General features: G+C 55.1%; 190 protein-coding genes, 1 tRNA gene, 1 pseudogene and 1 riboswitch (2 of these 193 only partly in view). Of the genes and pseudogenes, 99 read left to right on the top strand and 93 right to left on the bottom strand.

Features of this window, described 5'->3' with window-relative positions; all coding sequences use genetic code 11:
* Nucleotides 1-1,792 carry the 3' portion of a DNA-directed RNA polymerase subunit beta' gene (rpoC, locus tag HDF14_RS17420; RefSeq protein WP_183979096.1) on the top strand. 2,399 nt of this gene lie to the left of the window's left edge, so the window shows 1,792 of its 4,191 coding nt (coding positions 2,400-4,191); the start codon falls outside the window, past its left edge; the stop codon is at nt 1,790-1,792.
* A gap of 121 nt (nt 1,793-1,913) precedes the next feature.
* On the opposite strand, the gene HDF14_RS17415 is transcribed toward rpoC, so the two are convergent.
* From HDF14_RS17415 to HDF14_RS17400, 4 genes are all read right to left on the bottom strand, one after another.
* Nucleotides 1,914-3,005, bottom strand: a complete 1,092-nt coding sequence (locus tag HDF14_RS17415) for a toll/interleukin-1 receptor domain-containing protein (RefSeq protein WP_183979095.1) — start codon at nt 3,003-3,005, stop codon at nt 1,914-1,916.
* 256 nt (nt 3,006-3,261) lie between these two features.
* On the bottom strand, nt 3,262-3,849 hold the full coding sequence (locus HDF14_RS17410; RefSeq protein ID WP_183979093.1) for an outer membrane beta-barrel protein: 588 nt from the start codon (nt 3,847-3,849) through the stop codon (nt 3,262-3,264).
* A gap of 405 nt (nt 3,850-4,254) precedes the next feature.
* Nucleotides 4,255-4,782, bottom strand: a complete 528-nt coding sequence (locus HDF14_RS17405) for a DUF417 family protein (RefSeq protein ID WP_260698351.1) — start codon at nt 4,780-4,782, stop codon at nt 4,255-4,257.
* 219 nt (nt 4,783-5,001) lie between these two features.
* Nucleotides 5,002-5,580, bottom strand: a complete 579-nt coding sequence (locus HDF14_RS17400) for a PEP-CTERM sorting domain-containing protein (RefSeq protein ID WP_183979089.1) — start codon at nt 5,578-5,580, stop codon at nt 5,002-5,004.
* A gap of 240 nt (nt 5,581-5,820) precedes the next feature.
* On the opposite strand from HDF14_RS17400, the gene HDF14_RS17395 reads away from it, so the two are divergent.
* Nucleotides 5,821-6,348 (top strand): SRPBCC family protein, encoded by a 528-nt coding sequence (locus tag HDF14_RS17395; RefSeq protein ID WP_183979087.1) that lies wholly within the window; start codon nt 5,821-5,823, stop codon nt 6,346-6,348.
* A gap of 28 nt (nt 6,349-6,376) precedes the next feature.
* Here the strand turns inward: HDF14_RS17395 and HDF14_RS17390 are convergent, their stop codons facing one another.
* The 6 genes from HDF14_RS17390 to HDF14_RS17365 form a co-directional block, all read right to left on the bottom strand.
* On the bottom strand, nt 6,377-7,768 hold the full coding sequence (locus HDF14_RS17390) for a HAMP domain-containing sensor histidine kinase (RefSeq protein ID WP_183979085.1): 1,392 nt from the start codon (nt 7,766-7,768) through the stop codon (nt 6,377-6,379).
* Nucleotides 7,765-8,520, bottom strand: a complete 756-nt coding sequence (locus tag HDF14_RS17385; RefSeq protein ID WP_183979175.1) for a response regulator transcription factor — start codon at nt 8,518-8,520, stop codon at nt 7,765-7,767. Before HDF14_RS17385 ends, HDF14_RS17390 begins: the two co-directional genes overlap by 4 nt.
* 63 nt (nt 8,521-8,583) lie before the next feature.
* Nucleotides 8,584-8,946, bottom strand: coding sequence for a hypothetical protein (locus HDF14_RS17380; RefSeq protein WP_183979083.1), 363 nt, complete (start codon nt 8,944-8,946; stop codon nt 8,584-8,586).
* Between the two features lie 414 nt (nt 8,947-9,360).
* A complete protein-coding gene (locus tag HDF14_RS17375) occupies nt 9,361-10,797 on the bottom strand; it encodes a DUF418 domain-containing protein (RefSeq protein ID WP_183979081.1) in 1,437 nt (478 codons plus the stop codon).
* Between the two features lie 338 nt (nt 10,798-11,135).
* Nucleotides 11,136-11,297 carry a hypothetical protein gene (locus HDF14_RS17370; RefSeq protein ID WP_183979079.1) on the bottom strand — a complete coding sequence of 54 codons (162 nt, stop codon included), beginning with the start codon at nt 11,295-11,297 and terminating at the stop codon, nt 11,136-11,138.
* A 167-nt stretch (nt 11,298-11,464) separates the two neighbouring features.
* The gene (locus HDF14_RS17365; protein ID WP_183979077.1) at nt 11,465-11,917 is read right to left on the bottom strand and encodes a TonB family protein; all 453 of its coding nucleotides are present in this window, start codon (nt 11,915-11,917) and stop codon (nt 11,465-11,467) included.
* 588 nt (nt 11,918-12,505) lie between these two features.
* On the opposite strand from HDF14_RS17365, the gene HDF14_RS17360 reads away from it, so the two are divergent.
* The 3 genes from HDF14_RS17360 to HDF14_RS17350 all read left to right on the top strand — a co-directional run bounded on the left by HDF14_RS17360 (nt 12,506) and on the right by HDF14_RS17350 (nt 14,156).
* Nucleotides 12,506-13,222 (top strand): ROK family protein, encoded by a 717-nt coding sequence (locus HDF14_RS17360; RefSeq protein WP_183979075.1) that lies wholly within the window; start codon nt 12,506-12,508, stop codon nt 13,220-13,222.
* A 143-nt stretch (nt 13,223-13,365) separates the two neighbouring features.
* On the top strand, nt 13,366-13,755 hold the full coding sequence (locus HDF14_RS17355) for a DUF6979 family protein (protein ID WP_183979073.1): 390 nt from the start codon (nt 13,366-13,368) through the stop codon (nt 13,753-13,755).
* Nucleotides 13,756-13,895: 140 nt separating this feature from the next.
* Nucleotides 13,896-14,156: a GlsB/YeaQ/YmgE family stress response membrane protein gene (locus HDF14_RS17350; protein ID WP_183979071.1), complete on the top strand. Its 261-nt coding sequence runs from the start codon at nt 13,896-13,898 to the stop codon at nt 14,154-14,156.
* A 38-nt stretch (nt 14,157-14,194) separates the two neighbouring features.
* Here HDF14_RS17350 and HDF14_RS17345 read toward each other — a convergent pair whose 3' ends face one another.
* The 3 genes from HDF14_RS17345 to HDF14_RS17335 form a co-directional block, all read right to left on the bottom strand.
* Complete coding sequence (locus HDF14_RS17345) at nt 14,195-16,561, bottom strand: EAL domain-containing protein (protein ID WP_183979069.1); 2,367 nt, start codon at nt 16,559-16,561, stop codon at nt 14,195-14,197.
* Between the two features lie 244 nt (nt 16,562-16,805).
* On the bottom strand, nt 16,806-17,672 hold the full coding sequence (locus HDF14_RS17340; protein ID WP_183979067.1) for an alpha/beta hydrolase: 867 nt from the start codon (nt 17,670-17,672) through the stop codon (nt 16,806-16,808).
* Nucleotides 17,673-17,819: 147 nt separating this feature from the next.
* Nucleotides 17,820-19,370, bottom strand: coding sequence for a sensor domain-containing diguanylate cyclase (locus tag HDF14_RS17335; protein WP_183979065.1), 1,551 nt, complete (start codon nt 19,368-19,370; stop codon nt 17,820-17,822).
* A 411-nt stretch (nt 19,371-19,781) separates the two neighbouring features.
* Here HDF14_RS17335 and HDF14_RS17330 point away from each other — a divergent pair, with 411 nt between their 5' ends.
* The 4 genes from HDF14_RS17330 (at nt 19,782) to pyk (ending at nt 24,027) form a co-directional block, all read left to right on the top strand.
* A complete protein-coding gene (locus tag HDF14_RS17330; protein WP_183979055.1) occupies nt 19,782-20,882 on the top strand; it encodes a VWA domain-containing protein in 1,101 nt (366 codons plus the stop codon).
* A 129-nt stretch (nt 20,883-21,011) separates the two neighbouring features.
* A complete protein-coding gene (locus HDF14_RS17325) occupies nt 21,012-21,500 on the top strand; it encodes a thioredoxin family protein (RefSeq protein ID WP_183979053.1) in 489 nt (162 codons plus the stop codon).
* Nucleotides 21,501-21,572: 72 nt separating this feature from the next.
* The gene (locus HDF14_RS17320) at nt 21,573-22,421 is read left to right on the top strand and encodes a YihY/virulence factor BrkB family protein (protein ID WP_260698349.1); all 849 of its coding nucleotides are present in this window, start codon (nt 21,573-21,575) and stop codon (nt 22,419-22,421) included.
* Between the two features lie 124 nt (nt 22,422-22,545).
* Nucleotides 22,546-24,027: a pyruvate kinase gene (gene pyk / locus HDF14_RS17315; protein WP_183979173.1), complete on the top strand. Its 1,482-nt coding sequence runs from the start codon at nt 22,546-22,548 to the stop codon at nt 24,025-24,027.
* Between the two features lie 96 nt (nt 24,028-24,123).
* On the opposite strand, the gene HDF14_RS17310 is transcribed toward pyk, so the two are convergent.
* A complete protein-coding gene (locus HDF14_RS17310; RefSeq protein WP_183979048.1) occupies nt 24,124-24,648 on the bottom strand; it encodes a PEP-CTERM sorting domain-containing protein in 525 nt (174 codons plus the stop codon).
* Between the two features lie 288 nt (nt 24,649-24,936).
* Here HDF14_RS17310 and mutL point away from each other — a divergent pair, with 288 nt between their 5' ends.
* The 5 genes from mutL (at nt 24,937) to HDF14_RS17285 (ending at nt 31,942) form a co-directional block, all read left to right on the top strand.
* Nucleotides 24,937-26,994 (top strand): DNA mismatch repair endonuclease MutL, encoded by a 2,058-nt coding sequence (gene mutL, locus HDF14_RS17305; protein WP_183979046.1) that lies wholly within the window; start codon nt 24,937-24,939, stop codon nt 26,992-26,994.
* 111 nt (nt 26,995-27,105) lie between these two features.
* Nucleotides 27,106-28,203: a phosphate ABC transporter substrate-binding protein PstS gene (gene pstS, locus HDF14_RS17300; RefSeq protein WP_260698348.1), complete on the top strand. Its 1,098-nt coding sequence runs from the start codon at nt 27,106-27,108 to the stop codon at nt 28,201-28,203.
* A gap of 265 nt (nt 28,204-28,468) precedes the next feature.
* Entirely contained in the window at nt 28,469-30,676 is a 2,208-nt protein-coding gene (locus HDF14_RS17295) for a hypothetical protein (RefSeq protein WP_183979045.1), read from the top strand.
* A 5-nt stretch (nt 30,677-30,681) separates the two neighbouring features.
* Nucleotides 30,682-31,488, top strand: coding sequence for a (d)CMP kinase (cmk, locus tag HDF14_RS17290; RefSeq protein ID WP_183979043.1), 807 nt, complete (start codon nt 30,682-30,684; stop codon nt 31,486-31,488).
* A 253-nt stretch (nt 31,489-31,741) separates the two neighbouring features.
* On the top strand, nt 31,742-31,942 hold the full coding sequence (locus HDF14_RS17285; RefSeq protein ID WP_013581125.1) for a cold-shock protein: 201 nt from the start codon (nt 31,742-31,744) through the stop codon (nt 31,940-31,942).
* A 108-nt stretch (nt 31,943-32,050) separates the two neighbouring features.
* On the opposite strand, the gene HDF14_RS17280 is transcribed toward HDF14_RS17285, so the two are convergent.
* A complete protein-coding gene (locus tag HDF14_RS17280) occupies nt 32,051-32,989 on the bottom strand; it encodes a hypothetical protein (RefSeq protein WP_183979041.1) in 939 nt (312 codons plus the stop codon).
* 149 nt (nt 32,990-33,138) lie between these two features.
* Between HDF14_RS17280 and HDF14_RS17275 the strand changes: the two genes are divergently transcribed.
* Both HDF14_RS17275 and HDF14_RS17270 read left to right on the top strand, forming a co-directional pair.
* Entirely contained in the window at nt 33,139-33,879 is a 741-nt protein-coding gene (locus HDF14_RS17275) for a class I SAM-dependent methyltransferase (RefSeq protein WP_183979039.1), read from the top strand.
* A 337-nt stretch (nt 33,880-34,216) separates the two neighbouring features.
* Nucleotides 34,217-36,703, top strand: a complete 2,487-nt coding sequence (locus tag HDF14_RS17270; RefSeq protein ID WP_183979036.1) for a 2-oxoglutarate dehydrogenase E1 component — start codon at nt 34,217-34,219, stop codon at nt 36,701-36,703.
* Nucleotides 36,704-36,756: 53 nt separating this feature from the next.
* Here HDF14_RS17270 and HDF14_RS17265 read toward each other — a convergent pair whose 3' ends face one another.
* From HDF14_RS17265 to HDF14_RS17255, 3 genes are all read right to left on the bottom strand, one after another.
* Nucleotides 36,757-38,445, bottom strand: coding sequence for an MFS transporter (locus HDF14_RS17265; protein WP_183979034.1), 1,689 nt, complete (start codon nt 38,443-38,445; stop codon nt 36,757-36,759).
* A 218-nt stretch (nt 38,446-38,663) separates the two neighbouring features.
* Nucleotides 38,664-39,470, bottom strand: a complete 807-nt coding sequence (locus HDF14_RS17260; protein ID WP_183979032.1) for a HugZ family protein — start codon at nt 39,468-39,470, stop codon at nt 38,664-38,666.
* Nucleotides 39,471-39,898: 428 nt separating this feature from the next.
* A complete protein-coding gene (locus tag HDF14_RS17255; RefSeq protein ID WP_183979030.1) occupies nt 39,899-40,450 on the bottom strand; it encodes a DinB family protein in 552 nt (183 codons plus the stop codon).
* Nucleotides 40,451-40,688: 238 nt separating this feature from the next.
* On the opposite strand from HDF14_RS17255, the gene HDF14_RS17250 reads away from it, so the two are divergent.
* A complete protein-coding gene (locus tag HDF14_RS17250; protein ID WP_183979028.1) occupies nt 40,689-41,459 on the top strand; it encodes a DUF4239 domain-containing protein in 771 nt (256 codons plus the stop codon).
* A 114-nt stretch (nt 41,460-41,573) separates the two neighbouring features.
* Here the strand turns inward: HDF14_RS17250 and HDF14_RS17245 are convergent, their stop codons facing one another.
* Nucleotides 41,574-41,741 (bottom strand): hypothetical protein, encoded by a 168-nt coding sequence (locus tag HDF14_RS17245; protein WP_183979026.1) that lies wholly within the window; start codon nt 41,739-41,741, stop codon nt 41,574-41,576.
* Between the two features lie 195 nt (nt 41,742-41,936).
* Between HDF14_RS17245 and HDF14_RS17240 the strand changes: the two genes are divergently transcribed.
* Nucleotides 41,937-42,911: an NAD(P)-dependent oxidoreductase gene (locus HDF14_RS17240; RefSeq protein WP_260698347.1), complete on the top strand. Its 975-nt coding sequence runs from the start codon at nt 41,937-41,939 to the stop codon at nt 42,909-42,911.
* 43 nt (nt 42,912-42,954) lie between these two features.
* On the opposite strand, the gene HDF14_RS17235 is transcribed toward HDF14_RS17240, so the two are convergent.
* Nucleotides 42,955-44,814 (bottom strand): phosphoenolpyruvate carboxykinase (GTP), encoded by a 1,860-nt coding sequence (locus HDF14_RS17235; RefSeq protein WP_183979022.1) that lies wholly within the window; start codon nt 44,812-44,814, stop codon nt 42,955-42,957.
* A 179-nt stretch (nt 44,815-44,993) separates the two neighbouring features.
* Between HDF14_RS17235 and HDF14_RS17230 the strand changes: the two genes are divergently transcribed.
* Nucleotides 44,994-45,857, top strand: coding sequence for a tetratricopeptide repeat protein (locus HDF14_RS17230; protein ID WP_221304749.1), 864 nt, complete (start codon nt 44,994-44,996; stop codon nt 45,855-45,857).
* Nucleotides 45,858-45,944: 87 nt separating this feature from the next.
* Here HDF14_RS17230 and HDF14_RS17225 read toward each other — a convergent pair whose 3' ends face one another.
* Nucleotides 45,945-47,135 carry a potassium channel family protein gene (locus HDF14_RS17225; RefSeq protein WP_183979020.1) on the bottom strand — a complete coding sequence of 397 codons (1,191 nt, stop codon included), beginning with the start codon at nt 47,133-47,135 and terminating at the stop codon, nt 45,945-45,947.
* A 267-nt stretch (nt 47,136-47,402) separates the two neighbouring features.
* Here HDF14_RS17225 and HDF14_RS17220 point away from each other — a divergent pair, with 267 nt between their 5' ends.
* The 7 genes from HDF14_RS17220 (at nt 47,403) to zwf (ending at nt 55,536) form a co-directional block, all read left to right on the top strand.
* Nucleotides 47,403-47,774 carry a response regulator gene (locus HDF14_RS17220; RefSeq protein WP_183979018.1) on the top strand — a complete coding sequence of 124 codons (372 nt, stop codon included), beginning with the start codon at nt 47,403-47,405 and terminating at the stop codon, nt 47,772-47,774.
* Nucleotides 47,775-47,788: 14 nt separating this feature from the next.
* Nucleotides 47,789-48,013, top strand: a complete 225-nt coding sequence (locus HDF14_RS17215; protein WP_183979016.1) for a DUF2905 domain-containing protein — start codon at nt 47,789-47,791, stop codon at nt 48,011-48,013.
* A 41-nt stretch (nt 48,014-48,054) separates the two neighbouring features.
* Entirely contained in the window at nt 48,055-49,692 is a 1,638-nt protein-coding gene (gene xseA / locus HDF14_RS17210; protein ID WP_183979014.1) for an exodeoxyribonuclease VII large subunit, read from the top strand.
* Complete coding sequence (glmM, locus tag HDF14_RS17205) at nt 49,692-51,038, top strand: phosphoglucosamine mutase (RefSeq protein ID WP_183979012.1); 1,347 nt, start codon at nt 49,692-49,694, stop codon at nt 51,036-51,038. The genes xseA and glmM overlap by 1 nt, the downstream gene beginning before the upstream one ends.
* Nucleotides 51,039-51,363: 325 nt before the next feature.
* A complete protein-coding gene (gene pgi, locus HDF14_RS17200; protein ID WP_183979010.1) occupies nt 51,364-52,998 on the top strand; it encodes a glucose-6-phosphate isomerase in 1,635 nt (544 codons plus the stop codon).
* 82 nt (nt 52,999-53,080) lie between these two features.
* Nucleotides 53,081-54,103, top strand: a complete 1,023-nt coding sequence (gnd, locus tag HDF14_RS17195; protein WP_183979008.1) for a phosphogluconate dehydrogenase (NAD(+)-dependent, decarboxylating) — start codon at nt 53,081-53,083, stop codon at nt 54,101-54,103.
* Nucleotides 54,104-54,129: 26 nt separating this feature from the next.
* Nucleotides 54,130-55,536 carry a glucose-6-phosphate dehydrogenase gene (gene zwf / locus HDF14_RS17190; protein WP_183979006.1) on the top strand — a complete coding sequence of 469 codons (1,407 nt, stop codon included), beginning with the start codon at nt 54,130-54,132 and terminating at the stop codon, nt 55,534-55,536.
* A 31-nt stretch (nt 55,537-55,567) separates the two neighbouring features.
* On the opposite strand, the gene HDF14_RS17185 is transcribed toward zwf, so the two are convergent.
* Nucleotides 55,568-56,323 (bottom strand): DeoR/GlpR family DNA-binding transcription regulator, encoded by a 756-nt coding sequence (locus tag HDF14_RS17185; RefSeq protein ID WP_183979004.1) that lies wholly within the window; start codon nt 56,321-56,323, stop codon nt 55,568-55,570.
* Between the two features lie 57 nt (nt 56,324-56,380).
* Here HDF14_RS17185 and HDF14_RS17180 point away from each other — a divergent pair, with 57 nt between their 5' ends.
* The 3 genes from HDF14_RS17180 (at nt 56,381) to HDF14_RS17170 (ending at nt 59,057) form a co-directional block, all read left to right on the top strand.
* Nucleotides 56,381-57,013, top strand: a complete 633-nt coding sequence (locus tag HDF14_RS17180) for an NUDIX domain-containing protein (RefSeq protein WP_221304748.1) — start codon at nt 56,381-56,383, stop codon at nt 57,011-57,013.
* Between the two features lie 77 nt (nt 57,014-57,090).
* Nucleotides 57,091-58,620: an aldehyde dehydrogenase gene (adh, locus tag HDF14_RS17175; protein WP_221304747.1), complete on the top strand. Its 1,530-nt coding sequence runs from the start codon at nt 57,091-57,093 to the stop codon at nt 58,618-58,620.
* A gap of 26 nt (nt 58,621-58,646) precedes the next feature.
* The gene (locus HDF14_RS17170) at nt 58,647-59,057 is read left to right on the top strand and encodes a DUF779 domain-containing protein (RefSeq protein WP_260698346.1); all 411 of its coding nucleotides are present in this window, start codon (nt 58,647-58,649) and stop codon (nt 59,055-59,057) included.
* Nucleotides 59,058-59,080: 23 nt separating this feature from the next.
* On the opposite strand, the gene HDF14_RS17165 is transcribed toward HDF14_RS17170, so the two are convergent.
* From HDF14_RS17165 to HDF14_RS17155, 3 genes are all read right to left on the bottom strand, one after another.
* Nucleotides 59,081-59,326 (bottom strand): anti-sigma factor family protein, encoded by a 246-nt coding sequence (locus tag HDF14_RS17165; RefSeq protein WP_183979002.1) that lies wholly within the window; start codon nt 59,324-59,326, stop codon nt 59,081-59,083.
* Nucleotides 59,323-59,949 (bottom strand): RNA polymerase sigma factor, encoded by a 627-nt coding sequence (locus HDF14_RS17160; protein ID WP_183979000.1) that lies wholly within the window; start codon nt 59,947-59,949, stop codon nt 59,323-59,325. Before HDF14_RS17160 ends, HDF14_RS17165 begins: the two co-directional genes overlap by 4 nt.
* 210 nt (nt 59,950-60,159) lie before the next feature.
* Nucleotides 60,160-60,798 (bottom strand): PEP-CTERM sorting domain-containing protein, encoded by a 639-nt coding sequence (locus HDF14_RS17155; RefSeq protein WP_183978998.1) that lies wholly within the window; start codon nt 60,796-60,798, stop codon nt 60,160-60,162.
* A gap of 323 nt (nt 60,799-61,121) precedes the next feature.
* Here HDF14_RS17155 and HDF14_RS17150 point away from each other — a divergent pair, with 323 nt between their 5' ends.
* Both HDF14_RS17150 and HDF14_RS17145 read left to right on the top strand, forming a co-directional pair.
* Nucleotides 61,122-63,518 carry a transglycosylase SLT domain-containing protein gene (locus HDF14_RS17150; protein WP_260698345.1) on the top strand — a complete coding sequence of 799 codons (2,397 nt, stop codon included), beginning with the start codon at nt 61,122-61,124 and terminating at the stop codon, nt 63,516-63,518.
* A 198-nt stretch (nt 63,519-63,716) separates the two neighbouring features.
* On the top strand, nt 63,717-63,980 hold the full coding sequence (locus HDF14_RS17145; protein WP_183978996.1) for a hypothetical protein: 264 nt from the start codon (nt 63,717-63,719) through the stop codon (nt 63,978-63,980).
* Between the two features lie 40 nt (nt 63,981-64,020).
* Here the strand turns inward: HDF14_RS17145 and HDF14_RS17140 are convergent, their stop codons facing one another.
* Both HDF14_RS17140 and HDF14_RS17135 read right to left on the bottom strand, forming a co-directional pair.
* Nucleotides 64,021-65,277 carry an ABC transporter permease gene (locus HDF14_RS17140; RefSeq protein ID WP_183978994.1) on the bottom strand — a complete coding sequence of 419 codons (1,257 nt, stop codon included), beginning with the start codon at nt 65,275-65,277 and terminating at the stop codon, nt 64,021-64,023.
* Nucleotides 65,278-65,279: 2 nt separating this feature from the next.
* Nucleotides 65,280-66,536 carry an ABC transporter permease gene (locus HDF14_RS17135; protein ID WP_183978992.1) on the bottom strand — a complete coding sequence of 419 codons (1,257 nt, stop codon included), beginning with the start codon at nt 66,534-66,536 and terminating at the stop codon, nt 65,280-65,282.
* Nucleotides 66,537-66,669: 133 nt separating this feature from the next.
* Between HDF14_RS17135 and HDF14_RS17130 the strand changes: the two genes are divergently transcribed.
* Nucleotides 66,670-66,756: transfer RNA gene (locus HDF14_RS17130), tRNA-Leu, on the top strand.
* A 22-nt stretch (nt 66,757-66,778) separates the two neighbouring features.
* On the opposite strand, the gene HDF14_RS17125 is transcribed toward HDF14_RS17130, so the two are convergent.
* Nucleotides 66,779-68,050, bottom strand: a complete 1,272-nt coding sequence (locus tag HDF14_RS17125; RefSeq protein ID WP_183978990.1) for a tyrosine-type recombinase/integrase — start codon at nt 68,048-68,050, stop codon at nt 66,779-66,781.
* 166 nt (nt 68,051-68,216) lie between these two features.
* On the opposite strand from HDF14_RS17125, the gene HDF14_RS17120 reads away from it, so the two are divergent.
* The 9 genes from HDF14_RS17120 (at nt 68,217) to HDF14_RS17080 (ending at nt 74,342) form a co-directional block, all read left to right on the top strand.
* Nucleotides 68,217-68,411 carry a helix-turn-helix domain-containing protein gene (locus tag HDF14_RS17120; RefSeq protein ID WP_183978988.1) on the top strand — a complete coding sequence of 65 codons (195 nt, stop codon included), beginning with the start codon at nt 68,217-68,219 and terminating at the stop codon, nt 68,409-68,411.
* 84 nt (nt 68,412-68,495) lie between these two features.
* Nucleotides 68,496-69,368, top strand: coding sequence for a hypothetical protein (locus HDF14_RS17115; protein ID WP_183978986.1), 873 nt, complete (start codon nt 68,496-68,498; stop codon nt 69,366-69,368).
* Between the two features lie 31 nt (nt 69,369-69,399).
* Nucleotides 69,400-71,145, top strand: a complete 1,746-nt coding sequence (locus HDF14_RS17110; protein ID WP_183978985.1) for a DUF5131 family protein — start codon at nt 69,400-69,402, stop codon at nt 71,143-71,145.
* 26 nt (nt 71,146-71,171) lie between these two features.
* The gene (locus HDF14_RS17105) at nt 71,172-71,387 is read left to right on the top strand and encodes a hypothetical protein (RefSeq protein WP_183978983.1); all 216 of its coding nucleotides are present in this window, start codon (nt 71,172-71,174) and stop codon (nt 71,385-71,387) included.
* Nucleotides 71,388-71,417: 30 nt separating this feature from the next.
* The gene (locus tag HDF14_RS17100) at nt 71,418-71,633 is read left to right on the top strand and encodes a hypothetical protein (RefSeq protein WP_183978981.1); all 216 of its coding nucleotides are present in this window, start codon (nt 71,418-71,420) and stop codon (nt 71,631-71,633) included.
* Between the two features lie 203 nt (nt 71,634-71,836).
* Complete coding sequence (locus tag HDF14_RS17095; protein ID WP_183978979.1) at nt 71,837-72,094, top strand: hypothetical protein; 258 nt, start codon at nt 71,837-71,839, stop codon at nt 72,092-72,094.
* Nucleotides 72,091-72,264 (top strand): hypothetical protein, encoded by a 174-nt coding sequence (locus tag HDF14_RS17090; RefSeq protein WP_183978977.1) that lies wholly within the window; start codon nt 72,091-72,093, stop codon nt 72,262-72,264. Before HDF14_RS17095 ends, HDF14_RS17090 begins: the two co-directional genes overlap by 4 nt.
* A 148-nt stretch (nt 72,265-72,412) precedes the next feature.
* Complete coding sequence (locus HDF14_RS17085) at nt 72,413-73,582, top strand: phage major capsid protein (protein WP_183978975.1); 1,170 nt, start codon at nt 72,413-72,415, stop codon at nt 73,580-73,582.
* A gap of 10 nt (nt 73,583-73,592) precedes the next feature.
* Entirely contained in the window at nt 73,593-74,342 is a 750-nt protein-coding gene (locus HDF14_RS17080; protein WP_183978973.1) for an HK97 family phage prohead protease, read from the top strand.
* A gap of 117 nt (nt 74,343-74,459) precedes the next feature.
* On the opposite strand, the gene HDF14_RS26740 is transcribed toward HDF14_RS17080, so the two are convergent.
* Complete coding sequence (locus tag HDF14_RS26740; RefSeq protein ID WP_260698344.1) at nt 74,460-74,708, bottom strand: hypothetical protein; 249 nt, start codon at nt 74,706-74,708, stop codon at nt 74,460-74,462.
* Here HDF14_RS26740 and HDF14_RS27625 point away from each other — a divergent pair.
* Together HDF14_RS27625 and HDF14_RS17070 are read left to right on the top strand one after the other, a co-directional pair.
* Nucleotides 74,658-74,780: an HNH endonuclease gene (locus HDF14_RS27625; RefSeq protein WP_406707237.1), complete on the top strand. Its 123-nt coding sequence runs from the start codon at nt 74,658-74,660 to the stop codon at nt 74,778-74,780. The genes HDF14_RS26740 and HDF14_RS27625 overlap by 51 nt on opposite strands.
* A 158-nt stretch (nt 74,781-74,938) precedes the next feature.
* Nucleotides 74,939-75,169: a hypothetical protein gene (locus tag HDF14_RS17070; RefSeq protein ID WP_183978962.1), complete on the top strand. Its 231-nt coding sequence runs from the start codon at nt 74,939-74,941 to the stop codon at nt 75,167-75,169.
* 69 nt (nt 75,170-75,238) lie between these two features.
* Here the strand turns inward: HDF14_RS17070 and HDF14_RS17065 are convergent, their stop codons facing one another.
* Together HDF14_RS17065 and HDF14_RS17060 are read right to left on the bottom strand one after the other, a co-directional pair.
* Nucleotides 75,239-76,231, bottom strand: coding sequence for a hypothetical protein (locus HDF14_RS17065; protein WP_183978960.1), 993 nt, complete (start codon nt 76,229-76,231; stop codon nt 75,239-75,241).
* A gap of 852 nt (nt 76,232-77,083) precedes the next feature.
* Nucleotides 77,084-78,505 (bottom strand): sigma-54 interaction domain-containing protein, encoded by a 1,422-nt coding sequence (locus HDF14_RS17060; protein WP_183978959.1) that lies wholly within the window; start codon nt 78,503-78,505, stop codon nt 77,084-77,086.
* A gap of 637 nt (nt 78,506-79,142) precedes the next feature.
* On the opposite strand from HDF14_RS17060, the gene lhgO (HDF14_RS17055) reads away from it, so the two are divergent.
* The 3 genes from lhgO (HDF14_RS17055) (at nt 79,143) to HDF14_RS17045 (ending at nt 86,854) form a co-directional block, all read left to right on the top strand.
* Nucleotides 79,143-80,474: an L-2-hydroxyglutarate oxidase gene (gene lhgO, locus HDF14_RS17055; RefSeq protein WP_260698343.1), complete on the top strand. Its 1,332-nt coding sequence runs from the start codon at nt 79,143-79,145 to the stop codon at nt 80,472-80,474.
* 257 nt (nt 80,475-80,731) lie between these two features.
* Nucleotides 80,732-80,956: a hypothetical protein gene (locus HDF14_RS17050; RefSeq protein ID WP_183978955.1), complete on the top strand. Its 225-nt coding sequence runs from the start codon at nt 80,732-80,734 to the stop codon at nt 80,954-80,956.
* 1,140 nt (nt 80,957-82,096) lie between these two features.
* Nucleotides 82,097-86,854: a DUF4082 domain-containing protein gene (locus HDF14_RS17045; protein ID WP_183978953.1), complete on the top strand. Its 4,758-nt coding sequence runs from the start codon at nt 82,097-82,099 to the stop codon at nt 86,852-86,854.
* Between the two features lie 112 nt (nt 86,855-86,966).
* On the opposite strand, the gene HDF14_RS17040 is transcribed toward HDF14_RS17045, so the two are convergent.
* The 7 genes from HDF14_RS17040 to HDF14_RS17010 form a co-directional block, all read right to left on the bottom strand.
* A complete protein-coding gene (locus HDF14_RS17040) occupies nt 86,967-88,121 on the bottom strand; it encodes a DegT/DnrJ/EryC1/StrS family aminotransferase (RefSeq protein WP_183978951.1) in 1,155 nt (384 codons plus the stop codon).
* Nucleotides 88,118-89,107 (bottom strand): NAD-dependent epimerase/dehydratase family protein, encoded by a 990-nt coding sequence (locus HDF14_RS17035; protein ID WP_221304746.1) that lies wholly within the window; start codon nt 89,105-89,107, stop codon nt 88,118-88,120. Before HDF14_RS17035 ends, HDF14_RS17040 begins: the two co-directional genes overlap by 4 nt.
* Nucleotides 89,108-89,199: 92 nt before the next feature.
* Nucleotides 89,200-89,568, bottom strand: a complete 369-nt coding sequence (locus tag HDF14_RS27620) for an acyltransferase (RefSeq protein WP_260698360.1) — start codon at nt 89,566-89,568, stop codon at nt 89,200-89,202.
* A 313-nt stretch (nt 89,569-89,881) separates the two neighbouring features.
* Nucleotides 89,882-90,988: a DegT/DnrJ/EryC1/StrS family aminotransferase gene (locus HDF14_RS17025; RefSeq protein WP_183978947.1), complete on the bottom strand. Its 1,107-nt coding sequence runs from the start codon at nt 90,986-90,988 to the stop codon at nt 89,882-89,884.
* Nucleotides 90,985-91,551, bottom strand: coding sequence for an acyltransferase (locus HDF14_RS17020; RefSeq protein WP_183978945.1), 567 nt, complete (start codon nt 91,549-91,551; stop codon nt 90,985-90,987). The genes HDF14_RS17025 and HDF14_RS17020 overlap by 4 nt, the downstream gene beginning before the upstream one ends.
* Nucleotides 91,551-92,594, bottom strand: coding sequence for a Gfo/Idh/MocA family protein (locus tag HDF14_RS27235; protein ID WP_313899611.1), 1,044 nt, complete (start codon nt 92,592-92,594; stop codon nt 91,551-91,553). The genes HDF14_RS17020 and HDF14_RS27235 overlap by 1 nt, the downstream gene beginning before the upstream one ends.
* Nucleotides 92,595-92,810: 216 nt before the next feature.
* Nucleotides 92,811-93,830: a sigma-54 interaction domain-containing protein gene (locus tag HDF14_RS17010; protein ID WP_260698357.1), complete on the bottom strand. Its 1,020-nt coding sequence runs from the start codon at nt 93,828-93,830 to the stop codon at nt 92,811-92,813.
* 483 nt (nt 93,831-94,313) lie between these two features.
* On the opposite strand from HDF14_RS17010, the gene HDF14_RS17005 reads away from it, so the two are divergent.
* The 6 genes from HDF14_RS17005 (at nt 94,314) to HDF14_RS16980 (ending at nt 102,231) form a co-directional block, all read left to right on the top strand.
* Entirely contained in the window at nt 94,314-95,030 is a 717-nt protein-coding gene (locus HDF14_RS17005) for a polysaccharide biosynthesis/export family protein (protein WP_183978941.1), read from the top strand.
* Complete coding sequence (locus tag HDF14_RS17000) at nt 95,027-96,343, top strand: hypothetical protein (protein ID WP_183978939.1); 1,317 nt, start codon at nt 95,027-95,029, stop codon at nt 96,341-96,343. Before HDF14_RS17005 ends, HDF14_RS17000 begins: the two co-directional genes overlap by 4 nt.
* Before the next feature lie 29 nt (nt 96,344-96,372).
* Nucleotides 96,373-97,911: a GumC family protein gene (locus tag HDF14_RS16995; protein WP_183978937.1), complete on the top strand. Its 1,539-nt coding sequence runs from the start codon at nt 96,373-96,375 to the stop codon at nt 97,909-97,911.
* Nucleotides 97,863-98,672 (top strand): CpsD/CapB family tyrosine-protein kinase, encoded by an 810-nt coding sequence (locus HDF14_RS16990; protein WP_183978935.1) that lies wholly within the window; start codon nt 97,863-97,865, stop codon nt 98,670-98,672. The genes HDF14_RS16995 and HDF14_RS16990 overlap by 49 nt, the downstream gene beginning before the upstream one ends.
* Nucleotides 98,673-98,802: 130 nt before the next feature.
* Nucleotides 98,803-99,996, top strand: a complete 1,194-nt coding sequence (locus HDF14_RS16985) for a multicopper oxidase domain-containing protein (RefSeq protein WP_313899610.1) — start codon at nt 98,803-98,805, stop codon at nt 99,994-99,996.
* A gap of 1,089 nt (nt 99,997-101,085) precedes the next feature.
* The gene (locus tag HDF14_RS16980; protein WP_221304745.1) at nt 101,086-102,231 is read left to right on the top strand and encodes a sugar transferase; all 1,146 of its coding nucleotides are present in this window, start codon (nt 101,086-101,088) and stop codon (nt 102,229-102,231) included.
* Nucleotides 102,232-103,516: 1,285 nt separating this feature from the next.
* Here HDF14_RS16980 and HDF14_RS16975 read toward each other — a convergent pair.
* Nucleotides 103,517-104,809, bottom strand: coding sequence for a choice-of-anchor D domain-containing protein (locus HDF14_RS16975; RefSeq protein ID WP_183978933.1), 1,293 nt, complete (start codon nt 104,807-104,809; stop codon nt 103,517-103,519).
* 702 nt (nt 104,810-105,511) lie between these two features.
* On the opposite strand from HDF14_RS16975, the gene HDF14_RS16970 reads away from it, so the two are divergent.
* The 3 genes from HDF14_RS16970 (at nt 105,512) to HDF14_RS16965 (ending at nt 113,487) form a co-directional block, all read left to right on the top strand.
* Nucleotides 105,512-110,491: a beta strand repeat-containing protein gene (locus tag HDF14_RS16970; RefSeq protein ID WP_260698342.1), complete on the top strand. Its 4,980-nt coding sequence runs from the start codon at nt 105,512-105,514 to the stop codon at nt 110,489-110,491.
* A 1,376-nt stretch (nt 110,492-111,867) separates the two neighbouring features.
* On the top strand, nt 111,868-111,990 hold the full coding sequence (locus tag HDF14_RS26720; protein ID WP_260698341.1) for a hypothetical protein: 123 nt from the start codon (nt 111,868-111,870) through the stop codon (nt 111,988-111,990).
* Between the two features lie 171 nt (nt 111,991-112,161).
* Nucleotides 112,162-113,487: a right-handed parallel beta-helix repeat-containing protein gene (locus HDF14_RS16965; RefSeq protein WP_183978929.1), complete on the top strand. Its 1,326-nt coding sequence runs from the start codon at nt 112,162-112,164 to the stop codon at nt 113,485-113,487.
* A gap of 158 nt (nt 113,488-113,645) precedes the next feature.
* On the opposite strand, the gene HDF14_RS27230 is transcribed toward HDF14_RS16965, so the two are convergent.
* The 16 genes from HDF14_RS27230 to HDF14_RS16885 form a co-directional block, all read right to left on the bottom strand.
* Nucleotides 113,646-114,932 carry a glycosyltransferase family 4 protein gene (locus HDF14_RS27230; protein ID WP_221304744.1) on the bottom strand — a complete coding sequence of 429 codons (1,287 nt, stop codon included), beginning with the start codon at nt 114,930-114,932 and terminating at the stop codon, nt 113,646-113,648.
* Nucleotides 114,904-115,746, bottom strand: coding sequence for an FkbM family methyltransferase (locus HDF14_RS16955; RefSeq protein WP_183978927.1), 843 nt, complete (start codon nt 115,744-115,746; stop codon nt 114,904-114,906). Before HDF14_RS16955 ends, HDF14_RS27230 begins: the two co-directional genes overlap by 29 nt.
* Nucleotides 115,743-117,260, bottom strand: coding sequence for a hypothetical protein (locus HDF14_RS16950; protein ID WP_183978925.1), 1,518 nt, complete (start codon nt 117,258-117,260; stop codon nt 115,743-115,745). The genes HDF14_RS16955 and HDF14_RS16950 overlap by 4 nt, the downstream gene beginning before the upstream one ends.
* A 303-nt stretch (nt 117,261-117,563) precedes the next feature.
* The gene (gene asnB, locus HDF14_RS16945) at nt 117,564-119,444 is read right to left on the bottom strand and encodes an asparagine synthase (glutamine-hydrolyzing) (RefSeq protein ID WP_183978923.1); all 1,881 of its coding nucleotides are present in this window, start codon (nt 119,442-119,444) and stop codon (nt 117,564-117,566) included.
* A gap of 219 nt (nt 119,445-119,663) precedes the next feature.
* Nucleotides 119,664-120,527: a glycosyltransferase family 2 protein gene (locus HDF14_RS16940; protein ID WP_221304743.1), complete on the bottom strand. Its 864-nt coding sequence runs from the start codon at nt 120,525-120,527 to the stop codon at nt 119,664-119,666.
* A 10-nt stretch (nt 120,528-120,537) separates the two neighbouring features.
* Nucleotides 120,538-121,404, bottom strand: coding sequence for a dTDP-4-dehydrorhamnose reductase (gene rfbD, locus HDF14_RS16935; protein WP_183978919.1), 867 nt, complete (start codon nt 121,402-121,404; stop codon nt 120,538-120,540).
* Complete coding sequence (locus HDF14_RS16930; protein WP_183978917.1) at nt 121,401-122,393, bottom strand: NAD-dependent epimerase/dehydratase family protein; 993 nt, start codon at nt 122,391-122,393, stop codon at nt 121,401-121,403. The genes rfbD and HDF14_RS16930 overlap by 4 nt, the downstream gene beginning before the upstream one ends.
* Nucleotides 122,394-122,475: 82 nt before the next feature.
* Nucleotides 122,476-123,015 (bottom strand): dTDP-4-dehydrorhamnose 3,5-epimerase, encoded by a 540-nt coding sequence (gene rfbC, locus HDF14_RS16925; RefSeq protein WP_260698340.1) that lies wholly within the window; start codon nt 123,013-123,015, stop codon nt 122,476-122,478.
* A 56-nt stretch (nt 123,016-123,071) separates the two neighbouring features.
* Nucleotides 123,072-124,067, bottom strand: coding sequence for a glycosyltransferase family 2 protein (locus HDF14_RS16920; protein WP_183978913.1), 996 nt, complete (start codon nt 124,065-124,067; stop codon nt 123,072-123,074).
* Between the two features lie 99 nt (nt 124,068-124,166).
* Nucleotides 124,167-126,017: a hypothetical protein gene (locus HDF14_RS16915; protein ID WP_183978911.1), complete on the bottom strand. Its 1,851-nt coding sequence runs from the start codon at nt 126,015-126,017 to the stop codon at nt 124,167-124,169.
* A 217-nt stretch (nt 126,018-126,234) separates the two neighbouring features.
* Entirely contained in the window at nt 126,235-127,374 is a 1,140-nt protein-coding gene (locus tag HDF14_RS16910) for a glycosyltransferase family 4 protein (protein ID WP_221304742.1), read from the bottom strand.
* 188 nt (nt 127,375-127,562) lie between these two features.
* Entirely contained in the window at nt 127,563-128,849 is a 1,287-nt protein-coding gene (locus tag HDF14_RS16905; RefSeq protein ID WP_221304741.1) for a glycosyltransferase family 1 protein, read from the bottom strand.
* 62 nt (nt 128,850-128,911) lie between these two features.
* Nucleotides 128,912-130,003: a glycosyltransferase gene (locus tag HDF14_RS16900; RefSeq protein WP_183978907.1), complete on the bottom strand. Its 1,092-nt coding sequence runs from the start codon at nt 130,001-130,003 to the stop codon at nt 128,912-128,914.
* A gap of 12 nt (nt 130,004-130,015) precedes the next feature.
* Nucleotides 130,016-131,029, bottom strand: a complete 1,014-nt coding sequence (locus HDF14_RS16895) for a glycosyltransferase family 2 protein (RefSeq protein WP_221304740.1) — start codon at nt 131,027-131,029, stop codon at nt 130,016-130,018.
* A 14-nt stretch (nt 131,030-131,043) separates the two neighbouring features.
* The gene (locus HDF14_RS16890; protein ID WP_183978905.1) at nt 131,044-132,615 is read right to left on the bottom strand and encodes an O-antigen translocase; all 1,572 of its coding nucleotides are present in this window, start codon (nt 132,613-132,615) and stop codon (nt 131,044-131,046) included.
* A 261-nt stretch (nt 132,616-132,876) separates the two neighbouring features.
* Nucleotides 132,877-133,491, bottom strand: coding sequence for a UpxY family transcription antiterminator (locus tag HDF14_RS16885; RefSeq protein WP_183978903.1), 615 nt, complete (start codon nt 133,489-133,491; stop codon nt 132,877-132,879).
* A 2,028-nt stretch (nt 133,492-135,519) separates the two neighbouring features.
* Here HDF14_RS16885 and lhgO (HDF14_RS16875) point away from each other — a divergent pair.
* Nucleotides 135,520-136,479 carry an L-2-hydroxyglutarate oxidase gene (gene lhgO, locus HDF14_RS16875; protein ID WP_221304738.1) on the top strand — a complete coding sequence of 320 codons (960 nt, stop codon included), beginning with the start codon at nt 135,520-135,522 and terminating at the stop codon, nt 136,477-136,479.
* Complete coding sequence (locus HDF14_RS26100) at nt 136,455-136,745, top strand: hypothetical protein (protein WP_221304737.1); 291 nt, start codon at nt 136,455-136,457, stop codon at nt 136,743-136,745. Before lhgO (HDF14_RS16875) ends, HDF14_RS26100 begins: the two co-directional genes overlap by 25 nt.
* Before the next feature lie 827 nt (nt 136,746-137,572).
* On the opposite strand, the gene HDF14_RS16870 is transcribed toward HDF14_RS26100, so the two are convergent.
* Nucleotides 137,573-138,712: a nucleotidyltransferase domain-containing protein gene (locus HDF14_RS16870; protein WP_183978901.1), complete on the bottom strand. Its 1,140-nt coding sequence runs from the start codon at nt 138,710-138,712 to the stop codon at nt 137,573-137,575.
* 355 nt (nt 138,713-139,067) lie between these two features.
* Between HDF14_RS16870 and HDF14_RS16865 the strand changes: the two genes are divergently transcribed.
* From HDF14_RS16865 to HDF14_RS16855, 3 genes are all read left to right on the top strand, one after another.
* Nucleotides 139,068-139,520 carry a PqqD family protein gene (locus tag HDF14_RS16865; protein WP_183978899.1) on the top strand — a complete coding sequence of 151 codons (453 nt, stop codon included), beginning with the start codon at nt 139,068-139,070 and terminating at the stop codon, nt 139,518-139,520.
* A gap of 171 nt (nt 139,521-139,691) precedes the next feature.
* On the top strand, nt 139,692-140,492 hold the full coding sequence (locus HDF14_RS16860) for a hypothetical protein (RefSeq protein ID WP_183978897.1): 801 nt from the start codon (nt 139,692-139,694) through the stop codon (nt 140,490-140,492).
* Nucleotides 140,493-140,559: 67 nt separating this feature from the next.
* Nucleotides 140,560-141,681 (top strand): serine/threonine protein kinase, encoded by a 1,122-nt coding sequence (locus HDF14_RS16855; protein WP_183978895.1) that lies wholly within the window; start codon nt 140,560-140,562, stop codon nt 141,679-141,681.
* Nucleotides 141,682-141,687: 6 nt separating this feature from the next.
* Here the strand turns inward: HDF14_RS16855 and HDF14_RS16850 are convergent, their stop codons facing one another.
* Entirely contained in the window at nt 141,688-142,563 is an 876-nt protein-coding gene (locus HDF14_RS16850) for a Tll0287-like domain-containing protein (protein WP_183978893.1), read from the bottom strand.
* Between the two features lie 444 nt (nt 142,564-143,007).
* Here HDF14_RS16850 and HDF14_RS26710 point away from each other — a divergent pair.
* From HDF14_RS26710 to HDF14_RS16840, 3 genes and pseudogenes are all read left to right on the top strand, one after another.
* Nucleotides 143,008-143,262, top strand: a pseudogene (locus HDF14_RS26710) (FHA domain-containing protein); the annotation flags it as partial.
* A 369-nt stretch (nt 143,263-143,631) separates the two neighbouring features.
* Nucleotides 143,632-144,645 (top strand): PP2C family protein-serine/threonine phosphatase, encoded by a 1,014-nt coding sequence (locus tag HDF14_RS26705; protein ID WP_260698355.1) that lies wholly within the window; start codon nt 143,632-143,634, stop codon nt 144,643-144,645.
* Nucleotides 144,646-145,247: 602 nt separating this feature from the next.
* Entirely contained in the window at nt 145,248-148,832 is a 3,585-nt protein-coding gene (locus HDF14_RS16840) for a TonB-dependent receptor (protein WP_183978889.1), read from the top strand.
* A gap of 29 nt (nt 148,833-148,861) precedes the next feature.
* Here the strand turns inward: HDF14_RS16840 and HDF14_RS16835 are convergent, their stop codons facing one another.
* From HDF14_RS16835 to HDF14_RS16825, 3 genes are all read right to left on the bottom strand, one after another.
* Nucleotides 148,862-150,367 carry a hypothetical protein gene (locus tag HDF14_RS16835; RefSeq protein ID WP_313899609.1) on the bottom strand — a complete coding sequence of 502 codons (1,506 nt, stop codon included), beginning with the start codon at nt 150,365-150,367 and terminating at the stop codon, nt 148,862-148,864.
* Nucleotides 150,364-151,575, bottom strand: coding sequence for a hypothetical protein (locus HDF14_RS16830; RefSeq protein ID WP_260698339.1), 1,212 nt, complete (start codon nt 151,573-151,575; stop codon nt 150,364-150,366). Before HDF14_RS16830 ends, HDF14_RS16835 begins: the two co-directional genes overlap by 4 nt.
* A gap of 369 nt (nt 151,576-151,944) precedes the next feature.
* The gene (locus HDF14_RS16825) at nt 151,945-152,592 is read right to left on the bottom strand and encodes a TetR/AcrR family transcriptional regulator (RefSeq protein WP_183978886.1); all 648 of its coding nucleotides are present in this window, start codon (nt 152,590-152,592) and stop codon (nt 151,945-151,947) included.
* Nucleotides 152,593-152,875: 283 nt separating this feature from the next.
* Between HDF14_RS16825 and HDF14_RS16820 the strand changes: the two genes are divergently transcribed.
* Both HDF14_RS16820 and HDF14_RS16815 read left to right on the top strand, forming a co-directional pair.
* Nucleotides 152,876-154,459 (top strand): flavin monoamine oxidase family protein, encoded by a 1,584-nt coding sequence (locus HDF14_RS16820; RefSeq protein WP_183978884.1) that lies wholly within the window; start codon nt 152,876-152,878, stop codon nt 154,457-154,459.
* 22 nt (nt 154,460-154,481) lie between these two features.
* Complete coding sequence (locus tag HDF14_RS16815) at nt 154,482-154,973, top strand: RidA family protein (protein WP_183978882.1); 492 nt, start codon at nt 154,482-154,484, stop codon at nt 154,971-154,973.
* 142 nt (nt 154,974-155,115) lie between these two features.
* Here HDF14_RS16815 and HDF14_RS16810 read toward each other — a convergent pair whose 3' ends face one another.
* Nucleotides 155,116-155,391 (bottom strand): hypothetical protein, encoded by a 276-nt coding sequence (locus tag HDF14_RS16810; protein ID WP_183978880.1) that lies wholly within the window; start codon nt 155,389-155,391, stop codon nt 155,116-155,118.
* Between the two features lie 245 nt (nt 155,392-155,636).
* On the opposite strand from HDF14_RS16810, the gene HDF14_RS26700 reads away from it, so the two are divergent.
* Both HDF14_RS26700 and HDF14_RS16805 read left to right on the top strand, forming a co-directional pair.
* A complete protein-coding gene (locus HDF14_RS26700; protein WP_260698338.1) occupies nt 155,637-155,771 on the top strand; it encodes a hypothetical protein in 135 nt (44 codons plus the stop codon).
* Nucleotides 155,772-155,897: 126 nt separating this feature from the next.
* Nucleotides 155,898-156,278 carry a HesB/IscA family protein gene (locus HDF14_RS16805; protein WP_183978878.1) on the top strand — a complete coding sequence of 127 codons (381 nt, stop codon included), beginning with the start codon at nt 155,898-155,900 and terminating at the stop codon, nt 156,276-156,278.
* 102 nt (nt 156,279-156,380) lie between these two features.
* Here HDF14_RS16805 and HDF14_RS16800 read toward each other — a convergent pair whose 3' ends face one another.
* Together HDF14_RS16800 and HDF14_RS16795 are read right to left on the bottom strand one after the other, a co-directional pair.
* A complete protein-coding gene (locus tag HDF14_RS16800) occupies nt 156,381-157,115 on the bottom strand; it encodes an ion channel (protein WP_183978876.1) in 735 nt (244 codons plus the stop codon).
* A gap of 167 nt (nt 157,116-157,282) precedes the next feature.
* Complete coding sequence (locus HDF14_RS16795; RefSeq protein ID WP_183978874.1) at nt 157,283-158,932, bottom strand: DHA2 family efflux MFS transporter permease subunit; 1,650 nt, start codon at nt 158,930-158,932, stop codon at nt 157,283-157,285.
* Nucleotides 158,933-159,081: 149 nt separating this feature from the next.
* On the opposite strand from HDF14_RS16795, the gene HDF14_RS16790 reads away from it, so the two are divergent.
* Entirely contained in the window at nt 159,082-159,669 is a 588-nt protein-coding gene (locus HDF14_RS16790; protein WP_183978872.1) for a TetR/AcrR family transcriptional regulator, read from the top strand.
* A 93-nt stretch (nt 159,670-159,762) separates the two neighbouring features.
* Here the strand turns inward: HDF14_RS16790 and HDF14_RS16785 are convergent, their stop codons facing one another.
* Complete coding sequence (locus HDF14_RS16785) at nt 159,763-163,116, bottom strand: FG-GAP-like repeat-containing protein (RefSeq protein ID WP_183978870.1); 3,354 nt, start codon at nt 163,114-163,116, stop codon at nt 159,763-159,765.
* 278 nt (nt 163,117-163,394) lie between these two features.
* Here HDF14_RS16785 and HDF14_RS16780 point away from each other — a divergent pair, with 278 nt between their 5' ends.
* The 3 genes from HDF14_RS16780 (at nt 163,395) to HDF14_RS16770 (ending at nt 166,094) form a co-directional block, all read left to right on the top strand.
* A complete protein-coding gene (locus HDF14_RS16780; protein WP_183978868.1) occupies nt 163,395-164,594 on the top strand; it encodes a type II secretion system F family protein in 1,200 nt (399 codons plus the stop codon).
* 87 nt (nt 164,595-164,681) lie between these two features.
* Entirely contained in the window at nt 164,682-165,353 is a 672-nt protein-coding gene (locus HDF14_RS16775; RefSeq protein ID WP_183978866.1) for a DUF2306 domain-containing protein, read from the top strand.
* Between the two features lie 75 nt (nt 165,354-165,428).
* Nucleotides 165,429-166,094: a DUF2959 family protein gene (locus tag HDF14_RS16770; protein WP_183978865.1), complete on the top strand. Its 666-nt coding sequence runs from the start codon at nt 165,429-165,431 to the stop codon at nt 166,092-166,094.
* A gap of 176 nt (nt 166,095-166,270) precedes the next feature.
* Here the strand turns inward: HDF14_RS16770 and HDF14_RS16765 are convergent, their stop codons facing one another.
* Nucleotides 166,271-166,834 (bottom strand): HdeD family acid-resistance protein, encoded by a 564-nt coding sequence (locus tag HDF14_RS16765; RefSeq protein ID WP_183978863.1) that lies wholly within the window; start codon nt 166,832-166,834, stop codon nt 166,271-166,273.
* A 229-nt stretch (nt 166,835-167,063) separates the two neighbouring features.
* Here HDF14_RS16765 and HDF14_RS16760 point away from each other — a divergent pair, with 229 nt between their 5' ends.
* From HDF14_RS16760 to HDF14_RS16735, 6 genes are all read left to right on the top strand, one after another.
* On the top strand, nt 167,064-168,698 hold the full coding sequence (locus HDF14_RS16760; protein WP_183978861.1) for a GspE/PulE family protein: 1,635 nt from the start codon (nt 167,064-167,066) through the stop codon (nt 168,696-168,698).
* A gap of 87 nt (nt 168,699-168,785) precedes the next feature.
* Nucleotides 168,786-169,916: a hypothetical protein gene (locus HDF14_RS16755; RefSeq protein WP_183978859.1), complete on the top strand. Its 1,131-nt coding sequence runs from the start codon at nt 168,786-168,788 to the stop codon at nt 169,914-169,916.
* On the top strand, nt 169,916-170,677 hold the full coding sequence (locus HDF14_RS16750) for a PilN domain-containing protein (protein WP_183978857.1): 762 nt from the start codon (nt 169,916-169,918) through the stop codon (nt 170,675-170,677). The genes HDF14_RS16755 and HDF14_RS16750 overlap by 1 nt, the downstream gene beginning before the upstream one ends.
* Nucleotides 170,674-171,375: a hypothetical protein gene (locus tag HDF14_RS16745; RefSeq protein WP_183978856.1), complete on the top strand. Its 702-nt coding sequence runs from the start codon at nt 170,674-170,676 to the stop codon at nt 171,373-171,375. The genes HDF14_RS16750 and HDF14_RS16745 overlap by 4 nt, the downstream gene beginning before the upstream one ends.
* Nucleotides 171,372-172,004, top strand: a complete 633-nt coding sequence (locus tag HDF14_RS16740; RefSeq protein WP_183978854.1) for a hypothetical protein — start codon at nt 171,372-171,374, stop codon at nt 172,002-172,004. Before HDF14_RS16745 ends, HDF14_RS16740 begins: the two co-directional genes overlap by 4 nt.
* 26 nt (nt 172,005-172,030) lie before the next feature.
* Nucleotides 172,031-173,197, top strand: coding sequence for a type II secretion system protein (locus HDF14_RS16735; RefSeq protein ID WP_183978852.1), 1,167 nt, complete (start codon nt 172,031-172,033; stop codon nt 173,195-173,197).
* Nucleotides 173,198-173,257: 60 nt separating this feature from the next.
* Here HDF14_RS16735 and HDF14_RS16730 read toward each other — a convergent pair whose 3' ends face one another.
* Together HDF14_RS16730 and HDF14_RS16725 are read right to left on the bottom strand one after the other, a co-directional pair.
* On the bottom strand, nt 173,258-174,391 hold the full coding sequence (locus HDF14_RS16730) for a hypothetical protein (protein WP_183978851.1): 1,134 nt from the start codon (nt 174,389-174,391) through the stop codon (nt 173,258-173,260).
* Between the two features lie 170 nt (nt 174,392-174,561).
* Nucleotides 174,562-174,933, bottom strand: coding sequence for a VOC family protein (locus HDF14_RS16725; RefSeq protein WP_183978849.1), 372 nt, complete (start codon nt 174,931-174,933; stop codon nt 174,562-174,564).
* Nucleotides 174,934-175,067: 134 nt separating this feature from the next.
* Here HDF14_RS16725 and HDF14_RS16720 point away from each other — a divergent pair, with 134 nt between their 5' ends.
* Nucleotides 175,068-176,525 (top strand): PKD domain-containing protein, encoded by a 1,458-nt coding sequence (locus HDF14_RS16720; RefSeq protein ID WP_183978847.1) that lies wholly within the window; start codon nt 175,068-175,070, stop codon nt 176,523-176,525.
* A gap of 635 nt (nt 176,526-177,160) precedes the next feature.
* Here the strand turns inward: HDF14_RS16720 and HDF14_RS16715 are convergent.
* Complete coding sequence (locus HDF14_RS16715; RefSeq protein WP_183978845.1) at nt 177,161-179,800, bottom strand: penicillin acylase family protein; 2,640 nt, start codon at nt 179,798-179,800, stop codon at nt 177,161-177,163.
* A 152-nt stretch (nt 179,801-179,952) separates the two neighbouring features.
* Between HDF14_RS16715 and HDF14_RS16710 the strand changes: the two genes are divergently transcribed.
* Nucleotides 179,953-181,575 (top strand): Na+/H+ antiporter, encoded by a 1,623-nt coding sequence (locus tag HDF14_RS16710; protein ID WP_183978843.1) that lies wholly within the window; start codon nt 179,953-179,955, stop codon nt 181,573-181,575.
* 24 nt (nt 181,576-181,599) lie between these two features.
* On the opposite strand, the gene HDF14_RS16705 is transcribed toward HDF14_RS16710, so the two are convergent.
* On the bottom strand, nt 181,600-182,634 hold the full coding sequence (locus HDF14_RS16705; RefSeq protein ID WP_183978841.1) for a CPBP family intramembrane glutamic endopeptidase: 1,035 nt from the start codon (nt 182,632-182,634) through the stop codon (nt 181,600-181,602).
* A 134-nt stretch (nt 182,635-182,768) separates the two neighbouring features.
* Here HDF14_RS16705 and HDF14_RS16700 point away from each other — a divergent pair, with 134 nt between their 5' ends.
* Nucleotides 182,769-183,773 carry a DHH family phosphoesterase gene (locus tag HDF14_RS16700; RefSeq protein ID WP_183978839.1) on the top strand — a complete coding sequence of 335 codons (1,005 nt, stop codon included), beginning with the start codon at nt 182,769-182,771 and terminating at the stop codon, nt 183,771-183,773.
* A gap of 204 nt (nt 183,774-183,977) precedes the next feature.
* Here the strand turns inward: HDF14_RS16700 and rseP are convergent, their stop codons facing one another.
* The 5 genes from rseP to HDF14_RS16675 form a co-directional block, all read right to left on the bottom strand.
* Complete coding sequence (rseP, locus tag HDF14_RS16695; RefSeq protein ID WP_183978838.1) at nt 183,978-185,372, bottom strand: RIP metalloprotease RseP; 1,395 nt, start codon at nt 185,370-185,372, stop codon at nt 183,978-183,980.
* Nucleotides 185,373-185,408: 36 nt separating this feature from the next.
* Entirely contained in the window at nt 185,409-186,599 is a 1,191-nt protein-coding gene (locus HDF14_RS16690) for a 1-deoxy-D-xylulose-5-phosphate reductoisomerase (RefSeq protein WP_183978836.1), read from the bottom strand.
* 163 nt (nt 186,600-186,762) lie between these two features.
* Nucleotides 186,763-187,296 carry a hypothetical protein gene (locus HDF14_RS16685; protein ID WP_183978834.1) on the bottom strand — a complete coding sequence of 178 codons (534 nt, stop codon included), beginning with the start codon at nt 187,294-187,296 and terminating at the stop codon, nt 186,763-186,765.
* Nucleotides 187,297-187,305: 9 nt separating this feature from the next.
* The gene (locus HDF14_RS16680; RefSeq protein WP_183978832.1) at nt 187,306-188,109 is read right to left on the bottom strand and encodes a DUF2092 domain-containing protein; all 804 of its coding nucleotides are present in this window, start codon (nt 188,107-188,109) and stop codon (nt 187,306-187,308) included.
* A 348-nt stretch (nt 188,110-188,457) separates the two neighbouring features.
* Nucleotides 188,458-189,321, bottom strand: a complete 864-nt coding sequence (locus tag HDF14_RS16675; RefSeq protein ID WP_183978830.1) for a phosphatidate cytidylyltransferase — start codon at nt 189,319-189,321, stop codon at nt 188,458-188,460.
* A gap of 102 nt (nt 189,322-189,423) precedes the next feature.
* On the opposite strand from HDF14_RS16675, the gene HDF14_RS26095 reads away from it, so the two are divergent.
* From HDF14_RS26095 to HDF14_RS16665, 3 genes are read left to right on the top strand one after another with little or no spacing between them, the layout of a single operon-like run.
* On the top strand, nt 189,424-189,594 hold the full coding sequence (locus HDF14_RS26095) for a hypothetical protein (protein WP_221304735.1): 171 nt from the start codon (nt 189,424-189,426) through the stop codon (nt 189,592-189,594).
* On the top strand, nt 189,558-190,007 hold the full coding sequence (locus HDF14_RS16670) for a PadR family transcriptional regulator (RefSeq protein WP_221304734.1): 450 nt from the start codon (nt 189,558-189,560) through the stop codon (nt 190,005-190,007). Before HDF14_RS26095 ends, HDF14_RS16670 begins: the two co-directional genes overlap by 37 nt.
* Before the next feature lies 1 nt (nt 190,008).
* Nucleotides 190,009-190,332, top strand: coding sequence for a DUF3861 domain-containing protein (locus HDF14_RS16665; RefSeq protein ID WP_183978826.1), 324 nt, complete (start codon nt 190,009-190,011; stop codon nt 190,330-190,332).
* Between the two features lie 20 nt (nt 190,333-190,352).
* Here HDF14_RS16665 and HDF14_RS16660 read toward each other — a convergent pair whose 3' ends face one another.
* Together HDF14_RS16660 and HDF14_RS16655 are read right to left on the bottom strand one after the other, a co-directional pair.
* Nucleotides 190,353-191,339: an isoprenyl transferase gene (locus HDF14_RS16660; RefSeq protein ID WP_183978824.1), complete on the bottom strand. Its 987-nt coding sequence runs from the start codon at nt 191,337-191,339 to the stop codon at nt 190,353-190,355.
* Between the two features lie 346 nt (nt 191,340-191,685).
* The gene (locus HDF14_RS16655) at nt 191,686-192,219 is read right to left on the bottom strand and encodes a helix-turn-helix domain-containing protein (RefSeq protein WP_183978822.1); all 534 of its coding nucleotides are present in this window, start codon (nt 192,217-192,219) and stop codon (nt 191,686-191,688) included.
* A 226-nt stretch (nt 192,220-192,445) separates the two neighbouring features.
* On the opposite strand from HDF14_RS16655, the gene HDF14_RS16650 reads away from it, so the two are divergent.
* Nucleotides 192,446-193,075 carry an HD domain-containing protein gene (locus HDF14_RS16650; protein ID WP_183978820.1) on the top strand — a complete coding sequence of 210 codons (630 nt, stop codon included), beginning with the start codon at nt 192,446-192,448 and terminating at the stop codon, nt 193,073-193,075.
* Here the strand turns inward: HDF14_RS16650 and pncA are convergent.
* Nucleotides 193,061-193,696: a bifunctional nicotinamidase/pyrazinamidase gene (gene pncA / locus HDF14_RS16645; protein WP_183978818.1), complete on the bottom strand. Its 636-nt coding sequence runs from the start codon at nt 193,694-193,696 to the stop codon at nt 193,061-193,063. The two genes, HDF14_RS16650 and pncA, sit on opposite strands and share 15 nt — an antisense overlap.
* Before the next feature lie 22 nt (nt 193,697-193,718).
* Nucleotides 193,719-194,192 (bottom strand): hypothetical protein, encoded by a 474-nt coding sequence (locus HDF14_RS16640; protein WP_183978816.1) that lies wholly within the window; start codon nt 194,190-194,192, stop codon nt 193,719-193,721.
* Nucleotides 194,193-194,304: 112 nt separating this feature from the next.
* On the opposite strand from HDF14_RS16640, the gene HDF14_RS16635 reads away from it, so the two are divergent.
* The 5 genes from HDF14_RS16635 (at nt 194,305) to HDF14_RS16615 (ending at nt 199,364) form a co-directional block, all read left to right on the top strand.
* The gene (locus HDF14_RS16635) at nt 194,305-196,029 is read left to right on the top strand and encodes an acyl-CoA carboxylase subunit beta (protein ID WP_183978814.1); all 1,725 of its coding nucleotides are present in this window, start codon (nt 194,305-194,307) and stop codon (nt 196,027-196,029) included.
* 371 nt (nt 196,030-196,400) lie between these two features.
* Nucleotides 196,401-197,270, top strand: a complete 870-nt coding sequence (locus tag HDF14_RS16630; protein ID WP_221304733.1) for a hydroxymethylglutaryl-CoA lyase — start codon at nt 196,401-196,403, stop codon at nt 197,268-197,270.
* Nucleotides 197,271-197,346: 76 nt separating this feature from the next.
* Complete coding sequence (locus tag HDF14_RS16625; protein WP_260698336.1) at nt 197,347-198,084, top strand: enoyl-CoA hydratase/isomerase family protein; 738 nt, start codon at nt 197,347-197,349, stop codon at nt 198,082-198,084.
* Nucleotides 198,085-198,138: 54 nt separating this feature from the next.
* Nucleotides 198,139-198,612, top strand: a complete 474-nt coding sequence (locus HDF14_RS16620) for an acyl-CoA thioesterase (protein WP_183978811.1) — start codon at nt 198,139-198,141, stop codon at nt 198,610-198,612.
* 14 nt (nt 198,613-198,626) lie between these two features.
* Nucleotides 198,627-199,364, top strand: coding sequence for an SDR family oxidoreductase (locus HDF14_RS16615; protein ID WP_183978809.1), 738 nt, complete (start codon nt 198,627-198,629; stop codon nt 199,362-199,364).
* Nucleotides 199,365-199,371: 7 nt separating this feature from the next.
* On the opposite strand, the gene HDF14_RS16610 is transcribed toward HDF14_RS16615, so the two are convergent.
* Nucleotides 199,372-199,791 (bottom strand): cobalamin B12-binding domain-containing protein, encoded by a 420-nt coding sequence (locus HDF14_RS16610; protein ID WP_183978807.1) that lies wholly within the window; start codon nt 199,789-199,791, stop codon nt 199,372-199,374.
* Nucleotides 199,792-200,372: 581 nt separating this feature from the next.
* Here HDF14_RS16610 and HDF14_RS16605 point away from each other — a divergent pair.
* A complete protein-coding gene (locus HDF14_RS16605) occupies nt 200,373-201,578 on the top strand; it encodes an acyltransferase family protein (protein WP_183978805.1) in 1,206 nt (401 codons plus the stop codon).
* A 137-nt stretch (nt 201,579-201,715) separates the two neighbouring features.
* On the opposite strand, the gene HDF14_RS16600 is transcribed toward HDF14_RS16605, so the two are convergent.
* The 6 genes from HDF14_RS16600 to HDF14_RS16575 form a co-directional block, all read right to left on the bottom strand.
* The gene (locus tag HDF14_RS16600) at nt 201,716-203,272 is read right to left on the bottom strand and encodes an aspartyl protease family protein (RefSeq protein ID WP_183978803.1); all 1,557 of its coding nucleotides are present in this window, start codon (nt 203,270-203,272) and stop codon (nt 201,716-201,718) included.
* 112 nt (nt 203,273-203,384) lie between these two features.
* Complete coding sequence (locus tag HDF14_RS16595; RefSeq protein ID WP_183978801.1) at nt 203,385-204,170, bottom strand: glycosyltransferase family 2 protein; 786 nt, start codon at nt 204,168-204,170, stop codon at nt 203,385-203,387.
* 141 nt (nt 204,171-204,311) lie between these two features.
* Nucleotides 204,312-204,650 carry an iron donor protein CyaY gene (gene cyaY / locus HDF14_RS16590; protein WP_183978799.1) on the bottom strand — a complete coding sequence of 113 codons (339 nt, stop codon included), beginning with the start codon at nt 204,648-204,650 and terminating at the stop codon, nt 204,312-204,314.
* A gap of 9 nt (nt 204,651-204,659) precedes the next feature.
* A complete protein-coding gene (gene crcB / locus HDF14_RS16585; protein ID WP_183978798.1) occupies nt 204,660-205,082 on the bottom strand; it encodes a fluoride efflux transporter CrcB in 423 nt (140 codons plus the stop codon).
* A 34-nt stretch (nt 205,083-205,116) separates the two neighbouring features.
* Nucleotides 205,117-205,182: riboswitch (Fluoride riboswitch) on the bottom strand.
* A gap of 94 nt (nt 205,183-205,276) precedes the next feature.
* Nucleotides 205,277-207,142 carry a TIGR03118 family protein gene (locus tag HDF14_RS16580; protein ID WP_183978796.1) on the bottom strand — a complete coding sequence of 622 codons (1,866 nt, stop codon included), beginning with the start codon at nt 207,140-207,142 and terminating at the stop codon, nt 205,277-205,279.
* Between the two features lie 251 nt (nt 207,143-207,393).
* Complete coding sequence (locus tag HDF14_RS16575) at nt 207,394-210,906, bottom strand: TonB-dependent receptor (protein WP_183978794.1); 3,513 nt, start codon at nt 210,904-210,906, stop codon at nt 207,394-207,396.
* 176 nt (nt 210,907-211,082) lie between these two features.
* Here HDF14_RS16575 and HDF14_RS16570 point away from each other — a divergent pair, with 176 nt between their 5' ends.
* Together HDF14_RS16570 and HDF14_RS16565 are read left to right on the top strand one after the other, a co-directional pair.
* A complete protein-coding gene (locus tag HDF14_RS16570) occupies nt 211,083-212,537 on the top strand; it encodes a sensor histidine kinase (protein ID WP_183978792.1) in 1,455 nt (484 codons plus the stop codon).
* A 1-nt stretch (nt 212,538) separates the two neighbouring features.
* Nucleotides 212,539-213,237: a response regulator transcription factor gene (locus HDF14_RS16565; RefSeq protein WP_183978790.1), complete on the top strand. Its 699-nt coding sequence runs from the start codon at nt 212,539-212,541 to the stop codon at nt 213,235-213,237.
* A gap of 589 nt (nt 213,238-213,826) precedes the next feature.
* On the opposite strand, the gene HDF14_RS16560 is transcribed toward HDF14_RS16565, so the two are convergent.
* Nucleotides 213,827-214,291 (bottom strand): single-stranded DNA-binding protein, encoded by a 465-nt coding sequence (locus tag HDF14_RS16560; protein ID WP_183978788.1) that lies wholly within the window; start codon nt 214,289-214,291, stop codon nt 213,827-213,829.
* A gap of 385 nt (nt 214,292-214,676) precedes the next feature.
* Here HDF14_RS16560 and HDF14_RS16555 point away from each other — a divergent pair, with 385 nt between their 5' ends.
* Together HDF14_RS16555 and HDF14_RS16550 are read left to right on the top strand one after the other, a co-directional pair.
* Complete coding sequence (locus tag HDF14_RS16555; protein WP_221304732.1) at nt 214,677-215,837, top strand: hypothetical protein; 1,161 nt, start codon at nt 214,677-214,679, stop codon at nt 215,835-215,837.
* A 7-nt stretch (nt 215,838-215,844) separates the two neighbouring features.
* Complete coding sequence (locus HDF14_RS16550; protein WP_183978786.1) at nt 215,845-218,973, top strand: sensor histidine kinase; 3,129 nt, start codon at nt 215,845-215,847, stop codon at nt 218,971-218,973.
* 18 nt (nt 218,974-218,991) lie between these two features.
* On the opposite strand, the gene HDF14_RS16545 is transcribed toward HDF14_RS16550, so the two are convergent.
* Nucleotides 218,992-220,305, bottom strand: coding sequence for an NCS2 family permease (locus HDF14_RS16545; RefSeq protein WP_183978784.1), 1,314 nt, complete (start codon nt 220,303-220,305; stop codon nt 218,992-218,994).
* A 70-nt stretch (nt 220,306-220,375) separates the two neighbouring features.
* Here HDF14_RS16545 and HDF14_RS16540 point away from each other — a divergent pair, with 70 nt between their 5' ends.
* Nucleotides 220,376-220,888, top strand: coding sequence for a cupin domain-containing protein (locus HDF14_RS16540; RefSeq protein ID WP_183978782.1), 513 nt, complete (start codon nt 220,376-220,378; stop codon nt 220,886-220,888).
* An 80-nt stretch (nt 220,889-220,968) separates the two neighbouring features.
* Nucleotides 220,969-222,024, top strand: coding sequence for a HoxN/HupN/NixA family nickel/cobalt transporter (locus HDF14_RS16535; protein ID WP_183978780.1), 1,056 nt, complete (start codon nt 220,969-220,971; stop codon nt 222,022-222,024).
* A gap of 124 nt (nt 222,025-222,148) precedes the next feature.
* Here the strand turns inward: HDF14_RS16535 and HDF14_RS26090 are convergent, their stop codons facing one another.
* The 6 genes from HDF14_RS26090 to HDF14_RS16515 all read right to left on the bottom strand — a co-directional run bounded on the left by HDF14_RS26090 (nt 222,149) and on the right by HDF14_RS16515 (nt 227,409).
* The gene (locus HDF14_RS26090; protein WP_221304731.1) at nt 222,149-222,949 is read right to left on the bottom strand and encodes a hypothetical protein; all 801 of its coding nucleotides are present in this window, start codon (nt 222,947-222,949) and stop codon (nt 222,149-222,151) included.
* 104 nt (nt 222,950-223,053) lie between these two features.
* Nucleotides 223,054-223,680 carry a glycoside hydrolase family 55 protein gene (locus tag HDF14_RS26085; protein ID WP_221304730.1) on the bottom strand — a complete coding sequence of 209 codons (627 nt, stop codon included), beginning with the start codon at nt 223,678-223,680 and terminating at the stop codon, nt 223,054-223,056.
* Nucleotides 223,681-223,781: 101 nt separating this feature from the next.
* Complete coding sequence (locus HDF14_RS26080; protein ID WP_221304729.1) at nt 223,782-224,000, bottom strand: hypothetical protein; 219 nt, start codon at nt 223,998-224,000, stop codon at nt 223,782-223,784.
* Between the two features lie 194 nt (nt 224,001-224,194).
* Nucleotides 224,195-224,923: a 3-keto-disaccharide hydrolase gene (locus HDF14_RS16525; protein ID WP_221304728.1), complete on the bottom strand. Its 729-nt coding sequence runs from the start codon at nt 224,921-224,923 to the stop codon at nt 224,195-224,197.
* A gap of 44 nt (nt 224,924-224,967) precedes the next feature.
* A complete protein-coding gene (locus tag HDF14_RS16520) occupies nt 224,968-226,293 on the bottom strand; it encodes a Gfo/Idh/MocA family protein (protein ID WP_260698335.1) in 1,326 nt (441 codons plus the stop codon).
* Between the two features lie 144 nt (nt 226,294-226,437).
* Nucleotides 226,438-227,409 (bottom strand): NAD(P)-dependent oxidoreductase, encoded by a 972-nt coding sequence (locus tag HDF14_RS16515; RefSeq protein ID WP_406707236.1) that lies wholly within the window; start codon nt 227,407-227,409, stop codon nt 226,438-226,440.
* A 130-nt stretch (nt 227,410-227,539) separates the two neighbouring features.
* Between HDF14_RS16515 and HDF14_RS16510 the strand changes: the two genes are divergently transcribed.
* The 3 genes from HDF14_RS16510 to HDF14_RS16500 all read left to right on the top strand — a co-directional run.
* Nucleotides 227,540-228,931, top strand: coding sequence for a glycerate kinase type-2 family protein (locus HDF14_RS16510; RefSeq protein ID WP_183978775.1), 1,392 nt, complete (start codon nt 227,540-227,542; stop codon nt 228,929-228,931).
* 156 nt (nt 228,932-229,087) lie between these two features.
* A complete protein-coding gene (locus HDF14_RS16505) occupies nt 229,088-229,636 on the top strand; it encodes a dihydrofolate reductase family protein (protein ID WP_183978773.1) in 549 nt (182 codons plus the stop codon).
* A 209-nt stretch (nt 229,637-229,845) separates the two neighbouring features.
* Nucleotides 229,846-230,686, top strand: the start of a protein-coding gene (locus tag HDF14_RS16500; protein ID WP_260698334.1) for a beta-glucosidase. 1,751 nt of this gene lie beyond the right edge of the window; 841 of the gene's 2,592 nt are visible here — the first part of the coding sequence; its start codon is at nt 229,846-229,848; its stop codon lies beyond the right edge, outside the window.

The following is a 230,686-nucleotide window of genomic DNA, read 5'->3' as shown; positions in this document are numbered from 1 at the left end:
TCTGGTCGACGTTGCGCAGGATGTCATCATCTCGCACAACGACTGCGGCACCGTCGAAGGCATCTACGTTACCCCCATCATCGAAGCCGGCGAGACCATCGAGCCCCTTCGCGACCGCATCATCGGCCGCGTATCGCTCGAGAAGCTCAAGGACTTCGAGGGCAAGACCATCGTCGACATCAACCAGGAGATCGACGAAGACCTCGCCAACGCCATTCAGGCCGCGGGTATCGAGCGCGTCAAGATTCGCTCGGTGCTCACCTGCGAGTCCAAGCGTGGCGTCTGCATCCTCTGCTACGGCCGTAACCTCGGTTCCGGCAAGATGGTGGAGATGGGCGAAGCCGTCGGCGTCATCGCGGCGCAGTCCATCGGCGAGCCCGGTACTCAGCTCACCATGCGTACCTTCCACATCGGCGGTACGGCATCGCGCGTATCTGACGCCTCGCACCTCGAGGCCAAGAACGTCGGCACCGTGCGCTTCATCAACCTCGTCACCGTTCGCTCCAAGGACGGCGGCCTGGTCGCCTTCAACCGCAACGGTTCTCTTGCCATTGTTGACGAGAAGGGCCGCGAGAAGGAGCGTTACGCTGTCGTCTACGGTGCCAAGCTCAAGGTCGAAGAGGGCACGCAGGTACAGCAGGGCACACGCCTCGGCGAGTGGGATCCCTACACTTTCTCCCTCCTCACCGAGATCGCTGGAACCGTCCAGTTCAAGGACCTCCAGGAAGGCGTCACCCTCAACGAAGAAGTCGACGAAGTCACCGGCCTCAGCCGTCTCGTCGTTGCCGACTCCTCCGATGAGAAGCGTCAGCCCGCGATCATCATCAAGTCTGCTCAGGGCAACAAGCGTTACCTCATGCCTTCACGCGCTCACCTCATGGTGGCCGACGGCGACGAGATCTTCCCCGGCGACATCCTTGCCAAGATCCCACGCGAAACAACGCGTACCAAGGACATCACCGGCGGTCTCCCACGCGTCGTCGAACTCTTCGAGGCCCGCAAGCCACGCGACCCGGCAATCATCAGCAAGATCGATGGTGTCGTTCGCTTCGGTGAAGTCTCCAAGGGCCAGCGCAAGGTCTACGTCACTGCCGACAACGGTCAGGAAGAGGAGTACAGCGTTCCCCGCGGTACGTACGTCAACGTGCAGGAAGGCGAACGCCTCCGTGCCGGTGATGCACTCATCGACGGTCCTCGCAACCCGCACGACATTCTGGAAGTTCTCGGCGAGCGCGCACTGCAGCAGTACCTCGTCAACGAAATCCAGGAAGTCTACCGGCTCCAGGGCGTTACCATCTCCGACAAGCACATCGAAACCATCGTTCGTCAGATGCTTCGCTGGGTCAAGATCGAAGAAGTCGGTGACACCAGCTTCCTCGTCGATCAGCAGACCGACCGCTTCCGCTTCAACGCCGAGAACCAGCGCGTGTTGATGTCCGGCGGCAAGCCTGCCATCGGCCGTTCGCTCCTCCTCGGCATCACCAAGGCGTCGCTGTCGACCGACAGCTTCATCTCGGCCGCCAGCTTCCAGGAGACCACCCGCGTACTCACTGAAGCCAGCATCAACGGCTCCATCGACACGCTCCGTGGCCTCAAGGAAAACGTCATCGTAGGCCGCCTCATCCCCGCCGGCACCGGCATGGAGTACTACCGCAACGTCCAGCTCTCACCAGAGCTAGAGGAAGCGGCAGCCCAGGTCCAGCAGGAAGTGGCATCCGCCATCGAAGCCGAAGAGCGCGAGCTAGAGCAGATGCGCATGGAAGGCGAACAAGAAGAACTAGCCGCCGAGTAGTACTTCGTACCGTTCTCGACGCTTTGCGTAAAACCTTAAACTACAGCAACAACAAAGGGCGGACTCGAAAGAGTCCGCCCTTTGTTTTAGTCAAGTTGAAACCGACGCTATATCGAAAATTCTAGGACTTGATTACTTCCAAGATCTGACGAGCTACTTCCTCGATCCCGGGAGCGGTGGATACGGCCAGCTTGTCAGCGAGCATCGGAGAGAATGCAGCCACTTCAGTTTGGGTCAACTCGTGCCAAACCGGTAAAATAACCTTTCTCCCCTGAACTTCTCTAGCTACTAGACCATTTAGCTCCTGCTGAGGCCAGTGCTTAGAGAAAAAACTCTTGCTCAAAATAACGATTCCAAATTTTGATTTCGCGAGGCCTTCGTCAATCTTCTGCCTCAAACTGTCCCCAAGCTTCAGCGTGCTTTCATCGAACCAAATCTTTAGACCATGGCTCGACAATACTTGAGCGAGAGGTCTAGCTACCAGTTGCTTATCTTCACTCGCATGAGAGATGAACAGGTCCCATTCCGGTTGACCCCCCTTTGGCTTCCTTGCATTCAAGACCTGAGGTACCGGTATGGCTTGTCTAGGGATGATTTCTATTGCTTTGCGCCTTGGGATGTTGAGTGAAGAGAGTACAGTTTCACGCGAGGAGAATGACTCCTTCCTTGCTTTCCATTCGGCCGATGCTAACAATGCGAGTTCTGTTCGAAACTGATCTACAGAAGTTCCAAGGTTAAGAAGGTATGACTTGATACTCCTGATCTGTTCATCGATTGTCGACTTAAGGGCAGCGGCTCGTTCTTCCGAGACTTCGTAAACGAGATGAAGTTCTTTTGACTTCACGTCTCCTCGCGGTGGGTTTAGCGTAAAACTCGCAGGCTGCACTTCGAACAATCCGCCGTCTCCGGTGAAAGGGACATGAACCGTAATTCGAAGTCCTTTTATGTAAAACGGTCGCGAACGATCAACAAACGGACGGTTTGGGTCGCGACTGACGTCGATGTCGACTTCTTCTTCCGTCAATTCCATCCGATCTTCATGGAGTACAGGGACTGAAATATCAAACTCATCAACCAAACGTTTTACGACGTCTTCATCGTTACCCGCCATCCACGCTTTAGGTGCAGATCGAGCTTTTTCTTTCATCGCCCGCTTTTGATTTTCGAGCACACTGTAGATGTCGTGCTTATTAAACAGAAGATTTGAAGCCATTAGTAGAATTTACCTCATCACAAACGGTTCCATCCGGCGCCCCATACTCAATTTTGAGATGTAGGTATTTAGGCGGGCGGCCCGGTGTCCATACATAAAACCTAGGGGGGGGTGGCCCATACATGAATCTTTGTATACATCGGGTGCGGGTTCCCCATTCATGCGGTCTCATCGCATGAGTGGGCATTCGCGCTACGCGCGAACCGTTTTAAACATTCGTTTGGAGCAGGTACAGCGATCGACTAGCGATACAACTTCAGAGCTTGTGGGAGCGTTTGTGGAGATGATATACGAGGCCTGCATCCAAGAACGCGGAACCGACACCTTGATTGGAAGCACCCGCGACCGCTCCTAATTCGACGGCCCGAAGATCGAAGGAGTCACTCAGGCGAACATCAAGACCGCCAGCGAACTCCACGCCGCCACTGGTAAATCGTGTGGATTGTGGAGTGAGACCTTCAGCTGCAGGGCCCGTAATGTCGTTGATCTTGAAAGTTGAGGTGGCCACTCCGCCTCCGAGCAGGAAATAAGGCCGAAGCACGACGCGTTCCGGCACGAACCCGATTCGAAGAGCAGCAGCCGCCAAGGCTCCTCCACGAGAGCCAACACCGAAGGAGCCGCGGACATCCACTCCCGCGGTCAGGCGACTCTGTATTGGGAAATCGTAGAATACGCCACCGATGAACCCGGCCGTGTCACCCTTCGCTGCGGAGGTGTTGTTATTTTCGAAGTCGTAATTGACGAGCGCGACCGATCCGTAGATTGATGTTTGCGCAATGGCATTCTGTTTTGGAACCAGGAGAAGCAGCAAAGAGAGCAATGTAGTGAAGCGAAAGAGGGTCACCAGGTTCCTTATTTCGGGGTATTGGGTTCAACATGACTCGATAGTTGCAAGTGGAGTCTATCCATCAATCTCAATAGTCGAAATGACCTGATCGTGGGAGGGCGAGTAGCCCACCCTTGGCCTTACTGTTTCGCCTCCATCCTTCGTGCCCTTTGCGAAGGGTGGGATGTAAATCGTCCGAACCAGAGCGTCTAGAATGGTGCCGCGCTTTCCCAAAACGGGAAAGCCCAAAAATAAATCTAAAAAAGTGGCGTATTTTTCGTAGCCGATTTAAGGTCGCTTTCTGACCATCTTTCACCAGCATTCCACCACGATTTCACCATCAAAAAACCACGTTCTGCACATCGTTTTTCGCGAAACCCCCCGCAAAACACGAACTCCACCATGCCAGAAAAAAAGCAAAAACTAATTCTCAGCCATGATCGCTTTTCGGCCATAGGAGCTGATCAAATAGAACGCAACTCCGAAAGAGATAATGTCCTTGAAGAGAAACAGGCCAGTGTTGTTCATGTAATGGATGCCGTGAACCACGACGGTATCATCCGGAGTCGAGATCAACATGGTGCTTGTGGTGAAGAACATGCCGACTAGAATGATCCCGCCCACAATGCCTGCTTTAGGTTTGAAGTAGCCAATGATTAGCAGGATTGCTGCTGTCCATTCCGTGAGCCCGATCATATCCCCCAAAATATATGGTCCAAAGAGCTTGAACTGTGGACTGGTCAATGGGCTGTTACTGACAAGCGGGATGATGCCCTCTGCTCCCGGTGCCGTCATCTTGAATTTCCCCGCCCATAGCAACATCACGATCATTCCAATGCTGCAAATAAGGAAAGGAATATTTCGATCTGCGACATACGCCGCGATCTTCGTGAGCACACTCTTCGCCTGCAGTCCGTTACCCCATGCCCCAGTCGATGTGGTTTCAGCCATAAAGACTCCTTCATGTAAGGTCATCATTCGAGCAGATGACCCACATTTAAAAGTCTATATCTGGTCCTGCATTTCGATTGGTGAAATGTAGGCATTCACGTTACGCTCGAACCGCTTCTCTTGGCATAACGCAAATCTTCGCCAGCCCGACTGAGCATATCAAGCGATTCGCGAGCCACTGGTCGCGAGTGTTAAAGCTGTTCGCAGGAGCAACTCCAGCTAGGAAGCTCTTCGAGCAACCCGCATCCGGCAGAAGCCAATTTGCAAGAGACCGGCAAGGCCGGTGCCGAGTAGAACAAGGCTTGAGGGCTCAGGTGTGGTCGCATCTCCCATCACCACGTAGTCGAGCGACGTGATCTCCTCGACCACCTCTGTAGAATCCCCGCCAATACCACTGTAAAGACCGCTACCGTAGCAGGTCGTTGTTACGAAGGTAGGCACCGCCCCGGTGCCGGCGAGAGGCGGAATGTCCTGGCAGGTACCGTCGATTTCGAAAAGGTACTGGAAATTTGGTCCAAAGTTGGTGAACGCGAGCGCACCGCTAAAGAAGTCTACTGTGTCGAAGCTGTATGGGGTTGGAAAGTCGGGCGACTGCACGAGGGGGTACAGGAAATCGCCATAGTAATACGGCTGGAGATAGTAGAACACCTGGTCGGGATCGAACGAGAAGGTGGTCGAGCCGGTGTCGTCGAAGTTGTGGTAGACGTAGTCGATCGTGACCGTCACCAGAGGATCGGCCTGAGCCGCAAGGCAACCGCCAAAGAGCACTAGACACAAAAGACAAAGGTATCGACGCATGAACGCCTCCCAAATTCTTCGAAGTGACAAATAGTAGCCCTCCACCTCTCGCTGCGCAATATGAAAGAATTTGCATGCTGCTGATAAATAGATGGTTACAGCCTGGCAATGCTAGGTAGCAGACATAGGTACTCACTCCCATGCATTGGCGCGGAATGCGCCTATTCGGTGCCTTGGCCTTCTGCGCTGGCGCGCACCATCTTTCACTTCTATACTGACGGCTCACTCCCAGGAGCCATCATGTTTAAAACAATTGGCCTCATCCTTGTTCTGGCTGTAGCTGCAATTCTTCTTCTCGCGTCTACCAAGCCGAGCAGCTTCCGAGTCGAGCGTTCCACCACCGTCGCCGCTCCGCCCGAAAAGATCGCTGCCCTCATCGACGACTTTCATCAATGGAACGACTGGTCGCCCTGGGCGCATCTCGATCCCATCATGAAGACCACTTATTCAGGCCCACCCAGCGGCGTCGGCTCCGTCTACGTGTGGGAAGGGAACAGCAAAGTAGGTAAGGGCCGCATGGAGATCCTCTCCATCGAGCCTACAAAAACCACCATCGAACTCGACTTTCTCAAACCTTTTGAGAGCCGAAACACCGCTGACTTCGTGCTCGAACCGCAAGGCACCGGCACCCGCGTCAATTGGATTATGAATGGCCCGATCAGATTCTTTCCCGGCAAAGTGATGAGCGTCTTCACCTCCATGGACAAGGTGATCGGCCCCGACTTCGACAAAGGCTTAGCCAACCTGAAATCCGCTGCCGAACACTAGGGTGAGTCACCCCAGCTCAGTGCCCACTTCACCCTTCGACGGAAGCCCCAACTTCCCGCTCCTGGACATAGTTGCCCGAATCGCCTGCGTCTCGCACTTCGTTCCTCTGTCCCACTGAGCGCAACTGATTTGGCACAGCAAGCGAGATGCGGAGGCCAGGCGATGCATTCATGGCACTGATGACCCCATGATGCGATTCAATCGCTCGTCTCGCAATGCACAGGCCCAGACCCAGGTTGGTCTGCGACGCCGAGCGGGCAGGGTCCACCTGAAAGAACGGATCAAAGATTCGATCGAGTAGATCCTTCGGCACGCCCGGTCCAAAATCGCGCACCGAGATAGTGGACCACTCTGCGCTCTGCTTGAGAACAACTTCGATCGTCGCCCCTTGCGGCGAATAGCGGACGGCGTTGCGCAGAACATTGTCGATGGCTCGTTTCAGATCCTCTGGGCGACCGAGAATAAGCTCCGGCGCCGAACCTGTGCACGCAATCGAGCACTGCTTTGCAGTCGACTCCAACCTGCAATCGTGAACCGATTCGGCGACCATCGTCTCCAGATCCATCAGAGTGTTCTGCCTGTCGTCCTCGCCTCCGCCCAGAGGACTGATGCTAAGCGCAGTCAACTCCGAGACTAGGAAGCCCAGACGATCCAGATCCCGCTTGACCTCGTCCAGGGCGGCTTGTTGATCTTCCGCGGTCCGGGCCAACTTCGTGGAAAAACTCAATCTCGCTAGCGGAGCGCGTAGTTCGTGAGAGAGGTCCTGCAACAACTGCCGCTCCCTTTTGAATGCACCCTCGATTCGATCCGCCATCGAGTCATATGAGCGAGCCAGGATGCCAATCTCGTCCTTGCGTGTTGCTCGTATCCGCACTCCCATATTGCCGACACCGAAACTACCGACAATAGCCGCTGTCCTTCGTAAGGGCAGTACTATATAACCCGTGCAAAGAGCGCCCAGGCTAAGCACGATGCCTATGATGAGCAGATAAAACGAAACGAAGGATACAGGTGTCGATTGGATTGGCTTGGTGGCAACGAACCAGTAGGCCCCGTCGTCGGATTGCTGTTCGAGATCGAAGATGCCATGATGTTCGCCACGGGCACGGGTCAACGGCGCGGGCGGAAGTAAGTCGAAGTGGTTGACACCATTTTCAACATCTCTTCCAGAACGATCGAGCAGAAGGTGTGTGCCCCCGAAGTCGGCATCGAGCCGGGCAAGATAGGTCCGCAGAGCAGGAAGCCCGCCGTTTTCGAGCGCCGAACGCGCGTCCTGCAACTCGATGCGGTCCATGGTATGAAAGACAGGCTCGATACTGACCCGGTCCATCTTGTCGAAGAAGCCGTGTGCCAGCAATAAACAAATAACCAAAACAAAGAGGCAGCCAATGCTGACCGCAGTTGAGAGCGAGCGCATCATCGGACGTACTCTTCTGTGGCAGCGGGTGGTACGGCTGCGGGATCTCCGGTGGCTAGCAGGTATCCAACGCCGCGCACCGTCTGAATTCCTGCTCCCGCCCGTCCAAGCTTGGCGCGTAAGTGACTGATGTGCACGTCCAGGCTGCGATCGAAGAAACTGGGCTTGCGCTCCTGTATCGCTATCGTCAGGGCATCGCGCTTCACCACGCGGCCGCAAGCCCGGCTCAACATAAGTAGCAGGTCGAACTCGACAGTTGTGAGGTCGACCTCTACATTGGCGCTCAGCACCTGGCGGCTTGATTCAGAGATGCGAATGGCTCCAAAGCTCTGCCAGCCGGCCTCCTGTTTAGGTGCCTGGGAACGTCGAAGGACGGCGCGAATTCTGGCAACAAGTTCTTCGGGCTCGAAGGGCTTGCAGAGATAATCATCCGCTCCTTTGTCGAAACCATTGAGCCGATCGGCTGACAGACTTCTGGAGGTCAGCATGATCGTGGGAATGCTGCTGCTGCGGCGCGTCTGACGCAGGACCTCGAACCCATCGAGAAGCGGGAGGGTAACGTCGAGCAACATCAGGTCGTAGGCACCCGACAGTGCCTGTGCCACGCCATCCCGCCCATCGACGCTACAGGTCAGCTGGTATCCGGCGCGATTAAGATAGAGCCGCATCAAACGGCAGAGTTCAACGTCATCGTCCACAAGAAGTAAAGACGGCCACGACTCAGAGGATGAGGACGAGCCTGCGGCTGAGCTCATCATGCGCGAACCCCCCGCGCCGCCGCGGCTTCGTCCTCTCTGAATCGACCTGTCATAACGTCACTACTGAGCAGAGTTCGTGTTGGAGCTCTGCTTAGAATCTGAATCTACAATTGTGATGCTTGTCGACTGCACTTTCAAGCCTCGAAGCACAGACTTATCTCCCTCGTGATCGACGGAGAGAGCAAGCGGACCAGACGGGGCCGCTGCGGTGGTCATTGGCACCGAGAAGTTAGTTTTATTTCCAGAGATAAACAACTCATTGGAGCCGTCCGCCCACTTGACCGAGTAGTCGCCCGGATTGAGCAGGTGGCTTCCCACATAGACCTTGTCATAAAGCGTGATGCTGGTAGAGTGCTTTCCTGCGGCATACGAGACGCTCGCGAATGAAACCATGGCCAGGATTGTGATCAATAGCTTTTTCAAGTTACCCCCTCTTTGCTCCAGCTAGCTGGCAGCTAGATTGATTGAAGCATCGGTCATCGCCCGCGAATCATAAGAAGTCTTAATTTGGCGTCCGAGGGTGGTTGGCCCCGACTTCGACAGAGGGCCTGACAACGAACCTCAAACCAACAATCCTTCAATCGCGGTCAAGGAGCCAATATGAGCGACAGCCCCAAAAATCCAGGCCTCGACGGTCGTTCCCGTGACAAAGACGGGCAGATCGACCACAAGCATCCCACCACGAAGATCAAACACCTGCGTGAGCACTACGGAAAGCACTTCGCCCCGACTGGGACGGCGAGCGTACTCTCGGCGAACTACTCAAGGAGTCCAAGTTCGAATCGCTCTCGCAATACGTCAAGCATCACGGGCATCATCCCGCGAGCTGAAGCTCTCTTAAAGCGAAACCGTAACTGGAGCCGCGGTCGATGCTCGAATCCGCATCGGCTGCCGCTTCCAATATGTCAGCGAGCGCCACACCCACTCCATCGGTCCAAACTCAAAGTACCGCAGCCAGACTGAGCTGAACGCCATATTGAAGATCCACATCCCCAGTACGGCATAGTAAATCTTGTAGTACTCCACATAGCCATACCAGTGCCACGCTCCCCACACGAAGATCGTCTTCATCGTGAGGCTCGTCAGCAAATAATTCGACAGCGCCATCTGTCCCACAGCCGCAACCCGCGCCAGCAGCCACCGAAACACTCCCGCCTTTATCAGAATCAAGAGCAGCGCAGCATTTCCCAGCGCGCCCGCAATCCTTCCGATGTCATACGGCGCCTGCATCCAGATATACGTATTGAACATGTCGAAGTGTCCGGCCCACGCCTTCCACGCGCCAATGCCAGTCACCGCCCAGCCGACCGAAAGCCCGATCACAGCAATCCACGCATACGTCTTCATACTCAGCCGGCCCGGTAGAAATCCATTCTTGTACAGCGCCATGCCGAGTAGCATCAGCCCCACCCAGTCGCCAAACCCGAAGTAAGCCCCCTTCAGCTCGCCTAACAAAACGTTTTGAGCGACGTGCCCCTGCGCCGACCAGTAGCCCTTCTGCATGGGGGCGATGTCTTCAAACTTTTTCTTATCCGGTGCACGCCAGCGGTCCTGGGCATTCTTCCACTTCTTCAGATCGCTGATCTCATCCTCGGTCAGCGTCTGGTGTTGCGCCAGTTTCGCGTCAGCCTTCGCCGCCGCCTTCTTCGCGCTATAAGCGCTGCCGTACTGACCGCCCATCATCAGGATCGAGTTCAGGAACAAAATGATCCCCGCAGTCCACATCAGTCGCTTCACACGAACATTGCGGAATGGAAACAGAAACAGCAGCGCCGCCACGCCATAGTAGAAAAGTATGTCGCCGTCCCAGATCAGGTATCCATGGAGCATCCCAATCAGTACCAGCCACATATTGCGCCGCGTAAAGATATCTGCCGCCTTGATCCCAGCCCCGCGCGACAGCGCTCGCTCCGTCAGCAGAATCACGCCCGCCCCAAACAACATGGAAAACAGAGCGCGCATCTTGCCCTCAGCAAAGATCCAGCGCAGAAACCACATCGTGGTGTTGATCTTCCAGTGCGGTCCATCGAATACCGGCTTCACCGTGCTCAGCGGAAACGCGTAGTTATTGAATCCATACGCAAAGTCGCAGATGTTCATCACCAGGATGCCCATCAGCGAGAAGCCCCGCAGCACGTCCATGCTGCTGATCCGCTCCGCACGTCCAACCGGCCTCGTTGCGCTCAACTCCTCATGCGCCGGTCCAGCCAGTTCCTCGGGAGCTCCCGACGCAATCATCCCCTCATCGACACCTAATCCAGTAACACTCGCCATCACTCCTCCAGGAGCACTCGCAAGTTTCTCGGCCCAGGCCCGTGCGCGACAATTCATTCACCGTATATTCACCCGCAGTATTCCATCCGCACTGCCGCCAATCAAGCGAAATTGCTTGATCCTGCTCATCATTACGGTTCCCAAGCAAGTCGCTCTCCAGAGAAACCTCTCGCCACGCCCCGACCGCTGAAGAAAAAAACCAAGCTCTATAGCCTGCACTTACGTTTGTCGCTTATCTTTGGTTCCCCGCAATTTCACTCCATCGATTTAGGCGCTCTAACCCGATCACATCATCAAAAAAGAACCATTCACCTACCGCCCTATCCGAAATCACCGCTTCACCGCATCAGAAAGAAATCGCACTCTCGCCCATTCTGCATCCAACCACCCATGGCATCCTCCCCAGTCCCGCCACCCGACAAAAGACCAGCCTTCTGCAGTCCAGTCCTGCTCATCGTCATCACCTGCATCGTGATCGCTTCGATTGCGCTCTTTATCATCTTCCATCCGAATCCCAGCGGCAAAGGCCAGCAAACCCCCGCTGCAACACCCGCAGCCTCGCAATGACGACCCAATCGCTCCAACAGAAAAAGACAGACTCGATAGAGCCTGTCTTTTCTATTTAAACCCAACATCTTTAGGGAAGGGCTGCCGCTAAAGCGATTAACTACCGAGGCGCCTTCAAAATTACCGCCAGATTCACAGGAACTGCAGTGGGCTGGTCATCCAGGGTGCCAGGAGTGAAGCGATACTGGCTAACTGCGTTCAGAACATTGCGGTCCATTACGGGGTTCACCGACTGGACGATCTTCAGATCGGTCGGCTTGCCGCTTGGGTCGACCGTCATCGAAACGACAGCGGTTCTTTCAAACGAGGTCGCTGGAGAAAAGTCAGAGTCTGATTCAACTCCGACGGTATAGATCAACTTAGGAGCGTTGACTCCGGTCGAGACGCGGATAGAAGACGTTGTGCCAGCGGTATCTGAACCGGTCAACGTTGGGGCAACCAGCTCAGAGCGCAGGGTGTTGGAGGCAGTGGTCTGGGTTTTTGCAGGCGAATTTGCCTGAGCGTGAAGCAACATGGGGGACAGGGCGAGGGTGGCCACAATGACTCGACGCATAATATCAATTCCTGGGGCAAGTGTGCCCAACACCACAATAAACCAGATAAAATATGATTGTCAATAAAAATGTAGAATAAAGCATAAGCCATGTATTTCTAATGATTTATTTGGAGAAGAGGCCGCCCGAGAGAATTTTTCTTGACGTCTTCATTATCGTAGACTCGCTTTTTCTTCGCTTAAAAGTTTGGACAGTTAACGAAGATTGCTCACCGCACAACCAGGAAAAACCCACAACCTTTGTTGAGACACAGACATGCAAATTTCGCCGAAAAAACGCATGTCAACCCCCGCCGACGATAAAACCCGCGTCCGGTAAGGCTTTTGTGTTGCGTATCAGTTACGCGCCGTTCTGTAGAATCGAATCAGGCGGAAGAACTCGGCATTGATGGATAAGCATAACTTCAATGGAATGAAGACTTTGCCTATAAGCCATTTATTGTGAAGACTTTAGAGAAGGGCTAAGTAGTAAGTGGCTGATAAAGCCATACTTGCGTGATATCACCCCCGGGGGGTGTACCTCTGATTCTCAGTCAGTTTCCGCTATGCTCCCCAAAGGTATCCGCGACGCTGCTAACATCCAATTCAATGAAAGTTCTGGTCATAGACATAGGGGGCACCAACATCAAGGTTGCCTCGACCGACATGCGCGTCCCCGTCAAGATTCCCTCCGGTCCCACCATGACCGCGGAAGAGATGACCAAGGACGTGCTCGCCGCCACCGCTGGCTGGACCTACGACTGTATCTCCATCGGCTACCCGGGTCCGGTCGTCCACCATCGTCCCATCGCCGAGCCCCATAACCTGGGCGTAGGCTGGATCGATTTTCCTTACGAAAAGGCCTTCGGTAAGCCGCTCCGCTTCATCAACGATGCCGCCATGCAAGCTCTCGGTGGTTATAAGGGCGGCCGCATGCTCTTCCTCGGCACCGGCACCGGCCTGGGCTCAGCGATGATCTTCGATGGCGTCGTCATCCCGCTCGAACTCGCTCATCTGCCCTACAAAAAAGGCCTCACCTATGAACAATACATCGGCGTCGCTGGCCTCGAACGCCGGGGTGTCAGGCGTTGGAGAAAGTCCGTCCTGGACATCATCAATCGCCTTAAGGCCGGCATGGTCTGCGATACCGTGCTCCTCGGCGGCGGTAACGCCAAGCGGATGAAGGACCTGCCGAACCACGTGATTCTCGGCGCAAACAGCAACGCCATCGACGGCGGCATCAAGCTCTGGCAGGACGTCGATCCCGAGCTCGCAAATCACGTCCCCGCCAAGCAAAGTTCGACCAAGCAAACACCAAAGACCTGACCAGATTGGGAGCGACGCACGACGTTTACGCCAGTGAGTATGCAGCCTTGACGAGGCCGCATACTCACTGGCCACATAATCTCGTGCGAACATCAATCGCGGCTTCTATCTGAGTCTGAAACAATCCTCACAGGAGAAACACCATGGCGAACAGATACGGTGAAGCCGCCCTCATCGCGGCCCGCATGGAGACTTACGGCAAGGCCATCACTCCTGCAGTACGCTGGGAGCAGGCGACCGCCAAACTCTATCCCACGAGCCCCGCGGCCCAGCGAAAGGGAGGGCCCCGCTTCGCCTTCCTTAGCCTCTGCGAAGCTGGTCTGGTCAAGGGCATCCCTGCCGGCCAGTACGCCCCCTCCAACAAAGCCAAGGCCTATACCCTTCGCGCCGTGTCGCTTCTCAGCGCCGGGACCCACAAGACGGTCAACGCTCTCTGGGCCGAGGTCACCGACGGCGAAGACATCGCACACAACAGCCAGATGGATGTTGTAATAGCCCTCTGGAAGAACGACCTGATCGTCCGCAGCGCCTGAACCCTCCCATCCGGTTACACCAAACAAAATCTCGGAGTCTCGCAGAATCAACCTCTTGCATCGGCTGCAAGTAGGAGTATTCTTCTCCCATCAATCGAGATGTCTCCGGCCGCCCCGGAAACCAACATGGAGGATAAGCTATGCTGCATCTGATTTGGACGGCTCTCATCGGTCTGATCGTCGGCGCGCTCGCCAAGTTCATAATTCCAGGCAAAGAGCCCGGCGGCATCTTCATCACCATGTTGATCGGTATAGCCGGGTCCTTCCTTGGAACCTTCCTCGGACGCGCGATCGGTCACTACGAGCCTGACCAATCGGCTGGTTTTCTAATGTCTCTGGTAGGAGCCCTCATCCTGTTAGGCATCTATCATCTGATCAGGCGCAGCCGGGCGACTACCTAGCGATCACAGCCAAGATCTCGAACATTTAGCAATAGCGATTACCGAACCAACCCAGACACCGGCTCCGACTCTGGAGAAGAAGGGCTGTTTGCGTAACGACGAACTACCTCACAGAACTCTGCCTGCGGCACTGGCTTCGCAATAAAATTCCCCTGCGCTTCGTCGCACTTCCTGCGCAACAGAAACCGCATCTGTTCGTCAGTCTCGACGCCTTCTGCCACGACCTTGATGTTGAGTCCGTGAGACATTGCGATGATAGTTCGAACTACCGCCGCAGCGTTTGCATCGGTTCCTGCCTTCTTCACGAAGCTCTGATCGATCTTCAATCGATCGACCTGATATTCCAGCAGATACGAGAAGCTGCAGAAGCCAGTGCCGAAGTCGTCAATCGAGATACGGACTCCCAACTCCCGCATTCTCTGCAGCTTGTCCAGAACATGCTCGGAGTTCACCATCAACATATTTTCTGTGATCTCGATCTGCAGTTTGTCAGGGGACAAGCCGCTCTTCGAGAGCGAATGTTCAACCACATGAACTAGATTCTTCTGTTGAAACTGTCGTGGTGACAGATTGATTGAAACCGTCAGATCCATATCAAGCTCATCTCGCAAGGCTTTACCCTCGCAGCACGCTGTCATGAAGGCCCATTCCCCGATGGGAACGATCAGTCCGGTTTCTTCTGCCAACGGAATAAATTGCGACGGCGAGATGCTCCCCAGTCTGGAATGAGTCCAGCGCAGTAAAGCTTCCATGCCGGTCACTCTTCCAGTCGTCAACGAGATCTGGGGCTGGTAGTGCATGCTGAGCTCTTTGTTTCCCAAAGCGTGGCGCAACGCGTGCTCCATCGTGAGACGTTCCGCCGTCTCTTTCAGCATGCTCTCGCTGAAGATCTGGAACTGGTTTCTCCCATTGTCTTTCGCCGCATACATCGCTGAATCTGCTCGCTTGAGCAGGTGCTTGGCGTCGCTTGCGAAGTCCGGGTAAATGCAAACACCGACACTTGCCGTTACGTGCACCAAGTGCCCTTCGATTGAGATCTCTGGCGCCAACCTGGCTACCAGATTGGCCGCACACTGCTCAACGTCGTCCACGTTGGTGATGTCCGGCATCACCACCACAAACTCGTCTCCACCTACCCGTGCCACCACATCCGTGCTGCGTACCGAGCGGCTCAATCTCTGCGCGGCCTCGATCAAGATCTGGTCTCCCGCAGTATGTCCCAAGGAGTCGTTGATGCGTTTGAAGTGATCCAAATCGATCAGAAAGACCGCAACCTTTGTTCCGTAGCGTCGTGCCAGCTCTACCGTCTGGACCGTCTTGTCCTGCAGCAGCGCTCGCCCTGTCAACCCTGTCAATTGGTCATGCGTGGCCAGGTGTGTGACATACTCCATCATTTGACGGCGATCAGTAATATCGAACGCGATGCTCACAAAGCCGCTCACGTGACCAGTTGGGGTGTTCACTGCTCTCACGGCAAGATTGATTGGAGTTCTCGTCCCATCACGTCTAATCAGCGTCCACTCTTGCTCCTCCGTCTCTCCCGCGGCTGCGCCCGCCGTCAGAACTTCGAACCCGTGTTCTTCTAATGTCGCGGCGGAGTCTATAGCGACGGCCCTGCCCAAAAGCTCTCGCTCATCGTGGAGGATCGTTAGCGAGGCCTTTCCGGCTAGTTCCTCACAGCGATAGCCTGTCAGCTTTTCCGCCTCGCTGTTCATTGCTGTAATCATTCCCCGCGTATCGGTTGTGACGATGCTGAAGGGAGCGTTCTGAAAAACGGAGTCAGTGAACTCCGCAAGGTGCTCGTATCGCTCTTGGGTCTCCTTGGCTTCGCTAATATCACTAACGGTAATGGCAAGCCCATCACCGAGCTTGACGACCTGGATTTGCAACCAGGACGCCTTGATATTCGCATTGCTTACCGGGAACTCGTCATTCAAAGACTCGCCCGTCTCGACAACCCTGCAAAACCGGCCAAACATCGAACCCGAAGCCTTCATTGGGGTCACCGTGCAGAGCGTCTTTCCGAGGAGTTCGGATCGTGATTGTCCCACCAGTCGTTCGACGTTGGCGTTGACGTACAACACGCGGAAGTCCGAAATCCTGCCCGCTTCATCTCGCACAGATTCAAAGAGCCCAAAGGCATCAAGGCTGGTCTCAGCCGCTGCCAAAAACTGCGAATGCGCCTGTTCAATCCCTCTCATCTTCCCCACGCGGCTATATTCGCGCCACAGGGCCCACACTGCAATCGCAGTGCCCGATATCATGATGATAATGGTGCTCAACTTCCCAACCGCAGCTCCATGATCGACTCGCCAGAGTTGCGTCACCGTCAGCGTAACCGCCACCGCTGAGAGAATTGTCTTCCAAACCCAGGATCGCTGGGAGTCGAGCGCAGAAGCCTTCAAGAAATACCTCGAAATACAAGCCAGAATAGTGCCAGCATCGTGTTTTCCTACCGTCTGCCAGCGTAAACAAACGAAGCCACTCTTTCGCAATAAAATATGTAGTGTCCGGATATCTCCTGGAACGCTTGTTTCGACTCCTTATTCCGCGGCATTCTGCAGCGACGCCAAGTGCAGTCTATTTGTTCCTTGCAGCCCAGGATCAATTATTTCGAGTCCATCTTGCTTGGAAGATCTCCACGGCATATTACTCCTGCGACATCCAGCCATGCATTTCCATCCAGTTTGCGACCAGGGTGGGATAGATGGCTATTTCGGACATTCCCTTGATCCCTTGCGCCATTCCGGTTCCGTGTTGCCCAAGCTCGAAGATGTGCAGCTCCACGGGCACGTCTGCCTGTTTGAGTGCGTCGTAGAACGCCGTTGCATTCATCGGATTTACCGTCTGGTCGGCTGTAGTCGAGAAGATGAAGCACGGAGAGGTGTTTTTCGTCACTCGCTTCACCACCGAGATGGAGTCCAGCATCGCCTTCGTAGGATGGTCACCCAACAGCCCTTCCATATTCGTTTTCCTGGGTATCGAGTCGTCCATCGTGTATCGCCCGTAGGACACAATGGCGAAGTCGGGTCGGTCGCTAACTCTATCGATTGGATCCTCAGCGCCCGAAGTACCGTTGTCATTCACGGTCGCCAGATAGCTCGCCAAATGACCACCTGCCGAGAAACCCCACAGCCCAATCTTGTCTCTTGCTACTCCCAGTTCTGCCGCGTGGCTGCGAACATAGCGCATCGCCCGTGCCCCATCCAACATTGGGGAAGGAAAGTGGTATCTTGGGCCGAGTCGATACTCCAACACAAAAGCAGTCACGCCGTGCGCATTCAGCCAGCGCGCCTCCTCGCCCCCTTCCTTTTCGATCGCCAGGTGGAAGTAACCGCCCCCTGGGATCACGATGACGGCGGAATGTACGCCGGACCCCGGCGCCGGATACACATAGATTTTAGGGATATCTCCCTCCCCGTCACCTAAAGCACCGGGTGCTCCGTTTGGCCATAGCGCCACAGCCTTTGCGAAGCCTTTGGGAGGCTTCGTTGCGGTTGCCGGTTCTACGGCCACGGAGTGCGCTGACGTAGCAGCCGTAGCCGAGGTCGAGGCGCACCCTACTCCAAGGCATCCACAGAAACAACCAAGTGATAGCCAAAGAAGTTGTTTCATCGTCCCGTTAAGATACATGCTTCTCATGCGTGGTGGCAGTCCTAAACTTCAAGCCGTTGAATCCGCAGTGGACATCTCGTTTCGAGTTATTACGGCGGCTGCAGACTCCACTCGGTTGCGTCCCAAATACTTCGCGCGATACAACGCGTGATCGGAGGCTGTGAGCAAAGATATCGCCGCGGAGTTCCGGTTTGGTACTCCTGCCGCCACTCCTACGCTGATTGTTTGGATTCCAAGTTGATTTCCCGAGTGAGGCACCTTCATTCCAGCAACCGCGTGCCGGACGTCTTCGGCGACCTGCACCGCGGTCTCCATCGTCGTGTTTGGAAGGATGACGGCGAACTCTTCGCCTCCAAACCTCGCGGCAATTTCAGCTCTACCCTGTAGTGCGCTCGCAATCACTTTCGCGATGCAGCGCAGACACTCATCTCCACCGACGTGTCCGTAGAGGTCGTTATAGGCTTTGAAAAGATCCACGTCGATCAGCAGTAGCGCCAACGATTGCTCGTTGCGTGTCGCCCGATTCCACGCCTCCTCCAACCTTTCATCGAAAGCTCGGCGGTTCGCTAATCCCGTCAATGCATCCGCGTTAGCCAACTCGCGATATCGCAGTTCGCTCTTCTGCAGCGATATTTCGAGTGCTTTTCGTTCCTCGAGCAGGGCCGCAACCGGGAAGAAGGTGAAAAGTGCTACCGCGAGGAAGATCTGTTCAATCACGATCTTGTGGAGCAGATTTGTCCCGGTAATCAGCATCAATGGACCGTGTCCGGTAACTGTGAACCAGATCGAGATCAACGCGATCACAAATACGGCGAGGACAGTGCCAGGAAAGCCCAATCTGAACGTTACGAGCAACAGTGCGGGAAAGATAAAGAAGATTAGCGGGTCCTTGCTGTGGCTGAACACCAGTGCTGTCGCGGCTGCCGGCACCATCAGTAATAATAGTGTCCTGGGTAGTTGCTGACTTTGCAGCATTGTGAAAAAGCCTGGCCGCTGCAGAATGAAGACCAATGGCGCAATAATGGCCATACCCAGTACATCCCCGAGATACCAAGTGCGAAACAGCATCCACCAGGGTCCCGCGTTCACAAAGAGTAGAGTCCACGAAGCTCCCAGTGCACTGGTCAGCGCTGTCGCCCCCACCACCGCGATTCCAAGAAAACCCAGCAACGGAAGGCGTTTGGTTAGCTGCAGAGGACTGCCGAACCACCGCGTCAACAGTAGAGACGAAGTGATCACTTCCACGGAGTTGGCGACCGCGACGCCGATTGACAGCCGCAGCGGGTCACCATAAATCACATCGGCCAAGGTATCGGCCAGGAAGCCCACAATAAAATAAGGAACCCAGGTGCTTTTCGGCCGCGCCACCACTAGCGCAAACAAAAGTCCATTGGTGAACCAGATCGTCGCAACTCCGTCCGATTGTCGCGAAAGCACGATTCCCAGCCAGGAAAACAGCAGCAGAACGATGAATGTCGCAGTCAGGTGTCCCCATTGAAGAGGCTTGGACTCTGTTTGAGCATTATGAATCTCAGCGGCAGCACAATTATTCAGCTCCACATCGAGCGACGCTTCGCCAACGCTTTTGACTATGTCCATCGCACTCTCGTTCTGCATCTCCCAACAATCTCAGCATACTGCAAGGGGGTTGTCTGACAGGTTCATGCACGGAGGACCCCATACTATCCTTCGCCCTGCTTCTTCAGAAATCGCGACTGTTGATCCTAAAGGTTCGCCGGTGATTTGTAATGGCAGCAGAAGTCGATGACACATAATGACCTCACGAGTGCAGAACCTACCTTCTGGCAGCACCTCACTAGAATCCGAAAACCGGAAACAGAAGATCAGGTTGAAACGATGACTCGATAGTAGCAAGCCGGAGATTTCTCGTCAGCAGAAACGTCTAGGCAAACCACCGTCGGATTGAAACCCGAACAATCCGGAACCGTCTAAACTCACATGATCACCTGCCAATTGCTCCGGCCCGTTCTAGTGGTCGTTGTCCTATTCATGGCTAGCCTCTGCGTTCCAGGCCACAGCCAACAGCAAAAAACAGCTCCGCCAGATGGATCGCCCTCCACCACGGTGCCGACGATCGCCGTCGACGCCCGCCTGGTCAATCTCCCGGTCGTCGTCCGCGATAAGAAAGGAGCACTCATCCAGAATCTTACGAAGGACGACTTTACCCTTCAGGTGGACGGCAAACCTCAGACCATCCGCTACTTCGATAAGGATACGAACCTCCCGCTTACCTTGGGTCTGATGGTGGACACGAGCCAATCGCAGCGAAGTGTCCTCGACGAAGAGCGTACGGCCAGCAGTACCTTCCTCGATCAGATGCTGACCAATCCGAAGGATCAGGCCTTCGTTATCCAATTTGCGCGTCAAACCGAGTTGTTGCAGGATTTGACCACCTCACGTCCGCTCCTCCAGAAGGCGCTCAAAGAAATCGACAGCCCCGGTGCATCCTCAGCCGACGACGATACCGACACCCGGAGTCGTGCTCGCGGAGGGACCGTTCTTTATGACGCTCTTTTTCTTGCCTCAGACGAGCTAATGAGCAAGCAGACCGGCCGTAAAGCGCTTGTCATTCTTTCCGATGGCGTCGATCGAAACAGTAAGGAGAATCTCGTCCGCTCCATCGAAGCTGCCCAGCGAGCCGATACCATCATCTATGCCATTTACTTCAAAGGCGAGGAGTTCCATCCACAGAACAACAATTCACAGCGCGGACATGGCGGTTATCCTGGGGGTGGTTTTCCTGGAGGCGGATATCCTGGCGGCGGCTACCCAGGTGGCCGCGGGGGATATCCAGGGGGAGGAAATGGTGGGGGTAATGGAGGCAATTATCCGAGCCAGAGTCACGTTGATGGTAAGAAGATCCTAGAACGCATGGCACAGGAGACCGGCGGACGCCTATTTGAGATAAAGAAAAATCAGGATGTCGCCCAGATTTACAATCAGATAGCTGAAGAGCTTCGAGCTCAATACCGCCTCGGCTACACCCCTACTCAGGATGCGGCGTCCAACGGCTACCATCAGGTTGCAGTGGATTTACGTCAGAAAGGTCTGGTTATTCAGACCCGTCACGGGTACTACGGCGGAAAGTGACCCATCTTGGTCTTTCTAACCCGTAGTTTTGCGTCACGCTGCAATCTTCGTGCATCATCGTGAATAGCGCTGCGACGCTTCATCGCACAGCCATATGCCACTTTCCACGAAACTCGAACAGGTTGTCTCATGAATACGAAACTCAACAATATCCTTCTTACGATTGCAACAGTACTGTTGTCGCTCACCGTCACCTCTCTTGCTCCAGCTACTGCACAATCCGTCTTCATGGTTAACAGGAACCTCTATCCAGAGACCGCGAACGCCAGCGCCGATATTGCGGCCGCAATGGTCACCGCTCGCCGCGAACACAAGCGCATTATCCTCGACTTCGGCGCAAACTGGTGCGGTGACTGCCAGGTTCTCGACTACTACTATCGGCAGAGCCCCAATACAGAGCTCCTCGCGAAACACTTCCTTGTTGTGCATATCGATACCGGGCATGTCGACCACAACGTGGACGTGGCAAAGAAGTATCATGTTCCCATCGCCCATGGCATTCCTTCTCTCGCTGTCATCGACGCCCACGGCAACCTCCTCTACGCCGAACACGAGAAGGAGTTCGAACACACCAGTGTTGAGGCTGTCACTGCCTTCCTTAATCGGTGGAAGGCGTAGCCTGCATCCTTCATCCTCCGGCCTGCTTCCATGAGAAAACTCCTAGGTTTTCCCGGGATCCTACATGGAACTTTGCTCCGTGCGATAAGGCACGATAGTCTCAACCTCGCCCAGTCCACCGCCTACTCCGCGATCGTCACGCTCTTCCCGGCGCTGATTGTCGCCGCCGCGATGATCAGTATGGTTCCTGATACCGCCCCGCTGCGTTACCAGTTCTCCATCTTTTTCGATCGCATCCTCCCGCCAGACGTCAGCCCACTGCTTCAGAGCTACTTCGTCTCTTCGCCGGAAACCGCCCGTTCGACTCACGCTCTCAGCGTCGCGTTCCTGGTCAGCCTCACAGGAGCCTCAAGTGTTCTCGCCACAATTATGGAGGGGCTCCGCCGCGCCAATGACCTTCCTGTCAATTGTTGGACTTTTTGGCAGCGCCGCCTTCGTGCTCTCGTGTTGGTTCCACTCTCGCTAATACCTTTTGCGCTGGCCAGCGTTCTCGTGGTCTTTGGTCACTTCATGACGACCTGGCTCGCTGTGCACATTACTCCTTCTGCCCGCACTCCGGTCTATATCTTCGCGCTTCTCATCCGTTGGAGCGTCGCACTCACAGGCAGCATCGGCATCACAGCCTTGATCTATCACATGGGAACGCCCATGCAGCAGTCCTGGAAGCGCACCCTCCCCGGCGCTTTCTTCTCAACCGCGATGTGGTTCCTCGCGACGGTCATCTTTGGCTGGTACGTCACGCGCTTCGCCAACTACTCCCAGGTCTATGGATCACTCGGCGCCGGCATTGCGCTGCTCTTCTGGCTTTACATCATCTCGCTCTGCGTTCTTTGCGGGGCCGAGTTCAATGCCGAGTTCCACTCTCGCTTTTTCCACCCTCATTCCCAGCCCCCCACTCCAAATACCCTTGCACCCGGTTAGAATTGCGAGGGAAGTCAAACCTACTGGTCATACCATTCGAACGTTGGGATGGTGAGAAAGTTTCCGCAAGCAGCCCATGAAGAAATCTTTGAACTCAATGCCCGACGTTGTCCCCTTTGTAGCTATGGAACGAGGTCGCCGCGCCAAAATTGTGGCCACGCTTGGTCCAGCTTCAAACACCCCTGAGGTCTTCCGCGAGCTCGTTCGCGCCGGTCTCGACGTCGCTCGCCTCAATTTTTCCCATGGCAGCCACGATCAAAAGGCCGAACTCATCCGCATGGTCCGCACTATCTCTAAAGAGGAGCGCAAGCCCATCTGCATCCTAGCCGACCTGCAGGGTCCCAAGATCCGCACGGGGAAGCTTAAGGGACACAAGCCCGTCCAACTGGTCGCGGGCAAGCGCCTGACCATCACCCCGCGCGAGATCGAAGGCAATGCTGCACTCGTTGGCACCACCTTTAAGACGCTCGCTGAAAACCTCGAGCGGGGTTCGCGCATCCTGCTATCCGACGGTCTTATTGAACTCCACGTCGAATCTGTCAAGGGCGTTGATGTTATTTGCGAGATCGTCAACGGCGGCATGCTCGGCGAAAATAAGGGAATTAACCTTCCTGGCATCGCGGTCAACGTTCCGTCCCTCACGGAAAAGGACGAAGAGGACCTCGTCTTTGCCATCGCTCAGGGGGTAGATACGGTTGCTGTCTCTTTCGTTCGGACGGCCGATGACGTCCGCCATGTAAAGAATCGTCTGGCCGCTCTTAAGTCCGACGCGTGGGTAGTCGCCAAGCTTGAAAAACCACAGGCGATCGAACACCTGGATAGCATCCTCGAAGTTACAGACGCCATCATGGTCGCCCGCGGCGACTTAGGTGTCGAGGTTCCGCCAGAAAAGGTTCCAGCTCTCCAGAAGCACATCATTCGCCGTGCCGCCGAATTCCGCAAGCCTGTCATCACAGCGACGCAGATGCTCGAGTCGATGATCGACAACCCGCGCCCCACTCGTGCCGAGGCGTCAGACGTTGCCAACGCCATCTACGACGGCACCGACTCCGTTATGCTCTCTGCCGAGAGCGCTGCTGGCAAATACCCCGTAGAAGCCGTTGCCATGATGGCAAAGATTATCACCGAGACCGAGCACCAGATCCGCCTCGATCCTCGTCCTGCGCTTGGCCATCACCCCAGCGTCCGCCTCTCCATCGCGGAGACTATTTGCGAATGTATGTCGCACGCGGCAGACGACCTCGACGTGGCCGCTATCGCTATCTTTACCGAAAGCGGTATGACTGCTCGGCTTCTCTCCAAGTATCACCCCGAACCTCCCATCTTCGCGCTCTCGCCCTTTGAGAAGGTCATCAATCGCTGCATGCTCCTGTGGGGCACTTATCCCATCCTGTGCGCTCGCTTTCGCGATACAGACAAGCTCGTAAACATGGCTGAACAGATCCTCGAAACACAAGGACATGTTCACCAACGGCAGATCGTCGGCATTGTTGCCGGGACTCGAACCAAATCTGGTGCGACGAACTTCATGCGCCTCCATATGGTCGGCGACCGCGATACTGAAACCCGCAAACCCAGCACGGTACTGAAGAAAAAAAGCAAATGATGGAATAGAACGCCACCAGGCTCGACTCTATTCGACGAAAAAAAGCCGCTTCGATATTCCGAAGCGGCTTTTTTATCTAGCCAGAGATCCGGCAAATCAGCCAAAGCGCAACTTGAGGCGTATGGCGCCAGCGATACCAAAGATGCCCGTACCAAACAGCGCAAGGCTGCTGGGCTCAGGAACTGGAGAATTCTTAGCGATGCCGATAGTGGCGACCTCGGGAAGAGATAGTCCTTTCGGAGCTCCTATCACCGCATATTCAGAGCCCCAGGAATCGTTCAGATTTATAACGTCCCCGTCGGCGAGAGCAAAAGATACCCCGGCGGCGTCAAAAAACTTAGAGGCGACGCCAGGAAAGATCAACTTGTTGTCGTTGCCGTTGAAGTTGTTCAATCCGATAAGTGACGAAATGTTCGAAGATCCCGCCCAATCTCGGACAGCACCTGTGACGCCAGTTACGTCATAAACGTCTGTAGCGCCTTGCTCTGTCGCCGTGAATGTACCTGAGCCGGAGAAGAGGATACCCGAGAAACTGAAATCGAACGTGTCGGCGTGAGCGACGGAAGAAATGGCGAGAGTAACCAAGGCAAGAACGCAAAGTCCCAATGTTCTGTGTTTCATGAGGCTCCTAAGAATTGCAGGACGAGTACTTGCAGCGATTCCTTGCATTCTGGTGGCCAATTAGGAGACGAAGGAAATGCCTTCATAATGGGTTTTCTAATGAAGATGGGCGAACGAGGGACATGAGATGCGCAAAAGAATGCATGGCAAAGTGGTATTCGTTTATCCATTTGGATGCTGACTGAGAATCTATTTCCCACAAAGAACAAAAGTAGTGGTCGACCTGCAGGTCGCTTCTGGCCTCTTGGCAATTCAGCAATTTCTTCGGATCCTCGTACAATCGATCTCATGGGCCGCATCCGTATCCTCTCTGACCTCGTGGCGAATCAGATAGCCGCCGGTGAAGTCGTCGAACGCCCGGCATCCGTGGTTAAGGAACTCCTCGAAAACTCGCTGGACGCTCAAGCAACCCGCATCCGCATTGAGGTCGAGGGCGGTGGCCGAAAGCTCATTCGAATAGTCGACAATGGTCACGGCATGGTGCGCGATGACGCCCTCCTCGCCTTTGAGCGCCACGCCACCTCAAAGCTCCGCAATGCAGATGACCTCCTCTCGATCGGGACTCTTGGTTTTCGTGGTGAAGCCCTGCCTTCGATTGCCAGTGTCTCCCGCGTGCAACTGGAAACTCGCGTCGCGGAAGAGGTCTCGGGTACCCTGGTGGAGATTGCCGGGGGAAATATCCTTCGCGTCGAAGATGCTGGCCTTCCAGTCGGCACCACCATCACTCTTCGCGATCTCTTCTTCAATACTCCCGCTCGTCGCAAATTCCTCAAGTCTGAACAGACTGAGCTATCGCACATCGCTGCGCTTGTCACGCATTATGCCCTCGTCCATCCCTCAAAACACTTTGAGCTTCACTCTTCCACGCAGGCTCTCCTTGTCGCGCCTGCTGTTGGCAACAGCGCAGACCGACTCTTCCAGATCTTCGGCAGAGAGACCAGCAACTATATGCTCCCCACGACGGCCGAACTCGATTTCACTCGCATCGGTCTGCCCGAGCCCCCTCCCTGGCAGCGCGAAGAGGACTACGTTGCACCCGACCCTGGTTTTCTTCGTCTTACTGGCTTCGTCTCCAAACCCGAGTTGCAGAAGCTCAACCGGAACTCCATCTACGTCTTTGTCAATCAGCGCCTGATCCGCGACAAACTCATCCTTCACGCACTCTCGGAGGCTTACCGCAACATTCTCCCTCCTACTTCCTATCCCGTGGTTCTCCTCTATCTTGAGATGCCGCCGCAAGAAGTTGACGTCAACGTTCATCCGGCAAAGACGGAAGTGCGCTTCCGCCAGCCAAGTTTCGTCCATGATTTCGTCCGAGACAGCATTCGTACCACGCTGACTCAGGCGCGTCCGGCTGCCAGCTTCGTTAACGCACTTCAGAATGGCCCGCATGGTGTGTCAAGCTCGCTCCTGCTGGACGTCAGCCCGCTTCCGGGGCCTCCAGATGGCGTGGACGCCATCCCTCAGCCGGTCTTTGGAGCAACCTTCCGGCCCACGACATTTGAAGACGGTCACGCTGAGCCTTTGGGTGTCCAGGGGGAAAGAGCCAGCTATTTCTCAAATGGTTCTGAAACCGCCCAATGGGATATTCCACATTCCGCTGAGCCGGTAAAGTCCCCGACCTTCGAACTTGCCGCTCCGATCGTCCCACCCTCTCCGGGTCGCTTTGCCTTTTCCGGACACAGTATTCCTGTCGGTTACGATTCCGCGGACGCTGAATCAAATTACGAATCAGCGGCGCCACAGCAAGCCGATACACTCACCGCCCTCTCGACCCTCAAGCCCCTGGGCCAGTTTCGAGACTCCTTTATCCTTGCCACCAACGAAGAGGGCCTGTGGATCATCGACCAGCATGTGGCCCACGAGCGCATTTTGTTCGAAAAAGTCTTACACGAACGCGATACCGAACAGATCCAACGTCAACGCCTCCTCATGCCGCTCCTCGTCGACTTGCTGCCAGCGCAGATGATCACCTTTGCCGAAATTGCCGAAGAGTTGGAACGCAATGGTTTTGAAGCTGAACCCTTTGGTCCCCGCACTCTCGCGGTCAAAGCCGCTCCAGTCGGTCTCCAAGGTCGCGAACTCGAACACCTGCTCGAAGAGATTCTGGCCATCCCTGACCGGAATCGGCAGACCGAAAACTCAGAAGCCCGGCGTCGCCGCATTGCTGCTTCGATTGCCTGCCATGCCGCCATTAAGATCAATCAGCCGCTTGAACTCTCGAAGATCGAATGGCTGCTCGATGCCCTGGGAAAAACCGAACACCCCACAGCTTGTCCCCATGGCAGACCTATCGCGTTGCGTTATTCCCACAAGGACATACAAAAGGCATTTCAACGCATTTGAGCCAATTGCAACTTTGTGAATATTCGTGGAATATCCGGCCCATCGGCAACCTGCTTTCTGTGTTTGTGCAACCAAACTAAGATCAAACACCGCATTCTAGTGGAGGATCCTTTGCGTAAATCTGCCGATCACTCCCGTGTACGACTCCGAGCGGGATATGCTCTCTGTCTGGCATCCACACTTTTTGTTGTCTTCACGGGTTGCAAATCAAGCTCCAGCGGTAGTGAAGGTCAGAGCGTAGAACTCAACGGGGCGGGAAGCACGTTCGTCTACCCGGTAATGTCCCGATGGACATCCTCGTTCTCCAACGCGCATTCCAATGTTCGCATCAACTATCAGTCAATAGGTTCTGGGGGCGGCGTTCAGCAGGTTAAGAACGGCACAGTCGATTTCGGCGCTTCGGATGCCGCGCTCAACGACGATCAACTCAACGGCATGAAGCCGATGATTCAAATTCCCGAGTCGGCTGGCCCCGTCTGCATCACCTACTCGCTACCCGATCTCGACAAGCCTATGCAACTCTCGTCAGATGCCATTGCCGGCATCTTTCTCGGTAAGATCACTTCCTGGCACGATCCACTTCTGGTCAAAGACAATCCCGGCGTGAATCTCCCTAATACGAAGATCCTTGTGTCTCATCGCACGGACGGCAGCGGCACGACCAACGCCTTTACTACCTATCTCGCTGCCGTCAGCCCGGAGTGGCAGCAGAAGGTTGGTGTTGGTAACTCAGTCGACTGGCCTGTCGGCATCGGCGGCAAGGGTAGCGAGGGCGTCACAGCGCAGGTTCGTCAAACTCCTGGTGCCATCGGGTACGTTGAGCTCACTTTCGCCCAGCAAAACAAGCTCCCTGTAGCCGCAGTAAAGAATCTTTCCGGCAAATATGTTCTGCCCGACACCGCCAGCACCACGGCTGCCATTGCCGCGTTCTCCGATCAACTATCAAAAGACCCGCGGACGTCGATCGTCAACGCTCCGGCTTCAGCTCCAGACGCTTATCCCATCTCCACTCTCACGTTTCTTATCATCCCGAAGGATGGTCCCGACGTGGCCAAGCGTACCGCTCTTAGAAACTTCGTCCAATACGTCATCACGGATGGTCAGGCTTCTGCAGCGACGCTCAACTACGCGCCGCTTCCCGAGGGGGTCAAGAGCTACGATCGGCAACAGCTCCAGCAGATGACCGCGGGCGGCCAGCCTCTTCCTTAGCGATCGCACTCTGGCCGTCTCTCCGCGTGAAAGACGAAGGTGCTGAAGCGGCGGCTTTGCCGTCGTCTGCAGGTAGAAACCGCAGATCCTATTGCCTCTTAGACGGCAGACCTATCGCTTTGCGGTATCCTTATAAAGACATACAAAGCATTTCAGCGCATCTCGCCGCTCATCGCTTGAATCCGAAAATTTGTGTCATCCTTTAGCCCAGGCTAGGGATATGTTGTCGTACGAGCACCGCTCGGCGCAACAGGAAGGCAACACCTTGAGCAACCTAAGCACCCCCACGGCTGACCAGCTCGCCGCCGCTCGCCTCATGCATTGGCATCACAACGCCGATCCCATTCTCACAATCAACATGCTGCGCGATTGGCTCAACACTTCAGGGTTGGTTTTCTTTACCCCTCGCGCAGCGCAGCTTCCCGCCCCGGCACCGTCGTTCGTGGAAGCCATCCTAGGAGCTCCGAACGCTGCTCCGACCCTGGCAGATATTGACCAGTCCCGAAGCCTCCTATCGCGGCTTATCCTCGATGGTGGCGCGATTCCTCTAAGTCTCCTGGGTTCGCCTACCGGTACGGGTAGTGAAGTCCCGGACTTCATTGTGTCCCCGCTCGCTTTTCCCTACATCTTCACCCTCCGCGGCGACAAGGCCTGGAAGCAGCAGCCGACAACAAGCGGAGCCAGCAAGGTCTCCCCGCTTGCCCTGAACACATACAATCTCCTCACCGAGCGGGCCAAAGACCATGCCACCGGTATGAGCTCCTATGACCTCATGACGCAGCTCGGTAAGGAGGTCACTGAGACAGCGGTACTCCGCTCACTGACCGAACTCTGGCAGCACCTCCGAGTTATTCCGGTTCCGCAAGCTGACGGTGCCCCCACCCTGTGGGAGCTCACCACTACCCGTTTCACCAAGCAGATCAAAGCGGGAGCCAACGCCGGACAACCTACGGCACTCTCAGCCCTCATCTCGCTGTACCTCGGACAGGCTATCGTAGCGTCTGAAGAAGACATAGAAACCTTCCTCTCCCCGGTCGCAGCTCGTTCGCGTATCCGCGATGTCATCCATGCCCTTATCTCTGCCCGCCAGCTCGAAACCATCGCCGTAGACGGCCGCACGGTCCTTCATGTTACTGGCGAGCTTCCTGCATTCCTCGCCGTTGCGGTCCGTGCCGATACCGATACTGACCCTCTCGTCGCTGTCGAAGGCGGAAGCAACGAAACGGGCGAGACGTCTGGTCGTATCACCAAATTCGTCCCTAAACCTCGTAAAGTTGGCACGGGATTTGTAAGCAAACCGAGTCGCGACTCTGGAGCCGCAACGCCAGGCGAACGCCGTCCCTTTACCCGCGAATCCAATCGAGCTGATCGACCGAGCTTCACCAAGCCCTGGGAAGAAGAGAAGGCCGATCGAGTAGCAGCGAAGTCGTCCTCGCAGTCAGAAGATGGAGACGATAGCGCAACTCTGAGAACATCGTCTCGGGCCGCCGAACGCAAGTCCAGTTTTGACAGAGCAGGAAAACGGCCTTCTTTTGGCTCCAAACCGGCGTTCGGATCGAAGCCAACCTTCGGCGACAAACCCCGCTTCGCAGGTAACCGGCCATCTTTCGGCAAGGACAGACCCTCCTTTGGTCAGGATCGCCCGACGTTCCGCCGCAGCGAAAGCACCGCTGACAGCCGTTCGCCGCGGCGCGAATTCACCCCGCGACCCGACGCCGATGCCCCGGTGGGCAGCAACGACCGTCCTCGTAAAACGTTCTCCAAGCCAAGCACCTCAGGCCGCGATCGTGAAGGTTTCGTTGGCAAACCCAGCTTTGGCCGCGACGACAGCGAGAGGCGCCCGTCTCGTCGCGAGTTCACTCCCAGGCCGGAGGGCAACTCTGCGGACAGCCGCCCTGCACGCCGTACCTTTGGAGACAGATCAGCCAAAGCTGGCTTCAGTGGTCCGCGTAAGGCGGGAAATTTCTCCGCCCGCCCACAGCGCAGTCCCGACGGCGGCGACCGCACCAACGGCTTCGCGCCACGCAAATCCTTTGTCCGTCGGGATGAAGCGGCAGGACCTTCTCGCTTTGGCGGTAAGCCCCTCGATCGTAAGAGTAGCGGGGAGCGCAGCGAAGGCGCAGCAGGTCGGCCCGGCGGCCCCCCTTACCGTAAGTTCGACGCTCCACGGACTCCTCGTCCCTCTGCCGACCGGCCAGCGCGTCGCGAAAACTCCGGCGACTACTCTCCGAGGCCAAGTGGCGGCTATGCAGGTAAATCCAGCGGAGGATTGGGTGCAAAAAAGCCCTACGGTAAATCCAACGTAGGTTATGCTGGAAAATCGGCAGATGGCGGTTTCGCTGGCAAGAAAGCCTACGGAAAATCTGCGGCTGGCACCGGCAAACCTGCTAGCACTTTCGACAAATTCAAGGGGAATAAAAAGCCCTTCGGCAATCGACCTCCCGCACGCAAGTTCAAACGTGAAGGGGAATAGGCCGGATGACCCAGCCGCACGAAGACTCTGCCTATACATCACAGCCTGAAACAAAAAAACGCGAGCGCCCCATTATCGCCATCGACGGGCCTGCGGGAGCCGGCAAGAGCACCCTTGCTGCTCACCTGGCCCGTCGCTTCGGTTTCCTTAATCTCGAGACCGGAGCCATGTATCGCGCTCTTGCCCTAAAGGCGATCGAGAATGACTACGACTTTGATGAAGAAGCTCCCCTGATGGCTCTCGCCGCCCAAACCCGCATTACCCTCGAGCCTCAACTAGACGGTAATCGGGTCCTGCTCGACGGCATGGACGTCTCCCGCCGCATCCGCGAGACAGACGTTACTTCCGCCGCTTCCAAGATATCCGTCCATCCGCACCTTCGCGCTTGGATGGTCCAGCAGCAGCGCACTCTGGGCGAAGGCGGCGGAGTCGTTATGGAGGGCCGCGACATCGGCACCGCCGTTTTCCCGGACGCAGAGGTCAAGATATTCCTCGACGCTGCTCCCGAGGTTCGCGGTAGCCGCCGATACCGCCAAGCCGCTCCGCGCTCGCGTGCTTTCGAACCCACCCAGGAGCAAAACTCGGCGCGCCAATCACCAGATCCAATGACGGCAGAACAGCGACGACTGGCGGAAGAAGCCATTCTCCGTGAGCTGAAAGATCGCGACTATCGCGATCGCAACCGGGCCGAGTCCCCCCTCAGGCCTGCCGCCGACGCAGTTATCCTCGACTCTACCGCGATGACTCTCGACGAGGTTCTCCTCCAGGCCGAAGAGATTGTCCGCTCGCACCTAAAGCATCAGCTTGCGTGATACCTAACATCCTCGGAGTACGTTTGTCGAATCCAACTGGGCTTGAAATCCTCGTTTCTAAGCGGTAATTCACATTTGTTGCACCATAAATAGTGCGACTCTAACTATTTAGGAGATTAAGTAAAAAAAAAATGCCAAGTGTGCTAACCTTCACACATCGTTTGAAACAGATTGGATTTCTGCAAAGCTCGTACTGTACGAACCCCGATTTGGATCTAGCGGCAAATTCAATAGCAATAAGGAAATAGCGAACATGGAACAAGGAACAGTTAAGTGGTTTAACGATGCCAAGGGGTTTGGCTTTATCAGCCGTCAGAACGGCGAGGATGTATTCGTACACTACTCGGCGATCAATTCGAACGGTTTCAAGAGCCTTCAAGAGGGCCAGGCTGTACAGTTCAACGTGGTAAAGGGACCCAAGGGTTGGCAGGCGTCTGACGTTCAGCCTCTCTAGTCTTTAGCACTACGACTACAGCAATAATCAAGTTTTGCGGAAGGGATGGCGGTTGCTATCCCTTTGCGCGTTTCTGAAGCCTCCGCTCGACCGACCTTGACGAGGATGTCATTTTGTTGGCGGAGTGGATGGGACTGTGCTTTCTACCGGTACAATGGTCGAAGTCGCTTTGAACTTTCGATAGTCCGACTCCACCCCCTGCACGCTCCCATGCAAATTGAAGAACAGAAGTGTTCTGGCGTCCCCTTGCCCCTCGACCATCGCTGGCAACCAGACTTCGTTGTTCACCTTGCGCTGCTCCATGGAGAAACTGGTCCCCTTCTGAATGTTCACCACCAGACCGCCGCCGATTTTGAAGCTATTTAAAAAATGGCCTTGGGCCTTTACCAGCGTGCGGTCCTGTTCGTCGACCCACGCCGTGCCCGCCATGTCCCGAATGACCTCCTCGAACCGGGTCTTGGTTTTTGCATTCGGATCGCCTGCAAAGTCCACGGCGATAGTGTCTCTCCCATTCCATTCGACGCGTCGTGCATTTGTAAAGCGGCCTAACTCCAGTAGTCGCGAGACGGTAACTTCCTCTTCGCCATGTGGCCCGGTCTCTTTTCCCTTCTCGTCCGCTTTCCTGCGTTTCTCCTTTACCTTCACTATCTCTTTGTCTATCCGCTCGCTTTCCTTTTTTTGATCCTCAGCGCTCAGCTCTTTTCCGCTCTTCTTCATCAAACGATGCACGGGAACTCCTTCTATCCAGAAGACGTCATATTCTTCAGTCTCAGTCTTCTTGACGCCTCCGTGCCCGTCGAGTTCCTTTAGCGTCCACATCGATCGGTATAGATAGTCCTTCTCGATTGTTTCCGCTGCTCTCTGGTTCGCCTCCACCGCATGCATCAGCACATCGATATTCGGTAGTGGACGGTTGTCGGTCTTCTCTGCGTCGGTCATCATCACGTCGGTAGGAGTTACACTCTTTACAGGCGTCTGAATCGATTCGTGCGCAGTAGAGGTAGCTTGTGCGGCGTGGGTAAGACCGAACGTCGTCGAGGAGCTCATTCGACTCAAAGCGAAGGCCAAAACCAAAGTCTTGTGAGTCACAAATTTCATACTTAAACTATAGTTGTGAATCGCAACTCGGTGCAGTGCAACCTCGGTTAAGTGTCTGATCGTGATAAACTTCGCGTAAGTCAAGCCCAGAGGTGTTCGTGGTTAACCAGCATTCGTGGCGAAGCCGCCTGTACTCCTCGTATGTCACGAGCGGCCAGGCAAAAGTCGATTCCTCCCAAAAACAAACGATGTTTGGGGACCGAAGGCGTTACATACAACCGGTCATTCATCGCCATTTCGCGCTCGACAAGGATACGCCGATTCTTGATCTCGGCTGCGGACACGGAGCCTTCGTACATGTTCTGCGTCTGAACGGGTTTACTTCGGTCAGCGGCGTCGATGTTTCGGAAGAGCAGGTAGCACTAGCGCATCAACTTGGGATCGACGGTATAACTCAGGGTGAACTTCTCGATTATTTGCGGCGCACGGAAAGCGAGTCGGTGGGGGTCACACTCCTTTGGGATATCGTTGAACACCTGACGCGCGACGAAGCATTTGTGGTTCTCGATGAGGTCTTTCGAGTGCTGCGCCCGGGGGGGAAGTGTCTCATCCATGTCCCGAATGCCGAAGGAATCTTCGGAATGCGGGTTCGTTACGGAGACCTTACCCACGAGCAAAGCTTCACTCCTACTTCTGCGAAACAGCTATTGAACACGATCGGTTTCTGGGAGATTACGGCTCATGAGGATAAGCCTGTTCCGCACGGCTTGATGAGTATCGGAAGACGGCTGGTCTGGGAGGCCGGGACCTTTCCCTATAGGCTTTTACTCGCCGCCGAAACGAGCGATACTCATTTCGTTCTTTCTCAGAACATGCTTGTCGTTGCGCATAAGCGCTAGTATTCCTGAGTCAAAAGCAGGAGCCGCATCGAATCGGTATCTGGAGATGCTCGATATTGAAAACATCAAATGCGCTGCCGGAACTTCTTAGTAACTGACCTAAATGGTGAGGTTTACGAGTCCTGACTGACAGGGCGCAGACTTCTACGAGCCTCGGTCGCCACCGAATGAATCGCGAACGAGAATCTTGATTTTGCTTCTCATGGATGTTGGGGAGTGCAACTTTATGGTCTTCCGTGCTCATCGAGCTCCCAAGGCACGTGCGTCCTTCCGCCGAAAGGTCTAGCATAGGAGAGTACGCGAAATGGCTCGCGACTAGACCTGAAGTGAGGAAGCAATGGTTACAAAGGCAGGGACGCTGACTGAAACAACACCCGGAATTGAACAACACGAACGCGAAACAATCTTTGACATCTTTCGGCGTTGGGGGTATTTGCAGGCTTCGCTTGATCCTCTAGGTCAATATTTCCCCCCTGAGCCGTTTCCTACACCCGCACCTGAAGGCGAAGTCGCGAAAGAGGGGCGCGGTTACTACTGCGGAACCATCGCCGCAGAATTTATGCATATACCAAGCCCAGAACAACGGCAGTGGCTGCAAGAGCGCATCGAGCAGGTTCCACAGACTCCGGATCAGGCACTCATTCTTACGCAGCTCATTCGTGCCGACATGTTCGAACAGGTCATTCAATCGCGATACCTCGGTACAAAGCGATTCTCTCTGGAAGGAATCACTGCACTGATTCCATTCCTCGACCGGATTCTCGCAGTGAGCGCTGGATCCGGCATTACGAAGGCCATGATTGCGATGAGCCATCGCGGACGGCTAAACGTGATGACCAACACCATTGGTCGTTCTCCGTCGGAGATTTTCACCAAGTTTGAAGACGTCGATCCACGCAGCACTATGGGCGGTGGCGATGTGAAGTATCATGTCGGGGCGACGGGTGAATATCATTCGCCCGAGGGAAAGGTCATCTCGCTGCACCTCGCCTCGAACCCGAGCCATCTCGAAGCAGTCGATCCCGTCGTGCTCGGACGCACTCGCGCCAAGCAAGAGCGCATTGGAAAAGACGGGAACAATCAGGTGCTGCCATTGCTCATTCACGGCGACGCGGCCTTCGCCGGACAGGGTATTCTCGCCGAGACACTGAACATGGCAACGCTGCACGGTTACAACGTCGGCGGGACGATCCACGTTATCGTCAACAACCTTCTTGGATTCACTGCAATCCCTGAAGAGTCGAACTCCTCGCGATTCTCCACCGACATTGCAAAACGCCTTCCGATTCCCATCTTCCACGTCAACTCGGAAGATCCAGACGCAGTCGTGAGAGTCGCCGCAATCGCCGCAGAATATCGCGCGCGCTTCCAGTCCGACATCGTTGTCGATCTCGTTGGTTACCGCAAACATGGACACAGCGAAGTCGACGATCCCACCGTCACCCAGCCTCGTCGGTATGCGATTATCAAGGACCGTCCTGCACTCTACCAGCTATACGCAAAGCAAATCGGTGTCGATCCCGCCGCCGAGGTGCAGAAGGTTCAGCAAGAACTCCTCGACGATCAGAAGACGGCGACGCAGGCGGATCACAAACCGCAACTAGCCCACCTTCCCGCTTATTGGGATCCCTACAAGGGGGGTGAACTGGAGCCCCAGGACGAAGTGTCAACGGGTCTCTCCGCCGAACAGATCAATGCGCTTGTAATTTCGCTGACCTCGTACCCAAACGACTTCCATATCCATCCCAAGGTAAAGAAGCTGTTCGAACAGCGTCAGGAAATGGGTGCCGGTTCGCGACTCTTCGACTACGGTATGGCTGAACTCGTAGCCTTCGCTTCATTGCTAGAAGCAGGCACTCCGGTACGCCTCAGCGGACAGGATTCACAGCGGGGAACCTTCAATCAACGCCATGCTGTTATGGTGGATACCGAGACCGAGGTTCGTTACACTCCGCTCGCCCATCTCAGTCGGACTCAGGGTAAGTTCGAGGTCTACAACTCACTTCTCTCCGAGGCCGCTGTCTTGGGCTTCGAGTATGGCTTCTCGCGCGACTTTCCCGAGACTCTCGTACTCTGGGAGGCGCAGTTCGGCGACTTCGCCAACGGCGCGCAGATCATTATCGATCAGTTCATCGCGGCCAGCGAAGCGAAGTGGGGCTTGCTCTCTGGAATTGTCTTATTGCTGCCGCACGGATACGAAGGTCAAGGCCCCGAGCACTCCAGCGCACGGATCGAACGCTATCTACAACTCGCCGCTAACGACAACATCCAGATCTGTCAGCCGTCGAACGCTGCGCAATACTTCCATCTTCTGCGGAGACAGGCGCTTCGGCCGTGGCGTAAGCCGCTCGTGGTCTTCACTCCTAAGAGCATGCTTCGCCATCCAGATGCCTCTTCCACACTCGCGGACTTTGCCATCGAACGATTTCAGAACGTGCTACCGGACAATGACGTGAAAGACCCGCGGAGGCTGCTGGTCTGCAGCGGAAAGATTGGTCACAATCTTCGCGTCGAACGCGAGAAGCGTAAGGACTTCAGTGTTGGCATCATCTTCCTCGAGCAAATGTACCCTTGGCCCGAGGATGAACTACAGTCCGCCCTCGACCAACATCCAGACGCGCAGGAGATCATATGGGTTCAGGAAGAGCCGGCCAACATGGGAGCGTTTTCCTACGTGATGCCGTTGCTGCGACGTATGGCTGGTGACCGCGCTGTACTCAGCGTCAAGCGCAGTGCGAGTGCGACGCCCGCAACCGGTTCCGCAAAAGCTCACGAGATCGAGGAAAAGACCCTGATCGACCTCGCCCTGGGCTCAGCCGTCTAGGCTACCCTGGAAAATCCCCGGGCATACTCTGCTCTGCGGTTATGTCTTTGAGTTCAATGTGCACCGTCAGACGTCGGCGGATGCTCGCGTACTGGCCCGGCGACCTCTCTGGCGTAGATCTGGTAGGTCGTCTTCGGTGGCTCGTCATGCTCGTGCAGCGCACGCACGCGAGCTCGGATCGCCTCGTCAGCAGCTGTAATACGTTCGCGAGAACGCAGGAAGTCCAGCCACGATTCCATAATGAAGGTTTCGTTGAGGTGTTTAGGGTCGATTGCGTCCCGGTAGATGCCCCAACGGATCGCGCCGTCGCGGAGCCGAACCCCTCGAAGCTGATGGATTGCAGAGGTGAACTCCGCATAATTTTCGAGCGGCACGGTATATTCGATCGAGATGCGGACAGGACCGACCGTAGGCTCGGTGTCGATTGCAAGCTGAGGCGCCGGATGCTTCCATTGATACGGCGTGTGGTCAGGGAGCGGACCTTGCAGGATGTGAAACCTGCGCGCAAATGGAAACGTAATCAGCAATCCACATGCCGCTGTAGTCAACGCGATCGGCGTTGATGTGTGTTCTGCAATGTAACCCCAGAGAATAGCGCCGAGTGCCATGCCTCCTTGAAACGTTGTCATGTACGTGCCCAGTGCGCGAGCCTGGACCCATGCGGGAACGGAAAGCTGTACTGAGACATTGATTGTGGACATGGTGCTGGTCCATGCGGCGCCGGACAGAACCAGCGTCGGGATGATGATCAGTGGGCTGCGGACGAATGCCAGTACTAACAGCACAACTACGTTGTAGAGCGTCGATGTGGCTAGAATCTGGTCTGCCGAGAATCGTTGCCGAATGCGATGAAGCGTTGTAGCAGCGACCACGGCTCCCAGGCCGAGCGAGCCGTTCAGAATGCCGTAACCGAGCGGGCCTTGCTTCAGATCACGCTTTGCGACGACTGCGAGCAGCGACCAGATTGCGGAGATGAAGAAGGTGTAGGTGAATGCGCGCACGAGCGAGGACTGAAGATCCGGCGCGTATCGCACGTAACGCAGCCCTGAGCGAATCGAGCCTGCAATGCGCTCGGACGGTAACGCCGACTTGAACAGCGGGATACGTTTCCAGTTCACCAGCACCCAAATCACGCCGGCGAACGAGAGTGCGTTGAGGGCGAAGACCGAACCCGCGCCTGTGTGCACTCGCTGAAAGGCTGCGACCATCAGTCCGCCGAGCGCGGGACCGACGGCGCGTGCGAGGTTGTTGCTGGCGGCGTTAAGCGACACCGTGTCCGGGATCAGTTCACGAGGCACTAACTCGGGCACGATCGCCTGCCACGCGGGATTGTTCATCGCTGAGCCGATGTTGAGCAGGAAGGTGAACGCCAAGAGAGTCCAAGGCGAGACGTAGCCGACGAAGGTGAGAATCGCAAGAACACCCACCGACGCGAGCATCCAAGTCTGCCAGAAGATCAGCAGCTTGCGACGGTCGAAGATGTCTGCTGTTGCCCCGGCCAGCAGGCCGAGCAGGAGCACCGGAAGACTCGCTGCGGTCTGCATCAAGGCGACCAGCAGAGGCGAGGCGGTCAGCGAGGTCATGAGCCACGTGCCTGCGGTGTCCTGCATCCACGTACCGACCGACGAGATCGTGCTGGCGATCCAGCGATCGCGGAATAAGGGGATGGTCAGGGGAGTGAAGCCGCTGGATTTTATCTCTGTGTGATCGACTGGGCCGATGTTTGGGGATTCGAGAGGCATCGCTGCGGTTAGTTTACGGTGTTGCGCGATGGCTCGAGGATGTCAAAGAAGGATACTCAAAGATGACAGGTGGGTTAAAAAGGAAACCCACGCAGCGCGGTGGGGGCTGTTGCGTGGGTATTCCAGTAAAGCAACGAAGTGGGTGGACTTCGTTATGACTGACTCAACCCGAAGGGAGTCTTGCCACTCATTAAACATAAAGGCAAAGGAGATAGGAGTCAATAGGCATTTGAGGGGAGTGCAGCGTTGTTCCGCGCGTGTTTGACCATTTCGACCAGAACGGAACGGGTCTCTCCGGGGGTGGTGGCTTCGCGTGGGAAGGCGATGCGGGCACCCTTGATTCCGGCGGGTGTTACGGCGCGAACGTGGAAGCCTAAGCGGTCGACTGAGGTCATGGTGGCGGACTCGGCCTCGAGTTTTGCGTGGGTTCTGGTGAGGATGATGAGGGCGTCGCTATGGTCGGCGTTCATGTGGTCCAAAATGCCCTGTGCGGCGCCGGCAAGGGGGTCAGGAGAGGCTGCGGAGTAGTCGGAGGCAGTGACCCAGCCCATGACGCCGAAGCCGCCGACGTAGTAGACGTCTACGGGTTCGAGGCGGAAGAAGGCGAAATCGTTGAAGTCTACCCAGTAGTGGCTGTTGGGGTGGGCTCTGAGGTAGAGTTCGCGTGCTTCTGGTTTTTCTTCGTCTGCGATCTGGTGGACGTTTCCGACCAGGGTGACGCGGGCCGCGCCGAGAACGTCGCCGCCTGCGGCCGGCTGGGTGATGAAGAGGCTGGCTCGTGGATCCGCTTTGAGGTTCTGGGTGTGCATGGCCATGGTGCTGATGAGGAACAGGGGGCGGCCGGTGTTGTCGAGAGCATAGGGCATCAGGGAGCCGAAGGGGAAGCCGGGCTGCTTGCGGGAGACGGTGGAGAGGGTTGCGACACTGGCGAGATGGAGAAGGGTGCGGGCACGCTCCGCGTGGGTGGGCTCGGGGATGGGTGGCTGCGGGTTGGGGTTGAACGGTGCTGCGTGCTGGTTCGACATTTCGTTTGCTCGATTCCGGTTTCTGGGTGCCACTGCCTTGGGGGTACCCCCCCCCTTGCCCGCGTGTAAGTTATTTAGAATGAATGACTTTGGCGAGGCCGATAGCTGCAAAATCGTCATAACAAACGGGTTACGGCCAAATTCGTCCAGCCAAAGGAGTTAGCGGTGCGGTTAAGCCGTAGAAGCCCCGGTTTCGCCCGGAGCTTCTTCTCTGGTTCTAGTTTACAGGATTGAGGGAAACTCATGCGCAACGCGTTTGTGCAGGATTGGCGCGGGTTTTGGGTGTTTGGGGGCTTGACAGATTTTTTAACTGACGATTTTAGGGTGAGAAGGTTGACGGTGTAGGGTGAAGAAGATTCCCTTCGGGAATGACAACAAGAAAAAACAAAGGCAACGGTATGCGGGACGCGGATATGCCGGGCCTCTGTTTAGCGGGGGTGGGTGAAGCCGCAGTCCTTCCATAGTTTTTCCCAGTTCCAGATTTGCTCGGCGGCTTTAGGTGGGAGAGGGTATCCGAGCTGGTGGGCTAACATGCTGACCTGGCCTCGGTGGTGGGCGTCGTGGGTGATCATGTAGGCGAGCATGGCGGGACCTGCGGGCCAGGGTTTGGCCCAGCCGTCGCGGTGGAAGGTTTCGATGCGGTTGGGGGATTCCAATAGTGCGCCTTCAAGCATCTCGGAGCAGCGGGCGGCGCTCTCGAGGAGAGCGGTCTGGGTTTGCTTTTGCGTGGATGTGGAGCGGTTGAGCGTGGCAGGGAGCTTGAGGTGCGGGGCGGAGAGTCTTAGCCACTTGCGGCGGATGTTGTGGACGTGGGTGAAGATGGCGGCGATGGTGCGGCCCTTGTTGTCTGCGAGTTTGGCGCGCCATGCTGCTGGGTCGAGGTGTTCGAGGATGAGTTGATTCATTCGCTCGTTTACGGCATAGCTTTCCACTAACACCTTGCAGCGGTCGATGTTTGGGTCAGGCTTTGGTCGGGTCATGGATCAGTTTTCGGGCGCATTGTCTTGTGCGGATAGTTTGGTGAAGCCTCGTCAAAGCTGCAATTACAGACGCTCGTTTTTCGGACGTAACCGTCCTCACACACTCTTTGCTTTGAAGACCATCATCGCGCATCCTTTTCAAGCTAGTTTAGTTTTGACCAAGAAACTTAGGCGCAAAGAAATTTCGAAATGCTCTTTTGTTTGTTAAGCAAACCTGTAGTGAGAGTAGTTTAGTGGGATGCAATTCTTCCTCGACCACCCGTGGCCACTAGGCGTAATCACGGCGATCTTCCTGGCACTTGTCATCGAAGCCGGGCGATACACAGCCGATCGTTCGCACATTCAAGAAGATTCACACCGAAAAGACCAAATGGCGGCGCTTCGGGACGGGTTGTTCGTTCTGGTCAGCTTACTAGTGGGCTTCACTCTGGCGCTGTCTGCTGCCAGATATTCCGAGCGTCGGACGTTATTCATAGACGAGGCCAATGCTATCGGAGCTACGTACCTCCGCGCGGCGACCTTGACCGCGTCTAACAGCAGCGAAGCGCAACAGTTGCTGAGACAATACGTTGATGCTCGCCTTGATGCGGACAACGCAGGGTTGGACTCTTCTCGCGCAGTAGAGGCCAATCATCGTGCAAAGCAAATACAAGAGCGACTCTGGAAGGATCTGGTTGAAACCACAAAAACCGATCGTTCGGCTGTCGCCGCGGCATACCTTAGCTCGCTCAATCAGGTCATTGATCTTTACGAAAAACGCATTGCCAGTTTTGAGAATCGCATCCCGATCCCTGTTTGGCTGCTGATCTTTTCTGTATCAACGATCGCGGTGTTTACGCGTGGTTTAACGCTGGCACGCCGGTTCTGGTTGACGGTATTAGTTGCGCCGTTGACTATCGCAATTATGGTGACCTTAATCGCCGACCTTGATACGCCGAGCAGCGGATTTATCCGAATGGATCAACGAGCGATGCTACGACTAAAAGCCGACATGGACGACCAACGATAGTCGTTTCTATGAGGATCTGTCCTTGACCTCGCGAATACTGCATCTCCGTCAAAGTCGGGTCGGCAAGTTCACGCTGCTGACGCAAAGGATTTGCCTCCTCTGTGTCGTTAATTGTTAGAGGCGGCAGATGAGGAGTTCGCGCTTGTAGATCATCTCGGGGAGATAGTCATGGCGGGCGAGAAAGAGCTCTTCGTGGCCCATGACCTCTTGTTTCCATTGGGCGCGGTCCACCGTCTGGAGAGTGGCGCGGGTGAAGTCGATGGACCTCGTGTGGTAACACATAGGTTCTGTGTAGCAAGACGTATAGCTTGGGCGATCGTAAAGTTCTAATCTCCAATCAACGACATGCAAACGCGAACGGTTCTTGGTTGACCCACGTACGAGCAGTGATCGACTGATTGCAATGTTTCGCAACAACAATGAGATCATCCTAGGCACCCCACATGTGCGCGGCGTTCGGCCGCCGGAGGTAACTAAATGAAAATAGGATTTTTCTCGCCTGAAGGCGAATTTCCTAACGCGATCCTAGACAGCTTGAAACAAAGACTCGTCGAGGACACCCTAATCCAATGGCAACCAGGGAGCGGTCCGCCTGCTCCAGATATAGAAGTATTGCTCGCACTCGGGCCTGTGAGCCGATCACTGATGGAGGCATTGCCCAACCTAATGTTCATTCAAGTCTTGTCCGACGGCTATGAAGGTGTCGATATGGATGCTGCTACGGAGCTCGGAATTCGGGTTTCAAATTCGCCAGGAGACATTACCCAGAATGCAGATTCGGTCGCGGAATATACGGTCCTTCTGATGCTCGCCACTGCACGTCACTTGTCCGTCGCACTTGCTTCGGTTCATGATCCGTCGATCGTGAAGCCTGGACACGGTGGCTCACTGATGGGGGCAAAAGTCTGCATCGTTGGCATTGGCAGCATTGGCGCTAAGATCGCCCATCGGCTGCTTGCTTTTGGTGCGCACGTAACTGCTGTGGATCGTTCTCCGACGCGCGCACCAAAGTATATTCCGACGTCCCCGCTCGACGACCTGAAGAAGGCTGTAGCCGATGCGGATTTCGTTGTGCTGAGTGTGCGCGCTACGAAAGAAAACACCCACATGATCGATGCGGACGTCATGAGTTCTATGAAGAAAGGAGCGATCTTGATTAACATCGCTCGGGGCTCCCTGGTTGACGAAGAGGCGCTTTGTCATGCCATCAAGAGCGGCCATCTGGGAGGTGCTGGTCTTGATGTTGAGGAGCACGAGCCAGTTCCTTTAGATGATCCTCTCCTGACTCTGCCTCAAGTCTTCATCACACCACACGAGGCTGGTCTTACGGACTTGAATGTGCGTGGGACTGTCGAGTACGCCTTAAGTGTTCTTGCGAATATCAAGGCGAACCAACCTATCGATTCGCAGCTGAATAATCCTGTGCCTCGACGAGTGTCTCTTTCGAATTGAGCATGTCTTTTATGACGAGCAACGTATCTGTGCTGTTAATTTGTTAGAGGCGGCAGATGAGGAGTTCGCGCTCGTAGATCATCTCGGGCGGGAGATGGTCGTGGAGGGCTAGGAAGAGCTCTTCGTGGCCCATGACCTCTTGTTTCCATTGGGCGCGGTCGACGGTCTGGAGGGTGTCGAAGGTGGCCTTCATCTGTTCGCGGGGAATGTCTAAGCCCTTCCAGTTGATGTCGTCGAAGTGAGGAGTCCAGCCGATGGGTGTTTCTTTGCCGAGGGCTCGGCCGCGGACACGGTCGACGATCCACTTGAGGACACGCATGTTTTCGCTGTAGCCGGGCCAGAGGAATTGGCCGTCTGGGCCTTTGCGGAACCAGTTGACGTGGAAGACGCGAGGCGTGGCGGAGAGGTTGCGCTGCATTTTGAGCCAGTGACGGAAGTAGTCGCCCATGTGGTAGCCGCAGAAGGGAAGCATGGCCATGGGGTCGCGGCGGACTTTGCCGATGGCGCCGCCGGCTGCTGCGGTGGTCTCGGAGCCCATGGTTGCGCCGATATAGACACCGGCGGACCAGTTGAAGGCCTGATAGACGAGCGGCATGGTGGTGGGGCGACGGCCGCCGAAGATGAAGGCGGAGATGGGGACGCCGTTGGGGTTCTCCCAGTCGGGGTCGATGGTGGGGCACTGGGCGGCGGGGGCGGTGAAGCGGCCGTTGGGATGGGCTGCGGGTTGGCCGGTTTCTTTTGCGATGGCCGGGGTCCAGCGGTTGCCGCGCCAGTCGGTGAGTTCGACGGGTGGGGTGTCGGTCATGCCCTCCCACCAGACGCCGCCCTCGGGGGTGAGGGCGACGTTGGTGAAGATGGTGTTTTTGGCGAGGGTGGCCATGGCGTTGGGGTTGGTTTTGGAGCTGGTGCCGGGGGCTACGCCGAAGAAGCCGTACTCGGGATTGATGGCGCGAAGCTGGCCGCTGGCGTCGGGCTTGATCCATGCGATGTCGTCGCCGACGGTCCAAACCTTCCAGCCCTCGAAGCCGGCGGGGGGGATCATCATGGCGAAGTTGGTTTTGCCGCATGCGCTGGGGAAGGCGGCGGCTACGTAGGTTTTTTCGGTGGTGCCGTCGGGGCGCTTGGGGGATTCGACGCCGACGATGAGCATGTGCTCGGCCATCCAGCCTTCGTCGCGAGCGATGTTGGAGGCGATGCGAAGGGCGAAGCATTTTTTGCCGAGGAGCGCGTTGCCGCCGTAGCCGCTGCCGTATGACCAGATTTCGCGGGTTTCAGGGAAGTGGACGATGTATTTTTCGTCGTTGCAGGGCCAGGGGACGTCCTGCTGGCCGGGGGCGAGGGGCGCGCCGACGGTGTGCATGCAGGGGACGACACGCTTTTCGTCCTTGTCGATTTCGGCGAAGACTGGGGCGCCGATGCGGGCCATGATGCGCATGTTGACGACGGCGTAGGCGGAGTCGGTGAGCTGGACGCCGATCTGCGACATGGGGGAACCGATGGGGCCCATGGAGTAAGGAAGGACGTACATGGTGCGGCCGCGCATGGCTCCTTTGAAGAGGGCCTTGAGTTTTTTGCGCATGACGAAGGGATCTTCCCAGTTGTTGGTGGGGCCGGCGGTGTCCTTGGAGAGGGAGCAGATGAAGGTGCGGTCTTCGACGCGGGCGACGTCGTTGGGTGCGGAGCGGGCGAGGAAGCAGCCGGGCCAGAGTTTTTCGTTGAGCTTGGTGAAGGTTCCGGCTTGGACGAGCTGGCTGCAGAGGAATTCGTACTCGGCTTGCGAGCCGTCGATCCAGTGGATGCGGTCGGGCTGGCAGAGGTCGGCCATCTTTTCGACCCAGCGGATGAGGTGTTTGTTGGTGGTGGGTGGGGTTGCGATTGCTGTTTCAACGGCTACGGTCTTCATAGGTTAGGGCAAATTCCTTCGGGTACAAGTCTTCGCCTTGGAGGAGGGGCTGTCAACCCTAGGAGTCGCGGTCGATGAGGGCGAGCCGCGTAGCTGCGGTTTTGAAGGGATTTAAGCTTGGGAGTTCTTTGCCAATTCATTCATTTTTATGAGGTTTGTTACTCTCTGGCTAAGTTGGGATGAGTTTCACGCACACTCCGATTGCGGGCGCTGATAGACTTAAAGTTCTGCGCCGTGACTTCGCGCAACTAGTTCTCTTGAAGCGGCAAACCGCAACGAGCAAAAAGGAAGAACAAGACAAAGTGGACCAGCAGACCAAGCAAGCTCTTAAGCATGACCAGTTCGTCGATACCACCCAGCATGGGCTGGAGTGGGCCAGCGAAAACCGCCGTTCTTTGATAGTGACCAGCGCCATTGTGGTTGCGGCGATTCTGGCGGTGGTAGCCGGTGCGCTGATTTATAACAGCCGCGCGAATCAGGCTTCAGTGGCCTTTGGCGCAGCGATGCAGGCTTACCAGACGCCGTTGGCCTCGCCGGGGCAGCAGGTGCCTCCGGGTGTGAAGACCTATGCGTCGGCGACGGAGCGCGCCAAGGCCGCGAATGATCTGTTCAACGGTGTGGCGGACAAGTACGGTATGACTCCGGATGGGCGGGTGGCCCGTTATTTCGCTGGGCTGACGTATATGGAAGAGGGCCAGAACGGCCCAGCCGAGAGCACGCTGAAGCAGGTCGCGAGCGGATGGAATGGTGACCTTGCGGCACTTGCGAAGATTTCGCTGGCGCAGCTTTATCGGCAGACGGGACGGGATTCGCAGGCTGTGGATCTTTACAACGAACTGACTGCCAAGCCGACGACGACGGTGCCTGCAGGGCTGGCGCAACTGCAGCTTGCTGAGCTGTATGAGGCGCAGGGCAAGCCTGAGTTGGCGAAGAAGATTTATGCGCAGCTGAAGGATAAAGATGCCAAGGGGCCAGCGGGGACGTTGGCTGCTCAGAAGCTGAATCCTGCGCAGACTGGTCCTGGTGGTCCTGGCGGCCAGTAGTCGTTTTTTTGTTGGAAGTGGGTGTCGAGTGAGTTCGGGATGCGGGGTTTTCAATCCTTGCATCCCGAATCTGCGTTGGTGGGAAGATCAACCGTGGTCTTCGTCGTGAAACAACGGAGCGGGATCGCCGCTGGCTTTCACCTCTGTTGCTGCGTCGGTTCGCATTCTCGTCAGAATGCTCCACTGGTCGTTTACTTTCGGGGGCGCTACCCAGACGGGGAGTGATAGACGGAGGTATTCGGAGAGAGCGAAGGCCTGGGGTTCGTACAGAGCACGGAGGGTGTTGAGGCGCTTAGCTGCGGCGGGGTCGCCACAGAGCCGGACCTGATTTTCTCCCAGGGCCTCGCATAGGTGGTAAAAGTCTTTGGACGGGAGGCGGTCGATAGCGGCCTGATGCTGTGCGGGTTTCAGTTTCATGAGGCCAAAGACCTCGCTGATGTCGGTAAGTGCGTGTCGAGACATGACGAAGGTGAGCTGGGCCTGTCGCGAGTGGGTGCCCTCGATGACCGAGATCAGTAGCGCGCAGGTGTCGAGGATTGAGACTAGGGCAGCCAGCCAACCCTGGGTGTCGTGCTGCGAACGGTAGAAGCAGAGAATGGGGTAGGAGATGTGCGATTCGAGAATCTCCGCCGACCAGCGCTCCCACTCTTCGAGTAGCGCGATGACTGCCTCCTCGCTGCCCGTGAAGGAGTGCCGTCGGATGAGTTCGGCGGCGTTTGGCGGGGAGCCGGCTCGTGCGTCAAGTAAGGCGACGCTGATCTCGCGGTGCGAAAACGCCTGATACAAAACGGGAAGATAGCCGATGACGAGGGCGACGAATCCGAGGCCTACGCCTGACTCGAAGATGATGAAGGCTCGAGCGAAGGGGCTGTGGGGAACGACGTCGCCGAGACCCAACGTGAAGAGGGTCGTTCCGCTGACGTAGAGGTCAGTGCCGAACTGTGTCCATGCACTGTTGGTGTGGCCCACCATGACGTCGCCGAAGGGGGAACGCATTGAAAAGTAGAACAATCCAAAGCCGAAGATGAGAAGAACTGCCCAACAAAGAAGAAGCAAAAGAAGGGAGAGGGGGCCGTAGATGCTGTAGATCTGGTCGCGTATTTTTTTGTTGGAGGCGCGCTCCGCCATGAAGACCCAGGGCGCCCAGGTGATGATGAAGAAGATGCGGGTGATTCGAAATCGACCGGTCGGACGCCTGGGAAGGATGATGGTCTGGAAGGCGTCGAGTGCGACTCCCCAGCAGAAGAAGAAACCGGCGATGAATGCGACGATGCGCAAAGGGGGATCCTTAGTTGAAGTCGGGTTATGAGGTAAACCTTACCAGAGATGAAGTTGCGAATTCCCCGTGGGTGGAGTTGCAGCGGGCCTTGTGCAAATTTTCTGTGTACAAGCTGCTTTGTGACTTTGCATGACGTGTCGAGTCTAAAATGTCAGACAAAGAATCATCGAATTTTGATTCGACAAAAATGTATTTTGAGGCCTAGTCTGGACTCATCAGATAAGTGTTGACGCGCACAACCCGAACGACCCGCACGGAGGGCAACCATGAAGCGAGTTCTGGTGGTTGATGATGATCGTCTTGTGGCTGACACGCTCACTCTCATCTTCGAGAAGAGTGGCTTCACGGCGAAGGCCGCTTATTCGGCAGATCAGGGGTTAGAGTGTTCGCGGGAGTTTGTGCCAAATCTGCTTCTATGCGATGTGACGATGCCGGGACGCGATGGACTTTCACTGGTGAGCGATGTGACGCGTGAGTTGCCGGCGTGCCAGATTCTTGTTCTGACGGGGTTTTATTCCAACCTAAAAAACGTGCGGGAGCAGACGGGCAAGTTGTCGCGGCCTGTTGGCATTCTTACAAAGCCGTGCCAGCCGTCGGAGCTCTTACGTGAGGCTGCGGCGCTGCTGGCAACTGCTTAGAGAAGTGGTGCCGCATGCCTGATCTGGGCCGTACCCTCATCTTTCTCGGTTTGCTGCTGGTTGTGGTTGGTGGAATCGTTCTCGGGCTGAATCGACTGAATCTGCCGGTTGGCCGGCTTCCTGGCGACCTCAATTGGCGTGGACGGGGATGGTCGGTGTCGTTTCCCATTGCCACTTCGATTGTGATTAGCGTGGTGCTTAGCTTGATTCTATGGGCTGTGGGAAGACTGCGCCGTTGATCGTCTGAGGAGCCGCGTTGCGGTGCTAGACTCAGGCAAGAATGTCCGAAAGAGAAGACAATCCGCCGACACTGGCCAGCCTGCGAGCGCGGCGAGGGAAGATCCGGACGGGAAGGCGGCCGACAATCCTGAAAACGTCGTCGCCTGGGTCGGTCTTTCAAGCGGGGCTTTTTTCTGTTTCTGAAGGGGATGCTGGGTCGTCTGTCGCGGCTTCGTTTGAAGATGTTGTTCGCGACGAAGTGAGTGAGACTGCGGAGGGACCTGCGCCGAGAAAAGATGCAGATAGACACGACCTGACGTCGGAGCGCCGAATCTGGAGTGTTCGTGCGCTGGTCATCAATGTTCGTCAGCAGATCGAGACGACCTACTCGGATCTTTGGGTTGAGGGCGAGATTTCGAACTGTCGCCCAGCGCCTTCCGGTCACATCTACTTCACGCTGAAAGATGGCGAGGCACAGCTTCCGGTTGTGCTGTTTCGGCGTCAGGCTGTTTTGCTGCGCTTCAGGCCCGCGGATGGCCTTGCGGTTCTGGTGCGGGGGCGCATTTCGGTGTACGAGAGCCGGGGTCAGCTCCAGCTGATCGCAGAGACGATGGAGCCTCGTGGGGCTGGTGCGCTGCAGCTTGCGTTTGAACAGCTCAAGGCGCTGCTGCTCGCTGAAGGGCTCTTCGATGCGGATCGTAAACGGCAGTTGCCGTCCTTTCCGAAGTGCATTGGGATTGTTACTTCGCCGACCGGCGCTGTGATTCGCGACATCGTAAACGTTGTGCGTCGTCGTCATGCGCGGCTCAGTCTGCTGGTGTATCCGGCGACGATGCAGGGGGTGTCGAGCCCGGGATCTGTTGCTGCAGGAGTTCGCTGGTTCAATGCGAATCCTTCGTTGGTGGACGTGATTGTGATTGCGAGAGGCGGCGGGTCGATGGAAGATCTCGCCGGTTTCAATGACGAGACGCTGGCGCGAACGATTGCGGCTTCTGCAATTCCTGTGGTCTCGGCGATTGGGCACGAGACTGACTTTACGATTGCCGACTTCGTCGCGGATCTTCGCGCGCCGACGCCTTCGGCTGCTGCTGAGCTGGTTACCGCAGCACAGCATCGCATTGAGGAGCGCGTGAGTGCGTTGAGTGCAAGAGTGCAGCGGGCTGGAAGATTTCACCTGATGCATGCGAGACAGCGCTACGCACGGCTTTCTGCAGAGGCTGTGTTGAACCGTCTGCGAGACGCTGTTAATCGCAGGGACCAACGGCTTGATGAGCTTCGGCTTCGTCTTGATGCGGCGGTGCAGCGTAGCGTTCGTATGCCGAGCCAGCGGTTGAATCTGGTGAGGGAGAGTCTCCGCCGGCAAGACACTGCGGTTCGCATCGCGGCTACGCATCATCGGTTGCAGGCTTCGACGCAACGATTGGAGCGCGCCGCAGGTGAGACCGTTGCGAGCCGGCGTACGCGTCTCGAGAGGACGTCAGCGAGGTTGAACGCGCTGTCACCGCTAGCGGTTTTGTCGCGAGGTTATGCCCTGGTTTATCTGCAAGGAGGAGGAGCTGCGGACGGCACGTTGCTGCGGTCTTCCGTAGATGCAGTTGCGGGGCAGACGATATTAGCGCGTCTTGCGCAGGGAACGATTGAAGCAGAGATAACAGGCGCTCATTTGGACGAAGTAAAAATAATGGAGACCAGTAAGTGATGAAGAAGCTCTTTGGAACCGATGGCATTCGCGCTGTCGCGGGGCAGGCGCCGCTGGATTCAACGACGGTGTACGCCATTGGACTTGCGCTCGCACAGATCCTCGGAGCGAAGACACAGAAGCCGCGTGTTTTGCTGGGCATGGATACTCGCGAATCGAGCGAATGGATTGCTGCGACGCTGACGGCTGGGCTTGATGCGGGCGGAGCTTCTGTCGAAAACGCGGGTGTGATTACGACTCCGGCGGTTGCGTTCCTGACGCACACTCACGGTTTTGCTACGGGTGTTGTTATCTCGGCCTCGCACAACCCATGGCAGGACAATGGGATTAAGTTATTTGGACCTGATGGCTATAAGCTTCCGGACGCCGTTGAGCTTGCGATTGAAGAGGAGATCTTCCGCAAACTGGCGAGTTCGACGCCGGTGTCTCGACAAACGGTTGCGCCTACCGTGAACGATGCCGATCGTGCGGAGTATGTTCGCTTTCTGCTTGCGGCTGTTCCGGGTCTCTCGCTCGATGGGAAACGCATTGTGATTGACTGTGCAAATGGCGCTGCTTCTTCGGTTGCGCCTCAACTGTTTTCTGATATGGGCGGAGAGGTCCTGATTACCCATGCAAGTCCCGACGGACGCAATATCAACGAGGTTTGTGGGGCATTGCATCCGGAGATCGTTGCAGCCGAGGTGAAGAGTCGCAAGGCTTCGATGGGGATCACGTTTGATGGTGATGCCGATCGTGCGTTGTTTGCAGATGAGCATGGTCAAGTCGTCAATGGAGATGCGGTGTTGCTGCTTGCGGCGCGAGATCTGCAGAACCGCGGGCTTTTGACGAACTCGACGGTGGTTGCGACGACGATGTCGAACATGGGGCTGGAGGCGGCGCTGAAACGCAGCGGGATCGGGATGCTTCGTGCGGCGGTGGGCGACAAGTATGTCCTCGAGCAGATGATTGCGACGGGCGCGGCGCTAGGCGGAGAACAGTCTGGCCACATTATCTTCAGTGGGCGCAGCACGACGGGGGATGGTCTGTTGACCGCGTTGCTGTTGTTGGATGTCGTGCACAGGAGCGGGAAGTCTTTGGCTGAATTGATTGCGGATCTTAAGGTCTTTCCGCAGGTGATTTTGAATGTGAAGGTGCGAGAGAAAAAGCCGCTGGAAGGGATTCCGACGGTGGCTGCTGCGATTCGTGCTGCCGAGGTAGAGCTTGCGGATTCAGGCCGGGTCGTCATTCGTTACAGCGGCACGGAAGCGCTGGCTCGGGTGATGATCGAAGCTGAATCAGAGCCGCTCATGCGGCATCACGCGAATACGATCGCTGCCGCTATTCGGACTGAAATCGGAATTTGAGATGGTGCAATCTAAGTGCACAGTTCTGCCGGCGAGAATTTATTCGTCCTCTTTGGAAAAAGAGGGAACTTTTCCGCTGCCTGCCGTCTCTTATAGCCATGGAAGGGGATTGCATTTTGTGGAATACGAATTCGACTTTAAATCATCAATAGCAAAGAGGTTAGGCCGGGTTCGCGAATTTGAGTGCGGCTGCTGAAGAGCTTTCATTAAAATTTCGGGAATGTTTTTAGGTTTTTTCGGCTTGAACCTGCAAGGTCGTACTTGTAACAGAAATGGATAGTAGTCTTGTCTGGCGGGTACAAACAGAGATGCGAGGAGTAAGCAGATGACGACGAAATTGACGCCGCTCGGCGAGCGTTCGGCATGGAAGGCACTGGGAGCGCACCATCAGCAGGTCCAAGATACGACGCTCCGCCAGCTGTTTGCGGATGATCCGGCGCGCGGGGAGCGGTTCACCCTTGAAGCTGCGGGGATCTTTCTCGACTATTCGAAGAATCGGATTACAAACGAGACGCTGAAGCTGCTGGTTCAGCTGGCGGAGGAGTCGGGGCTGAAGGCGCGGATCGATGCGATGTTCAGCGGAGAAAAGATCAATATCACCGAGAATCGTGCTGTGCTGCATGTGGCTTTGCGCGCGCCGAAGGGTGAGAAGATCGTCGTCGATGGCGAGGACGTTGTGCCGGCGGTGCATGCTGTGCTGGACAAGATGGCGGGATTTGCGGATCGCGTTCGGAGCGGGGCGTGGAAGGGACACACCGGCAAGCGGATTAAGAACGTCATCAATATTGGTATTGGCGGGTCCGACCTTGGGCCGGTGATGGCTTATGAGGCGTTGAAGCACTATAGCCAGCGCGATATCACGTTCCGCTTTGTATCGAATGTCGATGGGACCGACTTTGCCGAGGCGGTGCAGGACCTGAAGGCGGATGAGACGCTCTTTCTCGTCGCTTCGAAGACGTTCACGACGCTGGAGACGATGACAAATGCTCACACGGCTCGCGACTGGTCGCTGGCTGGGTTGGGCGGTGACGAGAAGGCCGTTGCGAAGCACTTTGTCGCGATCTCTACCAATGAGAAGGAAGTTACAAAGTTCGGTATCGATACGGCGAATATGTTCGAGTTCTGGGACTGGGTCGGCGGGCGGTATTCCATGGACTCGGCGATTGGGCTGTCGACGATGCTGGCGATTGGGCCTGATAATTTTCGCGCTATGCTCGGCGGCTTTCATGAGATGGATGAGCACTTTCGGACGGCGCCATTCGCGAGCAATCTGCCGGTCCTATTGGGTCTGCTCACGGTCTGGTATACCGATTTCTTCGATGCGCAAACGGTTGCGGTTCTGCCGTATGAGCAGTATCTGAAGCGTTTTCCAGCATATCTGCAGCAGTTGACGATGGAGAGCAACGGCAAGCATGTAACTCTTGATGGAACACATGTTGCAACGGAAACGGGACCCATCTACTGGGGCGAGCCGGGGACGAATGGGCAACACTCGTTTTATCAGCTGATTCATCAGGGGACGCGGCTGATTCCTTGCGACTTCATTGGGTTTTACAAGACGCTCAATCCGCTGGGGAAACATCATGACACGCTGATGGCGAATGTGTTTGCGCAGGCTGAGGCGCTAGCGTTCGGCAAGACTGCAGAGCAGGTAAAGGCAGAAGGGACGCCGGATTGGCTGGTTCCGCATCGGGTATTCGAAGGGAATCGACCGTCGAATACGATTCTTGCGGATCATCTGACTCCGGAGGTGCTGGGCAAGTTGATTGCTCTCTACGAGCACGCGGTCTTTACGCAAGGTACGATCTGGAGCATCGACTCGTTCGATCAATGGGGCGTTGAACTCGGCAAGGTGCTGGCGCAAAAGATTATCGGTGAGCTTGAAGCCGCGACAGAACCTGCGCTTTCGCACGATACTTCTACGACGAACCTGATTCGGAGATACAGGAAGAATAAATAAGCCAGGCGGCAGCGGACGCGAGAAGACTCTGCGCCGGCTTTCGATGTCCAGTGAATCATAACTACTGAAAGGGAGAGTTCAAATGCAACTTGGAATGGTAGGCCTGGGTAGGATGGGTGCCAACATGGTTAAGCGGTTGGCGAAGAATGGGCATGAATGCGTCGTATTCGACAGATCACAGCAGGTGGTCAACGACCTTTCGAAGGAGAAGGGGGTTACCGGAGGGTCCTCGATCGGGGACTTCGTGAGCAAGCTGTCCAAACCGCGCGCTATCTGGTTGATGATTCCTGCTGGAGTTGTGGATCAGACGATCGCCGAACTGCTTCCTCATCTGGAGTCGGACGATATTCTGATAGATGGCGGGAACTCGTACTACATCGACGATATTCGGCGATCGAAGGAGCTTGCGCCTAAGGGGATTCGCTATGTGGATGTGGGCACGAGCGGCGGCGTATGGGGCCTGGAGCGGGGGTATTGCATGATGATTGGTGGACCGAAGTCGGTTGTCGATCATCTGGATCCGATCTTCAAGACGATTGCTCCCGGGATCGGGGACATTGCTAAGACTCCGGGGCGCGAGAAGGCTGGCGGTACCGCGGAGGAGGGCTACCTGCACTGTGGAGAGAGCGGCGGCGGTCACTTCGTGAAGATGGTGCATAACGGAATCGAGTATGGAATGATGGCGGCTTATGCTGAGGGCCTTGGTGTGCTGAAGGCAGCCAATATCGGCAAGCACACGGCTGAGATCGATGCCGAGACAACACCGCTGCGTGATCCCGAACACTATCTGTATGACTTCAACCTGCCGGATGTTGCCGAGGTCTGGCGTCGCGGGAGCGTGATTGCGTCGTGGCTGCTGGACCTGACTGCGTCTGCGTTGATTGGGGATCCGGAGCTGACGAAATATGGTGGTCGGGTTTCGGATTCGGGCGAAGGACGCTGGACGATCAAAGCTGCGATCGATGAGGGCGTTCCGACACCTGTGCTGACGACGGCGCTTTATACACGGTTCAGCTCGCGAGGCGAGGCTGACTTCTCGAACAAGCTGTTGTCTGCGATGCGATTTGCCTTTGGCGGGCATCTCGAAAAGCCAGAAGCGAAGTAATTTTTGGGAATTGAAGGAGAAAACTCGTGAGTCAATCTCATTCCGATGCTCTGGTCTTCTTTGGAGCGACTGGCGACCTTGCCTATAAGAAGATTTTTCCCGCGCTACAGTCGATGGTCAAGCGGGGTACGCTGAACGTTCCGGTAATCGGAGTGGCGAAGGCTGGTTGGAATCTCGATCAGTTCAAGGCGCGTGCTCAGGATAGTCTCGAGAAACATGGTGGGCTCGATCCTGCAGCGTGGGAGAAGCTGAAGGCGCTGTTGCAGTATGTCGACGGCGACTATGTGGACCCTGCGACTTTTGTCGCGGTACGGAAGGCGCTGGGTTCGTCAGAGCGGCCGGCTCACTATCTGGCGATTCCTCCCTCGCTGTTCGAGGAGGTTGTCGAACAGCTGGTGAAGTCGGGTTCGGCCAAAGGCGCGCGGATGATTGTGGAGAAGCCGTTCGGGCATGATCTGGCTTCGGCGCAGGAGCTGAACCGGATTCTGCTGTCTGCGTTTCCAGAGTCGTCGATCTTTCGCATCGATCACTACCTGGCGAAGGGGCCGGTTCATAACATGGTCTCCTTCCGCTTTTCAAATACGTTTCTGGAGCCGATCTGGAATCGTGATTATGTTGAGACCGTTCAGATCACGATGGCGGAAGACTTCGGGGTTCAGGGCCGTGGGGCTTTTTACGACCAGACTGGCGCGATTCGGGATGTGATTCAAAACCATATCTTCCAGGTGATGTGTAATCTCGCGATGGAGTGTCCGGCGCGAGGCGATGCTGAGTCGATGCGTGATGAGAAGGTGAAGGTGCTCAAAGCCATTCCTCCGATTGAAGCGAAGGATCTGGTTCGTGGGCAGTTTCGTGGATATTTGGATGAGAAGGGCGTTGCGCCGAACTCGAAGGTCGAGACGTTTGCTTGTCTGAAGCTTGAGATCAAGTCGTGGCGGTGGGATGGCGTTCCTTTTTACATTCGTGCGGGAAAGAATCTCCCTGTGACATGCATGGAGGTGATGGCGCGGTTCCGCAAACCGCCGCACACGAACATCACGGAGCCGAATACTGCGCAAAACTATATGCGCTTCCGGATCAGTCCCGAGATGACGGTGGCGATGTCGGTTTCTGTCGCTGACGAGCTTGGGGGTGGTCGCGAGGCGGTGGAGTTGATTGCGAGCCGTCATCCGAGTCCGGAGGAGATGGAGGCGTATGAGCGGGTGTTGACGGACGCGATTGCCGGTGACGCTACGCTGTTTGCGCGACAGGATTACGTTGAAGAGGCCTGGCGGATTGTCGATCCTGTTCTGAAAGAAGATACGCCGGTGTATGTTTACGAACCTCACACGTGGGGTCCGCCAGAGGCAGGGAGAAATATTGTTCCTTGCTGCGGATGGGATACGCCGCTTGCGCAGGAGCCGGACGACTTCAGAGTTGTCGCGAGAGGATAGAGGAAGAGCCTCGGCGGTGGCCGAGGCTTTTTCAGGCTCGTGTGACGGTTATTCCAAGTTTTTCGTAAGGGCGTAAGAGAGCTTTTTGCGCAGAGCGTTCTGTGATGATGCCGCTGATCTCCGAGAGGGGAACTACGACGTAGGGCGAGGCTGCGTTGAGCTTTTCGGAGGAGGCGAGAACGATGGTCTCCGCTGCTGCGTTGCTCAGAGCTCGCTTGATGGCGGCTTCTTCGTAGTCGCCTGTGGTGAGGCCGGTTTTTGGATGGATGCCGGTTACTCCCATGAAGTAGGTGTCTGCGTGGATTTGAGCGATCGCCTCGATTGCTGAGGCTCCGACGGCGACGACGGAGTGGCGGAAGAGGCGTCCTCCGATGAGAATGACTTCGATGTTCTGGTGGTCGATGAGCTCAATGGCGATGGCCGGGCTGTGGGTGACGACGGTGGCTTTCAGGTCGAGTGGGATGTGCCGCGCGACTTGTCGGGCAGTGGTGCCGCCGTCGAGGATTACGACCTGGCCGGGTTGAATCATCTTTGCTGCTGCTCGGCCGATGGCTACTTTGTCTTCGGGGGTGATGTGCTGGCGCACTGCGAAATCTGCGACCGCGGGGGAGGCGGGGAGGGCTCCGCCGTGGACGCGTTGGAGAAGACCCTCTTGGGCCATCTCTCGGAGGTCGCGACGGATGGTGTCTTCTGAGACGCCCATTGCGGCGCTTACTTCTTTTGCGATGACCTGGCCTTGGCGCTTGAGGATGGCGAGGATCTGCTGTTTTCTGTGAGTGGTTAGCATCTTCGTTGCTCACGATAATACTTGACTTTGCACGAAACTACACGATAAGGTTACGGCATGATGAATTTCGTGCAGGCGCCTTTAATAAAAGATCGTGTGCGGATCAAGAAAGTTGAGACGCTGTCGGATGACTGGTACGTGTTGAAGAAGACGACGTTTGATCTGCAGCGGAGCGATGGAACATGGCAGCAGCAGAGCAGGGAGACTTATGATCGCGGCAATGGCGCTACGATTTTGCTGTATAACCTGGAGCGGCGTTCGGTTGTGCTGACGCGGCAGTTTCGGTTTCCAGCTTTTGTGAATGGGCATCCGGGTTTGTTGATCGAGACGGCTGCAGGGCTTTTGGATGAGGCCAGTCCGGAGGAGCGGATCAAGGCGGAGGTGGAGGAGGAGACTGGATATCGTGTCGAGCATGTTCGGATGATCTTTGAGGCATTTATGAGTCCGGGGTCGGTGACTGAGAAGCTTTATTTCTTTGTGGCTGAGTACGACAGCGGGAGCAGGGTGACGGCTGGGGGCGGCAACTTCGTTGAGGGTGAAGATATTGAGGTTCTGGAGTTTTCGATCGAGGACGCGATGGCGGCGATTGAACTGGGGGAGATTGCGGACGGCAAGACGATCATGCTGCTGCAGTATGCCTTTATTCACGTGTTCAGCGAAAAAGGAAGAGTGGTTGAGGCTGTCTGCTGAGTGCTGTGACAGATTTCGGTGCGGAGGACTACAATTTCGAGCGCGGTGTAGGTAACGATCTCGAGGGAGTGGATTCTATGGCTACGATGACTGCGGTTCAGCCGGGGACTTTTGGGTTTCCTGTGTCGATCAAGAAACGGTATGAGAACTACATTGGCGGGGAGTGGGTGGCGCCTCTGTCGGGACAGTACTTTGAGAATGTGACGCCGGTGACGGGGCAGGTGCTGTGTGAGATTGCGCGTTCGAATGCGGCGGATGTGGACCGGGCGCTCGATGCGGCGCATGCAGCGAAGAAGGCTTGGGGCAAGACCTCGACGACGGAACGCGGCCGCATGCTGGAGAAGATTGCGCAGCGGATTGAAGACAATCTGGAGATGCTGGCGACGGTCGAGACTTGGGATAACGGTAAGCCGATTCGCGAGACGATGGCTGCGGATATGCCTTTGGCTGCCGATCACTTCCGTTATTTTGCGGGCGTGATCAGGGCGCAGGAGGGATCGATCTCGGAGATCGATAAGGACACGATTGCGTATCACTACCATGAGCCGCTGGGCGTAATTGGGCTGATTATTCCCTGGAACTTTCCGATTTTGATGGCGACATGGAAGCTGGCGCCGGCGTTGGCGGCAGGGAACTGCGTGGTGTTGAAACCTGCAGAGCAGACGCCGATGTCGATTCTGGTTTTGATGGAGTTGATCCAGGATATTCTGCCGCCGGGCGTGGTGAATATCGTCAATGGCTTTGGGTTGGAGGCGGGTAAGCCGCTGGCTTCGAGCAAACGCATCAACAAGATTGCGTTTACGGGGGAGACGACGACAGGGCGACTGATCATGCAGTACGCCTCGCAGAATATTATTCCGGTGACGCTCGAGCTTGGTGGGAAGAGCCCGAATATCTTCTTCAAGGATGTAGCGAGTGCGGATGATGCTTTCTTTGATAAGGCGCTCGAAGGCTTTACGATGTTTGCGCTGAATCAGGGCGAGGTGTGTACTTGCCCTTCACGCGCACTGATTCAGGACACGCTCTATGACGAGTTCATGGAGCGTGCCCTGAAGCGCGTTGGCGCGATCAAGCAGGGCAATCCGTTGGATAAGACGACCATGATTGGCGCGCAGGCCTCAAGCGAGCAGCTGGAGAAGATTCTGTCTTACTTCGACATCGGGAAGCAGGAGGGTGCGGAGGTGCTGGCGGGTGGGAAGCGTGCTGCTCAGACAGGCGATCTAGCGGAGGGGTTTTATATTGAACCGACCGTTTTTAAAGGCAACAACAAGATGCGCATCTTCCAGGAGGAGATCTTCGGACCGGTGGTTTCGGTGACGACGTTCCATGATGAGGAGGAAGCGTTGGCGTTGGCGAACGATACTTTGTATGGATTGGGTGCGGGTGTCTGGACAAGGGATATGAACCGGGCGTATCACTTCGGTAGGGGTATTGAGGCGGGACGGGTGTGGACGAACTGCTATCACCTGTATCCTGCTCACGCTGCGTTTGGAGGATATAAGCAGTCGGGTGTGGGACGAGAGAATCACAAGATGATGCTCGAACACTATCAGCAGACGAAGAATCAGCTGGTGAGCTATAGCCCGAATGCGATGGGATTTTTCTAGACGACAACAGCAGATCCCCTTCGGGGATGACAACTAGAAAGGCAAGTGCAGGTCTGGCGATGACAGAGGTACCGGAACAGGTTGTGACGACGCCTGCTGCTGTGGAGTTGATGAGCAGGTTGTCGAACAAACATGGGGAGCTGATGTTTCATCAGTCGGGAGGTTGCTGTGACGGCAGCTCCCCCATGTGCTATCCGCGAGGGGAGTTTTTGGTGGGGGATGGCGACGTGCTGCTGGCGACTCTGGGGGAGACTCCGTTTTATATGAGCGGGAGCCAGTTTGAGTATTGGAAGCATACGCAACTGATACTGGATGTGGTGCCTGGACGTGGGGGGATGTTTTCGCTAGAGAATGGGGAAGGTGTGCGGTTCCTGATCCGGTCCAGGGTTTTCACGGACGCGGAGATAGGTGCACTCAGGTTAGCCGGGCGGATCTGATAAAGGGAAAGCCCGGCGATGTTCTAAGCTTGTTTTTTTACTGCTAGACACTTGGCCATGATGGCGGAGTGGAGGCGCTCGCGAAGTCCGGGTGAGACTTCGTAGATCTCGTTGCCCTTGTAGACCTCGATGGTCTGGTGGGTCGTGTTGAGGACGACGCGGCAGTGTTGGCAGCCAGCAGTGTGTTCGCTGATCTCTTCGCGAAGTTCGATCGTGAGTTGGTCGTCGAAGTAGTCGGAAAGATGGCTCAATAGGTCCGTGCAGTTCATGCTGGCTGGCCCTCCTGCTTCTGCCGGAAGTATCTGCTGAGGCGCTCGCGCAGTTGAAGGCGCGCACGCAACAATCTGGATTTCACCGCGGGGACGCTCAAGCCGAGTGCCTCCGCAGTCTCTTCCGTGGAGAGATTTTCAACGTCTCGAAGAGTGAAGACGGTGCGAAAGCCTGGAGGAAGACCCTGGATGGTTTTGCGGAGGATCTCGGCGAGTTCTGCCTGGTTGTATTGCTGCTCGGGATTTGGCCTCCACTCGGCAAAGTCACGAGGGATAGAGCCTTCGTCGGTTTGGACGTCTTCGTCCATGGAAACGGTTTTGCTGGTCTTCCGCTTGCGCAGCCGCATAAGACTCTCGTTGACCGCAATGCGGACGAGCCAGGTCGAGAACTTGGAGTTTCCCTGGAACTGCTCCAGCTTCTCGTAGGCCTTGAGGAATGCATCCTGCGTAATGTCTTCGGCGTCTTCACGGTTTTGAGTAATATGCTGCGCGACCCGGAAGATCTGGCGCTCGTACTGACGGACCAGTTGCTCAAATGCTGCGGTATCCCCTTCTTTTGCGCGCGCTACGAGCGCTACGTCGGGGTGTACCTCTTCCGTGGCTGGGGATTGGATGGCGGGCATGAGTGAAAAGGTGCGGAAACAACGCTGAAATCGCCTCGTTACAGGAGCGCGCAGATCAGTATCTACAACATAGTAAATGTCGGTGGGTCAGAGAGCAAAGTTGTAGTGTTTGCGGGTCTTGGTTCCGTAGCTACTTAAAGCGGTTGCCGGAGAACAAAACCTGGGAGGTTTATGTTCTCCGGCGTTGCCGGACGTTGATGGCGCAGGGGGTTAGCCGCGGGCAAACTTGCGGCGGAGTGCGCCGGCCGCTCCGACGAGACCTGTGCCGAAGAGGATGAAGCTGCTTGGCTCGGGGGTCGCGGCCGCCGTGACATTGGTGAAGACGAAGTTGTCGTCGTTGTAGTCGAGGTCGGAGCCCGAGAGGGGTTTCAGGCCGGTGACTGGAAGATCTTCCATGCCGATGTAGGTACCAGCAGGAATTCCATTGAAACCGCCGGAGTAGGTGGCCGCGTAGGCGTGGTTGTAGCCGTCGTCATTGTAGTTGGCCGGTGAGGCGACGCCGAAGTAGTCGACGGAGCTGAAGTACTGGCCAGTCGAGACGTCGTCCAGGATGAAGACGAGCGAGTCGCCGGCTTTGACCGAGAGTGAGACGGACGAGCCGACGGCGGAGCTGTGGTTGTCGAGGGAGGGCGCGGTCATTGCGCCGGAGGTCTTGTCCCAGAGGATGATCTTGTCGTCGTTGCTCGCGTCGGAGGCGTAGAAGTAGGCTGTTACCTTGCCGGTTGCTGTGGCGGTGAAGACGTTGTCCGGGGCAAGTTGGCCGATGTTTCCGTAGGGGATTGCGTCGGCAAATAGATGAGATGAACCGAAGGCGAGAACAGCAGTGAAAAGAAGTGAGGTTAGGCGCATGAGAGTTCCTCTGGGTAAATCTGGTGACGGCTTTCTGGGGGAAGAGAAAGCAATCGCGAGACCAAAGATGCATCTGGTTGCATATCTGCACTTACCTGCATCTATTCGGCTGAAAATGGAAATTGTTTACCGCTACGGTGGAAAATAACTTTCAACTCGTCATCGTGGGAGGGATGTGGTCGATAGGACAATCATGAGGTCGAGCCGGGCGCATCTCATGGGATATCCGAAGTATCTGTAGTGGTTCGGGTTCGATTGGTGCTGCAAACGCGCAGCCGGGCAGCTTAGAGTGGAAGATGTGAGTTGGAGAGAATAAGGGAACAATGGTAACCATCGTGGGTAATGTTAGGCGGGCGATGGTTGTCGCCATTTTGATTGGGATCAGCATGTCGCCCGCGGGGGACGGCCTGTTCGCGCAGACGTCGACGACGACAGCGCCTGCGACGCATGCCAAAAAACCGGTGTCCAAAACTGGGACAACGTCTGCGGATGCTGGGAAGGCTGCGGGCACTAAGTCGAAGGCTTCGAGTGCGAAGGCAAAGAGCGGGGCGTCAAGTAAGACGACGACAAAGAAGGGCGCTGCGACTCGGAAGAAACATATCGTTTCGCGGAAGCCGACGGCGCAGACGATTCATTTGACCAGCGCGTTCAAGGCTTCGGAGCAGCTTCGTCCGATGGCCCAGCAATTGGCGTCGACGCGATCGCCGGCGGCTTATAGTGGCGTGCAGGCGTATGCGCGGCAGCATCCGGGGGAGGGGGCCGCTGCGGCGTACCTGGCACTGGGGCACGCGGCGACGCTCGACCACCGGTACGACGATGCGGTGCACAGCTTCCTGCTGGCGAATACGAGTGGCACGGCGTTGGACGACTATGCGGATTATCTGGGAGCGCAGGCGGCGGTGCAGGCGGGGCATGGCGCGGATGCGTATGGGCTGCTGGACAACTTCGCAGTACGGCATCCGGAGAGCATCTTCGACGCGAATGCTCCGGTTCTGTTGGCGAACGCTCATCTGCAACAGAACGACCCTCCGGGGGCGTTGAAGGTTCTGGTGCCGCTGGCTGATTCGGCGCAGGCATCGCATGTGGATTTTCGTTATGCGCTGGCCCGGGCTTATCAGATGTCCGGAGATACAACGCATGCGGCTTCCATTTATCGGAATTTATATGTCGGGTTTCCTCTGAGTGTGGAGGCGGGGCAGGCATCGTCGCAGTTGCAGGCGATGAATATGCCGCTGACGGCTGGAGAACGTAAGGTTCATGCCGATCAACTGTTCAATGCCAAGCGATACGCCGAGGCGGGGGAGGAGTATCACTCGATTGAACGGGATGGTTCGCTGAGTGCGGCGGACCATGATGCTCTGCTGATCTATGCGGCGGCCTGCGATATGAGGATGAAGCATATCAGCAGGCGAGAGGTGGAGAAGCTACCGGACACGAAAGATGACAGCGCGGCATTGAAGTTGTACCTGCTTGCGGAGTTGTCACGCACCGAGAATGATCAGACTGCGCATGATGCGCTGATTGCGCATATGGTGAGGGATTTTCCAACTAGCAGATGGCTGGAAGAGGCGTTGTATTCGGGCGGAAACATGTACCTGTTGAAGCACGATCCGCAACAGGCTACCTACCACTACGCTTTGCTGGTGAAGTTGTTTCCGAAGAGTACCTATGCGGCTTCGGCACACTGGCGCGCGGCATGGATGAACTATCGGCTGCATAACTATCCGGAAGCGGCGCGGTTAATGGATGAGCAGATTGAGATGTTTCCGGCGGGGATTGAGGCTCCGGGAGCTCTCTATTGGCGGGGGCGAATCTTCGAGGACGAGGAGAAGAACTTTGGGCAGGCGGTGAACTACTATCACGCGCTGACGGCCTCTTATGTGAACTCGTACTATGCGGGACTGGCGAGGCAACGGCTCAGTGTGCTGAAGACGCAGGCGACGGATGTTGCTCCTGCGGCGGCTTTGAGCTCGGTGCGTGTGCCGGTGATTCCGGAGTTGACTGGGGAGTTGCCGGAGAACGAGCCTCATCTGATCAAGGCGAGGCTGTTGGCGAATGCGGCGCTTAATGAGTACATCGGGCCGGAGATTCAGGCAAGCTCCACTTCGAGTGAGTGGGGGGCGCTGGCGCAGGCTGAGATCTACTCGTCCTATGGTGAGACGACAAGGGCGATTCAGTCGATGAAGCATAGCGGGATCTCCTTTTTTTCGATTCCGCTCGACCAGGTTCCGACGGTGTATTGGAAACTCTTGTTTCCGCAGCCGTATTGGGCGGATTTGACAGCGAATGCGCAGCAGAACGGACTGGATCCTTATCTAGTGGCGTCACTGATTCGGCAGGAGTCGGAGTTCAATGCCGGAGTTGTGAGTCATGCGAATGCGTGGGGGTTGATGCAGCTGCTGCCTTCGGTGGGGAAGGCTCAGGCGAAGAGGCAGAAGATGAAGGGCTTCAATGCGAATGAGCTGTTAAATCCTTCGGTGAATCTGGAGCTGGGAACAGCGAATCTGCGGCAGGTACTGGATAGATTTGGAGGGCAGGCTGAGTATGCTCTGGCGGCTTACAACGCAGGAGATGTGCCGGTGCGGCAGTGGCAGGCAATTGGGGATTACAAAGATATTCCGGAGTTTGTAGAGTCGATTCCATACACCGAGACAAGGGAGTATGTGCAGGCGATTCTGCGGAACCGTGAGATCTATCATGCTTTGTATGCGACGCCTTAGAAGAGAACCTTGCTCGCATCTTGTGTGTGCAAAATGTGGGATTGACAGAGACGGGAAATCCGTTATTCTTTGCACCAGAAGTAGTGCATGGGCGACCAGGCACAAAGTCATCCAGGAGGTCTCTTCCGCAGCCTAAGTGATCAGCATTGGCGCTAGAACGTGAGTGAATGCAGACAACCGTTGGAAGAAGAGGCAAGCATGGTAGCGGAACTAAATCTTCTTGAAGTGTGGATCCCGGAGCAGATGCAGCCGGGTACGTTGTTTCTGCTGGAGCAGGCGGGTGACTTGGGGAAGGCGGATAACCCTTACTGGGCGGTGCTTGCGTGCCCGTCGTGCGGCTCGCTGGGATTGATTACGAGACAACAGTGTGCTGGGCTCGAGGCTATGATCTGCGGGGCTTCGGATTGCTCAGCAGAGTATTTTCTTGAAGATCAGACAATTCGGTATCGACTGGCGAACTGACGTTTTGGCAGCGATCGTGATTGTGCAGTGATCGTTGAGGTCATTCGTGTCTCAGAGCTACGACGGGGTCCATGCGTGAGGCGCGCACTGCGGGGAGAAGCCCGGAGATGACGCCGACTGCAGCGAGGATGGCGAACGAGACGAGCATGATGGTGGGTGATGCGCGAAGGATGATGTCGCCTTCGTGGTTGGCGGTCTTGTAGATGTCGGAGTAAAGCGGCATCGGTGGGATGAGATACGCGACGATAACGGCTACAACCATCCCGATGATGCCTGCGAGAAAGGTCAGGGTCAGGCTCTCGAGTAGAAACTGCGTGAGGATGTCTTTGCGGCGGGCCCCGAGTGCTTTCAGGAGGCCGATCTCGCGTGTGCGCTCGGTGACTGAGACAAGCATGATGTTCATGACGCCGACACCGCCGACGCCGAGCGTCATGGCACCGATGATGCCGAGAAGAAGATCGAGCGCGGTGCTGAACTGCATGATCTCGGCCGAGTCGGCTACTGTATCCCAGGTGGGGACGGCTTTGTCGTCCTTGGGATCGAAGTGGTGTCGCTGGGCAAGAACGGCGCGTACGGCTTGCAGGGCCTTGAGGTGGAGTTCAGGCGCGCTGGGTTGGAAGACGATGCTTCCTGGGTCGCGTTCGTTGCGGAGAAGGCGCATCATGTCGAATGGCACGAAGGCGTTCTCGTTGTCGGGGCCGTTGTTGGAGGAGTCCTGAATTTTATTTTTGAGGACGCCTATGACTTGAAAGACGTGGCCTTCAATCTCGACGGACTCGCCGACGGGGGGGTAACCGTTGAAGAGTTTTTGGGCGGCGTGTGGCCCGAAGATGACGACCTGGCGATGATCGGTGAAGTCGGCAGCTTCGAAGTAGCGGCCTTGATCGATGTTGAGTCTGCGCATGCCGCCGTACGGGAAGTCGATGGCTTTGCTCTGGATGTTGACGACTTTCGGGCCGTATTTGAAGCTGAAGCCGTCGTCGGTCTCGGAGCTGACGGCTTTGAGGAAGGGAACTGCTTCGCGTACGGCTTCTGTATCGCCGTCGAGGAACTTTACTTTTTTGCCGGATCGCTCGCCGCCGGCCTGCATGCTGGTTTGGCCTCCCCATATCATGATGACGTTGTCACCAAGGCCCATGAAGCCGTTGAGCACGCCTTCGCCGAGGCTCTTGCCGTAGCTGAGCAGAAGGACTACCGTTACGAGTCCCCAGATGATGCCGAGCATGGTGAGACCCGAGCGGAGGCGATTGCGGAGGAGTGAGTCGAAGCTTTGGCGAATGATTTCACGCAGGTTCATCTCTACTCTGTCCTCAGGCATTCCATAGGACTAAGGTTGGCGGCACGCAATGCGGGATACATTCCTGCGAAGACGGTGATGGCTGCAAGAGTGGTGAGCGATGCAGCAATGGCCAACGGAGAGATTACTGGGTGCGGAACGAAGTCAGGCAGTGGGATGTACCGCATCACGATGCAGACGCCAACTCCTAGCGCCAAGCCCGCGAACCCGCTTACCAGTGTGATGATTGAGGACTCGACAAGGAATTGGCGTTTTATATCGATAGCGGTGGCACCGAGCGCTTTTCGAACGCCGATTTCGCGGGTGCGTTCGGTGACTGCGACCAACATGATGTTCATGACGCCGATGCCTCCGAGAGCGAGGGTGAGGAGAGCTACTGCTCCGAAGAAGAAGGTCATGACGCTGAAGATGCGCTCGGTGAACTTCGAGCCTTCAAGGGTATCCCAAACCCAGAGGGCTTCTTTGTCATCGGGATTATAGTGATGGCGCTCGGCTATGATTCTGGAGACTTGGGCTAGTGCTTTTTCGTGCAGCTCGGGCGATATAGGTTGGACTACGATGTTGTTGACGTATCCTCGGATGACTCCGGGACCTTCGGTGGGTGGGAAGTCGCGGGCCATGGCGGAGTACGTGGTGAAGAGTTGCGTGTTGTCGGGACCGCTGCCGTAACTGCCATTTTGTTTCTTTTTCGCGAGGACTCCGACGACGGTGTACTGGTAGCCGCTTACCATCAGTGGTTGTCCGATGACTGCTTTACCGGGGAAGAGCTGCCGGTTTGCTTCAGCGCCGAGGAGGATGACGCGCGCTCCTTCGGCTTCGTCCTGATCGGTCATGAGGCGTCCCTGCTCGACGGCGAGCGAACGGAATTGCTGATACTGCGGCCATACTCCGCGAACTGCACGGTTAGCTGCGTTCCACTGGCTGACTTCGGAGACGCTGCGGCGCAGTTCGGGGCTTACCGTTTTGACCAGCGAGGCCTGTTGCTGGATGGCGATGGCGTCATCGATGGTGAGGTAGATGTCGCGGCCGGCCGCGTATCCTCCGGCCTGGGCTCCAGTCTTTCCTCCGAAGATGATGGCGATGTCGGTCCCGATGGTCCGGAGGTGCTCTTTCTGATCGACGTTAAACCCGATGCCGAGGCCGACGAGAAGGATCACCGAAGTGATTCCCCAGGCGATGCCGAACATCGTCAGGAAGCTGCGGAGTTTAGTGTCCCAGAGGGCAGACAGCGTTTGTATCAGAATTTCCTGGAGAGGCATAGCTGGAGATCGACCCCGGAATAAAATGCGAGCTTCGTTCGGAAGATACGTAGAAATGCTCGCAGATGTTCCTTTGCAGGGGGAGTTTTGAAGAATGCGTTAAGATGGTGCAGGCGGGTGTAATCTCGCGCGAGCCCGGATGGTGAAATCGGCAGACACAGCGGACTTAAAATTCGCAGAGAGCAATCTCGTGGGGGTTCAAGTCCCCCTCCGGGCACCAATCAAATCAGTAACTTACGGCATCAGTGAACTGTAGTCGAAGCTCGTGGGGCTACAGTTGGGACTACAGTTGGCGACTCTGCACCCAAGAGTCGCTGCATGACGTTGCTCGCCTCGTTACGCTGCCCCGCGACGACGTGAGCATAGAACTCAGCAGTGATCTGAGCGCTCGAATGCCCGAGCATCTCTTGAATCATCGAGAGATTGACTCCGTTCGCGTGCAGCAGCGTCGCAGCAGTGTGACGCAGATCGTGAAAGCGAACGTGGCGAATCTTCGCAACGCGAAGAGCTTCGTCGTGATCTGTGTTGATTCTTTCAGGCGCAACCGCAGCACCGTCGCGAGACGTGAAGACGAAGCCGGTGTCTTGCCATTTCTTTCCAGCGTTGAGTCGCTCTTGCTCTTGAATCACTCGACGACGTTCGAGCGCTGCGACGCAGAACGATGGCAGCGCAATCTTTCGACGTGAGCTTTTCGTCTTGACGTCGAGGAGCTTGACGCCCTCTCCTTTCACGCGTGATCGACTCTGCGTGACGTTGAGCTGAGCTGCGGTGTGCTCTTCATTGAGCCACGTGACATTCTCATCCCACTTGAGAGCGATGACTTCGCCCTTGCGCAGACCGACACCAAGAGCGAGCACAGCAGTCGCCTCATAGCGGTCTCCGACTCGCGTCTTCATGTAGTCAATCGCCTCTTGAGCTGTCAGAGGAGACGCGTCATATTTGATCTGCTTTGGCGGCGTCGCACCTCTCGCTGGATTGGTCGAGATGAGACCCCACTTCACTGCCGTCGAGAGCGCTGTTCTCAGCGTCGCGTGAGCACGCTTGATCGATGTCGGACTGAGACGCTCAATCGTCGGCTTCTCTCTGCCGTGACCACTCTGCGCGTGTCGCTTCGTCGGCGACAGCTCGCTCATTTTTTTCATCCACTCTTGAATCGTTGGAACATTCAACTGATCGAGCTGCATCGCGCCGAGCATCGGGACGATATACATGCGACTCGTCTGCTCATACCCGCGATAAGAGTTGGGCGACTTGTTGGGCTTCACCTGAACGTCGAGCCATCGCGCTATGTGTTGACTAACGGTCAATCGTTTTGAATTGCTCGACGTGCCGAGCGAGATATTCTTCACCGCGTCTTTGATCGCTTCGACAACCTCGTCGCGTCGTTGTCGCTTGAAGAACACTCTGATCGCCTTGCCGCTCGGGTCGTGACCGAGCATGACTGCGCCAATCCAGCCCTTACCATCGGCTCGTTTACGGATACTTCCCTCTCTGTTCCCTCGTCGCTTGCTCATTTTTGTTGTTTCCTCCGCTGCTACGACGCGAATTATATTGCTCCGCGTAAGTGCTCTCTTTTCAACTCGCAAATCTGCACAACGCGCAACGTGTAATAAGTTGTTGATTACAAACGACTTGACACGCAATGACGAGAAGGCTATCACGTGAATAGCGAGGTACGCAATGAATGCAAAAGCACAGACTGAGGCAGAGACCGTCACCATTCGAGAGCTTCACGAGAAGCTCGGCGTCCAAGCTATTTCTCGCGGTGCCATCTACGAAGCCATCAAGCGCGGGGAGATTCCGCACGTCCGATTGGGAGGTCGAATCCTGATTTTGAGGAGCTGGGTGTCGACCGTGCTCGGCAACAAAAAGTAAGAGGCCGAGCGGCTCGACGCTCGACCCCTTTTTTAGCACGGAGAAACCAATGGATGCGATTACCGTACCACACGGTGCCTTCTCATGAAGCGTGAGGCACCTTCCAATTCGAAGATGAAACGGCTGTGCCGTCTGCTCGACTTGCCGCTCTATCAGGCAGTCGGGCTGTTAGAACTGCTCTGGCACACAGCCGCAAAAGAGACGCCCCGAGGCGACATCGGCAAGCTGTCGAACGAAAGCATTGCGATGTCGGTCGACTATCGCGGCAACGAGGATGTTCTGATCGACGGTCTCGTAAAAACGGGTTGGCTTGACCGAAGTGTCACTCACAGACTCTTGATTCACGACTGGCACGAACATGCCGACGAGGCTGTAAAAAAGAAGCTCACCCGATCCGGTCGCACCTTCATCGTTGAAGGTCGTGTCGAGACAAACAGTCCAAATGTCGAGACAAACAGTCGAAATGGCAGCCTTCCGCGCGCGGGCGCGGGACCAGAGCCAGAGCCAGAGCCAGAGCCAGAGCCAGAGCCAAATACAAAAACAAACTCTCTTGTGCCTTCGGCACTGTCGACGCAAATCGTCGACGAGACACCGCTCATTTTGAAATCACCTGAGAAGCGAAAGCTAACACCCGACGACTATGTAAACTTCTGGAACCAAGAGCGCGGCACGCTCGCAAAGGTGATTCTCCCCATCAGCAAAAGTCGCAAGGCAAAACTTAAGACACGAATCAGTAGTGGTCTGACGCCGACGAAGTTCAAAGAAGCTATCGAGAAAATTCACACGACGCCTTATTGTCTGGGCGACAACAACAACGGGTGGCGCGTCAACTTCGACTTTCTCATCGAGAATGACGACAACATTGACAAGATCCTCGGCGGCAACTACGACCGCCCATCGAAGAAACCGACTGTGGCTCGTGAGTTCATGAAACCGTTCTCGGCGGTGGCGCGATGAATCTGCAACTCGAAGACAAGGATAACTAACAATGACTGATCAACCCGTCTTACTTGCGCTCACCGAGCTGAAGCCTCACCCAAACAATCCCCGCGTGGTCAAGCGTGATGACGTGATTGACGCCATTGCTAAACAGCTTCAGGCTGGCGGTTTCGATACTCGTCATGCGATCACAGTGCGTCCCGTGAATGGTCACTACCAGATCGTGAGCGGTCACAACAGAACGGAAGCGGCTGGTCTGGCTGGGTTTCAATCGATACCTGCATGGGTCAGAGATATGGATGATGAAGCCGCGTTTATGGAGTTGATTCTCTCGAACGCGCAAGGCGAGTTGTCACCGTTAGAACGTGGCATTCATGCACTTGGCGCGACAGAGAAAGGAAAGCACAACGGTCGCAGCATCTCGGCTTACGCGGAACAGGTCGGCAGGCCAGAGAAGTCAGTCAACAATGAGGTGCTGGCAGCTCGTGTCGCAAGTTCGCCATTGATGGCGAAGTTAGCTGAGTTGACGGATAAATGCACTCATCTGTCAACGATTCACGCTGCACCTGAAACATGCTGGCCACCGCTGGTGAAACGAATGATCGGAGAATCGTGGACAGTTGCGCAGACCTCTGAAGCTGTCGCCGCCGTCCGCAGCCTGAAGGCACCACGAGGCTACGAAAAGTTGTTCCCGCTGGCGACGCTTCAGACGATGCTGGCGGAAGGTGAAAACATCGACGAGATAACGACGAAGCTGATTCGCACCATCGAACGATGCCGCGCCGATCTGCGTGACGGCTTCGCAGGTAAAGACTACCTCGCACAGTTCGAGAGCTGGCTCGCTGAGCATGGGCCGTGGGATTCGGTCGCTGTCTACGCTCATCGTGAGGAGTTGCTCAGCGCTCAGACGAAGGCGCAACAGGAGGCAGAGCATAAGGCCAGCAAGTTGAAGCGAGCCGTCACTCTCGCCGAGTGGAACTCTCTGAGCAAGTCAGAGCAGAAGCTTCTGCTCAACACGCGCAACGATAAAGCGAAGTTGAATAAGCAGGACGGCACTTCGATAGAGTGGGCGCGGTGGAGTTGGAACCCGATTACCGGGTGTCTTCACAATTGCCCGTACTGTTATGCGCGAGACATCGCTGAACGCTTCTACACGCAGAAGTTTGAGCCGTCCATCGTGCCGACTGCGTTGTCTGCGCCTTTGAACGGAGTGCCACCGAAAGAAGCCGCAATCGATCTCGGTTGGAAAAACATCTTCACCTGCTCGATGGCAGACCTGTTCGGCAATTGGGTTCCGTCTGAGTGGATTGAGACTGTGTTCTCGATCATGCGTGAGACTCCTGAGTGGAACTTTCTGCTACTCACAAAGTTTCCGCAGCGACTTAAAGAGTTCACGTTTCCTGAGAACGCTTGGCCGGGAACGAGTATCGACTTGCAGGCTCGTGTACCAGCAGCCGAGAAAGCCATGCGCGAGGCCGATGCCACAGTGAAGTGGGTTTCGATAGAACCGTTCATCGAGCCGATAACGCTCGACTTCAGCATCTTTCAGTGGGTCGTGATCGGCGGTGCCAGCTCTTCGTCACAGACGCCAGAGTGGAAGCCGCCGCGTAAGTGGGTGCTCGACATGACGAGTCAGGCGATGACTGCTGGCTGTGCTGTCTATCACAAAGACAATTTGAATCTGGCGCGACTTCGAGATTATCCGGGCTTCGCAGAGTCTGAGCCAGCCGTAGCTCCATCCCCGTTCCACTACCTGAAAGCCAGAGTCGTAGAGGTAGCATCAACACAGCCATAACGAAGACGCGACGGAGGTGGACTGCGATGAAGACCGCAGAACAGATCATGGCAAGCCTGTTCGATGAGTTGAGACAGGATGCGCGATCACCAGAAAACTTGGAGCGACTCGTGACCATGCAGAGATGTTGGGACGTCGTGCGCGAGCGTCGTGAGCGGCTTCAGTTGAAGATCTTGATGTTGCAAGAGGAGTTGCGTGTCGAGGATGAGAAGTTCGCCATCGAGTTCGACGACTTGGCTTGACTGGGTAGCAACACGCAAGGAGCGCACTCAATGAAACGACAAGCGGAACCGTTTGAAGTGCAGATCGACAAGATGATCGACCTACTCTGCGAAGGTGACTTCACAGAGGAAGGCAAGGTCCGCGTCGCAGAACTGCGCGAGTCGTGGGCGAAGGCACGAGCGATGATCGTCGCCCAAGAGCTGAGAGAGATGATGCTGGCTGAAGCGAGGCGTCTCTATGCTGACAACGATGTCGACCGCACCTAGAGCCACTGAGCGTTGCCACTGCGTACGCCACGAGGAAAGCGATACGCACAGCTCGCAACGCTGGAGGGGGTAGCGTATAGACGAATCTCTACAGCCTCCGACCCGAGACCACGCGTAAGTCGTCCATACGATTTCGCAGGTTTTGAAGTTTTTTGTGAACATGCGGCAACCCTAACGACTTTTTACCAGAGGAGAAAACCATCATGGCCGACGAAACAGTGAGCATCGAACTAACCGACGAAATGAAAATTGAACTTGGCGACACACTCTCAAGCTTAATTACCGGCCAAGCGAAGTTGCAACGGCTCTTCGCACTCGCCGACGCCAAGATCGCGCAGCAGGACGTGACCATCGCAGAGCAAAACGTCAGGATTGCCGTGCTGACGAAGTTGGTCGAAAGCCACCAAGCGGAACTTGAGATTTTGAGAATGCGCCAGCAAGGCGGCGGCATCGTGCAATGAGAACAAACGTTCTGCGATGGAACCGGCTGAAGCGACGCGCCGCCGCTCTGAAGGTCGATGTTCAAACCCTCATCCGGCTCGACGCAGCACAGCAGCGCGAGACCTCACCAGCAACCGACGACGGGCAGCGGGACGATATTGTTCCTGCTGCTCCCGAAGTAAGTGCATAATGGCCTTAGACACTCCCGCTCGGATTCGAGCAGCGCAGCACGGCACTCGGGATTCCACCGGCACGGAGCAGGCTACGCAGGCAGCCATTGGCGCTTGCAAAAAACCGAACAGCCAGAGGCCAACGGCCCCTGATAGGAGTGTCTCCAAATGGAAATTGAAATGAAAAGTGTCCTCGACGGCATCAAAGGATCCGTCGAATCCATCGTCTCGCAGCAGAAAACATTGAGCGAGCAGCAGAAATCAATGAGCGCGCAGCAACGCCAGCAGCAGGTCCAGCTCGACGCCATCGACCTCAGCCTGACCCCCCGGATCGGCTCCGACTTCAGCAGTGAAGACCTTCTGCAAAAGGCTCTCGATGAGTCCGACGAGCTGAAGAGAGTTGTATCGAACGGCAAGGGTCGCGCCGTCATTCGCCTGGGCGACCTGAATCAGATCCCGATGCAGCGCAAACTTCTTACGACCGTCGGCATGACCGGCACGCCGGGAGTTCTCCAGCCGCAGCTCGTCGGCGGGATCGTGCCGATTGCGCAGCGGCGATTGTTCCTTCGTGACCTTCTCTATCGGGGCAACAAGACCACGACCAATCAGGTGTACTTCATCAAGGAAGCGACCTTCGTGAACGCCGCGAGTCCGCAAGCTGGTGAAGGTTCGCTGAAGGCTGAGACGACCGCCACCTACACGACCGTGAGTCTTCCAGTACAGACCCTCTCGCACTGGCTTGGAATGTCTCGTCAGGCGCTAGACGATGCTCCAGCACTTGCAGATTTTATTAAGGCGAAGCTTCTGTTTGGGCTACGTTATCGTGAGGAGTTGCAGATTTTGGCCGGGGACTCTACAGGCAACAACCTCTTCGGCCTTATTCCGCAGGCGGCAGTGTTCAACACCGGACTGCTCACCAGCTCATGGACTCGACTGGATATTTTGCGCCGTGCTCTGGAGCAGGTTGAACTCGCCGATGAGACTCCCGCTGGCTTCTTCTGTCTCAACCCTAGCGACGTGGCAAATATTGAACTCATTAAGTCCACACTAGGCGAGTACATCGTCGGTTCCCCGGGGGGCACCGCATCCGCGTTGACGCTCTGGGGCAAGCCAGTCATCAGCACAACGGCGATGGTAGCGGGAACCTTCCTTGCAGGTAGTAGTGAGTCGGCTGAGTTGATCGATCGTCTCGACGCTACAGTCGAATTGAGTTTCGAGGATCGCGACAACTTCGTGCGCAACGCCGTCACTCTGCTTTGCGAAGAAAGAACCGTGCTGTGCACCTACAGGCCGAATGCGTTTGTCACGGGTTCTCTAACATCGAGTCCGATTTCGTAAAGGAGAACCGATGGACACTCTCGACTTCTCTTGGCGCATCAAGGGCGGCGTATCTGACGAAGGCAGTTTTGTCGGCATCGCGTCTCCATATGGTGATCCGCCAGATTATCAAAATGACGTGGTCCAAAAAGGTGCCTTCGCTCAGTCGATCCGGCAGCAGCCGCCGCAGGGATATCCGTTACTTTGGTGCCACGATTCCCGATCACCCCTCGGAGTCGCTCATATTGAAGATAGCGGTCCTGGCCTTGCTGTGAAGGGGCAACTGTTCTTAGAAGTGGAGGCTGCTAGGGACGCTCTGGTTCTAATTAAGGGCGGCGCTTGTCGTGGCATTTCAATCGGCTTCCTTCAACCCAAGGGCGACAAGGTTGAATATCGCAACGACGGAGTGAGGGTGCTCAAGGAAGTTCACCTGTTAGAGCTATCCTGTGTCCCGGTGCCCGCCGCGCCGAGAGCACAGATCACTTCCATTAAGACACTCGGCGACGTGCAGCATGTATTGAGGACCATCCATGATGCGACGGAACCGGAAGTGGCCTCAGCCTTACACGGTATCGATATCGAGTTGAAACGGCTTCTGAAGAAAGACGCCGATTGCGCTTGCTCTTGCGATGATTGCGTCGCTGGCAACTGCGAAGACTGCTCCGATGAGTGCGCCGAGTGTGTCGACTGCGAAGGATGTGTCGCGGCGAGATCCGACGCCGCCGACCTGAATGATTTAAAAACTTTCGCGATGGAGTTGAAAAAGCTAGTCGTCGTCTAGGGTGAGCCGATGCGTCTACCGTCACGCTCTTGTTCCACCGGATGCGGTCGCGTCGCTGTGAGTGGCTCGCGTTGCAGTCAGTGTCAGACGGAGCGCAAGCAACGACCGGAGAGACAGTCAGCGCATCGTCGTGGTTACGACAAGGTTCACAACAGTCTTCGCGTTCAGTGCTTTCAGCGTGACGGCTGGCGCTGCGTCGACTGTGGCTGGGAGCCAGCAATCGTGAAGGACAGTCGCGAGTACGGTCTCGACGAACCACCGGTCGCCGTTATCCTCGATGAGCTGCGGCGCAACCATCAACGCGGAGAGACGCACCTGCACGGCGACCACGACGCTCCGATTGAAGAGCGGCCTGATCTGAGACACGACCTCGACAACTATCGAACCCGCTGCAATCGATGTCACTCGAAGAAAACGATGCGCGAAAACCTACATTGAAAAGCTGAGCGTCTAGGCGCATACTCACGGCGAGAGTGAGAGTGCGAGAGGGCAGAGCGGTTTACGGACTGACACCGTAGGCCGCTTTTCTATGTTTGCGACCTGATCGCCCTGTCTGCAACCTCGCCAACCACAGTCGTTATGGTTTAATGGCTCGAATGAGTGACACACACTGCACGACAGAAGCTTACTTTCAGACCTCCGACCACGAAGATGGCACGTTTTCGATATGGGCCCACGATCCCACGGGAAAAAAACTAAGCCTCGGAAACTGCCACAACATTTTGTTGATGCTCGATCTTCATCCTTCGACATCCGTCGCCGATGCTGATGCGCTATCCACTCTGCTGCGCAAACACGTAAAGTCAATTCGGCTTCAGTCGATGTAAATCACCTCGATAAACTGCAATAATCGCCTCGCTCGACAATTGCTACCGTTTGAATTATCAAAGCAGCTATCACTGAGGTTTCGGAGTCAGTATAGGTATCCACTTATTGCCTTTAAATTCTGGATCGAACTGTCCGAATTTGGGTAGGGGCTGGTCGTCTGCGAAAGCCCTGCCATCGTGCTCTGAAAGAGACGTAATGATCTCTTTGTCGCTGCCATCCGGGAAATAAGATACGCTGACGGGTTTTTGTTTTAGGGTGTCTGGCGGATCTCCCCACCGAAAAATTATGAGATTGTGAATGATGTTGTATGTGTCTGGTAACTGAAGGAATATATTCCACTGCAACTGCACTGTCCCGGGAATCGGGGCACTCGGAAGCAGTAAGTACACGAGGGTCAGACCCTTACCCTCCGCAGGAGGCAAAACAACCGACTTCGTTTTAATGAATTGATCGAAATAGAAAAGCTCGGTCGTATGAGAGCTGAAAATCTGCTTCGCAAATTCCTCGGAGTTAGAAAGAACCTTCTGTTGAGCGGCGATCGCTTCAGTGGCATTACTCAGTTGGGTGCGCATTGTCTGGAACTCAGGCTGTAGTTGTTCCGCCGCGGCCAACTCCGCTCGCGAGCTTGCAACCTCCTTCTTGACTGCGAGAGCTTCACTAGCAAGCTCCGATTTTGTGTGAGTTGCAGTCGCTTGTAATTCACCGGACAGCTGCGACGCATTTTGCGCAGCGCTCTGGCTCGCCTCGGTTGCATTTTTCGACGTCCTTCTTATCTCACTAATCGACTCTGTCGAGGTAGCGCTGATCTGTTTGCTTGCTGTGCTTGCGCTGTCTGCTACGGATTCTTTTGCTTTCTCTACGCCGGAGCGCCAATCAGAAACTTGCCAGAAAATTCCACCGCCCACAATGGCGAGGAGCACCGCGGCTATGCCTCCAGCAATTTTGACCCATCCCCACGCGCGTTCGAACACCTTGATTGCGCTCTCAGTTTCGAGGATGTCGCGGTCACGAACCACCTTGGCGACCTCCACACCGACAGTTCCGGCGATAAATTCCTTCAATCCCAGCGGCGAACCGCAATGGCCGCAATAAGTCTGAGTGAGGGCGTTAGAGCACCCACACTGAAAGCAAGTCTTTCCTGAGTCGTCCGTGCTAGGTAGATTTGTCACGTGGCGGAATCTTACCAAATCCCTGAAAGCGAAGAAGTTCAGTAGATTTCTTTATGTTGTTGGGGACCCTCATCGACGAAGGCTCAGGGATGCTCGCCAACTCGTCTGGCAGCGTCTAGGTGCTCTCGCCGAGCTTCCCGACGTGGGAATGAGTCGCGAGAGCGTCCTGAGAGCACACACCGGGCTACAGTTGGGGCTACAGTCACGACGGAACAGAAGGAGAAAACGGAAAATCTGCACGAGCTGAAGGCGCTAATTAACCTTACGACGCGCAACGTGCAAATCTCTATGAATGAGTGATTTGCAGCATATGTGACACAAAAAAAAGAACTAGCAACCGAAGTCGCTAGTTCATCGTTTTTTCGCTCAGTAGCAAACTTAAAATCCGCAGACCCTTATCAGGTCGTGGGGGTTCAAGTCCCCCTCCGGGCACCACTAAATATTTTGTTCTAAATGGGTTTCAACTGAATTTGAACGTCCGGGCAGGAGAATGAAACGCTGAAGCTCATGACCTAGCCATTCGCTTCTCGGGTAAGGATCAGGCTCTACATTGCCGTATATCAGGGTAGTAGCGGGAACATCGGAGAGACGTATCGGATCGCGTTGGACCGTGATGTTTGCACCCGGCTCATTCGAGCAGGACATTGTCCTGCTATAGCAAACTATGCAAGTAAGTGGATCGTTCGAGAAGAAGATCAGTGGTAATATCTCTCCCAGAAAAGTTATTTCCCACCTGCGTGATGACTATGCGGTCAGTCTATGTTGCTGAATCTTGTAGAGCAGTGTGCGGTAGCTGATATTCAGGTTCACTGCAGCTCTTCTCCGATTCCATCCCGACGCTGACAACGCTTCCTGGAGAATCCGGATCTCTGTCTCATTTTTGACTTCATTTACTGCGCCTTTCATGCCCAAAGAAGCAGGCGGTCTGTTTATCGCAACCTCCACATGAGTGTCTTCTATAGAAGCGGGTACTTTGGACCGAGTCTTGGTCCGTAAATCATTGTAGGCAGATTCCTCGTCTCGCAAAATGAGAGTGCGAGTGACGAAGTTGCGTAGCTCACGAAGATTCCCTGGCCAGTGATATTCCTGGGCAGCTTCAATGATTCGATCGGAAACTATGAACGGCTGCCCGAATTCCGTTGCCCCTCTGTTAAACATCTCTTTCATAAGGAGAGGAATTTCTTCGCGGCGTTCACGGAGTGACGGAACGGTTATAGTTAGGGTATTGAGGCGGTAGTAAAGATCTTCGCGAAAGCGTTTCTCGGCGATTGCGCTCGGCATATCGATATTGGTGGCTGCGAGGACGCGGACATCTACCCGAGAGGAAGCGCGCGCTCCTAAGCGGCAAAACGACCCGTCCTGTAGGACATGAAGTAATTTGGCTTGCATTTGCGGGCTCATTTCGCCGATTTCGTCCAAGAGTAGAGTTCCCTTGTTCGCCAGTTCGAACATGCCTGGCTTGGACTTTGTTGCGCCCGTAAAGGCGCCGGCTTCATAACCGAAAAGTTCACTTTCCAATAACTCGGAGGGGAGCGCAGCGCAGTTGATATTGAGCAGTTTCTTTTCTGAGTTCGCATGGTACTTATGCAGCAGCATAGCGACGATTTCTTTGCCGACCCCACTTTCACCAAGAATGAGTACGGGAATGTCGACCGGTGCAAGCACCCGGACGTCAGAGTAAAGCTGCATCATGATTGGCGACGCCGCTAAGAAGAACCGATTGTTGTCCAGTTCTTCCATATGGTATTTGGCAGCCTTCCCGAAGCTACTGATCAGGGAACTGGTTGGCACTGCCGGTTCGCTATGGGATCGGACAACTAGCTTTGCGAGGTCATGCCTCATGAGAGGCATGTTTATTACAGTGCGTATGTTCCATTTTGTGGCATAGCTTGTCCACGAAGTGTCTCCCACCTCGGATAGTATGCCGAGCCTCTCGCTGTCGACGTTTTGCAGAAGCATCGGAGCAAAGAGGCTGTCTTTTGGGTCATTCTTCGCCGCGTGAATCAGGAGGAAATTCGCAACCAATCCTCTGTCCAAGAGGTGGAGCGCCTCCAAAGGAGAGCTCACACAGGTAGCCTTATACCCCTCAGATTCAAGCGAACTGTGAATCCGGTGACAAACGCCATCGTCTTTACTAATTGCTAAAATGTTCACGGTATCGATCATGAGAAACCTCAACGCAGAATGGAAATCAGTAGGCAGGCCCAGAACTGGCCGAGAAATGGACTGTGAGGATATGACAGCCAGTATCCGCTCTTCCATATGCACGGCGAGCAAAGCAAATCCTTTAGAGTACCGAGGGAACCATTTGCAGAATCTACATTTCGCGGACAAGGCCATTTGGCGATTGACAGTTCAACTAGTGAAAAATATTGCAATAAAATGGTAGTAAATTATCTCGCTTCTTCCTGGCTGTAATTCCCGGGTGGTTACCTGACTTGATCAGAGATCAAGCTCAAATTCCAACCCAAGGCTCCTGAAGTGCCCAGAATTTATCGGTATCCCACCATACTGTCAAACAAAAAAATAGGAACGAAATTTCACACTTCTTTGCATTACGGGTGTCGGTTGGCCTAAGCTGTTGAGGCTAAACAGATAGCTATGTAGTGTACAGTCAATAATTTGCATACAGCGGGATGAGAATGACAGAAATTTATCAAAAAACGGCAAAAAGCAAGCTGGTTACAGCTTGCTCTTAGGTAACCATTAGGATTATTAGTCCGAAGATTGAACAGATGGATCTCACCTGATTTCGGCCCATGTGAAAATGGATGTTGACCCGAGCCCTCGAGAATATTTAGGCTTGGGCAGTAAAAATCTCCGGTCCGCCCTTCATGGATGGCTCGCTCGGAATCCATTTTCGAATTGCTTTGATCAAAGTGAGAAAAACGCCATCGCTTCTTCAGTTGACGTCGCAATCATCGGTGCCGGTATCGTCGGCTTGGCGACAGGGCTTGAACTCACCAGTCGGTTTCCCGGCATTACCTTGGCCGTTCTTGAAAAAGAACCTATAGTTGCGGGTCATCAAACAAGTCACAACAGTGGAGTCATCCACTCTGGAATTTACTACAAGCCAGGAAGCCTGAAGGCAAAGCTGTGTGTGGAGGGTGGGGAAGCGCTTCAGCGCTTTTGCCAGGAAAACGCAGTTCCATACGAGATATGTGGCAAAGTGATTGTTGCTACCACAGAAAGCGAACTGCCGCGGCTTGATGAACTGTACAGGCGTGGTAGCGAAAATGGTTTAAAGGGCCTCCGGATGCTGACCGCAAGCGAGATTATTGAATTTGAACCGTACGCTGCGGGGGTTCGCGGGATTCATGTGCCGACCACCGGCATAGTCGACTATGCCAAAGTGGCTGAGAAGTATGGAGAGTTGATTACGTCCCGTGGCGGTGAGATTCATCTATCACACGAAGTTACTGCTCTAAAACGTTTATCTGGTATTTCAGTAATTGAGACCACACAGGGTGTAATCGAGGCAAAACTGGTAATAAATTGCGCAGGTCTCCAAAGTGATCGTGTCAGTCGCATGGTTCAAGCGAAGCTCGATCTGACGATTGTCCCATTTCGTGGCGAATATTATGAGATGACCCCTGATAAGCATCACTTTCTTAGGGGACTGCTCTATCCTGTGCCAGATCCTAGGTTTCCGTTCCTCGGGGTGCACTTCACCAGACGCATCGGAGGAGGGATCGAAGCGGGCCCCAATGCTGTATTGGCGATGAAACGTGAAGGTTACTTGAAGACTTCATTTGATCTCACTGATGTGTCTGAATACGCCAGATTTGGAGGTTTCTGGATCATGGTTGCAAATCACTGGAGAACCTCTTTAGGGGAGTACCGCCGTTCTTGGAGCAAAGCCGCCTTTGTACGGTCGCTACAACGGTTGATGCCTAAACTCGAGGAGGCGGACTTGCATGTGGGGCCGTCAGGTGTTAGGGCCCAGGCACTGAGTAGCAGCGGAAAACTCATCGATGATTTTTATTTTGCTGACACGGATGGCATGGTTCACGTGTGCAATGTCCCGTCGCCGGCGGCTACAGCGTCACTCGCAATAGGCAAGTACATCGTGGACAGAGTTGTCCGGCATCACGGAACTAACTTGAGCACTCCGCAGCGATCTCTGAACATCTGAATCTGGCCGACTACTAGTACCCAAGGCTTTGTGAAGGTGCTCGTTTTGGTGCAACTCAGATCTCGTTCTTCCCTTGGTCGTTAACTTTGTCATAAGCATGGCCAGTTTCCCAAAGCCAAAAAGTCAGCCCACTAATAGTCAATTGGTTTACTGCGCGCCCCTTTTGGAGTTGAGAAAATGAGTAGCCTGCTGGTGGCCAGATCAAATACAGAGCAACCCACTTCGTCCAATAATGCCCCTCCCAGATCGGATAGCCCGTGGACTCAGTAGCGATCACTGGAGCGGCCTTCACGATGGTTGGTGAAAGTTTCCCAGTTACGCTCGATCCTAATCAGACACTTGCGTCGCAATTGCAGTCAGATCCAACCGCTGCTGGAGCTGTAACTGGGCAACTTGCGATCATTACCAATTCGTTGAATGTCAGCACCGCTAAGGCGGCGCCGACCGCTACGGGTACTTCGGTCGGGCATGAGTCGATCTGAGCTACTACCTTTAGCTATTTGGTTATAAACGCTTTGTAGAAGATTTTTCGCCAAGGACCTGACAAATTTCTAGACGTCCGCTGCGAATCTTCGTAGTTGTACAAGCTTTTTGGCTATTAGGCCGATGCTGAATTCTCCGCGCCTTCCAGTCGCAGAACACGCCCTGCGTCACCAGAAAATACACTTTGCCTCGACGGATGTGACAGGGTTGTGCACAAAAAAGCAGTCCTCTGCACACTTCGAATGACAACTCGTCGGGAGTGACCGTTTAGATGAACAGGTCTCCGATCCAAAGCGTGGAGAATTCGAGCAAAGCCGCGATCTTGTTCGTCTACCTTCCGCTGAACCCTCCTGAGGTTGATAAACAAGTAGCGCAGGTCGATTCATGATCGACTATGTGACTGTGTAACTAATTTGGCTATTCGGCCAGAAGACTATCCCTCTTACTTATTGCTATCTATCTACTTGCGGCCATTCCGAAAATGCAATGATCGGGTCGCGCTCGCATGAAAATAAGGTTTCCAAAACAACGGAGAGCCAGCAACTGTCGCCCGATGTCATCGCCAAATCTTGCAGCGATTGCAGGCTGGATTAATGGGTATCAATGACTCTAACGTGCAGGGTCGTGTCAAATATTGCTCAAAAACTGTAAGAAATGTGCAGGATAGTGCGCACCCTACAGCGACTCGCCTAAAGGTTAGTAGCTAAATGCAATTCGGCACACAACGTGCACGGAAGGATGAGACTTTCTCGAGTTGCGTCAGAGCCGGCCACGCTCTGAGTCATGTGCGAGCGAAGAGGTTTGTCTAAAAACGATTCGTTAGGTTAGCGATGTGCGGAATGGGTAATAGGCTTGAAAAGCAATGCGAATGATTGAGTTTTCCAGAATGAAAACATCCGCCCAGGGGCGCTCGCCAAAGGTGTTTCTCGCTCAGGCACACAGTAGAGGAATCTATAAGTCGAATTCTGGTGGCAAGCCCCCAGGTAAGTGAGGCATTCATGTTCAACTCATTGCGGTCACTGTTAAGAAACGCCAAGGCAATACGCCTCGGAATGATATTATGTGCCTTCTTCGGCGTGGTGGGAAATGCACACTCGCAATGCACTAATCCAGCGAATGCAATCGTGGCCGAGAACTGCTTGACAGGAAATCCTGCAAGTGAATGGGACACAGGCCCCGGATCGGCCGGAGACCTGACGATTCAGGGTTTCGCCACCGATATAAGTGTCAATCAGGGATCCACGGTCTCCTTTAAGATAAACACTCCTGCCCGGGCGTATACGATAGATATTTACCGGATTGGTTACTACGGCGGTCTGGGCGCACGTAAGGTCGCTTCGATTACGCCGTCCACGACTCTGCCACAGACTCAGCCAGCTTGCTTGACCGATGCAAACACGGGTCTAACGGACTGCGGTAACTGGGCAGTATCCGCGTCGTGGCAGGTGCCTGCAACTGCCACTTCGGGCGTCTACTTTGCGCACCTCACTCGTACCGATACAGGCGGAGATAGCCATATAGTCTTCGTTGTGCGAAATGATTCGAGTCATTCAGCGATCCTGTATCAAACTTCCGACGAAACATGGCAGGCTTACAACTACTACGGCTCAGGCAGTCTCTATGGTGCGGCGGCACCGCAGTTTGATCTTACGAGTCGTGTCTTCAAAGTAAGCTATAACCGTCCATTTTTGACCAGGGGCTTCCAACAGGAGTCGGACACTTGGTTGTTCGGTCCCGAGTTTCCAATGATTCAATGGCTTGAGCAGAACGGGTACGACGTGACGTATTTCACTGCTGTGGACGGTGCGCGAAGTGGATCGCTTATCAAAAACCACAAGATTTGGATGGACTCCGGGCACGACGAGTACTGGTCCGCGGCTCGCCGCGCGAACGTCCAAGCTGCCCGGGATGCCGGTGTAAGTCTTGCTTTCTTCACGGGTAATGGAATGTTTTGGAAGACGCGCTGGGAAAATAGTATAGACGGCACGAATACTCCCAATCGAACTTTGGTCTGTTACAAGGAGACGCTCGCGTTCGCAAAGATAGATCCAAGCGATCCACCGACTTCGACAGGCACATGGAGAGATCCGACGTTTGGTCCACCTTCAGACGGGTACGAGCCAGAAAACGCTGTTACTGGAACTCTGTTCATGGTCAACGGCACTGGGGTAGATAACGAAGGCAATCTCACAATGAAGGTGCCTTCTGCCGACGGAAAGATGCGCTTCTGGCGTAATACAGCCGTTGCGAGCCTTGCTTCAAATGCAACTTATACTCTCCCAACTGGATCTCTCGGCTATGAATGGGATGAGGATGTAGACAACGGGTTTCGGCCCGCGGGCGCATTTCATCTTTCTACTTCGACCTACACGCTGACCACAGATCTTTTGTTGGATTACGGCGCAACCTATGGCGCCGGATCGGCAACGCACCACATGATGCTATATCGAGCTCCCAGCGGTTCTCTCGTTTTTAACTCTGGAACAATCAATTGGTCCTGGGGACTCAATAGCAACCATGATAATGCGTTTAATTACCAAAATCCGAACCCTGATCCGAATATGCAACAGGCTACGGTAAACCTGTTTGCGGATATGGGAGTTCAACCTACGACTTTGCAGCCCGGGATCGGTCCAGCCACCGCTTCAACCGACACGACCCCTCCCACATCTACGATCACTTTTCCGACGGCTGGTTCGACGATCAATACAGGCAGCAGCGTTACGGTAACCGGAACGGCAAGCGACTCCGGAGGAGTTGTAGCGGGCGTTGAGTTTTCGTCGGATGGCGGTACTACTTGGCATCCAGCCACGGGCCGGGGTACCTGGAGCTACACGTGGACCCCGTCCGTTATAGGCTCATCGACGACGCTCCTAAGCCGTGCCGTTGACGACAGTGCAAACCTGGAGATACCTAGTAACGGAATCACAGTCAATGTTCAGCCTCAGACATGTCCTTGCGACATCTGGAGTTCCCCGAGCACTCCAACGACTGCCGACAGCGGAGATTCTAACGCAGTGGAAGTGGGTGTCAAATTTCGTGCGGACAGCAACGGTTCGATTATCGGTGTCCGGTTTTATAAGGCAGCGAAGAACACAGGAAACCATATCGGACACATCTGGTCCAGCTCAGGCACATTGCTGGGGACAGCTACCTTTACCGGAGAGGGAGCTTCTGGCTGGCAGCAGGCTAACTTCGCTTCCCCCATTCCAGTAACGGCGAATACAACCTACGTTGTTTCCTACTATGCTCCTGCAGGACACTATTCGGCGGACTCTTATTTCTTCGCACAGACAGGCATCGACAATCCTCCACTCCACGCTTTGGAGAGTGGAGTCGACGGTCAAAATGGGGTCTATTTCTACCCTCCCTCTGGAACACCAGGAGGATTCCCGACGTCCAGTTTTAACTCGACTAACTATTGGGTCGACGTTGTTTTCACCTCGTCGAGTACTTACAGCATAAGCGGGACAATCGGCGGCTCCAGCGGCGCAGGAGCCTCGGTCAACCTAACCGGCACCGAAACGATCGGTACAACGGCAGATCTGTCCGGCAACTATAGTTTTAGTAACGTGGTCAACGGGACTTATACGGTCTCTGTGAGCAGAACAGGTGTCACTTTTACTCCGACTAGTCGACCGGTCACAGTCAACAACGCTGTTGTTACTGGTGTGAACTTTACAGCCACACCAACCAATCCATTAATTATCTCTGGAACGATTACCGGAGGCGCTGGTGCGATAGTAACTCTCGGGGGAGCTGCTTCAGCAACAACCACGGCCGATTCGTCAGGGAACTATTCCTTCGGTGGCCTATTGAGTGGGACATATAGTGTCACACCTATTGAACTCGGTTTTATCTTTAGTCCAAACTCACAGTCAGTTACGCTATCGGGGACGAGTGTAACCAGCGCGAACTTTACGGCACAGTTGTGCAATTGCAGTTCGATCTGGCAGCCTTCGGTAGCGCCTGGCCTGATAGATAGCAATGACACAACTCCAGTCGAACTGGGTGTTAAGTTTAGAGCTGATGCAGCCGGCTCGATTATTGCTTTAAGATTCTACAAGGCAAGCACAAATGGTGGTACTCACATAGGGCACCTGTGGAGCAGTTCTGGTGCTCTGTTGGCTAGTGCGACGTTCAGCAATGAAACCGGCTCGGGTTGGCAGCAAGTAGCTTTCTCAACGCCTGTCCAAATATCGGCAAATACCACTTATATTGCGTCTTATTACGCCCCCTCCGGACACTACTCCGCGGATACGAACTATTTTGCAACTGCGGGGACTGATAGTCCGCCGCTTCACGCGCTGGTCAATGGTGCTGACGGGCCAAATGGGGTCTATCTCTACACCTCCAGCCAAAGCGGTGGTTTTCCGAACAGTACTTATTCTTCAACCAACTACTGGGTAGATGTTGTATACGCAGCCGCTCAGGCTGTCAGCGTCAGCATCAGCGGAACCATTGCCAATGGTGCGGGGGCGACCGTCACGCTGAATGGGGCAATCAACGCAGTCACGACGGCGGACGCTTCTGGAAACTATACCCTCAACGGAATAGCTGCAGGCTCCTACACAATTACTCCAAGCCTTACTAACGCAGTCTTCGTCCCAGGCAATCAAAACGTGACGATAGCTTCGTCCAGTGTAACGGGCGTCAACTTTGCTGTACCGCTGAACTGCCCTTGCAATACGATCTGGCAGCCGTCAACGTTGCCAGGCACTATCGATTCAGGCGATGCACAGTCTTATGAACTTGGCGTGAAGTTCCGGACGGATTTGGACGGATATGTGCTTGGTGTTCGCTTCTACAAGGGCGCCGCTAACACCGGCACCCATGTAGGAAATCTATGGGCTAACGCAGGCACTGGCAATCCTCTTTCCACGGCTACGTTCGTGAATGAGAGTGCCTCCGGATGGCAGCAGGTAATGTTCGCGAATCCGGTACCGGTTAGCGCGAGTACGACGTACATCGCCTCCTACTTTGCGCCAGTTGGACACTACTCGGATGACAATTCGTTTTTTGTGAGTGCGGGGATCGATAGCCCACCTCTGCATGCGCTGGCTGCTGGAGTGGATGGACAGAATGGCGTCTACACGCAGTCGTCCACCAGCGTGTTTCCGAGTAGTAGTTATAATGCCACTAACTATTGGGTCGATGTGATCTATGACAGCACGACAACGCACAGTATCGGGGGTGTAATCACGGGCGCTGCTGCCGCGGGATCGACTATCGCTTTAAGTGGCGCGAAGACGGCAACCACGACTTCGGACTCATTTGGGAACTATAGCTTCAGTGGACTCACCGACGGAAGCTATACGGTTACGCCTAGCAGATCAGGATTTGTCTTCAATCCCGGAAGTCTGCCGGTTATACTCAACGGAGCGCACAATCTTTCCATCAACTTTGCTGCCAATTCGGTGCAGACGTTTACGATCAGTGGCAAGATTAGTGGCACTGGCGGCAATGGAGCGACGGTTAGCCTTACAGGTGCGGCGACGGCTACGACTACTGCGAGTGCCTCAGGGGTCTATAGTTTCACTGTCACGAACGGATCGTATACCGTTACACCGAGCAAGACTGGTTTTGCCTTCTCGCCAGCAACCCAACCCGTGACAGTCAGCGGTGCGAACATCACTGCAAACTTCAGTTCCGCGCAAACCTTTACGATCTCCGGCACGATCACCGGAGCAGGCGGGTCCGGAGCAACTGTAAAACTAACCGGAGCAGCGACAGCTACCGTAACAGCCAACGCCTCCGGAGTTTATACCTTTACTGGAGTCAAAGCAGGGTCATATACCGTCACTCCTACTAAATCCGGTCATGTGTATACTCCACCGAGTAAACCGGCCACGGTCACATCGGCGAATGTGACTGGGCTGAATTTCACTTCAAGATGAGGGTGACGAGTTCAGTTGCTTAGCGGCAATAATCCGCCGACAGAGGGTGCCTGTGAAAGTTGAGGGCGCCCCGCCCATTGAGGCATCCTCTGTTCAGTTGAACTTTCAACGCCTAGCAGGTTCGGAGCGCCTCGATAATGTAATCCTGCTCAGACTCGGTCATTTGATGGAAGAGGGGAAGGATGAGTGCTGTGTCGCAGGCGAGGTTTGTCTGAAGTAAGCGGCTCTCCCAGTGCGCTGAGCGATAGGGGGGCTCGCGATGTGTCGCCATGATAGCCCGCCTGGTGGAGATCTTCTTTTCCAGTAGATTCTGCATAATTGCGTCACGCTTGGTAGCAGAGTCTCCCGTCAGACGCACCATGTAGGATTGGTAGTTAGGGCGGCAATTCGTTGGAACGACGGGTGTTTGAACCCACGGGAGGTTCTGCAAAGCTTTAGTGTAACGCGCAGCAAAGTAGCGCCTGCGCTCCAGGAAACTGGCCAGACGACCGAGTTGTGTTATGCCAATAGCCGCTTGCATGTCTGTCATGCGGAAGTTGTAGCCTACCTCGTCATATGTCTCAGAACTGACTTGCGTCGCATTGTGGCGGACGACATCGGATAGGCTCATGGCATGCTGTCTGAGACGGCGAAGTCGCTCAGCGAGCTTTGCATTACTAGTGGTAATCATGCCCCCTTCGCCCGTGGTCAAGATTTTTCTGGGGTGAAAGCTAAAACAGGCCATTGTGCCCAAAGGTTTGCCGATTAGTTTTCCGTCGTACTCGGAGCCGATTGCGCAGGCGGCGTCTTCGATCACAACCAGTCCGTGCTTGTTCGCGACAGCCAGAATCTCATTCATCTCTGCCGGAAGTCCAATCTGGTGGACAACCAGAATGGCTTTGGTACGTGGCGAGATGACTTCTTCAAGCCGGGCGGGGTCGATGTTATAAGTCGAGAGATCGATATCGGCAAAAATGGGGGTCGCGCCGGTGTAGGTGATTGAGTTAGCAGTCGCGATAAAAGAAAGGCTGGGGCAAATGACCTCGTCCCCCGGACCAACGCCGATAGCCATAAATGCGAGGTGGAGTGCAGTCGTACAGGAAGAGACAGCTACCGAATAATCACAGCCGATATAACTCGAAAATTTCTCTTCAAATTCGGCGACACGGGGTCCCTGTGTCACCCACCCCGACCGAAGCACATCAATAACGGCTTTCTCTTCCTCTGAGCCAATATAGGGACGAGCGACCGGAATCATTGCGCTGACAGGAATTGAAAGAACACTCATCTTGTACCTCCAACTGCACTGGCCAATTCTGACCTAGTTTGCTCACGCCATTCGATCAACAATTTCAGACCAGCTTCGAGGTCAACGTTGGCTTTGAAGCCGAGCATTTTCTCAGCTTTCTCGGTGGTTGCACGTCGCGCCCGGACGTTATTTACTTTTCTGGCCTCGTGATATTCGGGCTTGAGGTTCGAGCCAGAAACCTTTAACAACATGTGGCAGAGCGTGTTCAATGTTGTTTCGACGCCCATGCCTACGTTGAAAACCTCGTCAGTTGCGTCAGCAACCAAACCTGCGACGTTGGCGCGAGCTACGTCTTCCACGTAAACGAAGTCCATCGACTGCAATCCGTCCCCGAAGATCTTTGGTGGCTGCCCAGCTTCTATAGCATCCATCCAACGGATTAGTACTTCGGTATAGACGCCATCAATATCCATGCGAGGTCCATAGATATTGAAATAGCGAAAAGCAACGTACGGCAGTTTGAACATTTCGTAATACGCGCGCAGCATTTGCTCGTTGGCGATCTTGCCGGCTCCATATAGAGTTCGGTTATTAAATGGGTGATTTTCGTCCATTGGGAGATACGAAGGATCACCGTAGACAGAGGCGGAGGATGCTGCGACGATCTTCTTGACTTTGTGGCGAACCGCGCTTTCAAGAACATTTGAGGTGCCGTCGATCAAAACCTGAATAGCTTCGCGGGGCGCTTCGGCGCAGCGAGTGATACGCAGTGCAGCCTGGTGAAAAACATAGTCGACGCCTTCTACCGCGTTATCCACCGCATCAGTGTCACGAATGTCACCTTCGATGACGACAACATCACCTTTTTTTTTAGCGCTTTCCAGATTCCTCATGTTACCGCGGACAAGATTGTCGAGGATGCGAACTTCCGCTGCACCAGCATCCAACAGCTGGTCTGCGGTCGTACTCCCGACAAATCCTGCACCGCCGGTGATTAGTATCTTTGTTCCTTGAATCGGATTCATTCAATCCTTTCTTGCGACTGTGCGGCTGAACGGCGGCGGCCTGATTTGTTGACCGTTTCGTACTAGTTTCTAATCCGATGCTTGCCGTGGGACTACGTTTTTCGATGCCGGATTACTCGCGCGGGCACTCCGGCCGCGACTGCATATTCCGGAACATCTAAGTTGACAACTGCCCCAGCGCCTACCATGGAGTGAGCTCCGACATGAACACCCGGGAGAATTGTTGCATTTGTACCAATGTCTGCTCCGTAGCCTATCACGACAGGCTTTATGCTCAGCTCAGTTGCGATGATTGGTACGTCGATTGGATGTCCCGTATGAGAGGAGCCGAGCACTTTTGCTCCAGGCCCCCACCCTACATAGTCTTCCAGAACCAGATTCCGGGCATCGAAATAAGACTGAGGGCCAATCCAGACATGGTTGCCGATGCGGCACGTTCCGTCAAAACGTCCTTGAATCATCGATTGGGCACCTATGAATACCGCGTCTCCCAGTTCCATGGTCTCTGGATGTTTCACGACAACTCCAGGGCCTATCTGGAGAGCATGTCCAGCTGTTCGGCACATTGCGCGAAATATCACTCGTCTTAGTTGGGACTCAAAAGGTCCTTCCTCGTCGCGATATCGAGAATACAGGGCAACTAGCTCGAGTGTAGTGTGTGTTTGCTTTAGATGCGCGGCAAAATCCCACTCCCATGCCGAATCAGGCACAACCTTCTTGCTCCCAAATACGGCGGGCACCGTCCTCACTGTCGAAACGCTTTCAGATGGATGGTCAACCGACATAGCAACTCTCTCGAAGTTCAGAGGCAACCCATTCCACCGCTTCGGAGTGGATGCCGGGGTATATCGGAAGCGAAAGAATACGGTCTTTCACCTTCTCCGTGACCGGAAAATCACCATTGTTGTAGCCAAGAAACCGGTAGGCTTCCTGGAGATGTAATGGCGTCGGGTAGTGCAATCCGGTTTCGATTCCGGCTGCTGTTAGCTGTTGACGGAGAGCGTCGCGGTTGTCGGACTGAATGACGTAAAGATGATAGACGTGCCGTCCGTAACCCAACTCGGTTGGAATCTCAATATCGGTATGGGCGAGCGCACTGTTGTATCTGACTGCCGCTTCACGCCGTTGGTCATTCCAACGATCAAGATACTTAAGCTTCACGGAAAGAATTCCGCCTTGAATTCCTTCCATTCGCATGTTGAGTCCCGGGAAAACATGTTCGTATCGCTTCGCCGAGCCATGATCTCTCCACAGGCGAATGCGTTGGGCGAGTTCAGCATCGTTGGTAGTTACGGCACCGCCTTCGCCACAGGCGCCAAGATTCTTACCTGGGTAGAAACTAAAACACCCTGCGATACCAAATGCTCCCGCTTTACGACCCTTATATTCCGCTCCGTGAGCTTGACACGCATCTTCAACTACCGGAATTCCATGGCGATTTGCAATCTCAAGTATGGGATCCATATCGGCAATCTGACCGTACAGATCTACTGGTATGATGGCACGCGTCTTAGGCGTGATGGCTGCCTCAAGGAGAGCCGGATCCATTGTGAAAGAGACCGGGTCGATATCAATAAATACGGGCTTGGCTCCAACGGCTGTGATGGCCTCGGCAGTCGCGATAAAGGTATGCGGGACGGTGACGACTTCATCTTCGGGTCCGATATTGAGTGCCGCGAGAGCCAAGTGAATTGCTGCGGTTCCGGTATTCAATGCAACGCAGTGCTCCGTCCCGCAATAAGTCGCGAACTCCTGCTCAAATCTCTGGACCTCTGGCCCTAACACGAAGGTTGAATTATCTAGAACGCGATCAAATACCTCGCGGAGATCGTCTTTGATGTCAGAATGCAACGACTTCAGGTCTACAAAAGGAACCTTCATTTCCCCTCCAGTTGCCTCAAAGTACGAGCGGGATTGCCTGCGACCACGGTGTTCGGGGGAACGTCGCGAGTAACGACACTACCGGCGCCAACTATGGCAAATTCCCCAATCGTAACCCCGCACAAAATTGTGCAGCTCGTGCCAATTGATGCGCCGCGTTTTACAATTGTTCTGCTAACTTGCCAGTCCGCTTCCGTTTGTAACTCGCCGCTCTCGCTGGTTGCGCGAGGATATTTGTCGTTTATGAATGACACATTGTGGCCGATGAAGACATCGTCCTCAATCTTGACCCCTTCACACACAAAAGTATGGCTCGAAACTTTTACGTTCCTGCCTATCTCAGCATTCTTCTGAATCTCAACGAACGTCCCAATTTTGCTGTTGTCACCGATTGAACAGCCATAAAGGTTTACGAACCCGAAGAGCCGTACACCTATTCCGAGTCTGACATCCGGTGCAATTCGGCCGAACTCGGGCAATCGCAACAATGGCGTTGTCTCCGTCACAATAGGGCCTTCGCCCTCTGGCCATGCACCTAAGTTGGATTGAGTTTCACCCATCATCAGGCGGCTCCACGATTCAGCGCATGCGCCGACGGCGCAAGATGGACGAGTTTCCCTCGTTGCTTCATGGAGAGAGAAGCACTTTCAAGAATTCGAACGACTCGCAGACCTGCCTGCCCCCCGGTGATCGGCTCTGCTCCGGTACGGATGCACTCAGCAAAGTGCTGTATTTCTACCTTCAGAGCTTCAGACACGTCCAATTGGGGAGCAAACATGTCACCGGACCTATAGCCCACTAAGGCCTTATAGAGCGAATCTGCCGATCCATTCACCGTGATGCCCTTATCATAGACCTTGACCTTTTCGCTCGGTTCCATATCGTCGTACACAATCATCTGCTTGCTGCCCCCAACCAATGTGCGGCGAACTTTTACCGGCGAAAGCCAGTTAACGTTGACGTGTGCAATGACGTTCTCATCAAAAAACATCGTAATATACGCAAGATTTTCGGTGCCACCAAATACGTGGTTGATCCCGGTCGCCGCAACCGCGGTGGGGGCCGATGGAAGAATGTAATCCATAATTGCCAGGTCGTGCACAGCGAGGTCCCAAATAACATCGACATCCCGTTGGAACAACCCCAGGTTAATTCGAGTTGAGTCGTAGTAGAGAATGTCACCCAATACTCCAGAGTCCGCGATGGTTTTTATCTTTCGAACCGCACCGGTGTAAACGAAAGTATGATCTACCAGTAGCGTGAGGTTGCGTCGGGTGGCTTCGTCTATGAGGTGTATAGCCTGCTCTGAAGTGGATGTCATCGGTTTCTCCACCATGACGTGCTTTCCACGTTGCAGTGCCTGTAATGCCAGATCATAGTGCGTGTGAACTGGTGTCGCGATCGCGATGGCATCAATCTTCGGATTATTAAGGAGATGACGGAAATCCGTGGACACTTCTACTGACGGGTAGCGGCTCTTCACCTGTTCAAGTCGGTCTTGGCGCATGTCACTGACCGCAACTACATTCGTCTCCGAAACCTCGAACAGATTGCGTACGAGATTCGGTCCCCAATATCCGTAACCAATAACTCCTACATTTATCACTATTCCTCCTATAACTGCGTAAACTGAGCAATGGGCGTCATACTGTTACAAAATTCTGCACACTCATATTGATCAATATCCCGCTATACTTTTCAACGCACTCAGAATTGATACCTCACGATCACTTGATCTCGCTTGGAGGCCGCCACAACCAGAAGCATGTAGGCTTCCAAATCCTCCCTGAAAGGGTTATCTGAAATCAGTAGCTCTCAGAACTTAGTGGCGATCGTGAAATGGAAGATTTGTCCAGTGGGAATTCGCCAAATGAGACGCAGGTAGACCGGCTTCCTTAATTTTGTACAACAAAGTGCGGTAACTAATGTCCAGCGAGCGGGCAGTTTTTCTACGGTTCCACTTATGTGCTTCGAGCACTCCCAATATGATTTTTTTCTCTAGATGTCGAACCGCCTGTTTGGTTTGGACACGCAGGGGAGTCGTAAGGTCGATAATGTCTGGCACCTCAGGGCGGAGCTCTCCGGGTTGCCTAACTAAAGACAAGATGTGTTCTTCCGTGCCGAGCACGACATATCGCTTTGCTATGTTCTCAAGTTCTCGGATGTTTCCCGGCCATTGGTATTCCTCAAGTAGTTTCATCAAAGAAGCACTCAACGGTGCTGGACTTCCGCCGAACTTTCCGGCGTATAACTGTATGAAATGGTTCATTAAAATGGGCACGTCAGAGGGACGCTCACGCAGGGAAGGCATCTGAATCCGAAGTACATTAATTCGATAGAACAAATCTTTGCGAAATGCGCCCTTAGCTACTTCGGCTTCAATATCTCGATTGGTAGCGCAGATTAAGCGAATATCGATAGCGCGTTCATTGACTGCACCTAACCTCGCCACTCGGAAATCTTGCAGTGCGTGCAGAAGCTTAGGTTGTAGGGCGAGGTCCAGTTCACCTATCTCATCGAGAAATAGTGTGCCTTTATCAGCCTGCTCACATTTGCCGGCTCTTGATTCCTTCGCTCCGGTAAAAGCTCCTGGTTCGTGCCCGAAGAATTCGCTCTCGAAGAGCTGTTGCGGAATGGCTGGACAGATTACTTTGAGGAAGTTATGCGCTCGCCGTGAACTCATGTCATGCAACAGCCTCGCAGCAAGCTCCTTGCCTGTACCGCTTTCACCCGTGATAAGAACGGGAACTTCGGTCATGGCTGCTTTCTGCAGTTGCACGCTAATTCGATGGATGGCCGGCGAGGCGCCTATAAGGACCTCAACCGGTCTATGCCCTTGCATCTCGAACATATGTCCTCGGCAGACATGACTGTGCATGCGAATGACCAAAGTGAGGCAACAAAGAGTATTCCATAGTCCATTTTTGCTAATTGGTGCCCTAGCCACTTCGCATCGGCCCTATGCGTGCTCGAACAAAAGAGAATTCTTGTGATAGTTTCGTCGTGCGTGAGTGAGAGACGGTGGAGGGCCTATCGGTTTGAGACGGATGCAATTTATTGGAATTGTTCACAACTTTTTTGCACACATTTAGTGCCCCATCCAATTGTTTCTTAGTTGAGGGTAGAACGTCCGCCGCACGTATCGGCAGCGGTGGACTATAGATGGCCTAGCCAGATCCTTTGAGTGGAGTTGGATGAAAGCAGCAAACACTAACTTCACAGTATCGCGGATTCTGCGATACAAGGAAATGCACACTGCGCAGGCGGTTGCAGATTTATCAACGGTGCTGGTGCGCTGATTTTGGGGGTTGCGGGTGGCTAATTGTTGAAAATTTCAACTTTGGCCACGTATTTGCTCTTTACAGGGCTACAAGGTAAATCACGGCAGATGCGTCCTTACAGCTTAATTCGGTTTTGTGCAATCCTGGCGGTCTTGGGTATCTCGGCGGCTATTGGTCGAGCGCAAAAGGTCGCCGCTTCTGATTCGAAGGCCATAACGCCGCAGGGCGAAGGATATCCGGGTGTAGTAACGGCCGCCGACTTGCGGGCTTCCGCGGAGTCGTCTCAATTCGCTCTTGGCGTGGCAGATGTAATTCGAGTGAATGTTTGGAAAAATACGGATCTTTCACAAACGGTAACAGTTGGACCGGATGGTTTCGTATCCTTGCCGTTGTTAGGAGACGTCCATGTCGCGGGCATGACTGCGAATCAGCTTTCCCAGAGTTTGTCGTCAAGGCTTAACGCTTACGTTGTGAGTGCAGAAGTAACAGTGAGCGTGGTTGAGATTCGCAGTAGGCATGTGTACGTGATGGGACAGGTTGCTAAGCCGGGGGAATACTCTTTGGTCGCGCCAATAACAGTTCTTCAATTGATTGCAGAGGCTGGGGGACTAAGCACGTTCGCAAAGCGCAAAGAAATATTTGTTCTCCGCGGGGCGAAAGGAAACGTTCAGAGGATTAAATTCAACTATGTCAATGCTTTACGCGGTGATGAACATCAGAATGTTGATCTTCAACCCGGCGACACGGTCGTTGTTCCATGAGACCCATTGTCTTACTAGTGACGCTGTTTACCGGACTCGGTGCCGGGCCCCTTGTTGCCCAAGGCGGAGAACAATCGAACGCAAGCACTCAATCTTCTCCCGAACCGCAGGTTGCTATCACTGCGGTTCCGTTTCAGGGTTCTAAAGATAGCGAAGAGCAACCGACCCAGTTTGCCGCTGCACTCAATGGTTCAGGATTGATTTCAATGGATAGCACTGTAAGGTCGCGTCTACTTCTTGGAACGACGCTCGCCGGTGGGTGGGACAGCAATCCAAATTCCTTGGCGAACGGTACGCCGTCTGGAGTTTATACGTTGAGCCCGTATTTTGGTATACAGGTAAACTCAGCGAAAACGCAGCTTATTCTCCAATATCAACCTACAATAACCGGCTACAGTTCCAACGTTTACAGTAATCAGACATTGCACGTTGGGTCAATCGAGATTCTAAGAAATATAAACGAACGATGGAAATGGGATCTCAGGGCTGCAGGAAGTTATGGACAAGATTCTACCCGTTTCCTTGCACCACAGCAGACAGTCGTCGTGGGTGGGGTCCCTGGGAGCGGTCCCAATACCGCTTCGTATATCCCGAATACGGGGACCGTAACATATTTCGACGCCGGATGGACTGCTGACTACACAGAGTCGGAACGCGATTCGGTTGAATTTTCCCTGGCAAATTCATTCAGCCAGTACTCGGGTCTAAACGAAAATAACAGCATCGCATCAGCCAGCCTTAGATACAATCGAGCCCTGTCATCCATACTTACCGGCTTCGTCTATGGGAGAGGTTTCTACTATTACGGAGCCATCAATTGTCCAAGCTTTGGTGGGGGGGTAGGTCTTCGGTGGCAAATTCGCGAGAAAACATCTATTTCTATAAGTGGTGGCCCACAAATCAGTTCTTCATCCTGTGGGAGCCAACAAGGATTTTCTTACGACGTGGCTTTTAGTACCAGGCTGTCTGAAAAATCTCAGATCTACCTATTGGGAGCCCGTCAGCCAACGACATCCTATCTGGGCCCAGGACTGTGGCAGGTCAGCGCATCCGGCGGATATCAGCGACAAGTCGTGGCCAGAGGGACCCTCAGTTTTGATGTTGGCTACGTTAGTAGCAACAGCCTGACTGTCACAGATTCTTACAACAACAAATATTTTGACTGCGTATATAGCTATAATTTGGACCATGGGCTCAGCATTTCTTCCAGCTATCGCGGTTATGTAGGAGCCACAGCACAGGCCGGCTTCCATCGCAACGTAGCTCTGTTTTCGCTAGCGTGGTCGCCTAGTGCAGGCAAAATTTTCCAGTAAACATATCTGCCGTTGCGTTATGGGGAGCCATGAATCAAGAACAGGTTGTTGAAGCAGTCAGTTCATCTGTCTCGGTTAAGCAATGTCTAGTTGCTGTGGGAAAACACGGCCACGCCGTATTTCTGAGCTCTCTTTTGATTGCTGTTTTCGGAATCATGGGAGTTTCTCTGTTGCCAAACGTCTATCGCGCCAAGACCACAATTCTGGTAGATCCACAGAAAATCCCCGAGCGTTATGTAACTTCGACGGTTACATCCGATCCTAATGCTCAAATGAACACCTTGACTCAGCAAGTACTAAGCGCATCCAGAATGCAAGAAATAATTGACAAAAACAATCTCTATCCGGAGCTTCGCAAGAAATGGTCAAGAGAAGAACTGACCGAGTATATGCGTCAGAAGACGACTATAGAGCTAAAACTGACTCCGTCAGACCAGGGGCTCAGCAGCTTCAGCATCTCATACGAAGATCAGGATCGATTCCTTGTCGCGAATATAGCAAATCAGCTTGCCTCAAGCTTTATTGACTGGAACCTCGGAGTACGAGAGCAGCAGGCTACCGGCACCTCTCAGTTTCTATCATCCGAGTTGCAGCAAGCGAGAAAAAGCCTTGAAGAGCAAGAGGGTCAGCTTGAGAACTTTAGGATGAGGCATTCAGGGGCCACTCCAGATCAAGTAAATGCTAATTTGCAGGCACTTTCACGATTACAAGCCGATGTCCTCACCAATGCGGACGCTATCAGCAGGTTAGACCAAGAGAGAATCTTGATAACGCAAGTGAGACCGACGGACATACGAGATGCATCTTCGCTTTCAGAGCGGGGTCGCCTTCTGCAAGAGAAGCGTCGTCTCGAAAGCGAGCTTTGGAATCTGAGGCGGCAGTTTACAGATACCTATCCCGACGTAATTGTTGCCACGGAACAGCTTAAAAATTTAAATGCACGTTTGGCGACCGTCCCTGAACCACCTGTAGACTCCGTCGAGTCATACGACTCGAACACTCAAGTCCGTCTGAATCTCATCGATAAAGAGTTACAACGACGCAAACAGCAGCAAGCTGCTCTAGAGCAGCAGATCCAATCGTATCAACAAAAAGTTGATTCCGTGCCGGTTCTTGAGACTCAGGTTACCGAACTCACTCGTAACTACGAAGTTTCGAAGCAGAACTACCAGTCACTTCTCGACAAGTCACTTTCCGCGGGAATGTCGGAGGAGCTTGAACGACAACAGCAAGGACAACGGTTCACGATTCTGGACACCGCAAAAACCCCTGAGAAACCCATCAAACCGAAGCGCATTAAGTTTATGTTGGGTGTTTTGGCAATAGCTGTTCTTTTGCCAACGGGAATAACGACAGGGCTCTATATTTTGAGTGGCGCGATCAAGTCGGAAGTTGAAGTGAGGGAAATGCTTCCGTTCGAGATCCCCGTGCTTGGCACGATTCCGCCGATCGTGAGCAAAACGGACCTTAGACGTGGTCGAATAATTGCAGCCCAGACGTTGATAGTATCGGCGATTGCATGCACAGTATTGGTAATGTTTTTGATGAAAGTAAGGCCTATCCTATGAGTGTCATTTTGGGGCTAGAATCATCAAACGTCGTTCGCTTGGTTGACAATGCTTCAGTGCGGGTGACGTCAAGCCGACAACCGGTGAGGGTTCGGCCGAGCGAAAAATCGCGCCTCGTGTTCTTGACGGACCCGACAGGACTTGCAGTGGAGCAGTATAAGATACTGCGTCGGCGACTCATCAACCTTCACCCAAACGGCGGTGCCGTGTTGATTACAAGCCCGAGTCCAGGCGAAGGCAAGACTCTAACCTCGATAAATCTCGCCTGGAGTCTGGCTGTAGCGGGGCATCGTACATGCTTGGTCGATTTGGATTTTAGGGCTCCAGGAGTTGCTCCCACCCTGGGCTGTCCGGTAGAAGAAGATGGGATTGAGGACGTATTAACTGGTAGACGGACGATTCCTCAGTCCATTCGCCAATTAGAGGATTGCCCGCTTTATGTATTGGGCGTCAGAAAACGTATGATCACGCCTGGAGACCTCTTGTCGTCTTCTTCTCTGACCCCGCTGCTAGCTGATCTTCGCACCATGTTTCAATGGATAATCCTTGACTTCGCACCGATTATTCCAATGGCAGACGTTCCGGAAGTGGTTGCGAATGTAGACGGGGCACTCATGGTGATACGATCCGGCAAAACGGACAAATCAATGATCACACCGGGTGTTGCGGCACTTGGATCCAAATTGTGGGGAGTGGTTTTGAATGATTCTCCCATCAGCGGGAGTTCTTACTACGGCAATTACGGCAATCACAGAGATTGAGATTGCTCGTTTAACCTGTACTTTGTCGTATTGGGATGGCAATCGGGGTGGCTGTCTCGTGATCTCGCATACTTCCGTTTGCATGTTTTGAAGCGATCCCTTAGTTTCTCTGGCAGGAAGGAAAGATGGAGTGTTGAGACGTCAGTATCGGGAAATCCCATTTGTTTGGGCCTTAATATTTATTTCCGCTGTGAGCCTGGCTCAGGAATCCCTGCAGATGCCGTCTCACGCGCAAAAGCATGTGACCGTTCCGTCACCGCCAATTGAAAATAAACACGATGCCTTGACAGCTGAGAAGGAAAGACCTGGGATTGTACGCACATACTATATAGCGGCCGACGAGGTGGACTGGGACTACACGCCGCGCGGACGGAATCTAGCTGGATTACCCCATGCTGAGTCCGCAGAAGACGAGTCTGGCGGAGCGCCGCGGCATCGTGTCTTCCACAAAGCGGTTTACCACGAATACGTCGATGGGAGCTTCTCGACAGTAAAGATTCGTCCTCAGCAATGGGAACATTTGGGTATACTAGGCCCGCTTATACGTGCAGAGGTCGGTGACTCGATCCGGGTCGTCTTTAAGAACAACACTCATCTTTCGGTAACCTTGCATCCACATGGCTTAGAGTACAAGAAAGATGCAGAGGGGGCCATGTATACCGATGGAACTTCCGGTCCGGTGAAGGCCGACGACAAGGTTGTGCCTGGTGGAACCTATACTTATCTTTGGACCGTTCCGGAGCGGAGCGGGCCTGCGGCAATGGACGAAAGTTCAGTACTGTGGATGTATCATTCTCACTTTGTTGAGTCTACGGATATAAATACTGGTCTCATTGGCCCCATTATTATTACGAGGCGGGGTATGGCGCGACCTGACGGATCACCAAAGGATGTCGACAGGGAGTTCATAACAGATTTCGCATTGTTTGATGAAACGGATAGCTGGTTTTTCGAAGGTAACGCCGGTAAGCAGATCAGGGCACTCCGTTCAAAAACTCTCAATCCTGCGCTTCGCGAACAAAATACACTTTACTCAATTAACGGCTTTATCGAAGCAAATATCCCTTTAATGACAATGAGAAAAGGAGAACATGTTCGCTGGTACCTGCTCTCCAACAGCAATGAAGACGATATTCACATGGCTCACTGGCATGGAAATACAGTCGTGTGGAACAAAATGAGGATGGATTCACTCTCGCTTGGGCCCATGGCGATGGTCACAGCGGACATGGTGCCGGATAGTGAAGGAATCTGGTTATTTCACTGCCACGTCAACGATCACTTTGTGAATGGAATGGTAGGGCTGTATCAGGTATTACCTTAGTGGGAGCTTGTCACACAGAGTTGGCAATCGTCTTTCGAGAGTTTGATTGTGAATCGAGTTGTGACGGATTGTGAAGTCCGCTGCATATTTCCTACCCATCATCGGATTCTTCCCCATACTTTTTGCCAACTCGGCCAAAGTTCCCTGAAACGTTCGAACTCAACTCGCACTGAAGAAGCTTTTAGCCGTATCTTTCAAGGCATCTTTTCCTAACTGAGCAGAGATTGAACAATCTTTTGCACACTTTTTTCATGCAGAAAGTGGTCCACGGATTGATCCTTCCAAAAACTTCCCTAAGATTTCGCGAATCTTCAGACCACGTTGATCAGGCTTAGCTGGAACTCACGTAGAAGACGTCCTTTCGGCTGCGAAACCAGTAAAGGGGCAGTGGTCTAACCCGAATAAATCCAGGCATTTGTCTGGTCTCCGGTAATGGTCTGCCGAGAACCACGGAAAACTGTGCGAATCTGGATCAAAAACACAAGGCTAGATGATTTTTAGCTGGCACTCCAATTGCTTGCAGTGATAGTAAAGATAAAGTTGTGTCAGTTGGATCCCGAATTTTCAACAGTGACTGTCTGTAAGTCACCATCGCGAAGCGTCGCCTAAATCTTAGCCCGCTCGATTTGGAGAGGCATTTAGCTGCCTGCGGTTGAAGCACCCTATTCACCGGATATGTTCCTATTCGAGTGGCCGAAATAGGGCATTTGCAATTCGAGGTGTAATCCGGATGCTATCAATTAACACTGCACCCGCACCGGTAGACACTTCAGAGAGAGGGAGTCGAACTCTGCCCGGAGGGAGGCGCCGCCCTCCAGCCTACTCTTTCATCGAAGTTGGAGATCGCATCAGGGTGCGTTCGGGTTTGCTAGAGGGCCTGCAAGGATTCGTTTTGCGTTGCAAGAATGAGCGCAGATTTATCGTTCCTATTTCGTTGATCAATCAATCTGACTCAGTTGAGATTGATTGATCAGTTGCTGGAACCGATCGTTCTTCAGCCGCATAGGGCACCGTAGATACAATAAATTGCCGACTGGCAGGGTATCAATCATTATTGCTAGATATTCCGAGAAATTAAGGATTCGTCGAATGGCTACCCAGAAACGTGCATTGTTACCGTGGATAAAGAATGAGCCTTACGAAGACGATTTTGCTAACTCTTTTGAGAGGCGACTCGAGTTTGCCTTGATCCAGGAGGCGGCCTTTGTGCAAATGCTTCGATTTGAACGACGACGGACTGAGCGTTCTGGTAAGCAATTCATGCTTGTTCTCATAAGTGGTGCAGACTTTCGTGGTGAGTCTAGTGGCATGCTGATTAGCAATTTGGTGAATGCAATATCGTCCACGACAAGAGAGACAGATGTTCTAGGATGGTATGAACGAGACGTAACATTGGGACTTCTTATGACCGAGATCGGTATGGTTGATCCCTTGACCATTAACACGATCATCGAGAAAATTTCAGTTGCGGCGCAAACTACTGTAAGTCCTGAGAAATATCGGCAACTGACTCTTACTTATCGCGTCTTCCCGCATGATTCGTCTAAACCATCTGACAAAGATGGCGATTTTGTACTCTATCCCGATCTGTCAAGGAGACAAGCCTCGCCTAGGAAGGGCCAGATTGTCAAGAGAGTCCTCGACATCTGCGGTAGCTTGTTCGCGATTCTCGCCTTTCTTCCAGCGTTCGCGATTATCGCCCTGCTTGTGAAGTTGACATCAAACGGACCAGTACTGTTTTGTCAGAAACGAGTTGGCCGTTATGGAAAAGAATTTCAGTTTTATAAGTTTCGAACAATGTCTACGGATAACGACCCTCGGATTCATCAGGAATATGTCGCGAAACTTATAGCGGGCGATATTTCCGGGTCGACAGGTATATATAAACTTGTCAACGATCCCAGGATCACTCCTCTGGGCAGATTTCTCCGAAAAACTAGTCTTGATGAACTGCCACAATTTTTCAATGTACTGAAGAACGACATGTCCCTCGTCGGACCGCGACCGCCTCTCCCTTATGAGTTTGAACGGTACCAGACATGGCATAAACGGAGAGTGCTGGAACTGAAGCCAGGATTGACGGGACTATGGCAGGTCGAAGGAAGATCTCGTACTACATTCGATGAGATGGTGCGCATGGATCTTCGATACGCAATCCAACAGTCGTTTTGGTTCGATCTCAAAATTATCCTGCAAACGCCCTCGGCTATGTACTCCGGCCGGGGCGCATGTTGAATATGGGCCGGAGAAAGCGCGAACGGTCGTGAGATTCGAGGCTGTGCGGGAGGGCTAGGTTGAAACTATGCAACTTGATTGCAAGCATTTGCCAAAGTGCCATCCGCACGCGGACGTATCAGCACCTAGCACGCCAGTACGAATCGCCACGCTCCGGCCGCACCTCTCGCAGGATAGCGAAATCTTCTATCTCCCCAACATAAAAGAACCCGCCTAACCAATAACCAACGGTCTCAGCTGAGAGTCCGTAGGGAGGAATACAAGCTGAGCTGACAAAAGCGATGACGGTGAGACCAAAGATCGTCCCCCCAACGGCTGCGTATTCTTCGGTGCCGGGATCGGGGTCTGAACGGTTGTAGAGTTTGCCGCGCCCCTCGAACCTCACCGATTAAACGGTACGATTGAGCGAAATCGGTAATAACATCTGTAGATGTTATCCGGTCGTGGGGGTTCAAGTCCCCCTCCAGGCACCAATCGCCTAAAGAGTCACAAAAAGGCCACTCCTTGACGGAGTGGCCTTTTTTGCGTGCACCTGTTGCGCGGTCGGCAATTCGGACACTTGACATCACTGTCGCCGGCTATGTTTGTAGACCGGATTGACGCGACTCACCGCCCAGTGTGTCGTGCGACCTACGTCAAAAATGGCGAATTGGGTGCCGTGAAAACGGCTGCTCGAAAGTTTCCGTAATTTCGAGTAAAGACGTCGTGGTAGTCGTGTTCCTCAATTCAAGGTAAAGTCCAGGTCCGTCGAAAACTGGCGCTGCCGAGATGCATCTTCCGTCGGCACGCGCCCGAGGGACCAAACTTATCGCTGCCCCTTAGAAGTGTCAAACAAAAGATAGGAAATGCTGTTCATACTTCTTTCATAACTTTGCTAACAATCTAAGTCGTTGAAGATGAAGGGAAGCGATGTCTCTTCAGGTCTGAGGTATATCTGACTAATCCAAAAAATGACAATTACGTCAGCAGCCCAGCTAAAGATGAATGAGTTACGAACCTGCATCCCGGTAACTCCCAAGTACCCTACTCCCAGTTGGATGGTCAATATCAATTGTGGCGGCCGAAACTCAGAATTACCATTCCGAATCAAGAAAGTCCCAGTCTTTGAACGCAGACTCGCCTGTTACAGATTGGCAGGTCAAAGCAATTTTTCCGGACAAGCTCGCCCCGGTGACGTGATGTCATCGGGGCGAGTTGTTTGCAGCTGTCGTCAGGCTGTCGATATTCAGCGAACGATCGCTGTCAATAGTATTGAAATGCTTGGAGTCGACTATGGGTGTTGCGGTTATGGCACTTTTGCGGATATCTGATTGGAGAAGGAACTTTCTGCTCCGCTTGGCGCCGTTGCCGTGATGACATAGTAGTAGGTAGTCCCTGAGGTTACGGCGCTGTCGGTATATTTCGTTGGGACTACCGTTGCGTTGTTGACCTTGGAATAGGATCCTCCCGAAACAGTGGAGCGGTAGATGTTATAGCCAGCGATCCCGGATCCGGAATCACTCCATGAAAGGGTCACTGAGTGCTGCCCTCCTGTTCCGCTCAGTGGCACTGCCAACGATTTGTTCGAGGCGTTGCTTGTGATCGCTAATGTCCCCGAAGCAGAACTATTGGCTGTTGGCTTGAAGGTGACGGTCAACTGCGCCGATTGTTTGACCGCGAGGGTAAGAGGAGTTTTCACGCTAGTAAGCGAGAACCCTGTTCCTGACACGCTGACTGCAGACACGGTGACAGCTGCTGACCCTGAATTGGTGATCGTTGCGGTCAGTGACTTTGTGCCGTTGACGGTTACATTTCCGAAACTCAATGTAGTGGGGCTGGCGGCCAACGTTCCCTGCGTGGCGGAGACGCCGGTGCCGGTGAGCGACACCGTCAGTGGCTGAACAGACGAGACGGTGCTGGCAAAGACGATCTTACTGGTTGCAGTACCGGTTGTAGTGGGTGAGAAGACAGCTGTGTAGCTCTGTGTTTTTCCCGGAGCCAGCGTGAATGGCGTCTGAAATCCGGAGACGCTGAATGGCGCCCCAGGAGCCTGAACGGAATCTATAGTCACGGTCGTCTTGCAGTTGCTTGTGATACCAACAGAAGAAGAGATCTGGAATCCGTCGTTCGTGTTCGGAAAAGTGATCGTGGCTGGAGTCTGCGACAGTTGACACGCGTATGAGGTTGATTGCGCGGGGACTGTAACGGAGGTTCCATTGACCGTGATCTTCTGAGCTGTCGCCTGCTCCTGCACCTGCACGGTTTTCTTCACACCGGGGTCTGGGTCCACATTGCCGAATGCTGCTTTGCCTATGACTATGCTCACGGTGGCTCCAGACGCGGCGGGGGTGAAGGTCTTGGTAGAGGTCCACTCTGCGGGTGCGGGTGCTCCAGCGCCTGCGGTGCACGCACCGGGAGTGGCATGTGCAGCGCAGGTGGTAGCTACCTGACCGAAGCGAAGAGTGATCGATCCTGTTGCAGTGACTGTCTGTCCCTCCTGAGCGTTCAGAGTGAACCAGACTGGCGTGGTCTGAGAGTGGCTGAGTGCGGGAAAGGTGAAAGAGAGTGCGGTGAGCGCAACCGCTAACAGTTTGGACATCAAGTGTTTGTTCCTACCTTATCTGGGGAATCTCTACAAACCAGAAAAGGCAGGGGAGGTAAAACACTTGATAGATCGGGAGCCGTTGCACCAGAACTTGGGGAGGTCAGGTGTTTTGGTAAAGAACTACTTTTCCCACGATAAAGGAGCGCGGTATACCCTAGTATACCCGATCAACTACCAATTGCAGGTCAGAAACTGGTTGATGATTTGATGAATTTGTTCGGAGAGGGCGAAGTCTAATCATTCTCTCAACTCGTCCAAAATTTCTCTGCCCTTGAATCTGAAATTTCTGCGCTCCGGACCCTGAGGCCTTGCTAAGGGACAAGTGTAGCAAGTGGGCCGAAGCTGATTCCGGTATTTTTACGATCAGAATATTTGAACAGGGCACCTTTTTGCTGTTAGTCGACTTGGCAACTCAATGGCCAATCATTCAGGCCTTCCTGACCAATTCGTGTCATTGTTCGAAGTTGTAAATGGAACTACCTTCTACCTGAGAAGTGAGGCCATCCCCACTCCCCTGGCCTTAAATAGGTTGATTCTAAAACGATTGTTTTCGGTTCAACGAAACCGGGAAAGAGTTAAGCCTCCGAGCGGCTTCGATCTGCCGGACAGGCAACCGATCCCCTTTGCGCACATCCTGTTCCTTTTCCCTTTTTTATCTGCCTCTGAGTCGTGCACGTTTGCAACCTTCAAGAGGTGATGTTGGTGTCAGATATCTACGCGATTTTTTTGTCTTCGGGCCAGGGTGTATCCGCCGTGTCCACTATCTTCTCTGAGGATACGTTGTCGAAACGAAGTGGGCACCGCATTCGATCTGGAGCAAAGACGCTCGGGTTCTTCGGATTGACAAAAGCTTTACTATTTGCCCTTGCATGCTGCTTGACAATAGCGGCGTCGGGTTGCGGATCGGGAGCGATCGATCCAGCTGCTGGAGGTGGTCTTGTTGTATCCCCCGGCAGCGTCAATTTTGGAAACGTGCTTGTTGGTCACGAGCTTGATAGCAGCGTAAAGGTGACGAATCGTGGCTCTGCGTCAATAGCTGTCTCTCAAGTGAATGTTTCAGGCCAAACGTTTGCGCTTGTTGGTAACGCCAGTATGCCTATGAGCATTTCTGCTGGTGGCAGCTACACTTTAAAAATTGGCTTTGCGCCTGCCGCCGGAGCTAATTATTCCGGGCAGGCCACGCTTATGGGTACGGCGGGGCAAATGGTAGCGCAAGTCCCATTGCAGGGGCAGGGGACATCTCAGACCGCTCCACAATTGACGGTGAGCGCTGCAGGTCTGAGCTTTGGCAGTGTGACAGTGAACACGCCGACGACACAGTCGTTGACGCTGACCTCGACGGGAACCTCGCCAGTGAGGGTGAATTCTGTTGCAATCACTGGGGCCGGCTTCACAATCGTCGGGGGTAGTTTTCCGCTTACGCTGAACCCGACGCAGACGGCGACGTTGCAGGTGCAGTTCGATCCCACATCTCCCGGAGCGGCAAGCGGTCAGATCACAATTAGTAGTAATTCGGCGAGTGACAACACGACGGTAGTGACCCTGACTGGTACAGGGGCGACGGCGTCAAGTCCTCAAACGAGCCCTCATCTGGCCGTGAGTGCTACAAGTCTGAGCTTCGACAATGTGACGGTGAACACGGCGACGACCCAATCGTTGACGCTGACCTCGACGGGGACTTCGCCGGTGACGGTGAACTCCGCGACGATCACTGGTGCTGGCTTTACGATTGTTGGCGGGAGTCTTCCGGCTACGTTGAACCCGACGCAGTCGATGACGTTGCAGGTGCAGTTCCTGCCGACAGCAACAGGGACAGCGAACGGTCAGATCACATTCGGTAGTAATGCAACCACAGGCAGTACGATCTCAGTTGCTCTGAACGGTACGAGCACAGCGGCGCATAGCCCGCAGTTGACGGTGAGCGCTGCGAGTCTGAGCTTCGGCAGTGTGACGGTGAACACGGCGACGACCCAATCGTTCACGCTGACCTCAACGGGGACTTCGCCGGTGGCGGTGAACTCTGCGACGATCACTGGTGCTGGTTTCACGATTGTTGGCGGGAGTCTTCCGGAGACCTTGAACCCAACCCAGTCGATGACGTTGCAGGTGCAGTTCCTGCCGAAGGCGACAGGATCAGCGAGCGGCCAGATCACAATCGGCAGTAACTCATCGAGCGGGAGCCCGAACCTGGTTACTTTGAGTGGTACGAGCACAGCGGCGCCTAGTTCGCAGTTGACGGTGAGCGCTGCGAGCCTGAGCTTCGGTAGTGTGACGGTGAACACTGCGACGACCCAATCGTTGACGCTGACCTCGACGGGGACTTCGCCGGTGACGGTAAGTTCTGCGACTATCACTGGTGCTGGCTTTACGATTGTTGGCGGTAGCCTGCCGGCTACGTTGAATCCGACCCAGCCGATGACGTTGCAGGTCCAGTTCCAGCCGACAGCAACTGGAACAGCGAGCGGACAGATCACGATCAACAGCGACTCGTCGACCGGTTCTGCTGCGCAGGTGACTCTGAGTGGTACAAGCACAGCGGCGCCGAGTCCGCAGTTGACGGTGAGTGCTTCGCGCTTGAGCTTCGGTAGCGTGACGGTGAACACGGCGACGACGACGCAGTCGTTGACGCTGACGTCATCCGGGGCTGCGCCGGTTACAGTAAGCTCTGCCACAATCACTGGTGCTGGCTTTACGATCGTCGGGGGTAGTTTGCCAGTGACGTTGAGCCCGACGCAGTCGATGACGTTGCAGGTGCAGTTCCTGCCGAAGGCGACAGGATCAGCGAGCGGCCAGATCACGATCAACAGCAATTCATCGACCGGTTCCACTGCGCAGGTGACTTTGGGAGGCACGAGCACAGCGGCGCCGAGCCCGCAGTTGACGGTGAGCGCTGCGAGCTTGAGCTTCGGCAGCGTGACGGTGAACACGGCGACGACGCAGTCGTTGACGCTGACCTCGACGGGGACTTCGCCGGTGACAGTGAACTCGGCTGCGATCACCGGTGCTGGTTTTACGATCGTTAGCGGTAGCATGCCGGTCACGCTGAATCCGACGCAGGCTGTGACGCTACAAGTGCAATTCCTACCGACGGTGACAGGATCAGCGAGCGGCCAGATCACGATTGGCAGCGATTCGTCGACTGGCAGCACAACGGCAGTGACTCTGAGTGGTACGAGCACAGCGGCGCCGAGCCCGCAATTGACGGTTAGCGCTGCTAGTTTGAGCTTCGGTAGCGTGACGGTGAACACGGCGACGACACAGTCGCTGACGCTGACGTCGACGGGAACTTCGCCGGTAGCGGTGAGCTCTGCGACGATCAATGGTGCTGGCTTTACGATCGTCGGGGGAAATTTTCCGGCGACGTTGAATCCGACGCAGTCGATGACGTTGCAGGTGCAGTTCCTGCCGACGGCAACAGGATCAGCAAGTGGTCAGATGACAATCAGCAGTAACTCGCCGAGCGGGAGCACGAATCTAGTTACTCTGAGTGGTACTAGCACGGCGGTGCCGAGCCCGCAGTTGGCGGTGAGCGCTGCTACCTTGAGTTTCGGTAGCGTAACGGTGAACACGGCAACGACGCAGTCCTTAACACTGACGTCGTCCGGGACGTCGCCGGTGACGGTCAGTGCCGCGGCCATCACCGGTGCTGGCTTTACGATCGTTGGGGGAAATTTGCCGGTGACGTTGAATCCGATGCAGTCGATGACGTTGCAGGTGCAGTTCCTGCCGACAGCAACTGGGACAGCGAGCGGTCAGATCACGATAAGCAGCAATTCATCGACCGGTTCCACTGCACAGGTGACGCTGAGTGGTACGAGCACAGCGGCGCCGAGCCCGCAGTTGACGGTGAGCGCTGCTAGTTTGAGCTTCGGTAGCGTGACGGTGAACACGGCGACGACGCAATCGCTAACGCTGACTTCGACGGGAACTTCGCCAGTGACGGTGAGCTCTGCGACGATCACCGGTGCTGGCTTTACTATCGTTGGCGGTAACCTGCCGGCGACGTTGAATCCGACGCAGTCGATGACGTTGCAGGTGCAGTTCCTGCCGACGGCAACAGGATCAGCCAGTGGTCAGATCACCATCAACAGCGACTCGTCGACGGGCTCCACTGCGCAAGTGACTCTGAGTGGTATGAGTGCGGCGGCGCCGAGCCCGCAGTTGACGGTGAGCGCTGCTAGTTTGAGCTTCGGCAGCGTTACGGTGAACACCGCGACGACGCAATCGTTGACGCTGACCTCAACGGGAACTTCGCCGGTGACGGTGAGTTCTGCGACGATCACCGGTGCTGGCTTTACTATCGTTGGCGGTAACCTACCGGCGACGTTGAATCCGACGCAGTCGATGACGTTCCAAGTGCAGTTTCTGCCGACCGCGACAGGATCGGCCAGCGGTCAGCTCACCATCAGCAGCGATTCGTCGACCGGTTCTACTGCGCAGGTGACTCTGAGTGGTACGAGTGCGGCGGCGCCGAGCCCGCAGTTGACGTTGAGCTCTGCGAGCTTGAGCTTTGGCAGAGTAACTGTGAATACGGCGACGATAAAGTCGCTGACACTGACGTCGACTGGGACCTCGCCAGTAACCGTGAGCTCTGCGACGATCACTGGTGCTGGCTTTACGATCGTCGGAGGCAATTTGCCGGCGACGTTGAACCCGACGCAGTCGATGACGTTGCAGGTGCAGTTTCTGCCGACGGCAACAGGAACAGCCAGCGGTCAGATTTCGATCAACAGCAATTCGTCGTCTGGTAGCACGACTGTGGTGACCTTGGACGGCATGGCCTCGGCGGCGCCAAATCCGCAGTTGACGGTGAGTGCTACGAGCTTGAGCTTCGGTAGTGTAACCGTGAACACAGCAACGACGCAGTCCTTAACGCTGACATCGTCTGGGACGTCGCCGGTGACGGTGAACTCTGCGGCCATTGGCGGGGCTGGCTTCTCAATCGCAGCTCAGAGTCTTCCGATGACACTGAGTCCGACCCAGTCGATAACATTGCAGGTACAGTTCGATCCGACCGCGACTGGATCGGCTGGCGGTCAGCTCACTATCAGCAGCAACTCGACTAGCGGAAGCACGATCTCGGTTACGCTGAGCGGTACCGGTACGGCGGCGAATCCGCAATTGACGGTGAGCGCTGGAAGTCTAAGCTTCGGTAGCGTAAAGGTGAACACGGAGACGACGCAGTCCTTAACCTTGACCTCGTCGGGCACGACGCCTGTGACGGTGAATTCTGCGACGATCACTGGGGCTGGGTTCACCATCATTGGCGGGAGCTTTCCGGCAACACTGAATCCTAACCAGACTCTGACGCTGAAGCTGCAGTTCGGGCCGACCTCAGCCGGAGCGCTCACTGGACAGCTTACGATCAGTAGCAACGCGACCAGCGGAAATATGGCAACAGTCTCTCTGACGGGGACAGGTACCGCGGTCGCGCATCAGGTCGATCTAAGTTGGAATGCACCGTCCGGTTCTGACGATCCTGTCGCGGGGTACAACATCTATCGGGCGACCGGTGGCGGATCCTTTACGCGCATAAACTCCTCGCCTGACACGGCGGTCGATTACGTAGATGCAACAGTGGTAAGTGGGACTACTTATAGTTATCAGGTAACGTCCGCTGATGCTAGCGGTCGGGAGAGCATTCCAACGAGCCCGGTAACGGTAACGATTCCATAGTGTTTCAGAAAGCTGTTCTCTCCAACGGGAAGCCAATTGGTGGTAGTGGTGCACCCGAGTTTTAGCCTATTTGAACTTATTTGCTGAAGTCTTTGGTCAGGCCGCACCACTTTATGTCGAATGCAGCTTAATTCTCGATGGCTTCGACGAGCCTGTCTCAGTGAGAAAGAACATTCGTGTGATTGCCCTGACGGAGGTGAGGGCGTAGGAGTCGACAAGTCACAACTTAAGTGAACCGGTATGTACTCGGTGCTGAGCCGTTTGATCGCTGCCTAATCGGCGAGACTGATCGCCAAGAATGGCCTGCGACGTCATCAGTCAGCACGAGAGGTATGGTCGAGCGGAAAGCAACCGACCTTCTCAGAAAAGCGCCGGATCAGATTTTCTCTCAGGCTCAATAACTTGCTTGAAACCTGGTCCCGCCAAAACACCGTCCCGCTGCCTATCTTTTGCCAAGTGTGAGAGGTGGCCGGCTTCCCGATACCTCTAAGGCGGCCCAGCCTGTAATGAAGAGAGACTGAGTTTCTCCCCTTCGATCTTGGCTCGTGTTTTGCGGACCACTCGCGTATCGCGTTCCGAAGATGATCGTTCCCAGAAAGAAATAAATAGGAGCCTATTCCTGAACCGGGGACATCAGCCAACACACTTTCTTCCTGGACTTTCAGATTGACGATTAGTTCGGAGGTGGCGCGGGAAATCGCTCACAAACACATTAAGGCGCTCGATGTATCCGGTTTGATCTTCTGGATTCCGCCCTTCACCCGTTTCAGTACGCATGGTCCTCTTCTTCAGTCGCGCACTGGGCAGTGGTAAAAAGTTCAATATGAACAATATAGAGTTACTCGAGTATCCCTGAAAAGTGCAAGCTCGTCTTTTTCGATAGGCACTCCGCACAAAAGTCCCCGCAGTCCAACACTTCCATACGAAGAGGCTCACCACTATGCATATTCGCGCAATCATTCCATAGGAACTCAGGCAGTATTCTTGATCGCTTGAGGCATCTTTGATATAAATATAGTGAGCATTCGGGAAATCAACACTTAGCCAGAGTAGTAACCAATAAGTGTGATTGCGTCCCTCCAGTAGGAATGTCAGTCTTAGTCGTGACGGGTGAGGCATTTCCCGCTCTTCTTGTGATGTTGCCTAGTAAAACTATAAACGCTGTATAACTTTTGATTTTGTACGAACGTTGGGAATGAAAAGGCGACCTGTGGAGCTCATGCTGGTTGCCAGGTAAGACACAAGCATTCCCTGCATCGGACGCCCTGGGAAATTGGCGGCCTGCTTTCGTGCAAAACTTGCAATGTTACCTCTTTTCTTTTTTGCTCTGCCCTCTTAGTCCAAGTAGTTTTTGCACGTTTCAAGAGGTGATGTTCGTGTCGTCAAAATACGCTATTCTTGCCTCCCCCGGCCACATTGTCTCAACGTCTTCACGTACTTCTCAAGTAACCTTCGGCGGCTGGCCCCGCACCGGCCTGGCACCGCCGGTGTTGGTGTAGGCCGACAGCAGCTTGCATCTTGAGAGTCAGAGGCTCATACCCGTTACAATCCCCCAGATAGTTATCGCAGGGCGGACGCGCTCCCGATCGCCATTTCTTTCCCGAGCATTGACACTTTAGTGTGTAAACACGGTTTCGTTTCGTTTTAAGATAAACACCCCATGGAGCCCTATGAGAGATTTCCTCGCCGTATCGACTATCAGAGCAAAAAACATGTTCTCAGATAGCCGTATTTTTCAGACACGATTGAGCCCGCGGGGCGTCCGCTTAGCAGTGTACAGTCTCTGGCTGCTGTTAGCGGGGTGTGCCTTCGGCCAGACCTGTACCCAAACATTTACACCAGCAAACGTAGGCACTTCTCCCTATCCCGGTAGCAATGTCAACACCGCCGTACAGAATGGCAATGGAAGCACCGTGCTTTGCTTCTCTTCAGGGACCTATAGTGCTGGCATAGATATTTTTGCTGCTCACCCCAGTGGCGTCGTAACGCTGAAGCCCGCTACTGGTGCGACGGTTAACATGGGATTATTTAATCTCAATGGTGTAAGCAATGTTACGATTACTGGCTTTTCCGGTTCTAGCTCTTCAGGAGGAATGCTGATCCAGGTTTCCGGTCAAGGAGGCAACAGTAACATCACTTTCTCTGATAATGCCATGACGAGCTTCGGTGTTACAGTCTCCAATAATACTTTGGCCAATGCCAACATCTTGATTACGAATAACACCTTCGTAGGATTCGCTACTGCCGGTGAAGAGGACCGGATGCGCGTTGTTGGTAATACCTCCTGCCCCGACGGAATCACCATCTCGAACAACTTGATCAGTGGGGGAGAGTCGGATGGTATTCAATACGGAAGCTCCTGCGGGACGCAGATCATAAATAACGAAATTAGCAACATTCACGAAAGCAGCTGCAACGGTATTCACTGCGATGCCATTCAGGATGCCGGAGGCGGTGTCAATACAGTTATTTCCGGTAACTACATTCACGATGTTTCTGACTGCTTTCTGCTGGATGATGGATCAACCAATACTACAATTACGAATAACGTTTGTAACACAGACGGGCAAGACAACTTCTGGATGCAGTTCGGCGGCGCTCAAACAATCAAACTGGATCACAACACGATCCGAAGCACATCCGGCGCTCAATACGGTAATGATCACAACAACAACCCATCCAGCAACGTAACATTCACGAATAATATTTTCTACTCTGTTCCCTCGCAAAATTCAGGACAGCCCCCGAGCGGAACAACCAATATCAACTTCAACCTGTGCCCCACTAGTGGTTGCTCGGGAGCCAACAGCATCGGCGGCAGCACACCTACCTTTACGGGTGGAACATCCCCTACCACCTACGCCGGATTCGCATTGACTTCGGATTCTGCAGGCCACAACGCATCGAGCGGAGGGACCGATATAGGGATCAATACAACTACCGTGGTATCGGGAAAGCCGAATCCGCCCACCAACTTGACCGCTAGCACACAGTAAGCTAAGGTGAGCAGCCGAACAGAGTGGCGCGTGTTTTGTAGTTCTGAGCGTGATTTTCCGCGATAGACAACAAGCCAGCGCCACTCTCTCATCGGGAGCTAGAGAAGGATTGCTTCGGCTCCTTCGAGCCTACCAATCGCATTCGGCTTTTTTTGTCTCTAGCCCACAAGCGCCTCGCGATAAACGTCAAGAAGTCGCGTTCCAGCTGCCGTCCAAGTGATTTCGTGGGCGGAATCCAAAGATGCCTTTCGCAGCTTTTCGAGACGCAGGCGCTCTGCATGTAACATTGTAATCTGCAGTGTAAGGGTTGCAACGTCACCAACGCTATGAATCAACCCGGTTTCCATATGCCTGCAAATTGCGCCAGTGGCATCCGAAACAAGCAATACGCATCCGCTGCCCCGGGCCTCGTATGTTACTAGAGCACTTCCTTCTTCAACGCTGGGGAGGACCAGCACATCGGCGTTTCGCATCAGTTCCGGAATATCATTCCTGTGCCCCAAACTTCGTACGCTTGGGTGACACAACATAGGAGCGAGTCTTTTAGCGTATGCCGGTAAGAAGTCTCCAGCAATCATAAACGTGCCATCTCTACAAGCTGGAGATCGCAACCACGCCTCAAGTGCGTAGTGCACACCTTTTCTTACCGCACAGGCACCCACAAACAGCATGGTTAGTCCACGTTTCGAATTACGGGGTGCGTTACTGGGGTAAAACATCGTATGGTCAAAGCCATAGAAGTGCCGGACCAGCTTTTCACTGTCATAGCCCTTGTCCAGAAAGGTCTTTGCCACGAAATCCGAAGGGCACAATAGCCGGCTTGCGAACCTGTATTCCTCCTCTTCCTTCCTCAGCTTGTTCGCGTTGTACGCGTGTTCGTGATCGGGAGGAAGACCCACTTGCAGGCGATCGCATTCCTGCTGGACCGCATCCATCGCAAACTGTGTATGTGCGTTGGGTCTCTCCAAAACCGTCGGAATTCCTAACTTCGCTGCCGTCTTGAGTGTTCGAAGGGCTCCCAAAGGCCAGGTATGAATAATGTCGATTTGCCCAACGAGTTTCTCGATTCGCCGCGACACAATGCAATCATGCAATTCAAGTGCACGATCGGTACCGAGCAATTTATACGGAATGCGTAGCTTGCCTCTCGCAAGTGTGGGATTTACTCTCACGCCCGCGGAAACTGGCCTATGAAGCGCACCGGGACACACAAGAACCTCAGCGCCGGCCGCTGCGAGTCCATTGACTTGTTGCCAGGCCGTGTAGCAGATCCGACTGGCTCCAAGCTTATGCGGGAAGCTGTAAAGAACACGAATGCGATCACCGCTATATTTCATGAGCTCTGCAACCGAATAGATTTTAAACCAGCAGCCCACGCATATGGCAGGATTCTCCGCCGAGAATGCTTCAAACGGCTCATAAAATTGTGCAGGGTCGCTGTCCACGCACTCGGTGCGTTGAAGTTGGCGAATCCGACTGCACTCGCGGCAGAAATTCGTTTATAACACGTTCGCCTTTACCGAGAAAGACCGTTTCACCTCTTCGAAACTCCCAGTGAAAGTCGTTCGTGGCAAGATAAACCGATCGGCTGCAACCGCTCTTGAGCCAGTCGTGTAACTCGATCGCGATCACTCGCACGCTATTTATCCACGGTGAAGCGTTCTCGAAAACCTCTTGCTCAGCACCTTCAATGTCAACTCTGAACAAATCGATGTGATCGATGCCGAACCGGTCCATCATGCTGTTGACCGTAATGGCCTCGACCTCTTTCGACCTAACCTGGCTTCCAGTCTGTATTAGCGCAGCCGTCTGGAACCCCCAGTTGCCGAGACCTGGATCTGCGATTTTAACTTTTGTGTCGCTCTTCCACAAGGCTGCACGAATGCAGGTAATATTCTCGTAAGCCGCCGCATTTTTGAGCAACATTTCATAGTTTGATAATTCCGGCTCTATCGCGAATATCCGTGCCTGCGGATACTTGTTGGCATAGAATATTGACGTCAGGCCGGTGTTAGCACCTGCGTCGACGATTACAGAAGGCGGAACCGGAAAGTTCAGGTCGTACTCGACATCTTGGAGCATCTCGGACAGCAAGGAGACGTCACTGGTTCTTAACCTGACGTAAACAGGGTGTTTGATGCCCGAAACGGAAACGGACACTTCGGTGGAGCGTCGTAACAGGCGCGCCTTTGCGAGTAGTGCGACCCCGTTAAGACCGAAAAGAGAATATGACGATACGACCCCACGCAGAATACTCATGATTGCTCCATTTTCGCTGGCCACGAGTCCGGATTGAGAGTGCCCTCAATCCCAGAAGCCCGCAGCAACCTTCCAGTTACCAGCGGGTGACGCTTACGCGCATCAAAAACACGAGAATAGCGTTGCGAGACGGCAGTACCAAGAAAGCCGCGCAAGCCCTGATTCTCGAAGGCTCCAGGTTGAGGCTGATTCAGCAATTTCGATTGCAGGATATGACGAGGGCCCATAGTTGCCGTCTTGTTCTGGACTGTACCAGCACTGATGATCGCTAACAACGCGAACCATGCAACCTGCGTCTGGTCAAAATATCCGATCCCGAAGTAAGCCACCACATGTCCGAAAAGAGCAGCACCAAGACACCAAAGGAACCAAGCGTCTCTGCAGTTTTTTTGCTTCCTCGCCGCTCCCAGTCTTCCAAAACTCCGCGAAATGGTTGCAACGAACAGTGCCACTGTTACTAAGCCGCCGGTCAAAGCATATGCAACATACTGGTTGGACAGGTCCCACATGAAATCCCCCCAGCTGGCATAGTTCTTTACCCCCAGAAACCACCAGTCCCCAAAGTGTCTTATGCAGTTGTCCATCAGCATGTAACGGTGATAGCTCGATGAGGAGCCTGTTACATCAATCTTTTCGATAAGGGACCAGACGGGTCCGTGCATGACAAGATGTAATCCGACCAGAGTCAACGCCAGCCCCCATCGCAAGAAGCGCATCTGATTCCGTAATGGCCATAGGCAGAGTGCGAAAATACCGGCAACGTAGGCCAAAGTAGGGGTGCTTCCATTCGATGTCGCGACTATCGCGGTCGAAGAGATGATCCCCACCGAGACCGCGATCTTGGATTTGTGCTCTCTCCACAGGGAAAGGAATAGCGGTAACAGGGTCGCTCCGAAAGATCCGGCCAAGATCGAGTGCTGAAATACACCGCTGGCACGAATAGAGCCGTCTCGCATCTCCGAGAGCCTTCGGACACCCCCAAGCAGCCCGAACACATTCAATTGCGTGAAATGCTCGTTTAGCATGCAAGTGGCGATCACCGCACTTATGACGATGAACACTCTAATGACCCGGCGTGCGTCCTCGGCGTCCTGGACGAGAAATCTCAAAACAAAGTAGCCGCAGAAGCTATCGATTGAATCACCAATGCTTTTTATGAGGGCCTGGCTCTCCATCCACTGAAGCGTGAACACCAACGGATAGCAAAACGCCCATAGTGCGAAAACCCAGTCGATGGAGTTCCATCCCCCACCTAGTGTCACGGGGCGTCTGGAGATCGCCCACCGCAATAGCCCCGTCAAGAACAGGATCTTGACCGCTGTGAGATGCGTTCCGCCAATCACCAGCACTTGACCCTTGGGAATTAAAAAAATGGCAAGTAGTAGCGGCACGATGACGTGCTTACGAGGCAGGTATAGGATTAAGCCGATGGCAAACAGTAGCGCCACCGCCACCAGCGGGTTTAAGAGTGTCTCAGCGCTTCCGCCTCCGAACAATAGATCTCGAGTTTCCATTTCTTATTTGTTTGTCTTCGTGCTATGGTGGGTCTCGCTCTAGAGCGATATCAAGGCTGGCGGGCCAAGTGGCTGCCTCTAAGCGGTGTGATCCGCTGGGCAGTCGTGGCAAGCCCGTCTTTTGGAGAGTGCTAGGCGGTTCAACAATTGCCTGCACTTAAGGGACTGGCAGAAACGTCGTGTAAGGACGTACAAGGTAAATGCCGGCGTTAGACATAACTGCCCGCCGTAAATAACTAAGCTCGATTGTAAATATCATAGGCGCTACTAAACTCTCGAACTCGCGGACGGATGCCTTCAACTTCAGCCAAAGCTTCGATGCCACAACTCAAGCGTTATCAGCGAGAATATCTCCTTGGAGTAGCTGCCTTGGCCCTCGTTCGCGCGGAGTAGCCGCTCCAAGCTGCCCTTGTCGAAGTATCCCCGGTTCGTTGTCCGCGTGTCCAGTAAAATGTCATGTGCCAAGCCCCGCAGTTCTCCCCGTAGCCAATTTTCATAAGGAACTGGGAAGCCGGCCTTGGGCCGATTCAAGATCTGCCGGGGGACACGGGTTCTCAACACCTTCTTGGCGAGATACTTGGTAGTGAACCCGCGAACCTTGAAATTGGAAGGTAGGGCCGCGGCAAATTCAAGGACCTTGTGATCCAATAGCGGGACGCGGAGTTCAACGGAATTGGCCATGGTCATCTTGTCGGCCTTGATGAGCAGATCGTCGGGCAGCCAGGTCTTAGTATCGATATAGAGCATCGCGTCGAGCATATTCATGCCGCAGACGTGAGCCTGAAGACGACGGACTGGTTCGAGGCTGCTCTCGCGCTCAATTGATCGCGCGAAATCGGCTGAATATAAGCTACCCAGTCCGTTTCTAGCATGCTGGTACGGATTTGACGTGCGGCTGAAGTAGTAACTAGGGAACTGAGCATTCGTGAGGGCCACATATTTGCTTATTTGCGGCAAACGAAAGAGCGAATTCCCCAACGAGAGTCCCTGCGCGACCGTGCCACTGAACGGAAACAGACCGCTTTTGACTCGTTCAAGCCACAGAAGATTACGATAATTGCTGTAACCAGCGAAGCCCTCGTCCCCCCCCTCTCCGGAGAGGAGGACCTTAACATCGTTGCTGGCCAGCTTGGACACGTAATACAAAGCGATGGCAGGCGGCTCGCAGACGGGTTCTTCCATGTGCCAGACATATTGCGGCAAAAAGGCACCAAAATCCGCAGCCGAGAGGGTCATCTCGTGATGGCGAGTGCCGAACGCGTCCGCAGCCAAGCGGGCATAGGGTCTCTCGTCTGCCACGCCAGGAGTCGAAAAACCTACCGTGTAGCTGTTGATCCCATGATCCCTTTTTTCCGCAGCGAAGCTAAGCACAGCAGTGGAGTCGACGCCGCCACTTAGCAGGACACCGACTGGAACGTCTGCGATCATGTGCTGCTCTACGGATTCCGCCAACAAGCTCAACAATTGACTCTCTGCGTGTTTCAGATTCGGCTTCTCCGTAGGCTTAGAGAATTGAAGATCCCAATATTGCCTAATCTCCACATTGCCATTCGTCACCAAGATATAATGCCCCGGAGCCAGCTTTTTGACGCCCTTGAGCAATGTCTCCTCGCCGGGAAGATAAAAGAAAGTCAAGAACCTGTCGATCAGCTCCGGCACAACTTCACGCTTGATTTCAGGATCTGCTAGGATCGACTTAATCTCCGAGGCGAAGACCACAGATTCGTTGGTCAGGCAATAGTAGAGAGGTTTGATTCCGACCCGGTCTCTTGCCAGGAAAAGCGTCTTCTTGTTCTCGTTCCATATGGCGAAAGCAAACATTCCTCGTAACCTATCCAGACACTGGGTTCCGAGCTCTTCGTAGAGGTGTACGATCACCTCTGTATCGGTGTGGGTTTTGAAGACATGGCCTTTGTTTAGGAGAAAGGTCCTTAGCTCTTGGTAGTTGTAGATCTCTCCATTGAAAACAATCCAGACAGTGCCGTTTTCGTTACAGAGCGGTTGGTGACCACTGCTAAGATCGATTATCGACAGCCGCCTGTGACCCAACCCCACCCCAGACCCCAAGTAGAGTCCCTCATCATCGGGCCCTCGATGACGTATGGTAGCCAACATTGCGCGAATCAGATCTGGATTGACGCTGGCATCCTGCGCAAAATTGAGCTTTCCGCTAATTCCGCACATGGGTTACTCCTACAGTCACAGGATGCAAGGATGCCGAAAGCATCAGGGGTCCGCGCCGATGTTCGGCGTGCTGAGGTGTTACTACCCATCGCAAGAAAAAGAAGCATTGCTTTTGTTTTAGAGAAGAACAGCAGATCACGGGTAGGATTCTGCTCAATTCGTACCCCCCCAAAAATCCCTTTTTTGCGGAGTAACTCACTCGACTGGCTCGATGATGGATCATTTCCAAATGGTTTCCAACCCACAGAGGCGCCTGAGTTGTTGGTTGCGCAGGTAACTTATCAGCTTCGAATCGTCCACCCTGGCAACGTTGCGCCAATAACCCTTAAGAAAGCCAAAGAGAACTGCGAACGATCCGACGACATACGGCGGTCGAACAAGCCTGCGCACGCAACTGGCTGCAAGAAACAAAGGGTGGTATCCGGAGATATAGCACGCTAAACCGTGTTTCACGCGGTCTCGCACAAACCCGTCAGCGGACCCCGTGATGCGATGGTGAATGAGCTGCAACTCAGGGAAAGCACCAGTCGTCCATCCCAACATGTTCGCCTTAACTTCATCGATGGTATCCCAGCCCGGCGCCACCCACAGACCACCGATTTCGTCCCAGCAGGTCCTTCTGTAAATCTTCGTCGCCCCTCTCACATGAAACCTCGGATTTTCCTCGAGCTTCAACTTCCGATCAAGGCTGTGATAAATCTGTCCGCCGCCGATTCCAAGCCGCGGCTCTTCGTAGAAGTGCGCAAAACATTCTTCGAAGTAATGCGTGGAAAAGGTCAAGTCCCCATCGAGCTTCACTATGAACTCCCATTCCTTAGACTGGAGCGCTCGATAGCCGTCATAGAATGCTTCGACGACGCCCCCGCCGGATTTCCGGAATCCTCTATTCACTCGATGTACGGCGCGGATCCAGGAGAACTGGGCCGAATACTGGTCGATAATCTCGCCCGTTCTGTCGCTAGAACCATCATTGACGATCACCCATTCCAAGGGTCTTACGGTTTGATTGAGTACGCATTCGATAGTCTGCCCAAGATACTTTTCTTCATCGCGCACGGGGGTAATAATAACGTAGCGTTCCATTTTGGTTATGTTATTCACAGTTCGGTATGCCGAAGTAATCGCGGAGGCCGTGCTGCCAAGTCTCGAAGGTGTTCAACCCACGAAGCTTCAGAGCGCGATTCTCAAGGACTGAATACACCGGCCTCGGTACCTTTGAAGGGAAATCTGTTGCTGATGCCACTTTCAGGTTGACTGTAGTGTTGGTGACGGCGAATATCTCTCGAGCGAATTCGTGCCACGAGCAACTTCCCTCCGCAGTGGCATTGTAGATTCCGTAACAGTTCGATTGGCTCAGCACTACAATTTGCTGCGCCAGATCCCTGGTGAACGTCGGGGTGATTACCTCGTTTTCGACTACCCGGACCTCACTCCGCTCCCGCGCGAGTTTCAACATCAACTCCACAAAGTTTAGCCCCCCCTTCCCTCTGCACGGGCGCTTACCATAGAGCCCAGACGTACGGAGGACGAAGTGCTTGTGCGTCGCGCATCGAACGAAGTACTCGCCGGCCAGCTTTGTATTTCCGTATACGCTCAGCGGACGTGGCGTATCGGCTTCTTCGTACGGACTCGCCTTATTTCCGTCGAACACATAGTCGGTGCTGATGTGGACCAAAACAGCATCCAGATCCTTTGCCACGCAACCCAGAATTCTCGGGCCGAGCGCATTGATAGCGAACGCCTTCTCGGGTTCCTGTTCGCATAGTTCGACATGATGCAAAGCCGCCGTGTTCACAATGACGTCCGGGCGCTGTCCAACAAGCGCGCCCATTACCGAGTCGAAGCTAGTGACCTCGATGTCCGAGTGTGTGAGCGCATACACCTCGTCACCATTGTTGCCGAAGGCTCGGGCAACGTCACTTCCCAACTGCCCATTTGCACCGACGACAGCGACTTTCATGAGGCAGCCCCCACCATGTCATGGATATGAACTCCGTTTTCCAGAGCCCTGAAGGACTCAATATTTGAATAGGCAGGATTATCCCATCCTTCGTATTTATCCTTGTTATCAATCAGGCTTCTGACGATGGATTTCACATCTCCGCGGGGATGAAAGCTGAGGACGTTGTTGGCTTTTTCGATACTGACTTTGTAGTTTCGGATATCCTCCATGTGTTTGATGCAAAGATTCACTCGGATTGAGAGCCGCTCCTCAATCGCGCAGGTCACCAGATCCCCGACCTCTCCCACGGTATAGTTTCCAGAGGCAACGTTAAATATTCCCGAGAGTGACCGGTTCGCCTCAACGGCGCGGATATAAGCAGTGGCAGCATCGTCAATGCTAAGGATCGGCCTCCAGATGGACGGATTGTTAACTGTAATGATGCGATTCTTCATCGCTGTCTTGAACATGGCGTTAATGATGAGATCAAACCGCATACGCGGGCTATATCCCGATACAGTTCCCTTGCGGAGTGAGATGACCGAGAATTGGTCGTCGGCCAGTTGCATGGCTGCTTGTTCGCCCTGGAGCTTGGAGATGCCATACGGGTATCGGGAACTGACCGGCCGCGTTTCATCATACAGCTCGTTCTCCGTGTAGCCGTACACGGAACAGGAAGAGGCGTAGATAAATCTCTTCACTCCCGCAATCTTGGACATGTAAGCAAGATATGCGGGAGCCGCCGCATTGAAGACGAAGTTCTTCGCCGGGGAATACTCGGCCATGGGATCGTTCGATAATCCCGCCAGAAAGATCACCTGATCGTAGCGTTCTAGGTCTTCTCCCGAGAGCTGGAAGATATCCTTGTTCAGGATGCCAACCTGAGACGGCAAGTGATTGCCGAACCAGAACATGTCCACGACGTCAACCTTGTAGCCGCGGTCGAGAAGCCTCGGTATCAGGACCGAACCAATGTAGCCAGCTCCACCAGCGATGAGCAGTTTCATAATTTCCCCCTGTGATGTGAAATTCGGACACGATCAAGCAGCTGCGTTTCTGAGCTGTAACACAATCGACCGCTAAAAAATGTCAGATATGGAAGTGATCCGATTCGGCCTCGGCGAGCCACTGTGCTAAGGTTTGGGCTTTTCGATCTTTTTCGGAAAGCGAGGGCTTACTGACCGGCCACTCGATACCGATCTGTGGATCGTCCCAGCGGATTCCAGACTCAGCCCGGCTGTTGTATAGACCCGTACATTTGTACTGAATCTCCGCGACCTCGGAGAGAACACAGAAGCCGCGTGCAAAGCCGGCTGGAGCCCATAACTGTCGCCTATTCTCGGCCGACGCTTCGACGCCAAACCACTTTCCCAATGTGGCGGAACCCTTTCGGATGTCAACCGCCACAAGAAATGCACTCCCGACCGAAACGCGCATAAGCTTGCCCATTGGGGGGTCCCACTGGAAATGCAGACCACGAACAACGCCCTTCACTGAGCGTGAATGATTGTCCTGCACGAATTGGTGAGGCAGGCCTAAGACCTTAAATTGATCCTCCCGAAAAGTTTCCATAAAGAAGCCACGGGCGTCCTGAAAAACCTCCGGCACCAGCACCACAATTTCTTCCAAGTGTCTCGACTCTATCGCAATTTTCAAATAAACCTCGGATCTGGAATTCGCAAAGATTATTGAGGGATCTGGATGGGGACTTGCAACCGCGTTTCTGGCTCTTTTCCATTCTCAACAAGCTGAACAGGATCAACACGCCAGTTCCATTCAGTGGCGGCCCAGTAAAGTTGCAATCGCCTTCTTAGCGCGTCCGAAGGCCTGACATATTGGGCCAGCTTATATCCGACCCCCCGGACTAGCAGCCAGGCAATGGACACGTGCCGACATCGACGTACGCCTCGTCTTCCGAAATACTTATAGAAGTAGCGGTAGCGATTGCGGTATTTGTCTAACGCGAACGCAATCGGAAATCGCCCGGTTGTCGACTGCCCACCCAAATGCGTTATGGTCACATCAGGTGTGTAAACCACTGGGTAACCGGCATCCCAGATACGGTGACATAGATCGAGATCCTCGTAGTAATAGTAGAACTGCTCGTCAAAGCCACCTAATCGCTTGAGCACTTCTCCCCGTACTAGCAAGCAGCAGCCAGACTGCCAATCGATAGACCGCTCGGTCTCGCCATTCCATCGTATATACTTGTCGGATACAAAGGTGTCGGATAAATACCCGAGCGGGCGCAGGTAGAGCGCTGCGAGCCATTCCCGCCATATTGTAGGGAATGGCCGAGCGGAACCCTGGTAGGATCCATCCGAGTTCAGGACCCGACATCCGAATCCACCTGCCTCGGGATGTCGATCTGCAAAATTAACGAAGCGGTCGAGCGACCCTTCATGAATGATCGTATCCGGATTCAGAATCAAGACATATTCGCCCGTACTTGCCGCGATACCAACATTGTTGCCCTTGCCAAATCTCAGATTTATGCCGTTCTCGATCACCCTGACTTGTGGAAAGTTTTTGTGTATGACTGCACACGATCCGTCCGTCGAACCATTATCCGAAACTATTACTTCGATCTCCGTTGAATGAGTGTTCGAGTAAATGGAAGATAAGCAATCAACGATGATTTTGAGATCGTTCCAGCAAAGAATTATAATTGATAGTTTCACGATTTACTCTTCTGGTCGGGTTAATCTAAGTGCGGTTAAATGCAACTCCACAGAGTGTTAAGACTTACGAAGTGCAGCCGCCGATGCTCCGGTGTGCAGCTAGCTCGGCGTAGCAATGCCCCTCGCTTTATAGTGTTTGTCCACCACTGATCGTAGACACCAACCACCAACCAAACAGCACAAAATGAATAATGACGAACATATCAATACGGCCATCGGCGTTAGGTTGTGCTTATAATAAAACCGAACTACCGCGCGACCAATAGCTACTTTCGAAAGAGTTATATCTCGAAAATCAGAAGCCATCCGAAGACAATAGACACGGGCTGACCTTCTCGAGATGTCGGTCGTGGCCAACTGCAGGTCATTGACATACTTTATTACAACGCAACGCGTGCTCGCTGAAGGTACAGTTATGGCGAGATCAATGTAACCCTCTTGAATGCGATACGGTACTTGCAGGCCATCTACCATCAACGACTCTATTGTCGGCTCGCCAGACTCCTGCTTTTTGATGTAAAAAGTCGACTTCTGGAAAGAGACGTTTTCTAGGCAAAAATTGTTTGAAAAAGCGATCACATCGTACCCTTCCTCATCCCTTTGTTTTGTCAAATAAAGGTGTTTGACTATTTCTCCCACACTTCGCCAGCGAGTATCTGGTTCAATCCTGTTAACCTCGTCCGCCAACCGGTCGAAAGCATCTATGCCACTTGAAAAAAACTCCTGATGGCCGTAGAAGAACAACGGATTCTCTAGAAACTGGCTTACTGCTATGAGACCCTTCGGGATCGGCGCTTCTACCGAATAACGACGGATGCTCGGAAAGTCTGCGAATGACAGTGTAACGGCGCGTAAAGCGAAAGGAAGGAGCGGCGGGTTCGTTCGGTCCATCGGAACGTTCGAAGAGTTGATGGTTGCAAGATAGTTGTAAGCCTTTAGCACACCAAGAGTCTGTTCAGGCGCAATGCTATGGGGAAATACCATCACGTTGTCGTATGGAATACCTGTCAGCTTTTGGAAGCTGTTCATTCTGGCCAACGATTGCTGAAGGGCCACAGTTTGTCCGCTCAAGGGCTTATTACGGTAATCCGTGAACTCCTTGTTATCGTGATTGTCCCCGTGGATAGAAATGGAAAACTTGTCGGGATGAGCACGAATGAGCGAGGCCACGCGAGGATCGCTGCGGTCATAATTCCAAGGAATGAAAGCAATCGTCGAGTGAAAATTATGCTTTTCCATTTCACTTAGGAGACTTTCGTAGCTGAGAAACCCGTACGGTTCTCGAAGCCAGGGATCGTCGATGGTGAGATTTGAATAATGATGTACCGCATGCCAACCTTTATTCCCTGCGGAGTACCTCATAAACATCATCAGAGGAGCGATCTGCGTGAACGCAGCCACTGTGTGCTCTGGACTCGATTCGTCTTGAAATTCATGAACTGGCGGAGCGCAAGCCAAGAATACCTTCAGTCGGCCAAGAGTATTCTCGACGAATATCGGGAGAACGTCGCTCGCTTGCCGGATGTCTATAATTCTTTGAGACCCGCTGCTCGGGCTAATCAACAAATAGACCGGGTTGGATCTTATATAAGGAAGTTCAATACCGCTTAGTTGCCGCGTGAGTCCATCGAAAAAGCCAACATCGTACACGATGGGAATCGAACTTGCCAGACGCCGAGACCCGACCACAGCGCCACTAGACCAAGTTCGCAAGAGAGTCGTGTTCGTTTGTGTACTCACACCAAGGATAAGCAGCGGAAGACTGCCTCCAGGCCGTCCTTCAATGGCTCGCACGAGCGCCTTTTGACTGACGAGATTGAGTGCATCTGCGGCAATTATGACCGCGAGCACATTCGGTCGCTCGACGGATGTGGTTAGTGCTGGGTCATTCTCGGTACTGGGCCTGATATGCAGTACAGTCAAGCCGTAGAAACGGGCTGCGATTTCCACGTCCGATCGCTCTGCGAAGGATCCTTCTGGAGAAGAGATGAATACCACCTCAGCGGAGTAACATTGCAGGGAGAACATTCGCAGCAAGAAAAGCAGGACGCATGCCGAACGGAGAGCGCGAGACGGTACAACTGTGAGCGGGGCGGACTTCATATTTCCAGATATTTCTTCTGAGATCCCAAACTGCTTTCCTGTGGACGCGCGTGAAGCGTCCGATCTAGCTAAGAGCAGTTTCATATGCCTCGAGCAGGGTTGCCTTTTCAGACGCCCAATTCAAATGGTTTTCGACTCGCTTGCGGCCGCAGTCTCCTAACTTCCGGCGAAGCTCTTCGCTGTCGAGTAGGGTTGTGATCTTGTCGGCGAAATCGATGGGATCATTGGGCGATGCATAAAGGGCCGCTGAGTCCGCTATACGTCGGCCTTCTTTCAGATCAAAGAGTACGACCGGCAGGCCGCAGGCCATGTATTCAAGAATTTTGATCATGGTCGATTTATCGTTCATCGAAGTCTTGGGATCGGGCGCGACACCCACGTCGGCACCTGAGAGGTAAGCCCCGACTTCTTCATAGGGGACTTGACCGGTAAAGGTTACGAACGGGTTCAGGCCGTTTTGGGCAACCCAAGTCTGTAGCTTGGAGAGTTCCGTCCCTGCTCCGATGAGTACAAAGTGTACGTCCTGGCGCTTTTCCTTTTTGATGATGTGGTCGATCGATTCAAGCAGCAGGTGAAGGCCATCCTGTGACCCCATGAACCCGACATACGCCACTAGCAGCGACTTCCCAAACTTCGCATCAGGTAACGGGGGTAGCCGGCGGAGGCTAGCAAGATCGGGACAGTTCCGCACGACGAACACGTCTTTGGCAAGCTTTCGGCCCCTCGTCATAGCGATCTCCTTGAAGGAATCGTTCGTAGCGATGCACACTTTCGCAACTCGGAAAGAGCAGTACTCAGCTAGTTGGGTGAGGGTATGGAGCAGCCCGACCCGGTTGCCGAATTTCGACTCAAACAGCTCGGGGCTGAGATCGTGGTGGTCGAATATGAATCGGACGCCAAATGGTTTCAGAAGTAAGGCTATGAGGAAAATGGTATCTGGCGGGTTGCACGCCTGAAGTATTTGGAACCTCGTCCGCACAAAGATCTTAATTGTCAAGTACAACTCCGCAATCAACGCGCACACGTACTCTCGCAAATACCCCGCCGTCCCGGAAGCCTCCCATGTGCGATGGCGAAAGATTTGGATCCCGTCAAGGTTCTCGTAAGTCGCCGCTGCAGAACCGTTTCCTTTGGGGCAGACGACAAAAACGCGATATCCCGCATCTCGAAGAGCGCAGGCCTCGCGCCAAACGCGTCTGTCCATAGGCACGGGTAGATTCTCGACGACGATACAAACCGCTGGTCTCGTTTTTTCTATCATTTACCTAAAGCGCTCGAGCTGGAAGTTACAACTAACTTTCGAAGTAGCAGACTCACGGTGTAAAACTACTCGGCGCAGAAACCAACGATTCGATCCGCGATCCAAGGCAACTGAGTGCGACCATCGTTTCTCTAATCTGCTGGCGATAGTGCTGGCCGCCATTGGAGACTCGGCGAGGAAACATGTGGGCTCACACCAAGAACTCGCCGAAAGATCTCATCAACTTTTTCCCCTGCGTCATCCCAGGTCCGCGAATGCATGCTGGCCGCCGCCGCTCGGGACACTGAGTCGAAATCGCCAGTCGTGATGACCGCTTCAAGTTCAGCAGCTAGGCGGTGAGGGTCTGCCGGCGCATATCTAACGAAGGAACTTGCGATATCAGTTCGGTTCCAAACACTGTCATTGACGACCGGAATGCATCCAGCGGCGAGCATTTCGTGGGCAACGAGTGATACATTCGTCAGGGATAAACTCAGGCCAGCGTAGCAACGATTGTAGAGGTGGTTAAGCTCTTCGGGTGAGATCCGGCCATGGTCAGTGAAACGAAATGGTAAGTTGCCCATTCTGGTGCCGTACAAATGGATTTCGACGTCCGGGCGACGCGCGGCAAAAGCCTCTAGCGCCATTAACCCGATTTCACAACCTCGGCGTGCAGCTTCCGGCCGAGCATAAAAAACCACTCCAAAACGCTTTACGCCGTCCAGGCGACAATACCGAGAGATATCGCAGCCGTACTCGAACGAATCGACGCTCATCCCGAAGTCGCTCTTAAGCTTTTCTACGAAACACCGTCCAATCGTTATGCCGTGGAACTGCATACGATAAGTATTCTCCGCCAAGAGACTTAAGGCGCCAGCCGGGTAGAAGTACGGCTCGAAATCCTGTATAAAGTAGAAGCGCTTACCAGCACACCGGGAGTTGAAGACCGGGTACGCTGTGGGCCACGATGTGGCTACCACAGCGTGGGCGTCCTTCATACCCGCATCTAAGGTTGCTACACATCCATTGAAGCCGTAAGAACTACGGATGATGTGTTCGTAGTAGCGATGATCCGCGCGATAGACGTTGTAGAAGTATACCCGGTTATGGTATCCGTGTGCCTGAAGATGCCGAATGATACGGAACAGAGTCGTATGGCCGCCACCTCCCGGTCCGGCAGGGATTGTTACCCAATTTATGATTATGGGTTGCTTTGGGATAAGCTTTGGAATCGTTGGCTGAAACGGGAGAGACAGGTCAGCGGTCAGAATATCAGCTCCTTTGACCGGCATCGTTATCTGCTTAGGCGCGAGCCGTTGCGCGGCAGCCAACCGAAGTCGGTCTGCTATTCCACGCTTCCCTTCGAACTCCAGCAAATTAAGGAATTGCCGATAACGGCGGCCCAACTGAATCCGGGTTTGTTCAACGGCTAAACTCAAGTTGACTCTCCTCAGAGTGTGCACGTGCGGGCGGGCGCTAGTTGGGAATGATTGCATTGACACTATCGTCCAACCAAGACCGGCCTGAACCTGGCAACTAATAGCTTAATAGGACGCCCTAAAATAATCGGCCGCTTGACGAGCGCGCGACTTGCGCTTGAAATGCTTCTTGCGAACTTCCTCTGATGCCAATATAGCCGCGCAGCCCACAGGTAGAATTCGGCAATTACCCAGTTGTCTGCCTCTCTGAAATCGGTGGAAAGAAAATCTTCAAGCACATTCGTCGCAAGCGTGTATTTACGAATGCGGCACATGTTGCGGAGACAAGATAGACATCCCCTTGCTAGAGTGGTCTGCTGATCCGCATCACTGACTCCAAGTTTCGCGAGCAGCGCCGGTGTAATTTCCCCGACTAAGTCCAAAGGATCCGTGGCGCCACTTCGCCTTGCCAATGCAGCCGCTCGCGATGCGGCGGAGCCAAGAGCTTGGCTCTTACACCGCGCCACCGATACTTGGTTAGGATGAATTCTGTAACGCAGCACTACGGAAGTTAAATTCGCGAGTTCGAACCGATCTGCGATCCGCAACCATAGATCGTAGTCTTCAGCATCCACAATGCTTCTGTATCCCCCCGCCCAAACGAACGTTGATTTTCGAAGAAGCACAGAAGGGTGCCAGAATACGCTGGCATTGAGTAGAGCTCGCTGGATTTCTTGATTTTGAGTTGGATGGCGTGCGAGCGCGAAGACCCTCCCTACTTCGTCAATAAACTCAACCGCGCCGCCCAAGACCACGATTTCAGGGTGAGTCTCCATAAATTCGACCTGCCACAGCAGACGATCTCTCACCGCTATATCATCTGCATCCATTCTCGCGATGTATTTACCACGGGCGAATGCGCAGCCGCGATTGAGAGAACGAACCAGCCCTCTGTTCTCCTGGTGATAAATGCGCATTCGCAGATCCTTTTCTTTGTAACAGTCAAGGATTGCGCCCGACCGATCGATTGAACCATCGTCGATGACAATGAACTCAAAGTCCCGAAACGTTTGACCGAGAATGCTGTCCACGGCTTCATTCAGAAAGCGCTCGCCGTTGCAAACGCTCATCACAACAGAGACTATAGGGTCAGACACGACAGGTAAGCCATCCATTCCCGCGCTATTTCAACGCGCATCGGTCCGCCGGTATAGCGCGCTAAGAATCTGCCACGCTCTGAAACCCAAATGCCGTTTGCAGGCGAGTTTTATCCAGGGCAATGATCTTCTAATATCCGGGCATACGCCTAGCGCAAAGTCTGAAAGCTGCTCCGACAATACCATTTCACCGTCGTTAAACGCAGTGCTGGCGAATCCAATTGACACGCCCGCAACTGAACGGAACATCTTGTGACGGAGTCGTAGTGTGTCGGGTAGCGTACCGGCGCACATCTCGAAAAAGCACTCGAGAGCAGCCTTCCGCTGTTGAACATCGGGCAACCAACCATGCGCCATATATGCCAGTGACATATTCGAGGAATGGCGACGGTAAACCGCCTGGCACGAATCGAAGATACCGACCGAAGCATGTGCTGCGAACCGGAGCCACATCTCCATATCACCAGCATGGGGCAATTCGAACCGATAACCTCCGAGCAGTTTCTGTAGTTCCGTTCGCACCACAGCCGTGGGCGTGCAAACAATGTTCTTGGATCCGCTGAACTCAATGAACTCTAGCCCGCGGATAATGCGCCAACCCGTTTGGTTAAAAGCAGGTTCGATGGCCGTGACATCGGTGATTGTACCGTTCTCATGAAGTTCAAAGCCCTTACCAAACGTAAACCCCACCTCGGGATGTGCATCCATCAGATCCGCTGCACGTCTGAGGGCACCAGGCAATAAGTAGTCGTCTGCGGAAAGAAGCAACATGTAATCCGCAGAAGCCCAGTCAATTCCTTCGTTATAAGTCGCAATGTGCCCTTTGTTGATACGATGTCGCCGAAAGCTGACTCTGGAATCACTTTGGACAAGATCGGCGGCCACTTCAGCTGTGTTGTCTGGCGAGGCGTCGTCGATGATCAGAACACGAACGTCCGGCCCAGCCTGGTTGAGAACGCTCTGCACGCATTCGCGCAGGAAATGGCCGTAACGATAGCACGGCACGATTACATCAACAGAAGTCATCTTGGATTGGAGATTCACGTTCTCCTACGAAGTCATGCGGCAGCGGAATTGGATCGGTGTACAAAACGTTGCAAATGGGGCGGAATCCGGTCTGACGAAATGAGCATCAATAATATCCTCACGGAATAGGCCCCGCTCAGAACTGTCGCCAGCGCTCCCAAGCATACAGCCCAATAGAATGGCAAGACGAAGAACCCGCCAAATACGACAGCAATCAATGAAAGCAGGATGAGGCCGGCCATCATGTTCTCACGGGACCACCGAAACCCGCTAAGGCGGCGCGCTATTGGGTAAGCGATTAGCGCATGGAACATGTATGACCCAAAGAATGCAATACCTGTCCCGTTCAAACCGAACCACCTGACACATATCCACGCGAGACCGAGGTACACGACGGCCCAGGCGAAATCGCTCCAGAAGAAGACACTTGACCGACACTTCGCCAGGCTAATGAAACCTATCGGCCAGGTAATCACTTGGATGATTGTTCCCAGACATATCCAGCGTAGAATTCCAACCGCCGGATGAAACTTGGCGCTGTAAAACAGCGAGATCACGATTGGTGCTAATGTCAATGTCAAGATAGCGCCAGGCCCAGCGAGAAGCAAACCGACTCGCGCCTGCTCGTTGACGATGCGGTTACATGCGTCGTCGTCGTCCGCACACGCGGTTAGCCGTGGATAGAAATCCGCCCCCATGGCCTGCAAGATGAAGGAAACGTAGAGTCCCCCAAGGGTCCATGCGGATTGGTACAGTCCCATTGCCTCAAGGCCAAGTTGACGCAGAACAACGATTCGCACTAGGTAGGCGCTTCCCATTGTCATCAGGCCAGTTACCATGAACGCGAAACCCAACTTCAACAGCGGCGCAACCTCCTGGCCAACCTGAAAAACCGTAATGGAGACCCTTCGGATGTGTATCTTCCTACTGTAAAAATAGGAGGTGACGAAGGTCATCGCGGCAACACCCACAAGCGACGGTACAACGCCTCGCTCTCGGAAGAGATACACGACCGGGATGCCGATCAATGTTCCAAATAGCGCTCCTAACACGCTCATCTTGACCAGATCGGAGATGCGCCGCATGCCTTGAATCAAGGCGCCCTGGCCGGCCGACACCAGTCGCAAAAATACCGCTACCGACAAGAGCGAGATCGCCATTCCATGCCGGTCGTTTCCAAACGTCAAAATCGAGACTTGTCTGGCGAAGATAAGAAGAAACCCGGCGCCGAGGATTCCCAGCAGTATCGAGGTCCTCCGCAACGTCGTAGCCGTGCGCGCGATCAATTCCTCGTTCGCGGAACCTGCTGCTTCAGCAATCTGCCGCACGCCACTGCTATTCACTCCCATCCCAGCAATGCTCTGCGTAAGATCGGAGATCGATCCGTAAAGCGCGAATAATCCGAAGCCGGATGGACCCAGTAAAATTGCCATTGCCTTCGTCCGAACAATTCCAATTGCAATGTTCAGCACCTGGGAGCCGCCGACGAGCGCCGAGGATTTGAGAATTTGGCGGTAAGTATTCCGCTCACCTTTGGCAGCTTCGTCAGGTCGGCGTTCTACTGCCGTATTCGACGGTTCAGCGCTAGAAAAGCTTGCTTGCATGAACTGATACGTCCCCTCGCCCCAGAGGGCCGCGCGTGATGTTTTGCATTCAGAGTTCTGAGACCGGGCGTTGCAACGCTTGTAGATGCTGTAGGTGGACAGTCAATTTACCGGCGAACGATTTGTAAATTTCGCGGGGCTGCCGCTGTTTCAGTCCCACCAGACTGCGATTCGGGGTGGACTGCGGGACGAGATCCCGGTCCCTGGGCCTTCAAGACGTTAGACACTCTTTACGACGGAGCAATTCATCCTGGGAGGTATTCACAAAGGCCCGGATACAGACCAAGCCCGAACATCTGCATGAGAGACGGCCGCCACAGCTCTGTAGACGGCTGCTTCCCCGAGCGCTGTCATAGGCTCCACCTCCGATGCGTCAATTTCCACTGCGATCGACTGCGCCATCATATCGACAGATAGAACCAAACGACAGAGATTCTTCTTCCGAAGCAGGAGCCCCTCGACTCCTTCGAGCGGTCCTCGCTTGACTCGAACCCGAACGCCGCATTTCAAAAACGGGTGCGGCTCTACCCGATACGGTCCACGAATGACCTGCCGAATTGCCTGAATTTCCTCTTCAGGAATGACCGCGACGTGCTCCCCGGTGCACACAATCATATGAACCCCGGGGGTCGTCACGGCTTGCAATCGACGAGTGAGCGCCCCCCGAACGAATACGTAGCAAGGGAAGAGCGGCAGTGAAACTAACTTCTTTCGATCCTTCCAACGCCGCATCGAATCATAGAGCGGCACAAGTGTCTCGAATCCCTTGGTCGTCAACCCCCACGCTACCGACTTCTCGTGTTGATGACGCGTATATAGCGCGCACCACGCTGTGTCTTGCACGCTGCTCAGATTCCCACTCGATGAAGTCGACATTTTCCTCCGCTTTCCTTCCCCATGCGAATTGCATCTCATCTTGACGATCGGAAAGGTGTAGCTTCGCCCTGTGGGCTACAGCCCCTTCTTTTTCCATTTGGATCGAAGCGGTTTGCCCGATTCTCTCTGGCGCCGCGTCCATCTTTGTTTCTAAAAACCCGTCACACCACGATCATGTTGATCGAGATGTAGTTATCAACAAAACCATCGCTTGCTGGGGACATTCTGATACCGAACCTCAGGGCATGGAATGTTTCTAGCAACACTTCGCGATTGTGGCTTACAGGCAGCCACTGTAGAAAATCTGAGCAATTCGAAGCTATCAACATTGCATCCAGTCGATTTCACACTGCGGGTTCAAACCCAGCACAGGTATCACTCTGGTTATGTTGACTTCTTCCATATAAGCAATTTGAATGCCATCTGACACTTGAATTGGAGGTCGTTGATACATCTTCAGAAGATCAATTAGAGAGCTATTTAGACAATCCTGTTAATCCCATACATCACAAGAGCACGTCGAGTGCCTAAAGCAATACGGCATTGGTGCCGTTCACTTGAGAGACTAGTTGCTCGTTGCTCGTGATGCATCGAATCGCATTCTTCTCGACAGCCTGATCGGTGAGTGACTTCCGCTTGTTCCATGTTATTTCCGCAATCCAATGTGCGCCTCCAAAAGATCAAGTCATTCGTACAAATCGACCAAGGGAGAAGACTTTGAAGTAGGTCTGGCAATCATAGTACTCATGGACGCATAGGCTTTGGAGCTAGCTCTAGAGGCGCAATCACGCGATATCGAGCTTGACATCTCTTCGACTGTTCCAATACTGCAACTGCTGATCCATAAGGAGATACGCAGCCCTGTCAGTGCGGCGTTAGGCGATGTAACCGTTCAGAAATGGCTTCGCTATTCACTAAGGCCGACTGGAAAAACCAGCGATGCAATAGCTTCCTAACGTGGTTCGAAATATTGGGACCGACCGCGGGAACTAGTCCCATAGCCGGTAAGTGTGAGACCGACTGTCCGCAGACGCTCTGTCCAGTGATCCTCGATGTACAAATGCCCCCACAAGTCTCTAGAACAGCCGACCTGAAAACGCTCCCCCAACAAAGCTCCGCTAGCTCTTCTTGGGACTAGACATCTCGACACATTGCTAAAGATTTGCGACGTAATGCAAATTACTTGCACCGCCCCCCGAGATGTTCTCGTTCCATGTCAGTGCAGGCACATCGCATCGGCGCTGAACGATGATCCGGGTGGGATCTGTCTTACATCGAGAGTTCTCAGCACTATCGTTGAATAGGGAGCTGGCAGGTTCAGATGGATCGTTGAAGGACGCGATCATGACTCCATGGCACAAAGAATTGCAAAGCTTCGCAAATAATTGCAGACTTATACGGTGTACATGGCCCATTGGGCCGCGGCTTCTCGATCAACCTCAGAAACGCTTTCGGACATTGGCCATCTATTTGCTCTTGATCTTGAGAGGAGGCGAGGACATATTGTTAGATGAGTTTCCCTGGTACAACTCGGTTGTACGCAGAACAGAGATCGAGGCGGTCCAGCACTGCGTGAGAACCGCGCCACGATCGATTCGTTTCGTTCCTCGAAGTAAACGAACGTGTCAGGATACGATTTGCTTGCTGGAGGGCCTCGAGGGATTATCTACACAGCGTAAGATGGGGTTCATAAACTCACCAGCGATCCTAGGGTGACTCCTCTCGGTTGATTCTTATGCAAGATGAGCGTTGATGAGTTGCGCCAGTTTGAGAATATGCTATGTCACTGGTTGGGCCGCGGCCTCCGCTCCCGTATGAATACGAGCGATATCAAACCTGGCATAAGCGGCGTGTACTCGAGTTAAATCCCGGGGTCGAAAAGTCATTGCTACGATAGCAGCCATGCATTAATCGGTTGACCCGTCGATGCTTGATGCTTAGGCTGTACTTGGATATTGCACTTTTGGAGCGGAGTCTCCGGGGCCTTTCGCGCACTGCGCAGAGGCATCTTCAAGCAGCCAATACAGAATGCCTTCTCGAGTCAATGTAGCAATCATCGGTGGCGGAATTGTCGGCTTGGCTACAGGCCTTGAGATCCTAGGTCGGTTTCCGGGTGTGTCTCTCGCCGTGCTTGAGAAGGAATCTGAAGTTGCTGCTCACCAGACGGGTCATAATAGCGGCGTCATTCATTCAGGAATTTACTATAAACCCGGTAGCCTAAAGGCAAGACTCTGTACTGAGGGCGTAAACGCCTTATTGCGCTTTTGTGAAGAGCACGCCATCCCCTACGAGATTTGCGGCAAGGTCATCGTTGCTACTTCACACAATGAAAGCGCACAACTCAATGAGCTTTATCGTCGCGGGATCGCCAATGGTCTGAAGGGCGTACGGATGCTTACCGGGGACGAGATCCGTGAGCTTGAGCCGCATGCTTCAGGCATCCGGGGCATACAGGTGCCTGGAACCGGCGTTATCGACTATAGGACTGTCGCGAGGAAGTACGCCGAACTCATAGTGCGTGGCGGCGGCGCAATTCATGTTTCGCGTGAAGTAATCGCATTACGGCCCTCGGGCAGCGATACAGTAGTCGAAACGACTCGGGGACCGATTGAGGCGCGGTTAGTTATCAATTGCGCGGGTCTGCAGAGTGACCGCGTCAGCCACATGGCAAATGCCAAACTCGATCTGACGATCGTTCCTTTTCGTGGGGAGTACTATGAGCTAGTTCCGGGTAAGCACCACTATGTTCGTAGTCTGCTATACCCGGTTCCCGACCCACGATTTCCTTTCCTCGGTGTGCATTTCACCAAGCGCATATCCGGTGGAGTCGAAGCGGGCCCGAACGCCGTGCTGGCGTTGAACGTGAGGGTTACGCAAAGAATTCTTTTAGTGCAGGCGACGTTTGGGAGTACGCGACCTTTCCAGGTTTTTGGGTTATGGCTGCGAAGTACTGGAACGTGTCCGTGGACGAGTACTACCGCTCATTGAATAAAGCCGCGTTTGTTCGATCTTTACAGCGTCTCGTACCGGAGATCACCGCTGATGACTTGGTCCCCGGTGGATCAGGTGTGCGAGTTCAGGCGCTGGGAATCAATGGCAAGTTGATTGATGATTTTCACTTCGCTTACACCAAAGGCGTCGTGCATGTCTGCAATGTCCCCTCTCCTGCTGCTACAGCTTCGCTTGCAATTGCGAAGCACATCGTAGAAACGGTCTTGCAACACGACGAGGACTTGCTCACGGTACGGAGTTGAGCAACCTAGCCCCCCTGCCAAGGAAGGCTACCTACCGGAAGCTCGTGTTCAACCGCACCGCAAAGCTGCAAGCTGGACCGATGGCGTTGCCCGAGAAGAGACCACCAAGTCGATCACATTTAGACGGTTGTTCAAGTGTTTCCATCGACCTGAAGGTGCATGTTGATCTTTTCGCCCATGTAGAGGAGGGAGTTGACCTAGCGGGAAGGATTCGTCCACGCAGAAAATTGAGGCGGTTATCCCAGCCGGACCATTTGAGCTAGAACGTCCGCTTCATCCCTTCATATTTAAAGGGCAGCCCCGATCCATAGTTCGCACCGTTGAAACCGGAGCCCTGCGTCGAATCGATATCCAAGGCTTTTTGCTCTCCTTCGAATGGCTCCCCTGAGCAGTCTCCATGGCTAGCAGCCGAATCCATACCCACACAGGGGGGCACCGATGCAGCTTGGCCGGCTGTCGCTTGAGCACTTGCCCGAGAGCATCTGGAGGTCGCGGCGGGCTTTCAACGCGAAGCGCCGCTGATTCACTTGCGTAACACTTCTCATATTTGTTGGAATCTCCGAATATGGTCGCAATTTTCCAACGCGCAATCGCCGGAGTTTCGACGCAGAGGAAGCGAATCAAAGGGTTACGAAGTTGCTGTCAAGCTCTTGGATTAAGTCTCTGCAGATGTTTTTGCATGCCAACCGAAGAAGGGCGAAGCACATTTCTGCCAAAAGCCGACGAGAACTCGCGGCGTCGCTCCCCAGACTCTAAGCATGGTCGGCTAGTATAATCTCGTCTTTGTGAGGAGCCTGTAATGGCATAAATGAGGCGGAATCAGCAACTCATCTCGCCGATCTGTCCAAGAATATGCGGATGGGTCGTATTAGATAGTAGAGGGCATGGAGCGATTTTGGCAGAGGGAACACTGCCTGATCTCTCTCATTCGGTCGCAGGAGGTCCATTGATAACAGGAACCTCACCCGATCGCGGAAGTCGAGCAACTGGATATTGTAGGGAATATGGCCCGGTGGCGTGCTGCCCGGAGCATCAAATAAATTGTTCTGGATATGTTGCGCGAGGAGCCGCGCAGTCGTGTCCGCTTCAAAGCACTGCAGGATCGCTTGAGGGACTGTGGCTCCAGCCACTCGACGCGCAAGCAGTATGCCCAGAGCGAGCGTTCGGCTTAACCCCGCCTCTTTCGCTTCATAGGTGACCTCTTTCCAATCAAGGCCAGGCGACGAAGCCAGTAGCTGCGCGACGTCGCAGATCCAGAGAAGTCGCGACCACACATGTTTGCTCCCATGCATACAAAGCATCAGCAACGTGATCTCGGGACTCATATCCGGAACGTCTGCACCCGCCAGCACCGTGGTTCGCCGCCTTGGCCACACCCAATCCAAACCAAGGTCGCGCCTAAACCTTGGCATAGTAGGATCAAGTCTCCACCGAAGCTCTAGCACCCTTCCGTCTGTTTTTCGTTCAAAATGGTATTCGTAATAGTCCAAATTTGCTGGCGTTCCATCCGCATTCACTGGAGTTTCTAGTTCGTATCCTCTTTCGAGAGCAACAGTTGTAGCCTGCACGAGATCCCTATAATGGATGAGCAAATCTAGATCGCCGGCAGGACGCGTGGTAAGGTCGTGATAGATAGACGCACCCAGCACAACCCCCTTAAACGGCATGGCCGGAATCATCTTGTCTTCGAATGCTTTGAGCACGGCAATCAATTCCACTGCATTCGCCAGAGTGTTGAACATGTTAGTTTCGTATTCGGTTCGCAGATGCTCGAGGACGAACTGCGGAACTGGCGGACCCATGTCCACAAGCCGCAAAAATAACATAGGCAAAACACGATGCTCCTCAGCCAGTTCAAGGAGCGAGTTCCAGTCCCGGACGTTAGCCGCAAGGCGAGGGACTTGTTTTGCATCGCTCGAACGCGCAATTGCACGTAGTAGTGCGCACGATTCGAGATCTGCTCGCATCAACTTCTCCGGTCGCAAAGACATGTCGCAATATGTTGCGACTTACGTTCTGATAGTATCAAGCGTTTTCCCGATCAAGTTCTGGCGGAAGGGATACTGTTCTTCTTCTTTTCAATGCAATCTTGTGCGTGTTTTCCTTAGTAGATTTGGCCAGCGTACTTGATTTTTAGGGATTATATTTTGGCTATCAACATGCAATATGCTTACTACGCCTCCTCCGCAACTTAGACGCCTGACAAAAGAGGTCTTGTTACCAAAGATGTTTGTTTGCAGAACAAAGAAACTCTCGTATTCTTACGAGTATCGAAGGGGGAAACGAACGACCGCTTGAGGATACACAAAGAGAGAGGTCAATATGCAGATTGAACGTACCAATTCAGATGCCTTGGTGGTAAACAAGCTGCCCGACGGTTCAACGGTCATTCTCGACGTCGAGAACGAGGCGGTTTTCGCATTGAATTCGACGGCCGGCGCCGCGTGGGATGCTTGCAGCGACCGGACAACACTCGCCGGAGTGACGGAAAAAATGCAGCAATCATTTGACCCCGGGATAAGCGAAGAGCTTGCGGAAGAGGCAATTCGGCAATTGCATGATAAGAAACTGGTCAAAACATCGGGAACGCCTTCAGAGTCATCCAGGCGCCAATTCATCACAACGATGAGTGCCATCGCTCTACCTCTCGTCGTGTCATTATCAATCGGGGAACAGAGAGCATACGCCAAAAAAGCATCTTCTGGTGGCCAAAAGGGCGACCCAAAGCCAAAACCAAAGCCCTGTAAGAGTACAAAGCCCAAGTGCGAAGACTAGAGGGAATAAGGAAAGTTGCATATGCTTTTCAGCGCTTCCACAGTGGCGATCTAAATCCGATTGTTCTAGGGGTATGGGCCGGATCACTAAACTCCGCGCCCATCTGAACTGTGTGCCCAATGAGTACGCAGGACGGAGAATTATTTGGGATTGCGACCTTGGGCGGCATAATTGAGTGATAGAGATGCCATCTACGGTTTTGAAGTGCGCGCCTTCGACTGCGACGTTCGTGTAGCAGCAAATTGTCTTGAGACCTACATCATCTTGGAACGCTATGTCTTCCCATCGCTTCCGAGAAGAGCTAATGCCATTTACAAGGCTGACATCTTCATCCGAATAGACAGAGTTGCGGATCAATTTCAGTTGTCCGTTGACGGCGTTATGCAGTCATCTGCAGCCCAGGCGACAATCTTGGTGCCGGATCTCATAAAGGCGCTGGATGATGTCGTCATTCGACGCCTGACGGAGCTCCACGCTGTGCATGCAGGTGCCGTCCTGTTGGGGGAACAGGCATTGCTGCTGCCGGGCATCACTCATGCGGGAAAATCGTCGCTAGTGGCCGAGCTGTTGCGGCGAGGTGCTACTTATTTCTCCGATGAGTACGCGTTGATCGATTCAGCCGGGCGCGTACACCCATATCCACGGCCTTTACTCCTCCGTAATGGCTCTCCTGAGCAATCTCCGTGGCTTCCGGCGGAGTGCAATGCCCACACAGGGGACCGCGCAGTGCCGGTTGGCTGGATTCTGGCCCTTGAGTACTTGGCTGAAAGCACCTGGAGTGTCACGGCGGTCTGTCAAAGCGAAGCACTTCTGATTCTCTTGCGTAACACTCCTCACATTTTGTCGGAATCTCCAAATATGGTTGCAGCCTTCCAATATGCAGTCGGGGGAGCCAAATGTTACGTTGGGCGCCGCCCCGAAGCTGACGAGGCTGTCAGCCAAATTCTACAGTTGGTTGGAAGCCCACTTTGACGCATCCTGCGTCTGTCAAATCCCCGAGATGAGCGCGTAGATACCAAGTAGAATGGATATCTAGGCCATGTCCATCACGATTGGGGACCAAATCGGTGACTATGAAGTGACAGGCACCCTCGGTGTCGGGGGTATGGGGCAGGTATATCGGGTGCGTCATACGATTTCGCACAGGGTCGAGGCGCTAAAAGTTCTTGCCTCAGGCCGGCCTGTGACCGAAGAGATAGTTGGACGCTTTCTTCGCGAGATTCAGTTATTGGCCAGTCTTCATCACCCGAATATCACAGCCCTCCACACCGCCTTCCGTCACGAGGGCGAACTGATCATGATCATGGAGTTCGTTGAGGGCCTGACGCTTGGCGCAAAACTCAATGCAAGTCCCTTAATGTTAGGGACGAGCCTCAACTACATCCAACAGGTTCTTGCCGGCTTAGCCTACGCGCATGAGCGTAAAATCATTCACCGTGATGTGAAGCCGTCGAACATCATGATAGGTAACAACGACCAAGTTAAGCTGTTGGATTTTGGACTAGCCATCCCGGCGCTTGGCCCCGAGTTTACTCGGACAGGCACGATTTTAGGCTCGCTGCATTACATGTCGCCCGAGCAGGTGCTGGGAGAGCAAATTGATGCACGGTCCGATGTTTATTCGGTTGGCGTAACCCTCTATCAACTGGTCACAGGACGCCTTCCGTTCGACGGTCCTAGTGAGTACTCCATAGCCAACGGGCATTTGAAGTCCGAGCCTATCAATCCGACCACAATCAACTCCGACCTTCCTGTTCGTCTTTCGGAGATCGTGTTGAAATCTCTGGCGAAATCCCCCGCAGATCGCTTCCAGACCGCAAAAGATTTTCTAGGAGCCCTAGGTACACTTCGTTCTGGCGAGACGACGACGTTGGTGATCTCTTCCCATCCCGATCGGATGCGTAACGGTCACCCGGATGCTGAGGTTGGCTTCGGTTCAAGCAGGCCTGAGAAGGCGGTTTTCGAGTCGAGTATGCTTGAGGTGATAGTCCGTGATCTGGCATATCATCTCGGACCAATCGCCAAGATTGTGGTGAGTCGTGCTGCCAAAAGGGCGCTCACCCTGGACGATCTCTATGAAATGGTTGCGGCGGAGATTGGCCCCGAGGAAAGGCGCAAAACTTTTCTCGCTATTCGACGAAAATCCTCCGTCCCCAAGTAGAAATTTCTACCTATCGAGCATCTGGATTGCCTTCTTGAGGCTAACGTACATCCGGTTGAACGAGGCGGTGACCTCAGCGATCTCGTCTTTTCCCTTATAGGTGAATTCGGGTTGGTCGAGATCTCCGTTGCTTATCAGATCGGCAGTTGCAGCAAGTCGGCGCACGGGTCGAATGACGATGAAGTAAAGTCCCAAATCGATGACTGCTAAAGTAGCAAGGAACGTTGCGGATATATAGATCAGTAGCGTGTGATAAAGGCGAGAGGCAATTCCTTCGGCTACGGCCGTTGGCACTGAGACAATCTGAGCCCCGATGATTTCGTTTAGGGTCCACCCAAATCCATTTGCGCTGCCGTAGGTGAGAATTTCGGTCGGTGGCGCTGCGGCAGCGGACCCGTGGCACACCAGACAGCTCTGATTTGTGGTGATCGGTTGTGATAGTGAGATTGATGTGCCCGTGGCCGTTTGCCGTTCGCCGACCAACTGCTTTTTGTCTGGATGATTTCGGAAATAATCAATAATATCGACCTCCCATTGGTCTGCTCTGTCCCGGGGGTTGGTAGGGTTCAGAGCCGCCTCTTTGTAGGTGTAATCCGGATAGTCTTTGCGTAGATGGTTGAACGTCACGGTTGCCGCGTAAAATGGAATGCTCTGAGGGAGGAAACGCTTGGTACTTTCAGGCGTGGTTTCGAGCAGAGGATCCAACTCCTGCTCGGTGTAGTCTCTGGTTGACTGCGCACTGGAGAGCATCAGCTTCGCCTGTTGCAGGGTCTGCTCGCGTGCGTTCTCTTCGAGAAACCCGCGTGAGAGTCGCGATACGAAAAGCAGGCCGATACCAAATAGCAAGATCAGCAAAATGTTGAACTTCGCCAAGAGCTTCAAAGGTTAACCCTCTCTTTCTAAACAACTGTCACCTATGAGAATAGGCTATTTCGCACCGCTCTTTCTTGATGGCCAGTGACTATGGCAGTCTTTGTGATTTGATTTCTGGTCTTGGCAGACGAGCAGTCGCCTGCCGACGACAAATTGCCGAAGCCGCTTGAAGTGGAGCGGCGTCATTCCTTTTGAATAGATCGCTACCGCGGGCGGCCTCATCGAGGTTTGAGGTGATGGTTGACGACAGAAGGGAAACGCGTTTTGTTTCAGCGATGTATCATAGCCCGTGATTCGGTATTCTGAATCAATCTGGTTAGTGCACTAGAGACTAACTCGATAGGTTGAGCGAAGCGTGGGGGGCGTCCCTCCCGAGGGCAAACTCGCAGCATTTCGTCGAAGAAGCGTGTGTTCAAAATCGAGTCTACCTTCGCTAAGAGGAATCGTTTGATTATGCGCAATGTTGTGCTTAGCTACTCCGACGCCAAGGGACATCACAGTTTTTCTCTCAATCGCAATTCAACGTCTATTGGCCGGTCGCCGTCTGAAGACATTGTGCTCGACGATCCCTGGGTTTCACGTCGGCATGCGTTAATAGTGCGAGACGCCGATAGCTATACTGTCGTTGATCGGAACAGCACGCACGGAACGTTTGTGAATTCGGTGCGCGTTGAGAAGTCAATGCTGCGGTTTGGGGACGTACTTCAAATGGGTTCTCTCAAAGGGCCACATTTGAGGTTTCACCTTCGAGAAGATGTTAAAACCACCTCCACTTCACGGTCCTCAGCCGTTCATCTGCTTTCTTCGCTTAGCGAACTACAAGCCTTCCCTGACGAACTGAGTCCAGCCGTCCGTGAAATGGACAAGTTGAACTGGCTCTTACGTGCGGCGAGGCAACTCAACGAGGGAGGCGCGATTGGAGACATTCTCGGCGCGTTTCTCCATTTGGCCTTGCAGCTTACGGGACTGGAACGAGGGTTCGTTTTTCTTCAGGAGGTGGGGGACCTGCATCTGGCGCAGGGGCTTGACGCCCACGGAAACGTGGTGGAGGAAGATTCGACTGTCTCACGCAGGGCTATGGAAATAGCAATCGACAGTGAGTCGAAGTTCTCGATCAGCGATACATTCGCCGATAAAAAAGCATCGGAATGGTCGAGCATCGTGGCTAATAGAATACGTAGCATTTACAGTATTCCATTGCGAACGCGAGCCTCAGAGGACGAACCTGCCCAGTTGCTTGGTTTGCTGTATCTCGATAGCCGAATCAGTCTCGGAGAACTGAGTGAGATCGACCATCACTTGCTCGACACTTTGGCTACAGAGGCGTCAGCACTCTTGCATAATGCTCTGCTTGTAGAGGCGGAATCAAGTGCGCGGCAGGCGCGGGAAGAGCTTGCGGTGGCCGCCAAGATCCATAGCGAACTCATGTCTATTTCGTTGCCAACCATTCCGTATGCAACGCTGCAGGCAAGGAGCGTCCCTTGTCTCGCCATCGGTGGAGACTTCTATGACGCGGTCGCTCTTAGCGACAGCGTTTGCGCAGTCGTTGCAGATGTATCTGGCAAAGGAGTTTCTGCCGCCATCGTTGCGGCTACGATGCAAGGAATTATTCACTCTCAACTGCTCGCGGGCTTCACTCTTCCTGAAATAGCGTCTCTGGTGAACCAGTTTCTGTGCAGTCGCAAGACCGGAAAATATGCGACGATGATTTTGGTTAGGTTATTTCCGGACGGGTCGGTCGAATACCTGAACTGCGGCACCATCCAGCCTATTGCAATTCTAGGTAGGGAAGTGCGACGTTTGGAAGCAAGCAGTCTTGTTGTCGGGCTCATTGCCGATGCGAGCTACATCTCCGGTCACGTCGCTTTGCGTCCAGGGGAACGTCTTCTTTTGGCAACCGACGGAATTACTGAGGCAGAGAATAATTCTGGCGAACAATTTGGCGATTCGGGACTGATCTCTGTTGCTCACTTTGAGGATCTGGATTCGATTCTTGAACATGTTGAGAACTTTCGATCTCCAAACCCAGCTGAGGACGACTGCACCCTACTGGAGGTGCGGTACGAAGGCGGCGGTATTGTGCCTAAATGACTGGAGAGTTATTTAGAGGTTACCTGCGACAGCGGGCTTCGCAGGATGCATGCATCGCGTTCAAAGAGTGGCTATGCAAAATTTTTTAGAAGTGGCCATAGCAGTCCCCTCCTGTTTCTCCTAAAGTCAATCGTACGAAGTAACGGATTAGATTATTTCGAGTAATTCGTGGCTAACAGGGTGTTGCGAATTTGGATGTCCCAGCTTTCGATGCGAGCCTGTCTCGTCAAATCTCCCAAGACCGAAAGGGAAGATCTTGAATGGTCCCGCTGCTCTTCGGAAGATTCCACCATATTGTCAGCGCGTTGGAACAAATTCCACCCTCACAGCGTTGAACGGCGGATAAATAGAACCCAGGCGTGATTCCTATCTGTTCCATCTCGGATCGGAACTCCTCAGTGCGTGAAGCGAAGGGGTGTGCGAACAAGTATGGCCGCTCACCATGCTCTCACGAATGGATCCGATGGAACCCATGCCTAACTAAAACGACCGCGTCAATTGCAATTCAGTTGGCGAAAGGTCGATCTGAAATATAGCTGTCGACCCGCGATCATGCATCGCGGTGTCGCATTGATGATTTTGCGAGGCACAGGAGACCAACCATGAAGACTCTATTAAGGGTAATAGCACTCTTCTTCGCGACAGCGGTGATCGGACAAGGACAGGCAGTCTCGGTCAACGGGGGATCAATCCAGGGCACGATCACAGACAATACGGGAGCAATCGTGCCCGATGCCATGGTCGTAATCGTTGGAAATGACACCAACTCTTCAAAGACTTTGAAGACCGATGCCAGCGGTTTCTACAGCATGGGTCCATTGACTCCTGGGCCTTACACGGTGACTGTGGACGCCGCAGGGTTTCAAAAGCTTACGGTGAAAACTGTTGTTCGTACTGGTACAGCGACTAGCGGTAATTTCAAGCTCGCGGTCGGCTCCTCGAGTGAGACTGTCGAGGTAAACGCAGGCGCACTTCAGATCAATACGGATCAGGCCGGTGTTAGCGACGTTATTACGAAGGATCAGATTGATTCTTTGCCGGTTAACGGCCGCAACTTTCTCGATCTTGCCCAGATCGAACCCGGAGTAATCCTTCAGAGCGGGGAATCATTCGACCCAACAAAGGCTGGCTACTCCGCGATTTCGACAAGCGGTGTTTCCGGCCGCACCACGCGCATTCTTCTTGATGGCCAGGACATCACTGACGAAAACGTAGGGACAACCATTTTCAACGTGTCACAAGGCGCGATCGGTGACTTCCAATTGAACCGCTCGACACAGGACGTTTCGGGCGAGGTAACTTCTACCGGTCAGGTTCTGGTTTCCACGAACTCCGGAACCAACAGATTTCACGGCCAGGCTTTTTACAACTTTCAGGATCACAGCGCCCTCTTTGCAAGAACGGCAGGTGGTATCGACACACCGTTCCAACGGAACCAGTTCGGCGGAAGTATTGGCGGACCCATAATCAAGAACAAGCTGTTCTTCTTCGCAAATGCTGAACGCATCAAACAGGAATCCCCGGTTTCTATCACAATGACTCCTCTGTTCTCAGCAATTCAAGCAGCCTTCCCAACTATTCCATCTCCATACAGGGAGACCTACTCGACGGTTCGTCTGGACTACGACGCGCCGAAGGGTGTGCACTTCTTCGCTCGTGCTAACTACGACGTAAACAGTTCCAGCTCAAACTTCGGTGCTGGCTACGAGATCTACAACAACCGCGATAACACGCCTGGTATTGCCGGCGGAGCAGATTTTGCTACTGGACACTTCACTCATTCTTTCCGAGGCAGCTATGAGAAGTTTCACAACCTGCTGATCGATGGCACGACAGGAAACAGCAGCGTATACAACGGTTTTCCTGGCTTGAATTTTCGCCTGAGCACAGCCGGGCTCTTCTCGGGCCCGAACATCGACTCCCCACAACAGACTTACCAATCAGATAAGCAGTTTCGCTACGATGGAAGCTGGACAAAGAGCTCTCATTTAATTCGCTACGGGTACAGCATCAACCGCATCCTCGGTGGTGGTTTTGCCAGCTTTCTTGGGCTTGCACCCCGGGCATCTCTCACCGCCTCCACGGAGCTTGCAAATTGCGGAACTGGAACACCAGGTCCTTGCCCATCGGATCCTTTGAACGGATACTACGCTGCGACGGTATTGTTTGGTAACGGACAGGGCTTCTTCACGGAGAAGCCTGGCTTTGATCTACCGGGCGGCGGGGTCGAGGACTGGCGCGAAGGCGCTTACGTTTCCGACAATTGGAAGATTACGCCGAGCTTCACTCTTACGGCGGGCGTCCGGTGGAGCGTCGATACAGATCGTGCCAACCAGGATCTGCCGACTCCGCTTTGCTCCGATGTAACAATCACACCGTCTCCTTGCTCTGGCAACGCGCCTCTCTTCGACCAGTTTCAGCCTGGACTAGGGAAGAAGATTCACCAGCCCTGGGCAAACTTCGGTCCCCAACTTGGATTCGCTTTTAGTCCGGGAGATCATAAGACTGTCGTTCGTGCGGCTTTTGGCATCTTTTATGAGGGCGACGTCTTCAACAACACTCTCAACTCGCGACAGGCTCTGATCAAGACGGGTCTGTTCAACGATACCAACCACAGCATATGCGGTGGTACAAACTCTCTGACGCTGCCGGACGGTTCTGTGGTAACGAGCGATGGAGGCGTTTCCATCGCCACTATTTGCGGAGAGCCATTGAGTCAGGCGGGTCAGCACTTTATTAATCTTCAGAATCTATTTCAGCAAGTGACTCAATCAGTCGGCCCCGCGAGCAACGGCCAATACGTCGGGAATACCCTGACGATAATTGGTGCTTATGCGGCTCCCTATCGAACGCCGTACTCTGAGCAGTACAACGGTGGCATACAGCGTGAAATCTTCAAAGGCGGCATTCTGTCGGTCGACTACGTACATAACTCGACTCTGAAGATTGCTCAACAGATTGATGTAAATCGGTTGGGTGCGGCACGCACTCTCAATACGGCCGCAGCCCAGAATGCAATTGCCGCAACCACCAATGCCTTCCATTGCACCGGAGGGTATAGTTCCGTAGCAATCAACTGCGCTATAGCAGCAGGAGCACAGATCGCAGACTTTGCAACGAATGGTCTGGACGCGGGAAATACTTTCCTTAATGCTAATCCTGCTTCGTACAACGGGCTGACTGTGGCGACAGGGGCGGCATTCCCGGGCATCAATCCAAGTCTGGGAGAGGGACTCTTCCTATTTCCGACTGGGAGATCAGGCTACGATGCACTGCAGGTGGTCTTCCGAGAGCAGAAGGCACACCCGATTCCCGGAGTGATGAGTTCCAACCTGCAGATCTCATATTCCTTTTCGCGTGCGGTTTCAACCGCAAACCCAGCGACCAACAACGGGAATACGGGTGTAGGGGATCAGTTCTTCTCCTCGCCGTCTTACGACTATGACAATCCGACTGCATACATTGGTCGAAGCGGGCTGGATCATACCCACGAGATCTCGTTCGGTGGCTCGGCGACTCTGAAGTATGGCCTGCAACTCGGTATCATTGGTCATTTCTTCTCCCCTGCGGCGACTAATTTGTACCTCGACAATGGTGGAACCAGCGGTAGTGCTACTGGTGGCATCTTTCAGTCCGATGTGACTGGCGATGGAACGATCGGCGACATCGTGCCAGGGACGCAGCCTGGAGCGTTCATGCATCAGTACAAAGGAAATAATCTTAACAAGTTGATCTCTCAATACAACGCAACCGAAGCCGGCCAATTTACTCCGGCGGGTCAGGCGGTGATTGCGGCAGGACTCATGACTCCGGGACAATTAGGGGCTTTGCAGGGAACCCAGCAACCGATTTCTCCAGTACCGGAAGCGACCGGTCCAGAAAACGTCTATTATCGCAACCTCGATCTGAGTGCCTCGTATCCGATTCGTCTAAGTCGTGTGCGGGAGGGAATGTCGTTGGTGCCTGGGATCGCGTTTTATAACGTTGGCAACTTCTCGAACTTCAAAGACTACATCAACGGCACATTGGCGAATACAACTACTGCTCAGGGCGGCGCTTTGAGTGGTTTGTTGAATGGTCCGAACAGCTTCGCTGACCATGATCTGAATCGTGTACAACGCGGTTCGGGCACATCGGATATCGGTGGGCCACGCACGACGGAGTTCCAGTTGCGATTGAACTTCTAACCGCTCTGAGAGGATCGCTCAGCACTAAATCATGGGACGACGACGTCAAAGACTCCGGTCTCGATCGTCGTTCCATGTTTCATCTGGACGAAGATTCGGTAGGGGCCTGAGGACGGAAATCCGTATGGGAACTCAACGGTGCTTGAGAGCGGTTCGCTATGAGCAGTCATATCCATACTCATGGCTCCATCCATGGCTGCGTGATCACTTGCATGGCCACCGGTATTGTCGTTTGCGAGCATGAGTGCAGCCATCGCCGCTGAACCCTCGGGATGGGTGTGAGCAAAAACGGTACCGTCTGTTTTCACGAATGCGGCATGACCTGCCATGCCCATGTACGGCTGTACGTCCGTTGCAGGCTTTCCGTTTGCATCGAGTAGATGAAAGCGGAACGCGTATGCAGTGTTTGAACTCACGGTTGAGAGGCGATCCCAAACCATTACATATCCGTCTGGCAGTTTGTACGAGTTGCTGAGTTGCCCTCCGCTGAGCGGCGGTGGAGATCCGCTTGCGTCGTCGGTGCCGAGCGGTCCGCCCGGCATCTCGGCGGGGACTGTGATGGTGGAGACAAGCGTCTCGGGGAAGCCGTTTGCGTGGACGATATCGCCGTAGAGCTTGTAGTTGCCTCCTGGCATCGAGGGCAACGACATACGGAAGTCTCCCGCCGATGTGAGCACGGGATGCAGGTGGAAGACAGCATCCATCTGTGGCTCTCGAATGGCGTAGAGATGCATCAGATGTCCATGATCGGGAAGAAAGTCTTTGTTCGAGCGAGAAGTTCGCTCTTTGCCACCGTCATAGGGTTGCACGTTGAGATCAAGGAGATTGCCTGAGAGTGTTGGCGTCACTGCCATCGGATGATAGACGTCGAGGGCGTAGCTGGCGGCCTCGACGTTCCACCAGGTCGCGCCACCCCAGATCAGGAGAGCCATGACCACGAGGCTGCCTGCAGTAGCGAGAATGGCTCTGCGTCTGCGGTTTGGAGATGGGATAGCGCCAGGTTCCAGGCGAGCGTCACGGACTGCTGCTGCGACGATACCGGCCATGCTGACAACCAGGAAGAGACCAAGGATTCCGAGTGTGATTCCGAGGCCATGCTGCATCTTCAGCGTCGAGAGCGCGACAGCGGGTACTGGAACCGAGACGGTTTGATCTCCGGCGTCTCCTGCGATCTCGAAACGGACCTGCCAGGAGCCAGAGGCCATCATCCAGATACTGCCGGTAAAGAACGCCGGGTCGGCGGTGGAGTTGGTCATCGGATCGGACGTGGGAGGGTGCTTCGATGCCTCGCCTGTGATGGGGAGCGGCGTGATGTGGATGTTCTTGACGGTCGCGCCACTTGAACGTACTTCTACGGTCGCGACACCTGGAATGACGGTCGGCGTGCGAATGGTGACGAAGAGTTTGTAGGGTCCAGCCTCGACCTGTTCATAGACGTCTTTGCTTCCTACGTGAGCGTGGGCGCGAAGGGGAGCGATGAAGGCGCAGAGCAAGAGAAGCAGAAGTGCGCGAATTGACTCAGACAAAGACTTCACCGTTGAACGCTCCGCATCCAGCGTCCGAAGCTCAGGCCGATCCAGGTTCCGATCGAGCCATAGATGGCGGCACGCAGCAGTCCACTGAATAGAACCGAACCGTGATCGGGGTTGAAGAAGAGACGCAGGCGGTCGAAGCCATTCGGACGCGAGTTGTAGTCGAAGTAGACGGTGCCGAAGAAGCGGTTCTCAGATGCTTTGGAGAGCAGGAAGGTGGCGAACGGCCACTCGACGAGGACCAAGACCGCCATGAAGAGGAAGCCGGAGGCTAGAGCGACGATCCATGGCTTCCAGCCACGGGTTCGCTGCCAGAGTAGATCAAGCGCGAGCGCGGGGGCGAAGATGAGAATGGGAAACTTTGCCGGAACCATGTGGGTGACGGGATAGAAGACGGGGCCTAGCTTTGGCTGCGCAGGGAAGAGGGGAAGAATGAGAATCTCTGCGATAGCGAAGAACATGTAGACCATCGCGGCTGACGTCGCGGCCCACTTGTAACGAGATGCCTGGGAGAGCATGGCGAAGGCTACCGGCAGACCGATTGCCATTGCGATGTAGGCAGATGCTGAGTGCAGTTGGACGTCCCAGGTGTATTCGATCAGGAAGAACATCTGGCCGGTGATGAAGAGACCGCCGATGTAGAGCAAGAGGCGCTGCAGCGTCTTGAAGGTTTGTTCGTTGGGCTGCGAACCTTCGACGGCGCAGCGGTTCATCGCGGCGAGGATGAGAAAGAGTATGCCGACTCCGACGCCGCGAATACCGAGGATCAACAGGGTGTGGGGTGGGCTGACGATCTTTACGTCGAGACCGTAAGCGGCGTGCCACCAGTTGTCGAATGGGGCTGAGGTGATCATCGCTATGCCACCCCAGGCGGCGATGAAGGCTCCGAGCGGGGCGCGGAAGCCGAGAACGTTTACCGAGGCGGCGCGGAGGCTCGAGGAGGAGCGTCCGAAGGTGTTGACCAGCATGAGATAGCCGCAGATGATCGCGGCGAGAACACCGCAGGCGTAGATGGCCATGTGAGCCGCTGTCCAGAAGCTGTCGCGGCCGATGGAACGATGCCAGGAGACATCCCAGGCTCCGCCGATCGAGGCGGAGGTGACGGCGAGAGCGCCCCACCAGATGTACCAGGGGACGCTCGCAGCCTTCGAGGCTACCAGCGTGCTGGTCTGCTTATCAGCATACGGAGTGGGGAAGGTGGAAGAAGCCATGTGACCTCGCTCTTAGTTGCTCCTATCTTATTACGTGCCTCGCGTTGATTTGTCAGGGGTTGAGGGGGTACCCCCCCCCTGGTTGCCCTCGTATAAGTCGCTTATTTTCAAATGCTTACAGAGGGTGGTCTCGTGCAAAATCGTCATTCTAAAGTGCTTACGGCTAAATTCGTCCAATCAAAGGAGTTATCGCGCTTAAACGAGATAACCCGGCTGACGGCCGGGTCTCTGGTGTTCTTCTGTTCCAGTATAGCGGTTGGTGTGCAACTCATACGCCACGCGGATCTCACCTCTTTAGAATAAGATGCGGGCATTTGGGGCTTGACAAGATTCTGAGGTCATTCAAGAGCGCCAAAAGTAGAGCGGAGGTTATGCTTCTGCGATGCGGGGAACCTGTGGGGCGTTTCGCTTGCTGCGCTTTGGGACTCCTGGGTGAGAGTTGCGTACAACGGCCTTGCTTCGAACGTTGTTGGCCACGGCGTGAAGAGCCTCGTTGGAGAGTGCGGGGTCGTCAACCGCGCGAGCGATGACGATGGCGCCGACGAGGCTTGCGTAAAGTGCGATGGCTCGTTCGCGGCGGAGACTGGGGGAGTTGCCCTGCACGATCCCGGACAGGTAGTCAATGAAGGGCTTGATCTCTTCGGTGACGATGTGGCGCACGGCGGAGCTTTGGCGAGCTAGCTCGGAGCCTAGAGCAGCTACGGTACAGCCTCGGCCAGCGTTGTCACGATGTTTCGCGGCTAGGTAGGTGTCGGCGAGAGCGTCGAGTGGATCGCTGGCCTGGTCGAGTTGCCTGATCCAGTTGTCGCACATTTTTTTAGCGGCGCGGCCACAGGCCTGGGCAACGAGATCGTCTTTTGATTTGAAGTGGCCGTAGAAACCGCCGTGGGTGAGGCCTGCGCTCTTCATGAGATCGGCGACTCCGATGCCGTCGATGCCGCGCTCTCGAAAGAGCCTGGCGGCAACGTCAAGGATTCGCTCGCGATTCTCTGCGGCCTGGGCGCGGCTTACTCTCATCTGGTTCTCACCTCGGGAATTTGAGTTCGTCTTTATTTTATGACGATCGTCATGATTGTCTGTGGGGTGATTTAGCGGCGTTGAAATTTGCTGACTGGCGAGGAAGTTTTGCGATAGAGTAAACACATCTTTCAAAAAACCAGATTTTTCAGTTCCGTGCTTCAGGATATGCGGCTTCCGCGATGTCTTTGGCGGAGCTTCCATTCTTTTCCGTTCCATCGGAATGTTCGTTCTTTTGCAGGCGTATTTGGACTTTAATTCGTCGGAAGAAAGAGGTGGCAGGATGGGAATTTCGCGGCGTGATTTTTTGATGCGAGTGGGGCAGGTGGGTGGCTATAGTGCCGCGTTTGCAACGATGCAGTCCCTGGGACTGATGCCGATTAAGGGCGTGCAGGCCGAGGAGATTCAGGCGGCCGCGGGTGTGGGCAAGGGCGTGAAGGTGGTGGTGCTGGGCGGTGGGATCGGCGGCCTGGTTTCAGCCTATGAGATGCGAAAGCTTGGGTATGACGTGACAGTGCTGGAGGCGCGCGAACGGCCAGGGGGACGCAACTGGACTGGAAGGGCCGGCGTGGAGGTTTGTTTCTGCGATGGATCGAAGCAGGCGATTAAGTGGGAAGAGGGGAACTATCAAAACCTTGGACCGGCGCGGCTGCCGAGCGTTCACTTAACGATGTTGGGGTATTGTAGGGAGCTCGGCGTTCCGCTGGAGGTGGAGATTAATACGTCGCGCTCCACGCTGCTGCAGAACGATCGGGCGAATGGCGGCAAGCCGGTGGCTCAGAGGAAGGCTATCAACGATACGCGCGGGCATGTGTCGGAGCTGCTGTCGAAGTGCGTTGCACAGGGGGCGCTTGACTCGGAGTTGAGTAAAGAAGACCGCGAGCGGATGACGGCATTTCTGAAGTACTACGGACCGCTCGATGATAAGGGCGCTTACGTAGGATCCGATCGGGCGGGATATAAGACGACGCCGGGCGCTGGGGCACAGGAGGGAGTGCCGGAGGTGCCGCTGGATATGCGTGTGCTGTTGGATGAAGACTTCTGGTATGACCTGTTTATCGAAGAGGATTTTGATTGGCAGGCGACGATGATGCAGCCGGTGGGTGGGATGGACCGGATACCGTATGCGTTTGCGAAGTCACTGGGGCCGATTGTTCAGTACAACTCGCCGGTGACAGAGATTCGGAAGACGTCGAACGGTGTTCGCGTGTCGTATACGCAGGGCGGAGCGACGAAACAGATAGAGGCTGCGTACTGCATTACGGCGCTGCCGTTTTCGATGCTGAAGAAGATACCGAATGACCTTTCGAAGCCGTACCGAAAGGCGGTGGATGAGAGCACGATGGGCGGGGGGTACAAGATTGCGTGGGAGAGCAGACGGTTCTGGGAGCAGGACTACAACATCTATGGCGGGCTGTCGTATCTGATGGAGGGGCCGAGTCCGATCTGGTATCCGTCGTCGCGGTTGATGCACCCGACGGGAGTGGTGGTGTCGGGTTATTCGGATGAGTTGAATACGCCGTTTTACAACCTGACGCTGGAGGAGAAGTTTGCGGCGTCGCGTGCCTCGATCGAGAAGATTCATCCGGGGCATGGGAAAGACCTGATGAATCCTGTGTTTTGCGGATGGAGCCGCGTGCCTTGGAATGAAGGCTCGTGGATTAGCAGTTATGGCGGCGGAAAGAGCGGGTATGACGTGATTATTCAGCCGGATGGGCCAATCTACTTTGCGGGCGATACGGCGAGCCACGTTGTGGGATGGCAGGAGGGCGCGGCGTTGAGTGCGCGGCGTGCTGTGGGGATGATCTCGGATAGGGTGAAGTCGGCGAAGCTTGCCGGGGTCGCTGCTGGTGCGGTGCTTAGCTAACTTTTTTGCATAGGAGTGATGGATGAAGATTCGATGCGGTGTGATGGCGGCAGCGTTGTTGGCTGTTGCGTGTGGAGTGCAGGCGCAGGTTGTGGTGAAGCATCTTCAGCCGAATGAGAAGTCTCCCATTGCGAATGGGGTTTGGGCTGGAGATACGCTTTATTTGAGTGGGCAGCTCGCTTCGCCGGTGACGCCTGCGGATGAGGCGAAGGGCACGGCGGCAGTTTATGGAGATACCAAGACCCAGGCCACGAGCGCGTTGAATAAGATCCAGGCGCTTCTGAAGGAGCAGGGTTTGGATATGAAGGATGTCGTGAAGATGTCGGTATTTCTGGCGGGCGATCCAGAGAAAGGGAACAAGCTGGATTTCGCCGGGCTGCAGGCCGCTTATACGCAGTTCTTCGGGACAAAGGATCAGCCGAACAAGCCTGCGCGAAGTGCGTTTCAGGTTGCGGCGCTGGCGGCTCCGTGGGCATTGGTTGAGATAGAAGTGATTGCGGTGAGGGGGAAGTAAGGCTTCACGGCGGCGGCTACTGAATCGCAAAAGAGCCAGAGGCGGGTGCCCCTGGCTCTTTGATCTTTCGCTGTGGAGTTGTTCCGACCGCTTGGGTGGTTGCCAAGGCATCTAGTCCGGCGGGTGCCGGAGGCGGTTCGGGTTATCTCAGATGCTGCCAGGCGTCCCAGGTAAATATGCCTATGATTCCCGCGGTCATGATGGCAGCGGCAACACCAAAGACACGGACGAATGGCGTAATTTTGGTGACTTTGCGCACGATGTCTGTTTGCATCTGTTGCGCGTGAGCTGGGACGCCCTCACTGAGGAAGAGTTGGTCTTCTTCATATCGGGTCAGTTGCCCCTTGTAGGCGAGTAGCGCGAGGAAACAGGCTGAAAACACCGCCCATACGATTAGGAGAACAGGTAAAGCGCTCATAGCGGTTCCTCCGCCCTAAAACAGGGCCGACATACTTTTTAGACGGTCCGGTGCCGGTTCGTGCGACTTTTTGGGTCTTTGGCAGCAGGGTCGTCCGCCGCAATTCTACGCTCTGACGATATCGATTCGACAGCGTTTTTCGAGGGGGAGACTAAGTTGTAACGGGGCTGGAATGTTAGTGATGAGTGGCCCAGTGCAGGGCAAGAACCGCTATCGTCACGACCGTGGCAAGGACGGCGGATAACATGATGAATATGAACCAGGCAGCGCGGGTTGCGGCCTTGGGTGAGGGCTGGGTGATGCCCATGGTATTGATGAAGGCGTTCGAGATGAAGAGCAGAAGCTTCACGATGATTGATGGGATACAAGTGCAATGGTAGCAGGAATTGTGGGGCAGCCGACTGAATCGGATGAGGATGTGGTGCATCCTATAGAATGAGGGCTTGCCGGAGCGGTGGTAGGCGCATACACTTAGGGATGTCTGAACGAGACAAGGAGATTTGCCAATGGCTACTGCAACCGTAACCCCTGAAGTCGTTGTTGGAGCACCTGCTTCGACTACGCCTGTAACGCTGACCCCGGCCGCGATCACTAAGGTTCGGGAGATTATGGCGACACAGACTCCGGTTCCTGCTGGTCTCCGGATTGGTGTGGTTGGCGGTGGATGTTCGGGTTTTCAATACTCCATGTCGTTCGAAAATCAGAGCGGAATGATGGACAAGGTCTATAAGTTCGAAGATCTAAAGGTGTTTGTGGACGCGACTTCGGCGATGTATCTGAGCAACTGCACGGTGGATTACGTGGAGACGCTCGAGGCCGCCGGATTCAAGTTCGAGAATGCGGCAGTGAAGAGCACCTGCGGTTGCGGATCAAGCTTCAGCGTTTAGTTTTTTTAGGGTCCAAGAAAAGAGCTTCGGCGTTTGCCGGAGCTTTTTTTGCGCTTTTTTCTTGAGGGCTGAAGATCGCTGGCCACTGACGGGTGTCCGCGTTTAGCGCCGTTCAGGGGAGCCGCTTATCGGTTTATAAGTGGCGATGAGGCGAGAGACCAAAACTCCTAAGTAAAGAATGCCCAAAAGGGATTGAACGATGGATAAAGACCGCGCTTGGTCGCTGACGGGGGAGATTCCGGCCGCTCCCAACGATGTCATTGTCAGGAAGCTGTAGTAGGTGAGATCTGATTGCAGGGGTAGCGTGTGGTGGTTTAGCGCCGGATCAAGGTAGAAAGCGTCGTGCTGAAACGCGACCAGAATGGAATAGATCCTGGAGAACCCGAAGCCTGCTAAAAGGTAGATCGATACGGCGCCGTAGATGGCGTCTGAGGTGGCTTCGTCCCTCTGGAAGACCCTTTTGAAGATGACGACGATGATGAAGATATCGAAGGCTACGCTCATGCCGGAACGCGCAAGTTGCAATTTGCTCATCGTGATTTCGTGCAGAATGAAGGGATCAAGCAGAAGAGGCGCTGCAAAAACCAGTGCAATTATCCATGTCACACGGCGAAAACTTACGGCGTAGACACTGGAAAACGCGATCAGTACGTTTAATAGCCGAAACCACAGGGAGATCGTGGCTCCGGAGCCCGCGTAGGGGTATACCAATAGCTGGACTAGCAGGAAGGCGAAGAGAAGGACAAATTTCCCGCTTGCTTTCGGTGGCTCTATCCGGTTCTGTTGAGCGATCTCGAAGTCGGCCTCTTGCGAGACGGACACGATCTTGTCTGACATCCAGCCGCTTCGGGGCGGTGGGTTCGTTGGGTCCGGCACGCGTCCCTCCCATTCCCCAACATGCTACAGCGACATTGGGTCGAGGAATGAACCTGTCTTAGTGATGTCCGCGACGAGATGTCCGCGACAAGTTCGTTCGGTGGCAGAGGCGTGTCGTGCGGGTTACGTTAGTGGGCACCTTCGGATTTGCCGCTGGGTTTGAAGGCCTTGGTGAGCAGGACGAGCGGGGCTGCGATGAGGGTGACGACACCGATGATGTGGAAGCAGTCCATGAAGGCGAGCAGCTGGGTTTGGGCGTGGAGTTGGTCGTAGACGCGTCCGTAGGCTGCGGTGACGGCGTCAGCTGGGGAGAAGCCATGGGCTTGCAGGTAAGCCGTTGTCTGGTGGATGTTTTCCTGCAAGGTGCTGCTGGAGGCGGCGATGGTTGAGCCGACGCGCTCCTGGTGGAAGTTTTGGCGCCGCTCGGACATGGTGGTGATGAAGGCGATACCGAAGCTGCCGCCCCAGTTGCGGAAGAAGTTGGTGAGCGATGAGGCTTTGTTGTTCTGTGCGGGGCTGAGCTGCGAGTAGGCGATGACTGAGAGCGGCACGAAGAAGAAGCCGTAACCGAGGCCTTGCAGGGCGCGGGCGAGGGCGTAGTGCTTGTAGTCGGTGTCGAGGTTGAAGTGGCTGTAGTGGAGGAACGACATGCCGACGATCATCACCGCTCCGAAGAGCAGGATGCGGGGTTTGACGATGCCTCTCTGCACTAACTGCGCACCTACGGGTGCCAGGAAGGTGATGACCAGAGCGCCAGGCCCAAGGACCAGGCCGGCATCGATGGCGCGGTAGCCGTAGAGAGATTGAAGGAGCTGCGGGATCATCGTCGTGGAGGCGAAGAGGCCGAAGCCGAAGATGAAGTAGAAGAAGTTGGCGAACGCGAAGTTGCGGATCTTGAGCAGGCGGAAGTCGATGATGGGGTCTGGAACGTGAAGCTCCCAGAAGACGGCCGCGGTGAGGCAGCCAACGCCGATGACGAACATCCAAATGATGAAGGGAGAGCCGAACCAGTCGTCGATCTGGCCGCGGTCGAGGAGGACTTCGAGAGCTGCGGACCCTAGGCCCACGAGGGCGATGCCAATGCCGTCGATGCGAAGCTTGCCATTGACGCGGACGGTTTTGCGTTCCTCGGCGAAGGCGGGTGGGTCATGGACGAAGCGGTTGGTCAGGAAGAGAGAGAGGATGCCGACCGGGATGTTGATGAAGAAGACCCAGCGCCAGTTGTAGTTATCGGTGATCCAGCCGCCGAGGACGGGACCGATGGCGGGGGCGGTGACGATGGCCACGGTGTAGAGGGCGAAGGCGGAGGCGCGTTTGGCAGGAGGGAAGGCGTCTACTAGGATGGCTTGTTCGACCGGGGCGAGGCCGCCGCCGCCGATGCCCTGCAGGACGCGCGAGAGCAACATAATTCCAAGGGTGGGGGCGATTCCGCAGAAGAAGGATGTGATGGTGAAGAGCGTCACGCAGGCCATGTAATAGGTCTTGCGGCCGAAGACGCGGGAGAGCCAGGCGGACATGGGCAGGACGACGGCGTTGGCGACGAGGTAAGTGGTGAGGATCCAGGTGACTTCGTCGTACGAGCGGCCGAGACCGCCGGCGATGTAGGGGAGGGAGACGTTGGCGATGGAGGTGTCGAGCAGCTCCATGAAGGTGGCCAGGGTGACGGTGAGCGCGACGACCCAGGGGTTGATGAGGGGGCGGCTTCGAGGGGCTGAACTGGTTACCTTGTGCCTTGGCGGGACGGCTAGCTCTGGTTCGCTGAGGGTGGCGGTGGCCATGATGTCTCGTTCTCCTCGTGAATCGCCGGCACGGTCTCGAAAAAGAGACTGAACGGTTTCTTTAAGCATCTGATTCAGTGGAAGAGCCGCACGATGCGTTTTCTTGCTGCTGTAGTATTTCGGAGCAGGTATGGCGGCGAGGTAAAGATATGGGAAAAGGTGAGTTAACGCGGCAGAGAATCATCGAGGAGGCGGCCCCGATCTTCAATCAGCGGGGCTTTGCCGGCTGCTCAATGCAGGATGTGCTGGATGCGACGGGGTTGGAGAAGGGTGGGGTGTATCGGCACTTCGCCAGTAAGGAGGAGCTTGCTGCTGAAGCGTTTCAGTATGCGTGGACGCGGGTGGCGAAGGCTCGGCGAGAGGGGCAGGACGCGATTCCCGGCGCGGTGGAGAAGCTGAAGTATTCGGTAAGACGGTTTGCGGAGACTCCGGGGGGCTTTCCTGGGGGGTGCCCGTTGATGAATACGGCGATCGATGCGGACGATGGAAATCCGGTGCTGCGAAGTTTGGTGTGTGTGGCAATGAAGGAGTGGAAGGCGCGGCTTGCGACCATCGTCGAGGACGGGATCGCTAACGGGGAGATTCGGGGTGAGGTTCAGCCGCGACGGGTTGCAAACATGATCATCGCCACGCTGGAGGGAGCGCTGATGATCAGCCGTCTGGAAGGGAATCGGATCGCGGTACAAGATGCGAGGGAGGGGCTGGAGATCATGCTGGACAGGATTGTGGCCGGGTGAGTGGGCGCTTTGGAGGCAAGAAAAATCCCCGATGGATCTTCGGGGATTTTTTGTTGGTGGAGTTGTGGTGCGCGCGTTATTTTGCGCTATCGATCATTGGACCGTCACCTGGAAGTTGATGGCGTGCGAGAGGCTTCCGGAGGAGTCTGCCGCGGTCAAGGTTATGGTTTGGGCTCCGGCCGGAGTGCCTGGATTTGTCGGAGTGTTATTTGAGGGGGAAGAAGAGCTGCAGCCCGAGAACGAGATCAAGCCGGCAGCTAACAGGAGAGTGAGCAGGGTTGCGCGCGCGAAGCGGCGGTTGAGTCTGCGGAGTTTGCGGGGGGATAGGGTGAGCAGAAGGATGCTGGCCCATGCGATTCCTTGCAGTGGGATCGATCGATCGCGGAGGCGGGCCGTTGAAGGGGCGGTGGTTGTGATGGTCAGAACGCTGGTGGCAGCGCCACTGGTAGGCGTTACGGAGGCCGGGGCGAAGGTGCAGGTTGCTCCGCTGGGGAGTGTGCCGCAGGAGAACTTCACTGTGCCGCTGTAGCCGCCGACTGGGGTAACTGTGAGTGTGGTCGTTGCGGACTGTCCGGGTGAGATGGTCGCCGAGGATGGGGATGCAGTGATGGAGTAGTCAGGCGTTGCGATTGCAACTGTGACGGCGGCAGAGGTGCTGCTCGAGTTATCGAGGTCGCCTGCGTAGCTCGCCGTAACTGCGTAGCTGCCTGCGGTGGTGAAGGTGAAGGGCAAGGTGGCGACGCCGTTGGTGAGGGAGGCAGTGCCGAGGGTGGCCGTTGCGGAGGCAAAGGTGACCGTTCCGGTCGGGTTGAGCCCCGAGACGGTTGCGGTGAACGTTAGCTGCTGGTTCGTTCCGGCGCTGGCAGATGAGATGGTAAGTGTCGTTTTAGAAGCAACTGGAGCGATTGCCAGCGAGAGCGGGTTAGAGGAGCTTGGTGTGTTGTTGCTGTCTCCGGAATAGTTCGCGATGACAGCAAACGACCCTGCTGCAGGAAATGAAACCGCGAGTGTGGCTGTTCCGTTCGTGAGAGGTGCCGTCCCGAGTGTTTTGCCACCTGCAACGAAGGAGACGGTGCCGGTCGGAGTGCCCCCTGTGACCGTCGCAGTAAGGGTGAGTTGCTGACCTGGCGCTGCACTGTTTGCTGAGGCAGCGAGGACCGTCTTTGAGGATAGAGCAACTGGAGCTGACGGAGCGGGGTTCAGCTGATTTACCAGGGAGACAACAGCACCCCCCGTGCCGAATAGGTAGTCGAGAGTGTGGTCGCTCGATCCAACTGGCGCCTGATTATTGACTCGAGCAAAGGTGCTGATGCCAGTAGCGGCAGAAAGTCTGCTCGGCAGAGAAACGGTGAGATTGTTAGCGAAGTTGCCTGTACCGTCTCCGGTAAACACCGCGAACTCAAATCCCGGTGTGGGGAAGAAGCCATATTGCACGAGTAGGTCCGGGTGGCCATCAGCGTTTACATCCCCGATCGATACCTGTGCGATGCCGGAAGCGGAGCTGTAGCTGGTTGAGAATTGGGGTGTGTAGAAGGGGGTGGTCTGGAACGTACCGTCCCCGTTTCCTGCATACAAGCCAAGATCGTTGTTATTGCCGACCACCAGATCCAACTTGCCGTCGCCGTTCAGATCGCCCATTGCGAGGATGGTTCCGGTGATGCCGAGAGGTTGTTGTGTGAAGGTCCCGTCGCCGTTCCCAAGGCTAACGGTGCCGCCTCCAATTATGTCCAGCTTATGGTCGTTGTTCAGATCCACGGCGAAGCCGATGGTGTTGTACGGAAGCGGCAAGGAGACAGGAGCAGCGAAGGTTCCGTCGCCATTACCCGCGAAGAAGAAAACTCCGTTTGGGGGTTGAGGTCCCTCTACAACATTAGTTCCGTAAGGGAGGATGAGGTCAAGCTTGTTGTCTCCGTTAAAGTCGCCAACCAGAGGGGTTCCCGCTGCGGATATCGTGAGATTCACAGGGGTCGTGTTCGGCTGAAAGGTTCCGTCTCCATTGCCGGCATAGAAATAGAGTGATGCGGTGGAGAGGATCTCCCCGCCCTGATTATTGACATTGCCTGGAATGATTGTTAGGGCATCGAGCTTGCCATCGCCATTGAAGTCGCCGGTGACGAGAAGTTGACCTGTGCCGGGGGTACGACTTGTGACCGAGAACCTACCGTTACCTCTGCCGAGAGCAGCCACAAGGTTGCCCGCGGTGTCGATGGAGAGTGCATCTGCGACTCCGTCGGCATTTAGGTCGAGGCCGAGCGTTGTGCTGCTTCCACCTCCCAGCACAGTAGCTGGAGGACCTTGAAAGGTGCCGTTGCCATTGCCAATTAAGGCGACGGATTCCACATTTGATTGGAAGTAAAGGTTGGTGTTTCCATTGCTCCCGGCCTGTGCGATTGCAAAAGTCGATACGCCGTAGCTTTCACCCAGAGACAAGTTTCCGTTGCCATCGTTGAGGGCGATTGAGGTCACATTGCCGATAAGGGCGAAGTTTGTGACGTTGCTCGTGATGGTGTTTTGAAAAGGCACGATCGTGGTGTAGTTCACCGACGGATCGAGCGCGAGATTGATGCCGGTGGTGAACTTTCCGCTGGGATCGCCAAGCAAAATTTGAAGTGACGTCGCAGGGCTCTGTGCGGGCGATCCAAGAAAAGCAATGTCGGCTAGGCCGTCGCGATTAAAGTCTCCAGTGACAAAGGGCTGGCTTCCTGAGATGGTCGCAGTTGTGAGCTGCGGGGTGTTCAACGTTCCATCGCCCTTGCCGTAGTAGACCGCAATTTGCGTGTTTCCTGCGACGATGTCTTGCTTGCCATCGCCGTTGAAGTCACCGGCGCCTATATAGAGGAAAGACACACCTGTTGGCGCGGCGTAGAGGGAAGCGGTAAGGAGCGATCCTGGTTTGCTGCTGCCCTGATTGAGCAGGACACCGACCTGCGAAGATCCTGTGAGGACGGCGACATCGAGATAACCGTCTCCGTTCAGATCGACGGTAATAAGTTGCGGAACGCTGGCCGCGCCTGGGACTGCATAGTAGGACGCCGCCTGAAAGGTCCCGTCGCCGTTGCCAAGCACCACCCCGACGTACGCCGGCTGGTTGGGAGTCTGGCAAGAGAAGGCGAGATCGCTCTTAGAGTCATTATTTAGATCTGCTGCCACAACGAACTGTGGCTGGCATGCCAATTGAATGGTGCCGAAGGTTGGCGAGTGATTCGCGCCATTGTTGAACGATATGCCTATCGCGTTAATGCCGTTTGGGGCGGCCTGGTCCACTTGACCGTCGCCATTGAAGTCCGCGTAGGCATAGCTGCTCGATGGGAAGAGCGCGAAATCGTATGGAAGTACTGGAAAGATTGGTGTTTGAGAGAAGGTGGGGACAGTGAGGAGAAGGGTGATCAGGAAGGCGAGGAGCGATCGGGCTCCGGAGGGGGTCTTGCACCAAGGGGTCGCAGTCATTGTGGCATGTCCTTCAAAAGTTGCTCAGCGGAAACGGGTTTGATGCAGTGTCGTCCGATTTGCAGGGTAATTGTTTGCGTCTGCCTGCGACATTGTCGAACGGTAGCAAAAGCCAAAGCGATGATACACGGAGGCTATGTCTTTGCCTTAGCTATTCTGTGACCAATTCGGGGGATGGTAACGTGGGCACTGATTGAAGCGCGTAAGGGGCGGTTTTGTTATTGGAACGTCTAAGATGGATTGAGCTACTTGAATTGGCTAGTGCGTATTAGAGGTCTATGACTGAGTTTGTTATCAAGCTGGCGGATGAGCGTGGACGAGTAATGGAGCAGAACCACGCGGCGGCTACGGCGGAGGAGCTGAAGGCGCGGTTTACGCAGGCTGGCTACTACGTCTATTCGGTGAAGGCGAAGAGCGCGCTGGGGGCGAGCAAGAAGAAGGTGAAGCTGGAGACTTTTCTCGTCTTCAATCAGCAATTTTTGACGTTGATCAAGGCTGGGTTGCCGATTTTGGGGTCGCTCGAACTGCTGGGAAAGAGGCAGAAGATTCCGCACTTTCGTGCGCAGCTAGAGGATGTGGCGTCGCGGGTGAAGACGGGTGAGTCGATCTCGCAGGCGTTCGAGGCGCAGGGTGGATTTCCTATTGTGTATACGACGACGCTGCTTGCGGGGGAGCGGTCGGGAAATCTTGAAGAGGTGCTGCAGCGGTTTCTGGACTTTCAGCGCGTGTCACTAACGTTTCGCAAGAAGCTGAAGGCGAGCTTGATCTATCCGGCGCTGCTGGTGGTGATGGTGATCGGGCTGTTTATCTTTTTGATCACGTTTGTGGTGCCGCGGTTTGCGCAGCTGTATGACCAGCTGGGGACGAAGCTGCCTGCTTTGACTACGTTTCTGCTTGATTTGGGGAAAGAGGCGCAGTCTTACGGAATCTATGTGGCCGTTGTGGCGGGAGTGGTTGGGTTTCTGCTTTATCGCTGGTCGAAGACGGATGCGGGCGCGAGCCTGATTGACAAGATTCGCATCAAGCTGCCGGTGTTTGGCAGTGTGTGGCTGAAGTACCAGGTGGGGCTGTTTTCTAGGACGCTGTCGACGCTGCTGACTGGCGGGTTGCCGCTGGTACCCTCGCTTGAAACAGCGGCGAAGTCTATCGATTCGCGGGAGATTGCGAGCGCGGTCTATAGATCGGTCGAGACGGTGCGCGAAGGGAAAGGCTTGTCGGTCAGCTTGCAGGCGACGAAGGTTTTCCCTGAGCTGGCGATCGAAATGATCGAGGTCGGTGAGTCTACCGGCGCGCTGCCGCAGATGCTGAATTCGGTGGCGGAGTTCTTTGAAGAGGATGTGCAGACGAATCTGACAGCGGCGATGAGTTTGATTGAGCCGCTGATCCTGATCATGATGGGGTTGGTGGTGACGACGATTCTGATTGCGCTGTATCTTCCGATCTTCAGCCTGAGCGCGGGTGGTTCGGGAGGGCAGTAGGGAACGGCGGGATTCCTCGCTGCGTATGCCTGCTTGTCGTCATGTGTTTAGGCTCGGTGCGGCCTGGTCATGTGGCTGGGAGGGCGTATGGAGACGAAGGCTCCGGTGCGGGGAATCGAGGCGAGTGTCTATCCCAGGTGGCTGAAGGTCGTGTTTTGGATCTGCGTCGTGATCGCGGTTGCAGTGGTGCTGCGCAGGGTTGCGGTGCTTGTGCATCCGACACGAGGCGGGGTTGCTGGAACTTCACCGACGGCGGCGCTTGATGCGGTGTTTGCTTCGCACGAGACCTTGACGCTTGCTCATATTCTTCCGGCGATGGCGTTTGTTCTGTTGACTCCGTTTGTTTTGTTGCGGCGAACCGGTGGGGCGTGGACGGAACGTCTGTTCTTTCCGCTGGGGGCCTGGGTGGGAGTCACTGCTTATGCCATGAGCACACATCCGGTTGGAGGGTGGGTGGAGCGATCTGCGGTTCTCTTCTTCAATAGCCTCTTTTTGTTTTCGCTTGCACGAACGTTTTTCGCTGCATGGCGGGGGGACGTGATTGCGAAGACGCGTTGGATGTTGCGTGCGGTTGCGATTCTGCTTGGTATCGCAACCACGCGGCCGGTGATGGGGGTGTTCTTTGCCACGAGCCGGTTGACTCACCTTGAGCCGGGGCAGTTCTTTGGCATCGCGTTCTGGATTGGTTTTTCGATCAACACGATTGCCATGGAACTCTGGCTGCGTTCGAGGGGAGATCGGCTTCCCGTCGTGGGTTAGCGACGCGGTTGGGCCTCGATCTTCGGCGGAGAGGTTACAATTCGTCAAGCTCTGACAGGGGGGAATGAGTTGACTGTGATCTCTCGACGTTGGGTGTTGCGATACGTGGCGGCGGTGGCTCCGCTGATTGTGCTGGTTGGGTGTACCAGCTCCTACTACAAGGCGATGAAGACGTTTGGAAAAGAGAAGCGGGACATCCTTGTGTCGCGGGTGAAGGACTCGAAGAAGGACCAGCAACAGGCGAAGGAACAGATCAAGACGACGATGGAGTCGTTTCAGGCGCTGACGGGGTTTCAGGGGGGAGCGCTTGAGAAGAATTATAAGAAGTTGAATAGCGAATACGAAAAGGCCGCGGATAGCGCGCAGAAGTTGCATAACCGGATCGACTCGATCGATCAGGTGTCGAACGATCTCTTCAAGGAGTGGCAGAAAGAGATCGATGGGATGGAGAACAAGAAACTGAAGGCGCAGTCGGCGGTGATGCTGCGGCAGTCGCGGTTGAGTGAGGCGAACTACATCAAGTCGATGCGGCAGACTGAGGCTCGGATGACGCCTGTGATTACGGCGTTTCATGATCAGGTGACTTTTTTGAAACACAATCTGAATGCGCGGGCAATTGGATCGTTGAAGGGGACTTCGGCGAAGATGTCGACCGATGTGGATGTGTTGATGGTGAGCCTCGATGGGTCGATGGCGCAGGCGGATGCTTTGATCAATTCGTTGAATGCGGATCAGCCTTAGAAGAATAAAGGCGCACTGCGCGTGCGGCGGTCACTTCGTGACTTATATACCGCTTCGACTTGGCCTCCCGTTGGTCGGCAACTGGATTTGATCCCGACCAGCGGGAGGGCTCTAGTCGCATGGGATGCCCCCGGTATACGCGTCACGAAGTGACCGCCCTCCGCGCAGGAGGTCTTTCAGAGTGACTGATTGAGAGCGCGTTTTGCGGCGAGCGACAGCATGAGGCGGGAGAAGCCGCTGAAGATCATGCTAATGCCGACCAGCGTTCCGATGACCCAGACAGTGCTCGCAGGCCAGGAGCGCCAAATCATAATCGCGAGGATCAGGGTGATGACACCGTCGAAGAGAAGCCAGCCGGCGCCATGGCGGGGGCGAAGCTGGAAAGACTGGATGATCTCAACGATTCCTTCAAAAACCAGGTAGACGGCGAGAATCAGGGTAAGGACGATGAGGGCGTCGAGCGGGTGCAGGAGCAGATAGACGCCAGTAAAGAGATAGATCGCGCCGACCAGCAGTTCCCAGAGCACGCCGCCTGTGGTGTGGGTCTTGAAGGCGAAGACGAAGTGGGTGATTCCACTGACGATCATGGCCCAGGCAAAGATGAGCGTTACGGCCAAGCCGGAGAACGGTGGAATCATGACGGCGACGAGACCAGCAAGAATGAGCAGAATGCTGAGGGCGATGGACCAGTTGATGGCCTTGGGGGCGAGAGCGGACAGGGTCGGTGGGTAAGTGCTCATTCTGCTGGGTCCTCCAAAAGACGTACATATGTGAGGCCAAAGGCGGTTGCGCGGAGAATACCATAAGAGGTGATTTTGCTGAATAATAGAAGATTGGACGGATGTTTTCGTCTTCGGCGGATTCCGGCCCAGGTAGTGGCGGGATTAGCACTAAAGAAGATCGTTTGAACGCACCGTGAATGACGCGAAGGTGTGAGTGACGGTTGGATGCAAAGGGAGTCTTACGAATATGGCAATGGCACCGTTGGCAATACCGATCAATGAAGCGGGAATGGGCGAGACGGAGCGGGCGCAGCTGCTGGCACGTCGCTATCGCGCTGATTTTGTGGACCTGAAGAACTTCAAGATCTCGCATGAGCTGTTCAAGAGCGTGCCCGTGGACATGATGTTCCGGTATAACTTCGTGCCGCTGGAGCAGATGGAGGGCAAGCTCGCGATTGCGGTGTCCGATCCCTCGAAGTTGATGGTGCTGGACGAAATTTCGGGGCTGCTGGGCCAGAGGCTGGTGACGCGGGTGGCGACACTGAGCCAGATCACGGAGCTACTGAAGAAGACCGAGCAGAGCCAGCGTGTGCTCGACGAGGCAAGCGAAGGGCTTGCGTTCGATGTGTTGTCAGGAGACGACAACCAGGACTCGAATATCTCGATCGAGCGGCTGACGAGCGAAGATGATATCTCGCCGATCATAAGACTTGTTGATACCACTATATTTACTGCGCTGGAGCGGCGCGCCTCGGATATTCACCTTGAGACATTCGATGATTCGCTGCTGGTGAAGTACCGCATTGACGGTGTGCTGCAGCAGGCGATGGCACCGATTGCACGCGAGCATCATCAGACGATTCTGTCGCGTATCAAGGTTATGAGCGAGCTGGATATTGCCGAGCGCCGCGTGCCGCAGGACGGACGTTTTCGCGTTCGGTACAAGGGCAGGCTGATCGATTTTCGTGTGTCGATTATGCCGACGGTGCATGGCGAGAACGCTGTGTTACGTGTGCTTGATAAAGAATCGATGTCTGAAAAGTTCACGAAACTTTCATTGGATGTCGTGGGCTTCGCGGCGAAAGACCTTGAGCGGTTCAGGCGTTACATCAAAGAGCCGTACGGCATGGTGCTGGTGACAGGACCGACGGGGTCGGGTAAGACGACGACTCTTTATGCGGCGTTGAACGAGATCAAATCTGAAGAAGATAAGATCATCACGATCGAAGACCCGGTGGAGTATCAGATTCGCGGCATCACGCAGATTCCGGTGAACGAGAAGAAGGGGCTGACGTTTGCGCGTGGATTGCGTTCTATTCTGCGTCATGACCCGGACAAGATTCTGGTCGGTGAGATCCGCGATGCGGAGACCGCGCAGATTGCGATCAACTCGGCGCTGACGGGACACCTTGTGTTTACAACGGTGCACGCGAACAACGTGGTCGACGTTTTGGGACGGTTCTTGAACATGGGTGTTGAGCCCTACAACTTTGTTTCGGCGTTGAACTGTATTCTGGCGCAGCGGTTGGTGCGGCAGGTGTGTGAATTTTGCGTGAGAGATGTGCACTACAGTGACGCGGAGTTGCTGGCAAGCGGATTGGATCTGCATGAGTGGCGTGGGTTCAACTTCCGCGAAGGACCTGGATGTATCGAGTGCGGGGGAACGGGATTTCGCGGTCGGTCGGCGATTCACGAACTGCTGGAGCTGGATGACGAGATCCGCGAGATGTTGCTGGCGAAGAAGCCGGGAAGCGAGATTCGTAAGAAGGCCAAAGAGAAGGGCATGGCGTTCCTGCGCGATTCGGCGTTGGAGCGTGTGCGGGACGGCATTACTACGTTGCGCGAGATCAATAAGGTTACGTTTATTGAGGCGGGACGGTAGAGCGGGCCGGGAGAACACGATTTGCCGCTGCGCGCACCATGATGGTGACGTAGTGTCAATCGATAGAGCAAGGTAGTCTAGGACGGAATGGAAATTTTACCGAAGACATTGGGCACGCGGCCGCGGCTGGCGGTTGAGGTTCGCGCAGAGGGCGTAGTGGCGGCGCGGGCCGAGGATGCGGCTGCTCTGTTGACGTCGGTGGCGCGGGTGGATTTAGCTAGTGGTGCGCTGGCGCCTGGATTGAAGCCCGGCAACGTCGTCGATAAGACGTGCGTGTCGTTGGCGGTGCGCAAGGCACTCGATGCAGTTTCGGGGCGTGGATCGTCGGATCGCGCCGAGCGTGGTGCGGGTCGTCTGCGGGATGTGACGCTGGTGGTGCCGGACTCCGCGGTGCGGGTGCTTTTTCTCGATTTCGATCAACTGCCGACCAAGACAGTTGAGGCGTTGCCTCTGGTGCGTTTTCGCTTGAAGAAGCTGCTGCCGTTCGACGCGGATGATGCGATGGTGAGCTATCAGGTGATGTCGAACGAGAAGGGAACCATCAAGCTGCTTGCAGTTGCGATCCCGAAGGCTGTGCTTGAGGAGTATGAGGCCATGGTGCTTGCGGCGGGATATCTGCCAGGCGCGGTGCTTCCGAGTACGTTGGCGGCGCTGGCGGGGCTTGATGAAACCACATCGCCAGTGCTGGTGGTCAATGCGGGATTGGGTTCAGTGACGACGGCGATTGTGCAGGCGGGAGTTCTGCTGCTGCATCGCTCGGTCGATATGGGCGCGGGGCCGAACGCAGTTGCGCCGATTGAACTTGTCGAGACCTCGATTCCTTTGGTGGATCGGGAGAGTTCGGCGCAGGAGTGGGCACAGCAGGAGCCCTTGGGGCCGGGCGGATGGGATCGCTTCGATGCGCACAGTGAGATGCCACCCTCGATGTTGGGGACCGCATTGGTGCGGCACATTGAGGCTCAGGCGGCAGCACGCGAGGTGGCGCAGGCGGTGAGTGTGGCGGCGGCGTATTTTGAAGACTCGCTTCAGACCGCTCCCGAACAGCTGCTGGTTGCGGGCACGCTCGGTGCAGACACGCTGGCGGAGGCGGGGGAGTACGGGCTGGAGGGTCTGCGGGTGCGCGAGTTGGTGGACGCAGGAATGATGGAAGCGGGAGCAGTGACGGCGAGTGTGCCGCGAGGCTGGCTGGCCGGCGTCCGGGGAGCTCTGAAGAACTGATGCGGATCTCTGTCAATCTCGCGAATAGACCGTTTATTGAACTGAGGCCGCTGTTTGCAAAGCTGCGGCTGGCGATGGTGGTGCTGGCGTTGCTGGCGGTGGGACTGTGGTTTGCGCTGCACTCGCTGAATGCGAAGGCCAGGGTAGCGCAGGCGCAGATGGCTGCGCTGAAGGCGAAGACGCAGCGGTATCAGCAGGAGCGCATGGCGAATGAGGCAAGGATGCGGCAACCGCAGAATATGGCGGTGCTTGAGCGATCGCGTTTTCTGAATGCTGCGTTTGCGGAGAAGAGCTTCAGCTGGACAGCTGTGATGATGGACCTTGAGAAGGTGCTGCCCGCAGGTGTTCAGGTGACGAGCATCGATCCGGTGATTTCGAAGGAAGGCGACGTAAATATTCGGCTGCGCGTGAGCGGGGATCGCGAGAAGGCTGTGCAACTGGTGAGGAATCTTGAGACATCGCAGCGATTCCTTTCGCCACGGTTGGCGTCGGAGCAGGCGCAGACGCAGGAGGGAAACCGAAATGCTGCGCAGCTGACGGCTCCTGGGGCGGTTCAGTTCGATGTACTGAGTGGGTATAATCCGCTGCCGGAAAAGCCTGTGAAAGCTGTCGCCGCGAAGGACAAGAAGGACAAGAAGGACAAGGGCGATGCGACGGAGGGTGATACGGGCGCGGTGAAGAAGAAGAGGACGACACCGAAGAGTGCGCTCCCCGGAGCTGGTGCGGTGAAAGCTCCGGCGCAGAAGGGAGCGGCGCGATGACGACAGTAGCCGAGAAGAAGCGGACTGCAGTGGCGGCGAAGCAATGGGCCGAGAAGGCGAGCCGGCTGGGTACGCTGAAGAACTTTCATATCGCCGGAGCGGTGGCGTTCGGGCTCGTGAATCTCTACCTGCTGGCGCATATGGCGTTTGCGTGGCGCGCGGCGAACAACCAGAACGCTGCTGCGTTGGCGGACCAGACGGTGCAGATGAAGACGGCGGAGATTGCGAGACAGCCACTCGAGGGACTTGATGAGAAGCTCGCGCAGGCTACCAAAGATGCCGACAAGTTTTATAAGGAGCGATTGCCGTTTGCGAACTCTGAGGTAGCCGGAGAGTTGGGCGCGTTGGCGAAAAAGCAGGGTGTGAAGCTGACGCGGGTGCAGTACGCGTACTCGCCCGTGATGGATGGAACCGCGGGGGCGCTGACCGAAGCGCGGATGGATGCGAGCCTTAGCGGAGACTATCGGCCGCTAGTGGTCTTTATCAACTCGCTCGAGCGGGACAAGATGTTTTTCCTGATCAGCGGGCTTACGTTGACTGGCCAGCAAAGCGGGACAGTGGGGCTGCGGCTTCGGCTGACGACGTATCTGCGATCGCCGGTGGGGACGGAAAGCTCGGACAAGATTGTGGCGGGTGCGGAGGAAAAGAAGGCTGCCGACAGCTCTTCTGAAAATCCAGAGGCTGGAGGCCAGCGATGATACGGCTGACTGCGGATCAACAGAAGAAAGGCGGCGCGGTTGCTGCGTTCGTGCTGGTTGCGGCTGGAGTTTTGTACTACGAGCTGCGCGACGACAGCCCTGCGCCGGTAGCGCCGCCCGTCGTGGTGACCGCTCCTGCGAGGTCTGCTCCTGCTGCGGGAGCCGTCGTTGCGATTCCCTCAGGCAATATCGCTGGCGCCGCGGCCAAAAAGCTTGGAACAACTTCAGCGCAGCTTGATCCGACGCTGCGGATGGACGCGATGCTGGTGACGGAGTCACTGGTCTACTCGGGTGGCGGACGGAATATCTTTTCCGCGAGCTCGGAGCCGGTCGATATTCCGAAGCCAATTGTGCCGGTGCGGAAGGAGAAGGCTCCGCCGCCGGGGCCCCCACCGCCACCGCCGGGTCCACCACCGCCGCCACCGATCGACCTGAAGTTTTTTGGGACGGCGACCGGAGCGGATGGAAAACGCAGAGCGTTTCTGTTGCACGGGGAGGACGTCTTCCTCGCCTCCGATGGCGATATTGTCCAACGGAAGTATAGGGTTGTGACGGTGTCGGCCAACTCAGTGCTGGTGGAGGATATGGCGAATAATAATAAGCAGACCCTGCCGCTGCTGTCGCATTGAGACGGTCGGCGCTTGAGGTAGACGCGATGAAGAGATTTGACTTCCGATACTGGCTTGATGGCCACCGCTGGTCTGACGGCGTGGTGGCTGATCTGCGCACGGAGCGGCATGATGAGCAGGGATTCATGTTGGTGGGGTTGATCGTTGCGATCTTCATCGTTCTGCTGGTGCTGGGTATCGCCGCGCCGAAGATGGCTCAGGAACTGAAGCGCGACCGCGAGGTGGAGGCGGTGCATCGCGGCAATCAGTACGTTCGGGCGATCCAGCTCTACTACCGGAAGTCGGGCAGCTACCCCGGTACGATGGATGCTCTGGCCAAGGGCACTCCGGTGAAATTTCTGCGCCAGCAGTATGTCGACCCATTTACCGGGAAGTCGGATTGGCGACTGATCCACGTAGGCGAGGCGAAGACGACTGTGAAGGGACTATTCGGCCAGCCGCTGACGGGCCTGGCGCCGGGGCTGGGCTCGGCTTCCGGATCGGCCTCCTCGGGAGCGATCGGCGCAGGAGCAGCGGGTTCGGGTTCGGGGTCGGCGTTTGGAGGGTCGAGCGGAAGTGCGTTCGGTGGATCGTCAGGGTCTGGGTCTCCCACCCTGGGAGGTTCGTCTGGATCAGGAGGAACGAGCTCCTCCTCCGGGCCTGGTTACAGCAACACGGGCGGCGGCACGGGAGCTCCCAGTGCAGGAACGCCCGGGGCGGGTGGGGCGACCACCGGAACAGACAGCTCGGGGACTGGCTCAACGACGGGTTCATACAGCACACTGGGGTCTGCCGCTGGAAACGCGAGTCAATCCGGTTCGGGCTTTGGGGTCGGCGGCGCGCCGTTTGTCGGTGTGGGAATTCCGAAGGAGGGAACGTCGATCGTCGTGCTGAACGAGCAGACGTCGTACAACACCTGGGAATTTATCTACGATCCTCGGATTGAGCAGCTGAAGCAGGCGGCGGGTCTGATGGGCGGGGGAAACCAGGGGTTGGGTTCCGCAGGCGGAATGAGCTCGGGCGTGGGAGGCGCGGGTGGCACGTCAGGATATGGAGCTTCAGGTACTTCAGGATTTGGATCTTCGTCGGGGTCGAGTTTCGGTTCCTCGTCAGGGTCAAGTTTTGGATCGTCGCCAAGTTCAGGAAATGGATCCTCTCCGAGCTCTGGCACACAGGGGACCGGCACGACACCAACAACTCCGCAGCAGCAATAAACGTTAAAAATTACGTGAGGTTTTACTGCGACTGGCTTGATTCCCAAGGGTTATGCGGGATCAGGGCTTGTTCTTTGCCGTTGACTTTTGATAGATGGTGCGAAGACGGCCGATACGTCCGTGAGGACCCACAACAAAAGGAAGCGATAGCGCGTTCCAGTTCTTGTCCGCGTCGGCAGGATCAGTGGATGAAGGCGTAAGTGGACGCCAGTTTTTCCCGTCGTCGGTCGAGATGTCAGTGCCGTTCGGGCCAACGGTGATCCAGAGTTTCTGTCCTACGTCGTACGCCACGGAAGAGCGGTAGCCGTGGGGTTGTTTTGTGGAGGCTGTCCAAGTCTTTCCACCGTTTCCGGTGAAGGCCGCGATGTTGGTAGCGTCATCGGGCTTTTTGTAGTCGCCTCCGACCGCAACGCCGGTAATAAAAGCGGTATCGTGAGCAAAACTTTGGGGATTGCTGCGGAACGCCAGGCTGAAGATTCCAGAAGATTCCGAATGGTGCCCGATGGGGACTAAGCGTGAAGGAAACGTGTCAAACCCCAAAGAGTCGAAGTCATGATTAATTCGCTTGATGACGCGACTTCCCCCAACTCCTCCGGTGGCAATCCAAACGTCGAAGAAAACATCTTCGACGAATAAGGCGGAGTTGCTTGCGGCGAACGCTGCTTCCCCATTTCGCGATTCGGGTGTTTTGTGGAAGCGCTTAATCTGAAATGCGGATTCATCTCGATCAATTTGCCACAAGGGGAAATGATCTGCGACGGGATCTCCCAGCAGGATGCCAGCATGTCCACGTTGATCGAGTTTATAAGAGTCCCAGAAACCATCTTTATCAGGATTTGTGAGCATCAGCTTCCACGTCTGGCAGCCGTCGGTGGTTTTGTAGAGGCGGGACTGGTCGCCGGGGCCGCTGGACACGACGATGGCGGTGTTTTCGTCGAACGCCTGGACACCGCGGAAGTCTAGCTTCTCCGCTCCGGGTGGAATCGAGCAGGTTTGCCAGAGATAGCCGCCGTCTTCGGTGCGGAGCACGGTGCCGTCGGTGCCGCTGGCCCACGCAACTCCACCGCCGACGTTGTGAATGCCGCGCAGGCTGGCGGTAGTGTGGGACTCTTCGATATCCCATTGAGCATAGGCGCGGTTTGTGGCGTGTGTTGCCGCCAAAACGAGGGACAGGAGGAGAAGAACGGATCGCATCTGCTGACTAGTGTATGACGGCCATCTGCTGCGACGTGGGTTCGAGATTGGACGCAATGGAGAATCGTTCGAAGACCGCTGCGCGCTAAACAAAAAAGCTGGCCGGGCCCAGTGTGCGGTGAGACAGCAACTGGATTCCCGGCCGTTTCGTTCTACGTCGTTACTTGAGTTTAAGACTTGTTTGCCTCTTGCCAGAGGCCGAGCGCAGCGCCGGTAGGGTCGAGGATGATGCTGAACCAGCCCGTGTGCGGAACCTCCTGCACGTCTTTCATCACCTTTGCGCCGAGGCTCGCGGCTTGCTTTGTGGCTGCGTGGATGTCATCGACCGCGACATAGGGGAGCCATGACGAAGGTGCTCCGGGTACGGGATGTTTCATCATGCCGCCGCCTGGGCCGCCGCCTTCGGGTTTGAACATCGAGTACGTCATGCCGCCGCCCATGTCCATGTCCGTGATGTTCCAGCCGAACATGGTTGTGTAGAAGGTTTTTGACTTCGCGACGTCGGTGCTGCCTAGTTCCATATGACAGAAGGGATGTGCCATGGTTTTTGTCCTTTGGATTTTGAATTGATACTTCGCGGCCCCGCGTGCACGGAGGGATTTTACTTGGAAACGATGACAGGAGTTAAGTCACCATTCTTCTAAGGTGGAAACCTGCGGTTGCCTGGGGGATTTCCATGACGAAGCGCCTTGGATGGATCGGAGTTCTCAGTCTGGTATGCGCTGGGGTGAGCGCTGGGCCGGTGATTGAGGCGCAGAATGGGTCAACCCATCGGACAGGCTCGAATTCCGGGACGGCTCATGGGCAGCAATCACCTGCGCGCAATTCTGCCACTCCGCCGAAGGCCGCGACGACGAACAGGGGTCAGCAGGCGGCTCTGGCAGCACAAAGGCGATCCTCTAGCGCCGCACTATTGCCACCAGCAGGGACCGTACAAGCGCATCCTTCCGGTGCTGTACCGGCGCAGAGTTCCGCTAGCCCACAACCTCAGCCAGCCTCGTCAAATTCGCTCGTTGAACCGAATATTCACGCCGTGCAGCAGCCTGCTGGGCCGACAGCGTATGGCGTGGTCCCCCCGCCATCGGCCGGTACAACGACCGGAACGCTGATGATGAATCAATCGAACCAGACACCGGCCAGTGTTCCGCCATCGGGAGATCAAACGCAGCAACCGCCGGAGTCAGATACCTCGAACCAGAAGCCGTCGAAAGATCAACCGACGCCAACGCAGTCAACGAATATTCAGAACCGGAAGCCACCAAGGCAGAAGCCGATGCCGCCGCCCGCCGGACCACCTTTGCCGATCAAGGGGCGAAACCGTCCGCCAGACTGGCCACAACCTATACCATCACCGCTGTTCCCTTTGCAGCAAGGGGTTCCGTTGCAGCGGGGGATTCCGACGAGGGGTGATCAGCAGCCATTGCCTGCTGCACCGTATTCGCAGCACACGCCAAGCCAGCCGCCGGCAGGTATCGCAGCCGCAGTGCCAGTTAGACCGCAAGGGGATACCTCGACAGAAGACGGTCAACCAGCGCCGCCACCGCCTCAACCTACGCCTCAAGATGCGTCGAAGCCCGACCAGTCAGGGCCGCCAAAAAGTCTGGATGGAGGAAACTTTGTGCAGGTTCACCAGCCCACACCGGATCCTCCTCCTCTTCCGCCGCCCGTTTTGAACTTGACCGCATCGTCGTCTCGGCCCGCGGTAGGTAAGCGGGTAGTCGTGACGGCAGCGTTGAATCCCTCACACGCAGGGACGAGCTATCAGTTGAACTGGGGAGACGGTTCGGCCGTGGAGACGGTGAGCGATTCGGCCACGCATCGCTATGCCAAGGCGAAGACGTATACGGTGTTGGCGAGAACAACAACCGTAGACAAACTGCAACTGAATCATGAGATTGTGTTGCACGTTCAGCCTGTGATCTGGCCCCGGGTTACCGTGCTGCTCGCATCGATGGCTGGGTTGGGATTGCTGAGTTTGCCCATGCTGGTGAACGTGACTACAGGCTGCCGGTGGGACACGCCAAAGATGACTTTTGTGGACAAGCAGCCCTATGTGTCGTTGAGTTTCGTACCTGATGTGGGGCCCGCGGAAGAGCGCATCACGTTCTTAAAAACGAAGCGCAGATCCGGATAGGAGCAATGATGACAAAGCCTGAAGAGCAGAGCGAAAAGAAGGACACAGCGGTCCTCACTGAGGATCTCAGCCTGGGTGATCTATTTTCGCTGGTCACAGGCGGGGAGGCGGAGACAGAGCTCAAGGTAGCACTTGGCGCGGAGGAGCTGACCGAACTGCGCAAGAAGGTGCCCAAGATGATCTCGTGGAGCAGTATTCAGGAGGGTGTCACCGATTCGCTCGAGGAGACAATGCACGTGAGTGTGTTGTCGTTGCTGGCGAATGGTTGGAAGCACTATTCAAAGTTCATGGAAGACGTGAAGCGGAGCCGTGGTAGCCCGGAGACAGAGATCGTCTCTGTGCTTGCAGACCACTCGATTCACTCCACCCTGCACCCGCATGTGGATGTGCGGCTCGGGGGCAAGACTGTTCACGAGATTGCATTCGACGTTGGGCTGGTGACGACGATCCGCGGGCTGGTACTCGGGTTGAAGAAGGGAGAGATCGTGTCGATTGAGCTTGGAGAGTGCGAGTGGACCGGGAAAATTGCGGTGGCGGAGGTGGATGTCCTCGAACGAAAGCTCAAGAAATTAACTCTGCCGGGACATCTCCGGCTGCAGCATGGTATTCCGGTCCCCTTCGGACGCGAGGAAGCGCTATCTGGGAGTGAGAGTCAGTGTGTGGGTGGTGGCCGTCTCGACTGCGGTATGGCTGAAGGGCAGCGGGAAGGTGGTGCCGTGATACCAGGCGGGCCACTGGTCCATGAACCAGGCACTCAAAGGGTTGGACGATTCGCCGAGGACAAGGTTCAAGGTGCTGTGGTCGAGATCGGAGAGGTCGGCGCTGAAGCGCTCGGAGGGGCCAAAGCTCCGGCCTACTTGCTTGACCGTGACGTCATCGCCACTTTGAGGTTGCAGCCCGGGGCTGGTGGGCACGCCGAGGACGCGCTGAAGAAGGTGAGACTGGCTGTAGATGGGGTGCTCGATGTCGCTGGGCCGGAACTGGCCGTAGCGCCACTTGGCGAGATCGATTGGAGCATTGTTGTCGGTGAGGGCCTTTGAAACGGCGGCTGTGAGCAGATCGTCCCAGGTGGGGTATGCGGGGGGGAGCCAACGACTGGGCGTGTGCATGATGAGCCACTCTTCGGCGTAGGCTTTGTTGCCCCAGGTGTAAAGAGCCGCTCCGGTGCGATGGGCTCCGGGCTGGAGATCCGATTTAATTTCGGGCTGGGACTTCAGTTGGGGATCGAGCAGAAGCGGCCACAGCGCGGCCCGAGTCGCGACGACGATGGCGGGAGCCGCGGCATCTGCGTCGACGTTGCCGTTCCAGTCACGGAGCAGGTCGGCAGCCTGATGGAGCCGCTTTGCCGCGACCTTGTCTGTGGTGAACTCGGATTTGCTTGTGTGATCGATGGCGTAGGCAAGGCGCTGCGCGATGACGTGATCGACGTCGGAGTAGACGTCGGTCTGGAGGGCGAGCATGTCGTCTGCGGTGAGTTTATCTTTGGTCTCGATGGCGCGTGCGGTGAGGACCTTCCAGATACGCTCGTTGCGGTAGGGCGCTGCCCAGTTGAGCGTGATGGGGTACGGGTAGTCGTCGCCGGTCACGCGCGAGTTGGCGGTGGCGAGGATGCCGTTGGGCGGGTCGCTCGCACGCGGAAGCTGATCGTACGGGATGGTTCCCACCCACTCCGCGGTGCCGTCGAGCGCGTCGCTGGGAACCGGGCTGATCGGGCTCGGCGTGGCGATGTTGCCGCGAATCGGAATCTTTCCCACCGCGTGGTAGCCTATGTGGCCCTGATCGTCGGCGTAAACGACGTTCTGTGCAGGGCCTCCGAAGGTGGAGAATGCCGAGACGAGGCTGGCGCCATCAGTCGCGGTGTTCACGGCGTAGAAGGACGGCGTGATGTTTTGCGGATCGTAGATCGTCCAGCGAAGAGAGAGGCTACGCTTCTCGCTCGGAAACATGCCCGAAACGATAGGGGTCGTCACGCCGCCGTGCTGAGTCGCAGGGACGTCGAGCAGAACATCCTTCGCGCCTTTGACGTGGATCACCTCCCGCTGATGAATCACGGGATGCCATGCGTTGTCGGAAGATTGATATTCCATCGTGTCGCCGCTGCCGCGTGTGTGTTCGATGTAAACGTCCTGCACCTCGGCGCCAAGGTTGGTAAAGCCCCATGCAACATGGGCGTTGTGGCCGACGATAATAAACGGCACTCCAGGCAGAGAGACTCCCGAGACGTGAAGCTCGCCATTTGCTGTAGGCGCTTCAAGATCCGCCTGGTACCAGATGCCCGGTACATTGTGCGCGAGGTGCATGTCGTTCGAGAGCAGCGGCTTGCCGGTGACCGTGTGGGCGCCCGAGACGACCCAGTCGTTCGAGCCCGCGAAGCAGCCCTCGCAGACCGGATTCTTGAGAGTCTCGTGCAGCGCAAGAAGATCGTCAAGATTCGCTGTCGGAAGTGACGGCTTGCGAAGCTTCGTCTGCGATTCATCCAGCGGAACATCTGGAATATCCTGCTGCGGCGCGGTCAGATCGATGGTAGGTTGAGCAGGCGGATGATCGCGCCACGAGTCCACGGGGTAGAGGTCGCCGACAAGATGAGAAGGCAGAAGCGCAGTCAGGGCCTCACGATTCAGCTGCGTCGGAAAGCTGTTGGTCAGGTCCTGAAACATCACCAGGCCAATGAGAAGCGAGTCCCGAGGAGTCCACGGCGCCGGTTCGTATCGCAGCAGCCGAAACTCGAGTGGCAGATGAGCGCTCTGTGTGGCAATGGACGCATTGACGCCGGCGGCGTAGCGCTCAAGCAGATGCAGTTGGTCAGGAGGAAGAATCGCGAGAGCGCGGTCGGCAGCGGCTCGAATCTGCAGGGTGCGTTGTGCCCGATCGTGCGGAATCAACGGTGCACCGAGAATCTCGGCAAGGTTCCCGGCAGCATGGCGGCGTAGCGCGTCCATCTGCCACAGCCGATCCTGTGCAGTTACGTATCCCTGTGCCATCACCAGGTCGTCGAGCGAACTCGCCCGAAGATGCGGAACGCCATGTGCATCACGCTGGACAGTAACCTGCGCCGAAATGCCGGACACCGAGATCGAGCCGTCGATCTGGGGGAGGGCATCGCGCATGGCCTGCCTTGTCCAATGACGCCCGTAAAAGAACCCAACTGTAACGCAAAGAACAACAAGCGCGGTGAAAATAACGACAAGTCGATAAAAGATCCGTCTGCGTCGAACCTTTAGAGCGGTCCGGGCTTCTTCCGGGGAGGCAGCGGCGATGGATTCGTACGGATTCATGGCTTGATCGAAGTGTAAATGGTGAGCGGCGATTGGCGCGCAACTGGAACCACCACCGCGCACCTCAATTAATTTGGTTTACTTAGCATCATTTTAGAGACACTGTGTGTAATGTAGGTCGAACCGCGGTGCCGGCCCGAAACGGAGGTGTTATGGAAGTTGGATCGAGTCTGCATGCCGTCGAGACGGTCATCCTTCTGCTGCTTGTGCTGGTCGCGGGGTTTGCTGCGATGGCGCGCCGGATCAAGGTGCCGTATCCCATCGTGCTCGTGCTGGCGGGGCTCATCATCAGCTTTCTGCCTCGTATGCCGCGCGTGCCTCTTGATCCCGACGTCGTCTTCGTCGTCTTTCTTCCACCGCTGTTGTACGCATCCGCGTGGGCAATGTCCTGGCGTGAGTTTCGCCGCAACGCAATCGTGATTGGCCTGCTGGCATTTGGGCTGGTCGGATTTACGGTGTGGGGAGTCGCTTTCTTCTCCGACCACTTCATCACTGCGCTCGACTGGAAGGCGGGCTTTCTGCTCGGCGCCGTGGTGGCGACAACCGATGCGATCGCCGCGACCTCGATCGCAAAGTCGATCGGCCTTCCCAGGCGCATCGTCGACATCCTCGAAGGAGAGAGTCTTCTCAACGATGCGACCGGTCTGCTCGCGCTCGAGATAGGGATCGGAATCATTCAGGGCAGCCACACTCCAACCCTCGGTGGCGGCTTTATGAGGCTGCTTTATCTGGTCTTCGGAGGAATTCTGATCGGGCTGCTGATCGGAATTGTCATCGGCTGGCTGGAAAAGTTCATCGACGACGGTCCCGTCGAGCTCGTGGTGAGTCTTGTCGTTCCGTACGCAGCTTACCTCGCAGGAGAACATGCGAAAGCATCTGGAGTCCTGGCAGTAGTGGCGAGTGGAATCTACATGAGCCGCAAGAGCACAGAGTTCTTCTCGCCCGCAGTGCGCCTGCAAGTGAATGCGGCGTGGGATGCCTTGACCTTCATGCTGAACGGCCTGGTCTTTGTGCTGATCGGCTTGCAACTGCCCTACGTGCTCAATGGCATCCATGGCAAGTTTGGCAGAGGTACGCTGATCTGTTATGGAATCGTCTTCAGCGTTGTGTTGATCGTGCTGCGAATCGTCTGGGTCATTCCTGTCTTCAAGATTTCGGCGTATGTCGAGCGGCACTGGATGAAACATAACGTAGAGGAGATGCAGCCACGCGAGGTCTTTGTCGTGGGCTGGACGGGGATGCGCGGCGTGCTCGCGCTCGCAGCCGCCATTTCGGTTCCGGAGATAGTTGGGGCGGGAAGGTCTGAAACAAGAAACCTGATCGTGTTTCTAGCCTTCTGCGTAATCCTCGTCACTCTGGTGCTGCAGGGCCTCACACTGCCCGTGCTGATTCGTATGCTGGGCCTGGCGGGCAACACAGGAATGGACCCCGAGGAAAGAGAGGCGAGGCGAATCGTACTCCGCGCGGCTGTTCATCATCTTGAAGAAGCGCGCAAGCGGGATAGAAATGGCGACGAGCATCTGTACGATGATCTGATTCATCGCTACAGGCATAAGCTCGCAGCCGTTGGCGGAGGCGCCGATGGAGATCTCGAAACCATCGACACCGAGACCATGACGCGATCGCGAAGCATTCTCGAAGACGCGCTGCAGACCGAACGACGCACTCTCATCTCCCTGCGCGACAGCGGGCGCATCGGAGACGATGTGCTCCGAACCATGGAGCGAGAACTAGACCTTGCGGAGACGCGGTATCAGGGAACGCCGATCGTCTAGTTCGATCTTGTAATATCTGACGTCTCAGGACTCGATGGGACGCTCCATGAGGCGCGTATAGCCTGCGTGCGTGCGGGGTAAGGTAAAGATAATCACCAGGACAATCAAAATAATGATTGGCAGGATGATGATGCTGCCTTCCGGGCCGGTCGTGCCTCCACTCAGCAGCGGCTTGCCGACGGGATGCGTGGCAAGGAGATGGTGCTGGACCATGATGCCGCTGTCAGCTACTCCATAAAGGTAGGATTGGCCCCAGTCCCACGTGGTGTGGAAGCCGATAGCCCACCAGAGAGAGCCAGTGCGCCACAGAACAAGGCAGAACATCATGGAGGCAAGGCCGGCAGTGAGTAGCCCGATGGGCGACTCGCCGGGGTTGCTGCCATGGGCGAATCCGAAGAGCAGCGAAAAGATGACGGCCGAAGTCCAGAAGCCTAGAGCCCTGCTGTGAGGTGTTTTGAATACCCAGTGAAAAAGACCAGCGAGGCCGCGAGTGAGCGTGTATTGGAGATAGCCGCGAGTGAGGTACTCCTCTAACAAACCAACAACGAAGAACATCACGAGCCACTGTGCGCCATAACGAAAGATATCTGTACCGAAGAGGAGACGCTGATCAAAGACAAGAAAGCCGGCCTTCCAGAGGATGAAGATGAATGGCGACAGGCAGATAATTCCCCAGGCCAGACCAGCGATAAAGTGAGGGACCTTGCTCGAGCCTCCAAGTCCGTAAATCCCGATCGGGCGGCGTTCGATCTTCGACATGATCCAGGTAACGAGGCAGACTCCCAGAAACGGAATCGACTCGTTCAGGAACATGAAGAAGTATGGGATGGTTTTATCCGGCGAAGTGGTGTGGCTCGGAGGATGAATCTTGTGCGTGATGAAGTTGGCCGTGAAGAGAAAGGCGGCGAGGAGAGCAACGAAGAGCAGGATGCTCCAACCGGCGCGGAGTCCTTCGTCGCCAAAGAAGATGTTGCGCAGCGTAGAGGGATGTTCAATGGGCGATTGATCGGTCGGAGGGAGCGGCGGGTCTGGGAGTAGATCTGTCGTTTGGGTCTGCAAAGGAATCCTCTTGGTAAGGACGGTATACGAAGCCGGCCAGGAGTAAGTTCCATGAAATCACAGGAATCGCCAGAGACGCGGGGTGCGCTATGCTGGACTCTTCACACCTTCGAGAAAGGTGTTGAGCGCGGGAGATGGCCGATTTGGACTGTAAGATCTTTTATCACGATAAGTGTTTCGATGGAGCTTGTTCGGCTTCGTTATTTACGCGGTTTCACCGGGAACGCGTGAAGACGGCAGACTCGTACTCCTATCATGGGCTCGTACATCGAGCTGGAGCGCTCTTTGACGAGGCGGAGTTCACCAGCGGCGAGAACGCAATTGTGGACTTCAAATACTCTGCTTCGCCAAAGGTTACGTGGTGGTTTGACCACCACCAGAGCGCATTTTTAACACCCGAGGATCAGAAGCACTTCGAGGCTGGACAGGCCGACGGGTCTGAGCGCATGCGAAAGTTCTTCAACCCGAACTACATCTCGTGCACGAGCCTGATCGCAGATATCGCGCAGGTCAACTTCGGTTTTGATACTGCACCAGTGCTGGAATTGATCAAGTGGGCCGACATTGTGGACGGTGCGCGATACGAGAGCGCCAAGGCCGCAGTCGAGATGGCTGAGCCAGCGATGAAGCTGACGATGGTGATCGAAAGCTCTTCGGACCCGACGCTGGTCCAGAGACTGATTCCGATCCTGACTGAGATGAGCCTGCAGCATGTGTTGGATCAGGGATTCGTGCAGGAGCTGCTCGGTCCCCTAATGGACCGGCATTGGGCGGCACTCGAGCTGATCAAGCAGCGATCGACAGTGGATCAGGGCGTGATCACCTTCGACATTACAGATCAGCCGACCGAGGGCTACAACAAGTTCATCCCGTACTACCTGCACCCTGATGCGACCTACAACGTGGGCCTGAGCAAGTCGAGCTTTCGGACCAAGGTGTCGGTGGGAACGAATCCCTGGACGAAGTTGATGCCTTCAGAGCTGGTGAATCTCGCTGCGATCTGCGAGCGCTATGGCGGCGGTGGCCACGCGCGCGTAGGCGCGATCAGCTTCCCCCCCGACAGAGAAGACGAAGCGCGAAAAGCTGTGAGCGAGATCGTGACAGAACTGCGATCAGCTTCCAGTGGTGGCAAAAAATAGTTGAGAACTGTGGCGCATTTTTCGTGGCCGGAAAAATGACGGTTTTCCCACCACGTTGACCACGCATTCCACCACGTTCTCACCAGCAAGACGCCACACCGAAAACGTACTTTTTCTAAAACACCCCTCAAAAAACACCGGCAAAAACAATAAAACCCCGGAACGGTTCAGCTTGCTCCGGGGTCTTATTTTTTTCCGAAATTTTTAAGGTTTGAGCTTCGTGAAGAGATTGAGTTTCGTCAGATCGTTGAAGATGACGAACGCAAAGAACGCCAACAAACAGACGAACGCAACCTGATAGACCCGTTCCTTGATCTGCTGGTTCACATCCCGCCGCATGATGGTTTCAATCAACAAAAATAAGATCATGCCACCATCGAGAATCGGAATCGGCAGAAGATTAAAGATTCCCAGATTCAACGAGATATAGCTCATCAACCCAATCAGCGGCATCCACCCCGGCATCTGCGCGGCCTGATGAATCTGCTGCCCAATCCCAATCGGACTCTGCAAACTCTTGACCGAAACCTGCCGCGTAAAGAGCCGCTTCAGCACCTCAACAATCAGCAAAGATCCCTTCTTGTTGAACTGCCACGACGCAACCACGGCTTTATCAAAGGGCAATCGCTCTACTTTGACTGGCGGCTGCACCGCAACGAAACCAAGCCGATAGTCCTTTTCCTTAGGCCCGCCGGGTGTTTCTGCGAGTTCGGGAGTGACTTGAATCGGGAGGGTCTGCGCTGTGCCATCCGCTGCAGTGCGCTGAATGACGAGGGACGCGGGCTTGCCTGCCTGATCCTGAAGGTAGGACAAGAGAGCGGGAACGGAGTGCAGCTGAAGACCGTCAATGCTTACGATCTTGTCGTGCGGTTTGAGGCCGGCGCGGGCTGCAGGCATGCTGGGCTCAAGCGAGTCGACCTGGACAGGTGTGGTCTGCATCTTCGGAATGATGCCGAGGTTGTCGAGTGAGAAATCGTCGGGAGCACCCTTGTTTTCAACGAAGAGTTTGGTATCCGTACGTTGGCCGTCGTGAATGAAAGAGAAGGGGATGGTCTGGTTGAGATTCAGCAGAGAACGAATGCCGACCTGATCCCAGGTGGGATTCTCGATGGTGTCGTAATGGACGATGGTGTCGCCGCTGTGGATTCCGGTCCGGCTCGCGGGTGTGTTCAAGGTGATGTAATCGGAGTGTGCGGGACCGTCGATGAACTCCTGCACTTCATTGTGGAGCATGGAGACGCCGGTCATGAGGCCGAGCGCGAGAATGAAGTTGGCGAAGGGGCCGGCGAGAGCAACGAGGATGCGCTGCCAGCGAGGATGGGCGTTGAAGTCGCCCGGATCGGTGGGTGCCACACTGCCGGGGCTGAGTTCGTTTCCGGAAAAACCCATCTCGCCCGCCATCTTCACGTATCCGCCAAGGGGGACGGCGGCGATCTGATACTCGGTGTCGCCGCGGCGGAAGCCGAAGAGGCGTTTTCCGAAGCCGATGGAGAACACTTCAACGCGGATGCCGCAGAGCTTGGCGACGGCGAAATGGCCGAATTCGTGGACTAGGACCATGATGCCAAGGACGATGGCAAGCTGGATGATTGTCGACATGGAGAGAGTCAGGACCTCATTGCTGTTTCGGTTTTGCTACCGTCGGGCGACAGTGAACTGGCGGGCAATCACTTCGCGCGCACAAGCACGCGCGACAAGATCTGCATCAAGCACATCGAGGATAGACGCCGGAGATTGGCCGGAAGTTAGCTGCAGCACAGTCTCTATTGTACGCGGGATGCCTAGGAAGGGGATACGTCCTTCGAGGAAGGCGGCGACGGCGATTTCGTCTGCGGCATTGAGTGCTATGCAGGCTTTTCCTCCGGCTTCGACTGCTTCGTAGGCGAGGCGAAGACAGGGGAAGCGGGTGAGGTCGGGTGGGGAGAAGTCCAATTGGGAGAGCGTTGTGAGGTCGAAGGTGAGGGATTCTTTTTCGGTGACCGCTACGCGTTCTGGGTAGGCGAGCGCGTAGAGGATCGGGAGCCGCATGTCGGTGACGGAGATCTGGGCGAGGATGCTGCCGTCGACGAACTCGACCAGGGAGTGGACCGTGGATTGAGGATGAATAGTAGTTCGGACCTGTTTGGCAGGAAGATTGAAGAGGCGGCAAGCTTCGATGACCTCGAAGCCCTTATTCATCATGGTGGCGGAGTCAATGGTGATGCGCTGGCCCATGACCCAGGTGGGGTGTTTGAGAGCTTGTTGGGGAGTAATGTGCTCGAATTCGGCGATGGGGGTGTTGCGGAAAGGGCCTCCCGAGGCAGTGAGCCAGATTTGTTTGACCTCGGCTGGGGCGCCTCCGCGCATACACTGATGGACGGCGTTGTGTTCTGAGTCGATGGGGAGGAGAGCGACCTTGTGTTGCTTCGCGGCGGCGATGATGAGTTCGCCTGCGGCTACTAGGCACTCCTTGTTGGCGAGGCCGATGGTTTTTCCAGCGCAGACAGCGGCGTAGGTGGCTTCGAGACCGGCCACACCGACGATTGCCGACACTACGAAGTTGACCTCTGGCAGGGTTGCGACGCGGATGCTTCCCGCGGTGCCGTGAACTACTTCGATGTTAGTGATGCCCTCGGCTTTGAGACGGGATATCAGGCTTTCGGCTAATGATTCTGTCGCGAGGGAGATGACCTTTGGGCGCCAGCGGAGGCATTGGGCGAATGCGGCGTCGATATTGTTGCCGGCGGCGAGGGAGATGACCTGGTAGCGGTCAGGAAACGATTCGCAGATAGAGAGAGTGCTGTTGCCGATCGAGCCGGTCGAACCTAGGATCGCTAACTTTTTCACAAGCTTTATTTTCGCAGAGTTTGAGGGGAGATGTTGCGAGGTCATTGTGCGGCGGGTTCGAGCGGCGAGATTCGAAAGATGGTCTGAAGCAAAAGGGCCTCTTCATTAGAGACCCTTTGCTTCAAGTGTGATCATTCTGTTCAGGTTTGAAGATTTGGTTTGGTCATCTTGGTGCGCTGACGACGACGTAGGTTGTCGTGGTGCCGGCCATTTGCGGTTGATACCAAGTGCTGCCGCATTGTTGGTAAGCGAGTCCGTTGACGATGGTCGTGACGCACCCTGATGGTGGACTGTTAACTATCGAACCGACGACGGCAGCCGTGACAACGGCTGTGGCTGTAACGGCCGCAGCTACAGCAACGGGGTGGTAACAGCAGCCACCACCGTAGTAGCCGCCTCCATAATAGCCACCGCCGTGGTAGCTGTTATTGACGTTAACGTTGACGTTGCGATTAACGTTGACGTTGTTGTTGTAGTTGCGATTGACGTTGGTGTTGTTGTTGACGTTGCGATTGACGTTGGTGTTGTTGTTGTAGTTGCGGTTGACGCTGCTGTTGGCTGTGCTGCGGGTCGCATGACCACCACCGCCGCCGTGGTAGCCTCCACCACCGCCACCCCGCCTTTGCGCTGATAGATGGGTGCTGAAGACGAGAGCGGCCACGAAGAAAAGAGTGAGGAAAATACTGGATCGCTTCATAGGTCTCCTTTACTGGGCATTCTTGGTGGTATCGGCGTTGAGGTCCTTGAGTGGGATGCGTTCGGCACCTTGCGGCGGATCGAAGGTGAAGGTCGCGTCGTTATAAGAGGGGGTTAGGTTCCAGGTGAGTGTAGAGGTATGCTGTGGCCTGGCATCGTCGGTAAGGGTCCGGATAACGAACTTTTTGGGAAGCGGGAAGTCTCCCAACTGGATCCAGATCTGCCAGTCGAGGCCCTCTTGACGAAAGGCGTAGTGTTCGCAGGTGATGCCTCCGACCGAACTGGGGCCGACGTCTATGGCGGAGGTGATCTTTTTGATGGCAGCTTCGTCATTTCCCCACTTGAATAGATCGACCAGAGGAATTTCGATGCCGTACTCGTTATAGATTTGATCAATCAACTTGGCCGTTGTGGGCGGCGCTGGAACGGTGGCGTAATAGTTGAGGAGCTTGCCGTAGACGGTAAAGTTTTTTCCGTCGTAGAAGAGGAAGGTGTTTCTGTCGTCACCCTTCAGCTCGGCGCGGAGAAGATTTGGACTCACAGCCAGCAAAGTGCTCGATCTGGTATCTGTGATGATCTCTCCATCGTCGAGAACATCATCGTTTGAAGACTCCGAGTCGACCTGAAACGCTTTGAGGGAGCGCAGATACGTTCCCATCTTGTTGAGGGCGTCCATGGCGTCTGGGTCGATTTCAGGCGCTTGTTTTGCATCGGCTGCCTGTCCTGTCTTTGCCAGTACTCGAGTATCGACTGGATTACAAAGGATCGCTGCTATCCCCAGGAGGATCGCCCCAAACCGAGCTAAATACTTCAAAGATGTTCGAGACCTCTCGGATTCGATGAGGTTCGATTTGGAAGAGGAGTGATTCCAAGAAGCGGGGGGTTTTTCAAGAGGGATCATTTTATGCCTCGCTAACATTTCGATCGAAGAGTCTGAGGGGCCGGTTTGCGACTAAGAAAAAGGTAAGAGGTGGAGAGGCGAGAATCATAGGGCAAAACAGGCGCAAAAGATATCAAGAGCTGAGCAATATTTGCGATGCAGCCTTAGGTGCCGGACGGAACCAGGATCACAGCAGCGATGCTAGAAAATCTTTTGAGGCGCAGGCAACAGACCCTGGTCCTGCGTCCTCGCGGGGTGAAGCTGGCAGATTGAGGGCGGGGACTAGAAGCGGCCCAGACCGAAGTAGTCCTTGAGGAGAAGGATGTACCAGAGAACCGGCGCGGCGAGAAGGAGGGCGTCGATGCGGTCGAGAATGCCGCCGTGGCCCGGAAGCATGGTTCCAGAGTCCTTGACGCCTGCGCCACGCTTGATCGCGGACTCGAGAAGGTCACCGAGCTGGGCGGCTACGTTGAGGACTGCGGCGAGGAGGAAAGATTGCCAGAGAGGTTCAGAGATGTGAAGGATGGTGTTGCCGCGGGCAGTAAGCGTGTCGGCGATGGCGATGACGATGCCGGCGGCGACCATGCTTCCAACGATCGAGGCGATCGAACCTACCCAGGTTTTACCGGGACTTAGACGAGGAGCGAGCTTGCGTTTGCCAAAGGCGCGACCGATGTAGAGGGCAGCGATGTCACCGGCCCAGACGCAGACCATCAAAAAGAGGACAAGGGCAGGGCCGTCTTCCTGCTTCCAAAGGAGAGGAATGAGGGTGAGAGGGTAGGCGATGTAGATGAGCCCGAAGAGTCCCTGCGCTGTGTCGGGAAGGACCTGGCGGAGGGGTGCGCGGAAGCCGTTCCAAGCGAAGAGTGCAAGGGTCAGGGCGCTTAGAACTGGAAGCTGATCTTCGACTGGGAAGTTGGGCAGGGTGACGATGAAGGCGAGGGCGGTGCCGAGGGCCATCCACCAGATGGGGATGCGGAGGGTTGCTCCGTGAGCCTCGGCGCCGACTGCGGCCAGCTTGAGGTACTCATAGGCGGCCAGTTCGGCGACGATGGCGGCAAATAGCGTGATCATCCAGAGCTGGCCAAAGAAGATCAAGGCAAAGACAGCGAGGATAAGGACTACGGCGGTCAGAATGCGTTTCATGAAGTCTTGAACAGAATATATCGAGGCCGAGATAGACTGTTTTAATTAATATCTTGACTTATCAAGATATATCTTTGTACTATTTCGATATGAGAAAACCATTTGAACGCTACAACAGAGGTCGCTGCGGCAGAGAAGAAGGCCGCAGTGAGAGACATAGGGACGATCAACAGCGGGGCGGATTCGGAGACTTTGACGGAGGGAGGCATGGCTTTCGCCGCGGACGTGGAGGGCCGATGCGGTTCTTCGGGGCCGGAGACCTTCGCTACGTGATTTTGCAGCAGATTGCGGATAAGCCAAGCCATGGATACGAGATCATCAAGTCGATCCAGGAACAACTGGGCGGAATGTATGCTCCGAGCCCGGGTGTGGTGTATCCGATGCTGACGATGCTCGAGGAGATGGGACATGCGACCGTGGTCTCTGACGGTGCACGAAAGCTTTATACGATCACAGAAGGGGGATCGAAGTCACTGGCGGAAAACAAGACAGCCGTGGAGGCGATCTTCGCAAAGATGGACCGGGCTCGCAGCGAGCAGGGGAGTGATCGTTCACCTCAGATCGAACGCGCGGTGGAGAACTTTCGTATGGCGCTGCGGATGAAGAAAGGTCCACTGACGACGGAACAGATACACGCGATTACCGACATCATCGATGCTGCGGCTAAACAGATTGAGAGGTCTTGAGATGAATTCTTACCGTTACAAGATTACGGTTGAAGCACTGACGGGAGCTAAGGGAGAGCCAGTTGAAGGACAGATTCTCTCCTTTGAAGCCGCAAACCATGACGATATTCTGGGGATTGTGGAGCGAATGAGGGCTCGTCTGCCGTTCGATGGCGATACGGTGGCGTCGCTAGGGATTGGTCTAAAGCTGTTCTCCGAGGTGGCGCTGATTCAGCGCAATGATCCCATGTTTGAGATGATTCGCCCGGCGCTGGGAGAGTTTGTGCGCGCACTGAAGCAGAAATCCGCTGCTGAGCCTCCTGCGAGTCTAGGCGGCTTGCTGTAACAGAAGTTGATGGCAGAATCTTAGCGGCGAGTTAATAGTGCGTCGGCCTTTGCTTCAGTCTTGAGTTCGGATTTTGGGTCGGGCTTCGGAATGAGGTGGTCCTTGATTTCGGCGGCTACTTCTTCAGCGGGCTCCAGGTTGTTGAGGTCTTCGTCTGTAAAGCTTTCGCCGAGACCGCCAAAGCGACGTTCGCGATGCTGGTAGGCGTTGATGGCCTCGAGCAGATGCAGCCCGTTGAAGTCGGGCCAGAGACGGTCGGTGACGAAGATCTCGGAGTAGGCGATCTGCCAGAGGAGGAAGTTGGAGATGCGCTGTTCGCCGGAGGTGCGAATGACGAGGTCGGGGTCGGGCATGTGCGCAGTGTAGAGTGCGCGGGCGATGCTTGACTCGTCGAGGGATTCGAGGGCGCCGGCACCGAGAAGGTCGTCGACGGAGCAACCGCGGGTGTGAGCTTCGGTGGTGAGGTCGGTGAGGAGGGAGCGGACGGCGTCTACGATCTCGGAGCGAGCACCGTAGTTGAGGGCCAGGGTGAGGGTGGTGCCGGTGTTTTTTGCGGTGGATTCCGAGGCCCACTGCATGGTGTCCTGAACCTCTTGGGGCAAGTCGTGGGTACGACCGATGTACGCCATGCGGACGTTGTTATCGTTCATTCGCTTGACGTTACCGACGAGATAGCTCCTAAGCAGCTTCATGAGGAAGCTGACCTCGGACTTGGGGCGGCGCAGGTTGTTTTCAAGCGAGAAGGCGTATAGGGTCAGCCACGGCAGGTTGATACGTGAGGCAGTTTCCACGACGAACTGGACGGATTCAGCGCCTTTTTGGTGACCGAGAAAGCGTTTGAGGGCTCGTTTGCCGGCCCAGCGCCCGTTGCCGTCCATGATAATGGCCACGTGCTGAGGAATTTTCGCTTGATCCAGCTGTCGGTAGATGCTCAGCTCGTCGGCAGAGAGTTCATGGCTGCGGTTGGGAACGCGGCTGGAGTCCGATAGGGGAGTTGGTGCACGCAAAGCGACCTCGCAGATATTGACGCTAGCACACCGTTGGTGGGCGCGCAATCACCGCCCCGGTTTTGGAGAGTTGGAAAAGCGAAGCCGATTATGTGAATCCCTACAGGAAGTTTTTCGCGGGGTTGTGAACCAGTGCATCTATCGATTGCAGAGGGTTTAGCGGCCTTCTGAATTGAAGACGGAGTAGAACGTCCGCAAGGCGAGGCGGTATTCTTACTGACGCCTGGATAAAAGTGATGCCGACGCAGACAACTCACGGATCGACTGAGAAAGAAGATCGAGCGGAGAGGAGAGCAGCACCATGGCAGTGCTACTCTCCCTGGAGGTTGTTACGAGCCAACCGGAGTTAGGCCGTACGACGACGTCCGGCAGCTAGTTCGCGAACGTGATTGAGGAAGATGGAACGTTGTAGATCATCGAGCTGCGAGGTGTACATCGCGATCTCGGCGAGGAAGGGATCGGTCATGAGGACCGCCGTCTCGTCGCGATGGCGAGTGTTGGAGTCGCGCAGCAGAGCGGAGATGTCAACCTGAAGGGCACGTGCGAGACGATCCAGAGAAGACAGGGTCGGCATTGCCTTTCCGTTCTCGATCTTTGAGATGTAGGTGCGTGGCACTCCCATACGAGCTGCGAGCTGGCGCTGCGAGAGATTGCGCACATGGCGCAGGTCGCGAACAGCGTGGGCTACTTGCAGGCCGCCTTCTTGGGTTGTGGGTGGGGGAACCAGCGCCAATGGTGCCGGAGCCGGTTCGGGCTCTTCGACCTCTAAGCATTTGTGGCAGCGGCGGCACAGCGCATTCGCTGTCCTAAACTGCACCAAACTACAGTGGTCGCAACGCAGTACCTCACGCTGTTCGACAGGTGCCATCATGGTTGCCATAAGTTTTGTTGTTGCGAAGGGACCCAGAGCAAGGACCCAGCACATGTCCGATAACGGAACATATGATGTGCCTAGATTGACACTGGGACTCGGGTGAGTCAACAAAAAAACCGCAGACAAATCCACAAAAACCTAAAAAAACCGGAAAGGAACCAAAGTGGTAACTTGCTTCCTCACCCGGGAGCGGATAGGCGTCGGCGTTAGATTGGGAAGAGGAGTTTTCAGAATGAGCGATGGCTTTAGAAGGACGCACGCGGTGGCGTTACTTGAGGAATGGACCAAGGGAGAGAGCCTGCGGAAGCATGGGTTGTCGGTATCGGTATGTACCGAGGCGTATGGAGTGATGGAGGCCTCGCGGCTGGGGCTGGCGGGTGAAGACGCGTCTGCGTTTGTAGAAAGATATGCGAGTGCGGGACTATTGCACGATATGGACTATGAACGGCATCCGACTTTGGCGGAGCATCCGTTTGTTGGTGTGAATCATTTGCGCGAGTTGGGATGGCCTGAGGATGTGCTGCATGCGATTTTGGCACATGCGGATTACTCAGGAACGCCACGGGAGTCGCATCTCGATAAGGCCCTGTTTGCTTGCGATGAGCTTGCGGGCTTTCTGACGGCCTGTGCGCTGGTGAAGCCTTCCAAGTCGATTCACGACGTAGAGGTTGCGGGAGTGAAGAAGAAGATGAAGGATAAGGCGTTCGCGCGAGCGGTGTTGCGAGAGGACATCATAGGCGGGGCGGAGTTGCTGGGGCTAAGCGTGGATGAGCACCTGGGAAATTGCCTGAGGGCTATGCAGGCGCGGGCCGAGGAGTTGGGGCTTCAGGGGATTAAACCAACTGATTTAGCGGACCAGTAGTTCTATGGATTGAATGCGCGAAATATTCTCTTGTGCGAAGACTGCGTTTGTTGCGCTGACCGAGCCAGGTAAATCGACGGAGCGAGTGGCGTCTTCGATCACGATGGTCTCGAAGCCCAGGGTCTTGCCATCAAGGGCGGAGTAGCGGACGCAGAAGTCATAAGCAAGGCCGCAGAGAAACAGGCGGGAGAGATTGCGTTCGCGAAGGTAGCCGGCGAGTCCTGTTGTAGTCGTGTGGTCGTTTTCGAGGAACGCGGAGTAGCTGTCGATATGGCGGCGGAAGCCTTTTCGGAGAACGAGCTCGGCGTGGGGGATGTGGAGGGCTGGGTGGAAGGCTGCGCCTTCGGTGTGTTGCAGGACGTGTTCGGGCCAGAGAGTCTGAGAGCCGTATGGGGCGTTGATGATCTCGTAGGGCTGCTTATCGTGGGTGGTGGAGAAGGATATGTGTTGGTGTGGGTGCCAGTCCTGAGTGAGGATGACGTGGTCGAACTTTTTTGCGAGGGCGTTGATGATGGGGACTACGGCGTCGCCGTCTGTGATCGGTAATGCGCCACCTGGCATGAAATCGTTCTGGACGTCGATGACCAAGAGTGCATCTTCGGGGCCTGGGGTGATGGGCATGTTTCTTTTTTAGCAGGTGCCGCTATGGTTTGAGGTTTTTTGTGTCCTGGATGGTGCCGATTTTTATGTCAGAGTTTTTGCAATTTTTGTCGAGGCAAAATCCGGTGATCCAGACTTCACCGTCACCGAGCATAACGCCCTGAGAGTTGACGAAGAGAGCTTCATATTTCTGCTTAAGGATCACGTCAGAGATGTCGTGTGTGATGATGCTGTCGTAGTCCTTGATGAAAGCCTTTGGGGTTTTAATGGTGATTGGGTGTTTGCCGGGATTGACCTTGATGGGGTAATGGACGAGGGTGGCGACGGCGGCGGGATTGTGCTGGGCGACGGATCGCTGAAGGTCGGTGAGGAGATGTTCGACCTTGACGTGACTTCCAACGGAGAGATCGATGGATTTGTCTAGGTCGGTCGGGGTGGTTTGCGCGGCGACATGGACAGTCGAGATGAGTGAGCTGGAGATCAGGATCAGAGATGCGAGTCGAGTCAGGATGGTCATTCCGTCTCTCCATGGAAAAAGTCAGGATTCAGTTCGAAGATAGCCTACACGGGTTCGGGCAAGACGATGAACGTAATGTGTGACTAAGATGCTATGCAGACAAGTTTTGTGAATGGCGGAGGATTTGAAGTTGGAGAGTGCGTTGGTGTCGAAGTTGGATGTGAAGGCGCCTCGGTTTGGTGCGAATCGGGCGGCACTGCAGGTATTGATGGCAGCGTTGCGGGCGGAAGAGGACGAGATTCGGCTGGGTGGAGGAGCTAAGGCTGCTGAGGCTCAGAAGGCCAAGGGGCGATTGACCGTGCGGGAGCGATTGGCGTTGCTGTTGGATCAGGGCAGCCAGTTTTTGGAGTTGGGGTTGTGGGCGGCGCATGGGATGTATGGCGAGTATGGCGGTGCGCCGGCAGCGGGGGTGGTGACGGGTCTGGGCAGAGTGAGTGGCCGGTTATGCATGATCGTGGCGAATGACGCGACGGTGAAAGCAGGTGCATTCTTTCCGATGACAGCGAAGAAAGTGCTGCGAGCGCAGACGATTGCGCTGGAGAACCGGATTCCGACGCTGTATCTGGTCGACTCGGCAGGCGTGTTTCTGCCGCTTCAGGAGGATGTGTTTCCGGATACGGACGATTTTGGCCGGGTGTTTCGTAACAACGCAGTGATGAGCTCTCTCGGAGTTCCGCAGATTACGGCGATCATGGGGATGTGCGTCGCGGGAGGCGCGTACCTGCCGGTGATGACCGATACCGTGTTGATGACGGAGGGTAGTGGGCTATTTTTGGCGGGCCCTTCGTTGGTGCAGGCGGCGATCGGGCAGAAGACAGAGGCGGAGGAACTCGGTGGGGCTTCGATGCATGCGGAGATCTCGGGAACTGTGGACTTCAAGGAGCCGAACGATCATCTCTGTCTTGCGAGGTTGCGCTCTCTGGTGGGGAAGATTGGCTCACCCGCGAAGGCCCCGTTCAGCGTGGTCGATTACGATTCTGCGAAGGATGCTCCGAAGTATGCTGTGGAGGATCTGTATGGACTGATCGATCCCGATCCTGCGAAGGCTGCCAGCAATGTTTACGATATGCGGGAGGTGATCGCGCGGATTGTGGACCGCAGTGAGTTCGATGAATACAAGGCGGAGTTTGGGCGAACTGTATTGTGCGGGTATGCCCGGATTGGTGGCCGGGCGGTGGGAATCGTGGCGAATCAGAAGATGCATCAGTCGCAGACCGTGGCTGTGGGACCCCAGGCAGGGGAGAAGCGGACAGAGTTTGGCGGAGTGATCTACACGGAAAGTGCGCAGAAGGCGGCGCGTTTCATCATGGATTGCAATCAGAGTCTGATTCCGCTGATTTTCTTGCATGATGTGAATGGGTTCATGGTGGGGAAGGATGCGGAGTGGAGCGGGATCATTCGCGCTGGGGCAAAGATGGTTTCGGCCGTGTCCACATCAGTGGTGCCGAAGATTACGGTTATTGTGGGTGGGAGTTTTGGGGCAGGGCACTACGCGATGTGCGGAAAGGCTTATGATCCGCGGTTTCTGTTTGCATGGCCCACGGCGCGGTATGCGGTGATGAGTGGGGCTTCGGCGGCTACGACTCTTGCTGAGGTGAGGGCGAAGCAGGTTGAGCGCGGAGGAAAGGTACTGACGGAGGAGGACAAGAAAGCTCTGTATGACGAAATCAAGTCTTCGTATGACGCGCAGGCCGATCCGAGGTATGGGGCGGCAAGACTTTGGATCGACGCGATTATTGATCCGGTGAAGACGCGGGAGGTGCTGATGACGGCGTTGGAGGCGACCAGTTTGAATCCGGATGTGCCGAAGTTTAATCCGGGGGTGTTGCAGACGTGATTTCACGGTCAATCATCATTTGGTTCGTTCTCTTGGTTGGATTTACTTGGGCATTCTCCGCAAATCAGCCTTCGTGGATACAGCCGTGTATAGCCTATATGTCTGCCCATCCAAGTGGTGTCAGCCATCATAATCCTGTCAACCCTTGTAATTCATGGTCGCAAGCCCCCCTTACGATCTTGGTAAAGATTTTTGCTGTTGGAAGTTGGGTTTGCTTGTTGGGATTACTCTATTCCCTCGTTAGAAGCTTATTCCGAAGAGTTGTTGCAATTTGGCGACTTAGAAAACCTAACTCAGGTGAAGCAAGCTGACACTGCTCTACGCTTCGACCCCACGACCTAAACGCCAATAGGATTGAATTGAAAGTGATAATGAATAGCGTGAAGATTATTGAATGTCCGCGGGATGCATGGCAGGGATTGCCGAAGAATATGCCGGCGGAAGTGAAGGCGGACTACCTGCGGGTTTTGATAGCGGCGGGGTTCAAGCACATCGATGCCGTGAGCTTTGTTTCGCGAACGGCGGTGCCGCAGATGGCGGATTCGGAGTTGGTCCTGGAGTATCTGGATCCACCAGACGATGTGGAGATTATCGGAATCGTCGTGAATGCGAAAGGTGCCGAACGAGCGGTGAAGACTGGAAGTGTGCAGACGCTGGGGTTTCCTTATTCGGTGTCGCCGACGTTTTTGCAACGGAATCAGAACCAGACGCCGGAGGAGTCGCTCGAGGAGTTGGAGAAGATTGGTACGTTGGCGTACAAGGCGGGGTTGGATGTTGTGGCTTATATCTCGATGGCATTTGGAAATCCTTATGGCGAAGCGTGGGACATTGATGAGGTTGTCGCGGCGTGCGACCTGCTGGCGGACAACGGGGTGACGCAGATCTCGCTATCCGATACGGTGGGGCTGGCGGCGCCGAAACAGGTGGGTGATGTCATTGCCGATGTTCTGGCTGTGCATGACGGGATCGAGATTGGGGCGCACCTGCATGCGAGACCGGACCAGGCGGCTGCGAAGATTCGTGCGGCGTTTGAAGCGGGGTGCCGGCGGTTTGATGCGGCGATTGGTGGTTTAGGTGGATGCCCTTTTGCCCAGGATGCGCTGGTGGGGAATGTGGCGACGGAGGTATTACTGGCGGAGTTGAAGGGTTTAGGTGCGGAGTTGGAGCCATTGAGGCCGCTTGATGGGCTGCTTGCCGCCAGCGGGGAGATCTCTCGGAAATATGGGGAGAGGGTGCAGTAGAACAAGATTTGAAGCCTGGTTTGGAGGTTTTGTGGGTTATGTAACAATTTTGGTTACGGACGTAGACCAAATCCGGATGATTACTCTGAATCGTCCGGAGCGGCGCAATGCGATGACCCCTGAGATGCAGCAGGAGTTGATTGTCGCGATGGAAGAGGCTGCTGCTAGCGATTGTAGCGTGGTTGTGTTTGCAGGCGCGGGCGAAGCGTTTTGTGCTGGGTTGGATTTGAGCTCGCTGCAGGGAATGAATGATAAGTCCGCTGCGGAATTTACCGCGGATGCTGAACGAATTGCAAAGCTGTTTCGAACACTCTACGAACTCCCGAAGCCCACGATTGCGGCGGTCCATGGAGCCGCGGTTGCGGGCGGGACAGGGCTGGCGACCATGTGCGACTTTACGCTGGCGGTGCCGGGGGCCAAGTTCGGGTATACAGAGGTAAAGATCGGGTTCGTGCCTGCAGTTGTCTCGGCATTTCTCGTGTTGCAGATCGGGGAAAAGGCGGCGCGCGATCTGTTGCTGACTGGGCGACTCTTTACAAGCGAAGAGGCTCAGCGTTTGGGTCTTGTAAACGAAGTTGTACCGGCGGAGCAGCTTGCGGCGCGGACTCTGGAGTTGGTGGCGCTGTTGAAGGCGAATAGTCCTGAAGCATTGGCGGCCACAAAACGGCTGCTGAGGACGCAGAACAAGGTGTGGCTGGATACGGCGATTGCGGAAGCGCTGGCGGCAAACGCGAAAGCACGGGAGACTCATGACTTTCGCGAAGGTGTGGCCGCATTTCTTGAGAAGAGGAAACCGGTTTGGGGAAAGGGATAACGACAATTGCGGAGAAGATATCAATCGCGGTTCACGATTGGATAGACTGTCTTGATGATTGAAGTTGTCGAGGAAAGGCGTGTAGGGGTGGCGGGGGTGCGGGTGCGGTATGCCGAGACCGACCAGATGGGCGTGGTATATCACTCGAACTACCTGATCTGGTTTGAGGTGGGGCGGGTGGAGTTGATCCGCAGCATGGGGCTGGACTACAAGCGGATGGAAGTGGAAGAAGGGTGTGGGATCGCGGTGGTAGATGTGCATGTGCGGTACCGTGCGCCGGCTCGATATGACGATGAGTTGGTCGTCGAGACGAGGCTGTTGGCTGCACGTGGTGCGGTGATCAAGTTCGGCTATAAGGTGCTGCGGGTGGAAGATGGCGCGTTGCTGTGCGAGGGGGAGACTGTGCATGTTGTGGTGGGTAAGGATATGAAGAAGCGGTCGCTACCGCCGAAATATGCGGCACGTTTTGCGGCGTATTTGAGTCCTCGGTCATCTGATGGTGTAGATAGCTTGCAGTCAGATCTGTGATGAGGTGAGTTTGGATGAGTACTGATAAGAAGGTTGCACTGATTACGGGTGGTAACAAGGGGATTGGTCTCGAGACGGCTCGACAGCTGGGGAAGCTTGGAATCACGGTGTTGATTGGGGTTCGCGATGAGGCTAAGGGCGAAGCCGCTGTTGCGGAGTTGAAGAAGGATGGCGTCGAGGCGCGGGCGGTGAAGCTGGATGTGGATAATTCGACGGACTATGCGGCTGTGGCGAAGTTGATCGAGAAGGACTACGGACGGCTGGATATTCTGGTCAACAATGCGGGTATCTTTCTGGACGGTCGGAAGGGAAATGAGACCTCTAAGACCTCGAAGGATATTTTGCAGAAGACGTTCAATACGAACTTTTTCGCGGTGGTGGGGCTGACGCAGACTCTGCTTCCTTTGTTGAAGAAGAGTTTGGGTGGGCGGATCGTGAATCTGTCGAGCATTCTGGGTTCGAATACGCTGCACGCTACGCCCGGGTCTTTTATCTACGATGCGAAGACGTTTGCGTATGACGCTTCGAAAGCGGCTCTCAACTCATTCACGATTCATCTTGCGCATGAGTTGAAGGATACGAAGATCAAGGTGAACTCGGCCCATCCGGGGTGGGTGAAGACGGATATGGGTGGCGAGGGCGCGCAGCTCGATATCGAGACGGGCGCGAAGACCTCGGTAGAGATGGCGACGTTGCAGGATAGCGGACCCAATGGTGAGTTCATTCACCTTGGTAAGCCGCTGCCTTGGTAGTGATGCGTTAGCGGATGAGCAGGCCGCGAGGTTTTACGTTCTCGCGGATGAAGGTGATGGTGGTTTCAAGCGGCGTTCCCGGTCCGAAGATGGCCGAGACGCCGTTTTCTTTTAATTTTGGCTGATCTTCGTCGGGGATGGTGCCCCCCAGGACGAGGAGGATGTCTTCGGCCTTCTGTTCGCGGAGGAGGGCGGTGATGCGGGGGACGATGACGTTGTGGGCTCCGGAGAGGATGGAGAGGCCGATGCAATCGACGTCCTCCTGGATGGCGGCGGAGACGATCATCTCCGGGGTTTGGCGGAGGCCGGTGTAGATGACTTCCATTCCGGCGTCGCGGAGGGCGCGGGCGATGATTTTTGCGCCGCGGTCGTGGCCGTCGAGGCCGGGTTTTGCGACGAGGACGCGGATTGGATGCTTATTAGTCATCGAGGAGCGAGTATATCTGGGCGTGCGTTGATAGGGTACCCCCTCCCCCTGGGGGTATCTTGCAGGGAAGTATCCTGGTTTCTGTTAGTTGCAGCGGGTGTGTGTCTGTAAAATATATTCATTCCAAACAGGTTGCGCCTAAAATACTTGAAATGAATGGTTTACCTAAGCATAATATACTTGGCTAACCAGCCTTTTAGCGGAACCAGCGCCAATTGATGTCTATTCCCAAGCTACCGAGAATGACCGCTGAAATCGCGCAGACGACTAGCGCGACCAAGAGCAGAGTTATTGGAAGTTTCCATCTCATGCCAGCCATGCTACCGCACTCATAGGCTTGCAAAAGCTAGACCGCTCAAGCGAAGGAAAGCCGCCTGCAATTCTCCTACTTTTAATTATAGAGAGTTGGCCGCGTAAATACGCCACGCGAATCTCCTGTGTTGGCGCGGGTTTTCGCGAGGAAGGGGCTTGACAAGATTTTTGAAGCTTTGCCCTCGGGGTAGCGGGCGCTCAGGTGGAACAAGCGTTGCTGTCTGCGCGTAGCTTCGGACTACAGAGATAGGTGTCAGGTGAGGTGGTCGATGGGCGCTCCGGCGGCCTTGAGCGGCGATCGGGGAGGCATCCGGGAGGTGGCGCCTCAGCGTGATCTTTCCATCGATTATCTGCGGACTACATTGACCCTGATGGTGCTGGCGCATCATAGTTGCCTTGCTTATACGAGCTGGGCACACTTTGATCCGCAACAGGCTTTTTGGGCTTCGACGGCTCCTGTGGTGGATGTAACGCGGTGGGCGTTTTTCGACTATGCGGAGAACTTCAACGATGTGTTTTTTATGTCGTTGATGTTTTTTGTCTCGGGTCTGTTTGTTTATCCGGCTCTACGCAGGCATGGCACGGCGGGTTTTATTCGCGACCGGTTGCGGCGGTTGGGGCTGCCCTTTATTTTCGCGCTGGTGGTCCTGATGCCGATTGCTTGCTATGCGTCGTGGCAGCTGTCGGCGAACAATCATGGATTCATGGATTTTTACGGGGTGCTGGCGAGGAGGGGATTTTATCCGGGGCCACCGTGGTTTATCTGGGTTCTACTTTGGTTCGACGTTGTAGCAGCGTTGGCGGTGATTCCGTTGCGGCGGTGGATGCCGCGAGCCGAACGCTTCGTGTTGCGGTTGAGGTGCAGGTCCCTCGCGAGCTTCGTGGTTTGCTTTTTCTTGTCGGCGATTGTGTTTGTGCCTTTGCTGGCACGTTTCGGGCCGTCGGCTTGGCTGGGGTTTCCGGTTTGGGTGCAATCTTCGCGGGGCGGGCTATATGCCCTGTGGTTTGCGCTGGGCTTTCTGATTGGGGCACCCGGTTTTTCTGAAGGGCTTTTAGCGCGTGACGATGGGTTGGCGCGGCGATGGCCGCTGTGGATGGCGGGATGTGTGTTGGCGTACAACGCGCTCTGGTTTGTTCCGCAGCTGATGGTGGTGCACCGGCTTTCGGCTCCAGGACAGGGAGGAGTGTGGGCGTTGCTATGGGTGCTGAGCTGCGTGGCTAGTTGCTTTGGTTTTCCGGCTTTGTTTCGTGGGGTTGAGATGAAGCCGCGGTGGTGGATGAACTCGATGAGCCGGTGCGCCTATGGGATGTACCTGGTGCACTACGTGTTTGTGTTGTGGCTGCAACGGATAGTTTTGAATCGGCCTGTAGCGGCCGGCTTCAAGTTTCTGTTTGTGTTTTTTGCCACGGTTTTGTTGAGCTGGGTGACGGTGCAGGCTGCTCTTCGACTTCCCAAGCTGGATCGAATTCTCTGATCACGGTAGGGTGTTTGGGCTGGTGTCGTGGCCTGGTGTTTTGATGGTGGTTTGTGGTGGGAACGTGGTGTTTCGATGGTGTGAGTTGTGGTGAGAAGAGTTCGATCTCCTTTCACCACGCGTCGGCTCAGCTTTCTTTACTTGTGGGCGGCGGGGGCTTCGAAGAGAACGAGGTTGTCGCGATAGTCGATGTGAATGATGAGTTGCTGGAGGGTGGGGTAGCCGAGGATGCCGTGAACTCCGTCGAATCGGGCGAGGTCAACCGGGTCCATCGCTGTGGCAGGGAGTCGCAGGCCCGCGAAGTCAGTGACGGATGTGCTTCCTTTGCTGTGCTTCATCTGGCTGGCGAAACTGGTGTCGATCACGGTGGCGGACGCGCCGGTGTCGACGGTGAAGAGTGTGGGCTTCTTACCGTCGATCACAGTGGGCATGATGATCTCAGGACCTTGGAGGTAGATGCTGGTCCATTTCTGCATCAGTGGCGCTTTGAAGCGGTCGAAGCTGCTGTGGTCGTTTGCCGGATCGCCACCGAGCGCGTCGAGCGGTCCGGCAGGGGGTGACGGCGGTTGCGGCAGGGGCTCAAGCTGAACTTCGTGTTTTGCGTAGTCGAGGGTGACGAGATAGCGGGAGAAGATGTCGGTGCCGATGAGTCCGTCTCCTTGATCGACACGCTGTCCGGCGTCGGCTTCGCCGCTCATGGCGCTCGTGTTGTCCAGAGCTGTGACGTTGCAGTTTTTGAATTCGACGTTTCCGATGCGAACTGATGCGGCGGTGAACAGATCGGCGACGATGGCTTCCTGAGTGCCTGGGTCATATACGTGGGAGGAGTTCACTTTTTGCAGACCCATTCCAGAATATGAGTTGTGGGTGAGGAGAAGGCCACTGGCGCGGGTGTCGATCTGGAGGGTGCGCTTGTGTCCGTTGAAGGCGACTTCGAGACCGTAGTGGTCGATACCGACGGTGCCGTAGACGGGCGCCATCGGGATTCGAACGGGGCTGGTGGCGGAGGAGAGCTCGCAGCGATTTTTGAGGGCGGAGGTCTCCTGGTTGAGTCGGGTCGTGAGAATGGTGCGCCGCTTGTCGTCGAGGGTTTTGGAGTCTTGGATAAATTTGCCGAGTTCGGCAACAGACTGTGCGTCGCTCAGCGAGTTGATCCATGCCAGGCGGATGTCGTCGTTGTTGGGGCTCAGCTGATGCGCGATATTGAGGTGCTTCTGCGCGGTGGCGTGATAGCCGCTGAGGGATTCGTATTCCGCGAGACCCTGGAAGGCGCTGGGGAGACAGGGGTCGGCCTTAAGAGCCTTGAGCATGAGCGCGTAAGACTCGATCCAGTCTCCTTCCGCGTGGCGTAGCTCGCCGGCGGTGACGATGGCGACAGCGTTGGTCGGCTCAGCGAGGGTCCATGCGTCGGTCGCCTTGCGGGCTTCGTCGAGTCTACCCATGCCGATGAGACTGTCGATTTCGAGCTGACGGCTGCGACTGTTTTTAGGGTCGGCTTTGTATCCGGCTGCGGCGAGGTCGGCTGCTTTTTTGTAGTCCTGGCGGTAGAAGGCGAGTTCGGCGTCGGTAGGGGATGTTTTGTCGATCTTGCAGGTGGCGTTACTGGCTGCCGGAGATGATTGGGCGGGACTCTTTGAAGAGAAGAAGAGGGAGAAAAGGAGCAGATACAGGACGGCGCGTGGCGAAACATTCATGGTCAGTTGAATATATTCAAGAAAAAAGCTTTTCGTCCATTCCGCAAATTCGGTAACGGACGTATCGCGGTTGAATGCGTCTTCGGAATTACAAGTTTTCCGCGAAGGTGTTTCAGCGGTTGCGGACGGTCTGCCAGGCTTTGGCGTGTTGCCAGCTGGTATAGGTGGAGTGATAGAGGTGAAGCAGGAGGCCTTCGCGGCCGTCGAGGAAGCCGAGGCGGAGGAGATAGTTTCGGAAGAAGGTAAGGATGGGACGGATTAGGACGTTGTGAAGGAGAGCGAGACGGCTGTGGCTGGTGTGGCCTTTGTCGATGATGGTTTGTGCACCGAGGGTGCTGTAGCGGTTGAGGCTTTCAATGTAGCTCTCGATGGTGGGGTAGGCGTGGTGGACGATGTCATGCTTGAGGGTTTCGGTGACGCCGTCGAGGGCGATGGTCTCGTGGACGGGCCGGTCGGTGAAGCGGGCGGGAGGAGCGAAGTTGGCAGAGTGGCGGCGGAAGAGACGGAGATGCGGGTCGGGGTAGAAGCCACCGTGGCGAATCCAGCGACCGAGGAAGAGGTTGCGACGGCGGAGGAGGTAGGCATCGGCGGTCGGGTTGCCGGAGAGCACGGCGCCGATCTCGGTCTGGAGTTCGGGGGTGAGGGCTTCGTCGGCGTCGAGGGAGAGGATCCAAGTTCCGGTGCATTGCTCGATCGCGAAATTCTTCTGACGGGCGAAACCTTGCCAGGGTTCGAGGAAGAGTTTGGCTTTGAAGGAGGCGGCGATCTCGAGGGTGCGGTCGGTGGAGCCGGAGTCGACGACGATGATCTCGTCGGCGAATTGGACGCTGGCGAGGGTCCGGGCCAGATTGGCCTCTTCGTTGAGCGTGATGATGGCTACGGACAGCTTCGGCGTCATGATGGCTATCTCATCTTCCCAGCTACGGGAGCGGAGTCGTAGGAGATTGTGTGTTTTCTACCCCGGGGCGGATTGGCTGGGGTGGTTGGGCAATTCTAACTTGCTTTGCTCGAAGTGGCGCTGGATTTGTTTGGATCGGCGCTAGGGGAGGGTGATGCTGGGGTCGTTGAGGTGCTCGCGGAGCAGGCGCTGGGTGAGGGTTTTGAGGTCTTCTCCGGTCTTCGTGAGTGTGAAGGCGTTGGTGGCTTCAGCCCACTCCAGTTTGTAGCTGGTGGATTGAGCGGAGATCCAAACCTGACGGATTGGAGTGTTGGGGGTGATGACGAACTTGCTGGAGCCGTTCTCGAAGATGATGTTCATGACGCCGTTGTTGTCTTCGAATTCGAAGCCTGCGTCGTCGTCCTCGGCGGAGATGAGAGATTGCTTGAGGGACTCGAGGGCTTTGTCGGACACGCGGCGGAAGGTGGCTTCGTCGATCATGTGGTTAGTTTACCCGGTATATTCCTCTTGAGCCGTTTCGGCGATGGCCTGCGCTGGGGTGGAACGGTGAGCGAGCATGTGGCCGGCGGCGACTGCGGCGACGCATAAGACGACAGAGAGAAGAACGTTTGCCAACGCTCTGCCCCAGGCGCCGGAGCGCATGAGGTCGAAGGTCTGAAGGCTGAAGGAGGAGAAGGTGGTGAAGCCTCCGCAGATGCCGACCATGACAAAGAGGCGAAGGTTGTCGGAGGCAGGGAAGCGGCCGTTTTGTAGAGTGAGTGTGCCGAAGTATCCAATGACGAAGGAGCCGAGCACGTTGATAAGGACTGTGCCGAAGGGAAAGCCGATGCTGTAGGTGATAGTGAGACGCGTGATGGCGTAACGCAGAAGTCCGCCTAACGCACTGCCGATTGTGACCCAGAGATATGACATCGTCTGCCTCGTTGTTCCTCAGATTAAGAAGATCGAATTGGCAGAGGTCATCAGCCGGATCTGTACGGCGGTTTTGGGAGACCTCATTCCCATCCACTTATCGTACCAGTATTGCTGCGGTGTTTTTATTTGCTCCGATACGAAAAAGCGGCCGCCCCATGTTGCGGGCGGCCGTGAGGAAGGACGTCTGTTGACTACTGCACTGTGAGTGCAATGGTCGTGTTCTGGGTGAGGCTTCCGGAGGTGGCCGTGATGGTCACCATCTGTAAGCCAGCCGGGGTGCCGGGGGTTGCCGGTGTGGTGGGCGCGGTGGGAGCTGGGGTAGAGGCGACTGGTGCCGGGGTTGAAGAGCCGGAGCAGCCGACTACTACGCCGGTGGAGATGACGAGAAGAGCGAAGAGACTCAGCAACTGCAAGGGGGTTGACTTGCCGATGGCGCGTCTGCGGGTGAAGACAAGGAGAGAACCGAAGGGCAGAAGGAATGCAACAGTGATGGCGGCTGGGCCTTTGGTCCAGGGATTGTTCTTTTGGAGGTGGGCCATGCCGGCCGCAGTCTGGATGGTTACGGTGCTGGTGACTGCTGCTGTGGGTGTGACCGAGAGCGTGCTGGGCGAGAAGGTGCAGGTGACACCGACCGGACCGCTGCAGGACAAGGCTACGTTGCCGCTGAAGCTGTTGGTGGGTGCGACGCTGATGGTTGCTGTGGTGGAGTTGCCTGCAGTGACAGTGGCAGCGGAGGTTGATGCGCTGAAGCCGAAGGCTGCAGGGGCGGTGGAGGCCGTGGTGTTGGCGATTCCGGCGAAGAGGCCGTGGGCTTCGTTGGTGAGGCCAGCGGCGATGTAGAGGGTGTTGGGATCCCCTGCGCCTGCGGGGGTCGCGTTGCTTTGGCCGAAGACGATCTCCCAGAGAGATGCGAAGGCGAGAGGCTTGCCAGTTGCGTCGGTGAGCTGTCCGAGGAAGGCGAAGGTGGTGGGGTTGTAGACGTTGATGAGGCCGTCGCCGAAGTTGCCGACGAGGAGGTCGCCGCCGAAGATGCCGAAGCCCGTGGGGGCGATGGCTACTCCCCAGGGCGCGTTGAGGTTGCCGCCGGTGATAGCGCGTGAGACGAAGTTGCCGTTGAGATCGAATACGTCGACGATGCCGTTACCCGCGCCTACGGTCTGGGCGTAGCCGATGGCTGCGGCGCGAGGTCCCGATGAGGAGATGGCATAGGGTCCCACGATTGGCGAAGGTGTGGGGGTTGGCGCTGGAGTTGGTGTGGGCGCTGGGGTCGGAGTCGGCGTTGGTGCGGCGGGTGAAGCGGTGTTGGTGGCGCGCAGGGCGTAGGTGATGAAGACCTGATTGCCGATGACGTGTACGGCGAAGGGCGCGTAGTTGGCGGGAAGGTTGGTGTCGGTGAATGCGCCGGCGAGTTTTGCGGGCTTGAAGTTGGTGTCGTAGACCTCGATGTCGGTGCCGGCGCCGAAGTTTGCGGCGAGGAGGAAGGTGCCGGTGGAGTTGGTGAGCTGTGCGATGTCGGTGTAGTCGGCGTTGGCGGCGCTGTTGTTGAGGGCGATTTGAGCGATGCTGTTGGTGGTGCCCAGAGCTGCGTTCCAACCGCTGATGGTGCCGTCGAGCGTGGAGAAGAGGAAGGTTGCAGCGGAGCCATTAGGCAGCTTGAAGTTCGTTGTGGAGGAGTTGAAAATGGTGCCGGTGGGAGTGCCTGTACCGGCGCCGGCGGCGGTGGGGATGGTTACCTTGAAGGGGATGGTTCCTGTCGCTGTGGCGACGTAGTCGAGGCCGGTCGCCTGGGTGTTGATCCAGAAGGCAGGGCCGACGGAGACACCCCACGGATTGATGAACTGGGGATCTGTAACGGCGGCGGTTACTGATCCGTCGGAGAGAATGTTGGTTGCCTGGTAGGAGCCGGCAGTTTGAGCACGGGCTGCAACCGTGAGAGAGGAGGCTGCGAGGAGAAGAGTGAGGAGATTTTTTGCGTTGGATTGAATGAAAGTGCGGGGACCGCGACGCGAGGTGAGCTTATTTGCTGCAGGGGCCGAAGAACAAGAATTGTTTAACATGATCTCTCTTTTTTCTCTGCGGATGATGCAGATTGCTTGCCGGATGAAAGACACAGGTCCGGTCAAGTTGAAGAGTAGAGAGAGAAGAGAGGGGATTTGTCAGGAGGTAGTCAGACGCGAGTCATTTCATTGCACTATCTTAAGTTGTTGTACGCGGAGGGACACTACCCTTGGCGTACCGGCCTCAGGCGGGGCGAAGTATCTTGATACTCCGCCCCGGCCCAACGCCACTGGCTTTGCCTCCACTTGATCTAGAATTCAACTCGTAAGGCGATCTGACCTGTACGGTTCCCAGCGTTTTCTGCCGTCTGGGCGGCGGTAAGCACGCCAAACGAGGACTGACTGCTTATGTTCGTCGGTGGCGGTGCATAGTTAGTGCGGTTGAGGACGTTGGTAAACGTCGATTCGAAGCGCAGGCGCCAGTTTTCTCTGACAGCGATCATCTTGGCCAGGCCAGCGCTGACTGCGATCGTGCCGGGCGCCTCGAGAGTACCGACCCCAGCGTTGCCAACCCGTCCCGCATTGAGCGGCGTGTGGGCAAACGCATTGAAGTTGAAATAATTGCTCGCAGACCGATTAGCGGGAATTGGATTGCCGACCCTATCAGGGCGGACAATCGATCCATCTCCTGCCGGATCGGTGTTGGTCTGGTCAGCGGTAATGCTGTCGGTTGGAGTCAGGTACGGCCCCGTTTGCAGCAGCGTGATTGTGTTGACATTCCAACCGCCAAGTATGCCGCCGACAACGGGTGAAGAGTTCAACCATTGCCGTCCCTTGCCGAATGGCAGCTCGTACGTCCCTACTACAAGAAGACGCTGACGCCGCGTCCCGACAACATTGCCGCGGTTTTCACTGACGTCGAAGCGATTGAGATCCGCAAGACCATAGCGAGTCTCGCCCTGGAACGCGGTAGGAGCATCGCCCTGAGCGTCGCTAATATTGTGGGTCCAGGAATAGTTGGCCTGATAGGACAGCCCCCTTCCCGTTCGGTGAGTAGCTTCCAACTCAAGCCCCTGGTAGTTCTGGCCACCAAGGTTATTCGTCGAGAAGATGACTCCCCAATTCTGGAATGGAGCGTTGGCGAAGTTATAGGGTGTGGCGCTGGGTCTGGTCTGATTCAGGTTCTCCGTGACGTTGAGCCGGTAGGAGTTCATGCCCACGTAGCTGACGCGCACCGAGGTGCTGTTGGTGAGCTCTCGTTCAACCGTCAGGTTCCACTGTGCCGATTGCGCATCACGGTATCGCGGATTTGTAGCCTGCTCCAGCTCTCCTCCACCAAACTGGAATCCTGCGCCAGGTGGCGTGACCTGTGGGAAGGCAAAAATTGGCACACCGTTGTTGTTGTTCTGCCAGGTGTTGACGGCGGCTTGGGGGTTGCTCTCATTGTTGTTTTGTAGTTGCCCCAGTGCGGTCACCGTGAATATCCCGAAGCCGGCGCGAACTACCGTCTTATTGTCAGGCCTGTAAGCGAAGCTGACGCGTGGGTCAAAGTTACGAAGATACGTCTGCCGGAGACCAGTCGACACGCCATCCTGACTATTTGTAACCACAGGAGTACATGTAGCAGGGTTGTAGTTCGGGTTGACACCGGCTAAACCACAGGCGTCAAACGAGGCCAGAAAGTCGGGAGCCGGCTTGAGGCCATTCAGCAGGATGTTGTTTACGAGAACCGCGCCCTGTCCGTTCGCACCCGGTCCGTTGTAGTTAGGATCGAAGTTCGCCTGAATTCCGTTCTTGTCGACGAACGGAGGAAGGAGTTCCCAGCGCAGACCGAAGTTGAGCGTCAGGCGATCATTTATCTGCCACTGATCCTGTCCATAGATGCCCGTCTGAGCGCCGCCTGCATCATCTCTCGGCCCAGTTACTGCGAAGTAGGTGGTGTTGGGAGCGCCAAGCAGAAGATCGCCAAAGGAGCTTCCGGTAAACGTGTTTTGATTGAAGGTGAATAGACCATAGTCATCCGAGGGCGTCTCGATCTCCGGCACAGCGAAGCGCACCCAACGAACATCGACACCGGCACGAATGGTGTGCCTGCCACGGCTGTAAGTGAAATTGTCCGCAATCTGTTTGGTTGTGGACTGAGTCGGTCCGACGTGGTCTCTGCCGATTGGAGTGAAATTGGTTCCGTCGGAGAAGACGATGCTGGGGAATCCCTGATCTGTTGGATGGTTGGAAACGTTTACGCCCTGGGCACCACCTACTTGAAGATTCAGGCCTTGAAGAGCTGCCGCACCTTCAATTCCGAAGTTCGGGGATAGAATCGTGTCGGTGAAGCCATAGCGAAACTCATTCAGAAATCGACTGCTGATTACGTAGTTGTGGGAGATGAGGAAGCTACGATCGTGTTCGCTATCCACGTCGTTTGGCAATAGCGGATTGACAACGTTGACAGTAAGATTTTTTCGGTTGAAGCGCGCATATACCTGCTGCTTCGACGTAAGGACCTGATCAAGACGAGCGTCGAACCCATCTGTATTCGATGGAATCGGAACCAGTGTCTGGTAGTTGACGCCACCGACGGTGGAAGGCAGGTTCGGAAGCGGGTAGTACTTGTTGAGCAGCGCCGTTGCGAAGGGGCTGATATTTGGAATGGTAAAGTTCGGGTACGGTTGTCCAGTGGACGGGTTAGTCAAGACTCCGTTAGGAAGAGTGGATGCAAGCTCACTTAAGTTTCCTGTTCTTTCGAGTGCAGTCGGTACTGTGTACTGCTCTGCTTGCGACGTCCGTCTCCTATTACCCTCGTAGTCAACGAAGAAGAATGTTTTGTCGTGGCCGTTATAGAGATGCGGAATAACTACCGGACCACCAATACTGCCGCCAAATGTATTGAACTGTTTTGGGGCCTTCTCCGCGAAGTTCAACACGCGAGCATCGAGTGCATCGTTCTGAAGATATTCGAAGAGGCTTCCATGAAGGTTGTTCGTTCCGCCTCTGGTCGTGAATGTGACATCACCTACCTGCGCAAACTCAGCATTGTTGTTGAATGCTGTTACTTTCAGTTCCGCGATTCCCTCGGCCGAAGGATACGGATTTGCACCGGCGGCGCTGTTGAAGACGTTTGTCGTTGAGATTCCGTCGACAGAGAAGCCGATCATGTTGGAGGTTGCGCCACCAATGGCAATATTTCCCTGACTATCCTGTTGCACGTTCGAAGAAGTAGTTAGTGCACTCAATGGGCTGGTGGTTGAAGCGCGGAAATTCAATGGCAATTGGCCTATTTCGCCATTTCCCTTGGAGTCTCCGATCACACCGTTCTCTGTATTGACCTGGGTTGCCGAAGAGGTGACCTCCACGGTGGTGGCCTGTTGGGCAATCGTCATCACGAGCGTGTACCGAAGGTCCTGTCGAGCGGCCAGAGTGGCGCCGGAGACGATTGTGTCGGCGAATCCATCGTGCTTCGCACGGATGCTGTATCTGTTCGCAAGGACGTTATCAAATTCATAACTACCGGAAGCATCCGCCGTCGTCGTGCGGTCAGTATTTTCATCGATGCTGTGTAGGGTGATCTGCGCATCTGGGATTGCGGCGCCAGTGCTGTCCTGAACAATTCCGCGAATACTGCCAAATGTAGATTGCGCCTCCAAGCGAGAGTTGCTGATGCAGAGCAGCACGACAAGGATAGTCAACAAGGTTGTTAGATAGTGCTTTTGAGCGATTCGCGATTTTGTTGCCTGCTGGGCGAGCGAGGGGATTGCCTCCAAAGACATCAAAGAATAAGAAGTAGAGGGTGAAACGGGACGTATGGTTCCTCTGTAAGAGGCCATGGTTTTTCTCCAGTCTGTCAGCACAAATCGGCTGCCATGCCTTATCAAAGACGACATCCCATGACTAGGACCTAAGTGAGATAGGAACATTTATGGTTTGCTTATAACTTTCTTCATCTCCACGCAGAGGAGCGCGAGAATTGCGAGTAAATCGGCAGTATTCTAATAAGTAAGAGATGAAGTACACGCAAGTCACCAAGCGCCTGCTGCATACCGTTGCGATGATTCCGGTTATTTCATTGCTTACAGGCGCTATCTATCTGATTCACGGCAAGGCATTGACCGCGGGTCTTATCGAATTAGTTCTTGTGATGTTGATCGCGTTCCGATGGGGATTTCCTGAAGCGGCAGTCGCCTCAGTATTGTCGGTCGCATGCCTTGACTACTTCTACATGCCACCCATCTTTTCACTCCTTGAACATGACCCTCAGGACTGGATCTCATCGGCAATATTTGTCACTGTAGCTTTGACGGCTGGTCACTTTGCAGACCGGATTACGGGGAAGGCCTTACAAACTGAGAGTGAACGGACAAGGCTGGAGAAGCTCTATCTGACGAGCAGGGACATTTTGATGTTGGACCGTCGTGATGAAGTGGGCGCACAGCTAACAAGACTGATTGCTGATACGTTTCATGCTGATGCGGTGGCCCTGTGGGACGCGCGCGAAGTGCGAATGGACAGGGCAGGGAAAGATACAATTCCGGACGATGAAGTTCGCGCAACGTATTTTCACGAGCTTTGTGAGAATGACCTAGTATCTTGCAAATTCAAGCGCGTGTTGAGACTGGGGACCAGGCCTGTCGGCGCAATCTACATCGCAGGCTCTTCTGGTGAGAGCTGCCTGGATCCTCGATCCGTGGATGCGATTGCTTCTCTCTCGGCGATTGCTCTGGAGAGGGCGTATTGCTTTGCCGCGGAGAGTAATGCTGAAGCTGCAAAGCGGAGCGAACAGTTGAGGTCGACCGTTCTCGACGGTTTGGCTCACGCATTCAAGACGCCGCTGGCCACGATCCAGAGCGCAAGTTCGGGACTGCTGGAGATTAGCCGCCTTGAATATCCGGAGAGAGAACTCGTGTCTCTCATCGATGAACAGGCGACACGTTTAGCTAAGCTGACTGATCAGGTGCTGCGAACCGCTGAGTTAGATGAGGGGCAATTAAAGGTGGAACGCGAGAGGCTCTCTCTGGATCAATTGTTCCGCGATTGTAGAGCACAAGTCGCCCATAGCTTGATGGATCATCCTCTACGGACCATCGACGAAACACGGGGAAGCTGTGTGTGGGCGGACGGACGTTTGCTTGAAATGGCGCTTTTGCAAATGCTCGACAACGCTTCGAAATATGGGAGTCCCGGTTCGCCAATCACGCTCCGTGTGAGGTCGACCGACACGGAGGTAGTGTTCAACGTGCAGAACGAAGGATCTTTTATCGCCCCTGAAGAGAGGCTTCGCATTTTTCAGCGCTTTTACCGGTCCCCCGGGTCTCAACATAAGGCGCCAGGGACTGGCATCGGACTTTCTGTCACGAAACGTATTGCTGAGGCGCACACCGGCAGAGTGTGGGTTGAATGCGAGTCTGAGGTAAACACTACGTTCTCGTTCGCGCTACCTCTCATTCACAGGGAGGCCTGATATGGACGACTCACAAGGAAGAGTACTGATTGTAGAAGACGACACCGCGCTGCGACGCAGCCTGCGCACCACTCTTGACGTCATAGGCTTCGACATAGGCGAGGCCGGCAATGGAGAAGATGGCCTCACCCGTCTGCGCATGGTGGATTATGAGGCAGTGCTGCTGGATATTAATATGCCTGGTATTGGAGGGATAGAAACCTGTCGACGCATCAGGCGTGCGTATACGAAATTGCCGATTCTTATGCTGACGGTTCGTGACAGTGAAGATGATAAAGTCGAGGCGTTGGAGGCGGGCGCGGACGACTATGTGACTAAGCCATTTCAGACGCGCGAGCTAGTAGCCAGGATACGTGCCGCTATTCGTAGATTTCGGGCACCCGAAACTCCGGCCGAGATGCCCATCCGATATGGAGCCATAACGCTTGATCCGGTTCGACGGCGCGTCGAGCGATCCGGGATTGAGGTCCATTTGACGCCACGTGAATTCGATGCTCTTCAGCTTCTGATGGCGCATGCTGGTCGGCCGGTTATGCATGCTCGAATACTTGCGGCACTACGTGGTCCTGATAACGGAAATGATCGTGCGTACCTACGCGTCCTCATTGGCCAGCTTCGCAAGAAACTCGAAGACGATCCCGCGAATCCAACTTATATCCTGACAGACAGCTACATTGGATATCGCTTTCGCGAGCCCTAGCCGTTTGGATTTCCGTTGGTCACAGTCGACGCAGGGCTCATGTGATCGCGCTGGCTTTGGAAACACCCATTTGGTTGCATAGTCTGTAGAGGTTGCACGAACCTTGTCTGAAAAGAAGTCTCGCCCCAAAAGGCGAGAGCTCGCGAGAGGACATGCGCGGAGATACCGCCCTCAGTAAGACTGTGTCGTGAGCGACACGGATGAGTCATAGCGCTGCAAGCGTGTTCTCAAGATCTGATTTTTAATCAGTAGCTCATTGATTAGTTGGCAAAGGCTGTACCACTTCGCTTGGGAGAGCATGTCCCCTGTCGACGTATCTTCTTGAAGAATCGAGTATCCGCTGTGCATAATCTCCTCCCTGCACTGAAAAGTACACGGAGGCACCGAGCTCGTCTACGCCCTATCGAGTCGGATTAAAGACTCCTTTTGAGGGGTATCTGAGCAGAGGAAGAAGTTGTGAGAGTTCGTTGGCAGTAGAAGTGAAATCCGAGTTTTCAACTTCATCGCGTGGAGGAGAGAACATTGATTCACCTCCTCCACACTTGTCTCCTCTCTCGGGGAGTTAAGAGACACGACGGATGAGAGATTTCTAGAAGGGGATGTCGTCGTCGGTGATGCCTACGTCGGCGTAGTCGGGTTGGCTGGAGGGGGGGCGCTGGTCGTAGCTGGCGGTGTTGGATTTGGAGTAGCCGCCGCTGGAGGCACCTTCGCCAGCCGGTTTTCCGCCGAGGAGGGTGAGCTCGTTGACGAGGATCTCGGTCTTGTACTTCTTCTCGCCGCTTGTCTTGTCGTCCCAGGAGCGGGTCTGAATTTTGCCTTCGACGAGGATCTGCGAGCCCTTTTTGACGTAATCGCGGACGACCTCAGCGGTGCGCTGGAAGCAGACGATATTGTGCCACTCGGTCTTGTCTGTCCAGTTGCCCTGGGCATCTTTCTGCCGGTCGGCGGTGGCCAGAGAGAAGCTGGCGACGGTCATGCCGCCGGTGGTGGAACGGATCTCGGGGTCTTTGCCGACGTTGCCGAGGAGGAAGACTTTATTGACGCCCTTTGCCATGTGAAGAACTCCGGTGGTGTTGCTTTACGAAAGTGATGTCGCTGCCCAAGGTGGGCTGGTTGGACTGCCTCAGGTTGGGCCCCCTGGAACGTCGTCCGCGGGGACTTCGGTGCTTAAACTGCGCTGCTTCAGATCTATGTTGCAAGATCCAGCCGCATCTTTGCTGGCGGAAGACCATATCTTACACCATGAGGAGCATGGCTTTTCGATGACTCGGATTCGTTGCCGCAGATGAAGTTCGCATACTGGGAGAGGCAGAGGTCTGGAGTTTTTCTTTTGCTGGAAGTGGACTTAACGACGGTCGCACTTGTTGATGGGAGGGGGGTTGGATGGACTATGATTGCTATCTCAACGTAGAAGACTGCAATTGTTCCGGAGGGTTTCTGTGGTGCAAGATCACGTGACTGCTTCAATGAACGGCTTCCGGCTTCATCATCGACTGGGGTGTGGATTGCGGCTGATGTGGAAAGCTGCCTCGTTGGGTTCGATTGGATTTGCGGTTTGTCTTACGGTATCCCTGTTTTTGCTTGCCGGCTGCCACTCCAAGCAAGGGGCGGCCGGTCCGGTAGTTGAATTTACGACGATTCCTCCGGCCGCGCAGGGAGGTCGTGAGCGAGTGGATACGATCTCGGGGCGTGTCACGGGAGCCAAGCCGGGTCAGCGAGTTGTGATTTATGCGATGAGCGGGCCGTGGTGGGTTCAGCCGTGGCCCGACCAGCCGTTCCTTTCCATACAGCCGGACTCGAGCTGGAGTACGTCGAGCCATCTTGGATTTAAATACGCTGCTTTGTTGGTTGACCCTGGGTATCATCCGCCGGCCACGATGGATGTAGCGCCCGTACCGGGCGGTGCAGTTGTTGCGTTGAAGATTGTGGACGGCGTTGGCACACCTCAGATCGCGCCTACCGTGCCGATTAAATTCAGCGGATATGACTGGGATGTACGGACGATCGCAGGGGATCGCGGCGGAACGAACAGTCTCTATGATGGTGACAATGCATGGGTCGATAAGGACGGGGCGCTCCACCTCCGCATCAAGAAAAAAGGAAACAAGTGGTCCTGTGCGGAAGCGGTGCTGTCACGCAGCCTGGGGTATGGGACTTATATTGTGACGGTGCGAGACACGTCTCAACTGGATCCTGCTGCCATTCTGAGTTTGAATACGTTCGACGATTGGGGTGGAGAGCAGAACTATCGCGAGTTGGACGTTGAGTTGGGCCGTTGGGGGGACGCCACCAACAAGAACAATGCGCAATTCGCGGTACAGCCCTTCTATGTTCCTGGAAATGTGGCTCCGTTTGTGGCTCCGGCTGGTGTTTTGACTCACTCCTTTCATTGGGAGCCGGGACGCGTGAAGTTTGTCACCGTTCGAGGGCAATCAACGCATCAAGGCGCGCCGGTTGTGTCGGAACATTTGTTTACGTCGGGGGTGCCGTCCTCTGGCCACGAAAAGATGCAGTTTCTCTTCTACGTGGTTGCGAGTGATAAGAATCCAATGCAGAAAGACGACGAAGTTGTTCTGGAGAAGTTCGAGTATCTTCCGTGATGAAGTTATGAACGTTCCTCGGTTTGCCGGCAAGGTGGTGGCGGTGCTGTTGGTGATGTGCTTCGCCCACACGGTTTATGCTGTCGATCCAAATCGGGCTATTTCGCAGTACATTCGGGAGAGTTGGGGGCTAGAGAGAGGTTTTACGGGCGGGTCCGTGAACTCGATCGCTCAGACCGCAGATGGGTATCTCTGGATTGGGACAGCGAAGGGCCTGATTCGTTTCGATGGAGCAAACTTTCGCGTCTATCAGGAGAGTCCAAGGTCAATTCCGATTGGCCCGGTGCAGGAATTGATTGCCGATTCTCAGTCGAATTTATGGATTCTTCTGGAGAACACGAAGATTCTGCGATACCACGACGGAAAGTTTGATCCCGGCCACAATGAAGCAGAGGTTGGAATTACATCTCTCGGACGGGGAAGAGATGGTTCAGCTCTGCTCTCCTCGCTGACGTTGGGGCCACTGAATTATCGCGGGGCAAGCTATCAGACTCTTATCGCTCCTGATGCGAGATCGGACTCTTCCACAAGCTCGGTGACGAATGACGAACTTTCCAGTCGATTGAGTTGGGCAACCGGTGTAGCCACGCACCGATTCGCCAAACCGAGCACCGAGGTGATCGCGGTAGCGGAGACAACAGACGGGATTGTCTGGTTAGGGACACGGGATAAAGGCCTCTTCTACTTGAAAGGCGGGAGAGTCTATGACGTTCCGCAGGGAGTGGGCGACGGAAGTATCAATTGTCTTCTTCCAATGGAGCATGGCGAACTGTGGATTGGTACCGATCGAGGTGTGCTGCGTTGGACGGGTTCGAAACTTACTCGTGAAGGCCTGCCGTCTGCACTCGGGAGTGCACAGGTTCTTTCAGCGATTCGTGATCGGGATGGAAATATCTGGATGGGGACCACTCATGGTTTACTGCGGTTCAACTCCCATGGGGTTTCTTATGATGGCGGGACGACGACTCAGTCAGGGCATGCAGTGAACTCTCTCTTTGAGGATCGAGAGGGAGATATCTGGATTGGAACGACGCAGGGCATTGAACGGCTCCGAGACAGCTCTTTTATGAGTTTTGCGATCGCGAAGGGTTCACCCGAAAGGAGTGGTGGACCTGTGTATGTCGATGGGGATGGACGTGCGTGGTTTGCTCCTCTCGATGGTGGGTTGCGCTGGATGAAGGATGGGCATATCGAGAGTGTGAGTGCTGCGGGTTTGGATAAAGATGTGGTCTATTCCATCGCAGGACGCGGTGACGAGGTGTGGGTGGGGCGACAAAGAGGCGGGCTCACGCAGTTGCGTGTTCGCAGTGGCGGCATGGATGCCAGAACCTACACTCATGCGGAGGGACTGCCTCAGGACAGTGTGTATGCGGTTGCTCTGAATCGCAACGGATCGGTGTGGGTCGGGACTCTGAGCGGCGGCGTAGGTGAGTTGAAAGACGGTAAATTTACTTCCTACACGACGACGAATGGGATGCCGTCGAATAACGTAACTGCGATGACGGCAGGCTCTGACGGTACTATGTGGTTTGGAACGCCGATTGGTCTTACTTCATTGTCGCGTGGGCAATGGCAAAACTATACCGAGACACAGGGGCTGCCGTCGCGCGATATAGATTGCTTGTTTGAGGACTCGGCCCACGTGCTCTGGGTCGGAACGCCATCTGGTATTGGATATTTCACCTCCAATGTCGGACATATTCCCCGTGATGTACCCCGTTCGCTGCAGGAGCAGATCTTCGGCATTGCTGAGGACAGGAGTGGATGGCTTTGGATTGCAACGTCCAATCATGTTATGCGTGTGAAGCGCGACAGCCTGCTGAACGGCAGAGTCCAGGAGGAGGATGTACGGGAGTATGGGCTGGCCGATGGATTGAATGGTGTGGAGGGCATCAAGAGACAGAGATCGGTGATTGCAGATTCGTCTGGGCGCATATGGTTTTCGATGAATCACGGATTGTCGGTGGTGGATCCTAGTCGAGCGGCGAAGGACGGAGCGCTCGTGGTTGCGAAGATCGATGCTGTCTCAGTGGATGGTGTTCCGATCGATTTAGCGGAGTCTGTTCGCATCCCATCTGTTCGCCAGCGAGTTGCGTTCAGCTTTTCGGGTGTGAGCCTTTCGATGCCTGAGCGCGTGCGGTATCAGTATCACCTTGACGGGTTCGATCGAGGCTGGAGTGGAGCGGTTGCGGCGCAGGAAGCTGTGTATACGAATCTCGATCCGGGTTCCTACACGTTCCGCGTGATCGCCAGTAATAGCAATGGAGCTTGGAATCGAGATGGACCCTCCTTAAATCTGACAATCGTTCCGGCGTTCTACCAGACGAGCTGGTTTCTTTTGCTGTGCGCGGCAGCGGTGGGGACCCTTGCGTGGGCTGTCTATCAGTGGCATGTGGGGCAGGTGACGGCGCGGATGGATATCCAATTTATTGAGCGTCTCTCGGAACGAACGAGGATCGCTCGAGAGCTTCACGACACGCTGTTGCAAAGTTTCCAGGGATTGATTCTGCATTTTCAGACGGCGCGGGATCTTCTTCCGAAAGATCCTTTGGAGGCTGGGAAGAATCTCGACGCCGCTCTGGAGAGCGCGGACCAGGCGATGGTGGAAGGACGCAACGCGATCTATGACATACGAGGGTCTACGCTGGTCGATGACGATCTTGCTCATACGATCACCTCTCTCGGGAATGAACTTGGGGCCAACCGGGTAGGAGGGAATTCGCCGAACTTTTCTGTTGTTGAGGAAGGCACAGCGAAGCCGCTAGATCCAATCTTTCGAGATGACGTTTATCACATCGTTCGAGAGGCGCTGCGAAACTCCTTCAAGCATAGTGAAGCGCAGAATATCGAGGCGGAGATTACGTATGGGAAGAGGCTGCTTCGCGTGCGAATTCGGGACGATGGCAAGGGCATTGACCGAAAGGTTCTTGAGGAAGGAGAGCGTGCCGGGCATTGGGGACTGCCTGGGATGCGGGAGCGCGCCAAACGGATTAGCGGACAGCTGGCGGTGTGGAGCGAGCCCGGAGTGGGAACCGAGGTTGAGCTGAACCTTCCCGGGTCGCTTGTTTACGAATCGGGTTCCTCTCAACTTCTGCTTCGATTCTTCCGGAGGAACGGAACGAGAGATAAGGGCTAGTGATGGATTGGCTGCGGGCTATTTGCGAACGAGGAAGATGAAACGAAGAAGGAAGAGGGCAGCGAGGAGATAGAGCATCCAGTCACGACGGCGGGCGCGGCCTGTGAGGAGTTGAAGAAGAGCATAACTGGTGAGGCCGAAGCTTAGGCCGTCGGCTATGGACCATGTGAGGGGGATGGTGGCGACGGTGAGGAAGGCGGGGATGCCAATCTGCGGGTCGTCCCAGTCGATTTCGCCGAGACCGGTAAGCATAAGACCACCGACGAGGATGAGAGCGGGTGCGGTCGCGAAGGTGGGGATTGCTCCGACGAATGGCACGATGAAGAGAGAGAGAAAGAAAAGGATTCCGGTGACGATGGCGGTGACGCCTGTGCGGCCTCCTGCGGCGACTCCGGCGGAGGATTCGACGTAGCTGGTGACGGTGCTGGTGCCGGCGAGGGAGCCGAGAATGGTTGAGGATGCGTCGGCGAAGAAGATGCGGTTCAGGCGCGGGATCGTGTGGTCGGGCGCGATGAGGCCGGCGCGCTGGGTGACTGCGACGAGAGTGCCGATGTTGTCGAAGAGGTCGACAAAGAGGAAGACAAAGATGATTTCGAAGGCACCGACGTGGAGCGCGCCGAGGATGTCGAGGTGGAAGGCAGTTGCCTTGATGGCAGTGAGGTCGTAGGTCGCGGGTTGCCAATGGACCTGGTGGCAGAGTACGCCTACGAACATGGTGGTGAGGACGCCGATGAGCATGGAGGCTCTGACGCGGAGGACCTGGAGGAGAGCGATGAGTAAGAGGCCGAAGATGGCGAGTGCGGTTTGCGGTGCGCGGACGTTGCCGAGGGTGACGGTGGTGGCGACGCTGGGGACGATGATGCCTGCGTTGCGGAAACCGATGAAGGCGATGAAGAGGCCGATGCCTCCGCCGACTGCGGCATGGAGTTGATGAGGGATGGCCGCGACGAGGCGCTGGCGAATGCCGGTGAAGGTGAGGGCGAGAAAGATGATTCCAGAGAGAAAGACGGCGCCGAGTGCCGTTTGCCAGGGGATGCCCATTCCGAGGACGACGGTGTAGGTGAAGTAGGCGTTGAGGCCCATCCCGGGTGCGAGGGCGAGGGGGTAGTTGGCGAGCGCTCCCATGAGGATGCTGCCGAAGGCCGCGCAGAGACACGTTGCGGTGGTGATGGCGGCGAGGGGCATGCCGGTTTTGCTGAGCAGCGAAGGGTTCACGAAGATTATGTATGCCATCGTGATAAAGGTTGTGAGACCTGCGAGGATTTCTGTGCGCCAGTTCGTGGCGTGGGCGGAGAAGCCGAAGTAGTGCTCCAGGCGAGTGCGGATGGGCATCAGGTCAGGCTCCTGTGAGGCGGGAAACTAGAATGGGTGGAGTAATTCAGAATAGCGTGAGAGGGCATCGATGACGGCAGAGGATGTCAAAAAAATACTCGGGTTGCAGCCGCATCCGCGAGAGGGCGGTTGGTATGTGAGGACGTATGAGGCCGCTGAGAAGTTGGGGATCGAGGCTTTTGAGGATAAGAGATATGAAGGGGCACGGCGGACGGGGACTGCGATTTATTACCTGTTGGAGCCAGATACGTTCAGTGAGATGCACCGTCTGAAGTCGGATGAGGTATTTCATTTTTATGCGGGGGACGCGGTGGAGATGCTGCAGTTGACCGAGAAAGGGAAAGGCGCGATGGTGGTGATTGGGAACGATCTCTTGCGTGGGCAACGGCCCCAGGTGATCGTTGAGAGAGATGTGTGGCAGGGGTCGCGTTTGGTGGAGGGAGGACGTTGGGCGCTGCTGGGATGCACGGTCAGTCCGGGGTTTGAGTTTGAGGACTATGAGGCTGGCGTGAGGGAAGAGCTTTGTGGAGCGTGGCCTGACTTTGCGCCGGAGATCAGGGCTTTGACGAGGGAGAATTCCTGAACGCGGAAGTATCAACGGCGCTCTATAGAATGTTGTACGGAGATTCAAAACGGATCGTGCAGTTTAGGTCAAAAGATTAGATGAAACATCTGCTGAGGAGTGCGCTCGACCATGTCGCGGCCAATACGAGGCGCAGGGTCGTGGCTATTTACGTGGTTTTGCTGATGATGAATGTGTCCGCCTGGGTGTGGGCGCTTATTGCATTTCGACATTATCCGGTTCTATTGGGTACCGCGTTTCTGGCTTATAGTTTTGGTCTTCGGCATGCGGTGGATGCCGATCACATCGCAGCTATCGACAATGTGACGCGAAAATTGATGCAGGAAGGGAAGCGTCCGGTTGCAGTGGGATTCATGTTTTCCCTTGGGCATTCGACGATCGTGGTGTTAGGGTCTATTGCCCTCTCTGCTACAGCACTGTCACTGCAACATCGGCTGAATGCGGCGAAACACATCGGTGGGGTGGTTGGGACGTTAGTCTCAACACTTTTTCTTTTCGGGATCGCCATCGTGAATATGACCGTTCTGCGATCGGTGTATCTTGCGTTCCGACGAGTTCGCCGCGGGGAGCGTTACGTTGAAGAAGATTTTGATTTGTTGCTGGGAAGCCGGGGATTTCTTTCTCGTCTGTTTCGTCCGATGTTCGCGTTGATTCGTCGAAGCTGGCATATGTATCCACTTGGGATTTTGTTTGGGCTGGGATTCGACACGGCGACGGAGATTGGGGTGCTCGGTCTTTCGGCCTCAGAGGCTGCGCGGGGATTGTCGCTTTGGTCCGTTCTGGTTTTTCCGGCGCTGTTTGCGGCGGGGATGTCTCTGGTCGACACCACGGACAATGTTTTGATGCTTGGCGCGTATGGGTGGGCTTTTGTGAAACCGATTCGCAAGATTTACTACAACATGACAATCACTCTGATATCGGTGGTTGTCGCGGTAATGGTCGGAGGGATTGAAGCGCTTGGACTAATTGCAGATCAGTTCCATTTCCACGGAACTTTTTGGGATTTTATTGGAACTCTCAATGAGAATTTTGGGACATTAGGTTACGCCATTATTGGACTCTTTGCCTTGAGCTGGATCGCCTCGATCTGGTTTTACAGGTGGCGCCGCTTCGACGAATTGGAAGTGAGAACGTGATCGAGAATGTTAGTGGCTGGAGTTGTGATTCGTCTTCCAATTGTCGAGAAGAGTTAAGGCAAAACTAAGAGGGCAGCTCGAGGTTCGCTGCCCTCTTTGTTTGCTGTTGGTTGAAGATGCAGGTCTATGGGTAGATCACAACGGGATTCAATGAACCGCCGTTAGCGATGCTTGCTGTTGTACCTTGCCCATTTATGACGTGTGTGATCTGCCCGCTGCCATTGAGGAAGACCGTGCCAACGTCGTTGATTTGGATTCCCTTGGTGGTGGGAACGGTCATTGCGTTGTCTTCGATGATGTTGATCCCTTGGTTGAAGAAGGAGTAGATCCCGAAGCCATAGGCCTGATGGCCGGACGCAGAGTTAGACACTACGTAGGATGGATAGCCATTAGCTTTTCCGTCGGTCCAGGCGCCCTGGCTCGGTGGATCGTAGGGCAGCTCGCTTTGATAGAAGATGGTTTCGCCACCGTTGCCGTTCCACAGAACCTGTTCCTTCTGGTAGTGCTCGACGAAGAGACCGAGCGCGGTGACATTGTCGCCGTTGACGACTAGGCCGTGATCCGCAGTATTTACTATCCAGCCGACTCCGGCGCCATGGTCGGCGCGCCATGCCCAGATGTCGTCGAGCAGGACGTCGTTGCTGTTGATTTCGATGCTGGTGGTGGCGCTTCCGGCGGTGGCACCGCCGATGCGGAAGAAGACGTCGCTGAGGGAGGACGGATTCGAGGCGTGATTACCAAAGAGGTTGATTCCGAAGCGATCAGCGAAGCTTCTCAACCTCGAGTTGCCAAGTTGAACCAGCGTCGAAGAGTTGACTGGGCCTGCATCGACGATCAGGCCGGTGATCTGCACTCCATCTACATCTGTGACTGTGAGAGCGGGCCTTCCAGTTTGCGGAACGAGCGTCGCGAAGCCGAGGCCCATCACGATGGTGTTGGGGTAGAGGACGCGGATGGAGTCTTTTAGTTGGTAGACGCCTGGAGTGAGAATGAGGCTCTTGCCCAGGAGCAGCGCGAGGTTGATTGCTTCTACATTGGTTGTCGGTTTCGCGATGAAGAAGTCGTTGATTGATTTCGAACGACCGGGAGTGTTGCCGCTGGCCCAGCTGACGCCTGACGAGTTTTTCTGTGCGCGGGAACAAATACGCTGTAGTTACCGTTGGCGTCGCTATAGAGGAATGGTCTCTCGCGACTTACCGGCGTGCTGGGGAGGGTGGTGTAGGTCGGATTCGGATAGCTCGTTGCAGGCGCACCGACAACGCCGGTGAAGACCTGATTCCAGACTCCGTTGGACCATCCGCCGACGCTGCTGTTGCGCACGTAAAACTGTTGCTGAGATCCGTTGATGACGAAGCCGGTCTGCGAATCGGCGATGAAGCCTCCGCTTGCGAACTGTGGACCGGCACTGCAGTAGTCCTGGAGGGAGAGGTTGGCGCCGGTGATGTTTACACGGCGCATGGGTGCCGCTTGCGAGACAGCCCAGAAGTCGGCTGAGGCCTGACAACCGGACAGACCCATGACGTTGATCGTCAGATTCGATAGCGAGCGCCAGAAGTTATCGAGCGCGATGCAGTTGTCGGCGGCGAAGCACTGGTTGTAGACATCGACGTGTCCGTTGATGGTGACATCGGCTGGCGACGCACCCAGGCCGGCCACTTCCGTGTAGTAGCCTACCTGGAAGTCGAGGGGGGTGGCAGCGGTTCCGTAGGTCCCGGGCTTGAACAGCAGGGCATATCGCTGTGTGCCGAACTGGTTGCTTAGTTGCTGGTTGGCGATGAGTCGACAGTTGCCTGGATTTGGCTAGTCGACATGCTGGGATCGAAGATGTAAACGTTGGGGCCAAGTTGCGATGCAAGATCGGCAGGGCTCTGAGCGACGGCTGAAGCGCTCAGAGCGGCCATTGCTAAGAGAAGTGTTCCGACGAGACGCGCGAAGGCTGGTCTCGCAGAGAGAGATTTGTTGGCTTTATTTTTCACGTTTGCAACTCCGGTACGCGTGGGGTGGATTGCGCCGGAAACGATAAGCTGCGGCTCGTTGACTTGTCAATTCGCGGACCTTGGCAGTTTTCGCCCTACAAGAACGTTTCAGGTTCTCGTCTTTTTTACAAAGGATTCGTGGGCTAGAGGTTGACTTTCCAAGGAAGTGCGCTGGAGTCATTGCTTGGTGCCAGCTACTTTAGTGGGTACAGCTTGATATCTCGAAAGAACACTTCGGCGCCCTCGGATTGAAACAGGATCTTTCCTTCAGTCGGAGATGGATCTGTTCCTTCATTGGCGAGCTTTCCGTTTACATATTGCTTAACGTCGTTTCCGCGAGTCACAAGTTCTAAAATATTCCACTGGCCGTGCGGTTTCTCCAGATCGCCGACTGCATCGCGAAAACCAACTACGTTTTGCGTAGGCCCTTTGCCGAAGTGATCAATCTTCAGAGAAGATCCGGGAGGTCCGGTGACACGTTCGCCATTGCGCCCTGTGAGAGCGGCTCCATCGGTCATCCAGAAGTCTCCAGTGCCTCCCTCGGTGATCTGGAACTCAACTGATCGCGGCCATACCTTCTGCTCGCCTTGAATGTTGAACAAAATGCCACTGTCGCGGGCTTTTCCCTCGCGTTCGCCGTAGGTTCCCTCGCCCCATTTGAATTCGGCGCGCAGATAGAAGTCGTGATAGCTCTGCCTAGTGATGAGGTAGCCCATATCTTTTCCAGAGATGTGAATCATCCCATTCTCGAGCTTGAACACGTGGTCGGGGTCAGAGTTGAGTCCCTTCGTCTTCAGGAAAGTATCGAAGTTATCCAGATTCGATCCGTCAAACAATACAATCGCGGCTTTGTGCGGCGGGATCTTTTGCGGCACCGCCTGCATTGAAAACGTCACTCCGAGAAACAAGACAAGAATTCTCATCGCACTGATACCTTTTCTTTCAGTATTGAATTCGTCAGAGGCGCCTACACGAGCTTCATCGCGTCCGGATTCCACTTCACTACTTCGCCGCGTTCCATGCTGAGATTGCTCAACAGGGCGGCTCCCGCTGCCCGGAAGCCAAACACTGCGTCTTCGACAACGGGCTTCCGTGTGCGAACAGATGAAAAGAAGTTATTGAAGTGGTCGTAGCTGTCGCTATATCCGGCGGGAGCAACATATTTTTCATACCCAGGGGAAGGGGTTCCCGAAGGATGTGAGGTCGGGTACTTCTCCCGGTAGCTTTCAATAATGCGCTTTTGCATTGCTTCGGGAAATGTTCCAACGATGTAGCCCGGATCTTTTTGGAGCGGTACTCGGTTTACGCTGACTGCGTTGCCGCCAATCTCCATGGTGCCTTCCGATCCGGTAAAGATGAGACCTTCACTCTCTTCGCCGCCGTCGACAAAGTTGACACGCAGGCTGAGGTTAAATCCTTCCTGGTAGTCGAAGAGGCCCAGCATTACGTCGGGAACGTCGCGCCCATCCTTCCAAAATCGGAGGCCTCCAGTTGCCATCGCGCGGGTCGGGCCATTTGTTCCGGTGATGAAGTGAGTGCCACTGAAGAGGTGCACAAAGAGATCTCCGGCTACACCGCTTCCATATGCCTTCCACTTGCGCCATTGAAAGAAGTGATCTGCGTCGAAAGGAATTTTGGGCGCAGATCCCTGGAAGCGCGGCCAGTCGCAGGTTTCAGTTGATGCGTCCAGAGGGACGGTGTAGTTCCATGCGCCTAGAGATGAGTTGCGATCCCATCGCGCTGTGACCATGTTGAGTTGGCCGATGGCGCCGGATGCCAGGAGCTCTTTTGCCTTCGCGTAGATCATCGAGCTTACGCGCTGGCTTCCGACCTGAATGATGCGATTGGTCTTGTGGGCGGTCTCGATCATCTCAGGGCCGTCGGAGTAGAGATGGATCATCGGCTTCTCGCAGTAGACGTCCTTGCCGGCGTTCATTGCGTCGATGGCCGCCTGCTTGTGCCAATGGTCCGGCGTGGCGATGAGGACAGCGTCGATATCCTTGCGAGCCAGGATCTCTTTGTAGTCGCGCGTAGTGAAGATGTCGTTGCCCCAGAGCTCCTTGCTGCGTTCGAGTCGGCCGTCATAGCAGTCTGCCACCGCCACCAGCTTCACGCCTGGAACTTGAACGGCGACCTTTGTGTCACCTTGGCCTTGAATGCCGGCACCAATGAGTGCGAACTGTATGTGGTCGTTGGCCGCAATGGGGGCGGCAGGTGTGGCCTGGCCTGCTGCGAGAGCGTAAATCTTTGGCGCCAGTAAGGTCTCCGCGGTTGCTGTTCCTGCTATTTTCAAGAAGCTTCTACGATTCAGCACGTGCATCGATCCTCGCGTCATGGAGTTAAACCGCTGTTTCCAACCATAGTCTCAGTCAGAAAATTTGTCTTGTTTTCAGATGGTGCAGGGAGGCGACGCCGACTGATGTTGCAGCGATGCCGATTAGGTTTGCTGCGCCTTTGACTTGCTGGCGACGGTGCAACCGACAATCTCTTCCATAACACGAATGGAGCCGCAGATGTCTTCTTCGCCGTAGCCTTTTGCGATGGCTGCACGAAAGAGCTGTCGTGAAAGTGCTGTGAGCGGTACGGGAACGTTCAGTTCTGCTGCGGATTCCAGCATCAACTCCATGTCTTTTTCAAGCCACTTTACGGAGAAGTTCGTAGTGAAGTCTCGGGCGAACACCAGAGGCGCTTTGATTGAGATCAAGCCTGATTTGGCGGCGCTGTTGTTGAGGATGTCTAGCATCATCTCGGGATCCACTCCGGCTTTGGTGCTGAGGATCAGACTCTCGTTGAAAGCCTGGAGGAGATTGCCCAGGATCATATTTTGAGAGAGTTTGGCGTGAAGTCCCATGCCGGAACCGCCGCAATAGTAGAGCTGCTTGCCCATAGCCTCGAAGTACGGGCGCACCTTTTCGAAGATGTCTTTTGATCCTCCGACCATGAAGGTGAGGGTGCCTGCTTCTGCTCCGCCCTTTGATCCGGTGCAGGGAGCGTCGAGAAATGCAATACCTTTCTCGGCGAGTTCAGCGGCGATTGTACGGCTGGCAGACGGCGAGACGGTACTGCAGTCTACGATGATGGACGCTTTGGCGGCGGTCTCCGCGAGACCATCTTTGCCAAGGATTGCCTTGCGCGACATCTCTGTGTTGCCGACACAGAGGAAGATGATGTCACTTTGCCGTGCTACCTCTGCGGGTGTAGCACAGGCAATGCCACCTTTGACTGCGAGGGTCTCGACTTTCGCTTTAGTGAACGACCATAGAGCGACCTGATGTCCCGCTTCAATGAGATGAAGGGCCATTGGGCCACCCATAATTCCTAAACCAAGAAATCCAAGTTTTGCCATATGGTTTTGATCCTCTAGAACATGGAGAAGTTTTTGACGATAGTGTGAATCTCTGACTAGTATCGTCTACGTCGCCGACGTTGCTCCACCATGCAGAAAATTTTGTGGGAATCTTGAGTGAAGTAGCTCGGGTTTTCTTGGGAAGCAATTCGAATGCTGTTCTACTACGGCCGAAGTACTGGAGTGTGGCTGCATGATGGCGACTAAGTCGGGGTTACGAGAGGTTGCTTATAGTCTCTTCCTGCAGTCTCTCGCGGATTGCAGCGTCGAGCAGGCATTTACTCGTGGGGTAAAACGAGAGGCAAGAGCGGGCAAGACATTTCTAGCCGTTGGCGACGATGCGATCGACCTTGACTGTGTTCGCCGTATTGGAGTGGTGGCTGTTGGTAAAGCCACATCTGCGCTGCTCAAAGCATTGCTGCCATCACTGAGGGGGTTGACTCAGTGCGATCTGTCTGGAGTAGTGATTACAAACGATGAGCAGCCGGATCTTCCTTCAGGCTTTCAGTTTTTTGCTGGAGGTCACCCGACACCAAATCAAGCATCGTTCGATGGAGCGGAGGCGGCGGTAGCGCTGGTCCGGTCACTACGATCAAAGGCTGCAATGACAGACGACTCGCTGTGTCTGTTTCTTATAAGCGGCGGGGCCTCTGCAATGATGGAGTTGCCCCTCGATACCGGGATCTCGCTTGAAGACACGGTGAAGTTCCATCGGGAGCTGGTACATTGCGGTGGTTCGATTGCTGAGATAAATTGTGTTCGCAAACATTTTTCCGCGGTCAAAGGGGGGCGGCTGGCCCTCGAGGCTAAAGGGATTCTAAGTTACTCCATGCTTATCTCAGATGTGCCATTGGGCCATCTAGACGCCTTAGGATCTGGGCCTACGCTGCCTGATACTTCTACTGTTGATCAATGCAAAGAGATTCTGGCGCGATATCAGTTGCTGGAGAGATTTCCGGCCTCGGTGAAGCAATTTTTTTCATCGGCCCAACTCGTAGAAACGCCCAAACCTGGAAATCTCACCTCAAAGGCGGTGACACTCCTATCGCCCGATGCACTGGCAGCGATCGTGGGACAACGTGCCGAAGCTCTTGGATTTTACGCGGTCGTGGACAATGCTTGTGACGATTGGAACTACAAGGATGCTGCCGAGTATCTACTTGGGCGCCTTCAGGAACTCAGGCGGCAACACAGTCGTGTCTGCCTCATCTCGTCGGGAGAGGTGACGGTTGAGCTACCAAGGGCATCTGATCTTTCTTGCGCAGAAGGGGGCGAAAAAGTGGGAACCGGCGGACGCAATCAGCAGTTCGCACTTTATGCGGCAACTTTGCTGAGACCGTCGGATGCTTCCGTCGCGGTTCTCTCTGCCGGTACAGACGGCATCGATGGGAACAGCTTCGCCGCAGGTGCAGTTGTCGACGAGAAGACTCTATTTGGTGAGGAGAGCCGGTTGTCACAGGCTTGGGATGCTTTGCAACGGTTCGACTCTGGTACTTTTTTCGAGAGAGTTGGCTTGTCCATCGTAACAGGCGTGACTGGAAACAATCTGCGAGATCTGCGCATTTTGTTGGCGGCTGACTGCTGAATGTTGAAGAGATGAGGGAGGCAATTGTCAGGTGCTCACTTGATGCCTGCTGCAGGCAGACTGTAACGGTGCCTCAAGCATGGACTGGCGAAACGCCATGTTGACGGAGCCAAATTCGGGTAACTAGACTCATCTATCTGAATTGGGAGGTGTGCTGTGAAGATCTCGGTATTCTGCGGAGTGAGCGTCGATGGCTTTCTGGCTCGGCCTGACCACTCGCTCGATTTTTTGGATGCCGGGGAGCAGGAGCCGCATGGTTTTGACGAATTCTATGGTAGCGTCGACGTCATTGTTATCGGCCGCAAAACCTTCGAGGTGGTGCTGACATTTGGCGGATGGCCTTACGGGAAAAAGCCGGTAGTCGTGCTTAGCAGTGGTGTGTTCAATTTCTCATCCGTCAAAGGCGGAGTGGTCGAACAGATGTCCGGTGAACCAGCCGAAATCGTGGCGAAGCTCAAAGATCGCGGCTTCAAACACGCTTATGTCGATGGCGGCATCACTATTCAGCGGTTTCTAGCGGCCGGCCTGGTCGACCGAATGGTGATCACACGGGTGCCAATATTGATCGGAGCAGGTATCCCGTTGTTCGGTCCGGCGCCGCGCGACATCAGTCTCCGCCACGTTGCGACGCGCTGCTATAAGGGTGGCTTGGTGCAGAGTGAATACGAGCTTGACCGTGATCTGCGTACAGACGGGGTGCGTTGAAGGCAGGACAGTTGCTCGCGTTACAAAAGGCGTGAAGCATTGGTCTGCGCATGCTGGTGCACGTTCGGTAGAATCCCACGATTGAGCGGAGTTAACCCGGTGTAGAAAGGGACATTTCGTGCGTGGCTTGAATGCTTACAGATGCGGCGAGGCTGGATGGGACACCAGATATTGCATTTACAATTTGGCAACAACGAGGAAACACTTTTATGAACTCAAAGCGCGTCAGCCCGTTTCGTTCTTCTTTCCTAATGACGGTTACTCTTAGTGCGGCCCTTCTGGTCGCTTACCGTTCAGGATTCGCCCAGGCTCCTCATACGCTCGATGCGGCCGAAGAACAGAAGGTAGATTCTTTGGTGAAGCAGATGACGCTTCAGCAAAAGCTCGACTACATCGGTGGGACGGGATTTGGGGTGCGAGGTATTCCGGCGCTTGGAATTCCACCGCTGGAGATGTCAGACGGCCCGTACGGAACGCGGTCAAACTCGGGGTTTCCATCGACTACGTACGCGGCTGGAATCAACATGGCAGCTTCGTGGGACCCAGCGCTGGCGGCTCGGATAGGAGGCGGAATTGGACGAGATGCGCGTGCGCGTGGTGTTCATTTCATGCTTGGGCCAGGGATTAATATCTATCGTTCTCCGCGCAATGGACGCAACTTCGAATACTTCGGCGAAGACCCGTTTCTTGCGGGAAAGATTGCTGCGGGCTACATCACCGGGATGCAGGAGCAGGGTGTCAGCGCGACGGTGAAGCATTACTTGGGAAATAATAGCGAGTTTTTGCGACACGACTCAGATACGGAGATCGACGAACGAACACTGCGCGAGATTTATTTGCCGGGATTTGAGGCCGCGGTAAAGGAAGGACACGTGAGTGCCGTGATGGATTCTTACAACCTTATCAATGGGCTTCATGCCACACAGAACGGATACTTCAATATCGAGATCATGCGCAAGGAGTGGGGATTTAAGGGCGTGATGATGTCGGACTGGGACGCCACCTACGACGCGATTGGGGCAGCAAACGGCGGGCTCGATATCGAGGAGC

The organism is Tunturiibacter gelidiferens (assembly GCF_014201335.1).
Lineage (GTDB): Bacteria > Acidobacteriota > Terriglobia > Terriglobales > Acidobacteriaceae > Edaphobacter > Edaphobacter lichenicola_E.
The sequence above is the reverse complement of the archived record's forward strand: the minus strand, read 5'-3'. Positions and strand labels throughout refer to the sequence as shown.

Excerpts from the sequence above, each read along its gene's own strand:
- HDF14_RS17415 (WP_183979095.1), bottom strand. The coding sequence starts at position 3,005 with ATGGCTTCAAATCTTCTGTTTAATAAGCACGACATCTACAGTGTGCTC.
- HDF14_RS17405 (WP_260698351.1), bottom strand. The coding sequence starts at position 4,782 with ATGGCTGAAACCACATCGACTGGGGCATGGGGTAACGGACTGCAGGCG.
- HDF14_RS17400 (WP_183979089.1), bottom strand. The coding sequence starts at position 5,580 with ATGCGTCGATACCTTTGTCTTTTGTGTCTAGTGCTCTTTGGCGGTTGC.
- HDF14_RS17395 (WP_183979087.1), top strand. The coding sequence starts at position 5,821 with ATGTTTAAAACAATTGGCCTCATCCTTGTTCTGGCTGTAGCTGCAATT.
- HDF14_RS17390 (WP_183979085.1), bottom strand. The coding sequence starts at position 7,768 with ATGATGCGCTCGCTCTCAACTGCGGTCAGCATTGGCTGCCTCTTTGTT.
- HDF14_RS17385 (WP_183979175.1), bottom strand. The coding sequence starts at position 8,520 with ATGAGCTCAGCCGCAGGCTCGTCCTCATCCTCTGAGTCGTGGCCGTCT.
- HDF14_RS17375 (WP_183979081.1), bottom strand. The coding sequence starts at position 10,797 with ATGGCGAGTGTTACTGGATTAGGTGTCGATGAGGGGATGATTGCGTCG.
- HDF14_RS17370 (WP_183979079.1), bottom strand. The coding sequence starts at position 11,297 with ATGATAAAGAGCGCAATCGAAGCGATCACGATGCAGGTGATGACGATG.
- HDF14_RS17365 (WP_183979077.1), bottom strand. The coding sequence starts at position 11,917 with ATGCGTCGAGTCATTGTGGCCACCCTCGCCCTGTCCCCCATGTTGCTT.
- HDF14_RS17360 (WP_183979075.1), top strand. The coding sequence starts at position 12,506 with ATGAAAGTTCTGGTCATAGACATAGGGGGCACCAACATCAAGGTTGCC.
- HDF14_RS17355 (WP_183979073.1), top strand. The coding sequence starts at position 13,366 with ATGGCGAACAGATACGGTGAAGCCGCCCTCATCGCGGCCCGCATGGAG.
- HDF14_RS17350 (WP_183979071.1), top strand. The coding sequence starts at position 13,896 with ATGCTGCATCTGATTTGGACGGCTCTCATCGGTCTGATCGTCGGCGCG.
- HDF14_RS17335 (WP_183979065.1), bottom strand. The coding sequence starts at position 19,370 with ATGGACATAGTCAAAAGCGTTGGCGAAGCGTCGCTCGATGTGGAGCTG.
- HDF14_RS17330 (WP_183979055.1), top strand. The coding sequence starts at position 19,782 with ATGGCTAGCCTCTGCGTTCCAGGCCACAGCCAACAGCAAAAAACAGCT.
- HDF14_RS17325 (WP_183979053.1), top strand. The coding sequence starts at position 21,012 with ATGAATACGAAACTCAACAATATCCTTCTTACGATTGCAACAGTACTG.
- pyk (WP_183979173.1), top strand. The coding sequence starts at position 22,546 with ATGGAACGAGGTCGCCGCGCCAAAATTGTGGCCACGCTTGGTCCAGCT.
- HDF14_RS17310 (WP_183979048.1), bottom strand. The coding sequence starts at position 24,648 with ATGAAACACAGAACATTGGGACTTTGCGTTCTTGCCTTGGTTACTCTC.
- mutL (WP_183979046.1), top strand. The coding sequence starts at position 24,937 with ATGGGCCGCATCCGTATCCTCTCTGACCTCGTGGCGAATCAGATAGCC.
- cmk (WP_183979043.1), top strand. The coding sequence starts at position 30,682 with ATGACCCAGCCGCACGAAGACTCTGCCTATACATCACAGCCTGAAACA.
- HDF14_RS17285 (WP_013581125.1), top strand. The coding sequence starts at position 31,742 with ATGGAACAAGGAACAGTTAAGTGGTTTAACGATGCCAAGGGGTTTGGC.
- HDF14_RS17280 (WP_183979041.1), bottom strand. The coding sequence starts at position 32,989 with ATGAGCTCCTCGACGACGTTCGGTCTTACCCACGCCGCACAAGCTACC.
- HDF14_RS17270 (WP_183979036.1), top strand. The coding sequence starts at position 34,217 with ATGGTTACAAAGGCAGGGACGCTGACTGAAACAACACCCGGAATTGAA.
- HDF14_RS17265 (WP_183979034.1), bottom strand. The coding sequence starts at position 38,445 with ATGCCTCTCGAATCCCCAAACATCGGCCCAGTCGATCACACAGAGATA.
- HDF14_RS17260 (WP_183979032.1), bottom strand. The coding sequence starts at position 39,470 with ATGTCGAACCAGCACGCAGCACCGTTCAACCCCAACCCGCAGCCACCC.
- HDF14_RS17255 (WP_183979030.1), bottom strand. The coding sequence starts at position 40,450 with ATGACCCGACCAAAGCCTGACCCAAACATCGACCGCTGCAAGGTGTTA.
- HDF14_RS17250 (WP_183979028.1), top strand. The coding sequence starts at position 40,689 with ATGCAATTCTTCCTCGACCACCCGTGGCCACTAGGCGTAATCACGGCG.
- HDF14_RS17245 (WP_183979026.1), bottom strand. The coding sequence starts at position 41,741 with ATGTGTTACCACACGAGGTCCATCGACTTCACCCGCGCCACTCTCCAG.
- HDF14_RS17240 (WP_260698347.1), top strand. The coding sequence starts at position 41,937 with ATGAAAATAGGATTTTTCTCGCCTGAAGGCGAATTTCCTAACGCGATC.
- HDF14_RS17235 (WP_183979022.1), bottom strand. The coding sequence starts at position 44,814 with ATGAAGACCGTAGCCGTTGAAACAGCAATCGCAACCCCACCCACCACC.
- HDF14_RS17230 (WP_221304749.1), top strand. The coding sequence starts at position 44,994 with ATGAGTTTCACGCACACTCCGATTGCGGGCGCTGATAGACTTAAAGTT.
- HDF14_RS17220 (WP_183979018.1), top strand. The coding sequence starts at position 47,403 with ATGAAGCGAGTTCTGGTGGTTGATGATGATCGTCTTGTGGCTGACACG.
- HDF14_RS17215 (WP_183979016.1), top strand. The coding sequence starts at position 47,789 with ATGCCTGATCTGGGCCGTACCCTCATCTTTCTCGGTTTGCTGCTGGTT.
- xseA (WP_183979014.1), top strand. The coding sequence starts at position 48,055 with ATGTCCGAAAGAGAAGACAATCCGCCGACACTGGCCAGCCTGCGAGCG.
- glmM (WP_183979012.1), top strand. The coding sequence starts at position 49,692 with ATGAAGAAGCTCTTTGGAACCGATGGCATTCGCGCTGTCGCGGGGCAG.
- pgi (WP_183979010.1), top strand. The coding sequence starts at position 51,364 with ATGACGACGAAATTGACGCCGCTCGGCGAGCGTTCGGCATGGAAGGCA.
- gnd (WP_183979008.1), top strand. The coding sequence starts at position 53,081 with ATGCAACTTGGAATGGTAGGCCTGGGTAGGATGGGTGCCAACATGGTT.
- HDF14_RS17185 (WP_183979004.1), bottom strand. The coding sequence starts at position 56,323 with ATGCTAACCACTCACAGAAAACAGCAGATCCTCGCCATCCTCAAGCGC.
- HDF14_RS17180 (WP_221304748.1), top strand. The coding sequence starts at position 56,381 with ATGATGAATTTCGTGCAGGCGCCTTTAATAAAAGATCGTGTGCGGATC.
- adh (WP_221304747.1), top strand. The coding sequence starts at position 57,091 with ATGGCTACGATGACTGCGGTTCAGCCGGGGACTTTTGGGTTTCCTGTG.
- HDF14_RS17170 (WP_260698346.1), top strand. The coding sequence starts at position 58,647 with ATGACAACTAGAAAGGCAAGTGCAGGTCTGGCGATGACAGAGGTACCG.
- HDF14_RS17165 (WP_183979002.1), bottom strand. The coding sequence starts at position 59,326 with ATGAACTGCACGGACCTATTGAGCCATCTTTCCGACTACTTCGACGAC.
- HDF14_RS17160 (WP_183979000.1), bottom strand. The coding sequence starts at position 59,949 with ATGCCCGCCATCCAATCCCCAGCCACGGAAGAGGTACACCCCGACGTA.
- HDF14_RS17155 (WP_183978998.1), bottom strand. The coding sequence starts at position 60,798 with ATGCGCCTAACCTCACTTCTTTTCACTGCTGTTCTCGCCTTCGGTTCA.
- HDF14_RS17150 (WP_260698345.1), top strand. The coding sequence starts at position 61,122 with ATGGTAACCATCGTGGGTAATGTTAGGCGGGCGATGGTTGTCGCCATT.
- HDF14_RS17145 (WP_183978996.1), top strand. The coding sequence starts at position 63,717 with ATGGTAGCGGAACTAAATCTTCTTGAAGTGTGGATCCCGGAGCAGATG.
- HDF14_RS17140 (WP_183978994.1), bottom strand. The coding sequence starts at position 65,277 with ATGAACCTGCGTGAAATCATTCGCCAAAGCTTCGACTCACTCCTCCGC.
- HDF14_RS17135 (WP_183978992.1), bottom strand. The coding sequence starts at position 66,536 with ATGCCTCTCCAGGAAATTCTGATACAAACGCTGTCTGCCCTCTGGGAC.
- HDF14_RS17125 (WP_183978990.1), bottom strand. The coding sequence starts at position 68,050 with ATGAGCAAGCGACGAGGGAACAGAGAGGGAAGTATCCGTAAACGAGCC.
- HDF14_RS17120 (WP_183978988.1), top strand. The coding sequence starts at position 68,217 with ATGAATGCAAAAGCACAGACTGAGGCAGAGACCGTCACCATTCGAGAG.
- HDF14_RS17115 (WP_183978986.1), top strand. The coding sequence starts at position 68,496 with ATGAAGCGTGAGGCACCTTCCAATTCGAAGATGAAACGGCTGTGCCGT.
- HDF14_RS17110 (WP_183978985.1), top strand. The coding sequence starts at position 69,400 with ATGACTGATCAACCCGTCTTACTTGCGCTCACCGAGCTGAAGCCTCAC.
- HDF14_RS17105 (WP_183978983.1), top strand. The coding sequence starts at position 71,172 with ATGAAGACCGCAGAACAGATCATGGCAAGCCTGTTCGATGAGTTGAGA.
- HDF14_RS17100 (WP_183978981.1), top strand. The coding sequence starts at position 71,418 with ATGAAACGACAAGCGGAACCGTTTGAAGTGCAGATCGACAAGATGATC.
- HDF14_RS17095 (WP_183978979.1), top strand. The coding sequence starts at position 71,837 with ATGGCCGACGAAACAGTGAGCATCGAACTAACCGACGAAATGAAAATT.
- HDF14_RS17090 (WP_183978977.1), top strand. The coding sequence starts at position 72,091 with ATGAGAACAAACGTTCTGCGATGGAACCGGCTGAAGCGACGCGCCGCC.
- HDF14_RS17085 (WP_183978975.1), top strand. The coding sequence starts at position 72,413 with ATGGAAATTGAAATGAAAAGTGTCCTCGACGGCATCAAAGGATCCGTC.
- HDF14_RS17080 (WP_183978973.1), top strand. The coding sequence starts at position 73,593 with ATGGACACTCTCGACTTCTCTTGGCGCATCAAGGGCGGCGTATCTGAC.
- HDF14_RS17070 (WP_183978962.1), top strand. The coding sequence starts at position 74,939 with ATGAGTGACACACACTGCACGACAGAAGCTTACTTTCAGACCTCCGAC.
- HDF14_RS17060 (WP_183978959.1), bottom strand. The coding sequence starts at position 78,505 with ATGATCGATACCGTGAACATTTTAGCAATTAGTAAAGACGATGGCGTT.
- HDF14_RS17040 (WP_183978951.1), bottom strand. The coding sequence starts at position 88,121 with ATGAGTGTTCTTTCAATTCCTGTCAGCGCAATGATTCCGGTCGCTCGT.
- HDF14_RS17035 (WP_221304746.1), bottom strand. The coding sequence starts at position 89,107 with ATGAATCCGATTCAAGGAACAAAGATACTAATCACCGGCGGTGCAGGA.
- HDF14_RS27620 (WP_260698360.1), bottom strand. The coding sequence starts at position 89,568 with ATGATTCAAGGACGTTTTGACGGAACGTGCCGCATCGGCAACCATGTC.
- HDF14_RS17025 (WP_183978947.1), bottom strand. The coding sequence starts at position 90,988 with ATGAAGGTTCCTTTTGTAGACCTGAAGTCGTTGCATTCTGACATCAAA.
- HDF14_RS17020 (WP_183978945.1), bottom strand. The coding sequence starts at position 91,551 with ATGATGGGTGAAACTCAATCCAACTTAGGTGCATGGCCAGAGGGCGAA.
- HDF14_RS17010 (WP_260698357.1), bottom strand. The coding sequence starts at position 93,830 with ATGCAAGGGCATAGACCGGTTGAGGTCCTTATAGGCGCCTCGCCGGCC.
- HDF14_RS17000 (WP_183978939.1), top strand. The coding sequence starts at position 95,027 with ATGAGACCCATTGTCTTACTAGTGACGCTGTTTACCGGACTCGGTGCC.
- HDF14_RS16995 (WP_183978937.1), top strand. The coding sequence starts at position 96,373 with ATGAATCAAGAACAGGTTGTTGAAGCAGTCAGTTCATCTGTCTCGGTT.
- HDF14_RS16990 (WP_183978935.1), top strand. The coding sequence starts at position 97,863 with ATGCACAGTATTGGTAATGTTTTTGATGAAAGTAAGGCCTATCCTATG.
- HDF14_RS16980 (WP_221304745.1), top strand. The coding sequence starts at position 101,086 with ATGGCTACCCAGAAACGTGCATTGTTACCGTGGATAAAGAATGAGCCT.
- HDF14_RS16975 (WP_183978933.1), bottom strand. The coding sequence starts at position 104,809 with ATGTCCAAACTGTTAGCGGTTGCGCTCACCGCACTCTCTTTCACCTTT.
- HDF14_RS16970 (WP_260698342.1), top strand. The coding sequence starts at position 105,512 with ATGTTGGTGTCAGATATCTACGCGATTTTTTTGTCTTCGGGCCAGGGT.
- HDF14_RS16965 (WP_183978929.1), top strand. The coding sequence starts at position 112,162 with ATGAGAGATTTCCTCGCCGTATCGACTATCAGAGCAAAAAACATGTTC.
- HDF14_RS16955 (WP_183978927.1), bottom strand. The coding sequence starts at position 115,746 with ATGAGTATTCTGCGTGGGGTCGTATCGTCATATTCTCTTTTCGGTCTT.
- HDF14_RS16950 (WP_183978925.1), bottom strand. The coding sequence starts at position 117,260 with ATGGAAACTCGAGATCTATTGTTCGGAGGCGGAAGCGCTGAGACACTC.
- asnB (WP_183978923.1), bottom strand. The coding sequence starts at position 119,444 with ATGTGCGGAATTAGCGGAAAGCTCAATTTTGCGCAGGATGCCAGCGTC.
- HDF14_RS16940 (WP_221304743.1), bottom strand. The coding sequence starts at position 120,527 with ATGGAACGCTACGTTATTATTACCCCCGTGCGCGATGAAGAAAAGTAT.
- rfbD (WP_183978919.1), bottom strand. The coding sequence starts at position 121,404 with ATGAAAGTCGCTGTCGTCGGTGCAAATGGGCAGTTGGGAAGTGACGTT.
- HDF14_RS16930 (WP_183978917.1), bottom strand. The coding sequence starts at position 122,393 with ATGAAACTGCTCATCGCTGGTGGAGCTGGCTACATTGGTTCGGTCCTG.
- HDF14_RS16910 (WP_221304742.1), bottom strand. The coding sequence starts at position 127,374 with ATGGACAGACGCGTTTGGCGCGAGGCCTGCGCTCTTCGAGATGCGGGA.
- HDF14_RS16900 (WP_183978907.1), bottom strand. The coding sequence starts at position 130,003 with ATGGATGGCTTACCTGTCGTGTCTGACCCTATAGTCTCTGTTGTGATG.
- HDF14_RS16890 (WP_183978905.1), bottom strand. The coding sequence starts at position 132,615 with ATGCAAGCAAGCTTTTCTAGCGCTGAACCGTCGAATACGGCAGTAGAA.
- HDF14_RS16885 (WP_183978903.1), bottom strand. The coding sequence starts at position 133,491 with ATGTCGACTTCATCGAGTGGGAATCTGAGCAGCGTGCAAGACACAGCG.
- lhgO (WP_221304738.1), top strand. The coding sequence starts at position 135,520 with ATGCCTTCTCGAGTCAATGTAGCAATCATCGGTGGCGGAATTGTCGGC.
- HDF14_RS16870 (WP_183978901.1), bottom strand. The coding sequence starts at position 138,712 with ATGCGAGCAGATCTCGAATCGTGCGCACTACTACGTGCAATTGCGCGT.
- HDF14_RS16865 (WP_183978899.1), top strand. The coding sequence starts at position 139,068 with ATGCAGATTGAACGTACCAATTCAGATGCCTTGGTGGTAAACAAGCTG.
- HDF14_RS16855 (WP_183978895.1), top strand. The coding sequence starts at position 140,560 with ATGTCCATCACGATTGGGGACCAAATCGGTGACTATGAAGTGACAGGC.
- HDF14_RS26705 (WP_260698355.1), top strand. The coding sequence starts at position 143,632 with ATGGAAATAGCAATCGACAGTGAGTCGAAGTTCTCGATCAGCGATACA.
- HDF14_RS16840 (WP_183978889.1), top strand. The coding sequence starts at position 145,248 with ATGAAGACTCTATTAAGGGTAATAGCACTCTTCTTCGCGACAGCGGTG.
- HDF14_RS16830 (WP_260698339.1), bottom strand. The coding sequence starts at position 151,575 with ATGGCTTCTTCCACCTTCCCCACTCCGTATGCTGATAAGCAGACCAGC.
- HDF14_RS16825 (WP_183978886.1), bottom strand. The coding sequence starts at position 152,592 with ATGAGAGTAAGCCGCGCCCAGGCCGCAGAGAATCGCGAGCGAATCCTT.
- HDF14_RS16820 (WP_183978884.1), top strand. The coding sequence starts at position 152,876 with ATGGGAATTTCGCGGCGTGATTTTTTGATGCGAGTGGGGCAGGTGGGT.
- HDF14_RS16815 (WP_183978882.1), top strand. The coding sequence starts at position 154,482 with ATGAAGATTCGATGCGGTGTGATGGCGGCAGCGTTGTTGGCTGTTGCG.
- HDF14_RS16810 (WP_183978880.1), bottom strand. The coding sequence starts at position 155,391 with ATGAGCGCTTTACCTGTTCTCCTAATCGTATGGGCGGTGTTTTCAGCC.
- HDF14_RS26700 (WP_260698338.1), top strand. The coding sequence starts at position 155,637 with ATGATGAATATGAACCAGGCAGCGCGGGTTGCGGCCTTGGGTGAGGGC.
- HDF14_RS16805 (WP_183978878.1), top strand. The coding sequence starts at position 155,898 with ATGGCTACTGCAACCGTAACCCCTGAAGTCGTTGTTGGAGCACCTGCT.
- HDF14_RS16800 (WP_183978876.1), bottom strand. The coding sequence starts at position 157,115 with ATGTCAGACAAGATCGTGTCCGTCTCGCAAGAGGCCGACTTCGAGATC.
- HDF14_RS16795 (WP_183978874.1), bottom strand. The coding sequence starts at position 158,932 with ATGGCCACCGCCACCCTCAGCGAACCAGAGCTAGCCGTCCCGCCAAGG.
- HDF14_RS16790 (WP_183978872.1), top strand. The coding sequence starts at position 159,082 with ATGGGAAAAGGTGAGTTAACGCGGCAGAGAATCATCGAGGAGGCGGCC.
- HDF14_RS16785 (WP_183978870.1), bottom strand. The coding sequence starts at position 163,116 with ATGACTGCGACCCCTTGGTGCAAGACCCCCTCCGGAGCCCGATCGCTC.
- HDF14_RS16780 (WP_183978868.1), top strand. The coding sequence starts at position 163,395 with ATGACTGAGTTTGTTATCAAGCTGGCGGATGAGCGTGGACGAGTAATG.
- HDF14_RS16775 (WP_183978866.1), top strand. The coding sequence starts at position 164,682 with ATGGAGACGAAGGCTCCGGTGCGGGGAATCGAGGCGAGTGTCTATCCC.
- HDF14_RS16765 (WP_183978863.1), bottom strand. The coding sequence starts at position 166,834 with ATGAGCACTTACCCACCGACCCTGTCCGCTCTCGCCCCCAAGGCCATC.
- HDF14_RS16760 (WP_183978861.1), top strand. The coding sequence starts at position 167,064 with ATGGCAATGGCACCGTTGGCAATACCGATCAATGAAGCGGGAATGGGC.
- HDF14_RS16755 (WP_183978859.1), top strand. The coding sequence starts at position 168,786 with ATGGAAATTTTACCGAAGACATTGGGCACGCGGCCGCGGCTGGCGGTT.
- HDF14_RS16750 (WP_183978857.1), top strand. The coding sequence starts at position 169,916 with ATGCGGATCTCTGTCAATCTCGCGAATAGACCGTTTATTGAACTGAGG.
- HDF14_RS16745 (WP_183978856.1), top strand. The coding sequence starts at position 170,674 with ATGACGACAGTAGCCGAGAAGAAGCGGACTGCAGTGGCGGCGAAGCAA.
- HDF14_RS16740 (WP_183978854.1), top strand. The coding sequence starts at position 171,372 with ATGATACGGCTGACTGCGGATCAACAGAAGAAAGGCGGCGCGGTTGCT.
- HDF14_RS16735 (WP_183978852.1), top strand. The coding sequence starts at position 172,031 with ATGAAGAGATTTGACTTCCGATACTGGCTTGATGGCCACCGCTGGTCT.
- HDF14_RS16730 (WP_183978851.1), bottom strand. The coding sequence starts at position 174,391 with ATGCGATCCGTTCTTCTCCTCCTGTCCCTCGTTTTGGCGGCAACACAC.
- HDF14_RS16725 (WP_183978849.1), bottom strand. The coding sequence starts at position 174,933 with ATGGCACATCCCTTCTGTCATATGGAACTAGGCAGCACCGACGTCGCG.
- HDF14_RS16720 (WP_183978847.1), top strand. The coding sequence starts at position 175,068 with ATGACGAAGCGCCTTGGATGGATCGGAGTTCTCAGTCTGGTATGCGCT.
- HDF14_RS16715 (WP_183978845.1), bottom strand. The coding sequence starts at position 179,800 with ATGAATCCGTACGAATCCATCGCCGCTGCCTCCCCGGAAGAAGCCCGG.
- HDF14_RS16710 (WP_183978843.1), top strand. The coding sequence starts at position 179,953 with ATGGAAGTTGGATCGAGTCTGCATGCCGTCGAGACGGTCATCCTTCTG.
- HDF14_RS16700 (WP_183978839.1), top strand. The coding sequence starts at position 182,769 with ATGGCCGATTTGGACTGTAAGATCTTTTATCACGATAAGTGTTTCGAT.
- rseP (WP_183978838.1), bottom strand. The coding sequence starts at position 185,372 with ATGTCGACAATCATCCAGCTTGCCATCGTCCTTGGCATCATGGTCCTA.
- HDF14_RS16685 (WP_183978834.1), bottom strand. The coding sequence starts at position 187,296 with ATGAAGCGATCCAGTATTTTCCTCACTCTTTTCTTCGTGGCCGCTCTC.
- HDF14_RS16675 (WP_183978830.1), bottom strand. The coding sequence starts at position 189,321 with ATGAAACGCATTCTGACCGCCGTAGTCCTTATCCTCGCTGTCTTTGCC.
- HDF14_RS16670 (WP_221304734.1), top strand. The coding sequence starts at position 189,558 with ATGCGGTTCTTCGGGGCCGGAGACCTTCGCTACGTGATTTTGCAGCAG.
- HDF14_RS16665 (WP_183978826.1), top strand. The coding sequence starts at position 190,009 with ATGAATTCTTACCGTTACAAGATTACGGTTGAAGCACTGACGGGAGCT.
- HDF14_RS16655 (WP_183978822.1), bottom strand. The coding sequence starts at position 192,219 with ATGGCAACCATGATGGCACCTGTCGAACAGCGTGAGGTACTGCGTTGC.
- HDF14_RS16650 (WP_183978820.1), top strand. The coding sequence starts at position 192,446 with ATGAGCGATGGCTTTAGAAGGACGCACGCGGTGGCGTTACTTGAGGAA.
- pncA (WP_183978818.1), bottom strand. The coding sequence starts at position 193,696 with ATGCCCATCACCCCAGGCCCCGAAGATGCACTCTTGGTCATCGACGTC.
- HDF14_RS16640 (WP_183978816.1), bottom strand. The coding sequence starts at position 194,192 with ATGACCATCCTGACTCGACTCGCATCTCTGATCCTGATCTCCAGCTCA.
- HDF14_RS16635 (WP_183978814.1), top strand. The coding sequence starts at position 194,305 with ATGGCGGAGGATTTGAAGTTGGAGAGTGCGTTGGTGTCGAAGTTGGAT.
- HDF14_RS16630 (WP_221304733.1), top strand. The coding sequence starts at position 196,401 with ATGAATAGCGTGAAGATTATTGAATGTCCGCGGGATGCATGGCAGGGA.
- HDF14_RS16625 (WP_260698336.1), top strand. The coding sequence starts at position 197,347 with ATGATTACTCTGAATCGTCCGGAGCGGCGCAATGCGATGACCCCTGAG.
- HDF14_RS16620 (WP_183978811.1), top strand. The coding sequence starts at position 198,139 with ATGATTGAAGTTGTCGAGGAAAGGCGTGTAGGGGTGGCGGGGGTGCGG.
- HDF14_RS16615 (WP_183978809.1), top strand. The coding sequence starts at position 198,627 with ATGAGTACTGATAAGAAGGTTGCACTGATTACGGGTGGTAACAAGGGG.
- HDF14_RS16610 (WP_183978807.1), bottom strand. The coding sequence starts at position 199,791 with ATGACTAATAAGCATCCAATCCGCGTCCTCGTCGCAAAACCCGGCCTC.
- HDF14_RS16605 (WP_183978805.1), top strand. The coding sequence starts at position 200,373 with ATGGGCGCTCCGGCGGCCTTGAGCGGCGATCGGGGAGGCATCCGGGAG.
- HDF14_RS16600 (WP_183978803.1), bottom strand. The coding sequence starts at position 203,272 with ATGAATGTTTCGCCACGCGCCGTCCTGTATCTGCTCCTTTTCTCCCTC.
- HDF14_RS16595 (WP_183978801.1), bottom strand. The coding sequence starts at position 204,170 with ATGACGCCGAAGCTGTCCGTAGCCATCATCACGCTCAACGAAGAGGCC.
- cyaY (WP_183978799.1), bottom strand. The coding sequence starts at position 204,650 with ATGATCGACGAAGCCACCTTCCGCCGCGTGTCCGACAAAGCCCTCGAG.
- crcB (WP_183978798.1), bottom strand. The coding sequence starts at position 205,082 with ATGTCATATCTCTGGGTCACAATCGGCAGTGCGTTAGGCGGACTTCTG.
- HDF14_RS16580 (WP_183978796.1), bottom strand. The coding sequence starts at position 207,142 with ATGTTAAACAATTCTTGTTCTTCGGCCCCTGCAGCAAATAAGCTCACC.
- HDF14_RS16575 (WP_183978794.1), bottom strand. The coding sequence starts at position 210,906 with ATGGCCTCTTACAGAGGAACCATACGTCCCGTTTCACCCTCTACTTCT.
- HDF14_RS16570 (WP_183978792.1), top strand. The coding sequence starts at position 211,083 with ATGAAGTACACGCAAGTCACCAAGCGCCTGCTGCATACCGTTGCGATG.
- HDF14_RS16565 (WP_183978790.1), top strand. The coding sequence starts at position 212,539 with ATGGACGACTCACAAGGAAGAGTACTGATTGTAGAAGACGACACCGCG.
- HDF14_RS16560 (WP_183978788.1), bottom strand. The coding sequence starts at position 214,291 with ATGGCAAAGGGCGTCAATAAAGTCTTCCTCCTCGGCAACGTCGGCAAA.
- HDF14_RS16550 (WP_183978786.1), top strand. The coding sequence starts at position 215,845 with ATGAACGTTCCTCGGTTTGCCGGCAAGGTGGTGGCGGTGCTGTTGGTG.
- HDF14_RS16545 (WP_183978784.1), bottom strand. The coding sequence starts at position 220,305 with ATGCCCATCCGCACTCGCCTGGAGCACTACTTCGGCTTCTCCGCCCAC.
- HDF14_RS16540 (WP_183978782.1), top strand. The coding sequence starts at position 220,376 with ATGACGGCAGAGGATGTCAAAAAAATACTCGGGTTGCAGCCGCATCCG.
- HDF14_RS16535 (WP_183978780.1), top strand. The coding sequence starts at position 220,969 with ATGAAACATCTGCTGAGGAGTGCGCTCGACCATGTCGCGGCCAATACG.
- HDF14_RS26090 (WP_221304731.1), bottom strand. The coding sequence starts at position 222,949 with ATGGGCCTCGGCTTCGCGACGCTCGTTCCGCAAACTGGAAGGCCCGCT.
- HDF14_RS16525 (WP_221304728.1), bottom strand. The coding sequence starts at position 224,923 with ATGAGAATTCTTGTCTTGTTTCTCGGAGTGACGTTTTCAATGCAGGCG.
- HDF14_RS16510 (WP_183978775.1), top strand. The coding sequence starts at position 227,540 with ATGATGGCGACTAAGTCGGGGTTACGAGAGGTTGCTTATAGTCTCTTC.